The organism is Micromonospora sp. CNZ309 (assembly GCF_002846525.1).
The window spans coordinates 5,510,852-5,739,271 of the sequence record NZ_PJNG01000001.1 but is presented as its reverse complement, the minus strand read 5'-3'; the positions used below and the strand labels follow the sequence as shown (position 1 = coordinate 5,739,271).

The window sequence follows — 228,420 nt, the reverse complement described above, 5'->3', positions numbered from 1 at the left end:
GCGCCCGCCTGTTGCAGGGCGGCGAAGTTGACGACGAGTACACCGTGGTCCATCGGATGTCTCCTCCCCCGAGACCGGGTCAGAGCGGCAGCTGGATGCCGCCGCGGTTGGTGGTGGACACGCGGCTGGCGGCCTCGGCGTCCGAGACGTCGTAGTGCTGGCCGGCCGTGCGGATGGCGCCGGCGGTCTCGCGCAGCGCCCGTTGCAGCGCCGCCTGGTCCTGTGCCCACTGCTGCTTGACCTGCTCGAACGAGCGCCCGCCAGCACCGCGCCAGGCCTGCTGCAACACCTCCAACTCGGCCATCAGGCTGCTCAGCATGGACTGCAGGGACTGGTCGACCTGCTCGAACTTCGCGGCGGTCTGCTGCATCACCGCTGCTTCCGCCTGGGTCTGGGACACCTGGGACGTCACCTCGTCTCGTGGGTCGTGGCTGGCCGCCGGCGCGCCCGCCCATTGGGCCGCCGCTCGCGCCGCCCGGGCGTCGAGCGCGGCGGGCGCGGGGTCAGCAAACTCGTCGCTGACGGTAGCGGTCCGGTCGCGGTTCTGCTACCCCGTGGGCCTCCCCTGTGGACGACCGCGGCCCCCATCCCGTCGGGCGCTCCGCTTACGATGGGCGGCGTCGATGTCGCGGCGAGTGACCGGTCGAGGAGGCGCGGTGACGGTGACGACCGGCGCGGGCCCGCACCGGCCGGCCCCGGGCCCCGGTCCCGGGCCGGCCGCCCCGGCCCTCGTGCCGGCAGCGCCCGGCCCGGCTGGACCGCCCGGCCCGGCTGGACCGCCGCCCGGCCCGGGCGGCGCGGTGGCGGGCGCCCCGACCTCCCGCATCGCCCCGCCGGCAGCGTGGATCCCGGCCGGCCGTCGCGGTGGGGCAGGTGTCCGGGCCGGTCAGGTCGTCGCCACGCAGGTGGCGGTGGCCGCCGTGGTGGCGGCCACCGGTCGCGGGGTGCTGGCGACGATGGCCGCCGTGGGGGTGGCCGCGCTGCTGCTGCCGGTGGCGTGGGTGCGGCTGCGGGGGCGGTGGCTCTTCGAGTGGCTGACAACCGGGCTCGGCTACGCCACGCGTCGACGCGCCCTGCCGCCGGCCGCCGGCCCGACAGCCCTGCTGGACCTGGTCGACCCGGGTGCGGTCGTCCGCCCCGCCGAGCTGGCCGGCGCGCCGGCCGCCGTGTTGGACGACGCCGCCGGCATGCTGGCCGTGCTGGAGGTCGGCGACCCGGCCGACCTGCTCGGCGACGCTCCCCGCGCGCTGCCCGTCCCGGCGTCGCTGCTGCCGGCCGCCGCGTCGGACGGTCCCCCGGTCCGGCTCCAGCTCCTGCTGACGGGCTCGCCGGCGCCGACGGTCGGCGCGGGTGGTGGCGCGGTCGCCACCTCGTACCGGCAGCTCACCGACGGGCGGCTCGCGGGCCGGGAGCGGGCCGTGCTCGCCGTACGGGTGCTGCGCGCCGAGGGCTGGACGGCGGAGGAGCTGCGGCGGGCGCTCTCCGGGACGGTCCGCCGGATCGTCCGCCGGATCGGGCCCGTCACCGCCCGCCCGTTGGGCGAGCAGGCCATGCTGCGGGTGCTGGCGGAGCTGGCCCACCACGACGACCACCCCGCGCAGGAGTCCTGGCAGGCGGTCCGGGCCGGCGACCTGCTCCAGACCACGTTCCGGCTGCGCCGCTGGCCCGACGCGCGTGGCGACGCCGGCCGGCGGCTGGTGTCCCGGATGCTCGCGCTGCCCGCGACGGCGACCACCGTCTCGCTCGGCGTGGGGCCGTGGGCCGGCGCCGGCCCCACGTCGGCACCGACCGAGCTGGCCGTACGACTGGCCGCCGCCACCCCGGCGGAGCTCTCGATCGCGGCGCAGGCGCTGCGCCGGCTGGTGGCCGAGGTGGGCGGCGAGGTGCACCGGCTCGACGGCGCGCAGCTCGACGGGCTGGCCGGCACGCTGCCGCTCGCGGCGGCGGGCGCGGCGGGTCCGGATCCGGCGCCCGACGGCCTGGAGCTGACCCTCGGCGAGGCGGGGCTGATGGTCGGCACCAACCGGCACGGCGGCGCGGTGACCGTCCGGCTGTTCCGGCCGGAGAGCACCCGGGTGATGCTGGTCGGCGGGGTGCGCGCGGCGCAGCTGGTGGCGGTGCGGGCCATGGCGCTCGGCGCCCGGGTGGTGGTGCAGACCGCCCGCCCGCGCTGGTGGGAGCCGTTCGTCCGGGGCGTCGGCACCCCCGGCACGATGATCCCGGTGGTGCCGCCCGGCCGTCCGGTGGGCGAGCCGGGTTCGCCGCTGCGTCCGCTGCTGGTGGTGGTCGACGCCGGTGCCACGCCCGCCGGGACGGAGTCGGGTTCGGCGTGGCGGACGACGTTGCTCGTACGCGACGAGCTGACCCCCGCCGACGCCGACGCGCTGGGCCGGGCCGACCTGGCCCTGCTGCAACCGCTCGACGCGGCCGAGGCCGCCGTGGCGGGCGGCGCGCTGGGGCTCGGCGCGTCGGCGGAGTGGCTGACCCGGATCCGGGACGACATGGTGGCGGTGGTCAACCGGCGGGCGTTGCGCTGGGCGCTGCTCTCCCCCACCCCGATCGAGTCGCAGCTGATCGGCCGCCCCTCCCGTCGCTGAGCGGCGATCTCGCGGCTTCCGCACGTTGTCCGTCCGTGGCACGATCCCGGCCATGGGTTTCCTCAAAGGTCTGCTGATCCGGCTGGGCAGCACGGCGCTGGCCTTCTGGCTGGCAACACTGCTCATCCCGGGCATCACGCTGGATTCGGCGTCCGCCAGCGAAACGGTCGTCACGCTGGTCCTCGTCGCGGTGATCTTCGGCGTGGTCAACGCGGTGCTCCAGCCGATCATCAAGACGGTCGGCTGCGGCTTCTACCTGCTGACCCTCGGGCTGATCGCGCTGGTGGTCAACGGGCTGTTGTTCCTGCTCACGAGCTGGATCGCCGACCAGGCCGGGCTGCCCTTCCACGTCGACGGCTTCTGGCCGGAGGCGGTGCTCGGCGCGCTGTTCGTCGGCATCGTGACCTGGATCCTCGGCGCCGTCCTCGACCGGGACTGACCGGCCCGGACGACGACCCGCAGGGCCGGGCCGGACGGGCCACGCGGCCAGACCGGGCTGTCCGGGCCCGGACGCGCAGCGCGCCGGCCGGAGGGCGGATCTGGCCGCTGCTACGAACGGATGGCCGGGCCAGGGGCATTCTGCTGCCCACCGGGTCGCTGCCCCCGTCCGCCGGCCGGGCAAGCGACGCACTGCGGACGACGCTCGCTCTCGCACCTCCGCCTCCGCCATCGAATGCTGGCGGAGGCGGAGGCGGAGGCGGAGGCGAGAAGCGGGCTACGCCTTGGCGCTGGCCTTCTTGGCGGTGGCGGACTGGCCGGCCGCCTGGGTGAACACGGGAAGGTAGCCGTTTGCCTGCCCGGTCGCCATGGGGTGGTACGAGTTCGACAGGTTCAGGAAGTCCACGGAGTGGATCCACTTGTTGCCGCTGCAGATCTGGTGTCCCACGAAGATGCTGCGCACGTCGGCGAAGACGAACCCGGCGCGGTCCGCGGCGGCGGCGATCAGGCTGTCGGCCAGGTTGATGCCCTCGTTGACCTTCGCGCGGGCCGCCTCGCCGATCCCGATGCAGACCGTGCCGAGCTGATAGAAGACCGGGTAACTGAGCACCACGACCTTCGCGTTCGGGGCCTTGCTGCGGATCGCGGCGTAGGCGCGGTCGAGCAGGCCGGGGAGGTTCGCCCGGGCCTGCACCTGGGCCGCGTCCACCGCGGCGATGCAGGCGCTCGATCCCTGGAGGGCGCAGATGCTCATGATGCTGCCGAACCCTGCGTCGTTGCCCCCGATGGTGATGCTGACCAGGGTGGTCTGCGCGCTGAGCGCGGCGACCTGTGAGTTGATCACGTCGGTCGTCTTCGCGCCCCCGCAGGCCACCGACTTGTAGGTGGCCGGCGCGTTGGCCGCGGCCCAGAGGGCGGAGAACGCCTTGGTGCTGCGTTTGCAGCTGCCACTCTCCGCTGTGTAGCTACCGGCACCGACACCCGAGGCGTACGAGTCGCCGAGTGCCACGTAGTGATGACCGGCCGCCTGCGCCGGGTTGGCCAGCCCGAGTACGGCGAGCGTCGCGGAGAGCACACCTGCGAGCAGGGTCAGCATCCGGGTTCTGGTCATACACCCTCCATCGCTACTGCTACATGATGATTGATCTCAATACGTTGATGCATGAGGTTACCTGCCGACCGACCCTTTTCATCGAAGTTCTTCTAAATTTCTGTGCATGCGTCGAGCCGGGCGGCCCGAGGCCGCCGGTGATGCCGGGTCTGCCAGGGTCTACGCCCTCGCGGCCGCGTCCACTGCCGGATGGCGCGCGGCCACCCGGTCCCACGGCGGACCCGACACACCGCCTAGCATCGCGGCATGTTCGCCCTGACCCGCGCCGACGGCTACCTGCTCAGCACCGATCCGGACCGGATCGACCTGAGCCTCGTGCACCACTGGCTCTCCACGGACGCGTACTGGGCGATCGGGCGGGACCGGGAGACGGTGGCCCGGGCGTTCGCCGGGTCGGTGCCGTTCGGCGTCTACCGTCCCGGTGACGGCCGGCAGGTCGCGGTCGCCCGCGTGGTCACCGACGGGGCCACCTTCGGCTGGCTCTGCGACGTCTACGTCGATCCCGCCGAGCGCGGCCGGGGGCTGGGCACGTGGCTGGCCGGTGCGGTCCGCGACCACCTCGCCGCCCTGGGCGTACGCCGGATCCTGCTGGCCACCGCCGACGCCCACGCGGTGTACGCGAAGGTCGGGTTCACCCCGATGACGGATCCGCACCGCTGGATGCAGCTCGACCAGCGGGAGCAGCCCGTGAGCCGGGTCACCGGCAAGGATCCGGACGGCCGTTCGCCCCTTACGGTGGACGCGTGACGCCACTCCGCCTCGGCTACCTCTACGGCTTCGTCGCGTACCTGATCTGGGGGTTCTTCCCGCTCTACCTGCGGCTGATGCGCCCGGCCGGGTCGATCGAGATCCTGGCCCACCGCATCGTCTGGTCGGTGGCGTTCGTCGCCCTCCTGCTGGGTGCGCTGCGCAACGTCGGCTTCCTGCGGGCGCTGCTGCGCCGGCCCCGGGCGCTGGCCGGCATCGGCGTCGCCGCCACGCTGATCGCGGTGAACTGGGGCACCTACATCTACGGCGTGACCTCCGACCGGGTCGTGGAGACCGCCCTCGGCTACTTCATCAACCCGCTGGTGGTGGTGCTGCTGGGCGTCACCGTGCTGCGCGAGCGGCTGCGCCCCACGCAGTGGGTCGCCCTCGGCATCAGCGGCCTGGCCGTGGCCGTACTGACCGTCGACTACGGCCGGCTGCCCTACCTGGCGCTGGTCCTGGCGTTCAGCTTCGCCGGGTACGGCCTGGCCAAGAAGCAGCTCGGGCTGCCGGCCGCGGAGGGGCTCTTCGTCGAGTCGGCGGTGCTGGCGCTGCCCGCGCTGGCGTACCTGGGGTGGCTCACCGCCACCGGCGACGGCACCTTCGGGCAGGTGTCGGTCGGGCACACCCTGCTGCTGGTGTCGGCCGGGGCGGCGACCGCGATCCCGCTGCTGCTCTTCGCCGGGGCGGCGAACCGGCTCCCGCTCACCGGCCTCGGCATGATCCAGTACCTCGCCCCGATCCTCCAGCTCGGTTGCGGGGTGCTGATCTTCCACGAGCCGATGCCGCCGGCCCGCCTCGCCGGCTTCGCCCTGGTCTGGGCCGCGCTCATCGTCTTCACCGTCGACGCCGTGCGCCACTCCCGCCGCACCCGCGCCGCCGCCCTCGCCGCCCGCCGGGCCGGGGCCGTCGCCGCGACCCGCTGACCGACGCGCGGCGCGGTCAGCGGACGTCGTAGGCGAGGACGGGGGTGCCGTCGGCGCGCAGCAGTTCCAGCCGGACCAGCTCCGCGTCGGTGAACCGGGTGGCGCCGGTGATCCGCAGGTCGTCACCGGGGGCGGCGAGCCAGGACCCGATCTGCTCCGTCGCGCCGCCCGGGCCGTGCGCCACCAGCCGGAAGGCGTACGCCTTGGCGTAGCCGGCCTTCGCGTCGTACCCGCAGCGCATCCGCACCTCCGTGCCCCACTCGGTGCCGTTGAGGGCGATCTCGGCGTGCACCGGCACCGTGCCGGCGACCGGCTGCATGGCGACCATCCGCACCTCGACCGGGGTCGGGGCGGTTGCCTCCCGGGGCAGCAGGACGGCGGTGCCGACGCCGACGAGCAGGGCCGCCACGGCCGCCGCGAGCGTGGTGAGGGCGTACCGGCGGCGGGTGGCCGAGCGGTCGCGGCGGCGGCGCTCCCGCGCGGCGGCGAGCAGTTCGGGCACCCGAGGGTTCTCCGGCGGCGGCAGGAACTGTTCCAGGCCGGCCGGGTCGAGGCGGCCGAGCAGGCCGGGCAGGACGGCGATCTCGGCGACCGCCTGACGGCAGGCGGCGCAGCCGGCGAGGTGCCGCTCGTAGGCCACCCGTTCGGCGGGAGCCAGCGCACCCAGCACGTACGCGCCGTCGTCGTGCGCGAACTCGCACCGGGTCATTCCGTCACCCCCATCTCGGCCAGGACCAACCGTAGTGAGCGCAGGGCGTAGTGGGTCCGGGACTTGACCGTGCCGGCCGGTACGCCCAGCCGGGACGCCGCCTCCGCCACCGACCGCCCCTGGTAGAAGCACTCGACCAGCACCTCCCGGTGGGTGGGGCTGAGCCGGTTCAGCGCCTCGGCGACGGTCCACGCCTCCACCGCGCGTTCCGCCTCGTCCACGGCCTGGACGGGCTCGGGCAGCTCGTCGGTGAAGACCTCGCCGACCCGGGCGGAGCGGCGCCGCCAGGCGTCGATGGCCAGGTTGCGGGCGGTGGTGAAGAGCCAGGACCGGACCGAGCCGCGCGTCGGGTCGAGCGCCTCCGGGTGCCGCCAGGCCCGCAGCAGCGTCTCCTGCACCAGGTCCTCGGCCCGTTGGCGGTCGCCGTTGACCAGCCGCAGGGCGTGCGCGTACAGCGCCTCCGCGTGCTCGTCGTGCAGCACGCGGAGCAGTTGGGCGTCGTCGTCGCTGATGGCGGTCTCCTCGCTGTCGGCGCGAGTCCGGCGGTGGCGTTCGCCCGGGAATACGTGCCGCCGCCCCGATCGGTTCAGCCGCAGGTCACCGTGGGATTCCCGGCCGAGGTGTTCACGCCCGGTTCACGCCGCCGCCGACGGTCGCTCACCGCGCCCTCCTAGCGTCCGGCGGGTACGCACGCCAGCGGCTGGTCCGGCGTGCACCGACCCCCATCAGGAGGCTCCTTCCATGAGCGACCGTCCCCGGCTGCTCCCGTTGCTGGGCGCCACCCGCCACGGCAGCCGCGACGCCATGACCTGTCTCTACCGGTGCGGCAACGCGTGCGACCACCCGGTGCCCAACACCTCCGACAACGCGTACTTCGGGGACGTGGTGAACGCGGAGGTCTCCCGGCGCGGCCTGGTCCGGGGCGGCGCGGTCGGCGCGCTGGTCCTCGGCTTCGGCGGCGCGGTGGCCGGTGCCGCCCCCGCCGCTGCCGCCCCCGCCGCCCCCGTGGTCCCCGAGGCGGCCGGCTTCGCCCGCCCGGCCGGCGGCGTCGGCAACGGCGCGCTGACCTTCAAGCCGGTCCCGCCGAACACCCTGGACAGTCTCGTCGTGCCCAACGGGTACGACCACGCGGTCGTCATGCGCTGGGGTGACCCGGTCGTGCCGGGCGCCCCCGAGTTCGACCTGCACGCCCAGACCGCCGCCGCCCAGGCCCGGCAGTTCGGCTACAACAACGACTTCGTCGGGGTGCTGCCGCTGGACGGGCGCCGGCGCGCGCTGCTCGTGGTCAACCACGAGTACACCAACGAGGACCTGATGTTCCCCGGCTTCACGGGCCAGGACGCGCTGAGCGTCGAGCAGCTCCGGATCGCCATGGCCGCGCACGGCATGTCCGTGGTGGAGCTGGAGCGGGTCGACGGCACCGGGCAGTGGCGGCCGGTCACCAAGGGCCGGCGGCCGTACAACCGGCGGGTCACGGCGCTGGCCACGAAGTTCGAGCTGACCGGGCCGGCCGCCGGTTCGGCGCACCTGCGGACGGCCGCAGACCCGAAGGGCCGTACGGTCGTCGGCACGCTGAACAACTGCGCCGGCGGGGTGACCCCGTGGGGCACCGTGCTCTCCGGCGAGGAGAACTTCAACCAGTACTTCGTGGGCGGCGACGCGGTGGCCGAGGAGGTGAAGCCGAAGCTGGCCCGGTACGGCATCACCACCACCACCCGTTACCCGGGCGGCAGCCGCAAGTGGGAGCGCGCCGACGAGCGGTTCGACCTGGCGAAGCACCCGAACGAGGCCAACCGGCACGGCTGGATCGTGGAGATCGACCCGTACGACCCGGAGAGCCGCCCGCGCAAGCACACCGCGCTGGGCCGGTTCAAGCACGAGGGCGCGAACGTCATCGTGGCGAGGAGCGGGCACGTGGTCGCCTACATGGGCGACGACGAGCGCTTCGACTACCTGTACAAGTTCGTCTCCGACAAGAAGTTCATGAAGGGCAACTCCTGGGTCGCCCGCCGGCACAACCTGACCCTGCTGGAGTCGGGCACCCTCTACGTCGCCAAGCTCGACGGGACCAGCGCCGGCGAGATCGACGGCTCCGGCCGGCTCCCCTCCGACGGCGCGTTCGACGGCCGGGGCCGGTGGATCAGGCTGGTCAGCGGCAACCGCTCGTACGTCGACGGGATGACGGCCGCCGACGTGCTCACCTTCACCCGGCTGGCCGGCGACAAGGTCGGGGCGACCAAGATGGACCGCCCGGAGGACGTCGAGCCCAGTCTGCTCACCGGCAAGGTGTACGTGGCGCTGACCAACAACACCGACCGGGGCAGGGCCGGCAAGCCGGCCGCCGACGAGGCCAACCCGCGCAACCTCAACAAGCACGGCCAGGTGCTGGAGCTGGTCGAGGACCGGGGCGACAACGCGGGCGAGACCTTCGCCTGGTCGCTGCCCATCGTCGCCGGCGACCCGGCGGACCCGTCGACCTTCTTCGCCGGGTACGACAAGACGAAGGTCTCCCCGATCTCCTGCCCGGACAACGTGGCGTTCGACGCCACCGGGAACCTCTGGATCTCGACGGACGGCAACGCGCTGGGCAGCAACGACGGCCTCTTCGCCACGGCCGTCGAGGGGCCGGAACGGGGTCACCTGAAGCAGTTCCTCACCGTGCCGGTGGGCGCGGAGGCGTGCGGCCCGTTCATCACCGGGGACAACCGCTCGGTCTTCGTGGCGGTGCAGCACCCGGGCGAGCTGAGCGGGGCGTCGGTCGAGAACCCGGCCTCGAACTGGCCGGACGGCGACTTCGCCAAGCCGGGCGTGGTGGTGGCCTGGCGCCTGGACGGCGGCCCGATCGGCAGCTGACCCCTCCTCGGGCGGCCCGGCGCCGGACCGCCACCGGGGCCCTCTCCCAGCCGGGGAGAGGGCCCCCGGCCGTTGCGGCCCGACGCGACCGGCACGGGGGGCGGCAGCGGGACACGGAAGCGTGCCCGGGGCGGCCGGAGCAGCCCGCCCGGCCGGCGGGCTCAGCTGTCGGCGACCAGGTTGTCGGCGATCGTCCGGGCGGCGGTGAGCAGCTTCGCCCGCACGACTCGGGCGGAGGTCATCATCTCGCCGGCCGGCAGCGCGCAGGCCAGCACCACCCGGCGTTCCATGTCCTTGTCGGGGCTGACCAGCACCGCCGCGCAGGCCACGCCCTGCCGGAACTGCCCCAGCTCCAGCTGCATGCCCCGCCGGTCCCCGGCGGCCAGGTCGACCTCGAACGCCTCGGCGGTCGTCAGGGTCGCGGAGGTGAACGGACGCATGCCGTAGTCGCGCAGGTAACGGAAGCGTTGCTCGGCGGTCAGGGTGGCGAGCAGGGCCTTGCCAAGGGCGGTCGCGTGCGCGCCCTCGTCGAAGCCGGGCACCAGCTCCTCCAGGTACGGCGAGCGCGGGCCCTCGGCCACGGCCGTGACCGCCACCTGGCCGCCGACGAAGCGGCCGAGGTAGTGGCTGTAGCCGGTGTCCACGGCGGCCCGGCGCAGGCTCTCCCCGACCGACGGCGGCCCCCGGAACGCCGTCACCAGCTCGCGGTAGCGGTCGGCCACCTCCAGACCCACGATGTACGTGCCGTCCTCGCGCCGGATCACGTAGCCCTCGTAGGCGAGGGTGCGGACCAGGTGATAGGTGGTCGCCACGGTCAGCTCGCAGCGCCGGGCGATCTGCTTGACGGTGAGCCCCTTCGGGGCGCGACCGACCGATTCGAGCACTCGTAGCGCGCGGGACACGCTCCGGATGAGGTCCGAAGGTTCCGCCAAGGGGTCGCGCACAACCACCTCCGCCGCCGGGGACTTACACCATATGAAAAACAGGCGCGGTGCGAAATGCCTGTTCGGGTGGAGGATGCCAGATCGTCGTGAACGGCGCGTGCCCCGACAGGCACGTTCGGTGACGTAATCGCTGCTCGCGTAGGTTTGCCGGACCATGACCGACACCGCGTTGCAGCCACCCCCGGGCCTCGCGCCGCCCCGGCCCGCCCGGGCCGTGACCGGGGCCGTGGCCGTCACCATCGCCTGCGTCCTGCCGGTCTTCCTGCTCGGCGGCCTCGCCGTGCAGATGGGCGAGGACCTCGGATTCTCCCCGGCCGGCCTGGGCCTGGCCGTGTCGGTCTACTTCGGCGTCGGCGCGCTGGCCTCCGTGCCCTCCGGCGTCCTCGCCGAGCGGTACGGGCCGACCGTGGTGGCCCGTGCCGGCATCCTGCTCTCCGCCGCCTGCCTGCTGGCCGTGGCGGGGTTGGCCCGCTCGTACGCCGTCCTGCTCGGGCTGCTCGCGCTCGCCGGCACCGCCAACGCCCTCGGCCAGCTCGCCAGCAACGCCACCCTCGCCCGGCACGTGCCACCCTGCCGGCAGGGCCTGTCGTTCGGGGTGAAGCAGGCCGCCATCCCCGTCGCCACCCTGCTGGCCGGGGCGGCGGTGCCGACCGTGGCGCTGACGGCCGGCTGGCGCTGGGCGTTCGTGGCGGCCGCCGGCGCGGCCCTGGCCGCGCTGCCGACCGTACCCGCGCGGGAGCCCCGCCCGGCGCGGACGGCCGCCCCCGCCCGCGCCGGGCGCGCCACCGCGGCCCTGGTGGTCGTGGGGGCCGCCGGGACCTTCGCCGCCGCCGCCGCGAACGCGCTCGGCACCTTCGTCGTCGACTCCGCCGCCGGCCGGGGGCTGTCCCCCGGGCTGGCCGGGCTGACCCTCACCCTGGGCAGCGCGGTCTGCGTCGGGGCCCGGGTCACCGTCGGCTGGCTCGCGGACCGCCGCGCCACCGGGCACGTCGCCCTCATCGCCGGCATGCTCGTGGTCGGCGCGGCCGGGCTGGGCCTGCTGGCCGTGGCCGGGCCCGTGCCGCTGGTGGCCGGCGTGCTGCTCGGCTTCGGCCTGGGCTGGGCGTGGCCGGGCCTGATGACCTTCGCGGTGGTCCGGCTGCACCCGCGGGCCCCGGCCGCCGCCACCTCGGTCACCCAGACCGGGGTGTACGCGGGCGGCTGCCTCGGCCCGCTCGGCCTGGGTGCCGTGGCCGCCCACGCCGGCTACCCGACGATGTGGCTCGTGGCCGCCGCCTCGATGCTGCTGGCCGCCGCCCTGATGCTCACCGGCAGCCGGATGCTCGCCCGTCGCTAGCGGCCGGGTCGGGCCGAACCGCCCACCACATGCTCGCCCGCCGTCAGCCGGCGGCGCGAGCCGAACTGCACCCCACCACGCGCGGCTGGACCCCGGTCTGCCCGCTCGACCGGCGCGTCAGCTGGTGCGGTCGGCGATGTAGTCGCAGAGCGATTCGAGGGCGCGGCGGGCCGGGCCCTGCGGGAGCGGCGAGAGCTGCTCCCGGGCCTCCTCGGCGTAGCTGCGGACCGTCTCCCGGGCCCGCTTCAGCGCCGGGCTCTCACGCAGCAGGCCGAGCGCCTCGGCGTGCAGGGCGTCGTCGGTCAGCGGGCCCGTCGCCAGGATCTCCCGCAGCCGCACGGACGCGGCGTCGGCGTCGTCCGAGGCGAGCGCGTAGAGCACCGGCAGGGTCGGCACGCCCTCGCGCAGGTCGGTGCCGGGCGTCTTGCCCGACTCCACCGACTCCGAGGCGATGTCGAGCAGGTCGTCGGAGAGCTGGAAGGCCACGCCGATCGTCTCGCCGTAGCCGGCCAGCGCCTCGGTGTGCTCGGGGGCGGCACCGCCGAACATGCCGCCGAAGCGGGCCGAGGTGGCGATCAGCGAGCCGGTCTTGCCGGCGATCACGTCGAGGTAGTGGGCCACCGGGTCGTCGCCGGGGCGGGGGCCGACGGTCTCGGCGATCTGGCCGTGCACCAGGCGGGCGAAGGTGCGCGCCTGGAGGCGTACGGCCTCGATGCCCAGGTCGGCGGCGATGTCGGCGGCGCGGGCGAAGAGGTAGTCGCCGACGAGGATGGCGACCGAGTTGGTCCACCGGGAGTTGGCGCTCGGCGCCCCCCGGCGCACGTCGGCCTCGTCCATCACGTCGTCGTGGTAGAGCGTCGCCAGGTGGGTGAGCTCCATCACCACGGCGGCCGGCACGACCTGCGCGTTGGTCGGGTCGCCGAACTGCGCGCCCAGCGCGACCAGCAGCGGCCGGAACCGCTTGCCGCCGGCCTCCACGAGGTGCCGGGCGGCCTCCGTCACGAACGGGTCGGCGCTGGCCACGCTCGCGCGCAGCTCCGTCTCGACGCCCTCCAGCAGGCCCAGCACGGACGCCTCGACGCGGGGGTCGGCGAGATAGAGGCCGAGCGCGCCGAACTGACTCGTGCTCACCCGGGTCCGACGGCCGCCGGACCCGGGGGCACCTGAACGTTCGCCAGCCGGATTCACCACGCCATCAACCATGCCACACCCCTCCGACCTGCCCGGGACGGGGGATACGGCGCGGGGGCCGGCACGCCGTGGCGTACCGGCCCCCGCGGGCGTCAGCGTCGGTCATCTGACAAATTCGGCGGCGCCGCTGGCCAGATCGAGCAGCGGCGCGGGCGCCACACCGAGCACCAGCGTGGCGAGCACGCCGATCATCAGCGCGGCCGAGGTCAGCCCGCCGGGCACGGCGACGGTCGGCGTCGACTCGCCGGGCTCGGAGAGCCACATCATCACCACGACCCGCAGGTACGGGAACGCCAGCACCATGCTGGTCAGCACGCCGGCGATCACCAGCCACGCCTGCCCGCCGTCGAGCGCCGGGCCGAAGACCGCGAACTTGCTCGTGAAGCCGCTGGTCAGCGGGATGCCGGCGAAGGCCAGCAGGATGAAGGTGAAGATGCCGGCGTAGAACGGCGAGCGCCGGCCCAGCCCGGCCCAGCGGGACAGGTGGGTGGCCTCCCCGTCGGCGTCGCGCACCAGGGTCACCACGGCGAACGCGGCGAGCACCGAGAAGCCGTACGCCACCAGGTAGAACATCGTCCCGGAGATGCCGTCGGCCCCCGGCGCCAGCACGCCGACCAGCAGGTAGCCGGCGTTGGCGATCGAGGAGTACGCCAGCAGCCGCTTGATGTCGGTCTGGGTGACCGCCAGCACCGCGCCGACCAGCATGGTCAGCACCGCCACCGCGCCGAGGACCGGGGTGAAGTCCCACCGGGCGCCGTCGAAGGCGACGTGGAACACCCGCAGCAGGGCGCCGAACGCGGCGACCTTGGTGCAGGCGGCCATGAGGCCGGTGACCGGGGTCGGCGCGCCCTGGTAGACGTCCGGCGTCCAGACGTGGAAGGGGGCGGCGGCGGCCTTGAAGAGCAGGCCGATGGCGAGCAGCGCCATGCCGGCGAAGAGCAGCACCGGGCTGGCCGGCGAGTCCGTGACGGCGGCGTCGATGGTGGCGAAGTCGACACCCGCCTGCCGGCCCGGGGTGCCCGCCGTGAAGCCGTAGATCAGGGCCACGCCGAACAGGAAGAAGGCCGAGGCGTACGCGCCGAGCATGAAGTACTTCAGCGCGGCCTCCTGGCTCAGCAGCCGCCGGCGGCGGGCCAGGGCGCAGAGCAGGTACAGCGGCAGCGAGAAGACCTCGAGCGCGATGAACATGGTCAGCAGGTCGTTCGCCGCCACGAAGATCAGCATGCCGCCGATCGCGAACGTGGTCAGCGGGTAGACCTCGGTGAGGCCGTTCTTGCCCTCGGCCTGCCGCCGGTCGTCGGCCGACTCGGCGGTGACCGCGGCCTGGGCGACGAACGCCCCGCCCCGCTCCACCGAGCGCTCGCCGATGAGCAGCAGCGCCATCGCGGCGAGGACCAGGATCGCGCCCTGGAGGAAGAGCGTCGGCCCGTCCACGGCGATCGCCCCGCCGATGGTGATCTTCCGCTCGTCGGCCGCGAGCACCACCATAGTCAGCGCGGCGAGCACCGCCAGCAGGGCCAGCGTCAGCTGGACCACGTGCCGGAGCCGGCGGGGCACGAACGCCTCGACCAGCACGCCCAGCAGCGCGGCGCCCAGCATGATCAGGGTCGGAGCGAGCGCCGCGTAGTCGATCGACGGCAGTTTCAGCTCAGTCACTGCGCAAACCTTTCGTTCGCGACTGCGGGGCTCGCAAGCTCACTCCTCGCGCTCACTTTGCCGCCTCCTGGACGGTGCCGCCCGAGGTCGGGGCGGGGTCGGTCCGGCCGACGTCCTGCATGGTCGCCTGCACGGCCGGGTTGATCACGTCGGTGACCGGCTTCGGGTAGAAGCCGAGCAGCACGATCAGCGCGATCAGCGGGGCGACCACGACCTTCTCGCGAAGGTTCAGGTCGCGCTTCATGCCGTCGATCTGGGTCAGCGCCGGGTTGAGCGTGCCCTGGGTGGTGCGCTGCACCATCCACAGCACGTACGCGGCGGCCAGGATGATGCCGAGCGTCGCGATCACCGCGACCGGCTTGTTCACCGTGAACGTGCCGATCAGCACCAGGAACTCGGAGACGAACGGCGCGGTGCCGGGCAGCGCGAGCGACGCCAGGCCGGCGAAGAAGAGCACCCCGGCCAGGAGCGGCACCAGCTTGCCGGCGCCGCCGAAGTCACTGATCAGCGCCGAGCCCCGCCGGGCGATGAGCATGCCCACCACCAGGAAGAGCAGGCCCGTGGCCAGGCCGTGGTTGACCATGTAGAGCACCGCGCCGGTGCCGGCCTGGGTGGTGAAGGCGAAGATGCCGACCCCGATGAAGCCGAAGTGCGCGATCGAGGTGTACGACACCAGCCGCTTGAGGTCGTTCTGGCCGACCGCCAGCAGCGCGGCGTAGATGATGCCGATCACGCCCAGCGCCAGCGCCCACGGGGCGAACCACTTGGCCGCGTCCGGGAACAGCGGCAGGCAGTAGCGCAGGATGCCGAACGTGCCGACCTTGTCGAGCACGCCGACGAGCAGCGCCGCCGCCCCCGCCGGGGCCGCGCCACCGGCGTCCGGCAGCCAGGTGTGGAACGGGAAGAACGGCGCCTTGATCGCGAAGGCGAGGAAGAAGCCGAGGAACAGCCAGCGCTCCGTGCCGGTGGAGATGTCCACCTGGGACAGCGCCTGCCAGTCGAAGGTCTTCCCGCCGACGACCCAGAGGCCGATCACCGCGGCGAGCATGAACAGGCCGCCGACCAGCGAGTAGAGGAAGAACTTCACCGCCGCGTACTGCCGCTGGTGACCGCCGTAGCTGCCGATCAGGAAGTACATCGGCACCAGCATGACCTCGAAGAACACGTAGAACAGGAAGACGTCGGCGGCGGCGAAGACGCCGATCATCGTGCACTCGAGGACGAGCAGCAGGGCGAAGTAGACCGGCACCGACCGCTTGGACGACTCGGCGTCGTGCCACGACGCCAGGATCACCAGCGGTACGAGCACCGCGATCAGCATCAGCATCACCAGCGCGATGCCGTCGGCGGCGAAGGTGAAGTTGACGCCCCAGTTCGGGATCCACGCGTAGGACTCGCGGAACTGGAAGCGGTCACCGCCGACCTTGAAGGTCACCCACATGACCACCGACAGCGCCAGCACCAGCAGCGACCAGCCGAGCGCCACCTGCTTGGCCAGCTCCGGCCGGCTGCGCGGCAGGAAGGCCACCACCAGGGCGCCGACCAGCGGTGCCACGGTGAGCACCGAGAGGAACGGGAAGTCGGACATTATGCGGCCTTACCTCCGTCGTCACTGCGCGGTCCGCCGGTGACGGCCGCCTGGAAGTGGTCGATCACGTCAGCCACCCCGCCTCGACGGCCAGGAACGCCGCCAGGACCAGCAGCGCGCCGGTCAGGATCGAGGTGGCGTACGACCGGACGAAGCCCGTCTGGAGCCGCCGGAGCCGGCCCGAGCCACCCCCGATGCCCGCCGCCAGACCGTTGACCAGCCCGTCGACGCCCCGGTTGTCCAGGAAGACCAGCGCCCGGGTGAGGAAGATGCCCGGCTTCTCGAAGACCGCCTCGTTGAACGCGTCGGTGTAGAGGTTCTTCCGCGCGGCGGTGACCAGCACGCCGGCCGGCTGCGGCGCGGTGGCCGTGCCGTTGCGGAAGAGGAACCAGGCCAGACCCGCGCCGAGGATGGTGATCAGGATCGACAGGATCGTGATCACCGTGTGGGAGAGGACGCCGTGCGCCTCGCCGCCGGGCACCTCCCCGAGCACGGGCGTCAACCAGGAGGCGACTCCGTCGTTCCAGGCCATCAGTCCACCGGCCACCACAGACCCGATCGCCAGGAGGATGAGCGGGATCGTCATCAGCTTCGGCGACTCGTGCGGGTGCTGGATGTCCTCCGTCCAGCGCTTCGGCCCGTGGAAGGTGAGCACGAAGAGCCGGGTCATGTAGAAGGCGGTCAGTCCGGCACCAAGCAGCGCCGCGCCGCCGAAGAGCCAGGCAGTCCAGCCCTCCCGCTCGAAGGCGCTCGCGATGATCGGCTCCTTCGAGAAGTAGCCGGAGAGCGGCGGGATGCCGATGATCGCCAGCCAGCCGGCCGCGAAGGTCAGCCAGGTGATCTTCATGTGCTTCGAGAGGCCGCCGAACCGGCGGATGTCGACCTGGTCCTTCATGCCGTGCATGACCGAGCCGGCGCCGAGGAACATGTTGGCCTTGAAGAAGCCGTGCGCCAGCAGGTGGATGATGGCCAGCGCGTAGGCGCCTCCACCCAGGCCGACGCCGAGGAACATGTAGCCGATCTGGCTCACCGTCGACCAGGCCAGCACCCGCTTGATGTCGTCCTTGGCCGCGCCGATGACGCAGCCGATCAGCAGCGTCAGCGCGCCGACGCTCACCACGACGAGCTGGAGGGTGGAGTTGGCCGAGAAGATCGGGTTCGACCGGGCGATCAGGTACACGCCGGCGGTGACCATGGTGGCGGCGTGGATGAGCGCCGACACCGGGGTCGGGCCCTCCATCGCGTCCGGCAGCCACGCCTGGAGCGGGAACTGGCCGGACTTGCCGGTCGCGCCGAGCAGCAGCAGCAGGCCGAGCACCAGCACCGTGGTCGCGGTCAGCGAGCCGACCCCGTTGAAGACCTCGTCGTACTGGGTGGTGCCGAGGGTGGCGAACATGATGAAGATGCCGATCGCCAGGCCGGCGTCGCCGACCCGGTTCATCAGGAACGCCTTCTTGCCGGCGGTGGCGGCGCTGGGCCGCTCGTACCAGAAGGAGATCAGCAGGTACGACGCCAGACCGACGCCCTCCCAGCCGAAGTAGAGCATCACGTAGTTGTTGCCGAGCACCAGCAGCAGCATGGCGGCGACGAACAGGTTGAAGTAGGCGAAGAAGCGCCTACGCCCCGCGTCGTGCGACATGTACTCGACCGCGTAGAGGTGGATCAGGAAGCCCACCCCGGTGATCAGCAGCACGAAGACGGCGGCCAGCGGGTCGAAGAGCAGACCGAAGTCCACCCGCAGGTCGCCGACCGTGATGAAGTCCCACAGGCTCAGCTCGACCGACTTGTTCTCCAGCCCACGGAGCTGGAGGAAGTAGGTCAGGCCCAGCACGAACGCGGCGCCGATGGCGGCCACCCCGAGCCAGTGCCCCCAGCGGTCCGCCCGGCGGCCGAGCAGCAGCAGGACCACCGCGCTGACCAGCGGGATCGCCACCAGCAGCCAGACGCTGCCCAGCAGCCCGTCCGCCGTCGCGTAGGCGACGGTGCCCGCCGGCTCAGCCGGGGCGTTCGTCAGAATCGTTCCCACCGCAGGACCCCTCAGTACTTCAGCAGGTTGGCGTCGTCGACGCTCGCGGAGCGCCGGGTCCGGAAGATCGCCATGATGATCGCGAGCCCGACCACGACCTCGGCCGCCGCCACCACCATCACGAAGAACGCCATGATCTGTCCGTTGAGGTCACCGTTGATCCGGCTGAAGGTGACCAGGGTCAGGTTGGCCGCGTTGAGCATCAGCTCGACGCACATGAACAGCACGATCGCGTTGCGCCGGATGAGCACGCCGACCGCGCCGATGGTGAACAGCACCGCGGCCAGCACCAGGTAGTAGTCGGGGGTCACTTGTCCGTCCCCTTCAGGGTGGTCTCCTGGGCGGTCAGCTCGCGCACCGGCAGGATGTCCGGGGTGCTCCGATCGGTCAGCCGGCCGTCCGGCAGGCGGGCCGGGGTGGCCACGGAGGAGGAGGTCGCGTAGACACCCGGGCCGGGCTTCGGGCCCGGGTAGTTGCCCGGGGCGAAGCGCGCCCGCATCGTCTTCGGCTGGTCCAGCTTGTCTTCCTTGCGCCGCTCGATGTGAGCCAGCACCATCGCGCCGACCGCGGCCGTGATGAGCAGCGCCGAGGTCAGCTCGAAGGCGAAGACGTACTTGGTGAAGAGCAGCCGGGCGATGCCCTGCACGTTGCCCTCGGCGTTGGCCTGCTCCAGGCCCACCGCCGTGGTCCCCTCCAGCGCGCGCCACAGCCCGCCGCCGGCCAGGCCGGCGAAGCCGAGCCCGAGCACCACCGCCGCCACCCGCTGGCCCCGCAGCGTCTCGATCAACGAGTCCGAGGCGTCGCGGCCGACCAGCATCAGCACGAAGAGGAACAGCATCATGATGGCGCCGGTGTAGACGATGATCTGCACCATGCCGATGAACGGCCCGGCCTGGAGCACGTAGAACACGCCCAGGCAGAGCATCGTCAGCACCAGCCACAGGGCCGAGTGCACCGCGTTTCGCGCCGCGACCATGCCGATCGCGCCGATCAGCGCCAGCGGGGCCAGGATCCAGAAGGTCACCTGCTCCCCACCGGAGACCCCGCCCGCCGCGGCGAGCACCGTCTGCGTGGTCATGCTCCGTCTCCCTTGGCCGCCGCCGCCCGCTGGGCGTGCTGCTCGGCGCCGGGGAAGGTCACCCCGGGGTGTTCCTCCACCTGGTACCGGCCCGGGTTGTTGGCCGAGTGCTCCGCCCCGGCCGAGGTGCCCGGGTTGGTCAGCGCGCCGACGTAGTAGTCCTTCTCGCTGTCGCCCAGCCGCATCGGGTGCGGCGGCTGCTCCATGCCCGGCAGCAGCGGCGCGAGCAGCTGCTCCTTCGTGAAGATCAGATCCTGCCGGTTGTCCCGGGCCAGCTCGTACTCGTTGCTCATGGTGAGCGAACGGGTCGGGCAGGCCTCGATGCAGAGCCCGCAGAAGATGCAGCGGGCGTAGTTGATCTGGTAGATGCTGGCGTACCGCTCACCCGGCGAGAAGCGCTGCTCGTCGGTGTTGTCGCCGCCCTCGACGTAGATCGCGTCGGCCGGGCAGGCCCAGGCGCACAGCTCGCAGCCGATGCACTTCTCCAGCCCGTCCGGGTGCCGGTTGAGGATGTGCCGCCCGTGGTAGCGCGGCGCCGACACCGGCGGCTTGAACGGGTAGTCGGTGGTGATGACCTTCTTGAACATGTGCGAGAAGGTGACACCGAAGCCCTTGAACGTTCCGGTGATCGCGCCCACGTCACACCTCCCTGGAGTCCGGGCCGGCGGCGATGTTGGCCGGTTCCCGCTCGGCGACCACGCGCCTCGTGCGCGGGCTCGGTGGTACCTGCAGGTCCATCGGGGGCAGCGGGAAGCTGCCGTGCGGCCGGTCGTTGACCTGCTCCTGGACCGTCGGCTTCGGCTGCGGCTTGCGGCTCGGCCAGAGCAGCGTGGCGAGCAGCAGGATGCCGGCGGGGATGCCGACGGCGATCAGCTTGCCGCGCGAGTCCCAGTCCTCTATCGAGCGCAGGCCGGCCAGGACCATGATCCAGACCAGGTTGATCGGGAGCAGGACCTTCCAGCCGAAGCGCATGAACTGGTCGTAGCGCAGCCGGGGCAGGGTGCCCCGCAGCCAGACGAAGACGAACACCAGCATGACGACCTTGCCGAAGAACCACAGCATCGGCCACCAGCCGGAGTTGGCCCCCGCCCAGAAGGCGGTGATCGGCCACGGCGCGTGCCAGCCGCCGAGGAAGAGCGTCACGGTGAACGCGGACATCGTCACCATCGCGACGTACTCGCTGAGCATGAAGAGGGCGAACTTCAGCGAGCTGTACTCCGTCTGGAAGCCCGCCACCAGCTCCGACTCCGCCTCGGGCAGGTCGAACGGCGCCCGGTTCGTCTCACCGACGATGGCGATGAAGAACATGATGAAGCTGGGGAGCAGCAGGATCGCGTACCAGCCGGGTGCCGGAAGCTCGAAGCCCCCGATGTTCAGCCGGGTGCCGTCGCCCTGGGCGGCGACGATCCCGCTGGTCGACATGGTGCCGGCGGTCATGAAGACCGCGACGACGCTCAGGCCCATCGTGACCTCGTACGAGACCAACTGGGCGGCGGAGCGCAGGCCACCAAGCAGCGGGTACGTCGAGCCGCTGGCCCAGCCGCCGAGCACGATGCCGTACACGGCCAGCGAGGAGAAGGCCAGCACCACCAGCACCGCCACCGACACGTCGGTGACCTGCAACGGCGTCCGGTGCCCGAAGATGCTGACCATCGGCCCGAACGGGATCACGGACAGCGCGGTGACCGCGCAGACCACCGAGATCACCGGGGCGAAGAAGTAGACGACCTTGTCGGCGGTCCTCGGGAGGATGTCCTCCTTGAAGGCCAGCTTCAGGCCGTCGGCGAGGGTCTGCAGCAGGCCGAACGGGCCGGCCTGGTTGGGGCCGGGCCGCACCGCCATGCGGCCCACGACCCGGCGCTCGAACCAGACGCCGAGCAGCGTGGCCAGCACGGCGACGACGAACGCGAAGACGATCTTGCCGAGAACCAGCCACCAGGGGTCCCGGCCGAAGTCGGCCAGCGTCGGATCCTGGGCCAGGTAGACCGCGTTCACTGCTGTACACCCCCTGCGTTGAGGAGCGGGCCCGGACGGTCCGCCGCGTCGGCGGCGACCGCGGCGGCGGAGATCCGCACGAGCGCTCCGGACGTCGCGCCGAGGCTGCGTCGCACGGTCGAGCCGGGCGAGTTGGTCGGCAGCCAGACGACGCCGTCCGGCATCTCGGTGATCGCCGCCGGCAGGGTCAGCGCCCCGCGGTCGGTGCCCACCGTCACCGGGTCGCCGTCGGCGACGCCGAGCGCCTCCGCGGTGCCCTTGCCCAGCCGGACCACGGGCGGGCGGGCGGTACCGGCGAGGTACTCGTCGCCGTCGGTCAGGCTGCCCAGGTCGATCAACTGGTGCCAGGTGGCGAGCACCGCCTCACCGGCCCCCGGCTCCCGCACCGTGGCCGGCTCCACCGACGGGGCGGCGGGGCGGTCCGTACGGGTGCGGGGCAGCGCGCCCAACTCGCGGCGGACGCTGAGCACGTCGCCGGTGCCGAGCTGCACGTCGAGCTGCGCGGCGAGCGCGTCCAGCACGCGGCCGTCGGTCATCGCGGCGGTGTGCAGCACCGCCTCGAAGGTGCGCAGCCGGCCCTCCCAGTCCAGGAAGCTGCCGGCCTTCTCGGCCACCGGCGCCACGGGGAGGACGACGTCGGCCCGGCGGGCCACCGCGCTCATCCGCAGCTCCAGGCTCACCAGGAACGGCACCTCGTCCAGGGCCTTCTCGGCCAGCCGCGGGTCGGCCAGGTCGGCCGGGTCGACCCCGGCCACCACCAGTGCGCCAAGCTGACCGCCGACGGCGGCGGCGAGGATGCCGTCGGTGTCGCGGCCGGCCTGGCTCGGGATCACCCCGGCGGGGATGTCCCACGCCTCGCCCAGCTCGGCCCGCGCGGCCGGCTCGTTGACCAGGCGGCCACCGGGCAGCAGGTTGGGCAGGCAGCCCGCGTCGACCGCGCCGCGGTCACCCGCCCGCCGCGGCACCCAGGCCAGCTTCGCACCGGTACGCCGGGCCACGTCGGCCGCCGCGGAGAGGCCGCCCGGCACGCTGGCCAGCCGCTCCCCGACGATCAGGATCGCGCCCTCGGCGCCGAGCGCCTCGGCGACGGTGGCGTGCTCGGCGAGCACGGTCGCCTCCTCGCCCGGCACCACCCGGGCCAGCTTGGCGCCGAGCTTCTCCAGGCCGCGGGTGGCGAACGGCGCGATCGCGTAGACCGTCAGCTTCTTCTTCAGGTACGCCTTGCGCAGCCGCAGGAAGAGGATCGGGCACTCCTCCTCCGGCTCCAGCCCGACCAGCACCACCGCCGGCGCCTTCTCGACGTCGGCGTACGTGACGTCGGTGACCCCGGCGACCGAACTGGCCAGGAAGTCCGTCTCCTCGCGGGAGACCGGCCGGGCCCGGAAGTCGATGTCGTTGGTGTTCAGCGCGACCCGGGCGAACTTCGCGTACGCGTAGGCGTCCTCGACGGTCAGCCGGCCGCCGGTGAGCACCGCCGTGCCGCGCCCACCTTCGCGCGCGGCGCGCAGGCCCTCGGCGGCGACGGTCAGCGCCTCGCTCCACGCCGCCTCACGCAGCTCACCGGTCTGCGGGTCGCGGACCAGCGGGGTGGTGAGCCGGTCGAAGGCGCGGGCGTACTGGAAGCCCCACCGCCCCTTGTCGCAGTTCCACTCCTCGTTCACCGCCGGGTCGTCGCCGGCCAGCCGGCGCAGCACCTTGCCCCGCCGCCAGTCGGTGCGCTGGGCGCACCCGGCCGAGCAGTGCTCGCAGACGCTGGGGGTGGAGACCAGGTCGAACGGGCGGGCCCGGAACCGGTACTGGGTGCCGGTCAGCGCGCCGACCGGGCAGATCTGCACCGTGTTGCCGGAGAAGTACGAGTTGAACGGCACGTCGCCGGAGTCGGCCTCGTCGGCGCCGGGGCAGCCCACGTCCACGCCGTAGTCCTCGTCCCGGTAGATGTTGATCTCCTCGGCGGACGACCGGCCCATCAGGTCGATGAACTTGTCGCCGGCGATCTCCTCGGAGAACCGGGTGCAGCGCTGGCAGAGCACGCAGCGCTCGCGGTCGAGCAGCACCTGCGTGCTGATCGGCAGCGGCTTCGGGTACTCCCGCTTGTGCTCGTGGAACCGCGAGTCGGCGCGCCCGGTGGACATCGCCTGGTTCTGCAGCGGGCACTCGCCGCCCTTGTCGCACATCGGGCAGTCGAGCGGGTGGTTGAGCAGCAGCAGCTCCATGACCCCCTCCTGCGCCTTCTTGGCGACCGGGGAGGTGAGCTGGGTACGCACCACCATGCCGTCGGCGACGGTCTGGGTGCAGGAGGCGACGGGCTTGCGCTGCCCCTCCACCTCGACCAGGCACTGCCGGCACGCGCCGGCCGGGGCCAGCAGCGGGTGGTCGCAGAACCGGGGGATCTCGGTGCCCAACTGCTCGGCGACCCGGATCAGCAGCGCCCCCTTGGGGGCGGTGACCTCGACGCCGTCGATGGTGAGCGTGACGGTCTCGGTCTGCTTCGCTACGTCGGTCACAGTGCTTGCCTTTCGCTCGCGACTGCGGGGCTCGCTCCGCTCACTCCTCGCGCTCGCATCAGTGCGCTCCCACTAGCTGCTTGTCCGACAGCTTCGGCGCGGTACGTCCCTCGATGTAGTCGAGGTAGTCCTGCTTGAAGTACTTCAGCGACGAGGTCACCGAGCTGGTGGCGCCGTCACCGAGGCCGCAGAACGAACGGCCGAGGATGTTGTCGCAGGTGTCCAGCAAAGTGTCCAGGTCCTCGTGGGTGCCCTGACCGGCGAGGATCCGCCGGTAGACCCGGACCATCCAGTAGTTGCCCTCGCGGCACGGGGTGCACTTGCCGCACGACTCGTGGTGGTAGAACTCCAGCCACCGGTAGGTCGCGTAGACCGGGCAGTCCTGGTCGGAGAAGATCTGGGTGGCCGTGGTGCCGAGGATCGAGCCGGCCGCCGCCACCCCCTCGAAGTCGAGCGGCACGTCCAGGTGCTCGGCGGTGAGCAGCGGCGTCGACGAGCCGCCCGGCGTCCAGAACCTCAGGTTGTGGCCGGGCCGCATGCCGCCGGCCAGCTCGATCAGTTCCCGCAGAGTGACGCCCATGCCGCACTCGTACTGGCCGGGGTTGGCGATCCGGCCGGAGAGCGAGTAGATCATCGGGCCGGACGACTTCTCCGTGCCCATCGTCTTCCACCAGTCGGCGCCGCCCAGCACGATGTAGGGCACGCTGGCGATGGTGCCGACGTTGTTGACCACCGTCGGGCTCGCGTACAGGCCGTGGGTGGCCGGGAACGGCGGGCGCAGCCGGGGCTGGCCCCGGAAGCCCTCCAGCGAGTCCAGCAGCGCGGTCTCCTCGCCGCAGATGTACGCCCCGGCGCCCGAATGCACCACCAGCTCCAGGTCGTAGCCGGAGCCGAGGATGTTGCGGCCGAGGTAGCCCTTGGCGGTCGCCTCCCGCACGGCGTTGCGCAGCCGGCGCGCGGCGTGCACCGCCTCGCCCCGGATGTAGATGTAGGCGCGGTTGGCCCGGATCGCGTACGACGCGATGATCACGCCCTCGACGAGGGCGTGCGGGTCGTGCGTCATCAGCGGGAGGTCCTTGCAGGTGCCCGGCTCCCCCTCGTCGGCGTTGACCACGAGGTAGTGCGGCTTGCCGTCGCCCTGCGGGATGAACCCCCACTTCAGACCGGTCGGGAAGCCGGCGCCGCCGCGACCGCGCAGGCCGGAGTCCTTGATCAGCTGGATCAGGTCGTCCGGGTGCGCCTTGAGCGCCTTGCGCAGCGCCGCGTAGCCGTCGAGCTTCTCGTAGGTGCCGATGCGCCAGGCGTCCGGCGACAGCCAGCGCTTGGTGAGTACCGGCGTCAGCTTGGCCAGGGTCTCCGGCCGGGGAGTGGTCACTTCTGGACCCCCGTCTCGCTCGCGACGGCGGAGCCCGCGCCACCGGCGCTCGTCCCCGCCTCGGCTTCCTTGAGGTTGCGCTCCTGCGCCCCGGCCTCGTCGCCGGCGGGCTTGCCGTCGCCGGCCGGCGCGTTGGCCGCCGCGCCGGCGGCCTCCGCCTCCCGCGCGTCGCGGGGAGCCGGCGGGGCGCCGTCCACCGGGACCTTGGTGCCCGGGGCGTCCGGCACGGCGGTCGCCGCGTCGGGCTGCCGGGTCTCGGCCGTACGCACCTCGGGCGACTTGGCGTCCGGCGCCTTCACGTCGCGGGTGGTGCTGCCGGCCGCCTGCGCCGGGGTCGCCGGCTCGCCGGCGCCCGCGTTGCCGGTCGCACCCAGGACGGTCTTGGCCGGCTCAGGGGCCGGCTTCGCGGCCTCGCTGCGGGCCTTCGCCTCGGCGGCGGCCTTGTCGGCCTCGGCCTTGCTGCGGATCGGGGTGTTCGGGTCGAAGCCCGGCACCGAGATGCCGTGCTCCTGCGCCAGCCGCAGCCCCCGCAGGGTGGGCTCGCCCGGCCCGCCGTCGGCGACCGCGCCCTCCCGCTCGTCGGCGAAGCCGGCGAGCTGCACCGCCATCTCCTTGAGGGTGCAGAGCCGGGCGCCCCGCGTCGGCATCGGCCGGCCGCCGGCGCGCAGCTCGTCGACGACGCCGCGCGCGGACTGCGGGTCGACCCCGTCGAAGAAGTCGTAGTTGACGGTCATCACGGGCCCGTAGTCGCACGCCGCCAGGCACTCGGCGTGCTCCAGGGTGATCTTCCCGTCGGCGGTCGTCTCGTCGTGCCCCACGCCGAGGTGCTCGGCGAGGGTGTCGTAGACCTCCTGGCCGCCGAGGACGTTGCACATGGTGTTGGTGCAGACGCTCACCAGGTAGTCGCCGGTCGGCCGGCGCTTGTACATGGTGTAGAAGGTCGCGACCGCCCCGACCTGGGCCTTGTTGAGGCCCAGCACCTCGGCGCAGAACGCCACGCCGGCCGGGGAGACGTAGCCCTCCTCGGCCTGCACCAGGTGCAGCAGCGGCAGCAGCGCCGAGCGGGACCGGTCGGCCGGGTAGCGGGCGATGATCTCCCGTGCCCGCTCGCGGGTCTCGTCAGTGAAAACACTCATCGGTCACAACCACCCATCACGGGGTCCAGCGAGGCGCCGCCGGCGATCACGTCGGCGATCAGGCCGCCCTCGGCCATCGCCGGGAGGGCCTGGAGGTTGACGAAGCTCGGCTCCCGGTAGTGCACCCGGTACGGCCGGGTGCCACCGTCGGAGACGGCGTGCACGCCCAGCTCGCCACGGGGCGCCTCGATGCCGACGTAGACCTGCCCCGGCGGCACCCGGAAGCCCTCGGTCACGAGCTTGAAGTGGTGGATCAGCGACTCCATCGACTGACCCATGATCTTCGCGACGTGCTCCAGCGAGTTGCCCATGCCGTCGACGCCGATGGCGAGCTGCGCCGGCCAGGCGATCTTCTTGTCGGCCACCATCACCGGGCCCGGCCGGAGCCGGTCCAACGCCTGCTCGACGAGCTTGAGCGACTCCCGGATCTCGGCGAGCCGGACCAGGTAGCGGCCCCACACGTCGCCGTCGGTGTGCGTCGGCACGTCGAACTCGTACGTCTCGTAGCCGCAGTACGGCATGGTCTTGCGCAGGTCCCAGGCGAGGCCGGCGGAGCGCAGCACCGGGCCGGTCACGCCCAGCGCGAGGCAGCCCGTCACGTCGAGCACCGCGACGTTCTGCGTCCGCTCGAGCCAGATGGGCTGCCCGGAGAGGAGGTTCTCGTACTCCTTGAGCCGCTTCGGCATCAGCTTCAGGAACTCACGGATCTTGACGATCGCCTCGTCCGGCACGTCCTGCGCCACGCCGCCCGGCCGGACGTACGCGTGGTTCATCCGCAGGCCGGTGATGATCTCGAAGATCTCCAGCACGTACTCCCGCTCGCGGAAGCCGTAGAGCATCATGTTGATCGCGCCCAGCTCCATGGCCGTGGTAGCCACCCAGACCAGGTGCGAGGAGATCCGGTTCAGCTCCATCATGAGGACCCGGATGGTGTTCGCCCGCTCGGTGATCTGCTCGGAGATCCCGAGCAGCTTCTCCACCGCGAGCGCGTACCCGGTCTCGTTGAAGATCGGGGCGAGGTAGTCCATCCGGGTCACGAAGGTGCTGCCCTGGACCCAGTTGCGGTATTCGAGGTTCTTCTCGATGCCGGTGTGCAGGTAGCCGACGACCGAGCGGGCCTCGCGGACCGTCTCCCCCTCCAGCTCCAGGACCAGCCGGAGCACGCCGTGCGTCGACGGGTGCTGCGGACCCATGTTGACGACGATGCGCTCGTCGTTGATCGGGTCGGTGCCCGAGACGACGCTGTCCCAGTCGCCACCGGTGACGGTGAAGACCTTGCCCTCGGTGGTGTCGCGCTCGCTGGCGTAGTTCGACGTGGTCACTGGTAGGACCTCCTCCGGTCCGGCGGCGGGATCTCAGCGCCCTTGTACTCGACGGGCACGCCGCCGAGGGGGTAGTCCTTGCGCTGCGGGTGCCCCTCCCAGTCGTCCGGCATGAGGATCCGGGTCAGGTTGGGGTGACCGTCGAAGACGATGCCGAACATGTCGTACGCCTCGCGCTCCTGCCAGTCCGCCGTCGGGTAGACCGACGTGACGCTCGGCAGGTGCGGGTCCTCGACGGAGACCGCGGCCTCCAGCCGCACCGTGCGGCGGTAGGTCATCGAGGTGAGCTGGTAGACGACGTGCAGGCGGCGGGCGTCGGCGCCGAGGTAGTCGACCCCGGAGACCGAGGAGCAGAGCTCGAAGCGGAGCGCCATGTCGTCGCGCATCACCTGGCAGACCTCGGCGATCCGCTCGGGGCGGATGTGCAACGTCAGCTCGCCCCGGTCGACCACGACCTTCTCGAGGGCGTCGGCGAAGTCCGGGTACGCCTCCTCCAGCGCGTCGCGGACCTCGTCGAAGTAGCCCCCGTACGGCCGGGGGGCGTCCTCGATGGTGCGGCGCTGGCGGACGAGGCCGCCGAAGCCGGACACGTCGCCGGAGCCCTGGTTGCCGAACATGCCCCGGCCGGCCGGGCTGGCCGGGGGGTACTCGGCGGGCGCCGTGCTGCTGGCGCCGGCCGGCGTGACCGGCACCGGTACGCCGCCGTCGTCTTTCCTGTCCTGAGGCGCGGTCACTTCTGGACACCCCCGTGCTGCAGGTGGTTCTGGGCCTTCATCCAGTTCTCGATCCGCAGCTGCTCCTCGCGGCCCTCACGGACCGCCTTGGTCCACTCGGCCCGCCGGGCCTTGTCGCTGCGGTACGACGACGGCATCGAGCCGTAGGGGACGACCGGGACGTCGCCGCGGGCCTGGCGTGCCTCGAGCATCTTGCGGCCGTTCGGGCCGAGCGGCTCGTGCCCGATCTTCTCGCGCAGCTTGAGGACCGCGTCGATGAGCATCTCGGGCCGGGGCGGGCAGCCGGGCAGGTACATGTCGACCGGGACGATGTGGTCGACGCCCTGCACGATGGCGTAGTTGTTGAACATGCCGCCGCTGCTGGCGCAGACGCCCATCGAGATGACCCAGCGGGGCTCCGCCATCTGGTCGTAGATCTGGCGCAGCACCGGGGCCATCTTCTGGCTGACCCGGCCGGCCACGATCATCAGGTCGGCCTGCCGGGGCGAGGCCCGGAAGACCTCCATGCCCCAGCGGCCCATGTCGTAGTGCGGGCCACCCGCGGCCATCATCTCGATCGCGCAGCAGGCCAGGCCGAAGGTCGCACCCCAGACCGACGTCTTGCGCGACCAGTTGACCAGCTTCTCCACCGAGGTGAGCAGGACACCGGCGGGGAGCTTCTCCTCGATACCCATCTGAGGTTCCTCCCTCAGTCCCAGTCCAGGCCGCCGCGCCGCCAGACGTAGGCGTATGCGACGAAGACCGCGACGATGAACAGGACCATCTCCACGAAGCCGAAGATCGGCAGGGCGTCGAAGGAGACCGCCCAGGGGTAGAGGAAGATGATCTCGATGTCGAAGACGATGAAGAGCATCGCCGTCAGGTAGAACTTGATCGGGAACCGGCCGCCGCCGACCGGCTGCGGGCTGGGCTCGATGCCGCACTCGTACGCCTCGAGCTTGGCCTTGTTGTAGCGCCGGGGACCGGCGAAGCGGGCAGCGGCCACGGAGAACAGCGCGAAGCCCGTGGCGAGGGCGAACAGCCCGATGATCGGTGCGTAAGGCGAGAGCGACATCGTTTTCTCCTGCTCGTCCTTCCCTGCCCCTGGTCCTTGTCAAAAATCACACTATTCACGTCCCTCGCGACGGTTGTCGGCGGGGGTCGATCTCCCATGTCCGCGCCCGCGCCCGTCGCCGACCGTGGACGGGGCCGTCACACGCGTCTGCCTTCGTTCGCGACCGTGGGGGCTCGCACGATCACTGAGCGCTACACGGCCGGCGCCACTCTCGTCATCGTGTTGATGACGCGGTCCATGGCGTCCCCGTCCCGGGGGTCGGTCAGGTTGGCCAGCAGCTTCAGCACGAAGCGCATCAGCATCGGGTGGGGCATGCCGTGCTTCGTGGCCATCCGCATGATCTCGGGACGACCGATGAGCTTCACGAAGATGCCGCCGAGCCGGTAGTAGCCGCCGAAGCGGGCCTTCAGCTCCGTCGAGTACGCCGCCAGGGCCCGTTCCCGGTCCGCGCCGGCAGGGCGCGCGAGCGCCTGCACGGCGATCTCCGCGGCCAGCTCGCCGGACTCCATCGCGTACGCGATGCCCTCGCCGTTGAAGGGGTTGACCATGCCGCCGGAGTCGCCGACCAGCATCACGCCCCGGGTGTAGTGCGGCACCCGGTTGAAGCCCATGGGGAGGGCGGCGCCGAGGATCGGGCCCTCCGCGTTCGCCTCGTCGGTCATGCCCCAGTCGGCCGGCGTGTTGGCCAGCCAGTCGGTGAGCAGCCGACGGTAGTTGGTCTTGCCGAACGCGGACGACGAGTTGAGCACGCCGAGGCCGACGTTGACCCGGCCGTCGCCCAGCCCGAAGATCCAGCCGTAGCCGGGCAGCAGGTTGTCGCCGCTGTCCTTGCTGCGCAGCTCCAGCCAGGACTCCAGGTAGTTGTCGTCGTGCTTGGCCGGCGAGCGGTAGTAGCGCCGGACGGCGACGCCGATCGGCCGGTCCTCGCGCTTGGCCAGCCCGAGGGCGAGCGGGAAGCGGCCGGAGACGCCGTCGGCGGCGACGACCAGCGGCGCGTGGAAGGTGGCGGGCTCCTTGCCGGGGCCGACCTCCGCCTCCACGCCGGTCACCCGGCCGTCGGGGCCCAGCACCGGGCCGGTGACGTTCACGCCGGTACGCAGCTCCGTGCCGGCCTCGACGGCACGCCGGGCGAGCAGGTCGTCGAAGTCGAGCCGGGTGCGCACCAGGCCGTAGTTGGGGAAGCTCGCCAGGTCGGGCCAGTCCAGCTCCAGCCGGACGCCGCCGCCGATCACCCGCAGTCCGCGGTTGTGCAGCCAGCCCGCCTCGGGCGAGGTGTCCACGCCCATCCGGATGAGCTGCCGCACCGCGCGCGGGGTCAGCCCGTCGCCGCAGACCTTCTCCCGGGGGAACTCGGTCTTCTCCAGCAGCAGCACCCGCACGCCGTGCCGAGCCAGGTGGTATGCGGTAGCCGACCCACCGGGACCGGCGCCCACGACGATCACGTCGGCGTCATGTTCCACCGCGGCCATCCCGCGCCTCCTCCCGCATGCTCGTGAAATGCTTCACAAGCCAGACGGAGGGAGTCTATGACCGACGTCATGACCACGCCGGATCAGGGGTACCTAACTTGCCCGGGACACGTCCGCCGAGGTCGGGGCAGGGGTGCCGGGCGGGGGCGTCAGCGCCGGGCGGCGGTCGCCGGGTCCAGGCCGGCGTCGTGCCGGATCGTCTCCGGCAGGTGCTCGCGCAGCGCGCCGCCCGCCGCGCGGTCCAGGGCCGCCAGCACCTCGACCACCACCTGACGGACGTCGGCGGGATCCGCGCCGGCCAGCTCCTTGAGCTGGGCGATGAGTTCGGCCGCGTCGTCGTCGGTGGCCTCCGCGCCGACCGCCTGGTGTCGTCCCGTCATGGGGGCGAGCTTACGGAACAAAGTGGAGCAAAAAGGGATACTTGCGGAAATTCGGTCGGATCTACCTATTCGCGGACCGCGCGGTGCAGCGCCGCGATCCCGCCGGTCAGGTTGCGCCAGGCCACCCTGCCCCAACCCGCCGCGCCGATCCGCGCGGCCAGGGCCGGCTGGTCGGGCCACGCCCGGATCGACTCGGCCAGGTAGACGTACGCGTCGGGGTTGCTGGAGACGGCACGCGCCACGCTCGGCAGCGAACGCATCAGGTACGACAGGTAGACGGTGCGGAACGCCGGGTTCACCGGGGTGCTGAACTCGCACACCACCAGCCGGCCGCCCGGCCTGGTGACCCGGGCCAACTCCCGCAGGGCGGCGTCGGTGTCGTTCACGTTGCGCAGCGCGAACGAGATGGTCACCGCGTCGAAGCTGGCGTCGGCGAAGGGCAGCTTCAACGCGTCCCCGGCCAGCAGCGGCACCCGGGGGCGGGTGCGCTTGCCGACGCGCAGCATGCCCAGGGACAGGTCGGCGCCCACCGCGTACGCGCCCGACTGGGCCAGCTCCTCGGTGGAGACACCGGTGCCGGCGCCCACGTCGAGCACGCGCTCACCCGGCCGCAGGTCGAGCGCGGCGCGGGTTGCCCGCCGCCAGAACCGGTCCTGCCCGAAGGAGAGGACGGTGTTGGTCAGGTCGTAGCGAGCCGCCACGCCGTCGAACATCGCGGCGACCTCGTGCGGCTGCTTGTCCAGGCTGGCGCGCTGGCCCTGCGGGGTACGGCTCACCCCTCCACTCTGCCAGTCCGGCCCGCGCGGGCGGCCGGTGGGTCGGCCGCACCCACCACCCGGACACGCCACGGGGGCGGGGTGGTCGCCCACCCCGCCCCCGTGTCGCCGTACGTCAGTCGGTCGACTTCTCGTCGCCGGGCGCCACCAGGACGACCCTGCGCCGCCGGGAGAGCAGCAGCAGCGCGCCGCCGGCCAGCAGCACGGCCGCGCCGATGCCGCCGATCAGCCCCGCCTGCACGCCGGTCACCGGCAGTCCGCCGTCGCCACCGCCACCGCCACCGTTGCCGGGGGTGGTGGTCGGGCCCGCCGTGGGTACGCCGGTCGGGGTGGCCGTGGGCGCCACCGTCGGGGTCGGCGTCGGGGTCGGGCTCGGCTGCGCGGACAGGTCGACGAAGGCCTCGAAGATCGTGTGGTTGTCGCCCATGTCGATCTCGGAGAAGGCCTTGCGCTGCGCCTGGTCGGCCGCCCGCGGCTCCTGCTCCGGCTCGCCCTCGGCGGCGTCCAGCCCGTACGCGAAGAGGTCGCCCTCGCGCAGCACCGGCTCGGTCACGTCGTCGCCCACCTTCACCGTCACGTCGGCGGTGTAGTACTGCCCCCGGCGGACGACCGCGCCGGCGTCCTCGCAGAACGCCTGCTCCCTGCCGAGGAACACCTGCTGGACGCAGCCCGGCGGCACCGTCACGAAGCTCACACCGGACGGGAGGGTGATGCCGTAGAAGACGCCGGTGGCGGGCCGGCTGCCGTCGTTGTAGACCGCCCAGTCCAACGGCACGGTCTCGCCCCGGCGCACCGGCCTGAGGTCCGGCTCGTCGGCCACCGCGCCGTTGACCACGACGCCCGCCTGGACGTCCTGCACCCAGGCGGTGAGGTCGTAGCCGGGCTTCGTCACGGTGACCGGCACGACGACCTTGTCGCGGACCTTGCCCCCGGGCGTCGCGGTGACGACGTGGACGACCAGCTTGCCGCCGTCGCCCCGGCCGCCCTTGCTGAACAGCGGAACGCCGAAGTCCTTGCTGGTGCCGGCGGGCAGGTCGCCGAGGGAGCACTGGTAGAGGTGGCTCTCGATGGCGCGGCAACCCTCGGGCACCAGGAAGCCGACGCGCTTGTCCTTGAGCTGCTGGGTGTTCACGCGGTACGAGACGTCCTCCGCCGTGGCCGTGCCGGCGTTGGTGACGGTGAACTTGAACGGCTTGCTCCGGGCCGCGTCGACACCCTTCGCGAGCTGGGTGCTGATCGGGATCACGGCCAGGTCCGGCCCGTCGGCGGCCTGGGCGGGAACGGCGACGGCGGTCAGGCCGCCCGCCGCGAGAAGTGCCACGGCACCGGCGCGGGCCAGGGCCGAGCGATGGAACAGGGTCATCGGTCCCCCGGGGGGTTAGGGAAGAAACGGATGGTTGCGGAACCCGGGCGGACGCTATCGGAGGTCGATGCGGCGCGCCAGCAGGGAGAACGTGTTTCGTCCGTCCGGCCGATCCGGACGGACGGCCCGACGCACAGTGGGGGCGGGATGGTCACCCATCCCGCCCCCGCTGCCGTGCGTTATGTGAACGACCCTCGCGGGTCGATGGAGGACGACCGTCAGGCCGTCGGCTTCTCGTCGCCCGGGGTCACCAGGACGACCCGGCGCCGCCGCGCCACCATGAACATGGCCGCGCCCGCGACCAGCACCGCGCCGCCGATGCCGCCGATGAGCGTGGTCTGCGCGCCGGTGACCGGCAGGCCGCCGTCGTCGTCACCGCCGCCGCCCGCGCCACCCTTGGCCGCGACGATCACGGCGTAGCCGTCGGAGTTGTCGGTGGCGTCCACGTCGGAGGCCTGCAGGCCGGTGACGTTCTCCGGCAGGGTGACCGCGGCCGCCCGCGCCCGGGTGGGCTCGGAGCCGACCGGCTCGACGCTGACCAGACCGCCCTTGAGGGCGCCCGGCTTCACGTCCGCCGCCACGTCGAACAGGTGGTAGAACCCGTAGGCCGAGTAGAGCTTGTCCTCGGCGTTGGTGTCCTCGTCCTGCGGGATCAGCCCGAAGTTGGCGTAGGTGCAGGTGAAGGTGGACTTGTCGGCCGAGTACTCGCAGCCGGGCTCCACCTCCGTCGGGGTGACGCCCTTGGGCAGCTTGACACTGATCTTGAGACCGGCAGCGGCCTTGTCACCCTGGTTCGTGATGAAGTAGGTCAGCGCAGAACGGCCGCCCGCGTGCAGGTCGCCGGAGTAGACCGGGTTCCCGTCGACGATCTTCACGCCCTGCTTGACGTCCTCGGCGACGACCGAGAGGTCCGGCCCGCTGGCGTCCGAGAAGTCCAGCGTGGCGGTCTTGGAGTTGTTCGCCGCGTTGGTGTCGTCCTTCGAGACGAGCTTGAAGGAGAGGGGCGCCTGGTAGGTGCCGGTGCCCTCGAACTTGAACAGGACGACCGGCAGGTCCGTGGTCTCACCCGGGCCCGGCAGGCCCTTCTCCGTCGCGTAGCAGATGAACGCGGTCGGCTTCTCCCCGGCGAGTTCCACGTCGCAGCCGTCCTCGACGGCCGGCACGGCGGCGACCTTGTCGAAGTCGACCTTGGACACGTCCACCCGCACGGCCAGCTCGCTCGGGGTGTTCTTGCCGGTGTTGGTCACCTTGGCGTAGGCGAACTTGCCCTGCGCGTTGGCGGCGACCCGCGTGCCGGCCACCTCGATCGCGAGGTCCGTCTCCGTGCCCGAGGCCTGGGCCGGGCTACCGAGAGCGGTCAAGGCGCCGGAGGCGAGCAGCGCGCCGGCGCCGATACGCGCCAGCGAACGGTTACGGAAGATCATGGAAAGGGTCCCCCCGTTGGGGTGAAGGAAAGGTACGGCCGGGGACGTTAGCGGTAAGCGATCACGCTCGCCACCCCAAGGTCGGGCGCGTTGAACAGCCGGGCTAAGAATCACTTAAGGAATGCCCGGATTCATATGTCTTGCTGCCCAGGCCACCTCGCGGCCGACTCCGAACGGCAACCCAATCGAGATCAACGGCTCACGGGGATTCACCCGATCGGCCAGCCGGCGAGGCCGCCGACGATCACTCTCCGTACGGCCGCGCTCCACGCAGGGCCCGCGCACGACGGCACCCCACCGCCGGGGACGACGGTGGGGTGCCGGGGTCGTGCGGGTGAACGCGTCAGCGGGCGTCGACCAGCGGCAGGGACTTCCCGGCACCGCCGCCCGGCATGGCGATCGAGGAGAAGTGCGAGACCACCCGCTCGTCGGTCGGGTCGTCGGCCGGGGTGTGGTGCACGGCCAGCCGGTTGTAGAGGGTGTCGCGCTGGGCGGGGATCCGGTCCGCCGAGCGGATCATGCCGATCAGCTCGTGCAGGTTGGAGCGGTGCCGCGCGCCGGCGGAGGAGATCACGTTCTCCTCCAGCATGATCGAGCCGAGGTCGTCCACGCCCATGTGCAGGGCGAGCTGCCCGACGTCCTTGCCGGTGGTCAACCAGGACGCCTGCAGGTGCGGCACCGTCTCGAAGAAGAGCCGGGCCACCGCGACCAGCCGCAGGTACTCCAGCGTGGTCGCCTGCGTGCGGCCCTTGAGGTGGTTGTTCTCCGGCTGGTACGTCCACGGGATGAACGCCCGGAAGCCCTTCGTGCGGTCCTGCACGTCGCGGATCATCCGCAGGTGCTCGATCCGCTCGGCGGCGGTCTCGCCGGTGCCCATCATCATGGTCGCGGTCGACTCGACGCCCTGCCGGTGCGCCAGCTCCATGACCTCCAGCCAGCGCTCGCCCGACTCCTTCAGCGGCGCGATGGCCTTGCGCGGGCGGGCGGGCAGCATCTCGGCGCCGGCGCCGGCGATCGAGTCCAGCCCGGCCGCCTTGATCCGGGCGATGGCCTCGTCGAGGCTGACACCGGAGACCTTGGCCATGTGCAGGATCTCGCTGGGGCCGATCGAGTGGATGGCGAGCTGCGGGTAGGCCTTCTTGACCGAGGAGAACAGCTCCTCGTAGTACTCCACGCCGTAGTCCGGGTGGTGCCCGCCCTGGAGCATGACCTGGGTGGCGCCCAGCTCGACCGCCTCGCCGCAGCGGCGCAGGATCTCCTCGGTCGGGTGGGTCCAGCCCTCCCGGTGCTTCGGGGCCCGGTAGAACGCGCAGAACTTGCACGCCGTCACGCAGACGTTGGTGTAGTTGATGTTGCGGTCGATCAGGTACGTGACGACGTTGTCCGGGTAGCGGCGTCGGCGCACCGCGTCGGCGGCCTCGCCCAGGGCGTGCAACGGCGCCTCGGTGTAGAGCAGCAAGGCCTCCTCGGGCGTGATCCGCCCGCCGTCCGCGCCACGCTGCAGGATGTCGTCGATCTCCCGGCTCACACTCACCCCCCGAGCCTACGTCGCTCCGCCCCGGGGCCGCCCCGCCGGACTCCTGTCGGCCACGCCACAGGCTCCGCCGGGGCGGCGGCCCGAGGGACTTACCCTCGCCGCATCGATCAACTAGCATCGATGGATGATCTTTCCCGCGCCTTCGCCCGCACCTCCACCCCTACGTCGCCGGGCGCTGCTCGGCCTCGTACCGCTCGGGGCCGCCGCTCTCGCCGTCGCCACGGCGGGCCGACCGGCACGCGCGGCCACCACGGCCCGGGCGCCGGAGTGCCTCGCCGACCTGACGGCGGCCTGATGGCGACCATCCCCTGGCTCGCCGACGTGCTCCGCGCCGCCGGCGTCACCGTGGTGGAGCACGGCAACTGGCTCGGCCGGGTCTCCGGCAGCTCGTTCGCCCCCATCGGCGTGCTCTGGCACCACACGGCGGCCACCTCCAGCGCCGGCAACCCGCACCCCGCGCTGAACATCTGCATCAACGGCCGCTCCGACCTGCCCGGACCGCTCTGCCAGGCCCTCGTCGACTACCACGGCGTCTTCCACGTCATCTCCGGCGGGCGGGCCAACCACGCCGGCGTGAGTCGCGGCAGCGGCCCCATCCCGGCCGGCGACGGCAACACGCTGATGGTCGGCTGGGAGATCGACTACAACGGCGTCAACCAGGCCATGACCGGCGCCCAGTACAGCGCCTCGGTGCTCGCCACCGCCGCCGTGCTGCGCCGGCTCGGCCGCGACGCCAGCCACGCCCGGGGGCACCGGGAGACCAGCACCAGCGGCAAGATCGACCCGTCGTTCATCGACCTGGACTCGATGCGTGCCGACGTGGCCCGCCAGCTCGCCGGCAACCCACCCCTCGACCTCACGGAGAACGACATGAAGCTCATCCAGTCACCCGGCCGCGGCATCGCCCTCGTCGGCCCCGGCTACTTCCGCCAGCTCCGCAACGACGAGGAGGTGCACGCCGCCGTCGCACTGGCCGGCAACCCGCTGGTCGGCAACGACCGCCAGTTCGACCTGTGGCGCAGCATCGCCTACGACGGCCAGGTCAAGGCCCCGAGCTGACCCCACGCAAGGGGGTCGGCGGGTGCGACGCGGTGCCTGCGCCGCCCCGCCGACCCGGCTGCGCCCGCCGAGCGGCGGACGGACCGGTCAGGCGTCGTAGTCCACCGTGAGCCGGTCGGTCGTCGGGCTGGACTGGCAGGTGAGCACGTAGCCCGCGGCCACCTCGTCCGGCTCCAGCGCGTAGTTGCGGGCCATCGTCACCGCGCCGTCGACCACCTTGGCCTTGCAGGTCGAGCAGACCCCGCCCTTGCAGGCGTAGGGCAGCTCGCCGCGCACCTTCAGCGCCGCGTCCAGCACCCGCTCGTCGCGCCGCATCGTGAAGCGCGACGACCGGCCGTCCAGCAGGATGGTCACCTCGGCGCCACCCCCCGGCTCGTCGGCCGGGCGTCGCGGCGGGGCCGGGGCCTCGGCGACGTGGAACAGCTCCGTGTGCACCGCCGACTCCGCCACGCCGCGCGCGGCGAGCACCTCCCGGGCCTCCACCACCATGTCGTACGGGCCGCAGAGGAACCACTCGTCGACGGCGTCGCCGGGCACGACGGTGTCCAGCAACCGGCCCAGCCGGTCGGCGTCGATCCGGCCGGAGAGCAGCGGCGACTCGCCCTGTTCCCGGGAGAGCACGTGCACCAGGTGCAGCCGGGTCGGCCACCGGTCCTTCAGGTCGGCCAACTCCTCGGCGAACATCACCGTGTTCGCCGTGCGGTTGCCGTACACCAGGGTGAAAGTGCTGGCCGGCTCGACGGCGAGCGCCGTCGCGACCAGCGCGAGCACGGGGGTGATGCCCGAGCCCGCGACCACCGCGCCGTAGTGGCGGGCCCGCTCCGGCGCGAAGGCCGTGGTGAAGTGCCCGAGCGGCGGGAGCACCTCGACCGTGTCGCCGCCGCGCAGCGCGCCGCAGGCGTACGCGGAGAAGGCCCCACCCGGGATCTCCCGCACGCCGATCCGCAGCCGGCCGTGCCGGGCCAGGTCGTCGGGCGTGGAGCAGATGGAGTACGACCGCCGCACGTCCTCGCCGGCGTCCGTGCTGCGCCGCACGGTGAGGTGCTGGCCGGCGGAGAACGCGAACGTCTCGCGCAGCTCCTCCGGCACGGCGAAGGTGACCGCCACGGCGTCGTCGGTGAGCCGGTCGACGGCGGCGACGGACAGCGGGTGGAAGACCGGCCGGCGACGGACCGGGCGGGTGATCGTGACAGTCACAGCGCCTTCAGGTGGTCGAAGGGTTCACGGCAGGAACGGCAGCGCCAGAGCGCCTTGCACGCGGTCGAGCCGAAGCGGCTGACCTGCTCGGTCTCGGGCGAACCGCAGCGCGGGCAGCGGACGGCGAGGGTCAGCGGGACCACGTTGTCGGCGCGCGCGGGCGCCGGTGGTGCGATGCCGGCGGCGGCGAGCTTGGCCCGCCCGGCGTCGGAGATCCAGTCGGTGCTCCACGCCGGGCTGTAGACCGTCCGCACGTCGGCGTCGGGGCGGCCGACGGCGGCCAGCGCCCGCCGGATGTCGGCGCGGATCACGTCCATCGCCGGGCAGCCGGTGTAGGTGGGGGTGATGGTCACGACCACCCGGCCCGACGCCGGGTCCTCGTCGACCGCCCGCAGGATGCCGAGGTCGTCGATGGTGACGACCCGGATCTCCGGATCCACCACCGCCGCCACGGCCTCCCTGGGATCTGTCACCGGTAGCCCCTCACCAGCGGGCCCCGGGGTGGGCGCGGTGCAGCACCTGCATCTCCGCGAGCAGGTATGACAGGTGCTCGGTGTGCACGCCGTCCCGCCCGCCGGCCGGCGCCCAGCCGGACTCCGGCCGGGTCAGCGTGGCCTCGTCGAGCACGACCGCGACCCGGGCGTCGAAGTCGGCCCGCAGGGTGGCCGGGTCGACCGGCGCAGCCGGGTCGGAGGCGAACAGCTCGTGGACGTACGGCCAGACCTGGTCGACCGCCGCCTGCATGCGCCGGTGCGACTCCTCGGTGCCGTCACCGAGCCGCCGTACCCACGTCGACGCGTGGTCGAGGTGGTAGGCCGACTCCTTGCGGGCCTTGGCCCCGATCGCGGCCAGCCGCTCGTCGGCGCACCCGGCCAGCGCGGTGTAGAGGGGGAGCTGGTAGGCCGCGAGGAAGAGCAGCTTCGCCATGGTGACCGCGAAGTCGCCGTTGGGCAGCTCCACCAGCAGGCAGTTGCGGAACTCGCGGTCGTCGCGGAGGAACGCCAGCGCGTCCTCGTCCCGGCCGGCGCCCTCCACCTCGCCCGCGTACGACAGCAGGAGCCGGGCCGCGCCGAGCTGGTCGAGGGCGATGTTGGCCAGCGCGATGTCCTCCTCCATCTCCGGCGCGCGGGTGGTCCACTCGGCCAGCCGCTGCGCCGCGACGAGCGCGTCGTCGCCGAGCGCGAGGGCGAAGTCGAAGGGGCCGTTCACAGGTGGGCCACCCCGTCCGGCACGTCGTAGAAGGTGGGATGCCGGTAGACCTTGTCGGCCGCCGGGTCGAAGAAGGCGTCCTTCTCGTCGGGGCTGGACGCGGTGATCGCGCCCGCCGGCACCACCCAGATGGAGACGCCCTCCTGGCGGCGGGTGTAGAGGTCCCGCGCGTTGCGCAGGGCCAGCTCGGCGTCGGGGGCGTGCAGGCTGCCGACGTGGGTGTGCGACAACCCGCGCCGCGCCCGCACGAAGACCTCCCACAGGGGCGAAGGGGCGCTCACGCCGCGCTGCTCCGTCCGCTCGCTACGCTCGCTCACGCCGCTACCTTCTCCTTCTGCTCCACCCGCTTGGCGGCGTACGCCGCGGCGGCCTCCCGCACCCACGCGCCGTCGTCGTGGGCGCGGCGCCGGTGCTCCATCCGCTCCCGGTTGCACGGGCCGTTGCCCTTGATCACCCGCATCAGCTCGTCGTAGTCGGGCTGGGTGAAGTCGTACGACTGCCGGGACTCGTTCCAGCGCAGGTCGGGATCCGGGATCGTCAGGCCGAGGATCTCCGCCTGCTGCACGCACATGTCCACGAAGCGCTGGCGCAGCTCGTCGTTGGAGAAGCGCTTGATCTTCCAGGCCATGGACTGCGCCGAGTGGGTGGAGTCGGTGTCCGGCGGGCCGAACATCGCCAGCGACGGGTACCACCAGCGGTCGAGGGCGTCCTGCGCCATCGCCTTCTGCTCGGGCGTGCCGTGCGCGAGGGTGTGCAGGATCTCGTAGCCCTGCCGCTGGTGGAACGACTCCTCCTTGCAGACCCGGATCATCGCCCGCGCGTACGGCCCGTAGGAGCAGCGGCAGAGCGGGACCTGGTTGACGATGGCGGCGCCGTCCACCAGCCAGCCGATCGCGCCCACGTCGGCCCAGGTCAGCGTGGGGTAGTTGAAGATCGAGCTGTACTTCTGCCGGCCGTTGAGCAGCAGCTCGACCAGCTCGTCCCGGCTGATCCCGAGGGTCTCGGCGGCGGCGTAGAGGTAGAGGCCGTGCCCGGCCTCGTCCTGGACCTTGGCCAGCAGGATCGCCTTGCGCTTGAGCGAGGGGGCGCGGCTGATCCAGTTGCCCTCCGGCTGCATGCCGATGATCTCGGAGTGCGCGTGCTGCGCGATCTGCCGGATCAGCGTCTTGCGGTACGCCTCGGGCATCCAGTCGCGCGGCTCGATCTTCTGGTCGGCGTCGATGACCTCGGCGAAGTACGCCTCGAGGTCCTCGTCCGGGCCGGGGGCGCCGCCCCGGCGGCCACGTGCGGCGGCCTCCCGCAGGGCCGCCTCCGCTGCCTCGACCTCGCCGAGCAGGCCGCCGCCGGGTGCGCCCTCGGCGGAGAAGTCGTTGCCATACATGGGGTCAAGTGTTACAGCTCGCCTCTCGGGACACCAGAGGGTGTAACAGGTTTCCGGAGACACTTTCGGCACGACCCGACGACGCCCGGTAGCCGGTCAAACTATGACTTGAGTCACTTTGGAAAGGTGAATCCTCCCAACAGCCACATAGCGGCTCGATATCCCGCCTACTTGGCAAGTTGCCAGGTGTCAGGTTCTGGCGCCGCGCCGATCCGCACGTAGACTTCCCCCGTCACACCGATCGGCTGCCGACGATCGCCCGAGAAACACGGAGGGCGCATCCCCCGCCTCGGCGAGCCGCCGATCCGTCCGACAACCAGCCGGTCCCCCCGGCCCTGACATCTGGAGCTCATCCACTCATGCGATCCCGCGTGACCCTGGTGCTCGCCGTCGTGGCGGTCCTCCTCGGTGGTGGCCTGCTCGTCCCGGCCGCGTACGCCCGACTCGCCGGCGACGACGCCGCGAGCGGCGGAAGCGGTGGCGGAAGCGTCGCGGCGCCCGCGCCGGTCCCGCCCGCGCCGCCGACCCTGGCCGCCGGCCCGGTGGCGGTGGACTTCAAGGGCGAGTTCTTCTCGTGGGCCCTGATGGACCGGGAGACCGGCGAGATCTCCGGGTCGAAGAACCTGGCCTCGACCAGCTCCACCGAGTCGATGATCAAGGCATGGATCGTCGCGGACTATCTGCGCCAACTCGGCGACAAAGAACCTTCGGCGGCGTTGAAGCGGCAGGCCAGCCTCGCCATCCGGGACAGCAACGACGACGCTGCGAACGCCGTCTACTACGCCGCGGGCGGGTCCTACCGGAAGTCGCCGGACGGCCAACCGAATCCGGTGATCAAGCGGGCGATCAGCATCTGCGGCCTGACCGACACCAAGCGCGGCAACGTGGCAGGGTACGAGGGCTACTGGAGCTTCACCAGAATGTCCCCCCAGGACGCTGTCCGGCTCGGCGACTGCATCGCCGACGGCAAGGCCGCAGGACCGAAATGGACCAGTTGGGTGCTGGACGAGATGTCCAAGGTGCGCGGCAGCGTGAAGAGCCAGAGCGCCAAGTCCGGCGGCGGCAAGTGGGGCATCATCGACGGCCTGCCCGCCGAGATCAAGGCCCAGGGCCCGGTGAGTATCAAGAACGGCTGGACGCCCCTCAACTACGACGGCAACTGGCATGTCAGCTGCCTCGCGGTGACCGACAGGTGGAGCCTCGCGGTGATGCTCCGCTACCCGCAGAAGAGCGGCCTCAACTACGGCGCGCAGGTCTGCGCCTCGGTCGCCAGCCAGCTCGTGACCCCGCAGCCGGGCGCCGCCCTCAAGGTGCCGCAGCCCGTCGGGAAGCTCTGATGGCGCGGCAGCGTCGGGCCTCCGGGTCGGCCGACGCCTCCCCCGGCAAGCTGATCGTCGTCGCGGTGGTCCTCATCGGCCTGGTGCTCGTCTCGCTCCGGTTGTTGCCGGGCTCGCCGTTCGAGTCCACCGCCGCCGCGAAGTGGGGCACCCCCGCCGGCTCCGCCGAGCGCGCCACGACGGCTCCCAGCGACCGCAGCTCGCGGCCGTCACCGACGCCGAGCCCCGCCCCGGAACCGCTGCCGTTCGAGGCGAAGGACCTCGACCTGGACATCGAGGGCTGGTACTCCTGGAGCGTCCTCGACCGCCGCAGCGGCGAGATCATCGGCTCGGACAACATGGACGAGACCAGCACCACCGCGTCGCTGATCAAGGCCTGGATCGTCGCCGACTACCTGCGCCGCGCCGACGACGCCGGCCAGACCCCGAGCGCCGCCAAGCTCGCCGACGCCACGAAGATCATCCGGGACAGCGACAACACCCGGGCCGAGCAGTTCTACAACACGGTCGGCCGGTCCGCCTCGATCAAGCGGCTGATCTCCCTGTGCGAGCTGACCGACAGCAAGGTCGCCGCCGACGGCGGCTGGAGCCGTACCGCCCTCTCCCCCCGGGACACCGCCCGGATGGGCGCCTGCATCGCCGACGGCCGCGCCGCCGGGCCGAAGTGGACCAAGTGGCTGATCGGCGAGATGCGACTCGTCCGGGGCAGCGGTGACTTCGGCATCCGCAAGGCGTTCCCGGCCGCGGAGCGCAAGACCATCGCCATCAAGAACGGCTGGATCGACCGTACGCGCGAGCAGGAGATGCACATCAACTGCCTCGCCATCGGCGACACCTGGGCGATGGGCGTGATGGTCCGCTACCCGATCGGCAAGGGCTACGAGTACGGCATGAAGAACTGCCAGAAGATCACCGAAGCCCTCCTGCGCCCCACCACCTAGACCCGGCCCCCGTCGGTCCGGTCGAAGGGCTCAGCCCATGAAGAAGGCGGGACCGGCGGCGGGCAGGGGCGGGGCAGCGCCGACGGCGGCGGCGCGGCGGGCGAACTCGCGCAGGCCGGCCACCTGGCGCTCCCCGAGGGAGAAGTCCAGCGCCCGGAAGTACGTCGCCAGCGTCGCCGCGTCGAAGGGCTCCCAGCGGGCGGCCGCCTCGGCCACCTGGTCCAGCTCCGCCAGGCAGAGGTCCCGGGAGCGCAGGAACGCCTCGTGCACCTCCTTGACGAGGCCGGGGTGGGCGGCGGCGAAGTCGCGGCGTACGGCCCAGACGGCGAAGACCATCGGCAGGCCCGTCCACTCCCGCCACGCCTGCCCGAGGTCGGTGACCTCCAGCCCGCGCTTCGGCGCCTCGTAGAGGGCGCGCAACGCCACGTCGCCGATCAGCACCCCGGCGTCGGCCTCCAGCAGCATCTGCGTCAGGTCGGGCGGGCAGCGGAAGTACTCGGGGTTGACCCCGTACCGCTCGCCGAGCAGCAGCTGGGCCAGCAGCACGCCGGTACGCGAGGTCGAGCCCAGCGCCACCTTGCCGTGGCCGAGCTCGGCCAGCGGGCGGGTGGAGACGATGTTGACGGACAGCACCGGGCCGTCGCTGCCGACCGCCAGGTCGGGCAGGAGCAGCAGCTCGTCGGCGTGGCGCAGGTACTCCACGTGGGAGATCGGGCCGATGTCCAGGTCGCCGGCGACCAGCGCGGCGCTGAGCCGGTCCGGCGAGTCCTTGTGCAGGTCGACGTCGATCAGCGCGCCGGAGCGCATCAGCCCCCAGTAGATCGGCAGGCAGTTCAGGAACTGGATGTGTCCGACCCGGGGGCGTGCGACGTGCTCAGCCATGCCCCGACCGTATCCCCGCCGCCGATCGAGGGCTCAGCGGGCGGGGGTGGGAGTGGCCAAACCCGCATCCGCCGCTCCGCACGACGGCGCGCCTCGCGACGTCGACTCGCCCGTCGGCCCACCGACTCGCCGGTAACGGGGAGCCGACCTGTCAGTCGCGCCACCCTGCGTGTTCGCTGTGCGTACCGCACGAGCTGCTGCTAGCCTGGGCGTCGCAGGATGCCCTCCGAGGCTCCCGCGCCCGCCTTGAGGCCCGCTCACGCGGGCCTCTCGTGCATCCGGGTCAGGACTGCGTGGCCATCGGATCCCAGCACCAGGAGTGGTAGCAGCGGGGCGCGACCAGCCCCCACAACTGCTCGTTCACGGCCGCCGCCCGCGCATCGGTACCGGGTAGGTCGAGCCGCTGGAACAGGAACGTCACCAGGTCCACAGCCTGTACCAACCTGCTGGCGTGCGACGGGGCGAAGTGCAGGGTGTCGACGATCTTGGTGAGCTTCCGTGACCTGTACCCACCGGTGCCCGACACTCGGTACCGGCTCAGGTCTGCCCGGTGAGTGGCCTGGTCGTGCACCTCGTCCGCGATGACCAGCGCGTACTCGCCCCGGGAGGCCGCGTACCCGTCGACCCGCTCGAGCACGTGCGACAGCACAACCTCGTGCGCGGGCCGAGCGGAGTCGGCGTACCGCTTTGCCAGTTGGGCACGCCTCACCCCGCGCAGGATGATCGCCACATCGTGGGCGCCGACAGCCGCCATCGCTGCCCGGTAGACCGCGATCCGCGCTCGGGGCGGGATGCCCTTCCACCCCCTGCGACCGTGGAAGATGTCGTAGCCGTGCAATTCGGCGTCGACCGGCAGGCCGTAGGACTTCGCCGCGCCGGTCACGACCTGGTCGAGGGCCTCGCTCAGCGGCATCGCGGTCGCGTCGGGCACCAGCAGCGCACCGATCCAGTAGGTGCGGGCGGTGAACGACTCGTCCACGTAGGTGAGCAGCACCGGGTGAGAATACGACGGGAAGTTACGTTAAGTGAGCATCGAATCAGCCAACCGTGTTGTCGGCGTGTCGCCGACTGGCCTCGGAGACTACGGGCGGGTCGGGAGGCCCGGTGAGACCGCCGCTCCCTGTCGCACTGCCTGGCCGGCTGGCTCACCGGGGGCGCCGGCCGCCCGGACCCGTCGGACGGTCCGGGCGACGGCCGGCACGAACGCCACCACGACCAGCAGGCCGACCGCGCCGGCCGCCGCGATCAGGGGTCGCGGCGACAGCAACGCCAGCAGGGCGCCCCCGATCAGGTAGCCCCCCATCGAGCCGCCCTGCACGGCCGCGCCGTAGAGGGCGTACGCCCGGCCGCGTGACGCCTCCGGCACCCGCCGGGCGGTGAGCAGGTTGGCGAAGACGTTCTCCCCGCCGTTCGCCGCGCCCGCGACCAGCCAGAGCGGGACCAGCAGCGCGGCCGTGGGCACGGCGGCGGCGACCAGCACCATGAGGCAGATGCCGCCGAGCGTCGCCAGCACCCCGTACACCAGGGCGCCGTCGTCGGTGAGCCGGTGGGCCAGCCGGGCGCAGAGCCAGCTGCCGGGCAGCATCCCCGCCATCCAGGCGGCACCGACCAGCCCGTACACCGTGGGCGAGCCGTCGAGGGTCTCGCGGATGAAGAAGACCTCGACCACGTTGATGCCGCCGACGGCGGTGATGACGGCGGCCGTGCTGACGACGACGGCCAGCAGCAGCGGGTCGCCGCGCAGCCGCCACGCCGGGGCCCGTTCCGTCCCGGACGCGGGTGCGGCCGTGGCCGGCCGGCCGCCCCTGCGGGTCCGCAGCAGCAGGCCCGCGGCCACCAGGGCGAGGTAGCTCCCGGCGTCGATGAGCAGGGGTACGCGCGCGCCGAACTGCCCGACCAGCAGCCCGGCGAGGACGGGGCCGCCGAGCGCGCCCAGACTGCTGGCCGTCTGGCTGATCGCGCTCGCCCGGGGCAGGTCGGCGGGGCGCACCATCGCCGGCAGCAGCGCCGCCAGGCAGGGGTGGGTCACGGCCAGCCCGCAGGCGAGCAGCGCGACGAGCCCGATGATCAGGGCCGGGTGGGTGGCGAAGGCGAGCAGCGCGCAGACGGCGGCCTGCCCCAGGCCGGCGGTGACCAGCAGCTTCCGGCTGTCCACCCGGTCGACGAGGCGCCCGGTGAGCGGGGCGAGCACCACCAGCGGCAGGGTGGCCGCCAACAGCAGTCCGGACACGGCGATGCCGCTGGCGCCGGCGGACTGGAGGGCGAGCGCCAGGGCGGTGGCGGCGAGGAAGTCACCGCACATCGAGGTGCCGCGCGCGGTGGCGGCGAGCCAGACGTCCGACCAGCGCGACCCGTCAGTTGTGAAGGACATACTTCGAAAATAATCCTTCACAACGATCGAAGCAACCCCCTACGCCAGCGGCACCGCCCGGTACTGCACCGCCACCGTGCGCGCCCCGGCAGGCGGATCCGCCTGCCGGTTCCGCTGCCGGTACGGCTCGAACAACGCGCTGACCGCCTCGTTCAGCCCGGCCAGCTCGTCGGCGGTGAGCAGCAGCAGCGTGTCGCTGAACAGCGCGACGTCGTACCACTCGGCGGGCTCGTCGCCGGCGCGGCGCAGCCAGTCCCGGGTCCGCTCCATGTCCCGGGCCGCGTGCGCCTCCACCAGCGCCTGCTCGGCCGCGCGCGCCTCCGGGCCGGCGGACTGTCCCGCGTCGACCATCAGGGTCCGGCCGACCGTGCGCCACAGCCGCTCGCGCGCGTCCCCCCGGCTCGGCGCCTGCTCCACCAGGCCCGACTTGGCCAGCGCCCGGAGGTGGTAGCTGGTCGCGCTCGGCGACAGCCCGGCCACCTCCGCACACTCGGTGGCGGTCGCGCCGCCCTCCACCACGCCCAGGTGTTCCATGATCGCGATTCGGGCCGGATGGGCCAGCGCCCGCATCACCTGCGGGTCGCTGATCGTGATCCGACGCTGTTCGGGACGCGCCTCCGTCATGTGTCCATGATTCCTGGTCGCCCGCCCGCCGTGGGTCGCCGGTCGACCGGCACCGAGGTCCAGCGGCGGGCGAACGCGGCGTGGGTCCCACCGGGGCGGCCCGGCGGCGCCACGGTCGAAATCCGGTGGAGCGGCACGCGCCCGACGCGTAGGCTGTCAGGTCGCTTGACGGCCAGGGTGAGGTGACCACCGCATCGGACGTCCCGCGCCGGAGGCCGGCCATCCGCCCGCCGGACACGCGAGCGATCGGCAGATGACCCGATGGGATCCACCGTGACCGCACTCGACCTCGACCTCGATGCCGACCTCGCCGCCGAGCGCCAGCACCTCGCCACCTCCCGGGCGGCCCTGGCCCAGATGCGGCAACGCGCCGAGGCCCTCTTCTCCACCGGGGACCAGGTCGCCGGCGACGCGTACGCGGCCGAGACGCTCGGGCGCACCCTGGCCCGCCGGGTCGCCGAACTCGCCGACGACCCCGGCACGCCGCTCTTCTTCGGACGCCTCGACTTCGGCCCGGCGACCGGCGCCCCGCCCGCCGACGACCGGCCCGGGGACCCCGGCGACGGCACCGACGGGTGGCACGCGGACCACGCCGGGCGGCGCTACCACGTCGGCCGGCGGCACGTCACCGACGACCGGGGCGAGCCGCTGGTGCTGGACTGGCGGGCCCCGGTCTCCCGGTCGTTCTACCGGGCGAGCGCGCGCGACCCGCAGGGCGTGGCGGTGCGGCGCCGCTTCGGCTTCAGCAACGGGGCGCTGACCAGCTTCGAGGACGAGCGCCTCGACCGGGGCGAGGAACTGGGCACGACCAGCCGGATCCTGACCGCCGAGATCGAACGGCCGCGCGTCGGGCCGATGCGCGACATCGTGGCCACCATCCAGCCGGAGCAGGACGAACTGGTCCGGGCCGACCTCGCCGACTCCATCTGCGTGCAGGGCGCCCCGGGCACCGGCAAGACGGCCGTCGGCCTGCACCGGGCCGCGTACCTGCTCTATCTGCACCGGGAACGGCTACGCCGCTCCGGCGTGCTGATCGTGGGGCCGAACCGCACCTTCCTGTCGTACATCGCGGCCGTGCTGCCGGCGCTCGGGGAGGTGGAGGTCGAACAGGCCACGGTGGAGGACCTGGTCGCCCGGGTGCCGGTACGGGCCGTCGAGGACCCGGCGGTGGCAACGGTCAAGCACGACGCCCGGATGGCCGAGGTGCTGCGCCGGGCGGTCGACGCGCACATCGGCGAGCCGACCGAGCCGATCATGGTGTCGGACGGCTCGTTCCGCTGGCGCATCGGGCTGGACCCGCTGCACCGGGTCGTCGAGGAGACCCGCCGGGAGCGGCTGCCGTACGCCACGGGCCGCGAGCGCGTCCGGGCGCGGGTGGTGGCGCTGCTGCAACGGCAGGCCGAGGCGCGGCGCGCCGAGTCACCGAGCGACGCCTGGCTGCGCCGGATGGGCAAGGCCACCCCGGTCACCGCCTTCCTCGACGCGGTCTGGCCGGCGCTCACCCCGGAGGGGCTGGTGCACGCCCTGCTCACCGACCCGCAGCGGCTCGCCGCCGCGGCGGACGGGCTGCTCAGCGCCGAGGAGCAGGCGCGACTGCGCGGGCCCGCCGCCCCGGCCGACCCGACGGCGGCGGGCGCCACGGAACCGGCGCGCGCGTCGGCGCGACGCCCCGCCCCGGCCGGCACGAAGCTCGGACGTACGCCGAAGGCCACGAAGTGGACGGCGGCCGACGCCGTGCTGATCGACGAGGCGGCCGGGCTCATCGAGCGGCCGGGCGGCTTCGGGCACGTCGTCGTCGACGAGGCGCAGGACCTCTCCCCGATGCAGTGCCGGGTGATCGCCCGGCGCAGCGAGCACGGGTCGATCACCCTCCTCGGCGACCTGGCCCAGGGCACCGCCCCGTGGGCCGCCGCCGACTGGCGGGAGTCCCTGCGCCACCTCGGCAAGCCGGACGCCGTCGTGGTGCCGCTGACGGTCGGCTTCCGGGTGCCCGCCGCCGTCGTCGCGTTCGCCAACCGGCTGCTGCCGGCGCTCGCCGTCGACGTGCCCCCGGCCGAGTCGCTGCGCCGCGACGGCGCGCTCGACGTGCGTACCGTCGGCGACCTGGCCGCCGCGACGGTGGCCGAGGTGCGCGCCGCGCTGGCGTTCGACGGCTCGGTGGCGGTGATCGCCGCCGACGACGCCGTCGGCGACCTGCGGACGGCGCTGGACGCCGCCGGCGTCGACACCGCGACCGTCGACGAGCCGGCCGCCGCGGCGCGCGTCACGGTGGTGCCCGCGACCCTGGTCAAGGGCCTGGAGTACGACCACGTCATCGTCGTCGAGCCGGCGGCGATCGTGGCCGCCGAGCCGCGCGGCCTGCACCGGCTCTACGTGGTGCTCACCCGGGCGGTGTCCCGACTCGCCGTGCTGCACGCCCGCCCGCTGCCCGCCCCGCTCGGCTGACCGGCCACTTGCGCAGGGAAGGTAGACAGGTGTCCGTGACAGCCTCGACGAGTCTCCCGTGATCCTCGCCCGCGCCGAGGCGGTCAGCCGCCGCTACGGCGACGTGCTCGCCCTCGACCGGGTCGACCTGGAGGTCTCCGCCGGCGAGCTGGTCGGCCTGCTCGGCCCGAACGGGGCCGGCAAGAGCACCCTGCTGAACCTGCTCGTCGGGCTGCGCCGGCCCACCGCCGGCCGGGTCGAGCTGTTCGGCGGCGACCCGCGCGACCCGGCGAGCCGGCGGCGGATCGGGGTCACCCCGCAGGAGACGGGCCTGCCCGGCACGCTGCGGGTCGGCGAGGTCGTGGACTTCGTCGCCGCCCACCACCCCGACCCGGTCCCCCGGGGCGAGCTGCTCGACCGCTTCGGCCTCGGCGAACTGGCCCGGCGGCAGACCGGCGGCCTCTCCGGCGGGCAGCGCCGCCGGCTCGCGGTGGCGCTCGCCTTCGTCGGCCGGCCCCGGCTGGTGCTGCTCGACGAGCCGACCACCGGGCTGGACGTCGCGGCGCGGCACACCCTGTGGGAGGCGATCCGGGCGTTCCACGACGACGGCGGCACCGTGCTGCTGAGCAGCCACTACCTGGAGGAGGTCGAGGCGCTGGCCCGGCGGGTGGTGGTCATCGGGCACGGCCGGGTGCTGGCCGACGACACGGTCGACGCGATCCGGGGGATCGTCGGCGTACGCCGGGTCAGCCTGGTCGCCGACGAGCTGCCCGCGCTGCCCGGCGTGATCCGCACCGAGCGGGTCGACGGGCGCATCCACCTGCTCACCACCGACGCCGACGAGCTGGTGCGGGCCCTGGTCACCGCCGGGGTCGCGTTCGCCGACCTGGAGGTACGCCCCACCTCGCTGGAGGAGGCGTTCCTCGCCATCACCGCCGCACCGGGCCCGGAAGCCGACCGTCCGACGACCGCCGTGGCCGGCTCGCCGGCCACCGCCTGAGGGGACGGATCTCCATGCGCCTCGCCCTGGTCCACGCCCGCTACCAGCTCCTGGAGACGGTCCGCATCCCGATCGCCGTCTTCGGCAGCGCCTTCTTCCCCGCCGTCGCGATGCTCTTCTTCGTGGTGCCGTTCGCCGGGAAGGACCCGGTCGCCGCCACGTACGCGACCGCCGCCATGGTCACCTTCTCGGTGATGAGCGCGAACGTCTTCCAGTACGGGGTCGGGGTGGCCGAGGACCGCGACCAGCCCTGGAACCCGTACACCCGCACCCTGCCGGCGGGCCCCGCGCCGCGCTTCGCCGGGCGGGTGCTGGCCGGGCTGGCGCTCACCTACCTCTCCCTGGTCCCGGTGGTGGTGATCGGGGCCACGCTCACCGAGGCGCGGATCAGCGCGCCCGCGTTCCTGCTGGCCCTGGCGACCGTCACGGTGATCTCGGTGCCGTTCACGCTGCTGGGGCTCGCCATCGGCTACTCGATGCCGAGCAAGGCGGCGATCGTGGTGGCGCAGGTCGTCTTCTTCCCCCTCGCCTTCGGGGGTGGCCTGCTCTCCGCCCCGGACCAGGCGCCCGGGTTCGTCGAGGCCGTCGCGCCGTTCCTGCCGACCCGGGGGGCGGTGGAGCTGATGTGGGCGGCGGTCGGCGACTACCCGGTCGACCCGCTGTCGATGGTCATGCTCGGGGTCTGGGTGGTGCTGCTGGCGGTGCTGGCCGGGTGGGCGTACCAGCGCGACGAGGGTCGACGGTTCAGCTGACGATTCGTCCGATCCGCCTCGTGACGCGGCGGGTCGGTGCCACGATTCCGGCAGGGGCGTGCCGGCGTGGCCGTCCCCCGCCGAGAGGGGTCGTCGTGAGCACCGTCCCGCCGGGCACACCCTGCTGGGCCGACCTCGCCACCCCCGGTCTCGCCGAGGCGCGCCGGTTCTATCCCGAACTGTTCGGCTGGACCGGCCGGATCGACCCGGAGCCCGAGGCCGGCGGCTACACCGTCTTCCTGCTCGACGGGCGGGCCGTGGCGGGCGCGGGTCCACCGGCCGTCCCCGACCAGGTGCCGATCTGGTCCACCTACCTGGCGACCGACGACGCGGACCTGGTCGCCGGCCGGGTCGAGCGGGCCGGCGGGCAGGTCGTGGTGCCCCCGTTCGAGGTCTTCGACCAGGGCCGGATGGCGGTCTTCGCCGACCCGGCCGGGGCGGCGTTCAGCGTCTGGCAGCCGATGTCGATGCCCGGCGCCGAGGTCTTCGACGTCCCGGGGGCGCTCACCTGGACCGAGCTGGTCACCCCCGATCCGGAGGGCGCGAAGGTCTTCTACGAGCTGGTCTTCGGCTGGCACCCGGACGACCAGCGGGCGGGCCCGGTCACGTACACCGGCTGGCGGCTCGGCACCCGGATCGTGGCCGGCATGGTGCCGCCGCTCGGCGACGGGTTCCCGGCGGACACGCCCGCGTACTGGTCGGTGTACTTCGCCGTGGCCGACGCCGACGCGGCCGCCGCCCGCGCCGCCGAACTCGGCGGCACGATCCTGGTCCCGCCGCAGACGGCCCCGGCGGGCCGCTTCGCCGCCCTGCGCGACCCCCACGGCGCCCTCTTCAACGTCCTCACCCGCCCCTGACCTGCCGCCTCGCGCGGGGCGTCACGGTCAGCGACGGGGGCGGATCGGGACCACCAGGGGGCCGTGGTCGCCGTCGACGACGCGGACGGTGGCGCGGTACCAGGTGGCGAGGAGCTGCTCGGTGAGCACCTCGCGGGGCGTGCCGGCCGCCACCACCCGGCCCTCGGCCAGCAGCACCATGCGGTCGGCGTACTCGCCGGCGATGGAGAGGTCGTGCATGGTGGCGAGCACCGTCAGGCCGTGCTCGCGGCGCAGCCGGTCGACCAGCTCCAGCACCTCCTGCTGGTGGCCGATGTCCAGCGCGCTGATCGGCTCGTCCAGCAGCAGCAGGGTCGCGCCCTGGGCCAGCGCGCGGGCCAGGAAGACCCGCTGCCGCTCGCCGCCGGAGAGGGTGGCCAGCTCCCGGTCGTGGAACCCGGCCAGGTCCAGCCCGTCGAGCACCTCGTGGGCGGCGGCCAGGTCGGCGGTGGACTCCCGGCCCAGCGGCGCGATGTAGGGCGTGCGGCCCAGCAGCACGTAGTCGAACACCGACATGCCGGCCGGCACCACCGGGGACTGGGCCACCGTGGCGACCACCCGGGCACGGTCGCGGCGGCGCAGCGCCTCGCTGGGCGTACCGAAGAGGGAGACGGCGCCCGGCGCGGGCAGCAGGCCGCCGACGGCGCGCAGCAGGGTCGACTTCCCGGCGCCGTTCGGGCCGATCACGGTCACCCACCCGCCGGCGGCGACGGTCAGGTCGACGCCGGCCAGGATGGGCGTGCCGTCCAGGCGTACGTGCAGGTCGCGCACCTCGACGGCGGGCACGGCGGCCACGTCGGGGGCCCGCACGGCCCCACCGTCCACCGGCCGCGCGGCCGGCACGCGCCGCGCGCTCACCCGAGCACCCGGCGGGAGGTACGCAGGACCAGGACGAAGAACGGGCCGCCGAGCAGCGCGGTGACCACGCCGATTGGGATCTCCGACGGGGCGGCGGCGGTACGGGCCACCACGTCGGTCAGGGCCAGGAAGGCACCGCCGAAGAGCAGCGACAGCGGCAGGATCACCCGGTAGCTCGACCCGGCGAGCAGCCGGACGGTGTGCGGCACGATGATCCCGACGAAGCCGATGAGGCCGGACGCGGAGACGGCGGCGGCGGTGCCGAGCGAGGCGGCGGCGATGAGCAGGTAGCGGGACCGCTGCGGGTGCAGCCCGAGGCTCGCGGCCTCGTCGTCGCCGACGGAGAGCACGTCGAGCTCCCGCCGGTGCAGCAGCACCACCAGTGCGGTGAGCAGGAAGTACGGCAGCACCAGCCGCACGTCGTGCCAGCCGGCGGTGGCGAGCCGCCCGAGCAGCCAGGAGTAGACCTGCTGGATGCTGTCGGAGTTGCGTTGCAGCAGGTAGGTCTGCCCGGCCGAGAGGAACGCGGAGACGGCCACCCCGGCCAGGATCAGCGTGGCGGTGGAGCGCCCGCGCCCGCCGGAGGCGCCCAGCAGGTAGGTCATCGCCACGGCGCCGATCGAGCCGACGAACGCGGCCAGCGGGATGGTGAGCGGCAGCCCGGTCAGCGCGCCGGCCGTCCCGGCGCCGAGAGTGATCACCGCGGTGACGGCGAGCCCGGCCCCGGCCGCCACCCCGAGCAGGTACGGGTCGGCCAGCGGGTTGCGGAACACCCCCTGGTAGCAGCCGCCGGCCAGGGCCAGCAGCCCGCCGACCAGCAGCCCGAGCACCACCCGGGGCAGCCGCAGCTCGGTGACGATGGCGATCTCGCGCTCGTTCAGCCCGCTGTCGAGGCGTACGCCGGGGATGAGGTTGAGCAGCTCGGCCGCGACGCTGCCCGGCGGCAGGCTGACCGGGCCGAGGGACACCCCGGCGACCAGCGCGACCAGCACCGCGGCGACGCCGACGAGGAGCCAGCGGGGCCGCAGCCCGGCGGGCCGGGACGCGGGGAGCGTCCCGGCCGGCCGGGCGGGCGGTGCCTGCACGAGCGGGCGGCTCATGGACGGGTGCGGGTCACGCGGGGACCTTGGCGGTGGCGTCGACGATCACGCGGAGCAGGTCCACCACGCGGGGCCCCCAGCGGGAGGCGACGTCGTCGTCGAGGGCGACGACCTGGTTGTTCTTGACGGCGGTGACGCCGGCCCAGCCGCCGCGCGCCTTGACCGTCTCGGCGCTCTGCTGGCAGCACTTGGTGTCGGCGAGGAAGACGAAGTCCGGGTCGGCCTTGACGATGACCTCCTGGGAGAGCTGCGGGTAGCCGCCCTGCTTGCCGTCGGGGTCGGACGCGTCGGCGATGTTCTCCAGGCCCACCATCGTGTAGAGCGAGCCGATGAAGGTCTTGCTGGTGGCCGTGTAGAGCTCCGGGCCCAGCTCGTGGAAGTAGGTCAGCTTCTCGGCGCGCTTCGGCAGGTCGGCGACGAGCTTGGCGATGTCGTCCTTCATCCGCTTGGTCACGTCGGCGGCCTCGTCTGCGTGACCGGTGAGGGTGCCGAGGTCGGTGATCTGACGGTAGGTGTCCTCCAGCGTGGTCGCCGCCGGGTTCAGCAGGACGGGGATCTTCAGCGCGGTGAGCTGCTCGACGATCTTGTTGGTGTCGTTGGCGAGCACCACCAGGTCGGGGCTCTTGCCGGCGATCGCCTCGGCGTTGGGCTGGTAGCCCGAGAGGTCGCTCTTCGGCGCGTCGGCCGGGAAGTTCGACTGGTCGTCGACGGCGGTGACCTGCTTGCCGGCGCCGATGGCGAAGAGCATCTCGGTGGCCGTCGGGGAGAGCGAGACGATCTTCTCGGGCCGCTTCTCCAGGGTCACCGAACCGACGGTGGCCGGGAAGGCGGCGCCGGCCGAGCTGGCGCCGGCGGCGGGGGTGTCGTCGGAGTTCTTCTCGGCGCAGGCGCCGAGGGCGAGCGCGGCCACCGCGAGGGTCGCGGCGAAGATCCGGGGGGTACGTCTGAGCACGGGTCCTCCTGTCGGTCGAGGAGCGTGGTGCTTCGCCGACAGGGAGCGGTGGCGCCCGTCCGCGAGGCGCCCTTCCTCGAGAGCGCGTGTCGCGACCACGGACGCAGGCGACCTGGCTCGTCCCCGCCGCGGCCCGGCGTTCGGCCGAGGGTGGCGGGACATCACAGTTGCGGGACAGCGCCGGTTTCGCACCGGCTTCGCTGCGCGTGGTCGGTAGAACGGTAGCGCACGCCCCGGACGTGCCTCGTCGATCCAGGGCGCATCGGCGCTCGTTGATCATCAACGGCGGCGATATGCCCTGGATCGACGTCTGGTGGCCGGTGGTGGGGCCCCGCCGGGGGCGGAGCGGGGCCCCACCGGGTCAGGAACTGGTGATGGTGACGTTGTCCACAGCCGCCTCGACCAGGCTCGCGCCCGAGGCGTCCGCCGCCTCGACGAGGATCCGCACCGACTGCCCGGCGTACGGGGTGAGGTTGGCGTTGGACACCGCCCAGGCGCCGTTGCGGTTGGTGGCCGCCCCGGACTGGGTGAACAGGGTCGTGGTGCCTCCGTTGTGCACCACGCTGACCCGCAGGTAGTCGGCCGACGAGGAGTTCGAGCCGTGGGCCAGGTACCAGGCGAGGGAGAGGGTCAGCGTGCCGCTCGACGGCAGCGTCACCGCCGGCGACCGGGCGCTGGTCACGCCGCCGTCGATGTCGTAGTCACCGGCTCCCGTGCCGGCCAGCCGGCCGGTGACGAGGTCGTTGGCGCCGCCGTACGGGGTGAGCTGCTTGGCCCCGCTGGAGCTGGTCGCCTGGGCGGCGCCCCGCTCCCACGCCCCGGTGGTCGCGGTGTCGGTGCCGTTCGGGTTGATCGTCCAGCCGGTGGCCGTCTCGAAGGTGTCCGACCAGACCGTGGTGCCGCCGCCACCGCCGCAGTACTGCGCCTCCTTGCCGATGGCCCGGTACGGGCAGTCGGCGTACTCGCTGAGCAGCAGGACCGCCTCCCGGTTGCGCGACGTCTGGGTGGGGATCACCTCGTCGGGCGGGTAGAAGCCGCCGCCGCCGGCCGAACCGGGGTACATCTCGAAGGTGTACGCCCAGATGCCGTGCTGGCCCCACATCCAGTCGATGCTGTCCCCGTCGGTGATGTAGAGGTCGCTGGACTGCTGCGGGGTGTAGCCGTTGGTGTTCGCCATCTGCTGGCCCAGGGTGGCGAAGGTGTTGTACTGGTCCGCCGTCATCCCCGGCGCGGTGTTGTTGTACGTGTAGCCGAACGGCCAGAGCACCAGCTCCGAGTACGTGTGGAAGTCGATGTTGGCCTTGATCTGCTGGGTGCCGCCGACGACCCGGCTGTTGACGAAGTTGCGCAGCGCCGCGGTCTCCGGCGCGGAGAACGCCGACGGGCCCCGGTAGGTGTCCGACGAGGTCGAGCCGGACGAGCCGCCGCAGCAGCCCCACTGGTAGGACCAGTTGCGGTTCAGGTCGGTGCCGACGTACGACGAGCCGCTGTTGGGCTGCCGGTTCTTGCGCCAGGAGCGGTACGAGCCGGTGGCGATGTCGTACTCGCTGCCGTCCGGGTTGACCGTGGGCACGATCCAGATCTCCCGGGTGTTCACGATGTTGGTGACCCGGGAGTCGCTGCCGTAGCTGTCGGTGAAGAGGTTGAGCAGGTAGATCGCCATCTCGACGGTCAGGTGCTCGCGGGCGTGCTGCTGCGAGTTGAACAGGATCTCCGGCTCGTTCTCGTCGGTGCCGACGTTGTCGGAGATCTTCACCGCCATCAGGTCCCGGCCCTCGTACGAGGAGCCGATGCTGATCTTCCGGGCGATCGACGGGTGGTCGGCGACCACCTTGTTCACCACCGCGGTCAGTTCGGCGTAGTCGTGGTAGTTGGAGTCGGCGGGCGGGAAGGCGGCCGCGCCGACGTCCCCGTCGGCGTGGTCGTGCCCGTCGGCCGACGGGGCGGCGACCGCCTCCAGCCGGAAGCCGAGCCGGGTGATCGCCGCCGCCTCGGCCGGGGTGGCCGAGACGTTCAGCACGCCGTGCTCGACGAAGTCGATGGCGGCGCCGGTGCCGGCGACGGCGGTGCGGTCGTCGACGGTACGCGGGCCGAGCACCCGGTAGGACGTCGTCGCGGAGTCGGCCCGGTCGGGGGCCGGCCGGGCGGTGGCCGGCGCGGCGGCGACCGTGAGCAGGCCGAATCCGGCTGCTACGGCCACCGCCAGGCGACGGCGGAGGGCGGTGTTGCGGAAGGCCATGGACAACCTCCTCGGGGGGCGGGAGAAGATCCCGCTCGGTGGAGGACACTCCACCACCGCCCGCATGGTCATATCAACATTCATCGCTGCCTTGTTCCATGTCATCCTGATCGTCACATCGGCAAGGATTTTCCAACTGTCGACCTCTGGCGAAAGTTCCCTCCGAGCGGGACACTGACCCGCAACGATCCGTCCGTCCCTGCGGAGGACCCATGGCCAGAACACGCCTGCGCACGGCCGCCCTCGCGGCCGCCACCGCGCTCACCCTTCTCGGCACCGCGGCACCCGCCGTCGCCGCCGCACCCGTCGCAGCCCCGTCGACCAGTCGACCGGTGGTCCACGACGAGCAGATCACCTTCCAGGACTGGTCGCGCTACCCCGACTGGCGTCGCGGCAGCCACGCCGGCACCCGGGCCGTCCCGGGCCTCCGGCCCGGCGTGACGCTGGCCCGACCGCTCGGCACCACCGACTACACCGACCCGCACACCGGCGTGACCAGGAGCTGGGAGTACGGGACCTGGACCTCCCCGGTCACCCAGATCGGGTTCGACGCCACCGAACTGATCGCCTCGTGGAACGCGCAGACCCCGGCCGGCACCTGGATCCAGGTCGAGATGCAGGGCACGTACAACACCGGCGTGCAGACCAAGTGGTACGTCATGGGGCGGTGGGCCTCCGGCGACGCCGACATCAAGCGGACCAGCGTCAACCGGCAGGGCGACCCCTGGTCGACCATCTGGACCGACACCTTCAGCATCGACGACGCCTCGGTCGGCGTGCTGCTGCGGGCGTACCAGCTGCGGCTGACCCTCTACAAGGCCCCCGGCCAGCGCGCCGCGCCGGTCGTGCACACCGTCGGCGCGATGAGCTCCAACGTGCCCGACCGGTTCACCGTCGAGCCGAGCGCCGGCGGCATCGCCTGGGGCAAGGAACTCGCCGTGCCCCGCTACTCGCAGAACATCCACACCGGCCACTACCCCGAGTACGACGGCGGCGGCCAGGCCTGGTGCTCCCCCACCTCCACCACCATGGTGATCGAGTACTGGGGCCGCAAGGCGTCCGAGGAGGACACCTCCTGGGTCGACCCGACCTACCCGGACCCGACGGTCAACCACGCCGCCCGGATGGTCTACGACTACCAGTACGACGGCGCCGGCAACTGGCCCTTCAACACCGCGTACGCGGCCAGCTTCCCGGGCCTGGAGGCCCGGGTCACCCGGCTGCACTCCCTGGACGAGGTGGAGCGCTTCATCGCCGCAGGGATCCCGGTCGTGACCAGCCAGTCCTTCCTCGCCAGCGAGTTGGACGGGGCGGGCTACGGCACCTCGGGCCACCTGTTCGTGGTCGTCGGCTTCACCGCCGACGGCGACGTGATCGTCAACGACCCGGCCTCGTCGAGCAACGAGGCGGTGCGCAACGTCTACAAGCGTGAGCAGTTCGAGCAGATCTGGCTGCGTACCAAGCGGACCAACGCCAGCGGCGGCGTCTCCGGCGGCTCCGGCGGCGTCGTCTACCTGATCAAGCCGACCCTGAAGCCGTGGCCGAAGGTCGCCGGCTCCACCAACTGGTGACCTGACACCGACCCGATCGAGGGGTCCGCGTCGCCCGGCTCAGCCCGGCGACCGGGCCCCTCCTTCATGAGGTGCTCGCCGACTGTCTACGGGCCGGCCGGCCTGCGACGTTAATAGGGCGTGACGTTCGAGGAGTACGCGTTCGCCCGCACTTCGGCGCTGGTGCGGCTCGCCCGGCTGCTGACCGGCGACGAGCATCGGGCCGAGGACCTGGTTCAGGACGTCCTCGCCAGGGCGTACGCCCGCTGGGCGCGCATCTCCCGGACGGATCGACCCGATGCGTACGTCCGTCGGATGCTCGTCAACGCCCACCACTCGTGGTGGCGCCGGCGCAGCAGCCAGGAGATCTCCGTCGCCGATGTGCACGATCGGCCGGGCGCAACGGACGAGGCCGCCGGTGTCGCCGAACGTGATGCGCTGTGGCGGCTCGTCTGTGGCCTGCCGACGCGGCAACGCACCGTCATCGTCCTGCGCTACTACGAGGATCTCGACGACGCGTCGATCGCCGAGATCATGGACTGTTCGCCCGGCACCGTTCGTACCCACGCGATGCGGGCCCTGGCGGCCCTCCGCAAGCGGCAGGAAGCATCCGTCTCCGCCCGGACAGGAGGAGAGTTCTGATGTCCAGCGACCTCGATCAGCAGCTCGCCACGACGCTCAAGCACCACGCGGGCGGCGACGTCGACCCCACGCCGATCGTGGCGCACGCCCGGCGGCGCGGCCACCACCTCCGGCTGCGCCGCCGCTGGTTGACCACCGGGGGGACGGCAGCGGCGTGCGTCGTCCTGGCCGCGGCGGTCATGGTGCTGCCGTCCGGTAGGGCACCCGATGGCGTGGCCGTGCCGGCCATGGCACTCCTGCTGCCGGACGCACCGGGCCAGCCTGGCGCCATCGCACGGCCCGAGGTCGTGGGGACAGATCCCGGCGTGGTGCACTTCACGACCGACAGCCTGGTCAGCGAGGCCTCGTCCGCGACCTGGAGCGCCGGGCGCGGGGTCGAGAGCGTCGAGTTCCAGGGCCCGACCGGGCAGGCCCGGTTCGCGTTGGCGCGCAGTGCCGCGACGCTGGACGGGCTACAGCAGACGATATCGTCGGCGGGGCGACCGCAGCCGCCGGCCGATGTGCGGGTCGGTGGCCGCCCGGGGGTCGCGTGGTTCGATCCGTCCGGCGACACGAAACTGTGGTTCGTCCGTTGGGAACCCGTCGATGGGCTCTGGGCTCAGCTCGACATATACGCGACCGACCGTGACGCGGCGACGGACGCGGCGGGTCGCGTCCGGTTCGACGGCGCCCACCGCTGCGTGGTGCCATTCCGCCTGCGGTCGCTGCCGCCAGGTGGGCGGATGCTCGGCTGCTCGGTCACGCTTCTCCGGTCGGAGGACGGCTCCTCCACCGAGGCTTCGCTGGTGGTAGGTGACGATGCCGGTCGCTGGCTGACGGTTCGGGCGCAACCCGTGCCGGGGCGCGGCCCGTTGGCCGCCGACCTCGTCGCAGGGCCCTACCGGGCACGCCGGCAGGGCAGCGACGTGCTGGAGATGTACGTCAAGCCATTCATGGTCGAGGCGTTCCTCAAGGGTCGGGGGAACGGCTACACCGAGTCGGAGGGCCTGACGGTTCTGAGCGGGTACCAGCCCGCCCGCGACCTCGACCGCCCCGACACCTGGTGAGGGTCCGTCGAAGCGGCCGTGACGCACCCGCCGACGTCGGCGCCGGACCTCGACGGCCGGCGACCCGAGTACCCTCGGCCTCGATACCACACAGGTATTTTTATGCCGCGTAGGTATCAGCGTCACGGCGGCACCAGGCCCACGCGCGCCTTGCGCGTCTCCCGTCGGCCAGCAGGCCGCCCGGACCGCGCTCAGCCCCTGGCCGGGGGCGTCTCCCCGTCCTGGTCCTCGCCGGCGAGGGCGGAGCGGAGGCGCTCCTTCTCGGCGCGGCGCCGCTCGGCGGCGGTGGCCATTTCCTCGGCCATCTCGTCCCGCCAGCCCTTGAGCAGGAAGAACGACAGCGCAGCCGAGAAGGCCAGCGCCACCATCAGCTTGATGAAGATGTTCATCTCGACCAGCCAGAGGGCCGCCAGCACGGCGACGAACAGCCCGATCCGGCCCAGCGTGTACTTGACCGCCGCGCTCACGTTCCGCACTCCGTTCTCCGCCGCCGGGACCTCCGGCGGCAGGTTCAGCCCGTCCGGCGGGCCAGCCAGTGGACGCCATGGAACCAGACCACCGCGTACCCGATGGTGAAGGTCGCCGCCCCCAGCCCGCCGGAGAGCAGCGGCGGGAGCCCGGCGGCGAGGCCGGCCACCACGAGCCCTGCGACCACCCCGACCGCGGCGGCCGCCAGTGCCGCCACCACCCGGGCCGCGCCGAACTCCCAGGCGCGGAAGTCGTCCCAGAACAGCCAGGCCGGCAGGATGATCGCCAGCCAGCCGTTGGCGCCGCCGAAGTCGCCGGCGCCGATCAGCTCGAACGCCCAGTCGAACAACACCACCGCCAGCACGCCGATGACGAGGCCGGCCAGGCTCACCCCGAGCAGGTCGCCCAGGGTGAGGATGCGCCCCTCGGCGTCCCGCCGGGGGAACCCGCTCCGCTGCTCGGTCATGGCCTCAGAGGGTACGTGCCGGCTCAGGCCCAGACCTGCTGCGGCTCGGCGCGGCGCTCGGCCAGGGACGGGGCGGCGTCGTACTCGCGGACCACCTCGTAGCGGGTGTTCCGCTCGACGGGGCGGAAGCCGGCGTCCCAGATCAGGTGCAGCAGGTCGTCCCGGTGCATCGTGTTCGGGGTGCCGTACGAGTCGGCGTCGTGAGTGATCTTGTATTCCACGACCGAGCCGTCCAGGTCGTCGACGCCGAAGTTGAGCGAGAGCTGGGCGACAGACAGCCCGTGCATGACCCAGAAGCACTTCACGTGCGGGACGTTGTCGAAGAGCAGCCGGGAGACCGCGAAGGTCTTCAGCGACTCGGCCGGGGAGGCCATCGTCGTACGGGCCTGGATCCGGTTACGGATCTTGCCGTCCGCCGAGTCGACGAAGTCGTGCTGGTAGCGCAGCGGGATGAAGACCATGAAGCCGCCGGTCTCGTCCTGGAGCTCACGCAGCCGCAGCACGTGGTCGACGCGGTGCCGGGGCTCCTCGATGTGGCCGTAGAGCATGGTCGACGGGGTCTTCATCCCCTTGGTGTGGGCCAGCCGGTGGATGCGCGACCAGTCCTCCCAGTGGCAGGCGTGGTCGACGATGTGCTGGCGGACCTCCCAGTCGAAGATCTCCGCGCCGCCGCCGGTCAGCGACTCCAGGCCGGCGTCCATCAGCTCGTCGAGGATCTCGTCGGCGCCCAGGCCGCTGATCTTCTCGAACCACTGCACCTCGGTCGCGGTGAACGCCTTGAGCTTGACGTTCGGCAGCGCCGCCTTCAGCTCGCGCAGCACCTTCGGGTAGTAGCGCCAGGGCAGGGTCGGGTGCAGGCCGTTGACGATGTGCAGCTCGGTGAGCTGCTCGTCCTCCATCTCCTTGGCCTTGCGGACCGCCTCGTCGATGCGCATCGTGTAGGCGTCCTTCTCGCCCGGCTTGCGCTGGAACGAGCAGTACGCGCACGAGGCGGAGCAGACGTTGGTCAGGTTGAGGTGCCGGTTGACGTTGAACATCACCCGGTCGCCGTTGAGCTCGGTGCGCCGGTGGTGCGCCAGCCGGCCCAGCCACGCGAGGTCGTCGCTGTCGTAGAGGGCGATCCCGTCCTCGCGGGTCAGCCGCTCGCCGGCGTACACCTTCGCTTCGAGCTCACGCTTGAGTCCGGCGTCCATCGAAAGCCACGTCCCTTCCACCTGCGGTAGGAATCGAGCGTACGTCGGCCCGCCGACGCCGCCGCAGCACGGTCGGCCCCCGTGCGCCCGCTCACCGAACTCTCAGGCTCCTGTTACCCGCCAACGCATCGACATCGCTGCGTGCGTGCGGTAAGACAGGGTGGGACGTTCGCCACACGCTGGTAGCGTCCCCACGGCCGCGCCCACCCGGCGCGGCGAGTCACGCCGGACGGGGAGCGGAATGGTCGACAGTAGGCGCGGGCGACGGCAGCGACGACGGAGCCCGGTGATCTCGCCGGTGCTGCGCCCGGCGCTCTGGTCCGCACTGCTCGGCGCCGTCGCCGCCACCGTCCTGGCCAACCCGGTCATGGCCGACCCGGCGCTGCCCACCAGCGTCCCCGACACCGGGTCCCGCCCCTCCTACTCGGGGCCGCTCCAGCTCCCCGGCGGCGCGCCGGTCCCCGGCCTGCCCGGCACGGTCCCGGGTCTCCCCGGCGGGCCCGGCACTGTCCCCGGCGTGCCCGCCGGCAGCCTCGGCACCGGTCCGCTTGCCGCCCAGATCTACGCCGCCGAGGCCCAGGTCGGGCAGCTCCGTGACCAACTGCTCTCGCTGCGGCAGAAGCGCACCGAGGCCGAGGGGCAGCGTGCCACCGCCGAGCGCAACCTCGCCCAGGCCCGGGACGCGGTGGCCCGGGCGCAGGAGAGCGCCGACGCCGCCGCCGCGGGCGCCTTCAAGGCCGCCGCCGCCCTCCCGCCCGGCGAGTTCGCCAACGACCTGCACGAGCTGAGCCGGCTTTCCCGGATCATCCGGGGCGAGAAGGCCGAGGGCGGCACCACCGCCGCCGAGGGCGAGGTGTCCCGGGCCCGCGTCGGCGAGCAGGCCGCCAGCCAGGCGATGGTCTCGGCCGAGTCCCGCCTCGCGGGCGCCCAGACGGAGTACGCCGCCGGCGAGAAGGCCCTGCGCGAGGCAGAGAAGAAGCTGGAGAAGCTGAAGCGGGACAACGCCGCTCAGCTCATCCAGATCGAGCGCCAGCAGGAGGCCGCCGAGCAGCGCCTCGGCGCCGGCTACCTCGGGAACGAGACCGCCAACGGCCTGGCCGCCCACCCGACGGCCCTCAAGGCACTGGCGTACGCGAGGGCGCAGCTCGGCGACCCCTACCTGTGGGCCGCCGAGGGGCCGGACCGCTTCGACTGCTCCGGCCTCATCTACGCCGCCTACCGGTCGGCGGGCTACTACGGGCTGCCCCGGGTCTCCCGCGACCAGTACTACGCCACCCGTACCCGCACCGTGTCCCGCACCGCGCTGCTCCCCGGCGACCTGCTCTTCTTCGCCTCCGGCACGAGCTGGACGACGATCCACCACATGGGCATGTACGTCGGCGGCGGCAAGATGATCCACGCGCCGACCACCGGCGACGTGGTCAAGATCTCCACCGTGCGCTGGTCCCGGCTCTACGCCGCCACCCGCGTCATCGGGGCGGTGCCCGCGCCGGCCAGCACCCCCTCGCCCACGCCGACGCCGAGCAAGCCGCCCGCGACGAAGCCGCCGGCCAGCCCGAAGCCGCCGCCTGCCAGCCCGAAGCCGACCACCAGCCCGAAGCCCACCCCGTCGTCGCCGAGCCCGTCAACCTCGCCGTCGCCGACGCCCACGCCGCCTGGGTCCCCCACGCCCACGCCCACGCCTACGCCCAGCACCTCGCCGTCGGAGTCGACCTCGCCGTCGGCGTCGGCGAGCGCCTCGGAGGCCTCTTCGCCGAGCGCCTCGACCGGTAGTGTGGCGCCGACCACGGCGCAGAGCAGTTCCGCTCCGTCGAGCAGCACCCCGGCCAGCGCCTCGGCGAGCGCCGGTAGCTGACCAGGGCCCTCGGCGGGCCGTCCGACCGGGCCGGCCAGCCGCCCACCGGGGGCGGGCCGACACGGCCCCGCAACGCGCTCCGGCTGTGCCGCCGGGCCGGAATGTGGCACGGTGACAGTCAGGCACGCCCGGTCCGACGTAGCGGATCCGGGCGCGAGCGTGCGCGGAGGGCGAGCATGGCCGAGCAAGAGGTTCCGGCGGAGCCGGTCGACCACGGATCCGCGCCCGACCGGAGCCGTGCCGGGGCACCGCATCCCCTGACGCCCGTCGGCGCCCCGTCGGCGCCCCCGCCCGGGGGCACAGCCACGGCGGCGGCCGGCTCCGCGGGGCCGTCCGGGTCGTCGTCCGAGCCGCCCGCCGACGACGTACGCCGACAGCCCGCCGCACCGGCCCGGGGCCGGGTGTCGGTGACCTCCGCCGCCGTGCCCGCCGAGGGCGACGCGGCGCCGTCGACCGGCCCCAGCGCCGGCACCACCTACCGGGCCGGCGGAACGGCCACCCCCGCCCCCGCGGTCCCCGGGCAGCGGGGCACGGCGGGGGCGCGGGCCAGCGCCGCCGTACCCGGAATGAGGCGGATCTCGGCCGACGAGGCCGGGGCGATCCGCTCCCGGACGGGCGAGGCCCGGATCTACCGGGCGGCGCCGGTCAACCCGGAACCCCCGGAGCCCGCCCAGCCGCCGGAGCCGGCTCAGCCGCCGACCCCACCGGTCCCGGAGCCCGAGCCGGCGCCCGCCCCCACGCCGCCGGTGCCGGGCCCGAACCCGCCGTCGCCGGCCCCGCCGGTCCCGACCCCCACGCCCCCGGTCCCCGGGCCCTACCCGCCCGGCCCGGGGCCCCGGCCCCCGGCGCCGGTACCGCCCGTGCCGGGTCCGCCCGTGCCGCCACCCGGACCACCGGTGCCCGCCCCGCCGCCCCCGCCCGGCCCGATGCCGGCGCCACCGTTCCCGCCGCCGCCCCTCACGGCCACGCCCGGCGCCGGACCGGCGCCCTTCGCGGGCGCCCCGCCGTCCGCCGCGCCCCCGGCGTCCGCGCCGCCGTTCTCCGCGCCTCCGGTGAGCGGGCCGCCGGCAGCCGCTCCGCGACCGGTCGCGGCCTCGTTCTCCGCGCCGCCTGCGTCCGCCCCGCCGTTCGCCGCGCCGCCGTTCTCCGCGCCCCCGGCGAGCGCCCCGCCGTTCGCCGCGCCACCGTTCTCCGCGCCCCCGGCGAGCGCCCCGCCGTTCGCCGCGCCGTCGTTCTCCGGGTCGGCGTCCGCGCCGCCGGTCGTGCCCGCGCCCGCGCTGCCGGCCTGGCCGCCGCCCACCAGCCCCGGCGACCGCCGGCCCGGTGGTGCGGAGCCCGCCGCCGCGCCCCGGGAGGCCCGCAAGCTGGCCGGCCGCGCCGGCGACGGCTCGGCCACGCGCGCCGGGCGGGCCGAGGGCACCGCGGCGGGCCGCTACGACGGCGGGCCCGACCTGGGCACGCTCTACGGTGCCGGCACCGAGGGCCCGGGCTTCAGCACGGTCTCGTTGCCGAGCAACCCGGTGGAGAACTCCGGCTCGTTGACCGGGCACATCCTGGCCCAGGGCTGGACGGAGACCCCCACCGAGGAGCGCTCCAGCACGACCAAGGTGGTGGTCGTACTGGCCGCCTCGCTGGGCCTGCTGGTGGCGATCAGCGTGCTCGTCGTACTGCTCGCCAACGACACGGTGGGCGGGCTGGTGGGCGGCGTCCTGAGCAAGTGAGCCGCGTACGACGTCGATGGTGAGCCCGCCCACTACCCGTCCGAGGTCGGGTGGCGGGTTCGTCCTGTCGCCGTACACTGGTGAGGATCACTGACCCGGCGCGTCCCACGCGCCCATGGGCGATCTTGCGGGCGATTCGGCGGCGTTCAGCTGCGGCAGGCCATCGCGAAGATGCGCCCCGCTCGAAAGGTATTTCTTGACGACCTTTGCTGAACCCAGCACGTTCACGCCCGCCCTCGACACCGCCGACGCGCAGACCGCCGTCGAGCGGGACGGCACCGGCCAGGACCCGGCCGCCGCGGTGACGCCCGAGGCCACCGACTTCGCCGCGTTGGGGCTGCCCCAGCCGCTGGTCCACGCGCTCGCCCGACAGGGCATCACCACCCCGTTCGAGATCCAGCGCGCCACCATGCCCGACGCGCTCGCCGGCCGGGACGTCCTCGGCCGGGGCCAGACCGGCTCCGGCAAGACCCTGGCCTTCGGCCTGCCCCTGCTGGCCCTGGTGGCAGACCGCAACCGGGCCCGGCCGCTGCGCCCCCGGGCCCTGGTCCTGGTGCCGACCCGGGAACTCGCGATGCAGGTCAACGACGCGCTGATGCCGCTCGGCAAGGCCGTCGGCGTCTTCCTGAAGACCGCCGTCGGCGGCGTGCCGTACGACCGGCAGGTCGACGCCCTGCGGCGCGGTGTGGAGATCATCGTGGCCACCCCGGGCCGGCTGGGCGACCTGATCGCCCGGGGCGTCTGCCACCTGGACGACGTCGAGGTCACCGTCCTCGACGAAGCCGACCAGATGGCAGACATGGGCTTCCTGCCCGAGGTCACCGAGTTGCTCGCGAAGACGCCGGCCGGCACCCAGCGGCTGCTCTTCTCGGCCACCCTCGACGGCGACGTCGACGCGCTGGTCAAGCGCTTCATGACCGACCCGGTGACGCACTCCACCGCGCCGTCCACCGCCTCGGTGTCCACCATGGACCACCACATGCTGCTGATCCCGCCGCACGACAAGTTCCCGGTCGCGGCGTCCATCGCGGCCCGGGACGGGCGGACGATGGTCTTCGCCCGCACCCAGCTCGGCGTCGACCGGCTGGTCGAGCAGTTGGCCGCCGTCGGCGTACGGGCAGGCGGGCTGCACGGCGGCAAGACCCAGCGGATGCGTACCCGCACGCTGGCCGAGTTCCGTGAGGGCCGGATGAACGTCCTGGTCGCCACGGACGTGGCGGCCCGGGGCATCCACGTCGACGGTGTCTCGCTGGTGCTGCACGTCGACCCGCCGAAGGACCCGAAGGACTACCTGCACCGTGCGGGTCGTACCGCCCGGGCCGGCGAGTCGGGCGCGGTGGCCACGCTGGTGCTGCCGAAGCAGCGGCGGACCACCCTCGCCATGTTGGAGAAGGCCGGCGTGGCGCCGGCCGAGACCCGGGTGCGCGTCGGCGACCCGGCGCTCGCCGAGCTGACCGGCGCCCGCGAGCCGAGCGGCGTCCCGGTGCGCGTCGAGGTCGACGAGCCGCGCCGGCACGGCGACCGGCCGGGCGGCCCGCGCCGCTACGGCGACCGGCCCCAGGGTGAGCGGCGCTACGGCGACCGGCCCCAGGGCGAACGCCGCTACGGCGACCGGCCCACCGCCGGTCGTGGCTACGGCGAGCGGGGCTTCGCGGACCGTGGCGAGCGGCGCTTCGGTGACCGGGACGGGCGCGACGGCGGCCGTGGCTACGGCGACCGGCCGACCGAGGGCCGCAGCTACGGCGACCGGCCCCAGGGCGAACGCCGCTACGGCGACCGCCCCACCGACAGCCGCAGCTACGGCGACCGGCCCCAGGGCGAACGCCGCTACGGCGACCGCCCCACCGACAGCCGCAGCTACGGCGACCGGCCCCAGGGCGAACGCCGCTACGGCGACCGCCCCACCGACAGCCGCAGCTACGGCGACCGGCCCCAGGGCGAACGCCGCTACGGCGACCGCCCCACCGAGGGTCGCGGCTACGGCGACCGGGGCGGCTTCCGGCCCGAGGGCCGGGGGCGTGACGAGCGGCCACGTGACGATCGGCGGGGCTTCGGCGGGCGTCCGCCGGCGCGTACGCACTGACTTCCAGCGTCAACGGCGAACGCCGCCTCGGGGCCCCGGCTCCGGGGCGGCGTTTCCGCATCCGCTGCCGGTGTCGGCCGGGTCGCGTAACGTCCGGCTCATGCCGACCATGCCGAAGTCGCTCTTCTGGGCCCGGACGGACACCGCCGGCGCGGAGCACGCATTGTTCGACGACGGGCGTGGGCTGACCGCGCGGGGCACCCTGACCGCCGTCGACCCGATCCCCTACACCTGTCGCTACCAGCTCGCCACCGACCCGCAGTGGGCCAGCGCCCGGGTGGAGGTCGAGGCGGAGGGCACCGGATGGCTGCGGAGCGTACGCCTGGAACGGGTGGGCGACGGGTGGCGGGTGACCACGGCCGAGCAGGGTGACCTGGACGCGGCGCTGCGGGCGGGCGGCCACCCGCCGGTCGGGCTGCCCGGCAGCGACGACCCCGGCCGGCTGGCCGGGGCGGTGGACGTCGACCTCGGCGGGGCGGCGCTGTTCAACACGCTGCCGGTGCACCGGCTCGGGCTGACCCGTGCCGCGGCCGACGTTCCGCACCGCATCGACGTCGCCTGGGTGCTGGTGCCGAGCCTGCTGGTCGTGCCCGCCGAGCAGGTCTACACGCCGCTCGGCCCGGGCCGGGTGCGCTTCACCAGCGACTCCTTCACCGCCGACATCGACCTGGACGGCGACGGCTACGTGGTGCGCTACCCCGGGCTGGCCGAGCGCGTCGACCCGCGCTGACCGGGCAGTTTGGCGCCGGCCCGGCGGCTCAGGCCGGCGGGCGGCTCAGGCCGGCCAGGCGCCGGTGGTGAGGAAGCGTTCGACCGTCGCGAGGTGCGGGGTCGGGTCGAGCCCCTGGGCGGCCAACCAGTCGTCGGAGTAGTAGGTGTCGGCGTAGCGGTCGCCGGCGTCGCAGATCAGGGTGACCACCGAGCCGGTGCGTCCGGCGGCGAGCATCTCCGCGATCAGCCCGAAGGCGCCCCACAGGTTCGTGCCCGTCGAGCCGCCCACCCGGCGACCGAGCACGGCCGAGCCGGCGCGCATGGCGGCCAGCGAGGCGGCGTCGGGCACCTGGACCATCCGGTCCACCACCGACGGCACGAACGACGCCTCGACGGTCGGTCGGCCGATCCCCTCGATGCGGGAGCCCCGCCCGGTGCGCACCGACCAGTCGGCGGCCTGCCAGGCGGGATAGAACGCGGAGTTCTCCGGGTCGACCACGCACAGCTTGGTGGGCAGCCGCTGGTAGCGGGCGTACCGGCCGATGGTGGCGCTCGTGCCGCCGGTGCCGGCGCCCACCACGACCCACGCCGGCACCGGGTGCCGTTCCAGGGCGAGCTGCGCGTAGATCGACTCGGCGATGTTGTTGTTGCCCCGCCAGTCGGTGGCCCGCTCGGCGTAGGTGAACTGGTCCATGAAGTGCCCGGCGGAGTCCTCCGCCAGCCAGCGGGCCTCCACGACCACCTTGGCCGGGTCGTCGACGAGGTGGCAGCGACCGCCCTGGAACTCGATCTGGGTGATCTTCTCGGGCGAGGTGGAGGCGGGCATCACCGCGATGAACGGCAGCCCGAGCATCCGCGCGAAGTATGCCTCGGAGACCGCCGTCGAGCCGGAGGACGCCTCCACGATCGTGGTCTCCGGACCGATCCAGCCGTTGCACAGCCCGTAGAGGAAGAGCGAGCGGGCCAGGCGGTGCTTCAGCGAGCCGGTCGGGTGCACCGACTCGTCCTTGAGGTAGAGGTCGATCCCCCACGACCGGGGCAGCGGGAACGGCAGCAGGTGGGTGTCGGCGGAGCGGTTGGCGTCCGCCTCGACGGCGGCGATCGCCTCGGTCACCCAGCGCCGGCTGGCCTCGTCGCACCGGTCGAGATGAGTCACGCTCGAAACCTAGCAAGCCGTTCAGTCCCCGGAGGCCCCCACCCGACGGCGCTGGCGACGCTGGCCGGCCCGGCCGGCCGCGAGGATCAGCGGGGCGAGCCGCACGGCGGCGCCGGGCAGCGCGTCGAGGAGCCGGACCTGCGCGCCGCGCCAGCGGGGGACGCTGACGACCGGGCGTGGCCGTCGGGCCAGCCGCGCGGCCCGCCGGGCCACCCGCTCGGGGGTCAGCAGCGTCCCGGTGAAGGAGGCCGCGGCGCCCGGGTCGTCGAGCCGGTCGTGCAGCATCGGCGTCCAGATCCCGTCCGGGCACAGGCACGACACGTGTACGCCCCGGTGCCCCGCCAGCCGCAGGTCGGCGAGGGTGCCGATGGAGAAGGCGATCAGCGCGTGCTTGCTGGCCGCGTAGACGGTCTCGCCGGGCGCGGCCACCAGGCCGGCCAGCGACACGACGTTGACCACGTGCCCGTGCCCCTGGGCCCGCATGACGGCCAGCGCGGCGAGGGTGCCGTTCATCGCGCCGAGGGCGTTGACCTCGACCACCCGGCGGCGGGTCGCCGCGTCGTGCTCCCACGAGGGGCCGGTGACGAGGATCCCGGCGTTGTTCACCCAGAGGCCGAGCCCGCCCCGGCCGGCCGCCTCGGCGGCGACGGCGGCGCAGGCGTCGGAGTCGCGTACGTCCAGCGGGCGGGACCAGCCGCCCAGCGGCGCGGCGGCCCGGGCCACCGCCTCGCCGTCGTGGTCGGTGAGGAGCACCGGCCAGCCGTCGGCGTGCAGCGCCGCGGCGATGGCGCGGCCCAGGCCGCCGGCCGCACCGGTGACCACCGCCGTTCCGGGGGCTGGCTTCGTCATCGGCGCACGCTATCGCCGCCCGGCGACCGCGCGCCAGAGCCGGCCGGACGCGGCTGTCCGGCGGCCGAGGGCCGAAGGTGGCGGGCCGCGGCTGCCGGGGCGGTCGGGGGCCGGAGGGCGACGGGTCAGGCGGCGGGCGGCACCGGGGCCTGCGGGCGGTTCTCCCACTTGGTGGAGAGGGCGATGCCGGTCCGGGTGGAGGCGACGCCCGGGGTCCGGTTCAGCCGCACGATGAGCCGTTCCAGCTCGGCGATGGTGCCCACCCGGGCCTTGAGCATGAACGACTCGACGCCGGCCATGAAGTAGCAGGATTCGATCTCGGGCATCTGCCGGAACGCCTCCAGCACGTCGTCGGTGTCGCCGCCGGAGTCCTCGACGATCCCGATGAGCGCGGTGACGGCGAAGCCGATCGCCTCGGGGTCCACCTCCGCCCGGTAGGCCCGGATCACGCCGCTGGACTCCAGCTTGCCGACCCGCTCGTGCACGGCGGGCGCGGAGAGGCCGACCTGCCGGGCCAGCTCGGCGTAGGACAGGCGGGCGTTGCCGCGTAGCAGCTCCACGAGGCTCAGGTCGATGGCGTCCACGGACTGTGACCCTAGCGGTCCGGGCGTAACGTCGGGCATCCGGCGCGCGTTGGACATGACAGGGTGTAGTCGCTCGCAAACTCGCAGTCAAGGGAGCCGTACGCAGGTAATATTTCCTAACTTCCCACTCAGTGCGTTTTTCGCGTTTGGCGGACAGGCCAGGTCGCTGGTGCTGTAATTGCCATACGTCCCTCATGACGGCTCTGGGCTCGCACCGGCCGGGGGCAGTGTGTTCAGCCGGGGGCTTCGTCGACGCGAGGAGGGGGCTGTGGACACTGGAGATCGCCTGCTGACACCGGGTGAAGTTGCCGCGCTGTTTCGGGTTGACCCGAAGACTGTGACGCGCTGGGCGGCGGCGGGCCGGATAGGCAGCATCCGGACTCCAGGCGGGCATCGCCGGTTTCGGGAATCCGAGGTGCGGGCCCTGCTTGAGGGGGAGGGCATGTTGGACGAGGCGGAAGACGTCGGCAAGCCGCGTAACGCGGGGCCGGCCGCCTCGACCGGGCCGGGCCCGGCCAACGCCGGCATGTACTGAATGGTGCGGATCATCGCGCGGACCGGACGCAGGCTCCGGTCCGCGTCCCGGTGAGCCGGGCCCGGGTCACTCCCGCGCCGCGCCGAGCTCACCCGACCAACGACGGAACAGCGTGTGCGGTACGCCGAGGGCGTCCAGCACCTTGCCGGCCACGAAGTCGACGAGCTGCGGCGCTGAGGCCGACGCCCCGGCCCCGTAGAAGCCGGGACTGGCCGGCAGCACCACCGCCCCGGCGTCGTGCAGCGCGATCAGATGCTCCAGGTGGCTGCGGGTAACCGGCGTCTCCCGGGGCACCACCACCACCGGCCGGCGCTCCTTGAGGTTGACCTCGGCGGCCCGCTGCAACAGGTCCTTGGAGAGCCCGATCGCGATGCCGGCGCAGGCCGCCGTGCTCGCCGGGACCACCGCCATCCCGCGTACGCGGTAGGAGCCGCTGCTCGGGCCGGCCGCCAGGTCACCGGCGGGCCAGTGCCGCACGTCGGTTCCCGTCAGGTCGCGGCCCAGCCAGGCGGCGAGGTCCTCGGCCCAGTGCCCGTCCCGGAACGGGCGGCCGGTCTCGTCGAGGACGGTCAGCCGGGCGGCCCGGGAGACGATCAGGTCCACCGGCTCGCCCGCGTCGAGCAGCGCCCGCACGACGGCCGCCGCGTACGGCGTGCCGGACGCCCCGGAGACTCCGACCACCCATGGTTCACGCATGCCTCCAGCCTGCCTGGTCGCCTCCTTCCGACGCCGGGCACCCCGCCCGCTGCGCCCGTGATGTCCCCCTCGGGTGTCGGTTGTCCTACGTCGGGCGCGATGTCGGGCCGGGAACGCGCCCATCCCAGTGGCCTGACATGCTGCCGGTGGCAATTCGCACGCGAAGCGGATCGCACCCGGGAGGAATCGGTGATGACCGGCGAGGTCCTCTGGTCGCTGCGGTCCGAGTGCCCGATCCCGCCCCGGCTCTCGCCGTACGCCGACCGCGTGCAGGAGTGGCTGGTCGACGACCTGCTGCCGGGTCTCGGCCTGGCCGCCGACGACGCGGCCCCGGGGCGGCTGGCGCGCGCCGGCGTCGCCCGGTACGCCGGCCGGCTCTACCCCCGGGCCGCCGAGGCCGACCTGCGGGCGTTGACTGCCCTGTTCACCTGGTTCTTCCTGGTCGACGACGCGTGCGACGGGCCGGGCCGGCTCGGCACCGACCGGATCCGGGCGCTGCGCGACGGGGCGCTGACCCTGCTGCACGCCGGTCCCCGGCTCCGGCACGCCGGCCTGACCGGGCCGCTGCGGCGGCTGCTGGTGCACGGGTGGCGGGAGCCGCGCCGGCGGATGCCGGCCCGCTGGCGGCTGCGCTTCGCCGACGCCGTCGCCGACCACCTCGACGGCACATGGCGGGAGGCGGCGAACAAGGCGGCCGGCCGCCGCCCCGGCGTCGCCGAGTACGTGGCGCTGCGGCGCGCCACCTCCGCCGCGTACGTGTCGTACCCGCTGGTGGAGTTCGTCACCGGGCGCCCGCTGCCCGACGCGGTCCACCACCATCCGCTGCTGCGCGAGATCGCCGACACCGGCAACGACCTGCTCTCCTGGTACAACGACCTCGCCTCGCTGGAGCGCGACGAGGCCACCTCGGGCGGGCACAACCTGGTCCTCGCGACGGCGGCCGAGCAGCGGGTGCCGGTGGCGGCCGCCGTGGGGCTGACGGCCGAGCGCTGGCGGGCGTCGATGGGGCGGTTCGTCGAGTTGCGTGCGGCGGTGCCGTCGTTCGGCCCGGGGCTGGACCGGGCGGTGGCCGACCATCTCGACGGGGTGGCGAACGCCGTACGGGCCACCGTCGACTGGACCCTGGAGAGCGCCCGCTACCCCGGCGCCCGCGCCGAGCCCGTCGCCCTCCGCTGAGCTGCCGGGCCTCGCCGTCGCTGGCGGGGGCGGCCGGCCGGATCGGGCGAGGAGCCAGGGCCGGCGTCGGCGACGGGCCCAGGGTCAGGCGCGCAGGCCCAGGCGGATCACCAGGTCGAGCAGCGCGAGGACGAACAGGGCGATGCCGACGAACCCGTTGGCGGTGAAGAAGGCCCGGTTGACCTTGCTCAGGTCGGTCGGGCTGACCACCAGGTGCTGGTAGCCGAAGGCGAGCGCCGTCAGCCCCAGCCCGATCCACCAGAGCCAGCCGAAGCCGATCAGCGCCCCGAACCAGATGAACAGCGCGAACGTCACCACGTGCGCCACGGTGGAGGCGCGCAGCGCGAACCGCAGCCCGTAGCGGGCCGGCACGCTGTGCACGCCGATCTGCCGGTCGACCTCGGCGTCCTGGCAGGCGTAGATCAGGTCGAACCCGCCGATCCACAGGCCGACGGCCACGCCGAGCAGCCACGCGGGCCAGGAGCCGTCGAGGGTGCCGGTGACGCCCAGCCAGGCGCCGACGGGCCCGACGGCCTGGGCGATCGCCAGGATGGCGTGCGGCCAGTTGGTGAACCGCTTGCCGTACGGGTAGACGACCAGCGGCACCACGGCGAGCGGCGCGAGCACCAGGCAGAGCGGGTTGAGCAGGGCGGCGGCGGCGAGGAAGACCGCGAGCGCGACCGCGGCGCCGGTCCAGGCCGTCCGTACGCTCACCGCCCCGGTGACCAGCTCCCGGGCGGCCGTACGCGGGTTCCGCGCGTCGATCCGGCGGTCCAGGATCCGGTTGGCGGCCATCGCGAACGTCCGCGCGCCGACCATCGCCACGGTGATCAGCAGCAGGTCCAGCCACCGGACCCGCCCCCCGTGCACCTGCATGGCGGTGAGCGCCGACAGGTACGCGAACGGCAGCGCGAACACGGAGTGCTCGATCGCCACCAGCTTGAGGAAGGACTTGACCCGGCCCGGCCGCTGCGCCGGTTCGACGGCGGTGGCCATCAGATGCCGTACTCCTTCCAGCGCTTGTCGACCAGGGAGACGACCTCGGGGGCCATCCGCATCTCCTCCGGCCAGCCCCGCGTGTAGCCCTCCTCGGGCAGCTTGCGGGTCGCGTCGACGCCCGCCTTGCCGCCCCAGAACTGCTGGTAGGACGCGTGGTCGAGGTGGTCCACCGGGCCCTCGGTGAGCAGCAGGTCCCGGGCGTAGTCGACGTTGCCGAAGGCGCGGAAGGCGACCTCGTTGTAGTCGTGCACGTCGCAGTCCTCGTCGACGATCACGATCAGCTTGGTCAGCGACATCATGTGCGCGCCCCAGATCGCGTTCATGACCTTCTGGGCGTGCTTCGGGTAGCGCTTGCGGATCGACACGATCGCGCAGTTGTGAAAGACCCCGGCGGCGGGCAGGTCGTAGTCGACGATGTCCGGGATCAGGAAGCGCAGCAGCGGCGCGAAGATCCGCTCGGTGGCCTTGCCGAGGCCGTGGTCCTCCTGGGGCGGCTGCGACGTGACGATCGTGTGGTAGACCGGGTCGCGCTGCATGGTCATGCACTCGACGTGCATGACGGGGAAGGGCTCCACCGGCGTGTAGAAGCCGGTGTGGTCGCCGAACGGGCCCTCCGGGAGCCGCTCGCCCGGCTCGATGTAGCCCTCCAGGACGATCTGCGCGTGCGCCGGGACCTGCAACGGGACGGTCAGGCAGTCCACCATCTCGACCCGCTCACCACGCAGGTAGCCGGCGAACAGGTACTCGTCGATGTCGGCGGGCAGCGGCGCGCTGGCCGAGTAGGCGACCGCCGGGTCAGCGCCGATGGCGATCGCCACCGGCAGCCGCTGCCCGAGCCGTTCGGCGACCGCGTGGTGCGCCGTGGAGTTCTTGTGGATCTGCCAGTGCATGCCGATGCTGTTCTGCGAGTGCTGCTGCAACCGGTAGAGCCCCAGGTTGCGTTTGCCGGTCTCGGGGTGCTTCGTGTGCGTCAGCCCGAAGTTGTGGAAGATCCCGCCGTCACCCGGCCAGACCTGGAGCCCGGGCAGCCGGTTCAGGTCGACGTCGTCGCCCCGGTAGACCACCTGCTGGCAGGGCGCGGTCCTGACCTTCTTCGGCGGCATCGAGGTGAGCTGCCTGACCTTGCCGAGGCCGTCCATCATCCCCGAGAGGCCGACCGGCAGCTCCGGCTTGAGCATGTGGCCGATCCGCTCGCCGATCTCGTCCAGCGACTCGACGCCGAGCGCCATCGCCATCCGCTTCTCGGTGCCGAAGAGGTTGACCGCCACCGGCATCTCGCCGCGCGTCGGCCGCTCGAAGAGCAGCGCCGGGCCGCCCGCGCGGACCGTCCGGGTGACGATCTCGCTGATCTCCAGGGTGGGATCGACGGGGGCGCTCACCCGCCGCAGCTCGCCCGCGTGCTCCAGCGCCGCGAGGAAGTCCTTGAGATCGGTGTACGGGAAGCCACGTGCCGCCATGTCTGCCAGTCTCCCGCACCGACCTCGGCGGCGGCCACGCCGGGTGGTGTGACACCCGCGATCACACGGCAGGCTCCCAGGCGTACGCGGCCAGGGGCGCGTCGAGCGGGGCGCCGGTGAGCCGGTTGGCGAAGGTCGAGATGGTGTACGTGCCGACGCCGAGCACCACGTCCAGCGCGTGCCGGGGCTGGTAGCCGGCCGCCAGGAAGGCGGTGGTGCCGTCCTCGGGCACCGCGCCCCGGTGGTCGAGCACGGCGAGGGTGAAGCGCCGCAGCGCCTCCAGCCGGTCGTCGGGCAGGGGCGTGCCGGCGCGCAGCGCGCCGATCAGCTCGGGTGTGGCGCCGTGCCGGGTGAGGGCGGCGGTGTGCATGGCGACGCAGAGGTGGCACTCGTTGCGGGTGGCGACCGTCAGGACGACGACCTCCCGCTCGACGGGGTCGAGGGCACACTTCTCGAAGATGCCGTTGACGGTGAGGAACCCGTCGAGCAGTTCCGGGGAGCCGGCCATCAGGCCGACGGCGGCGGGCAGGTGCCCGAGCCTGCGGCGTACGCCCTCAATGGTCGGCCGGGCGGCGGCGGGGGCGGTCTCGACGGTGTGCGCGGTGAACGGGGGCACGGGAACCTGCTCTCGGGAGGTCGGGGACGGTCGGCGTCGCGCCGCGCGTGACGTAGGATCGTCAACATGGTTGTCGAAATAGTAAACGTGGTTGTCGAACATGGCAACGGCTGAACCCGACCGGCCCGGCTTCCTGCTGCCCCTGCTGCTGCTGGCCGGCTTCCGTACGCTCATCGACGACCTGCACGCGGAGCTGGCCCGGCAGGGGCACCCGGAGCTGCGGCCGCTGCACGGCTTCGTCCTCCAGGCCGTCGGCGGCGACGGCACCACCGCCACCGGGCTGGGCCAGCGACTCGGCGTCTCCAAGCAGGCGGCCGGCAAGACGGTGGACCGGCTGGTCGCCCTCGGCTACCTGGAGCGCGCCGACGACCCGCGCGACGCCCGCCGCAAGCTGGTCCGGGCGACCCCGCACGGCCTGGACGGCCTGCGCCGCTCGGCGGCCGTCTTCGACCAGCTCCGGCAGCGGTGGGCGGCGACCCTCGGCCCCGACCGGGTCGCCGCCCTGGAGGACGACCTGCGCGCGGTCACCCCGGCCAACCTCTTCCGCCTCGACGTGCCCGGCTGGTTCGGTGGTTGACCACCGTCCCTGGCGTTCGCGGCCGAGGTGCGGTTCCCCTGTGGGACCCGCCCGGAGCCGGGGGCGGGCGAAGCGCGACCACTACGCCGACCGGCACGACCCGGGCCCGCCCGTGGCTGACCTCGAAGCCGGGGCCAGCGACATCGACCCGGTGCACGCGGCCGAGATCGCCGGGCGGCAGTTGGACGACGCGGCCTGACCGCCCCGCCGCGCCTTCCCGGCCTCGAGCCTGAGACGTGTCGCAAGCGGTTGGGTCCGCGTCGAGCGGATGAGCCACCACCGCCGGAACAACGATGCCTCTCAGGCATATAAATGCCTGTGTGGTATCGGGACGCACCGACCACCCGTCGAGCGTCGAGGTCCGGCGCAGCCGCTTCGCGCCCAGGGCGGGCGACGAGCAGTTCGCGCGCCCGCTGCCGTCGATCAGGTGGGGCCGGCCCAGCAGACGGCCCCACCTGATCCGCTGGCGAGCAGCGTCCCCGAGCGGGCGGGTCGGCTCAGTCCAGGCCGCCGTACGAGTGCAGGCCCTCGAAGAAGATGTTGACGCCGAAGAGGTTCATCAGCATGGTGAGGAAGCCGACGATGGCGAGCCAGGTCGCCACGTTCCGCTTCATACTCGGGGTGGCCCGGGCGTGCAGGTAGCCGGCGTAGATCACCCAGGAGATGAACGACCAGGTCTCCTTCGGGTCCCAGCCCCACGGCCGACCCCACGCCGCCTCGGCCCAGATCGCCCCGGCGATCACCGCGAAGGTGAAGACCGGGAACGCGAAGGCGTGCAGCACGAACGTCAGCCGCTCCAGCGCGGCCGCCGCCGGCAGCCGCTTCGCCAGGGTGTACGGGAAGCTGCGCCGACCCTGCTCGTAGCCGGAGCGCATCAGGAACGCCACCGCCGGCACCGCGCCCAGCAGGAAGATGCCGGAGGCGAAGACGATCGTCGAGACGTGGATGACGAACCAGTACGAGTTGAGCGCCGGCACCAGCGGCACGATCGGGGTGTAGAGCACCAGTTCGGCGGTCGCCACCAGCAGCACCATCACCAGCGACATGAAGAGCCCGAGGCGGCGCAGCTGCGGCCGCTTCCAGAGCACCACCAGCCAGGCGGCGACCCCGATCCAGGTGCCCGTGAGCACGAACTCGTACATGTTGCCCCAGGGCATCCGGTCGGCGGCGAGACCGCGCGTGACCAGCGCCCCGAGGTGCAGCAACGCCCCGAGCGCGGTGGCCGCGACGGCGACCAGGCCGCCCAGCCGGGCGCGTCGGGCCGTAAGCTCGGCCGCCGCCGCGCCGGGGTCGACGGGCGCGTCGGGGGTGCTGCCCCCGGCCGCGCCGACGCCGGCGCCGACCAGCTCGCGGGCGGGCGCCGCGGCGACCCGGGTGCGGGAGTTGCCCAACGCGTACTCGACGGCGTGACTGATCATCGCGACCAGGTACGCCAGGATCGCGAACGACACCAGCTGGTCGGAGAGTGCGGACATCACTCGGCTCCTTCTCGCGCTCCGGCCCGGTCGCCGCCGTCGCGGTCGACGCTGGCCCCGTCGTCCGGCCGCCCGTCGCCGCCGATCGCGGCCACGAGCTGCGCGAACTCGTCGGCGAACCCAGGATGGTCGGTGCGAGGCAGGCCACCGGCCTCGACCAAACTACTACCGCTCGTCGGAGATCCACTCGTCGGGTCGGTGGTGCCGGCCGGCAGCACCCGGAAGAAGACCCGGCGGCGCCGCCCGAACAGCGAGCCCATCAGCCCGATCAGCAGCACGCCGGAGCTGACCAGCAGCGGCGTCGAGCCGGGGTCGTACCGGACCGACAGGGTGATGTACGGCACGGTGCCCAGGAACTCGACCGTGGTGTCGTCGTCCAGCTTCCAGGTCTCGCCCTTGCGGAGCAGCTTCGTGCCGACCTCCTTGACCTTGCCGGCGCGCACCTGCCGCTGGTCCAGCTCGTAGACCGAGCCGGGGATGCCGGCGTCCATGCCCAGGTTGCCCCGGTAGGCGACGAGGTTCAGCGCGGGATTGCGCTCGGTCGGGTACTCGGAGCGGGCGAACGGCGCGACGGCCGGCGCCGTCGGCAGGTAGAGACCGGAGAAGGCCATCTGGAGGTCCGGGTCGCGGGTGCCCGTGGCCGGGTCGACGTTGATGTCCGGGAACGCCGCCAGCCCCTCGCTGGTCAGGCCGACGTCGCCGGTGGTCAGGAACGGGAAGTTGCTGGTCTGACTCTTGCCGAACCGGTCGGTGTAGCGGATCACCGGGGCGTAGCCGTGACCGAGCAGGTATACGTTCGCGCCGTCGAGGCGCAGCGGGGAGTTGACCGAGAAGTTGGCCTGCCGCCGCTCGCCGTCGGCCTCGTCCACCGTCACCTTGGCGTCGAAGAACTCCGGCTGGCCGGACTCCAGGAACCGGGCCTCGAAGTCGTCGAGCCGGATGCAGAAGCCCGGCAGGTCGGCGCTGCTGACGCGCGGGCCGAGTTTGCTCTCGGCGTACTGCTGGCGGGTGTTGCAGAACGCGTTGTCCTCGCCGGCCACCAGCAGCTTGTTGCCGCTCCAGCCGTACCAGGAGCCGAGCGCGACGCCGACCAGCACGACCACCATCGAGCTGTGGAAGAGCAGGTTGCCGGTCTCCTTCAGGTAGCCCTTCTCGGCGGAGACCTCGTCGCCGCGCACCACCACCCGCCAGCGCCGCCGGCGCAGCGCTTCCGCGATCGCCGTCGCGCCGCCCTCGGGCGCGGCCAGCACTGCGTGCTGGGGCAGCCGGTCCAACCGCCTCGGCGCCGCCGGCGGCTTCGACCGCAGCGCCCGCACGTGGTCCCGCAGCCGGGGCGTGATGCAGCCGATCAGCGAGGTGAAGAGCAGCAGGTAGATCGCGGAGAACCAGACCGAGCCGAACGCCTCGAAGGCGCCGATCCGGTCCAGCACCGGGGCCAGGTCGGGGTGCGCGGTGAAGTAGTCCCGCACGTCCTCCGGGTTGACCCCGCGCTGCGGCAGCACCGAGCCGGGGATGGCGGCCACCGCGAGCAGGAAGAGCAGCACCAGGGCCGTACGCATGCTGGTGAGCTGCCGCCACGAGTTGCGCAGCAGGGCCAGCAGGCGGTTGGGCCGGCGCCGGGGGGCCTCGGCCGGCGGTGCCGGCCGGTCGTCGACGGCGGTCATCAGATGCTCACCTCGCCCACCCCGACGGTGGTCTGCAACCAGATCACGAAGTTCGTCCAGCCGCCGGTGACCAGCGCGAGGCCGATCAGGATCAGCAGCGCGCCGCCCACCCGGGTGACCCACCGGCTGTTGCGCCGGACGGCGCGGAACACCCCGAGCAGGCGCTCGAAGCCCAGCCCGAAGACGACGAACGGTATCCCCAGCCCGAGGCAGTACGCCACGGCGAGCACCACGGCCCGGTCGGTCTGCCCGCCGACGGCGGCCATGCCGATCACCGCGCCGAGCGTCGGGCCCACGCAGGGCACCCAGCTGAGCGCGAAGACCGCGCCGAAGACCGGCGCGCCCAGCAGCCCGGCGGCGGGCAGCCGCTGGAACCGGAACTCCCGCTGCAACCCGGGAACCAGCCCCACGTAGCTCAGCCCGAGCACGACGATCAGCGCGCCGACGACGATCTCCAGCGTGCGCTCGTACTCGAAGAAGACCCGGCCGACGCCGGCGAAGAGGATCGCGGTGGCGGTGAAGACGGCGGTGAAGCCGGCGATGAACAGCAGCGTGCCGGCCAGCACCCGGCCCTTGACCGCGGCCTTCGGCGCCTCGGTGCGCTCCCGCACCGCCACCCCGCCGCCGCTGCCGGCAACGGGCGTGGCCCCGACCCGGGGGCGGCGGGTCTCCAGGTCCGCCCCGGCGAGGCCGGTGACGTACGACAGGTAGCCCGGCACCAGCGGGAGCACGCACGGGGAGAGGAAGCTGACGAGCCCGGCGAGCGCCGCCGCGCCGATGGCGAGCAGCAGCGGCCCCGACTGGGCGAGCTCGGAGAACGTCTCGCCCATCAGCGGGAACCGTTGGGGGCCGGCTTCTCGGCCGCGATCCGCTCGACGATGGGCTGGAGGCCCTCCTGCTTCACCGCCGCCCGGATCACCACGGCGATGCGGCCGTCGCGGTCCAGCACGACGGTGGCCGGGATGGTGTTCGGCGGGATGTCCAGGGCGAGCGCCAGCCGGCTCGGCGGGTCGAAGAGGCTCGGATAGGTGACCTTGAAGCTCTCCTCGAAGGCGAGCGCCTTGTCCCGCTGGTCCTGGATGTTGATGCCCAGGAACGTCACCCCGGAGCCCTTGGTGGCCTGGTAGGTGTTCTCCAGGTCGTCGGCCTCGGCCCGGCACGGCGCGCACCACGAACCCCAGAAGTTGACCACCACGACCTGGCCCCGGTCCCTCGCCACGTCGTGGCTGCCGCCGGTGAGCAGCTCACCGGCGAGCTTCGGCGCGGCCGAACGCTGGTCGGGGGCGCACTCGATGATGCCGCCGGAGTTGTCGCAGGCCTCCTCCCCGTCGCGCGACGAGCAGCCGGCCAGCGCCACCGTCGCGACGGCGGCGAGCAGACCCGCGGTCCACTTCCGGGCGTTCATCAGGCCCCCTTGGCCGTCCTGGCTGTCGGCGACATCGCGATCAGGTGGGCGGCCGGCTCGGAGTAGCCGATGCCGACGACCTTGGCGCCGTCGAAGTGGAAGGAGGTGAGGCTCGCCAGCCCGCACTGACGCTTGCGCGGGTCGTGCCAGAGCCGCTTGCGCTCCACGTACCGGCGCAGCGTCCAGATCGGCAGCTGGTGGGAGACCAGCACGGCCTCGCGCCCCTCGGCCGCCACCCGGGCGGCCTGGAGGGCGCCGAACATCCGCTCCGCGATGGCTCGGTAGGCCTCGCCCCAGGACGGGGTGACCGGGTCCCGCAGCACCCACCAGTTGCGCGGGTCGCGGAACGAGCCGTCGCCCGGGGAGACCTTCTTGCCCTCGAACCAGTTGGCGCTCTCGATGAGCCGCTCGTCCACGCCGACCGGCAGCCCGAACTGCGCGGCGATCGGCTCGGCCGTCTGCTGGGCGCGTTCCAGCGGGCTGGCCACCACGTGCACGACCTCCCGCTCGGCCAGCCCCTGCGCGGCGGCCTTGGCCATCTGCACCCCCAGCTCGGAGAGCCGGAAGCCCGGCAGCCGGCCGTAGAGGATGCCGTCCGGGTTGTGCACCTCGCCGTGCCGCAGCACGTGGACCACCGTCTTGCTCACCGTACGCTACCCCCCGTGACCCGCCGCTGCCGCAGCGTTGGCCGCCACCGGCAGGGCGGCGGCGATCTGCTCCAGAGCGGCGTCGTCCAGCGCCGCAGACACGAACCACGCCTCGAACGCGCTCGGCGGCAGGTAGACGCCGCCGGCGAGCATCGCGTGGAAGAACGCCTTGAACGCCGGCACCTGCTGGGTGCGGGCGCTGTCGTAGTCGACCACGTCGGCGTCGGTGAAGAAGATCGAGAACATGTTTCCCGCGTACGACAGCCGGTGCGGGACCCCGGCGGCGGCCAGCGCGTCGGCGGCGAGCCGGCCCACGACGGCGGCCGCGTCGTCCAGCTTGCGGTAGAGCGCGTCGTCGGCGAGCCGCAGCGTGGCCAGGCCGGCGGCGCAGGCCAGCGGGTTACCGGAGAGGGTGCCGGCCTGGTAGACCGGGCCGGCGGGGGCCAGTCGCTCCATGATCTCCGCGCGCCCGCCGAACGCCGCGGCCGGCAGCCCACCACCCATGACCTTGCCGTACGTCCACAGGTCGGCGTCGGAGGGGTCGAGGCCGTGCCAGCCGGCGCGGGAGACCCGGAACCCGGTCATCACCTCGTCGACGATGAGCAGCGCGCCGTGCGCGTGCGCGATCCGGGCGAGCTGGGAGTTGAAGCCGTCGCGCGGGGCCACCACGCCCATGTTGCCGGCGGCGGCCTCGGTGATGATCGCGGCGATGTGCTGGCCCTCGGCGGCGAACGCCTGCTCGACGGCGGCCACGTCGTTGTACGGCAGCACGATCGTGTCGCCCGCCGCCGCGCCGGTCACGCCCGGCGAGTCGGGCAGGCCGAGGGTGGCCACCCCCGAGCCGGCGGCGGCCAGCAGGCCGTCGGAGTGCCCGTGGTAGCAGCCGGAGAACTTGACGATCCGTGGGCGGCCGGTGAACCCACGCGCCAGCCGGATCGCCGACATGGTGGCCTCGGTGCCGGAGTTGACCAGCCGGACCTGCTCGACCGGGGTCCGGTCGACGATCTCGGCGGCCAGCTCGACCTCGCCCGGCGTGGGGGTGCCGAAGCTCGTGCCCCGGGTCGCGGCCGACCTGATCGCGTCCACGACCTCCGGGTGGGCGTGGCCGAGGATCAGCGGGCCCCAGGAGGAGACCAGGTCGACGTAGCGCCGGTCGTCGGCGTCGTAGAGCCAGGGCCCCTCCCCCCGGACCATGAAGCGCGGCGTGCCGCCGACGGCGCGGAACGCGCGCACGGGGGAGTTCACCCCGCCGGGCACGATGGCCTTGGCGCGGTCGAACAGGGCCTCGGAGGCCGGCGCGTCGGCCGGGTAGCGGCCAGATGCGGCGGGAAACATATCGGTCACGATGCCGCCATTGTGTCAGCGTCGGACGGCGAATCGGCAGGCACCCCGCACCGGGGTTACCAGGCTCACCCGGACCGGCCTCCCACACTCCCCCGGCGGATGCCCGGGACGCCTCCGCCCCGCCCTGCCTGGGAGCGGATCCGCCCGCGCCCCGCCGGGACGACTCCGCTCCGCGCCCGGGGAGGGATGGTCGTCGCCCAGCACCGTCGGGTGGGTGTGGTCGGCGTCCTGGTGTGGGGGTGTTTACGCTGGCGGGAGCGGTGTCGCGACACTTGGCTGGCTCGGTCGCCACCGCTCGACAGGCCGGGCCACTCGGATCGCGCTAGGCTGACCCGGTGGATCGTGCCGAACTGTCCATCACGCTACACCGGACGGGTGACGAAGCCGTGCTTCGCCTGACCGGTGAGATCGACATGCTCACGGCCGCCCAGCTGTCGACCGTCGTCAACGAGGTGCTCGCCGAGCCGCCCCCGCGGATCGTCCTCGACCTCGGCGGGGTCACCTTCTGCGACTCGCAGGGTCTCGGCACCCTCGTCGTGCTGAGCCGCAAGGCCAGTCACGCCCAGAGCCTGCTGATCCTGACCAACGTGGGCGACTTCCTGCTCCGCGTCCTGGACATCACGGGCCTGCGCAGTGCCCTGATGATCCGCAACGACCAGACCACCGGCTGACCCGCCCCGCCCACCGGGCTGACCTCCCGCCCGTTCCCGGCCCCTACGCGCACCGCGCACCGGTCGCACGCTCCGCGCAGGCGGCGAGACCTTGGTGGGAAAGGGCCCCTCCGGGGCCGTCAGCCACCAAGGTCTCGCACGCTCGTGGGCCGGTCAGGGGGTGTTGCCCCAGCGGGCCTCTTCGAGGAGCTGCACCGCGCGGTCGCGGGCGTCCGCCTCGTCCAGGCGCAGCATCGTGGTGGCCTCGTCGACCGCGTCCGTCAGCACCCGCAACTGCGCGTCGCGCTCCCGCACCAGGTCGGACTGGGCCGCGAGCTGCCGGGTCTTCACCCACAGCTCGACGAACACCGACACCTTGGCGCGCAGCACCCACGGGTCGAACGGCTTGGTCAGGTAGTCGACCGCGCCGACCGCGTAACCGCGTAGCGCCAGCTGGGCGTCCCGGTCGGCGGCGGTGAGGAAGATGATAGGCACGTGCCGCGTACGCTCGCGCCGCTTGATGTGGCTGGCCGTCTCGAAGCCGTCCATGTCCGGCATCTGGGCGTCCAGCAGGATCACCGCGAAGTCGTCGACCAGCAGCTGCTTCAGGGCCGCCTCGCCGCTCTCGACGGCGACGGACTGCACCGGCAGGCCCTGGAGAATCGCCTCCAGTGCCATCAGGTTCTCCCGGCGGTCGTCCACCAGCAGCGCCTTTGCCATCTGGGTCACGAACTCTCCTCGGTTCGGCTGCCGCTGATCCAGGACGACATGAGTTCGATCAACTCGTCCAGGTCGACGGGCTTGGTGATGTAGTCACTTCCTCCGGCCGCCAGCGCCGACTCGCGGTCGCCGGGCATGGCCTTGGCGGTCAGGAAGACGATCGGCAGGTCGGCGAACCGGTGGTTGCGCCTGATCTGTCGGGTCGTCTCGTACCCGTCCTGATCGGGCATCATCGCATCCATCAGGACGATGTCCACCTCCGGATGCTCGGCCAGCAGGCGGACGCCGTCCGCCCCGTTGTCCGAGTACAACACGGTGAGGCCGTGCAGCTCCAACGCGCTGGTCAGCGCGAAGACGTTCCGGACGTCGTCGTCGACGATCAGCACGGTGGCGCCCTCCAGCCGCCGGGTGGCCGGCGTGGAGGCCGGCTCGGGCAGCTCCGGCGGCGGCATGAGCAGGGACGACGGCAGCCCGGCCCGCGCCGGTGACGGCGGCAGCGGCGCCACCACCGCGTCCGGGGCGAGCACGTCCGGCACGAAGAGGGTGAACGTCGAGCCCTGGCCGGGCGCCGACGCCACCACGATGCTGCCGCCCAGCAGCCGGGCCAGGTCCCGGCTGATCGACAGCCCCAGCCCCGTACCGCCGTAGCGGCGGCTGGTGGTGCCGTCGGCCTGCTGGAACGCCTCGAAGATCAGCGACAGCTTGTCGTCGGAGATGCCGATGCCGGTGTCGACCACCGTGAACGCGATGACCTGCCGCGCGTTGGTCAGGGCCGGTACGTCGAAGACCGCGCTGTCGGGCGCCGGCGCGATCCGCAGCGTCACCGCCCCGTTGTCGGTGAACTTGACCGCGTTGGAGAGCAGGTTGCGCAGGATCTGCTGGAGCCGCTGGGCGTCGGTGACCAGCGCCTCCGGCAGGTCCTTGCTGATCCGTACCTGGAAGTCGAGGCCCTTCTCCTCCGCCTGCGGCGCGAACGCCTGCTCCACGTAGCCACGGATCTCGTCGAACCGGACGGCGGTGGGCTCGACGTCCATCCGTCCCGCCTCGATCTTGGACAGGTCCAGGATGTCGTCGATCAGCGACAGCAGGTCGGAGCCGGCGCCGTGGATCGTCCGGGCGAACTCGATCTGCTTCGGCGTCAGGTTCTGCTCCGAGTTCTCGGCCAGCAGCCGGGCGAGCAGCAGCAGCGAGTTCAACGGCGTACGCAGCTCGTGGCTCATGTTGGCCAGGAACTCCGACTTGTACGCCGACGCCCTCGTGAGCTGCTGGGCCTTCTCCTCCAGGCCGAGCCGGGCCAGCTCGATCTCCCGGTTCTTCGTCTCGATGTTGCCCTTCTGCTCCGAGAGCAGCTGCGCCTTGTCCTCCAGCTCGGCGTTGGTGCGCTGGAGTTCGGCCGACTGCTCCTGCAACTCGTGGGCGAGCCGCTGCGACTGCGCGAGCAGTTCCTCCGTACGCCGGTTGGCCTGGATGGTGTTGACGGCGATGCCGGTGGTGAGCACGAGCCGCTCCAGGAACGACAGGTGCAGCTCGGAGAAGGCCGCGACGCTGGCGAACTCGATGACGCCGAGCAGTTCGCCCTCGAAGAGCACGGGCAGTACGACCAGGTCGGCCGGTGGGGTCTCGGCCAGCCCGGAGCGGAGCATCAGCTTGCCGTCCGGCGCCCCGCCCATCCGGATCGTGCGCCGGGACAGGGCGGCCTGGCCGACCAGACCCTCGCCGGGGCCGAACGTGACCTCGTGCCCCCGGGCGACGTAGCCGTAGGAGGCGGTCAGCCGCAGCCGCATCACGCCCTCGGAGTTGTCCGCCAGGAAGAACGCGCCGAGCTGCGCGTCGACCAGCGGGGTCACCTCCATCATGATCATGCGGCAGACCTCGCCGAGGTCGCGCTGCCCCTGGAGCAGGCCGCCGATCCGGGCCAGGTTCGAGTCGAGCCAGCCCTGCTCGGCGTTCTTCTTGGTCGTCTCCCGGAGGGTGACGATCATCTGGTTGATGTTGTCCTTCAGCTCGGCGACCTCGCCCTGCGCCTTGACCGCGATGCGCTGGGTCAGGTCGCCCCGGGTCACCGAGGTGGAGACCTGGGCGATGGCGCGCAGCTGGGTGGTGAGGGTCGAGGCGAGCTGGTTGACGTTCTCGGTGAGGTCGCGCCACGTGCCCGAGACGCCCTTGACCTGGGCTTGGCCGCCGAGCTTGCCCTCACTGCCCACCTCGCGGGCCACCCGGGTCACCTCGTCGGCGAACGACGACAGCTGGTCCACCATCGTGTTGACCGTCGACTTCAGCTCCAGGATCTCGCCCTGGGCGTCGACGGTGATCTTCTGCGACAGGTCGCCCTTCGCCACGGCCGTGGTGACCGAGGCGATGTTGCGCACCTGCGACGTCAGGTTCGACGCCATCGAGTTCACGTTGTCCGTCAGGTCCCGCCACGTACCGGAGACGCCCTTCACCTGGGCCTGACCGCCCAGCTTGCCCTCCGTACCCACCTCGCGGGCCACCCGCGTCACCTCGTCGGCGAACGACGACAGCTGGTCCACCATCGTGTTCACCGTCGACTTCAGCTCCAGGATCTCGCCCCGGGCGTCCACGGTGATCTTCTGCGACAGGTCGCCCTTCGCCACGGCGGTCGAGACCTGGGCGATGTTGCGCACCTGGGCGGTCAGGTTCGACGCCATCGAGTTCACGTTGTCGGTCAGGTCCCGCCAGGTGCCGGCGACGCCGCGCACCTGGGCCTGACCGCCCAGCTTGCCCTCCGTACCCACCTCGCGGGCCACCCGCGTCACCTCGTCGGCGAACGACGACAGCTGGTCCACCATCGTGTTCACCGTCGACTTCAGCTCCAGGATCTCGCCCCGGGCGTCCACGGTGATCTTCTGCGACAGGTCGCCCTTCGCCACCGCCGTGGTGACCGAGGCGATGTTGCGCACCTGCGACGTCAGGTTCGACGCCATCGAGTTCACGTTGTCCGTCAGGTCCCGCCACGTACCGGAGACGCCCTTGACCTGGGCCTGACCGCCGAGCTTGCCCTCCGTACCCACCTCGCGCGCGACGCGCGTCACCTCGTCGGCGAACGACGACAGCTGGTCCACCATCGTGTTGACGGTGTTCTTCAGCTCCAGGATCTCGCCCTGGGCGTCGACCGTGATCTTCTGGGAGAGGTCGCCCTTCGCCACGGCCGTGGAGACCTGGGAGATGTTGCGGACCTGGCTGGTCAGGTTGCCGGCGAGCTGGTTGACGTTCTCGGTGAGGTCGCGCCAGGTGCCGGAGACGCCGCGTACCTGGGCCTGGCCGCCGAGCTTGCCCTCGATGCCCACCTCGCGCGCGACGCGCGTCACCTCGTCGGCGAACGACGACAGCTGGTCCACCATCGTGTTGACGGTGTCCTTCAGCTCCAGGATCTCGCCCTGCGCCGCCACGGTGATCTTCTGCGACAGGTCGCCCCGGGCCACCGCCGTGGAGACCTGGGCGATGTTGCGCACCTGGGCGGTCAGGTTCGACGCCATCGAGTTGACGCTGTCGGTCAGGTCCTTCCAGGTGCCGGCCACGTTCGGCACCTCGGCCTGGCCGCCGAGCTTGCCCTCGGTGCCCACCTCGCGGGCCACCCGGGTCACCTGCTCGGCGAAGAGCCGCAGGGTGTCGGTGAGGTAGTTCATCGTGTCGGCCAGCTCGGCGACCTCGCCGCGCGCGCTGACCGTGATCTTCTGGGACAGGTCGCCCTTGGCCACCGCCGTCGCCACCTGGGAGATCGACCGCACCTGGCCGGTCAGGTTCGACGCCATGGTGTTCACCGAGTCGGTGAGGTCCTTCCAGGTGCCGGCGACGCCGCGTACGTCGGCCTGGCCGCCGAGCTTGCCCTCGGTGCCCACCTCCCGCGCGACCCGGGTGACCTCGTTCGAGAAGGACGAGAGCTGGTCGACCATCGTGTTGACCGTGCGGCCGATCCGCAGGTACTCACCGCGCAGCGGCCGGCCGTCGATCTCCAGGGCCATGTGCTGGGAGAGGTCACCGTCGGCCACCGCGACGATGACCCGGGCGATCTCGGTGGTCGGCCGGCCCAGGTCGTCGATGAGCGAGTTGACCGCCCGCTGCCCCTCCGCCCAGGAGCCGTCCAGGCCCTCGTCGTCCAGGCGCTCGGTGAGCCGGCCGTCCCGGCCGACGATCCGGCTGATCCGCCGCAGGTCGAGGTACTGCCGCTCCTGGAGCGACACGACCTCGTTGAAGGCGTCCGCGACCTCGCCGGCCCGGCCCGCCCGGCGGGGCAGCCGGACCTTCAGGTCGCCCCGACCGACCCGCCGCAGCGCCTCGGTCAGCTCGCCGAGGAGCGCCTCGTGGTCGGGCGCGGACGGGTCCACGGTCGCCGACTGTTTCGTGGTCATCATTCCTCGCTCAGCTCGGGGCCACCGGCTCCTGCCGACGCCGGCCATCCCCTCATTGTGCCCGCGACCTCCCCCACACCAAGCCCACGCGCCCACCCACCCCGCCCCGACCCCCGCCGAACCCACCGCCCCCGCCCCACCCCGGGCGGTTGACCATGCAGTTGTGGCGCCCCGCAAAACGGGCTAATCACCAGGAGACGTCCGCCACAACCGCATGATCGACGGGGTGGGAGGTGGGGAGTGGCTTGGCAGTCATGCGGGTGGCGGTGGAGGATACGGGGATGTCGGCGGAGACGGGGCCCGCGGCGACCGGGGGCCGAGACGAGCACGTCCGGCGCGTCAGGCTCCCCGCAGACCGGCGTACGCCCGCCGCCGCACGGGCCCTCGTGCGGTCCGTCCTCACCGAGGCACACCTGGACGGGTTGGCCAACGAGGCCATGCTGCTCACCACCGAACTCTCCACCAACGCCGTGGAGCACGCCCGCACCGAGCTGGACATCGAGGTGGTCGCCGACCAGGTCGGGATCACCGTCACCGTGTCCGACTTCGCCGCCGGCCCCGTGGAGGAGCTGATCGTCGGCGTCCGCAACGACGCCACCGACATCGACGAGGTCTCCGAACGCGGTCGGGGGCTGCTGCTCGTCGACCACTTCGCCAGCCGCTGGGGCACCACCTACCTGCCCACGGGCAAGGGGGTCTGGTTCCGGCTGGACCTGCCCGACCCCGCCGGGCACGACCGGGTGGCGGGCAGGCCCGCCGCGGCGACCGCCGGGGGCGGCACGCCGACGGCCCCCGACAGCTCCGCGCCGAGCGCCGGGGCCATGAGCGAACTGATGCAGACCACCCCCGACCCGTACGCCGAGGATCCGTTGCCCGACTTCGCGACCAGCCTGCTCACCCGGGTGGCGGAGATGGTCGGCGCGGCGGGCGGGGTGGTACGGCTGGACCGGGGCGACGGGCAGGGCACCCAGGCGCTGGCCCGGTACGGCCGCCAGCCCCGGCCCGGCAACGAGCTGCTCCGGGTGCCGCTGGCCGTGCACCGGCCGTACGCCGGCGAACTGGAGCTGGACGCGGCCCCGTCGGCGTACGCGCGGCCGCTCGCCGTGCTGATGGCCGAGCGGCTCTCGCTGCACCTGGAGAACGACCGGCTGCGCCGGGCGGACGTCCGCCGGCAGGCCTGGCTGACCTTCCTCGCCGAGGCCAGCGAGCTGCTCGCGCAGTCGCTCGACGTCGAGTTGACCATGGCGCTCGTCCCGCAGCTCGTGGTGCCCCGGCTCGGGCAGTGGTGCGCGGTGCACACGACCGACGAGTGGGGTCGGCTGCGCCTCGCGGCGGCCAGCCACGCCGACGAGTCGGTGCTGCCCCAGCTGCACCAGGTGCTCGAGGAGACCGGGCCCGACTCGGTCCAGGCCCGGCTGCGCGAGGCGTCGCGCAACGGCACCCAGATGCCGCTCGGCGCGCCGATGGAGGGCTTCGCCGTCCCGCTGATCGCCCGTGGCCAGCGGCTGGGCACGCTGGCCGTCGGCCGGCACCAGCGGCACCGGCACGACCCGGACGAGGTCGCCGTGCTGGAGGACGTCGCCCGACGGTCGGCGCTGGCGATCGAGAACGCCCGCATCCACGCGGAGCGTCGGCGCGTCGCGCACACCCTCCAGCAGTCGCTGCTGCCGCCGGTGCTGCCCGTGGTCGAGGGCATCGGCTTCGCCGCCGAGTACGTCCCGACCGGCGGCGACGTCGACGTCGGCGGCGACTTCTACGACGTGGTGCCCCTGCCGGACGGCCGCTGGCTGGTGGTGATCGGCGACGTCTCGGGCAAGGGCGTGCAGGCGGCGACGGTCACCGGCCTGGTCCGCGACGTCATCCGGGTGCTGGTGGGCGACGGCAAGCCGCTGCCGGAGGCGCTGGCCCGGGTCAACGAGACGCTGTTCGAGCGGGGCGGCGGGCGCTACTGCACGTTGGCCCTGGCGGCGGTCGGCCCCGGCGACGGCAACCAACTCGACGTCTCCCTGCATCTCGCCGGCCACGACCGGCCCGTGCTGCTGCCCGCCCGGGGCGGGGCGCGTTTCGTCGGCACCGGCGGCACCGCCCTCGGCCTGCTCGACTCGATCGCCTCCCCGACGGCGGTGGTGCCGCTCGATCCGGGCGACGCGCTGGTCTTCTACACCGACGGGGTCACCGAGCGGCGGCGCGGCCGGGAGCTGTTCGGCACCGACCGGCTGCGCGACGCCGCCGCCCCGCTGGCCGGCTACTCGGCAGACGTGATCGCGGCCCGGCTCCGCTCCACGGCGATCGGCTTCTCGACCGAGGCGCCGCGCGACGACATCGCCATCCTGGTGCTGCGCAACGACGCCAGCTGACAGCGGTGACCGGGCTGGTGCCCGGGCCGTCGCCCCTCCGGAGTGGACGTCACGGCCGGCTGACGTCCCTTCCTCACACCGCTGTGATGGTGGGCCCGGAATACGGCCTGTCTGATGAACCGTGACTGGCGGCGCCGGACCTCGACGGCCGGCCGTGTAACCCTCGCCGCCTCGATACCACACAGGTATTTTTATGCCTCGTAGGTATCAGCGTTTCGGCGGCAGTGGTTCGTCAGCTCCACGCACCTTCCACGCCGGACGGACACACCCCGGCCAGAGCGGAGCGCCGCCGGGCCGCTGCTGGCGGTCTACTCGGTGGCGCTGCTGGCCACCAACCGGCTGCGGATGTCCCGCCGCACCTGGCGGGTGCTGCTCGCCCTGACCGTGGGCGCGGTGCTGGTGGCGGCGCTCCGCTTCGCGCCGACCGGGATGGACATGCACCGCTGGTGGCTGGACTGAGTCGCACGCGGTCTCCGGTCGACCCGTTCCCCTCCTCCCGCCCCGACACGCCGGCGAGCTGCCCGAACGGTCAGAGGCCGCCGGGGAGGCGGCCCGGGGCGAGGCGGTGGTGGGGGTCGAGGTGCGCCTTGGCCGCGCGCAGCCGGGCCAGCCCGGCCAGCTCGCCCCACAGGTCGACGGCCCGCCGGACGGCCGGCGGCGCGGAGACCACCACGCACCGGCCCTGCCGGGCGAGGAGCACGCCGCGGACGGCGGCCAGGATCGACGCCACCCGGTCGGGCGACATGGCGCCGGGCAGGGCCGCGTGCACCACGCCGAGGCCGGCGGAGCCGCGCACCGGGACGGGCCCGCCGGCGGCGTCGCGCAGCGCGTAGACGGCAGCGTGCAGGTCGGCGATGGGCACCTCGATCCGCAGCGCCGTGTCGCCCGGGCCGAACGGGTAGCGCCGCCACCAGTCGGGTGCGGCGTGGCTCGCGGCCGAACCCGGGCCGAGGAGCGCGACGAGCCGGTCCGCGCGCTCGGCCACGTCGGCCGGACCGCCCTCCAGCAGCACCACCAGCCGCCCGGCACCGCCCGGGCCGCCGCGGACGCGCCCCGCCATGGACGGGTGCGCGGCCATCGCGGCGGCCCGGGTGCCCTGGCGCGGCCGGGGTCCCGCGCCGGCCGGCAGGTCGAGCTCGACCGCCGCCGGGTCGAGGCGCGCGGCGAGCACGGTGCGGATCAGGTCGTGCACCTCCAGCGGGGTCCAGACGGGTCGGCTGACCCAGATCCGGCCGGCCGGGACGGCCTGCACCCGCAGGGTCGCGGAGACCAGCACGCCGAGCGCTCCCTGCGAGCCGCAGAGCAGGCGGGTCAGCTCCAGGCCGGCGGCGCCACCCCCGGCATCGACCAGCTCGCCGTCGGCGTCGAGGTAGCGCACCCCGACGAGCTGGTCGCAGGGGCTGCCGTGGCGGTGCCGCAGCGGCCCCGCCTCGCCGGCGGCGAGCACGCCGCCGAGGGTGGCGCCGGGTGAGGGGGCGTCGAGCGCCAGGCGCTGCCCGGTGCGCTCCAGCGTGGCCTGCACCGCGCGCAGCGGGGTGCCCGCCCCGACCTGCGCGGTGGGCGAGCCGGCCGGCTCGTGGCCGATCCCGGCGAGCCGGCCGGTGTCGAGCATGATGTCGACCCGGTCGGGGGCGGCGCCCCAGTCGATCTTCGTGCCGGCCCCGCGCGGCACCACCGTCAGGTCGTGCCGGGCGGCGAGCCGCAGCACCTCGGCCGCGGCGTGCGCCCCACCCGGGACGGCGACCCAGCGGGCCGGGCGGCCGGCCACCTCGTCGGCGGGGCCGGCGAAGCGGGCGAACGGCGGGCCGCAGATCTCGGTCAACCGCCGGGTGATGTCGAGGGCTCCGGGCCGGTCGGTGGAACTCGCTGCAGCCGCCATGCCGGCCATCGTACACATGTTCGAAAGCCGTGGCGGCGGGTCGTCGACGAGGCCGCGCGGCGGGCGGCGCGCGGCCGGTAACGTGACGCCGTGACCACCGAGACCCCCGTGCCCACGGCGAAGCGGGTGCCCAGCGAGCGCACCCACCACGGCGACACCGTCGTCGACGAGTACGCCTGGCTCACCGCCAAGGACGACCCGGAGACGATCGCCCACCTCACGGCCGAGAACGCGTACACCGAGGCCCGGACGGCGCATCTCGAAGGGTTGCGCGCCGAGCTGTTCGAGGAGATCCGCCGACGCACCCAGGAGACCGACCTGTCGGTGCCCGGCCGCAAGGGCGGCTACTGGTACTACACCCGCACGGTCGAGGGCCAGCAGTACGGCGTGCAGTGCCGCCGGGCGGTCCGCGACGGCGAGACCGAGCCGCCCGTCAGTGTGGACGGCGCCCCGCTCGACGGCGAGGAGGTGCTGCTCGACGGCAACGTGCTCGCCGAGGGGCACGACTTCTTCTCGCTCGGCGCGTTCGACGTCAGCCCGGACGGGCGGTGGCTGGCATACTCCACCGACTTCTCCGGCGACGAGCGGTTCACGCTGCGGGTCAAGGACCTCGCCACCGGCGAGCTGCTGCCCGACGAGGTGCCCGACACGTTCTACGGCACCGCCTGGTCCGCCGACGCCTCCGTGCTGTTCTACGTGACGGTGGACGAGACGTGGCGCCCCAACCGGGTCTGGCGGCACACCCTCGGCACGGCGTCCACCGAGGACGTGGTGGTCTACCAGGAGGACGACGAGCGGTTCTGGGTCGGCGTGGAGCTGACCCGCTCCGAGCGGTTCGTCCTCATCGACGTGCACAGCAAGATCACCAGCGAGGTGCTGGTGATCCCGGCCGGCAACCCGACCGGCGCGCCGGCGTCCGTGGCGCCGCGGCGGCAGGGCGTGGAATACACCGTCGAGCACCACGGGCACCGCTTCCTGATCCTGCACAACGACGGCGCCGAGGACTTCGCGCTGGCCTGGACCTCGGCGGACGCGCCCGGCGACTGGGTGCCGCTGATCGAGCACTCGCCCGGCACCCGGCTGGAGGCGGTCGACGCCTTCGCCGACCACCTGGTCGTCTCGCTGCGCACCAACGGGCTGACCGGGCTGCGGGTGCTGCCCGTCGGCGGCGGCGACGCGTACGACATCGACTTCCCGGAGCCGCTCTACAGCGTCGGCCTGCACGACAACCCGGAGTACCGCACCGGGCAGATCCGGCTCCGCTACGCCTCGCTGGTCACCCCCGACTCGGTCTACGACTACGACCTGGTCACCCGGCAGATGGTGCTGCGCCGGCAGAAGCCGGTGAAGCCCGGGCCGGACGGGCGGGCGTACGAACCGGCCGACTACGAGCAGCACCGCGACTGGGCGCTCGCCGACGACGGGACCCGGGTGCCGATCTCGCTGGTCTGCCGGGCCGGCACCCCGAAGGACGGCTCCGCCCCCTGCGTCATCTACGGCTACGGCTCGTACGAGGCGAGCATGGACCCGTGGTTCTCCATCGCCCGGCTCTCCCTGCTGGACCGGGGCGTCATCTTCGCCGTCGCGCACATCCGGGGCGGCGGCGAGCTGGGCCGCAGCTGGTACGACCAGGGCAAGCTGCTGGCCAAGAAGAACACCTTCACCGACTTCGTCGCCTGCGCCCGGCACCTGGTCAAGGCGGGCTGGACGGCGAGCGACCGGCTCGTCGCCCGGGGCGCCTCTGCCGGCGGGCTGCTGATGGGGGCGGTCGCCAACATCGCCCCCGACGCGTTCGCCGGGATCGTCGCGCAGGTGCCCTTCGTGGACGCGCTCACCTCGATCCTCGACCCGTCGCTGCCGCTGACCGTCACCGAGTGGGAGGAGTGGGGCAACCCGCTGGCCGACCCGGAGGTCTACGCGTACATGAAGTCCTACACGCCGTACGAGAACGTGCGGGCGGTGGACTACCCGGCGATCCTCGCGGTGACCAGCCTCAACGACACCCGCGTGCTCTACCACGAGCCGGCGAAGTGGATCGCCCGGCTGCGGGCGGTCGCGCCGCAGGGCGACTACCTGCTCAAGACCGAGATGGGCGCCGGCCACGGCGGTCCCAGCGGCCGATACGACTCCTGGCGCGAGGAGGCATTCGTCAACGCCTGGATCCTCGACCGCCTCGGCCGCGCCTGAGCAGGGTCGGGCGGGGCCCCTCCTCTCGCCGGGAGGGGCCCCGCCGACGCTCTCAGCCGAGGACGCCGGCCAGCACCGCCGGGTCGACGTTGCCGCCGGTCACCACGGCGACCGTACGACCGGGCGGCAGCTCGGCGGCGCGGAACAGCCGGGCGGCCACCGCCACGGCGCCGCTCGGCTCCACCACCAGGCGGGCGTCGCGCACCAGCCGGCCCATCGCTGCCCGGATCTCCTCCTCGGTCACCGTGACGATGCGGTCCAGCCGGGCCCGCAGGTGGGCGAGGGTCAGCTCGGACGGCGGCAGGCGCAGCCCGTCGGCCATCGTCCGGTAGGTGCGCTCCTCGCCCCAGACCACCACCGAGCCGGCCGCCAGCGAGTCCCGCGCGTCGGCGGCGAGTTCCGGCTCGACGCCGACCACCGTCACCGCCGGGCGCAGGGCGGTGACCGCGGTCGCGACGCCGGAGGAGAGCCCGCCGCCACCCACGGGCACCAGCACCACGTCGACGTCGGGCAGGTCCTCGACGATCTCCAGCCCGACCGTGCCCTGCCCGGCCACGATCCGCCGGTCGTCGAAGGGCGGCACCAGCACCGCACCCGTCGTCGCGGCGATCCGCTCCGCCTCCGGGCCGCGTCGCGGGGGCGGCACCAGCAGCACCTCGACGCCCAGCGCGCGGATCCGGTCGACCTTGGCCGCCGGGGCGCCCTCGGGCACCACGATCCGGCACGGCACACCGGCCGCGCGGGCCGCGTACGCCAGCGCCAGGCCGTGGTTTCCCGACGAGTGGGTGACCACGCCGCGCGCCCGCTCCTCGGGCGTCAGCCGGGCCACCGCGTGGGTGGCGCCGCGCAGCTTGAACGACCCCACCGGTTGCAGGCTCTCCGGCTTGAGCCACAGCTCCGCGTCCCATGCGGTGCGCAGCAACGGGGTACGCAGCACGGTGCCCGCGATGTCGGCGGCGGCGTTGCGGACGTCGGTGATCGAGACCAGCTCCATCGCCCCATCCTGCCCGACACGCGGGCGCACCACGGTCCTACATCGGTTCGACCGGGACGGCGACCGGCTGCTCCGTCCGCCCCGACGTGTAGTCCATCTCGACCGGGTCGCCCTCCCACGGGACGACGAACGTCCCGGTGGTGTTGCCGTCGACGTTGTACGGCCGGTTCGGGTGCCGCGCGCTGCGCAGCCACTTCCTGGACAGTGTGTGCAGCCACCTGCGTTGGCGCTCCCAGACGACGAGGTGCCCGGCGCCGTTCACCCGGTACATCAGTTTGCGCCGGCCCTGGATGGACCGGTAGAGCTCCGGGACCGAGAAGTTGAGTGGCGTGTAGTTGGCCGTCATGTCCTTCTCCCCGTACACGATGAGCACCGGCACCTCCTCGCCGAGGTTGGTGCGGTCGGCGGTCACCCGCTCCCGGTTCCAGCCCCACCAGTATCCGTTGCGGAACCGCGAGACACCGGGCCCCCAGGTGCGACCCAGCTGGTCGTTGTCCAGGAATGCCTCCCACACCACGTCGACGATGTCGTGCGCGTCGTCGCGCTGGCCCGGGTAGCAGGGTTCCGCGTTGACCTCGCTGTCCCACGACTTCTTGAAACCGGCCCTGTGCAGGATGTGCATCGGGAACCCGTACACCGAGCAGGGGGTGCTGACCGGCAGCGGCGTCGGCGGCGTGGACGGGCCCTCCACCGCGAAGATCGGTGCGAGCAGCAGGAGGCTGGCCACCTTGGCGGGGTCGACCGTCATGGCGTACGGACCCACGGCGTAGGCGCCCGCCGAGTAGCCGATCAGATCGATCTTGGCTGGCATGCCCGGCTGGCCCAGGATCCAGTTCACGACGGTGCCGAGTTCCGCCCAGTCGCTCGCCGAGTTGGTGAGCTGCTTCGGATACCTGGCCGCGCACGGCTCCCGGGGCAGCAGGATGTGCTGCTGAAGCGGATTGATGTTGCACGGGTCGTTCATCTGCACCGGGCGGGTCGACCTCCCCATCCCCTGCAGGTCCATGACGAAGACGTCGAACCCGTCCTCAGCCAACTCCCTCGCCCAGCTGTACCTGCCCTCTCCCGCGTCGTACCGCAGGTCGAACGAGACGAGCCCCGGGCTGCTGCGGCCGTGCACCATGAGCACCGGTTGGTGGGGACGGCCCGGCGGGAGGTCGGGTTTGAACCAGCGGACGAACAACTCGACCGTCGCGCCGTTGTTCGCATCGAGGTTCGACCTGTGGTTGACCACGAGGTCCTGGCTGGTGAAGTGCATCAGGCGTGCTCCGATACATCGACCCGGGCTGGCATGCTCACGTCCCGGTGACGCCAGGATCGCCCAGTCGCCGCGCGGCACGGAGGCCGACCGAGGCGTGTTCACCCGTCCGGGCGCCGGCGCCCGGTGGCCCGCCCGGCGGTGCCTAGACTGCCGGAGTGACCGGGGCCGGGGTGGACGACGACGAGGCGGCCGAGGACGTGCCGGCGCCGGGATGGCGGACGGCGGCGCGCGACCGTCGGGTCTGGGCGATCCTCGCGGTGGTCGCGTTCCTGCTGGTGTGCTGCTGTTCCACCGTCGCCGGGACGCTGCTCGCGCTCTCGGCCGGCCTGTTCACCGCCGGTTGACCGCGCCCGGCGTCAGAAGGGCGCCCGTCCCTGCGTCCCGACCAGTGCGGCCGCCTCGCCGGTACGTACCATCCGCTGCCAGCGCAGCCGGTTGCCGACCAGCGCGGTGACCACCGACTGCACCACCACCAGGTACATCACCTGCCGGTAGATCAACTGCTGGAACGGCAGGCTCCACAGCGGACCGAAGCGTTCCCGGTCCAGTCGCAGCGCGTACGCGGCGGTGAGCGCCTGGAGCAGCAGCAGCCCCGCCCAGGCCAGCACCAGTGTCGACCAGGGCAGGAACAGCAGGCCGTAGACGGCGTAGACGTCCACCGCCGGGGCGGCCAACGGCAGCACGATCTGGAACACCGTCAGGTACGGCAGGCCGCGCCGGCCGAGCCTGCCGCCGGCGCCCCGCTCGCGCAGCGCGTGCCGGTGCTTCCACATCGCCTGCATCGTGCCGTAGCACCAGCGGTAGCGCTGCCTCCAGAGCTGCCGCAGCGACGAGGGCGCCTCGGTCCAGGCGATGGCGGCCTCCTCGTAGACCACCCGCCAGCCGGCCCGCAGCACCTTCATGGTCAGGTCGGTGTCCTCCGCCAGCGTGTCCGAGGGCACCCCGCCGACGGCGAACAGCACCTCGCGGCGGAACGCGCCGATCGCGCCGGGGATCGTCGGCATGCACTCCAGCACGTCGTACATCCGGCGGTCGAGGTTGAAGCCGATCACGTACTCCAGGTGCTGCCAGCGGCCGAGCAGCCGGCGCCGGTTGGCGACCTTGGTGTTGCCGGAGATGGCCCCCACCGTGGGGTCGGCGAAGCCCTGCACCAGCCGGTGCACGGTGTCCGGCTGGAAGACGGTGTCGCCGTCGACCAGCACCAGCAGGTCGGCGCGGGCGGCCCGGATGCCGGTGTTCAGCGCCGCCGGCTTGCCCGCGTTGGCCTGCCGGACGACCCGCACCCCGCGCAGCCGGAGCCGCTCGACGATCCCGGCGGTGTCGTCGTCGGACCCGTCGTCCACGACGATCACCTCCAGCGCGGGATAGTCGCTGGCCACCAGCGACCGGACGGTCGCGGCGATGTTCGCGGCCTCGTTGTAGGCCGGCACGATCACCGACACCGGGGCGGTGACCGTCGGCGGCACCCGCCTCGGTCGGCGGACCCGCCGCACGTGCACCTGGGCGCAGACCACCTGCACGACCAGCCGGGCCACGCCCAGCACCAGCGCTACCCCGAGCAGCAGGTCCATCGCCCCGGCCAGCCAGCCGGCGCCGGTCTGGGTCCACCGCAGGGCGTGGCCGCTCAGCCGGCTGCCCCCGCCCGCCGGCACCATGGAGGCCGGCGCGTCGATCCCCTCGGAGACGGTGGTGAACCGGTAGCCCTGCCGGGTCAGCCCGGGCAGCAGCCGGTCGAGGGCGGCCACCGTCTGGGCCCGGTCGCCGCCGCCGTCGTGCATCAGCACCACCGCGCCGCGCCCCCGCTCCGGGGTGGCGGCCTCGACGATGGCGGGCACGCCCGGCCGCTGCCAGTCCTTGGTGTCCCTGTCGGCGAGCACGGCGACGTGCCCGGTGCCGGCGGCGGCGCTCAGCGCGGCGTACTCGGGACCGGTCAGCGCCGACGGCTGGGACGAGAACGGCGGCCGGAGCAGGGTGACCTCGCGGCCGACCGCCCCGGCGACCGCCTTGCGGGTCAGGGAGAGCTCCAGGTCGCGCCGCCAGTCCGGGGCGGAGCCGAGGTCGGCGTGGGTGAAGCTGTGCGAGCCGATCTCGTGCCCCTCGGCGAGGATCCGGCGGACCAGCTCCGGATGCTCGTTGACCCGGGCGCCGACCACGAAGAAGGTGGCACGCGCGCCGTGCCGGCGCAGCGCGTCGAGGACCTGCGGCGTCCACCGCGGGTCCGGCCCGTCGTCGAAGGTCAGCGCGACCGTACGGTCGGGCATGGCCCGGCTGACCGGCCGGCCCTGGTCGAGCCGCAGCACCGGCCCGCCGGTGACGACCTCCTTCGGCACCGCCGGCCCGGCGGACGTGTCCGCCCGTGCCCCGCCGGAGCCGCCGGCGAGCCCGGTGACCAGACCGTCGACGGTGAGCGCCGCCAGCAGCAGCGCCAGCCCGAGCAGGAGCAGGACCCAGTGTGCCCGCGGGTCCCGGCGGGCGATGTGCCGCCCCACCGCTACCTCGGCTTGCCCGGGGACCGGCTGGGCTTCGCGGTGCGCCGTTCGTCGCCCCGGCCCGGCTCGTCGGACCGGCTCGGCCGGACGGCGGGAACGCCGGTGGCCGGGGCGGTGCCGTCGCCGGCCGTGGGGGTGGGAACCGGGACCGATGTGCTGGTCACGGGCGACGGACGGGGGCGGGCCGGCGGCGCGCCGCCCAGCTCGCCGCGGCCGTCCGCCTCGGCTTCGCGCGGTGCCGCCGGGCGGGTGTCCGACCAGCCGGGCAGCGACACCGACGAGTCCATGAAGAGGCCGGCGGCGATCAGGCCGAGGCTCGTGAGCAGGCCCAGACCCATCGCGGTGCCGGCGATCACCGTGAGCCGGCGCCGCCGTCCGGTCCGGTCGACGAACACCGGCGGCGCTCCGCCCGGCTGGTTGCGCATCCACTGACTCCCGCTGCCGCACACACCGGGGGCCGTCCGGCCCCCGCCGGGCCCGTCGGCCGGGCCTCCGAGCAGACAGCGTCCGGGTCGCCGCCGGCGTTACAGCTCAGGTCGTCCGCAGCTCCTCCACCGCCGTGCTCGCGCGCAGGAACAGCAGGCCCACCCCGACCGTCACCAGCACCGCCGCCAAGGCGCCGGCGCCGAGCATCGCGAGCTGCCCCAGGGGTACGTCGGGCGGCACGGTCACCTCCGAGGTCTCCACGACCCTGGTGTAGCGCGACCGGGTGGCGGGGTCGGCGCAGAGCTGAGCGGTGGCGACGCAGACCTCGTCGTAGTCGATGCTGCGCGGCGTGCGGAACAGCCCCCGGGCCAGCAGCAGGCCCACGGCCAGGGCGACGGCCACCGCCGGCACGGCGGGGGCCAGCGACTGCCAGGCGATGGACCGGCCGAGCGTCGGCCGGGGCACCCCGGTCGCCACCAGGGCCGCGTACGCGCGCCGCCGGGCGGTGATCCCCTCCACCACCGCGACGACCAGTCCACCGGCGGCGACCAGCATGGCCACCGCCACCGCCAGGTCCACCAGGTCCATGGTCCGCAGGTAGAAGTCGCCGCCGGCCAGCCCGGCCCCGGTCCGCCGGCTGAGCTCGCCCGCCGCCACGAAGTACTCCCGCAGCCCGGCCGCGCCCGCGCCGAGCAGCACCGCCGCCAGCAGTGCGGCGAAGGTGCGGCTGCCCGCCCACGGGTCGACCATCAGCCGGCGGGCGGCCAGCAGCGCGGCCGGCCCCCGGGCGTGGCGGTGCAGCAGCCGCCCGGCGGTCCAGGAGATCCATCCGGTGCCGACGACCACCCCGAGCATCGCGGCCAGCCCGCCGCAGACCAGCAGCGCCGGCACCAGCCACGATGGCGCGTCGGTGTCGCGGCGGTCGTAGAAGCGGGTGACCGGTTCGACGGCGACGAAGGCGGCCAGCCCGGCACCGATGAGGACGCCCGCCCATGGGCGGGGCCCGCGTTCCCTGCGGTGCGTACGCAGCACGCCGAACGGGGTCGTGTTCACCCGGCGCAGCATCAGCGCGGTGGCCAGTGCCGCGACCACCGGCAGCCCCGCCAGCACCGCCACCAGCACGCCCGGGGTGGGCAGCACGTCGGTGGGGAGCGCGAGCCGGCCCTGGGCGTCGGGCCGGTCCCACAGCTCCCGGCCGGCGAAGTGGACCGAGGCGCCGGCCAGCGTGCCGAGCAGGCTCGCCAGGCCCGTCTCCAGCACGGCGATCCAGGTCACCTGGCCCGGGGTGGCGCCCGCCAGCCGGAACGCGGCCAGCCGGCGGTCCCGCGCCGGGGCACCGAGCCGGGCGCACTGCCCGGCCAGCGCCAACACGGGAATCATCAGCAGGAGCAGGGCGAAGGCGGTGCCGCCGCGCAGCCCCGGCTCGACGAGCAGGGGATTCGAGTAGTGCTGCGACCAGCGGTTGGCGTTGCCGTCCGTGGCGGGCGGGGTGGGGATCGCCAGCACGGTGAGCGCGGCCAGGGCGGCGAGCGCGGCCAGGGCGGCGCTGATCGCGGTGAGGACCACCCGGACGGTGTCGGTGCGGGTGCCGGCCAGGGCGAGGCGGGCCAGGGTGGCCGGCCTCACCGGCGTACGTCCGGCAGCGGGGTGTCGAGGCCGAGCCCGTCGTGGTCGACCATGCCGTCGCGGAGGCTGAGCTCGCGGTCGGCGTACGCGGCGATCCGCGGCTCGTGGGTGACCAGGACGACGGTGGTCTTCTGCTCGCGGGCGAGCCGGACCAGTTGGGTGAGCACCTGCTCGCCGGCGAGTGTGTCCAGCGCGCCGGTCGGCTCGTCGGCGAAGAGCACCCGGGGCTCGGTGACCAGGGCCCGCGCCATGGCGCAGCGCTGCTGCTGCCCGCCGGACATCTCGCCCGGCCGGACGTCGGCCAGCTCCGCCACGCCGAGCCGGTCCATCCAGGACAGGGCGGCCGTCCGCGCCTCCCGCCGTCGGGTGCCGGCGAGGAGCAGTGGGAGGGCGACGTTCTCGGCGGCGGTCAACTCGGCGACGAGCTGGCCGAACTGGAGGAGCACCCCGAACTCGGTGCGCCGCAGCCGGGACCGTGCCGCCTCGGACCAGGTGTCGATCCGGTGTCCGTTCCAGCTCACCTCGCCGGCGTCGGGCCGCAGGATGCCGGCGAGGCAGTGCAGCAGGGTGGACTTGCCGCAGCCACTCGGGCCGGTGACGGCGACGATCTCGCCCTCGGCGACGTCGAGGGCGACGCCGCGCAGCGCGGGTGTCGGTCCGTAGGACCTGACCACGCCGCGAGCCTGAAGTTGCGTCACGAGTGCACCTCCCGGTGCCAGTCGGCGACGCGGTCCAGGGTGGTCCGCAGCCACCGCAGGTCGGCGTCGAGATGGGCGATGGCGAAGTCGGCAGCGACGATGTCGTCGAGGCTGGCCGAGGGCGCCGTCTTCACCGCGGTCAGCTCCCGCAGTCGTTCGGTGTGGGCCTGCCGCTGGGCGACGAGGTAGGCGCGGGCCCGGTCCGCGTCGTCCACCAGCAGCGCCACGACCACCTTGGCGAAGAGGGTGCTGGCGACGTACGGCATCGGCGGCTCGACCTCGGCGAGCCACCGCTCCAGCGCGGCCCGGCCGTCGGCGGTCAGCGAGTACGCGGTGCGGTCGGGACCGCCCTCGCGTTCCTGCCCGGCGGGTGCCACCAGGCCGTCCCGCTGCAACCGGCCGAGGGTCGAGTAGACCTGCCCGAAGGCCAGCGGCCGGGCGCGGGGCAGGCGTTCGTCGTGGGACCGCTTCAGCTCGTAGCCGTGCCGGTGGCCGGCGGCCAGCAGCCCGAGCAGTACGTGCGGAGTGGACACCGCGCCACTATTCACCGGGTGAATAGTGGCTGTCAAGGAGGCCCGCGCGGCGGGGTGCCGCGCGGGCCTGTGGCTGAGGTGGGCCCGGTCGGTTCAGGCGAGCGCCGACCAGCCCGGGTCCCGGCCCGTCAGGGCGAGCAGGCGGTCGATCTCCGGGGCGTCCGACGACGACATGCCCACCGGCGCCGCGAAGACACCCTGCTCCCGGGCCGCCGGCCCCATCTGCTCGCACAGGGCGTACAGCGGGGGTAGCACCTCGGGCGCGGGGCGGTACGGCTGCCCGGTGGCGACGGCCAGGTCCCAGGCGTGCACGGTCAGGTCCAGCAGCACCATGGTGCCGACAGTCTCCTGCGGCAGCCCCATGCTGGGCGAGACGCCGTCCAGCACGGCCGGGTCCGACCACGCCTCGACCAGTTTCGCGGTCTCCGCCTCGAACCGGTCCCGCCAGCCCTCGGCCAGGTGGTCGGGCTTCGCCACCCACTCCGGCTGCCGCCGGTGCGCGAGGGCCTGGAAGTTGACCACCACGTCGTGGAGGTGGTTGAGCAGGTCGCGCACCGTGTAGTCGCTGCACGGGGTGGGCAGGTCCAGTTGGTCGTCCGAGATGCCCCGGACCACCGCGACGGCACGGGGGGCCGTGGCTGCGAGCAGATCACCAGTCTTCGTGGCCATGGGCTCAGGGTACGAGGATGCTCTCGGCGTCGCCGCCCCCGCGAGGCCGACCGGACGCCGGCTCAGTTGCGGCGCAGGGCGACCACGGCGACGTCGTCGTGGATCTCCGGCGGAGCCAGCTCGACCAGGAGCCGCTCGCAGAACCGGTCCAGGTCGTCGTCGACCCTGCTGGCGGAAGCGGCAAGGGCGGCCAGCCCGTCGTCGATCGTGGCGTCGCGGCGTTCGATCAGGCCGTCGGTGTAGAACACGAGCGTCGCCCCGGCCGGCAGCACGAACTCCAGGTCGGGCGGCCGGGGCGCGCGGACCCCGAGCAGCGGCGCCGAGTGCTGTACGAACTCGACCTTGCCGTCGAGGCTGAGCAGCGGCGGCAGGTGACCGGCGCTGGCCAGCCGGATCCGGCCGCTGGGCGGGTGCAGCAGCAGTACGCAGATCGTGGCCAGCTCGTTCGGCAGCAGGGTGCGCATCAGCTCGTTGACCCGCTCCAGGATCTCGCCCGGCTGGTGCCCCTCCACCGCGTACGCCCGCACCGCGTGCCGCAGCTCGGCCATCACGGTCGCGGCGTGCAGCGAGTGGCCGGCCACGTCGCCGATCGCCAGGAGCAGGTGGCCGTCGAGCATCACCAGTTCGTAGAAGTCGCCGCCCACCTCGGTCTGCGCGCTCGCCGGCTCGTAGCGCACGGCCAGGTCGAGCCCGCTGACCTGCGGTATCCGGCGCGGCAGCAGACTGCGCTGGAGGGTCACCGCGATGCGGTGCTCCTCGTCGAAGGAGCGCTGCGCCTCCACCGCCGCCGCCACCGCCTGGGCGAGCTGCCGGAGTACGGGGGTGCGGGCGGTCTGCGTGGCGGTGGGCACGACGACGTAGAGCGGCGCCCGGTCCTCGCGCAGCCGGGCGGCGGCCACCGTGACCGTGTCGCCTGCCGGCCACTCGATGAGTCCCCAGGCGGCCGGATCGTCCACCCGGACCGTCGTCCCGGTCGGCACCCCGGTGTCGTCGACGATCCACCCGACGATCGTGGCCGTGCCGTCGGCGCCGTCCGCGATCCCGGCGATACAGTCGCCGTCGAACGTCTCGGCGACCACGGCGGCCGGGCTCCTGAAGATCTGCGCGGCGCCGGCCGCCGCCGCCTCCAGCAGCCTCGCGAAGTTCGGGGCGGAGTGCACCGCCATGGTCGTGTCGGCCAGCCCGAGCAGCCGCTCGGCGAGCAGTTCCGCGTGCTGCCGGGCCCGGTAGTAGCGCAGCACCGCGTGGGAGGTGGCGACCAGCTCCTCCGGCTCGATCGGCTCCGCCAGGTACGCGTCCGCGCCCCGGGTCAGCCCCTGCGCCCGGTCCGCCACGTCCACCGCGTGCGCGGACACGTGGATCACCGGCATCGCCGGGTGCGCCGCCTTGATCCGTTCGCAGACCTCGAAGCCGTTCAGGTCGGGCAGCCGCACGTCGAGCACCACGAGATCGATCGGGTCCACCCCGACCCGGGCCAGCGCCTCGCCGCCGCTCTCCGCCTCCAGCACCGCGAAGCCCGCCCGGGAGAGCCAGCTCACCAGGAGATAACGCTTGGTGGGGCTGTCGTCGACCACCAGGACCGTCGCCGGACCGCCCTCCACGTCACGCTCCGCCCACAGGAAGGGTGACGGTGAACGTGCTGCCCCGGCCCGGCTCGCTGGACACCACCAGGCTGCCGCCGAGCAGGGTCACCAGCCGCCGCGCGTACGGCAGGCCGAGGCCGGTGCCGCCGACCCGGGTGGCGCCGGGCACCTGGTAGAACTCCTCGAAGATCCGCTCGTGCAGCTCCGGGGGGATGCCCGCGCCGGTGTCGGAGACGGCCAGCGACCACTGGTCGTCCCGCCGCTCCGCCCGCAGCCGGACCTCCCCGCGCTCGGTGAACTTGAGCCCGTTGTGCAGCAGGTTGCGCAGGACCTGGGCGAGCAGCACCTCGTCGGTGCGCAGCGTCGACGGCACGGGCGGCTCCTCCACCACCAGCTCGACGTCGGGCCGGGTGGCGAGGGCGCGCAGGGTGCCGCGCAACTGGCCGAAGGCCGGCCGCAGGTCGACCTCGCTCCAGTCGGGCTCGATCCGGCCCGACTCGGCCTTGGCCAGGTCGAGCAGCTCGTTGACCAGCGTGAGGAGGTCGCCCGCCGACGAACGGATCAGCCCGACCTGGCGGGCCTGCTCGGCGGTGAGCGGGTCGGAGGCGGAGTCGCCCAGCAGCCGGCCCAGCCCCATGATCGCGGTGACCGGGGCCCGCAGCTCGTGGCTGACGTTCGCCAGGAACCGGCTCTTCGACTCGCTCGCCGCGCGCAGCTGGGCCGACTTCTCGTCCAGCTCGGCGTAGAGGGCGACCACGCCCCGGTTGGTCTCCTCCAGTTCCTCGGTGAGCTGGTTGTAGAGCGCCATCACGCCCCGGTTGGTCTCGGCCAGTTCCTCGTTCAGGACGGCCAGCTCGTCGCGCTGGCTGCGTACCTCGTCGAGGGCCGCGATCAGTTGCGCGTTCTGGGCGGCCAACTCGTCCAGGGCGCTGCCCGGCGCGTTCCGGTCGAGCTCGGCGCGCAGCTCGGCGAGACGCTCGGGGGTCAGCACCTCTGCGGTGACCGGGACACGTCGGGACATCCTCACGACCGTATCCCCCTCCCGTGGCACCACGCTCAACTTGTCCACCAACCGCGCCACCGCGCCGGACCGCGGCTCGTACCGCCCGCCGGGCAGCGGACGCACCGGGAGGAGGTCCACCCGCAGGTGCCGCCTGCCGTCGGCGGGGTCGTCGACGAGGACGAACGCCACCTCCGCTCCGCCGGCCGAGTGCAGCAGGTCGCGGGCCACCTCGCTGAGCGCCGTGGCGATGCGTACCTGGTCCTGGTGTTCCAGCCCCACCGCGGCGGCGACCTCGCGGCCCCGCTGCCGAACGACGAAGATGTCGTGTTCGACCCGCAGCGCCATCGTCAGCAGGGGCGCCCGGGCGGGCCCGGTCACGACCATCCCCGCGCGACCAGGACGCAGGCGTCGTCGCGACGCGTGCCGGCGTCCCGCAGCAGCGTCGCGGCCACCACCAGGGGAGACCGGTCGACGAGACCGGGATAGTCGGCGAGCTGCCAGCGGTCGACCACCCCGTCACTGTGCATGACCAGCAGGGCGTCGGCCTCGAAGGGGTAGTCGTACTGCCGGATCGGGGGGCGCTGGTGCCCGGCGATGCCGGGCAGCGAGACCAGGCCCCGCCGCTTGCCGTCGGCGCCGATCACGGCGGCGGAGATGTTGCCCAGCCCCGAGTAGCGCAGCACGCCGGCCGACGGATCCGGCTCGGCCACCGCGAGCGCCGCGCCCCGGGTGTGCGACATCGAGCGGTGCAGGTGCGCGACGACCGCCGCCGGCGCCCCCGCCGGCGCCTTGCGGAACGCGTCGAGCGCGGCGTCGGTGGCGGCGGAGGCGAGCGGTCCGTGCCCCAGGCCGTCGCTGACCAGCACCTGACGCCGGCCCTCGACGACCCGCCACGCGTACCCGTCGCCGCTTACCGACTCGCCGGCCAGCGGCCGGCTGAGCGCGCCGACCCAGGGCCGCTCGTGCCCGCCGTCGCGGTTCGGCCAGACCTGGACGGCGAGGACGGTGCCACGCTCCGGCCGGGAGTAGCCGTCGAACCAGGTGGCCTGCCGGACGATCGCGCCGAGGCCGATGCCGAGCGTCCCGGCGGTGGAGTGCCCGTCCTGGGAGGAGGCGGTGAGGTCGGCCATCCCCGGCCCGGTGTCGAGGGCGATCAGCTCCACGCCGGCCTCCGCGTCGCGCCGCACCGGCCGCAGCAGCAGGACACCGTCGTCGGCGTGCTTGACCAGGTTGCTGGTCAGCTCGGCGGCGACGATGGCCAGGTCGGCGGTGCGGGCGGCGCTGAGGTCGAGCTGGGCACCGAGCCGTTCGGCGGCCCGGCGCACCGCGCTGGCCGCGCTGCCGCTCTCGACCCGGAACCAGACTCCGCGGTCGGAGACCACGTCGTCGTTCATCGGGACCATTTGGTGACCGTGATCCGGGTTCCCTCGCCAGCGGCGGTCTGGATGTCGAACTCGTCGACGAGGCGACGTGCGCCGCTGAGCCCGAGGCCGAGCCCACCGCCGGTGGTGTAGCCGTCGGTCAGTGCCAGGTCGAGGTCGGCGATGCCCGGGCCGGAGTCGGCGAAGACGATCCGCACGCCCCGTCGCCGGCCGTTGTCGACCGTGGCCACCTCGACCGTGCCGCCGCCGCCGTACACCAGGGTGTTGCGGGCCAGCTCGCTCGCCGCCGTGACGACCTTGGTCTGGTCGACCAGCGAGAGCTTGACGGCAACCGACACCGTACGCACCAGCTGTCGGACGCGTACCACGTCCTCGTCGCTGCGGATCGCCTGCGCCTGCGGCTGGCCCAGGTCGACTCCGGCGGTCATGACAACGCCGTCGTCTCGGCGTCCGGTTCGTCGTCGAACGCGAGCTCGTGCTCGTCGGCGTGGGCCGCCGCGATCAACTCCATGCCCCGCTCGACGTTGAGCGCCGTCCGGATGCCGTTGAGCGACAGGCCCAGCTCGACCAGGGTGATGGCGACGGCGGGACGCATCCCGACCACGACCGTCTCCGCGTCGAGCACCTTGGAGATCGAGGCGATGGTCGACAGCATCCGCCCGACGAAGGAGTCGACGATGTCCAGGGCGGTGATGTCGATGATCACGCCGTGGCAGCCGGTGGCGACGATCCGCTCCGCGAGGTCCTCCTGGAGCTGGACCGCCGTCTGGTCGGACATGTCGACCTGGATGGAGACCAGGAGGATGTCGCCGATCTTGAGGATCGGCACCCGTTCCATCAGGCCTCCCGGCGCTGGCGGCGGCCGGTCTCGACGCCGGTGAGCCGGAGCACGTGCCGCAACGCGTCGGCGAGGCTGGCCTTGGTGGCGATGTCGCCGAACTCGATGCCCAGCGCCACGATGGTCTGCGCGATCTGCGGCCGGATGCCGGAGATGATGCAGTCGGCGCCCATCAGCCGGGCGGCCACCACGGTCTTGAGGATGTGCTGGGCGACCTGGGTGTCCACCGCCGGTACGCCGGTGATGTCGATGATCGCGTAGGGCGAGCCGGTGTCGACCAGGGTCTGGAGCAGCCGCTCCATCACCACCTGGGCCCGGGCCGAGTCGAGGGTGCCGACCAGCGGCACAGCGACCACGCCCTCCCAGAGCTTCACCACCGGGGTGGACAGCTCCAGCAACTGCTCCGCCTGGTCGGCGATGAGGCTCTCACGGGTGCGCACGAAGCTCTCGAAGGTGAACAGGCCCATCTGGTCGATCAGCCCGGAGAAGGCGACGTAGTCGCGCAGCCTCTCGGCGCCGCCCTCGGCCTCCAGCAGCTCCAGCAGCACCTCCTTCAGCGAGAACACGCTGATCGCGGTCTCGGAGGCGGAGAAGCCCTGCCGGGCGCGCCCCCGGGACAGCTCGGAGAGCACGGCGCGCAGCTCCGTGGCCTGCTCTGAGTCAAGGTCGACGGCGCCCTGCTCACTCGCAGTGATCATGCTAGAGTGCAGCTCCTGCACCTGCCGGCGCAGCTCGCCCTGGCTGAGCCGCCCGCGCAGGGACGCGGCGACGATCTCCGTCCAGCGCTGCGTGACCCGCTCGGCGTGACCGGTCAGCAGACCGGCCAGCCGGTTGCCTTCCTCCGTGCTCAACGCCATGGTGAACCCCCTTCGACCTCGACGGCGGACTCTATCACCGGAGGCAGGAGCGCTAGTTGCCGCAGGGCAAACGAATGAGCACGGCCACCGGATACCGCCTCCCGTTCTGCGTACCACCCCGATCGTGGGATACCGTTTCCCCGATAACAGGAGGTCTGGCGAATGTCCTTGACGGTGCACACGGAACAGCGCGGCGACGTGGTCGTCGTCTCGGTCGCGGGCGAGCTGGACATGGCGACCGCACCGCAGTTGCAGGACCAGATCACCGACCTGCTCGACAAGGGTCGCAGCCGGCTCGTCTTCGACCTGGCGAACGTCTCGTTCTGCGACTCCACGGGGCTGTCGGTGTTCGTCCGGGCCAAGAACAGCTGCGACGAGGCCGGCGGCGTGGTACGGCTGGCCGCCCCGCAGCGGGGCGTGCTGCGCATCCTCGAGGTGAGCGGCCTCGTCGAGGTGCTGCACACCTACCCCACCGTCGAGCAGGCCGTGGCCGGCGACCCCACGCCCGCCAGCTCCTGACGGTTCCCCCTCACGTCTCGTCCTCGATGTGTCGGGGACGGGCGATCACCATGCCCGCGCCGGTCTGCACGGCGAGTGCCACCAGCAGGAACCCGATCGGGACGGTCCACCCGCCGGTGGTCCCGTAGAGGATGCCCACGAGCAGCGGCCCCAGGGCGGCGATGAGGTAGCCGACGCTCTGGCTGAACGCGGAGAGCGCCACCGTCCCCTCGGCGGTGCGCGCGCGCAGCCCGATGGTGGCCAGGATCATCGGGAAGGCGCTCTGCCCGATCGCGAGCAGCACCACCCAGAGCAGCGCACCGTCGTGCGGCGCGACGGCCATCCCGACGTAGGCCAGGGCCATCGCGGCGGAGAGCGTCAGCACCAGCGGGTGCAGGGTGCGCAGCCGCCCGGCCAGGGTGGGCATCAGCAGCGCGATCGGCACACCCAGGGCGGTCACGCCGGCGAGCAGCAGGCCCGCGTCCTGCGGGCGGTAGCCGGCGTCGCGGAAGAGCTGGGCCAGCCAGCCCATGATCGCGTAGGCGCCGAGCGACTGCGTCCCGAAGTAGACCGCCATCGCCCAGCCGAGCCGGGTCCGCCCCGGCCGGATCCGCCCGGGGCGGGGCGCCGCCGCCGTCGGGGTCGCCGCCCGTCGGGCCGCGCGCGCCCGCAGCGCCAGGGGCACCCACGGGAGTACGGCCACCAGGGCCAGCCCGGCCCAGACGGCGAGCCCGGCCCGCCAGGTGCCGAAGAGGTGCGCCACGGGCACCGCCGCTGCGGCTGCCACCGTCGCGCCCACCGTCAGCGTCATCGAGTACGCCCCGGTGACCAGCCCGATGCGGTGCGGGAAGTACTGCTTGACCAGGAGCGGGAGCAGGACGTTCGCCACCGCGATCCCGGCCAGCGCGAGGGCGCTGCCGGCGATGAAGACCAGCGCGGAGTCCGTGCCGACCCGGACGAGCTGCCCGGCGGCGAGGATCAGCATCGCCACCACCAGGACCCGGGCCGGGGAATGCCGGCGGACCAGCCGGGGCGTGAGCGACCCGAAGACGGCGAAGGCGACCGCGGGCAGGGTGGTCACGACCCCGGCCAGCGCCCCGGAGAGGGCCAGGCCGTCGCGTACCTCGTCGAGCAGGGCGCCGAGGCTGGTGATGGCGGCCCGCAGGTTGAGCGCCACGAGCAGCATGCCGACGAGCACGAGCAGCCCACCGGCGACCGGCCCGGCCGGCGCGGGGGTGGCGCCGACAGTGCCGGCGGCAGGAGCCGTCGCATCCGCCGGCGCGGGCGCGTCGTCCGGTCCGGCGATCGTCTCCCGCGCGGAACGCGGCGAGGTTCCGGCGTCGACGGCGGCGGTGGTTGGCGGGGTCATGCGTCCGAACCTACAATCATGGGATGAATTCCTGGCGGGTGTTGTAACCAGTGCCACCGTCGGTTGATTCCGCCGCCGCGCCGCCCCGGGGGCACCGGGTGCGGCAGACCATCGCGCAGCTCAGGGAGCGGATCCTCGGCGGCGAGTGGCCGCTGGGCGGGCGGATCCCCACCGAGCCGCAACTCGTCGCGGCGCTCGGCGTGGGGCGCAACACGGTCCGCGAGGCGGTGCGGGCGCTGGTGCACGCCGGGGTGCTGGAGTGCCGGCAGGGCTCCGGGACGTACGTGGTGTCGACCGACGAGCTGGCCCCGGTGGTGGCCCGCCGGCTCACCGCCGACCGGATGGCCGAGGTGGTCGAGGTGCGCCGCGCCTTCGAGGTGGAGGCCGCCCGGCTCGCCGCGCTGAGGCGTACGGCCGAGGACCTGGCGGCCCTGGACGGCGCGCTCGCCGCCCGCGAGGTGGCCTGGCGCGAAGGCCGGTTCGACGAGTTCGTGGCGGCCGACGCGGCGCTGCACACCGCCGTGGTCGCGGCGGCGCACAACGGCATGCTCGCCGAGCTGTACGCCTCGGTCGGCACCGCGCTGCACAGCACGATCGCCCAGTCGATGGGCGGCGCGCTGGAGCCGGAGCGCTACGCCGACCACTCCCGGCTGGTCGAGGCGATCCGGGCCGGCGACCCGGATCGGGCGGCGATCGAGGCCGGCGCTTTTCTGGAGCCCACGCCCGGGGCATAGGTTGTGCCGGACGGAAGACCGGACACCTCGGGAGTACGGATGCTCAAGGGCTTCAAAGAGTTCATCATGCGCGGGAACGTCGTCGACCTGGCGGTCGGTGTCGTCATCGGCGCCGCGTTCACGGGCGTGGTCACCCAGCTCACCAAGTCGTTCCTGGAACCGCTGATCCGGGTCTTCGTGCTGCTCATCACCGGCAGCGACAAGGGCCTGGCCGGCACCGCGCCGACGTTCCGTGGCATCGCCTTCGACTGGATCGCGTTCGTCAACGCGCTGATCACGTTCCTGCTCACCGCGGCGGCGCTGTACTTCCTCGTGGTGTTCCCGATGAACAAGCTGGCCGAGCGGCGCAAGCGGGGCGAGGAGCCGCCGCCGAAGGCCCCGAGCGAGGAGGTCAGGCTGCTCACCGAGATCCGCGACGCCCTGGTCGCCGCTGGGCACACCACCCCCGGGCAGCAGCGCGGCGCGCTCGACGACGTGCTCGGCCGCCGGGAGGAACCGCCCACCCCGCGCTGAACCCGGCGCACGCACATCGGCCCCTGCGGGAATCCCGCAGGGGCCGCACATTTTCGTACGTCTGTTCGATAGAGTCCCGCCATGGAGCAGCGGAAGCACTGGTGGAACGGGAAATGGGGCCGGCTGGCCCGGCGCGACGTCTTCCTCCGGGTGGACGGCGACCGGTGGCACGTCGAGCAGCGCGCCGGCGGCTCCGAGGGCGTCTCCCGCTTCTACGAGCACGGCACCGCCGACGAGGCCGAGGAGACGGTCCGGGCGTTGCTCCAGGGCACCGACACCTGGCGCGAACTCTCCCCCCGCCCCCCAACCGCCTGGTCCCCGGAGTGAGAAGGACGAGGGTTTAGCCGGAGCAGAGGCCGGGAACCGCCGCAGGATGGAGCAGCAGGACACCGAGCGGCAGGCGACAGTTTCCCGGGTCACCACGGGCATGCGGGTGATCGACGTCGACGGCACCGCGTTCGGCACCGTCGACCTCGTCCAGCGGGGCGACCCGAACGCGGTGACCGTGCAGGCCCCCACCGCCGACCCGGGCAGCAGCCTGGACGAACTGATCGAGTCGACGGCCGTCGAGGAGCCGGACGTACCGGCCGACCTGGCGGCCCGGCTGCTGCACAGCGGCTACCTGAAGGTCTCCACCGACCTGGTCCGCACCGGCGCGGTCTACGTGCTCGCCGAGCAGATCGCCGCCGTCAGCGACGACCAGGTACGCCTCGACGTCCCGGCCCGAGACCTGCCGCCCGAGGAGTAGCGACGCCCCGCCGCCGGCGGCTGGCCGCCCGGCAGGGAGTGACGAGGTCCCGCCGGGTCGTTGACGGCGGCCACCGATGGCAGCACGTTCTCCGACGGCCCGGTGGCGCTGGGGTCACCGGCGCCGATCTGGCACCCCGCCGAACTTCGCTCTGACGCAACCCGACGGTCGCCCGGACCCGTCGAGCCTGCGGAGGAGGGAGCCCCGATGGCGGATGCCGACCGTGAGTTCGTGGAGTACGTCTCCGCGCGACTGCCGAGACTGCACCGGACCGCGTTCCTGATGTGCGGCGACGCCCACCTGGCCGACGACGTGGTGCAGCAGACGATCACGGCGCTGTACGTGAACTGGCGCCGGGTCAGCCGGGCCGACAACGTCGACGCGTACGTGCACCGGATGCTGGTCCACAAGCTCGTCGACGAGAAACGGTTGAGCTGGGCGAAGGTCCGGCTGCTGGGGTGGATGCCGGAGCCGGAGCGCCGGCCGGTCACGCCGCACGACGACCTGGCCGAGCGGGACAGCCTGCTCGCCGCGCTCGCCCGCCTTCCTCGCGGCCAGCGCACCGTGCTGGTCCTGCGGTTCCTGTGTGACCTGTCGCTGGCCGACACGGCCGCCGCGATGGGCTGCTCCGAAGGCAACGTGAAATCGCAGACGGCGCGGGCGCTGGCGGCGGTCCGCCAAGTGCTCGACGTCGCCGAGTTGGCCGGGAGGAATTCGAGATGACCGCGTTGGACGACCAGCGGATGGCCGCACTGCTGCAGGCCGCGCCGGTTCCCGAGCCGCGGGTCGACGTGGGCCGCGCGGTCCGGGACGGCCGACGACGACGCCAGCGCCGCCGCGTCGGCGGGATCGCCGCGGTGACGGTGCTGGCCGGGCTCGGCGTCGTGGGCGCCGTTCATCCCGGCGGGGCCGCCAGCCGGCCGGCTCCGGCCACGCCGGCCCTCGCGGCCTCACCGGCCGGGACCGCGCCGGCCGCCCCGGTCACCTGCGAGGCGTCGTGGTTGCCGCAGCCGATCGATGGTCCGGTCGCGGTGGCCAACGGCGTCGACCCCACCGGGCGGTACGTCGTCGGCGAGATCGGCACCGGGCAGGAGGACGGGCGGGTCGTGCTGTGGACCGACGGCCGGGCAGCCGTCCTGCCATCCGGTGCACGGCACGCGGCCGCGGTCAACGCTGGCGGCGTCGTGGTCGGCACCAACGGCGACGGCACCGGGTGGGTCCACCGGGACGGGAAGCTGCGCTTCCTGGCCACCCCACCCGGCTACCACGCGGTCCTCGTACACGCGGTCAACGGCCGGGGCGACATCGCCGGCACCGCCAGGGGAGCCGGCGACTCGCACCACGCCGTGCTGTGGTCGGCGGACCGCCCGCAGGAGTACCGGCTGGTCGGCCGGTCCGGATCCGCGGCGACCGGGATCACCGAGGACGGCACGGTCGTCGGCGTGATGGGCCAACTGCCCTACCGGTGGACGCCGCAGGGCGTCGGGGCGGCGCTGGCGGTGCCCGACGGCTACCCGCGTGCCTCGGTCGACTCGGCGCACGGCGAATGGGCGATCGGCACGGTTCCCGGCGCCCGGCAGGGCGGTGCCGTGCAGATGCTGCCGGTACGTTGGAATCTCACGACGGGGGCGGTGAGCCTGCTGCCGTTCCCGGGGGCGACCGGGATCGCCGGCAACGGCGACCTGCTGGTCGACGGCAGTGAGCCGCTGGTCGTCGCCCCGGACGGCACGTCCCGCCGGTTGCCGGGCCGGCCCGATGTCCGGGCGACCGAGGCGGGCACGTACTCGGCCAACGGGATCAGTGACGACGGTCTGACCGTGGTCGGTGCCGTCTACGAGAACCAGGTGCACCGGCCGCTGGTGTGGCACTGCCGTCGGTGAAGCTCGCGTGCCGGTCCGTACCGCTGACCCCGGGCACCCGGACGGGTCGCTCCGCCAGTCCGGCCGCACCCGGCCCGGGCCCGCCCGCAGCCAGCACACCCGGCCCGCCCACATCCAGCCCAGCCGGCCCGCCCGCAGCCAGCCCAGCCGGCTCGGGTGCGGGCGCCGGCTCCGGCGCGGTCGGCACGCCGGAGCGGTGGCGGAAGAGCAGGAGCATCACCCCGCCCGCGACCAGGCCCCAGAACGCGCCGCCCACGCCGAGCAGGGCCACCCCGGAGGCGGTCACCACGAAGGTGACCACCGCGGCCTCGCGGGCCGCCGGCTCCGCCAGCGCCGAGGTGAGCGCGGTGGCCAACGCGCCGAGCAGCGCCAGCCCGGCGACCGCCTCGATCAGCACCGGCGGGGCGAGCGCCACCAGCGCGGTGGCCGCCCCGGCGCCCAGCCCCAGCAGGGCCAGCCCGATCCCGGCGGTGACCGAGGCGATCCAGCGACGGTCGGGGTCCGGGTGGGCGTCCGGGCCGGCGGCCAGGGCGGCGGTGATCGCGGCGAGGTTGACCGCGTGCCCACCGGCGGGCGCCGCGACCACGGTGGTCAGCCCCGTGGCGCGCAGCGCGGCGCCGAAGGGTGGGCGGTAGCCGTAGCCGACCAGCACCGCCATCCCCGGTACGTTCTGCGCGGCCATGGTGACCAGGAAGAGCGGCAACGCGAGGCCGACCATCGCGGAGACGTTCCAGGTCGGGGCGGTCAGCTCGACCACGGGCAGCAGCCGGGCGCCACCGAGCCCGGAGACCGGGGTGGTCAGCGCGATCGCCGCCACCGCGACGACCAGCGCGCCGGGCACCGCCCAGCGGCGGGCGAACCGGTGCAGCAGCAGCCAGGCCAGCACCACGGGGACGGCCAGCCGGGGCACCTCGACCAGCGCGCGGACGGGGGCGGTGCACAGCGGCAGCAGGACCCCGGCGAGCATCGCGCCGGCGATCGGCCGGGGGATCGCCGCGACGGCCCGCCCGAGCGCGGGGAACAGCCCGGCGGCCACGATCAGCGCGCCCGAGACGAGGAACGCCCCGACGGCGACGGGCCACCCGCCGGGCATCGCACCGGTGGCGACCAGCAGCGCCGCGCCCGGGGTGGACCAGGCCACGCTCATCGGGATCCGGTGCCGCAGGCCCAGCCACACGGCGGAGAGCCCGGAGGCCACGCACACCGCCAGCAGCCCGGAGGCGGCCTGCGCGTCCGAGGCGCCGACGGCCCGCAGGCCGGCCAGCACCACCGTGAACGAGCTGGCGAACCCGACCAGCGCGGTCACCACGCCCGCCAGCACCGGTTGCGACCGTCCCGCCATCCCACTCCCCCGACCGTTCCGTTTACGGAACAAGAACCTGTAGCACCATAGCGGGGTGCCGCAGACGTCACCAGTCCACCGATCGGCCCCCGATCCGGGCGCCGAGGCCGTCGGTCGCCGGGTACGCGCCCTGCGCGAGGAGCGCGGGATGTCGCTGTCCGCCCTCGCCCGGCTCGCCGGGGTGGGCAAGGCGACCCTCTCCGGCCTGGAGAACGGCACCCGCAACCCGACCCTGGAGACGCTCTACGCGATCACCGCGCAGCTCGGCGTACCGCTGACGGCCGTGCTCTCCGGCCCGGCGGCCGGGCCGGTCGTACGCGGCGCCGCGGTCAGCGCCATCCTGCTGGAGGTCTTCGAGGACGCCGACGCCACCTACGAGCTGTACCGGATGCTGGTCTCGCCCGGCCCCGAGCAGCTCTCCCCCGCACACCAGCGGGGCGTCACCGAGCACGTCACCGTCTTCTCGGGCGTGCTGCGCGCCGGCCCCGTCGACGCGCCGCTGACCGCCGCCGCCGGCGGGCACCTGCGCTGGACCTCGGACGTGCCGCACGTGTACGCGGCCGTAGGCGACGAGGAGGTCGCCGCCAGCCTCCTGCTCCGCTACCCCCGCCCCTGAGCACCCGTCGGCGACGCGGGCCGCGCCGGCCCGAGCGGGCGTCGGCTCAGCCGTCGACCGGTGCCGGCACCGGCAGCCGCCGCTGCACGGCCCAGATCGCCGCCTCGGTACGCGACGCGGACCCGGTCTTGCGCAGCAGGTTCGACACGTGCACGGTGACGGTCCGCACCGAGATGCCGAGGGCGCGCGCCACCTGCTTGTTGGACATCCCGGCGACCAGGCAGCCCAGCACCTCGATCTCCCGCCCGGTCAGCTCGGCGTCGACCGGGTCGGCGGGCCGCTGCGGCACCACCCTCGGCGCTCGCGGGGCGGCCGGCGGCCGGAGCAGGGCCCCGGGTCCCCGGCCGGCGTGGGCGGCGAGCAGCTCGGTGAGCGCGTACGGGTTGCCGCCGGTGCGCTGCCAGACGGCGCGCACCAGCCGGCCGGACGGGCGCGGGTCCGCGTACACCTGGGCCAGCACCTCGGCGACCTCGGCCGGCAGCAGCGGTCCGAGGTGTTGGCGGACGGCGCCCCGGACGCCGCAGAGCCGGGCCAGGGCGCGGACCGCGAGGTCCGGCGCGACGGCGTCCTCGGCGGGCCGGCTCGCCACCACCAGCAGCGCTGGCAGCTCGGCGGCGGTCGCCAGCTCGCCCACGAGGTTAAGGCTGGCCGGGTCGAGGGCGTGCAGGTCCTCCACCACCAGTACGGCGGGGCCGGCGCCGACGAGCAGTCGGACGACCCGCACCGCGAGCCGGAGCAGGGTGCCCGGCGCGTAGCGCTCGCGCGGCGCGGTGGGCTGCTGGGCGAGCCAGGCCAGCGCGTCGGGCGGCAGGTCGAGCCGACTCGTGTCGCGGCCCGTGAGGACGGCGGCCAGCCAGTCGTACGGCGCGGGGCTGTGCACGCGGGCGGCACCGGAGAGCACCACCGCCGGTCGGGGCGCGAACGCGTCCAGGGCGGCCGCGACCAGCAGGGACTTGCCCACCCCGGCCTCGCCGGTGATCACCGCGACGGCCGGCGTGGGGCGCCGGGAATCGACCACGGTGGACCACGCCCGGTCGAGCTCGGCCAGCTCACCGGCGCGCCCGACCATGGACACCGGCATCATTCCCCAACCCTACGCAGTAGTGCGTAGAGACGGCGGCAGGGTGTTCTTGGCAAGCTTGACCCCATGACGCTGATCCTCCGCTCGGCCATCCTCAACGACATCGGCCTGGTCCGCACCAACAACGAGGACTCGGCCCTCGCCGGCGACCGCCTCGTCGCGGTCGCGGACGGCATGGGTGGCCTGCCCGCGGGCGAGGTGGCGAGCGAGATCGTCATCCGCATCCTGGACGAGCTGAGCCCGCCCACCACCCCCGACGAGGCGGCCGGAGCCCTGCGGGCCGTGGTGAGCACCGCGAACCGGCGCATCCACGCCGCCATCACGGTCGACCCGGCGCGCGACGGCATGGGTACGACGCTGACCGCCGCCCTGCTCGCCGGGGACGCGCTGGTGCTGGCCCAGGTGGGCGACTCCCGCTGCTACCTGCTGCGCGACGGGGAGCTGACCCAGCTCACCCGGGACGACACCTTCGTCCAGGCGCTGGTCGACCAGGGGGCGCTCTCGCCCGAGCAGGCGCGGCACCACCCGCAGCGGTCCCTGGTGACCCGGGCGGTGCAGGGCTCGGACACGCCCCCGGCGATCGGGGTGCTCACGGTGGTGGCCGGCGACCGGCTGCTGCTGTGCAGCGACGGGCTCTCCGACTACGTCGAGGACGGCACGATCGCCGCCGCGCTGAGCACGTACGGCGACCGGCACCAGTGCGGCGAGCAGCTCGTCAAGCTCGCCCACCAGGCCGGCGCGCCGGACAACGTGACCGTCGTGGTCTCGGACGTCGTGGCCGTCTGAGCGCTCCCGGCTCCCGTCGCGGTCGGCCGCCGGCAGCTAGGTAGTTGTGCCAGCTAGGTAGTGCCGCTATGTTCCTCGGGTGGATTCCGACCGGCGCGGGCAGTGGCTGCGCGGGGTGCTCGACCTCTGCGTCCTGGCCCTGCTGCGCGAGGGCGAGTCCTACGGCTACCAGCTCGCCCAGGCGCTGGAGGCCGCCGGCATCGGGCCGATCCAGGGCGGCACGCTCTATCCGGTGCTGCTGCGCCTGCAACGCACCGGCCTCGTCACCGCCGACTGGCGGGAGGGCGCGTCCGGTCCGGCCCGCAAGTACTACCGGCTCACCGACAGCGGGCGGGCGACCCTGCGCCAGGGCGGCAGTGCCTGGCTCGCGTTCGTCGCCCCGGTGACCGGCCTCGTCACGAAGGGGGTCGACGGATGAACGCCGACGGGTGGCTGCGGGCGTTCGCGGCCGAGTTGGACCGGCGCCGGGTCCGGGCGGACGCCGCCCGGCACGTGGTCGCCGAGGCCGCCGCGCACCTGCGCGACGGCGGGGGCGACCCGTGGGCCGTCTTCGGCCGGCCGCAGGACTACGCCGCCGCGATCGTCGAGACCATCGGCACCTCGCCCGCCGCGCGCCCCGGACCGGTCCGGCTGCACGCGCGGGGCATCACCAAGCGGTACGGGCGACGCACCATCCTGCGCGACGCGTCCCTGACCGTCCGGGCCGGTCAGATCGCCGCCGTGATCGGGGCGAACGGCTGCGGCAAGAGCACCTTCCTGCGCGTCTGCGCCGGGCTGGTCTCCCCCGACGCCGGGGACGTGACCGTCTCCGGCCGGGTCGGCTACTGCCCCCAGCAGGGCGGCACCGCCGACTTCCTGCTGCCCGACGAGCACTTCGTGCTGATCGGCGCCGGCCGGGGCGTGGCCCGGGGACCGGCCCGCCGCGCCGGTCGGGCGGCGGCCCGCCACCTCGGCTGGGAGGCCGACGGCGACGTCCTCGCCCGCAACCTCTCCGGCGGCACCCGGCAGAAGCTGAACCTGACCATGTCCACCCTCAGCGAGCCGGACGTGCTGCTGCTCGACGAGCCCTACCAGGGCTTCGACCAGGGCACGTACGTCAACTTCTGGGACCAGCTCGCCCGGCTGCGCGACGAGGGACGGGCGATCGTCGTGGTGACCCACCTGCTCAACCAACTCGACCGGGTCGACCTGGTGCTCGACCTGACCCCGGCCACCCAGGGAGGGCGTGCGTGAACCGCCTCGTCACCGTCGCCGAGATGACCCTGCGGGAGCTGCTGCGCCGTCGGGGCGTGCTCCTGCTGCTGCTGTTGATGCCGCTGGCGTTCTGGCTGATCCGGCGGGACTCGCACGTCGGGCAGTCCGTACGCTCGCTGCTGCTCGGCATCAGCTGGGCCGTCAGCACCGCCGCCCTCTTCGCCACCGGCGCGGCCCGCGAGCTGGAGCCCCGGCTGCGGCTGGCCGGCTACCGCCCGCACGACCTCTACCTCGGCCGGATGCTCGGCCTGTGGGCGACCGGGCTCATCCTGTCCGTGCCGTTCTTCGTGCTCACCGTGGTCGACGCGCCCGAGCTGCGGCACGGCGGGGTGGCGGTGGCGATGCTCTGCTGCGTGGGCGTGGCCGCGCCGTTCGGGATGCTGATCGGCGCACTGCTCCCCCGCGAGCTGGAGGGGACGCTGCTGCTGCTCACCGTGGTGGCGGTGCAGATGCTGATCGACCCGGCCGGCACCGGCGCGAAGCTGACCCCGTTCTGGTCCAGCCGGGAGATCGCCACCTGGGCCGTGGACCACACCGACTCCGGCTACCTGACGCGGGGGTCGCTGCACGGGCTGGCCGTCACCGCGTTGCTGATCGGCACCGTGGCGGCCGTGTCCAGCGTCCGGCTGCGCCGCCGCCGGCACCTTCGACACCTGCCGATCGGCTGACCGTCCGCCCGGTGCGGTCACCGGCGATTGCGGTTGCGGCGACCGCCGGGCCGGGATGGGATGGGCGGATGACCGTCCGCCGGGTGAACGCCGAAGAAAGACTGTCCACCAGCTTCGCGCTCGGCGCGTACGCCTTCGAGGCGTCGCCGCGCAGCGCGGCGCGGGCGGAGGAGTTCCGCGGCTACCTGCCCTACAACGAGGGCAACCGGACGCTGGTCGTCGAGGAGGGCGGCGTCACGCTGGCCGCCGCCTCGGCGATCCCGATGCGGCAGAACGTACGCGGCGAGGTGCTGCCGATGGCCGGCGTCGCCGGGGTCGCCACCCATCCGCTGGCCCGCCGGCGCGGGCACGTACGCACCCTGCTGCACCGCCTCCTCGACGAGATGCGCGACGAGGGGCACCAGCTCAGCGCGCTCTACCCGTTCCGGCCGTCGTTCTACGCCCGGTTCGGCTACGTGGGGCTGCCGAAGCCGCGTACGGTCACGTTCTCGCCGGCCGACCTGGGCGAACTGCTCGGTGCCGACCTGCCCGGCGAGGTCGGCTGGCAGCGCATCGGCGAGGGCTACCAGGACTGGCGCCGGTTCACCGAGCGGTGCCTGAACGAGCGGCACGGCTTCGCGATCTTCCCCAGCTACCGGGACGTGGGGTTGCGCGACCGCGACGAGCACTGGCTGTTGACGGCCCGCACGGGCGGCACGGTCACCGGTGCCGTGATCTACCGCATCGACGACCACGGCGGCACGCTCGCCGCCGGTGACCTGCTCGCCGCCGACCCGGTCTCCCGGGCGCTGCTGTTGCAGTTCTTCGGCCGGCACGTCGACCAGGTGGAGCGGGTCACGGTGCAGGTGCCCGTCGACGAGGCGCCGGAGCTGTGGCTTACCGACCTGGCGGTGCACGTCGAGGCGCAGGTGGCCCGGCCGGGTTCCTCCGCGCCGATGGCCCGGCTGCTGTCGGTCGACGCGCTGGCCGGGCTGCCCGTCGGCCCGGGCCGGGTGCGGGTGGAGCTGACCGGCGACCGGTGGCTGGCCGGGTCGTACCTGCTGGACGGCACCACCGGCACGCTGGAGCTGGTGACCGGCGCCGCCGCCACGGCCGGCTCGCCGCCGACCAGCACGCTGACCGCCGCCGGCATCTCCGCCCTGGCGTACGGGGTGCTGGACCCGGTCGAGGTGGGTCTGCGCGGGCTGGGCGACGTGTCGCCGGAGGCGGCCGCCGAGCTGCGCCGCCTCTTCCCCCGCCAGCACCCGTACGTCTTCGCCGACTTCTGACCCGCTCCCCCACAGGTCAGTAGGGGTTGCCGTGGCCGGCGGGGCGACCCCGCAGCAGGGCGGTGGGGCGGCCCGGGAGGTCGCCGGCCGCCGACATCGGCGGGCCTGCGGCGTGCGCGCCGTCGGCCATGCCGGCGAAGAGTTCCTTCAGCGCGCTGAGCGCGTCGTGGCGCGGGTACCAGCCCAGCTCCGTCTCGGCGCGCTCGCTCGACATCAGCGGCACGTGCAGCGCCAGCTCCACCCAGCCGGCGTCGATCGGTTGCAGCCGCGCCCGCCAGGTCAGCGCGGCGGCGGCGCGCAGCACCGGGGCGGCGACGGGCACCGTCCAGCCGTGGAAGTGCCGGGCCACCAGCTCCGGGGTCAGCACCGGGTCCGCGGCGACGTTGAACGCGCCGCGCGCGTCACCCAGGACCGCCCGGGCGTACGCGTCGGCGACGTCGTCGGTGTGCACCGCCTGCATCCGCAGCCGCCGGTTCGTCGGCACCAGCGGGATCCGGCCGAAGCGCAGCAGCCGGACGGGCGCGAACGGGCCGAGGAAGTAGCGGGTGATCTCGGTGGCCGCCGCCCGCTGGAAGTTCAGGCCGGGCCGCAGCCGCACCACCCGCAGCTCCGGGTGCTCCCGCTCCGCCCGGTCGAGCAGCGCCTCCACCTCGGCCTTGTCCCGGCTGTACGACGAGCCGGGCACCCCGGTCGCCGGCCAGCGCTCGGAGACCGGGTGGTCCTTCGGGCCGGACGCGTAGACGCCGACGGACGACGCGTACACCAGAGCCGGTACGCCGGCACGGACGACGGCGTCGATCACGGCCGCGCTGCCGCCCACGTTGGTGCGGTGCAGTACGCGCTGGTCATGGCTGGGCTGGATCTGCCAGGCCAGGTGCACCACCGCGTCGGCCCCGGCGAAGACCTCGGCGAGCTGGTCGGCGGCGCCGGGCAGGCCGACGTCGCAGGAGTGCCACTCCACCTGGTCGTACGGCTCCCCGCACTCCGGCCTGGGCAGCCGGCGGGCCACCCCGGCGAGATCCACTCCGCGTTCCCGCCGCAGCCGGCGCAACAGGGCGGTGCCCGCGTTGCCGGTCGCCCCCACCACCACGATCCGCATGCCCGCCCCGTACCCGGTCAGCCCCGGCTCAATCGCCGATCACGGCCGCCGTCGGGAGCAGGGTGAGCGGCGCGCCCGGCGCGGCGTAGCTCAGCCCCGTCCGGTCAGCAGGGCGGCGACCAGGCAGGCGAACGCGGCCACCGAGGAGATCGTGCGGACGAGGTTCCCGCGCACCCAGGCCGCCTCGAACCAGGCCCGCACCTCGCCCAGGTCGGCGATCCGGTCCACCGGGCCGGCGGCCTCCAGCCGGTCGTTGAGCGGCACGTTGAGGCGGATGGTGACGCCGAAGGTGACCAGATAGCAGGCCAGCGCGGCGACGGTCCAGAGCAGGACCGGCCCGCCACGGGTGAAATGCGTGGCGACGGCTGCGGCGAGCAACGGCAGCGCGCCGAGGAAAGCGCTCAGGAACCAGCCGTTGAGAATCCTCCGGTTGATCGACTGCATGGTGCCGACCAGCGTCCGGTCGTCGGTGGCGGCCAGCCCCGGCATGACCGCGCAGGTGAACGCGAAGAACAGCCCCGCCACCAGCCCGGTGGTCAGTGTCGCCCCGGCCAGGGCTGCGATGCGGATCGTCTCGGTCATCGGTGGTCCTCCCCCGTCGTCGTCCCACCAGTCAACCGGACGCTGTCCTCCCGCCCGTGGCCGAGCCGCTCAACCGCTGCCGGTGCCCCGGGCCTGCCTCATCCCGTACGCCCGGAGACGCCCGCCCACGACGGGCGGGCGTCTCCGGCGGCGGTTGCCCGCGCTCGGCCGGCCCTCACCCGACGGCACCCGTGTCACGTCGGCCGTGGGTCTCCAGCCGCGAACTGATCGTCGTGAAACCCCCGCCGTCCCGGGCGGCGGCGGCGATGGCCGTGAGCACCTCCAGGACGTGGAGCCCCCGGGTCGCCGAGGCCAGCGCGGGCCGCCCCGCCAGGATGGCCCTGGCCATCTCGACCAGGCCCATCCCCATGAATCCGTCGGAGTCGCGTGGGCCGGGGAGCACTTCGACGAAGTCGGTGCTGCCCGCTGCCCTGAGCAGCACGGGGCCGCCCCACGAGTTGGCCTGCGCCGCGACGATCGTGCCCTCGGTGCCGTGGATCTCCAGGTGTGGCGTACGCGTCGCCACGACGTCGAAGCTGGTCACCAGCATGCCCATGGCTCCGCTGGCGAACTCCAGGACGCTGTTGACGTGGGTGGGTGTCCGCACGCCGAAGGTCGACCCCGCGCGGGGCCCGGCCAACACGACCCGCTCGGTACGCGCGGCCGCGCCCAGCGCCCCCACCCGGACGATGGAACCCATGAGTTCGGTCAGCACCGTGAGGTAGTACGGACCGATGTCGAACAGGGGTCCGGCGCCCTCCTGGTAGAGGAACTCCGGCTCGGGGTGGAACCGTTCCGGCCCGGCGTTCATCATGGCGGCGTTCACCGAGGTCGGGGTGCCGACCGCGCCGTCGGCGAGCAGCGCGGCGCAGGTCTGCGCCCCGACTCCCAGGAAGGTGTCCGGCGCGGTGCCGACCTGCAACGACCGTGCCCGGGCGGCCTCGACGATGCGGTAACCGTCGGCCATGGTGGTCGCCAGGGGCTTCTCCGTGTAGACGTGCTTGCCGTGCTCCAGGGCCCGCAGGGTCACCTCGGCGTGCGCCCTGGGTGGGGTCAGGTTGAGGACCAGGTCGATCTCCGGATGGGCCAACAGGTCGGCTACCGGGTGCACCTCCGGCACCGCGTGGGCAACGCCGAGCGCCCGCGCGCGCGCCGGGTCGGCGTCGGCGCAGGCGACGACGGTGACCGCCGGTTCCCCGGCGACGTTGGCCAGGTAGCGGGAACTGACGTTCCCGCACCCCACGACCCCCACCCGCACCGACGCTCCGCTACCGACCATGTCACGAGAGCCTGATCTCGTGGCCGGCCCGCGCCGACTCGTAGATCCCGTCGAGCATGCGCATGATCTCCGTGCCGTGGGAGACGGGGGCCACCTGCTCGGCCTCGCCCAGGCACAGCGAGACGAAGTGCGCGATCTCGTTGGCGAACCCCTCGGCGAAGTCGAAGCTGAGGTGGTCGATCTGGGGTCCCACGTTGAGGACGGTGTCGTGCATCTCGGTGGCGATCCGCAGCTGGGGTTCGAGTTCCGCGCCCCCGCGCTCGCCGAACACCGCCACTTCGAGGCGGTCCTCGAGGGCGTGCAGGGAGTAGCTGGTCTCCAGCGTCAGGGACGCCCCGTTGTCGAACCGGATGAGGGCGACGGCGAAGTCCTCGACGTCGCTCTGCGTCGGGTCGTAGTCCGCGACCTTGTACCGCGACAGCGACGTGACGTTCGCCCGGTTGCCCAGCCGGGCGTGGGTGACGGCGCTGACCGTGACGGCCTTCGGGGTGCCCATGAAGTACCAGCAGAGGTCCAGCACGTGCACGCCGATGTCGATGAGCGGTCCCCCGCCGGAGCGCTTGTGGTCCGCGAACCAGCCACCGGGGTTGCCGAGCCGTCGGATGTTCGTCGCGCGGGCGTGGTAGACGTCGCCCAGCAGCCCGCTGTCGACGAACGACTTGAGGACCTTGGCGTTCGCGCCGAAGCGCCGGACGAAGCCGATCTCCAGGTGCCTGCCGCTGCGCTCGACGGCCTCGACGAGCGCCTCGGCCTCGCCGGCCGTACGGCTCAACGGCTTCTCCACCAGCACGTGCTTGCCGGCGTCGAGCGCCGCCGTGGCGATCTCCGCGTGGCTGTCGTTCCACGTGCAGATGCTCACCGCGTCGATCTCGGGGTCGGCGAGCAGGCTGTCGAGCGTCGGGTGCACGCGGGTCACGCCGAAGGTCTCGGCCTTCTGGGCGCTCCGCTCGTGGTTGACGTCGAACACCCCGACGAGGTGGACGTCCGGGTTGGCGGCGTACGCGCCCAGGTGCATCTCCGCGATGCTCCCGACGCCGATCACGCCCACGCCGAGCCGGCTCACTTCGCCGCCTCCGCCTCGGCGAAGAGCCGCTTCGCGTTGGCCAGACCGATCGGGTTGGCCGACAGGCACTCCTCGATGCCCTCGAACTCGATGGACACGAAGCCGTCGTAGCCGGCGTCGACGATGCCCCGCACGATCCTGCGCATGTCGAGGTCGCCGTAGCCGACGATGGAGCCGAGCAGGTAGGTGCCGCCCGGGGTGTGGTGCCAGCCGTCGCCGGGGTACTGCGAACGGACGTAGAAGTCCTTCAGGTGCACGATGCTGGCGTACGGGGCGTTCTCGGCGACCGACACCACCGGGTTGTCGTCGACCGACATGAAGTTGCCGACGTCGAGGGTCGTCTTGAAGTTCGGCTCGTCGACGAGGTGGATGAGCCGGCGTACGCGCTCACCGCCGTTCATCAGCAGCCCGTGGTTCTCCACGCTGGTGGTGATGCCGTACGGGGCGGCGTACCGCGCGATCTCCTTGCACGCCTCCACCATGCGGGGCAGCAGCGCCTCGAACTCGGCGACGTCCTTCGCCCGGTGGGCCCACCTGGCGACGTCGTGGCGGAAGAGCTTGATGTCCAGGGCGGCGGCCACCTCGATGTGCCGCTTGACCCGCGCCATGTTCTTCTCCGCGTCCGCGCCGAGGAGGTCGGCCGGGACGACGAGGTTGGACAGGGTGACGCCCTGGTCGGCCGCGCGGGTCTTGATCTCCTGGACGAACCCGGGGTCCTGGTCGAGGGTGGAGGTGTCGTTGGAGATCTCCGGGGAGAGCGACACCGTCGCGATCTCCATGTGGGTGGCGTCGCTGGCGCCGATCCAGTCGATGACCTCGAGGAGGCTCATCCGGCCGGTGCGCAGGTGCTGGTAGAAGGAGTAGGAGCTGAAGCCGAACTGCACGGGTACTTCCTTCGGTCGGGGTTGGCGGGGTCAGGAGGAGAGCGCGGCGTACTGGCGGCGTCGTTCCGCCTGGCGTGCCGGGTCAGGGATGGGCGACGCCATGAGCAGCCGGTTCGTGTACGCATGGCGTGGTCGTGACGTGACGGTGTCACCGTCACCGGTCTCCACGATGCGGCCCTTGAGCATGACCGCGACCCGGTGGCAGATGTAGCGCACCACCGACAGGTCGTGGGAGATGAAGAGGTACGCGACGCCGGTCTGCTCCTGGATGTCGATGAGCAGGTCGAGGATGCGTGCCTGGGTGGAGAGGTCGAGGGCACTCACCGGTTCGTCGCAGACGATGAGTCGGGGCTTCAGCGCGAGGGCGCGGGCGATGGCGATGCGCTGCCGTTGCCCGCCGGAGAACTCGCGCGGGTACCGTCGCCCGGCGTCGGCTTCCAGGCCGATCTGGCCCAGCAGCTGACCGATCCGCGCGGAGGCTTCGGCCCCGGGCACCCCCTGCGCCCGGAGCGGCTCGGCGAGGATGCTCTCCACGGACATCGCCGGGTTGAGCGACGAGTACGGATCCTGGAAGACGACCTGGATGTCCCGGCTCAGGGCCCGGCGGGCGCGCCGGTTCGCGTGGGTGATGTCGGCGCCGTCGAACGTGACCGTGCCGGCGCTGATCGGGGCGAGCCCCAGGAGCGCCCGGCCCAGGGTCGTCTTTCCCGAGCCGGACTCGCCGACCAGGCCGACCGTCTCGCCCGCCCGGATCTGCATCGAGACGTCGTGCAGCGCGTGGTAGGACGGACTGCGCCACCGGGACCCGCGATAGACGACGTTGACGTCGTGGACGTCGAGCAGTGGGGCATCGGAATCGTCGCGGGTGCTCACGACTGCGCCTCCTGAAGGTCGTCGCGCGACCGCCGGGGAGGGGCGTCCTCCAGGGTCGCGTCCAAGAGCATGCGGGTGTACTCGTGCTGCGGGTTGGCGAAGAGTTCGGCGACCGGTTGCTGCTCGACGACGAGGCCGTCCCGCATCACCGCGACCCGGTCGCAGATGTCGGCGACGACGCCCAGGTTGTGGGTGACCAGGATGAGGCCCATGTTGCGCTCCCGTTGCAGGTCACGGAGGAGTTCGAGGACCTCCGCCTGGACCGTGACGTCGAGGGCGGTGGTCGGCTCGTCCGCGATGAGCAGCTCGGGATCGCAGGAGACGGCGCCCGCGATGAGCACCCGCTGTGCCATTCCTCCGCTGAGCTGGTGGGGGTAGGCGGCGAGCGTGCGGGCGGGGTCGGGAATGCCGACGCGTTCGAGCAGGTGCAGGGCCCGCTCGGTCGCGGCCTTCCTGGACAGGTCGAGCTTGCGCCGCATCGGCTTCGTCAGCTGGGCACCGATGGTGAACGACGGGTCCAGGTTGGACATCGGCTCCTGCGGCACGTAGGCCATCTTCGGCCCGCGCAGCTTCTGCAACTCGCCCTCGCGCAGCCCGATCAGGGACCGCCCGTCGAGGGAGAGGTGCCGGGCGGACACGGAGGCATCGGGTGGCAGGAGTCCGAGGATCGCGAAGGACGTCTGGGACTTCCCGGAGCCGGACTCCCCGACCAGGCCGAGCACCTCTCCTCGCGCGACGTGCAGCGACACGCCCCGCACCACGTCCCTGGTGGCGCCGTCCTCGGCCACGTACCGCACCGACAGGTCCTCGACGCGGAGCAGGGTGTCCGCGGGGAGGGCGGTAGCGGGCGTACGGTCGGCTTCGCCCTGGGTGACCGTCGTGTCGTCCCGGCGGGCGGACGGCGCCGCCCGCTTGGCCTTGGGTCTGCGACTGACCCCCAGCGAATCCGCCAGGGCCGTGCCGAAGAGCACGAGTGCCATGACCGTGAGGCCGATGGCGACGCCGGGTGCGATGACCAGCTCGGGCGCGCGTTGGAAGTTCTGGAAGGCGTTGCTGAGTTCGCCGCCCCAACTGGGGCGCTGCGGGTCGCCGAAGCCGAGGAACTCCAGGCCGGACTGGACGATGATCGCCATGCCGAAGATGAACGAGGACCGTACGAGGACCGGCCCCAGCACCACGGAGAGCACGTGGCGGAAGATGATGCGCAGGTCGGACAGCCCCGCGACGCGGGCGGCGTCGAGGTAGAGCTCCTCGCGCACCGCGATCACGGCGCTCCGGGTCAGCCGGAAGATGTCCGGCGACGCCAGCACGCCGAGGGTGATCATCGTCGGGGCGAGGCCGCTGCCGAGGGAGGCGATGACCACGATGATGATGAGGATCTCCGGCAGCGACATCAGCATGTTGAAGATCCAGCTCGACACCCCGTCGAACCGCTTCGCGTGGTAGCCGGCGAGCAGACCTGCGGGAATGCCGCACAGGAGAGCGACGGCGACCATGATCGCGCCCGCCTGGAGGCTCACCCGGCCGCCCCACAGGAGGCGGCTGAGGATGTCCCGCCCGTTTCCGTCCGTGCCGAGCGGGTGGTCGCCGCTCGGCGGTCGGAGCGCCTCCGAGAGCACGACCAGGTTCGGGTCCTGCGGGGCGAGCAGCGGCGCGAGGATGCTCGCCGCGACGATGGCCAGCAGGACACCGCCCGCCACCACGCCTATGGGGTTACGCAGGAAGGAGCGGAATCTCCTGGCTGTCAGGCCCGCACGGGCCGTCACGTCGGCGCTCATGCGTTCCGTACCTTCGGGTTCAGTGCGGCGTAGAGGATGTCGACCGCGAGATTGACGAGTACGACGACGAGCACGGTGAAGAGCAGGACGCCCATGATCACGGGGATGTCACTGTTGCCCGAGGCGTTGATGGCGACGGCGCCGATGCCCTGGAGGCCGAACACCCGCTCGATGATGGCGGCGCCGCTCATCGCCGCGATGAACTGCAGGGAGAGCATCGTCAGCGCCGGCGGAGCCGCGTTGCGCAGGACGTGGGTGAGCAGGATGTCGCGCTGCGAGAGACCCCGGCTGCGCAGCGTACGGACGTAGTCCTGGCCGTTGACGGTGATCACGGAGTTCCGCAGCTGCTGGGCGATGGCGGCGATCGAACCGATCGACAGCGCGACGATCGGCAGGGTGATGGACCAGAGCCACCCGCCGGGTGAGTCGCCCAGGTGAACGTAGCCAGTGGCGGGGAACCAGCCCAGTTGCACGGCGAAGACCAGGGCCAGGATGATCGCGACCCAGAAGTTCGGAAGGCTGAAGCCGAGCACCATGAACACCTGGAGTACGCGGTCGAACGTGCCGGGTCGGGTCGCCGCGAGCAGCCCGAGCACGACTCCGAGGACCGCGGCCACCAGGACGGCACCCAACGCGAGGGAGACGGTGACCGGCAGCCGCGTCACGATGAGTTCGCTCACCTCGGCGTTCTGCGCGGACGAAACCCCCAGGTCACCGCGTACGACCCCGCTCAGCCAGCTCAGGTACTGCTCGACGAGCGGCCGGTCGAGGCCGAGTTGCTCCCGCTTGACCGCGACCTGTTCCTCGGTGGCGTAGAGGCCGAGCGCGCCCCGGGCCGGATCGGAGCCGGTGAGCATGAGGAAGAAGAACATCCCCGTCACGACCGAGAACGCCAGCAGCAGGCCCGTGGCCAACCGCCGACCGATGAAGCCCAGCATGCCTGCTACCTCCTAGATGAGCTGTAGTGATCCACCGGATGGGCCGGCCCGTCGTCCGACCCATCCGGGGTTGATCGGCGGTTACTTCGCCGGGGCGAAGAAGCGGAGGCTCGGCATGAGCTGCGCCTGCTGCATGGTCACGTCGATGTCCGACTTGAACAGGTAGACGTTCTCCTGCGTGACGATCGGCGCGAACCAGGCCTGCTCGACGAGGTGGGTGTTCAGCTCCTTGTAGAGGGCGGCCTGCTTGTCACCCTGCGCGGCCGGGATCTCCTTGAGCAGCCGGGTGACGGTCTCGTCGGTGTACTTGAAGTTGTTCCACAGCGACGTCGGGGTGAGCTTGTTCAGCACGTCCGTCCACGCCGGGATGTTCGTCGAGAACGAGAGCATGAACGCCGGCTGGCCCTTCAGGGTCTCCAGGCCACCGTTGGCGAAGCCGTTGACCGGCACCTGCTCGACCGTGATGCCCACGTCGCCCAGGTACTGGGTGACGATCGGCACCAGCGGGGACATGAAGCCCTCACTGTACGAAATCTTGATCTTGAAGCCGCTGCCGTAGCCCGCCGCGGCCAGCAACTCGCGCGCCTTCGCCGGGTCGTACGGGTAGCGCGCGTTCAGCTCCGGCACCCACGCCTCGCTGGCCGGGTTGAAGGTCTGCGTGGAGACCTGGCCGAAGCCGCCGTAGTGGGTGTCGAGGATGGCCTTGCGGTCGAGCGCGTGGTTGATCGCCTGCCGCACCCGCACGTCGCCGAGTGCCGCCGACGCCTTGCCGGCGCGGTCCTGGAGGATGATGCCCTGCCACTCGCCGGGCACCGTCTTGACGGTGAGCCCGTCGGTCTTGGCCTTCGGCACCATGTCGGGGGTGCCGTACATGAACTGGATCTGGCCGGTGGCGAGCGCGTTGTACCGGGCGGTGAACTCCTCGTACGGGCGGATCACGACGCTCTCGAAGGGGAACGCCTCGCGGTTCCAGTAGCCGTCGCGCGCCTTGAACGTGTACTTGACGCCCTTCTCGGAGGCGCCCGCGTCGTACGTGTAGGGCCCGGAGCCCACGGGGTTCGAGGCGATGGTGCCCGCGCTGAGCGCCGTGGGGCTCACCATGTACCCCGTGTACGTCGCCAGGGCGGCCAGCAGGCCGGGGCTGGGCTCGCTGAGGTGCAGGCGCGCCGTGGCCTTGTCCACGACCTCGACGCGCTCGATCGCCCGGGCCCCCTCGGAGGCGCTGCCCGCCCCCTTCTTGCGCGCCTCGATGTTGACCTTCACCGCGTCGGCGTCGAAGGCGGCGCCGTCACTGAAGGTGACGCCGTCGCGCAGCTTCAGGGTGAGCTCGGTGAGGTCGGCGTTGTACTCGTACGAGGTGGCCAGGTTGCCCTCGATCTTCGACTCGGGCGTCTTGCGGAGCAGCGGGTCGTAGACGGCCTCCGCGTAGTGGATGACCGCGCCTTCCTTCATCTCGGCGGGGTCCCAGGTCAGCAGGTCGCCGTTGTTGCCCAGGACGAGCTGGGACGAGCCTGCCTCATTCGCCTGCCCGCCACCGCTACAACCGGCGAGGGCGAGAGCGACTACGGCAAACGCTGCCGTCAGCGTGCGTGTCAGTTGCACCGTGTTCCCTTCTATTGCTGCAAAGCCAGCGCCGGTCGGCGTCGCTATGAGTGACGGGGATCGGATCAGCGATCAGGCGATCCCGAGTTGTTGGCTCATGACCATGGCGGTCGCGCCGCGCAGGACGATGTCGTCGCCGAGCTCCGAGAGCCGCAGGACGATGTCGCCGTGGACCTCTGTCAGGGCGCGCTGCCGGATGGTTTCCATCGCCGCGGCGGCCAGCGGTCCTTCCAGCACCCGGTGCGGCCCGCTGAGGACGATTTCCGAGACGTTGATGGCGGCCACGATCGGGGCCAGCACGGAGCCGAGGGCTTCGCCCGCGGCGGCGAGGACCCGGGTGTGCTCCGCGTCGGTACGGGCTTTCGAGAGGTCTTCCTGGATGCGCCGGGTCGACAACCAGGTCTCGAGGCAGCCGAACTTTCCACAGACACAGGCCCGCTCGCTGCCGGTGTCCACGACCACGTGGCCGATCTCGCCGGCCGCGAACCTGCTGCCCAGGACGGGCGTCCCGCCGAGCAGCAGACCCGCCCCCACGCCGACACCGACCCGCACGAGGAGGGTGTCCGCCGCGCTCTCGCCGTAACTGCGCTCGGCGAGCGCGGTGGCGTTGGCGTCGTTCGACACCACCACGGGGCAGGCGAAGTGCCCGGTCAGCACCGAGCGGAGGTCGAGGTCCTTCCACCCCAGATTGGGTGCGCTGAGGACGACGCCCCCGAGGTCCACGATGCCCGGGGTGCCGATGCCGATGCCGAGCAGCGGCGCCGTCACCTGCTCGCGCAACGCCCCGACGAGACCGACGACCTTCGCCAACGCATCGGCGCCGGTGCTGCCCTCGATCTCGACCTGCTGACGAGCCACCACCGATCCGCCGAGGTCGAACACGGCCCCCCGGTAGAGCGTCGAGTGGCTCAGGTCCACGGCGACCGCCTGGTAGGCGTGCTCGTTGAACTTCAGCATCATGGCCGGCTTCCCGGGCCGCGTCCCCGCCCGCGTACCCACCTCGACCACGAGGTCGTCCGCGAGGAGGTCGCTCACGACGTCCGAGACCGAGACCCTCGTCAGCCCGGTGCGCCGCGCCAGATCCGCCCGGCTGTGCGGCCCCTCCCGGTAGAGCATCCGCAGCAGCAACTCGCGGTTGTGCACGCGGGCCTGCTCCGGGAGCACCTTCTCGCCGGAGCGGACCCGGGCCGGAACCCGGTCTCGCCGCACGGTCCCCACCGCGCGGCCCTGCGGCTCCGGCGGCGTGGTCCCCGTCTCATCAATGCACGTCACACGGTTAGTACAGGCGGCTAACAAACTGCGGACAAGAACGCGGCTCGCGTTGTTCCCAAGTTGTTACATTCCCATGGCCCGGTTTTTGCGGCAGCTTCGACCAGCCAACACCCCTGGTAGAGCCGCTGGCAACGGCGCTGGGCGAGCCCAGCAGCGCGCCGTAGAGCCGGCACGACGACGAGGAGGGACACCACGGGCGTCGACTCTCCGATAGGGTCCGACCGGAGGATCGCCAGCCTTCTTCGGCATCGATCGCCGGACCATGTCCGGCCCCGGCCTGCCAAGATCCAAAGGCCCTCAGGGGCCGCGGCCGGGAGGGCAGTTGACCTTCCGGCACCGTCCGCGCCGCCTGGCCCGATTCTTCCCGTACGCCCGGAAGCGCCGCCCTGGACGGCGGCGAGGGCCGCTCCTCCCCTGAGCTGCCGGTTCCTCCTACGGCACGAAAGCCGAGAGTCGCAACCGGCCGCCTTCCGGTAACCTGAGCGCGCGGGCCGCTAGCTCAATGGCAGAGCTGTGGACTTTTAATCCATAGGTTCAGGGTTCGAGTCCCTGGCGGCCCACCACAAACCGCCCCTGAGCTGCGAGAACGCCGAACGAAGATCATCGGGCACAACCAGGGCACAACTCAACTCCGATCTTGGTCCGCGCGAGGTTCCCGCCGGGTGCTGTCTGCGTCCCGCAGGAGGCCACCGACCAGGCCGCGCGGCCGGTCCTCCTTCGGCATCCAGTGAACGTAGGTCTCCAACGTGATCCGCAGGTTGGCATGCGGCAGCGCCTTCTGTACCTCCTGAGGCTCCACGCCGTTGCTCATCAGCGTCGTGACAGGCCGAAGTAAAGGCTCACCGACGATTTCGGGGTGCCCTCATCGAGTAACCGGCCAAGCCAGGTCAGCACGTTAGTCAGGTTGATCGAACGACTGGCCTTCTCACCGAAGACGGGCAGGACGTGCTTTCGCAGGTTCTGCGGAATACGCCGACGCGTTTCCATGGCCCAGCCGGACTCACGTGACCCCCTCCATCGCTGCGCGTATTCAGCGAAGGTGAGCCGATCCGTCGCACGCGTAGCCCTTACTTCCGCCGCAACACCCGAGCGGCATTCGAGGTCGAAGGCTTCTACGTCGGTCTTGCGCTCGAACAGCTTCTCTCGGGACTCACCAGCGGCCAGATTGAGGCACTTGGAGCTATTGCGGACGGCACCGAAGCGAACTGGACCATAGTCGAGCTACACGCCCGGCCGGCCGTACTCGCAAAGCGCATCCAGTCGCGGGGCACCGGGGACGAAGACCGTCGCTTCGCGGCTGTCGAGCAGACACTTCGCCCCCCGGTAGCAGACTTGCGAATCGACACCGAGGCTTTATCAGTCGGAGAAGCGGCTATTGCCGTCAAACGATTGGTCATTCGCTCATAACGCAACGCCCGCCACGCGTCAGCATGACTACTCTACTGGCAGTCGCCTACCACCTCCGGAAATTGCAGACGTCCGAAATTGCCGCCTGCATGAGTTCCCAAGCTCGCCTGGGATTAACATATCCACTAGCTGCGCCCGTGTAGCGACTCGTGTCACGAATCAGAAGCACGGCGCCCACCCACCCTACAAGAATCGAGACTATGGCTACAGGAAGGATCGTGAAAATGATTGGGACGACAATTTCTTTGGCATTCGTAAAGCGCCCCAATAGCATCAAAACAAGCATGATAGGCATACTCGTGAGGCCGATCCGAAGCCCGAGGGTGGCCGCGCGCCACCGCCCACTCTGCCGGATCTCCATAATCTCACCTCTAATGCGGACGGACACAAGGGAGTCGGGGCAATCCAGAGACTTCCCGGCACATCGGCCTTGGTATTGCAGTTCACGTACCTTACGGTGAAGCGTTGCCGAGTCCCACCTGATGCTTGACGCTTTCGTCCCAGGGCATGCTTTACGGGTGGCCTTGACCGTCGGAAGCGATCGGAAGCAGCCTGGCCGCTACGTCCTCGTAGTCGCCAAACCCACTGGTGGTCTGCAACACGCCGAGAGTCCGGTAATAAGCGCACAGCGGCTCGACCTGATCCTGGTAGTCCTCCTGATAGAACGAGTACATCCGCAGCAACTCCTGGCGTCGCTCGGCTTGCTGAGGGTCCAGCTCTATCTGGCGTTCCACCCGGCGACGGACCGTGAGGTCGAGCTCGTCCTTGGTCAAGACGAGCCCGATCACCGTGTCAGGCCCATAGCCGCTCTGCGCTAACAACTCCGCCTGACCGATCCTACGCGGGTAGTTGCACAGCAGCCAGCCGCTATCCACGACGGCTAGAGCGTCAGCGATGGCCTTCGTGATCAGCTCATCCGGGACAAGGTGCCCGCCATGCATATAGCAGTTCATCTGTTCGCCTAGCGGCGTCCGCAGTTGCACGTGCTCACGGCAGACATTGCCCGGGCTGATGACCTGGAGGCCGGTCGCTTCTGCCAGAACCGCCGCAGCGGAGGACAGGTCCACTAGGGGCCCGGCGATGAGGGCAACGTTCGGCATGCGTCCTCCCATGTGCGAGTGGCCAGCGAAGGGCAAAGCTAGTACTCCAGCCGGGGATTGTGATCACGGCTCGGTGAGGTCTTGTCGGGTGTAGTGGCTGGTCATGGCTTGGGCTTGGTGGCGTCGTCGGCGGATGGACCAGAGCAGTGGGTCCGCTCGGCGGCGGGTGGGTTCGATGATCAGGACGTGGAACAGGTGGCGTAGTTCGTTGACGGTCAGTCGGATCAGCCCGGCCGGTTGATGGTGGTGGTTGGCGGTCGCGGCGGCGAGGAATGCGTGGGCGAGGATCACCAGGGTGGTCCAGCGGTGCCATGACGTCCAGCGGCGGTGTTGGTGCTGGTCGAGGCCGAGTCCGGTCTTCGCGGCCTGGAACGATTCTTCGATTTTCCAGCGGCGGCCGGCGACCGTGACCAGGCGGTGGAGTGGGACGGGTTGCGGTGACCAGCAGCGGTAGAAGGCCAGTTCACCGGTGCGGCGGTTGCGGCGGGTCAGGAGCCAGTGGTGTCCGCCGTGTGCGTCGGTGGCGTGCGGTAGGGCGGTGTAGGACCAGTCGTACCAGCGGTGGCCTTTCGCGCCTCGGCCGGCGGAGATGCGCTGCCAGGCGGTGGTGGGAAGACCGGTGGCCAGGGCGTCGACGCGGTGGACGCCGAGGCTGGTGGTGACCTGGTGGGAGCGGGCCACGGCCAGGACGTAGCCCAGGCGCAGCTGACGTAGCCGGGCGGCCAGGCGTGGATCGTTGCCGTAGGCCTCGTCGCCGGCCACCCACCCGCACGGCAGCCCGGCGGTGACCGCGGTGGTGATCATCCGGGACGCCAGCTGCGGTTTCGTGGCGAACCGCACCTGCTCGGGGACACCGGCCCGTGTCCGGCGTTCGGGGTCGTCGCACCAGGATTTCGGCAGGTAGAGGGCCGCGTCGAGCATCGCGTGAGCGGTGTCGGTGGCGTAGACGAGGTGCACGGCGAGCTGGCAGTTCTCGATCTTCCCGGCCGTGCCTGAGTACTGCCGCTGGACACCGACGGTGTGCCGGCCCTTCTTCAGGTCCCCCGTCTCGTCGATGACCAGCACCGCCTCGGTATCACCGAGGTGCTGGGCGACGAACTCGCGGACATCGACACGAACGGCGGCGTCGTCCCAGCGCACCCGGGTCAACAGGTCCTGCATCCCGTCCGGGCCGCTGTCACCGGCGTGCTCGGCGATCGTCCAGCAGTTCTTCGACGGTAACGGCGCCAGCAGGCCCCGGACGAAGTCACGCACCCGACGGCGAGGCTCGGGCCTGCGGAAACGTCCCCCGACCGTCAGCATCAGGCCGTCGAACAACACCCGCCACCGCTGAGCGTCTACCCTGTATCCCGCAGCCACCGCCGCGTCATGGTCAGTCCACACAACCGCCCATGATCGACGGTGGCTGCACCCGTTCACACACCACACCAAGCCCCAGCTCAGCCAAGGTCAACATCCCCGGCTGGAGTACTAGCAGAATGCGTAATGCATCAGGTGGGACGCAGGTGTAAAGCATAGCCGGGACACGACACTTACGGTGAAGCGTATGCCGGGCTCCACTTGATGCGTTACGGATCGCTGTCACTTGATCCGTGACACGTCCGGCTAGACGATCTTGGTTGTTCTTCGACCAGGCCAGAGTCCCTCGTCTACTGGAATCCGTGGGGCCGGACGAGCACGGACCGAACGGTCTGGGGCGTCGCCGGGAGGTATTGCCTGACGAGCGATACCTGTGAGGCATTCTTATGACTGACAGGTATCACCCATCTCGGACGCGGCGACGCGAGGTGGCCACCCAGGATGCTGCGGGATGGCCACGTCAGGGTGGCGTGCGGCGGCCGTCAGGCCGATTATCTGGGGGTCAGCCTTGACGCCAGCGGGGCATGCCTCTGGCCGCTGGCCCAAGCCGTGCGGCTACACGGCTATCGGTTGGGAGAGGCGCAGGACGGAGAGAAACCAGAATGTCCCCGGCAAAGATCCGCAAGGGATGGCTGATTGCTGCCATCCCGATCGCCCTGTATTTGACGGCTCTTTTCGTCCCCTTCATTGCGCCCTTTGCGCGATATCCGATCTATTTCTTGAAATGCGGCGGACGCCCTGTAGTGGCGACGGAATTTGCAGCGGCTTACACGTACCGTGCACCTGGCAGCGACGACTATGGCGTGGACTTTCTGGTGACAGACTTCTTCTGCACGGAGGCCGAGGCCCGGTCTGCAGGATTCAGTCGGAGCGATCTGCCAGCCCGGTGACTACCGCCGTGCCCGTGCTGGATGCTGGAGGCCAAGGCGTCGGAAGGCCGCCGAGGACTGCTGCGGACCGAGTTATGAGCGCTCCCGGCGATCTGCGCAGCCCGAGGCATCAGCGTTCAGGTCGGTGATTGCGCTGGGTCGTTGCGCCCGACCGCCGAGGAACACCGTTGCACAGCCTGCGGGCCGGCCGGTTAGGCTGCTGCCATGAGCAGCTCGCCCGCGTACCCGATGACGTCCCCCGACGTCCAGGTCGGCGCGCTGCGACGCCGGCGGTCCCGCGACCGCCTGCGCTGAGTCTTCTTCTCCTGCGACCGGCGGATCGAGCCGCCGGTCATCGTCGGTCGTCCTCGGTCCGCCCGCATCCCCATCCGGTGATCCGCGCGGCGGATCCGAGCGAGATCGGCGTACCCCATGGACCTTGAGAAACTGCTGGCCGACCGGCTGGCGCCGGCGTTCGCGACGGTGGCCGGCGGGCCGGTGGATCCGGTCGTGCGGCGCTCCCAGCGCGCGGACTTCCAGTCCGACGCGGCGCTGGCGCTGGCCCGGCGGCTCGGCCGGCCGCCGCGCGCGATCGCCGCCCAGGTGCTGGACCTCGCGGAGCTGGCCGATCTGTGCGGCGCGGCGGAGGTCTCCGGGCCGGGCTTCCTCAACCTGACCGTCGCCGACGAAGCCCTCGCCGGGCTGGTCTCCGCGCTGGCCACCGACCCGCGGCTCGGGGTGCCGCTGGTCACCGAGCCGGAGACGGTGGTGGTCGACTACTCGGCGCCGAACGTGGCGAAGGAGATGCACGTCGGGCACCTGCGGTCGACGGTGATCGGCGACGCGGCGGCCCGGCTGCTGGAGTGGCTGGGGCACCGGGTGCTGCGGGCCAACCACCTGGGTGACTGGGGCACGCCGTTCGGCATGCTGATCGAGCACCTGGTCGACCTGGGCGGGGCCGGGGCGGCGCGCGAGCTGTCCATGGGTGACCTGGACTCGTTCTACAAGGCGGCCCGGGTCGCGTTCGACGCGGATGAGGCGTTCCGTGAGCGGTCCCGGCGGCGGGTGGTGGCCCTGCAGAGCGGCGATCCGGCGACGCTGCGGCTGTGGCGGTTGCTGGTGGAGCAGTCCGAACGGTACTTCATGACCGTCTACGACCTGCTCGACGTGACCCTCACCGAGCGGGACTTCCACGGTGAGAGCAGCTACAACGACCTGCTCGGACCAGTGGCCGAGGAGCTGGACCGCCTAGGGCTGCTGCGGGAGAGCGAGGGGGCGGCCTGCGTGTTTCCGCCCGGCCCGGTGGGCCGGGACGGCGAGCCGCTGCCGCTGATCGTCCGCAAGTCCGACGGCGGGTACGGCTATCCGGCAACCGACCTGGCGGCGATGCGGCACCGCACCGGCACGCTGGCCGCGACCCGCTTGCTCTACGTGGTCGGCCTGCCGCAGCGGCGGCACTTCGAGATGGTGTACGCCGCCGCCGCGCAGGCCGGCTGGCTGGCCCCGCCGGCCCGGGCCGAGCACGTCGGGTTCGGCTCGATCCTCGGATCGGACGGGCGGATGCTGCGCAGCAGGGCCGGCGGCTCGGTGAAGCTGGTCGGGCTGCTGGAGGAGGCGATCGTCCGGGCTACGGCGCTGGCCCGGGAGCGGAACCCGGACCTGGGCGAGGCGGAGGCGGCCGACGTGGGCCGGGCGGTCGGCATCGGCGCGATCAAGTACGCCGACCTGTCCAGCGACCGGCACAAGGACTACGTGCTCGACTGGGAGCGGATGCTGTCGCTGGACGGCAACACCGCGCCCTATCTCCAGTACGCGTACTCGCGGATCCGGTCGATCTTCCGGCGGGCCGGGGTGGCGGCCCGGCGGGAGGCGGCGATCTCGCTTGCCGATCCGGCCGAACGGGCGCTCGCCTTCGAGCTGGTCGGCTTCGGGACGGTGGTCGGCGAGGTGGCGGACAGCCTGGAGTTCCACCACCTGACCGGCTACCTGTACCGGTTGGCTGTCGCGTTCAACGCGTTCTACGAGCGCTGCCCGGTGCTGCGCGCGGACGAGCCGGTCCGGGAGAGCCGGCTGGCGCTCTGCGACCTCACCGCCCGGTTGCTCCAGCAGGGGCTGTACCTGCTCGGCATCAGGACTCCCGAGCGCATGTGATCGGGAATGGGGTGCGGTAAGGCACGATAGGCAGGTGGACGGCAGCAACCCTCGGCGGATCGTCCTGGTGGACGACCTGCGTTCCTTCGTCGATGACCGGCGTGCCGAGGTGGCGCGCAGCAGCGCCGCCGGAGTCGTACTCCTCGAACGCCATCGCGAGGAGCGGCTGGACGAGCTGTGGCTCGATCACGATCTCGGTGAGACCGACACGATCTGGCCGGTGGTGGAGGTGCTGGAGCGGGCAGCCTTCGAGGGACGTCCCTTCGACATCGGCGTCGTCCATGTCCACTCGGCCAACCCGGCAGGTGCGGGCAAGATCGCCCAGGCCCTGCAACGGTGGGGATACCGCGTCCGGATCGCCTCCGGGTCCACAACAGTCGGCTACCTGACCAGGTAACCGGAGTCTCGGTGCGGCCAACACGATGAGATCAGGCGTTCGGTGGGTACCTTCGCCAGGCGGAGCCGGCAAGATCAGGAATCGGACCAGAGCACCCGATAACCCGGAGGCGTCATCGTGACCCCAGACGAGGCTGAGCAGCAGGCGAGAATCAGATTCCTCCTCGCCGGTACGGCGTTCTTTCGCGCCGGGCAGGTGGCTGCGTGGGTTGGGGTGGCCTACGCCCTCGTAGCGTTGGTTCAGCGGGTCAGCGGCTGACAGCCCGGACACCTCGACGGCGCGGACGACCGTGCCGCGCGGTGGTTCCACGATCACGAGTCTTCCGTCCGGAGCAGCGCCGCAGTTCTGGTGAACCTGCGGGCAAGGTGTGCGAAGGCCTCGGTCAGTTCGGCGGGGCCGACGACTTCGATGTCGGCGTCGTACCGGGCGATGGTGGCCGCGAGGCTGGGCCAGCACACCGTTCCTCGACGCGCTACCGGCCGGTCCGGACACGCCGGCCGGTGAGCGGGGGGTGGCCCTGTCCGGCGGTCAACGGGCCCGGGTCGCCGTCGCCCGGGCCCTGATCACCGGCGCACGGGTGCTCGTCCTCGACGAGGCCGCCGCCAACCTGGACGCCGCGACCGAGGCGGACCTGGCCGCCGCCCTGGAGTCCACCGGAGACGACCGGGCCACCCTGGTGATCGCCCACCGCCTCGCCACCATCATGCGCGCCGACCGGGTCATCGTCCTCGACGGCGGGCGGATCGTCGCCGACGACGCCCCTGAGCAGCTTCGCAGCCGGGGAGCACTCGCCGCTGCGGTCCGGGGCGGGGGAGGCTGATCCGCGTAGCGCCGACGGTGCCAGTCAGCGGGTCTTCTTCGCCGCCCGCTTGCGGGGTGGCGTCAGCAGGTCCGCGATCGCGGCGATCGCGGACGGCACCAGGCGGTAGTACGCCCAGACGCCACGCTTCTCACGCTCGAGCAGACCGGCCTCGGTGAGGATCCGAAGGTGGTGACTCACGGTGGGCTGGGAGAGACCGAGCGGCGCGGTGAGGTCGGTCACGGACGCTTCGCCCTCCGGCGACGACTGGATCAGGCTGAGCAGCCGCAGCCGGGCCGGGTCGGCGAACGCCTTCAGCACTCCCGCGAGCCGCTCGGCATCGGCACGCTTGATCGGCTCGCCGGCAAGGGGCGACATGGCAGGCGTCGTAGTCTTCGCAGTTCCCACGTCTTGCATCGTTGCAGCAACACCACCCATAGGCCGGTCAAACGAGGGCTGGATCACGACAAGTTCCCCGGGAGGCGCACAACGAGGGTCGCGGCGCGGCGGCTCGTCCGGGTGCAGCAGGTACGGCCAGCCGGGGAGCGCTTGACGGTGTCGTCAGCAGCAGGTCATCAGGTACGACTGGAGCTCGGCCAGCGCCGCGACCGCGCCGTCGCGGTCGGCCCGGTAGTACACGGTCTTGCCTTCGCGGCGCGAGGTGACCACGCGCCCCCGGCGCAGCAGGGTCAACTGCTGCGACGCCGTGGCCTGACTGATGCCCGCAAGCTCGGCCACCTCCCCGACCGACAACTCGGCGCCCCGCGCGAACAGCATCATGATCCGCTGTCGCGTCGGGCTACCCAGAGCCTTCAGGAACTCCTGGGTGTCCGAACCCAACCCGGTCGGCCCGGCGCCTCGCGCCTCGGCTGCGGGTGTCGAGTGGTCCATGGCTCCACCCTCCCGCACCATCATCATATTGTCATTCAACGAAAAGACAATATGATGTCGGGATGAGCACCCCCTCGGAACCTGTGATCATCGTGGGCGGCGGCCAGTCCGGCCTCGCCGCCGCCCGTACCGCCCTGGCCGCCCGCCTGCGCCCGGTCGTGCTCGAAGCGGGGGAGGAGCCGGTCGGCTCGTGGCCGGACTACTACGACAGCCTCACCCTGTTCTCCCCGGCGCGCTACAGCGCACTGCCCGGCAGGGCGTTCGACGAGGGGGATCCGGACCGCTACCCGACGCGCGGCGAGGTCGTCTCCTACCTGCGCCGCTACGCCCGCGACCTCGATGCCGACATCCGTACCGGCGTCGGCGTCACCGCCGTGCGGCGACGCCCGGGCGGCGGCTACCTGGTGCGCACGCGCGCTGGTGACGAGATCGCGGCGGCGGGCGTGGTCGCCGCCAGCGGTTCCTTCGGCAACCCCTACCTGCCGGAGCTGCCCGGCCGCGTCGGCTACACCGGCGAGGTGCGGCACGTCGCGCACTACCGGCGGCCCGAGCCGTATGCCGGCAAGCGGGTCGTCGTGGTCGGCGCCGGCAACTCCGCCGTCCAGGTCGCCCACGAACTGGCACCGCTCGCGAGGGTCACGCTGGCGACCCGGGCGCCGGTCCGGTTCGCGCCCCAGCGCATCCGCGGCCGGGACCTGCATCACTGGCTCCACGTCACGGGGGCGGACCGCCTTCCGCGCCCGGCGCTCACCCGCCTGGTCCGTCATGCCACCGTGCTCGACACCGGCGCCTACCGCGACGCCATCGCCTCCGGCCTACTCCCCCGGCGGGACATGTTCACCGCCTTCACCCCCGACGGCGTCCGCTGGCCCGACGGCGCAACCGAGCCGGTCGACGCGGTCATCTTCGCGACCGGCTACCGCCCGGACCTCGGCTATCTCGCCACGCTTGGAGCCCTGGCGCCCGACGGCACGCCCCGGCAGGTCAGCGGGGTCTCCACCACCCATCCCGGGCTGGTCTACCTGGGGTTGGAGTTTCAACGGTCGTTCTCGTCGAACACCCTGCGCGGCGTCGGTCGCGACGCCGCGTACGTCGTCGCCGCCATGGCCGAGGGCCTGCGCGGCGCGGGGCGCAGGCCGTGGCTCAGGCGTCGGCGGCCGGTTCGACGGTGAGCAGTGCGGCGAGTTGGCGCAGGATGGCGGGCCGGGCCCGGTAGTACACCCAGGTGCCCCGCCGCTCGGCATCGACAAGGCCCGCCTCGCGCAGCGTCCTGAGGTGATGCGAGATGGTCGGCCCGGTCAGGTCGAACGCGGGCGTCAGGTCACAGACACAGGCCTCCCCGCCCTCGGCCGAAGCGATCATCGACATCAACTGCAGTCGCACCGGGTCACCGAGCGCCTTGAACGCCGGCGCGAGGACGGCGGCAGTCCCGGCCGGCACCCGGCGCTGCACCAGCGGTGGGCAGCACGGCGTGTCCGCGGTGAGGTCGATGACGGGAAGCGACGCCGTCTGCTTTGACATTCCTCTAGGTTGACAGACGTCTAATCAGCGTGCAACTCTCTGCTTCGACAAACGTCGAGACAGGCGCCACGGAAGGGGATCCTCATGCTCGGCACGGCTCGGCGGTCGGCGGGAGTGCGGCTCTGCGACCCCTGCGCCGGCCGCCTCCGCACCCGCTACACTTCATCGTCTATCGGCGATAGACGATGAAGGAGGCGGATGGGTGTGGACGAGCTGCTCGAACGGGCGACCGCACAGCGATACGCGTCGTGGTTCCGGGCCCTCGCGGACCCGACCAGGGTGCAGATCGTCGAGTACCTCGCCCGCCACGCCAGGCCGATGAGCGTGGGAGAGATCGTCGCCGCCGTCGGCCTGGCCCAGTCCACCGTCTCCCAGCACCTGAAGATCCTCACCGAGGTGCGGTTCGTCCTCGTCGACCCGGTCGGCACGGCCCGGCACTACCGCATCAACGACGCCTGCGTCGGCTGCTTCCCCTCCGCCGCCGACGTCGTCATGGGCCGACCCGCTCCTCACCCGAACGGAGCCTGCTGATGACCGACATCACCGTCCGTCCCATGGCGGCCGGCGACGCCGAGCGGGTCCTCACCATCTATCAGGCGGGCCTCGACGACGGACAGGCCAGCTTCGAGACCGACGCACCCACCTGGGCGACGTTCGACGCCGCGAAGCTGCCCGCGCACCGCTTCGTGGCCGTCGACGGCGACGACCTCCTCGGCTGGATCGCCGTCTCGCCCACCTCGACGCGCGCCGTCTACGCCGGCGTGGTGGAGCACTCCGTGTACGTCGACCCCGCCGCCCAGGGCCGAGGCGCCGGGCGGCTGCTCCTCGATGCGGTGATCGCCTCCACCGAAGCCGCCGGCATCTGGACCATCCAGTCCGGCGTCTTCCCCGAGAACGCCGCCAGCCTCGCCCTGCACCGGCGGGCCGGCTTCCGGATCGTCGGCACCCGCGAACGCGTCGGGCGCCACCATGGCCGATGGCGCGACGTCGTCCTGCTCGAACGACGCAGCCCCGCCATCACCTGATCAGCCCCAGCCCGGGCAGAACGCCCGCCCGCCTCACTGATTCGACAGTCTTCAATACAGAGGAGTTGCCTGATGAGCACGCTGACCGAACTGCCCGTCGTGGTGATCGGCGCCGGCCCGGTCGGTCTGGCCGCCGCCGCGCACCTGCACGAACGCGGCATCGCCTTCACCGTCCTCGAAGCCGGCGACACCCCGGGCGCGGCGGTGCGACAGTGGGGGCACGTGCGGGTGTTCTCCCCATGGCGGTACGACATCGACCCGGCCGCCCGCCGGCTCCTCGACGACGCGGGCTGGGTCGCCCCCGACATCGAGGCCCTGCCCACCGGCGCCGAACTCGTCACCGCCTACCTCCAGCCCCTCGCGGAGCTGCCGGCTCTCAAGCCGCACCTGCGCTACGGCACCCGCGTCGAGGCGATCAGCCGACTGGGCCTGGACCGGCTGCGCACCGCCGGCCGCGACACCACCCCGTTCCTCGTCCGCCTCGCCGGCGGCGAGGAGATCCTGGCCCGGGCGGTCGTCGACGCCTCCGGCACCTGGGGCACCCCGAACGTCCTCGGTGCCTCCGGTCTGCCCGCCCACGGCGAACGCGACGCGGCCAGGTACCTGGAGCACGCGCTGCCGGACGTCCTCGGCGCCGACCGGGACCGGTTCGCGGGCCGGCACACCCTCGTCGTCGGCGCCGGTCACTCCGCCTCGAACACCCTGCTGTCCCTCGCCGAGCTGGCCGCCGAACAGCCGGGCACCGAGGTGACCTGGGCGATCCGGTCCTCCTCGCCGGCGCGCACCTACGGCGGCGGGGACGCAGATGCCCTACCGGCGCGCGGCGCGCTCGGCTCGCGGCTGCGCACGCACGTCGACGCCGGCCGCATCCGGCTGCTCACCGGCTTCTCCGTGCACGCCCTCACCCCGGCCGACGACCGCGTCACCGTGCTCGTCCGGCACGCCGACGGCAGCGAGAAACCGGTCACCGTGGACCGCATCGTCGCGGCCACCGGCTTCCGCCCCGACCACTCCATCGCCGCCGAACTGCGGCTCGACCTCGACCCGGTCATGGGCGCCACCCGCGCCCTCGCCCCGCTGATCGACCCGAACGAGCACTCCTGCGGCACCGTCCCCCCGCACGGCGTGGACGAACTGTCCCACCCCGAGCCCGGCTACTACGCCGTCGGCATGAAGAGCTACGGCCGGGCCCCCACCTTCCTCATGGCCACCGGCTACGAGCAGGTCCGCTCCGTCGTCGCCGCCCTCGCCGGTGACTGGCGGGCAGCCCGCGACGTCCAGCTCGACCTGCCCGAGACCGGCGTGTGCAACAGCAACCCCGACGACTCGGCGACCAGCGACAGCTGCTGTGGGCCAGCCCCGGACGCCGAGCCGGCGGGACGGGGGCTGGCCACCGGCGTCTCCGGTGGGCTACTGGCTGCACCGTTGCAACTGGTCACCCTCGGCACCGCACCCGCTGGCGGTCAGGCTGGCGGCTGCTGCGGCAGTTGATGCCCACCACCACGACGGTGCCCGCCGGCCGCACGGTCGGCGGGCACCACGCCCACGGCTGGCGGATCGTCGCCGCCCTCGCCGTCACCTCGACCGTCGGCTACGGCGTCCTCTACTACGCCTACGCGGTCCTGCTGGCCCCGATGGCCGCGACCCTCGGCGTCTCCACCACCGCCGTCACCGGCGCGCTCACCGCCTCCGTCCTCGCCGGCGCCCTCACGGCCATCCCCGTCGGCCGGTGGCTCGACCACCACGGCGGACGCGGGCTCATGACCGCTGGCTCGCTCGCCGCGACCGCCCTGCTCGTGGCCTGGTCGCAGGTCCACACCATCAGCCAGCTCTACGCCGTCATGACCGGCATCGGGATCACGAGCGCGATGGTCCTCTACGAACCCGCCTTCGCCGTCATCGTCTCCTGGTTCACCCCCGACCGACGCACCACGGCGCTGCTGGCGGTCACGGTCGTGGCCGGGTTCGCCAGCACCATCTTCATGCCCCTGACCGGCCTGCTCGAGGCACATCTCGGCTGGCGCGACACGCTGCTCGTCCTCGCCGCCATCCACGGCCTGCTCACCGTGCCCCTGCACGCGTTCACCGTCCGCCGCGCGCCGACAGCGGCGACGGCACCGGCCAGCACCACGCGGACCGGGCACGCCCAGCGGCGCGCGGTCGTCACCGCCGCGATGCGCGACGCCCGGTTCTGGATGCTCGCCGGCAGCCTCGTCGCCCACGGCGCCGCCACCAGCACCATGACCGTGCACCTCATCGGCTACCTCGTCAGCCGTGGGCACCCCACCACCTTCGCCGCCACCGCCGTCGGCCTACTCGGCGTCCTGTCCGTCACCGGCAGGCTCGTCCTCACCGCCGCCCGCCGACACCTGCGGGTCACCACCATCGTCGCCGCCGTCTTCGCCATCCAGGCCGCCGCCGTCCTCGCGATGCCCCTGCTCGCCGACACCCGCACCGGCGCCATCGCGACCGTCGTCGGCTTCGGACTCGGCTTCGGCATCACCAGCCTCGCCACTCCCGCCCTGCTCGCCGACCGGTACGGCACCACCGCCTACGCCACCATCGCCGGGCGACTCGCCGCCCCCGTCACCATCGCCAAGGCCGCCGCACCCCTCGCCGCGGCCACCCTCCTGCACAGCGCGGCGGGGTACGTGCCGCTACTCACCGCCATCGCCGGATGCTGCGCCATCGCCGCCATCGGCATGCTCGCCCGCGCCGCCACCACACCGCCCGCCCCGGCCGGCTGAGACGGAAACCGCACGACACCCGCGCGCCACCTGCCAGCCCGAGCCCCAGCCGCGTTCCCGCCGCCGGCCGCCTCGCCCGGGCACGGCCGTGGACGGGTCAGCGACGCGCCGGGACGGCGGCGGATGTGTCCGTTCGGGTGAGCCGCCGTCGTGGTGCGCGCAGATCGGAACCGCGTCGGGCAACTCAGAAGGTGCGCACCTTTGTCCGAGCGGTGAGGATCAAGGTCCTGGGATCGGGGGGAGTCGCGACCGACCGCGTCCCGGGTGGCGACGACCGGCAGCATGCCGGGGATCCGCCGTCAGGACGTGCGGGTCGTAGTCCTCGCGAGGCCATGACACGACCGGGTATCCGGGGTGTCATGGTCGGCGCCACCGCGACGTGCCCGCCGGCGAAGTCCGATCCACGGGACTCACCACCCGGGGTTCGGGCCGTCGACGCCCAGCCCATCCGCTCCGCCCGAGGTCGTCCAGCCCGTTCGACCGTCACTGACATGACACAGTTGAGGAGGACAGCTCGCCCGTGAAGGGAATCGTCCTGGCCGGAGGATCCGGTACGCGGCTCTATCCGTTGACCATTCCGGTGTCCAAGCAACTGCTGCCCATCAGCGACAAGCCGATGATCTACTATCCGCTCTCGGTCCTCATGCTCGCCGGCATCAGGGAGATCCTGATCATCGGCAAGGCCGCCGACCTGCCGCAGTTCCGGACCCTGCTCGGGGACGGCTCCCACCTCGGCCTGGACCTCACCTACGTCGCGCAGCCGGAGCCGCGCGGGATCGCCGAGGCGTTCCTGCTCGGCGCCAACCACATCGGCGACGACCAGTGCGCCCTGGTCCTGGGCGACAACATCTTCCACGGCACCGCCTTCTCGAAGCTGCTCCGCGACGAGGTCCGGGACCTGCGGGGTTGCACGCTCTTCGGCTACTCCGTCAGGGACCCGGAACGCCACGGCGTGGGCGTGACCGACGAGCACGGCAGGCTGGTCGACATCGAGGAGAAGCCGTCCCGGCCACACTCCAACCGCGCGATCACCGGCCTGTACCTCTACGACAACGACGTGGTCGACATCGCCAAGAACCTGCGCCCGTCGGCCCGGGGGGAACTGGAGATCACCGACGTCAACCGGGCGTACGTCGCGGCGGGCCGGGCCAAGCTCATCGACCTCGGCCGCGGCTTCGCCTGGCTGGACGCCGGGACGCCGGAGGCGATGCTCCAGGCCAGCCAGTACGTGCGGACGCTGGAGGAGCGGCAGGGCGTACGCATCGCCTGCATCGAGGAGACGGCGCTGCGGATGGGCTACATCGACGCGCAGACGTGCTACCGACTGGGCACGGGAATGTCCGGCTCGAACTACGGTCGGTACGTGATGGACATCGCCGAGGAGTTCGGGGCGTTGGTGTGACCAGGATGCTCGTCACCGGCGGAGCCGGTTTCATCGGTACGAACTTCGTGCGCCACACCCTGGCGCACCACCCGGGCTACCGCATCCGGGTGCTCGACAAGCTGACCTACGCCGGCCACCGGTCCGTCGCCGAGGACGTGGAGTTCGTGCACGGCGACGTCTGCGACGCGGAGCTGGTCGAGCGGCTGGTGGCCGACAGCGACATCGTGGTCCACTTCGCGGCCGAGTCGCACGTCGACAACTCGCTGCGGGACGCCGACGCGTTCGTGCACAGCAACATCGTCGGGACGTACGCGCTGCTCCAGGCGGTGCGCCGGCACGACGTACGGCTGCACCACATCTCCACCGACGAGGTCTTCGGCGACCTGCCGCTGGAGGGCTCGGAGCTGTTCCACGAGGGGACGCCCTACAACCCGTCGAGCCCGTACGCGGCCACCAAGGCGGCCTCGGACATGCTGGTCCGGGCGTGGGTGCGTTCGTACGGGGTGGCCGCGACGTTGTCGAACTGCGCCAACAACTACGGCCCGTACCAGCACGTGGAGAAGTTCATCCCCCGGCAGGTCACCAACATCATCGAGGGCCGGCGGCCCCGGTTGTACGGCCAGGGGTTCAACGTCCGCGAGTGGACGCACGTCGACGACCACAACCGGGCCCTGCACCTGATCCTGGAGCGGGGCCGGATCGGCGAGACGTACCTGATCGGCTCGGGCGACACCCGCACCAACCGGGAGGTCGTCGAGCTGGTGAACCAGCTCATGGGGAGGGATCCGGGCGACTTCGAGCACGTCCGGGACCGGGCCGGGCACGACCTGCGCTACGCCAACGACAGCACGAAGCTGCGCAGCGAGCTCGGGTGGTCCCCGGAGTACGCGGACTTCCGGGCCGGCCTGGCGGCGACCATCGACTGGTACCGGTCGAACCGGGACTGGTGGCAGGAGGACAAGATCTCCACCGAGGCGGGTTACGCACTCGTGGATCAGTAGAACCGCACCACCGACCTGGCGGGCGCCGATTCCCGTGGCGCTCTTCCGCTCCGACCACCCCCCGGCGGACGCGTGAGGGCTACGGGCACACATCGGCGCCCGCCTCTTGTCGCCAACGCGACACAATTCAGTCGCCGCCGGTTCTCCGGATCGGGGTGCCGACCGCCGCCCGTCCGGAAGACGGTCCGCGCCCTTCCCGGCGCGCCGGCGCATCCCCCTTTCGCCACGCGCAGCGAAGGGCCGTAACAACAATTACAGGGCCCCGGGAATAGCCCGCCCTCCGTTCGGCCCGGAGCCGCGCGCTCCGCCCTTCGCGCCCGTTATCGGCCCCCACCTCGGGCGATCCGACGTTCCCCGCGCCGCGCGTCGCTCCCCGCCGGTCCCCCGCCAGGACGCCCCGACGCACGTGATACAAAGACAATCTCCGATGTCAGGGCACCTTTGGCGACGCCCGGCCTCCTCGCCCTGGGCGCGCGCAGAGCGGACCAACCGCACCAAGGGTGCAATTAACTCATAATCTACAGTTCTGCCATAGGCAGGCTATGACCCAAATGCCGTAAAGCCTCATTTAGCACCACCAGGCGGGCGGTAATCGCACGGAAATAGTCCGCCTGAGTCTGATATGCGGACCAGTCATTCGACTACTTTCCGCAACGTTGACCGCCACTTTCCGTTGACATAGCATCGAGTTGGCCCATTGAGGCGCGGACATTTGTTTTCGCAACTCGGCAATTGGCAACCAGTCACCCGACCGCACTCGCGCATGGCGAGGCGGGCCTTTCATGACCAAAATCCAAATCATTACCAACGACAGGGTCTCTCGCAACGGTAGCGTCAGGGACCTGTTCGCCGACATTTCCTCTCGTTGGGGGCATGATGGAAGATCACGTCAGAACAGCGATCCAGCGCGTCATCGAGAAAATGCACAACGATGTGGGTGAGCAGTTCACCGTGGACGAAATGGCACGCACGGCCGGGTTCAGCAAGTTCCATTTCTGCCGGGTCTTCCACCGGATGACCGGGGTCTCCCCCGGGCGCTTCCTCTCCGCGCTGCGCCTGCAACGGACGAAGTACCTGCTCGTCTCCACCTCGTTGAGCGTCACCGAGATCAGTCACCTGGTCGGCTACACCAGCGTCGGCACGTTCAGCACCCGCTTCAGCAGCAGCGTCGGCACCTCACCCACCAACTACCGCCGGCTCGGCGGGGTGCTGCCCCGACCCCGTACCGACCAGTGCACGCCCCCGCCCGCCGGCACGGGCCCGGCGCTCCGCGGCGAGGTGCGCACGCCACCGGGCACCAGGCCGCACTGGATCTTCCTGGGGCTCTTCCCGAGCCGGATCCAACAGGGCGAGCCGGTGCGCTCGGTCTTCCTGCCGGGTCCGGGGCCGTTCGTCCTCGACCAGGTGCCGGCCGGCGAGTGGTACCTGATGGCGCACGCGGTCGACCCGGGCGCCGGCACGCCCCCGGCCGCGGACGCGCCCCGCGACCTGCTCGTCGGCGCCCACGGGCCGGTCGTGGTCCAACGCGGCGCCCCGCCCCGGCCCGTGGACCTCGTCCTCCGGCCGAGGGAGGCCTTCGACCCGCCGGTGGTGCACGCCGTCGCCGACGCTCCCCCGGGCGAGGGGCTGCTCGACGCCCGGGCCGGCGGGCCGACCGTCGAGCCGTACGGCCCGGTGGGCGACCACGCCCGGTGCGAGGGCGCCGGACGCTCGCTGGTGGTCTCCGCGCGGCCGCGTCGCTTGACCGACGGCGTACGGCCCAGCCGGCCCACCCCGACCCGGGCCCCCGGACCGTCCCGGCCGGGACGGAACACCCGGCCGTACCTTCCGTGGCCACCGCCGCGACCCGACGGGCCGACGCAGCAGTCCACCGACGAGGTGGACGGCGGCGACCGCGGCAAACAGTGAGGCTCACGGCCCGGCCGAGGTCCCGTCGGCCGGGCCGTGCCACCCCTACGTGTCGACCCGGTCGGCCTTGACCGGGGCCGCGGCGACCCGCTCCCGGGCAGGTGCCGCAGGCGTACGCGCCGACGGGGCCGGCATGTCCCGCGACAGCCGCAGCACCCGGGCGAGCAGCCGGAGTCGCCACAGCTCCCGGGGGCGGTCGATCAGGCCGGCGAACCGCATGTACGCCCGGGTGACTTCCGGATCCTTCGTGCTGGCGTACTGCACCCGGCGCAGGTAGGCGTTGTAGATCCGGGTACGCAGGGGACGGGGCGCCACCACCCCCGGGAAGTCCAGGTCGCCCCGCGTCGAGATCTGCCAGGGGTCGATCATGAGTCGGGCCACGTCCCGCAGGAAGGGGCGCGGGTCGGCGGCGACGTCGCGGGCCAGGTGCCGCCGCAGGGCGGTGATCTGCATCGCCGCCGCCGTCATCCCCTGCCCGTAGACCGGGTTGAAGCTGCACACCGCGTCACCGAGTACGACCAGGCCGGCGGGGAACCGGGACAGCCGCTCGTAGTGCCGCCAGACGCTGGCGGGGAACGTGAACGACATCGGGGCGCTGGTCGGCTCGGCGTGCTCGACCGCCTGGTAGATGTCGGGCACCGGCAGCGACCGGACGTACTCCTGGTAGCCGTCCGGATCGGTCGGCGGGTGGTCGCCGAGGATCCCGGTCAGTGACAGCCGGACGTCCCCGGTGGCGGTCTGGCCGAAGAAGGCGCCCCGGGGGTGGGCCGGCGAGGCCACCGGGTTGATCGCCATCGGGCCGTCGAACGTCCCGGGCGCCCGACGGTAGGTGCGGGTGGTGTAGGCCAGGCCGATCGTCATCCGTTCCTCGGCCGGGCGCTCGTACCCCAGCTCGGCCAGCCACACCGGCAGGCGCGAACCCCGGCCGGTGGCGTCCACCACCAGGTCGGCCCCGACCTCGAACGCCTGCTTGCCCTCCCCCCGCTCCATGAGCCGTACGCCGGTGACCCGGCCCCGGTCGGGCGAGGAGAGCAGCCCGAGCAGTTCCGTGGACTGCCGGTAGGTGACGTTCGGCAGCTCCGCCACCCGCGTACGCAGGTAGTTCTCCAGGACCGGTCGGTTGCCGGCGATCGACAGCAGGCCGGTCTCCGTGCGGTACATCGGCCGGCCGTCGAAGTACCACCGCATCAGACCGAAGTCGCGCACCGGCAGGCCGAGTTCCCGCGCGTCCTCCAGCAGGTTCGGAAACAGCTCCGCGAGAATGCCGTACCCCCGGGCGTGCAGGCCGTGCGCGTGCACGGCGTGCGAGGCACCGCGCCGTGGGCCGACCGCGCCGAGCACCTCGTCCCGGTCCACCACCACGACCTCGCGGTACCACTCGGACAGCACGCGGGCGGCCAGGGTGCCCGCGATGCTCCCGCCGGCCACCACCGCCCGCTCGCCGATCAGCCGGGGGGCCGGTGCCGCCGGCGACCGTCCCCGGATCGCGGCCAGCAGCCGACCGACCAGCCCGCCGTCCCGGCCGCCCGTGCCTGCTCCAACTTGGTCGCCCATCGCTCCGATGCCTCCTGTGGGGTCGCCCGGGTCGCGAGGGTGGACGTGATCGCGTCCACCGTCGCGGCGCCGAGCCGCAGCAGGGCCGCCGAAGCGCCCGTGCGCACCGCCCGTGTCGTGAGGCTCGGCCGTGTGCTGCTCATGCAACCACCGGGCGTCCGGCCGGATCTTCCTCCAACGTGCGCGATCCCGGCCGCCCGCGCGACCGGCGCGCTCCAGCGCATTCTCGAAGGTGAATCCGGTGTCGGCCTCGGATCATCGTCATACCGGCGGTCGCAGTCACCGCCCCCGCCGTCCGGTGGGCTGCGAGATGAGGACGGACAGATGCCCCAGTTGACTCACAACGAGGACGGCTCCACCACTCTGAGCGTCAACTCCAAGGAGTTGAAGGCCCTGCGGGACCTCGTCATCGACCGCGTACCGGAGCTGAAGCGGGTGCGGGAGATCGCCGACAACCCGGACGTCCGGACGACCCTCCGGTTCGTGAAGTCCGTCATCAGCTGACCGCACGACACGACGTGCGGTCGGTCGCCTGTGCGCCTCGCCCGCCCAACTGGAAGGACGATGACGTGAGCGTCATGACGAGGGACGTACGCCGCAGCGGGGGTGCGGGCACCGGCGGCGACCGGTCGCCGGCGATCTTCGGCATCCGGGGCCTGGCCGCGCTGGCCCTGCTGACCGTCCACGTGGCCATGTTCTCGGGGCTGCTGGGCACCAAGGCGTTCGGTACGCCACGCCCGCCGAGCAACTGGCTGGGCGCGTTCTTCGTCAGCGGGCTGCCCTCGTTCATCGGGGTGTTCTTCGTCCTGCCCGCGCTGTTCCTGTACCTGCCCCTGGCCAAGGCGATCATCGCCGGCACCGAGCGTCCCCCGCAGGGCCGCAACGTCGTACGCCGGCTGATGCGGCTGCTGCCCGCCTACTACGCCATGTACCTGGTGGTGCTGGTCCTGCTGAACCGGAACGCGGTCGACGGCCTCTGGGACGTCCTGCGACCGATCCTGCTGCTCCAGATCTACTCGCCCACCCCGTTCGCGCCGAACTTCATCAACGGGATGGAGGTCAGCTGGACCGTGCCCAGCATGGTCCAGTGGTACCTGGCGCTGCCGCTGATCGCCGCGGCCACCCACCGGTTCGCGCGCCGGGGCGCCACGCCGGTGAGCCGGGCCCGGCGGCTGCTGCTGCCCGTGCCGGTGCTCATCGGCGTCGGGGTCGGCTGGCTGTTCCTGGTCAAGGGCAACGGCTGGGACAACCGGATGGTGTTCTGGTGGCCGCAGGGCTTCGCGCCCACCATCGGCATCGGCATCGCGCTGGCCGTCCTGCTGGCGTTGTCCAAGGTGTCGCCCGCCGACACCCCCCGGCTGCTCCGCGCGGCGGCGGCCCGGCCCCACCTGTTCTGGTTCGGCGCGCTGCTGGTCTACCTGGTCAACTGCGCCCGCCCGTTCAGCGTGATCGGCATGGACGCGATCTACTCGACCAGCGGCCTGTTCATGACGTACGTGATGGTCGCGCTCTTCGGGCTGCTGGCATCGCTGCCGCTGATCTCGCCGGGCGCGGCGCCCTACCGGCCGGTCCACGCGGTGCTGACCGCCCGGCCGATCGTCCACCTCGGCCGGGTCTCCTACGGCGTGTACCTGTGGCACTTCGCCGTGATGCACTTCTACCTGCAACCCGGCAACATCCTGTCCGGCGAGGTGCGCCCCATCCGGGAGCTGTACGGTCAGGCCGGGTTCTGGGAACTGGAACTGGTCACCCTCGGCGGCGCGGTGCTCCTCGCCTCGCTCAGCTACTACCTGCTCGAACAGCCGCTGGCCGCGCGGGTCGACCGGTTCCTGGGGCGGGGGACGGCACGCCCGCGCGCGCTGCCCCGGGCCCCGCTGGTCGCGACGCCCGCCGCCGTGGTGCTCAGCGGGGACGAGGCCGCCACGACCGTGGCCACGGTGGTGGCCGACCGGGACGCGATCCAGGCCAACCTCGTCGATCTCGAGCGCGGCTTCGAGCGGCAGCCGCTCGTCGGGACGGAGCTGACCGGTGGGAGCCGGCAGAGCAGGGACCGGGCGCGGGCCGATCTGGCCCGGCTGTGGGAGATCTTCAACGCCTACTCGACGGTCGTCGACGAGGTGGCCCGCCCGCTGGCCGCCGACCGTGGGCCGACCGCCGCCGACCTGGACCGGATCAGCGCGCTGCTGAGTCAGGCGTCGATCCTGGTCGAGGGCCCGCCGCCGCCGCTGGCCCAGCGTCACATCACCGAGGACGGTCGGGTCCGGTTGACGGTCGCGGCGGCGGTCGAGCAGATGAACGAGCTGTTCCACCGCACCGCCGTGCTGGTCGCCGCGGCCCAGGCGGTCCGGACGACCGTCGTGCCCCGGCTGGAGCAGCTCGACGCCGACCTGGTCCCGGCGGGGCGTCTCGTCGCGGACCACGGCGACGAGTCGCTCGCCGCCGCCCTCGCCGGGGTGCGGGACGACCTCCGGCGGCTGCACGACACGTTCCGCACCGACCCGCTGGCCCGCTGGCAGGACGGCGAGGTCACCACCGCCGACCTCGACGAGCTGCGGGACCGGATCGCGGCGGTGGTGGACCGCGCCCGCGCGCGGACCCCCGAGGCGCAGGACGCCTCCAGCTGACCGTCAGCCGACCGGCTGGCCGTCCCCGACCCGGACAGGAGACCCCATGACCGTAGCCGTGCACCGTAGCGGCGTGACCACCTTTCGCGGCCGACCCATCACCCTGCTCGGCCCGGAACTGCACGTCGGCGACACCGCACCGGACTTCACCGTGCTCGCCAACGACTTCACCCCGGTCACCCTCGCCTCGTCGGCCGGGACGACGCGGATCTTCTCGGTGGTGCCGTCACTCGACACCGACGTGTGCGACCAGCAGACCCGCCGGTTCAACAAGGAGGCCGCCCGGCTGGACGGGGTCACCGTACTGACCGTCTCGGCGGATCTGCCCTTCGCGCAGAAGCGCTGGTGCGGCGCCGCCGGCCTCAGCGGCGTCGAGACGCTCTCCGACCACCGTGACCTCTCCTTCGGCACGGCCTACGGGGTGGCGGTGGCCGAACTCCGGCTGCTCGCCCGCGCCGTCTTCGTGGTCGATGCCGCGGACCGGCTGGCGTACGTCGAGTACGTGCCGGAGATCGGCCAGCATCCCCGCTACGACGACGCCCTCGCGGCGGCGGCGCGGGCCGGCGGCTGACCCGACCCGTCGTCCACCGCGTCGTCGGCGACAGCCCGTACGACACGAGGTGCCCTCCGATTCGGTGACCGGATCCACGTCCGGCCCACCGGGATCGGGGGGCACCGTCCGTGTGTGCGGCGAATCGTCGACGGGTCGGCCCGCCCGTACCCGATAATCCTGGGCAAGCGGACCGGCCCGGCGGGGACGCCGGGGCGCAGGTGGTCCTCCGCACCCCCGGCCTGGCTGGCCCCGACGATCTCCGGCCGGATGTCGTGACCGGCAGCTCGGCTTCGACATCATCGGGGGACGTCGCACAGCGGTTACCCCCCAGCGGTCCAGGGCAAGAGGAGACGACATGACAACGCCACGGGCGACGTCCCAGCGGGTAGCCGCGGCTGAGGAGCGGTTCATCCCGGCCAACGACGTCGAGCTCTGCGTCGAGACCTTCGGCGACCCGGGCGCGTCGCCGGTCCTGCTGATCAGCGGTACGGCGTGCTCGATGGACTGGTGGGAGGACGACCTCTGCCGGCGACTGGCGGCCGGCGACCGGTTCGTGATCCGCTACGACCACCGGGACACCGGCCGGTCCACCGGCTTTCCGTCGGGCGAACCGCCGTACCGGTTCGACGATCTCGTCACGGACGCGGCGGTGCTGCTCGAGCAGCTCGGGGTGGGCCCGGCGCACGTCTGCGGCGTCTCCATGGGCGGCGCCGTCGCACAGCGTCTCGCCATCGAGCACCCCCACCTGGTGTCCTCGCTGACCCTGCTCTCCACCAGTCCGGCGCTCCGGGTCAACAAGCGTCCCCACCCCGACCTGCCGCCGATCTCGCCGGCGCTGCTCGCCAGCTTCGCCGAGGAGCGGCCGACACCCGACTGGACCGACCGCGCGGCCGTGATCGACCACGTCGTCGCCGGTCAGCGCCCGCTGGCCGGGGCGCTCGCCATCGAGGAGAAGCGGCTGCGCCGCATCGCCGGGCGGATGTTCGACCGCAGTGGCGACATCGCCGCCAGCCTCGCCAACCACTGGATGATCGACGGCGGGTCGGACTACCGCTCCTCGCTGTCCCGGATCGCCGTGCCCGCCCTGGTGATCCACGGCACCGAGGATCCGCTGTTCCCGTTCGGGCACGGCGAGGCCCTGGCCGACGAGATCCCCGACGCCCGGTTGCTGCCGCTGGCCGGGGTCGGGCACCAGATGCCCCCGGCGGCCACCTGGGAGACGGTGGTGCCCGCCATCCTGGCGCACACCGCGGGCTGATCGGCCCCGGCACTTCCGTACTCGTGGATGTCCGACCGCCGGAGGTACCACCCCGGCGGGGCCGGACCGGGAACCTCTGCCACCCGTTGGGACAGTCCCTTCAGGACGGACGTACCCACGTGGGATTTCTACCGGCCAGGTTTCCACCGTTGAGCAATCGCGCGTAAGACAGCACGCCCCCGTTCTGGGAGAGTCGACACGGCTTCGCGGCGGTGATCCACCGCAGACCCGAGGCCGACCGACCTGGGAGCGTGACGCCATCACCGACGCCCGACCCGACGCGCGGAGCACCTACCTCCCTGACCCGCAGGGCCGCGCCGTCGGGGTGACGGCGCGGACGCCGTCGGTCCCGCCCCGTCCCGGAACGTACATGTAGAGGCTCGGTGGTGGCCGTGCTCCGTCTCGTCGCCCTGCGTCTCGCGTGGGCCCTGCCGATGTTGTTCGTCGTCTCCTTCTTCTGCTTCCTGCTGGTGTCGCTCGTGCCCGGCGACCCGGCCCGCTCGGTGCTCGGCCCGCTCGCCCCGCAGCAGCAGGTCGACGCGCTGCACCAGCAGATGGGGCTCGACCGGCCGCTGCTGCACCAGTACGTGAGCTGGTTGGGCCGGTCCGTCCAGGGCGACCTCGGCGTCTCCGTGATCACCGGGGCCGAGGTGGGGCCCATGCTCAACGCGCGGCTGGCGCCGACGCTCTCCCTGATCGTCCTCGCCACCCTCACCGCCATGCTGCTGGGCGTGGGCCTCGGCGTGTTCAGCGGGGTCCACGGCGGCCCGCTCGGCCGGATGGTCGACGTGCTCTCCGTGGTCGGCCTCGCGGTACCGGGGTTCTGGCTGGCCCTGATGCTGGTCTCCTGGTTCGCCGTCCGGTGGCCGCTCTTCCCGGTGACCGGGTACGTCCCGCTCACCCAGTCCCCGGGCGACTGGCTGGGGTCCCTGGTGCTGCCGGTGGCGGCCACCTCGCTGGCCGCCGTCACGGCGGTGGCCAAACAGACCCGCGACTCCATGCTGGACACCCTCGACCGCGACTTCGTCCGGGTCATGCAGGCCAACGGGTTGTCCCGCCGGTCGATCGTCTACCGGCACGCCCTGCGGACCGCCGCGGTGCCGGTGGTGTCCCTGCTCGGGGTCATCTCCGCCAGCCTGCTCGGCACGACCGTGCTGATCGAGAACATCTTCGGCCTGCCCGGGCTGGGCTCTGGCGCCGCCCTGGCCGCCGCCCAGCACGACATCCCCGTGTTGCAGGGCGCGGTGGTCTACTTCACCCTCATCGTGATCGTCATCGGTCTGCTGGTGGACCTCTGCCAGGCCTGGCTCGACCCCCGGGTGCGGCACCGGTGAGCGGGCCGGAGAGCTTCGCGCTGCGGCTGCTGCGCCGGCCGCTGGCCGTGGCCGCCCTGCTCTGGCTGGTCGTCGTGGCGGTGTGCGCCCTCTTCCCCGACCTGGTCACCGACCGGGACCCGCTGGAACAGGACCTGATCGCCGCGTTGCAGGGGCCCTCGGCGGAGCACCCCCTCGGCACCGACCGCCTCGGTCAGGACCTGCTCAGCCGCCTCGTGCACGGGGCCGGGACGACGCTGTGGGGCGTCCTCGTCGCGGTGCTGACCAGCACGGTGCTCGGTGTGCTGCTGGGTCTGCCCGCCGGCTACCTGGGCGGGATGGTCGACGCGGCGATCCTGCGGGTCTCCGACCTGCTCTTCGCCGTCCCCGCGATCATCATCCTGCTGGTGGTGGTGGCGGTGTTCCCGGAGAACGTCACCATCGCGATGGTCACCTTCGGTGTGCTGCTGGCCGCCGGCCTGATCCGGGTGGTACGCACGGCGACCCGGTCCACCCGGGAGGAGCTGTTCATCGCGGCGGCCCGGGTCTCCGGGCTGTCCTCCGGGCAGATCCTGCGCCGGCACGTGCTCCCCCGGCTGCGTGGCCTCGTCATCGTCCAGGCCTCCCTGATCGCGGCGGTCTCCCTGGTCATCCAGGCGGGGCTGGCCTTCCTGGGCTTCGGGCCGCAGCCGCCGCAGCCGAGTTGGGGCGGCATGGTCGACGAGGCGCGCGACGTGATCGTGCAGCACCCCTGGGCCCTGGTCCCGCCCGGTCTCGCCGTCGCCATCACCGTCCTGGCCTTCACCCTGCTCGGTGACGCCGTACGGGACACCGCCACACAGTCCTGGTCCTCGTCGAAGCTGGTCCGGTCCACGCCGCGGCGTGGATCGGACCCGGCGCCGAACGGGGCGGCCACCCTGGTGCCCGAGGGCGTCCTGCTGTCGGTCCAGCACCTGTCGGTGGAGATCCCGGTGCGCTCCGGACCGTCCGGCGCGCCCGCGGCACCGGTCGTCGGCGACGTGTCGTTCGACGTCGCCGACGGCGAGATCGTCGGCCTGGTCGGCGAGTCCGGCTGCGGCAAGACGGTGACCGCGCTCAGCATCCTCGGCCTGGTGCCCGGCGGTGGGCGGGTCACCGGCGGCGCCTTCCTGTTCTCGGACCACGACCTGGCGCGGGCCTCGGAGAGCGAGTGGCGGCAGGTGCGCGGACGCGGGATCGGGTACGTCGCGCAGGACTCCATGGTCAGCCTGGACCCGGCCGTCCGGGCCGGTGCGCAACTCGCCGAGGCGGTCCGGCGGCACACCGGGGTCCGCCGGGCGGAGGCCGCCGACCGCGTCCTGGAACTGCTACGCGACGTGGGGGTGCCCGACCCCGCCCGGGTCGCCCGGCTCTATCCGCACCAGTTGTCCGGCGGACTCGCGCAACGGGTGGCCATCGCCTTCGCGCTGGCCGGCTCCCCGAGGCTGCTGATCGCCGACGAGCCGACGACGGCGTTGGACGTCACGGTCCAGGCGGAGATCCTGGCCCTGCTGCGCAGGCTGAGCCGGGAGCGCCGGATGGCCGTGCTACTGGTCACGCACGACCTGGGGGTGGTGGCCGAACTGTGCGACCGGGCGGTGGTCATGTACGCCGGGCAGGTGGTCGAGGTGTGCCCGGTGTCGCGGATGTTCAGCCGCCCGCACCACCCGTACACGATGGGTCTGCTGGCCGCGGATCCGCACCGGGCCGCACCCGACGGGCGCCTGCCGACCATCGCGGGAACGGTGCCGGCGCCGTCCGACTGGCCGACCGGATGCCGGTTCGCCGACCGGTGCCGCCTCGTGGAGGAGCGGTGCCGCCGCGAGCCGGTCGGACTGAGCAGACCCGAACCGGGACACGTCGCGCGCTGTCTGCGTGCCGACGACGATCTCCAGCGAGAGGTTGCAGTGTGACGCGACACCCTCTGCTCGACGTCCGGGACCTGACCGTGGAGTACGGCCGGGGAAGGACCGCCTTCCGCGCGGTCGACGGGGTGAGCCTCTCCGTCGCGGAGGGCGAGACCGTCGGCCTGGTCGGCGAGTCCGGCTCCGGCAAGTCGACCATCGGTCGGGCCGTCGTGGGGCTGTCCGCCGCCACCGCCGGCTCCGTCACCTTCGACGGCGAGGACATCACCCGGGCCACCCGCCGACGGCGGCGGCAGCTCAGCGCGGCGTTGCAGATGATGTTCCAGGACCCGTACAGCTCGCTGAACCCGGCCCGGACGGTGGGCGACAGCCTGGTCGAGCCGCTCCTGGCCCGGCGCGACGTGGAGCCGCGCCGACGCCGGGAACTGATCGAGGCCGCGCTGCGCCGGGTGGGCCTGCCGGCCGACACGGCCCAGCGCTACCCCGCGCACTTCTCCGGCGGGCAGCGGCAGCGCATCGTGCTGGCCCGGGCGCTGGTCGGTACGCCCCGGCTGGTGATCTGCGACGAGCCGGTCAGCGCCCTGGACGTGTCGGTGCAGGCACAGGTCATCAACCTCCTCGCCGACCTCCAGGCCGAACTCGGGCTGAGCTACCTGTTCATCGCGCACGACCTGGCCGTGGTCCGCCACCTGTCGCACCGCGTCGTGGTGCTCTACCGGGGCCAGGTGATGGAGTCGGGCCCCGCCGAGACCGTCTACTCCCGACCCGCGCACCCGTACACCCGGGCCCTGATCGCGGCGGCGCCCGTGCCCGACCCGGCACGGGCGCGGACGGGAGCCGACTCGCCCGTCCTGCCGGACCGGCCCGCCGAGCGGTCGGCACCGGCCGGCGGGTCGGGTTGCCGGTTCGCGACGCGCTGCCCGTACGTCGTCGACGAGTGCACCCGCCGGCGACCTCCGCTCACCCAGGCCTGGAGTGGTTCCCAGGTCGCCTGCCTGCGGCAACGGGAGATCGCGGACCTCGCCCGGCCCAAGGTCGCATCCATGGCCCACTGACCACCACTCGCCGAACCCCCTCCGACACCGGCAGTACGCCGGGAAAGGACGACCATGTCTCGTCATGTCCTACGAGCGGGCACGCGCCGGGTACGTCTCCTGGCCGCCGCCTCGCTCCTGGCCGCCGCGGCGCTGACCGGATGCTCCGGCGCCGCCACCGACGGCGCGTCGAACGCCGACGCCCAGACGCTGACCCTGGCGATCTCGGCGCCACCCAACCTGGACCCGTACAAGGCCAACATCGACCTCAACAACATCCCGACCGTCGCGTTGGCCTACGCGCCCCTGATCCGGATGAACGCCGACCGCACCTTCACCGGTGAGCTCGCCGAGTCGTTCGGGTACGTCGACCAGCAGAACAAGACCTTCCAGATGAAGCTCCGCCCCGGGCTGACCTTCGCCGACGGCACGCCGTTGGACGCCAAGGCGGTGGTGGCCTCCCTGGAGTACATGCGCAAGGTCAGCCCGAAGGCGAAGACCTGGGCGGGCACGATCACCAGCATCACCGCCCCGGACGCCAGCACCGTGGTGGTGACCAACAAGGCGCCCAACCCCTCCATGCGCCAGATCTTCAGCCAGGCGGTGCTGTCCGGCTCGATCATCTCGCCGGCCGGGCTGGCCGATCCCGACCAGCTGGCCCAGCGGACCTTCGGCGCCGGCCCGTACGTGCTCGACGCGGCCGAGACCGTGCCGAACGACCACTACACGTACGTGGCGAACCCCCGCTACTGGAACAAGGCGGACCAACACTGGAAGAAGGTGGTGGTGCGGATCATCCCCGACTCGAACTCCACCGTGCAGGCGATCCAGTCGGGTCAGGTGGACTACGCCGCGCTGAACGCCGACGCCGGCCCGGCGGTCAAGGCCGCCGGTCTGCGGCACGTGACCGCCAGCGTCGCCCTCGTCGGTGTGGTCCTCGCCGACCGCAACGGCACCGTGGCGCCGGCGCTGAAGGACGTCCGCGTCCGCCAGGCGCTCAACCACGCCATCGACCGGGCCACCATCACCAAGACCATCTTCGGTGACTTCGCGCACCCGACCAGCCAGACTGCGGCACCCGGCTTCGACGGCTACCAGCCGGCGCTGGACGACCGCTACCCGTACGACCCGGCGAAGGCGAAGCAGTTGCTGACCGAGGCCGGCTACCCGAACGGGTTCACGCTGAAGGTCGAGGCGCACACCCCCGGCATCGGCGTGGTCACCCAGGCGGTGATCGGGCAGTGGAAGAAGATCGGCGTGAACGTGGAGCTGACCACGGACACCCAGGTGCAGCAGTGGCTGGAGAACGTGCTGTCGCGCAAGTTCCCGGTGGTCGGCTTCGGCTACGGCAACCTGCCCACCTACCTGTCGTCGCTGGACTTCATGCGTCCGGTGCCCAACCCGTTCAACCCGTTCGCGACCGCCGACGCCGAGCTGGCCCGGCTGCTCGACCAGGCCATCGCCGAGCCCGACCAGGGGAAGCAGTCCGCGCTGTTCAAGCAGGCGGTCGCCCGGACGACCGAGCTGGCCTGGTTCGCTCCGGTGGTGCGGATGGACGGGATCGGTGTGATGGGTCCGCGTACGGCCGGGGTGCAGACCACCGCGGACAACGGTCTGCCGAGCGTGGTGACGCTCCGGCCGGCCTCCTGAGCCGCTGACGAGCGGATGTGCGACATCTCTGCCAGATAGGGCAATCGGGGAGATGTCGCGCATCCGCTCCTCTGTCACGATCAAGCCGCAACATCAGCAGCCGGTAGGGACCGCCGCCGGGCGGACGGCACCGGCCCACCTTCCTCGACCGTGGAGCTCAGATGCGCGTGCTGTTCACCACCGCACCGATGCACGGTCACCTCTTCCCGCTCGTGCCGTTGGCCTGGGCCTGCCGGGCGGCGGGGCACGAGGTGCTGGTCGCCACCACGGAGCACTTCGTACCGAGCGTCGTGCAGGCCGGCCTGCCGGCGGCGCCCGTCGGGCCGGGAATGGCGCTGAGCGAGTTGGCCGCCCCGGCCGCGGCACACGGCATCGACAACGCCCCGTACGCCCACGGCGAGGTGTTCGGGGCGATGGCGTCGCGGAACCTGGCCGACACCCGCGCCCTGGTCGCGTCCTGGCGCCCCGACCTGGTGGTCAACGAACGCTCCGAACTCGCCGGTCCGGTCGCCGCAGCCGCAGCCGGCACACCCCACGCCGAGCTCCGGTGGGGGGTGGCGGAGCTGACGGAGTACCGGGCGGCGGGCGAGGACGTCCTCCGCCACCAACTGCGGGCACTCGGCCTGCCCGGGCTCCCGACACCCGGGCTGAGGCTAAGCCCGTGGCCGCCGAGCCTCCGGTTGCCGCACGCCCGCGCCGACCTCAGTATCCGGCACGTGCCCTACAACGGGGCCGCCGTGGTGCCGGCCTGGGCGTCCGCGCCCGGCACCCGGCCACGGATCTGCCTCACCCTCGGGACGGTGCTCCCACAGCTCTCGGCCGACGGCACGGCCGGGTTCCTGCGCCGGCTGGTGGACAGCCTGGGCGGGCTCGGCTGTGAGCTGGTGATCGCGGTCGACGACGCGGTGGCCGAGGAGTTGGGCACGCTGCCGGAGGCGGTGCTGCACGCCGGGCGGGTGCCGCTGGCCGAGGTGCTGCCGGGCTGCCAGCTCCTGATCCACCACGGCGGCCAGGGGTCGGCGCTGACCGGCCTGGCCGCCGGGTGCCCACAGGTCGCCCTGCCCCGGTTCGACGACGCGCTCGAGAACGCCCAGGCGGTGGTCGACGCCGGGGTCGGCCTGTCGCTGCGGCTGGAGCAGGCCAGCCCGGAGGGGGTGACGGAGCAAGCCGGGCGCGTCCTCGCGGACCCCCGGTTCCGCGCGGCCGCCGAGACGGTGGCCCGGGAGATCGCCGCTCAGCCGACCCCCACCGAGGTCGTCGGCGTACTCGAACGGCTGGTTGCGGGCGGAGCCGGACCCGGGCGGTCGGCCGAACCGGCCGTCGGCACCGCCACCTTCACCGGACGCCGCTGAGGCCGGTCACGCCACCGGGCCCGGCCGGCCGACGGCGGGTCCGTGAACGTCGGCGCGGGCGCTGCCGTTCCCCACCACCTCCGGCCCCAGCGCCGGCCCGAGAACCACCGCGTCCGTCGCACCGTTTTGTCGTGACCAGGAGAGGAAACACACCATGAGCGACCGCAAGGCCCTGCTGCTGGACGAGGTACGCAAGTACCACCAGGACGTGCAACCCGACCGGGCGTTCGAGCCGGGCGTCACCGAGATCTGGCCCTCCGGCGCCATGCTCGACGCCGACGACCGGGTGGCTTTGGTCGAGGCGGCGCTGGACATGCGCATCGCGGCCGGAAGCTACGCCCGTACGTTCGAGTCACGGTTCGCCCGCAAGCTGGGCCGGCGCAAGGCGCACCTGGTCAACTCCGGCTCGTCCGCCAACCTGCTCGCGGTCACCGCGCTGACCTCCGAGGTGCTCGGGGAGCGGCGGCTGCGTCCCGGCGACGAGGTGATCACCGTGGCCGCCGGCTTCCCGACCACCGTCAACCCGATCATCCAGAACGGCCTCCTACCGGTCTTCGTGGACGTCGAGCTGGGCACGTACAACACCACGGCGGAACGGGTGGCCGCCGCGATCGGGCCGAAGACCCGGGCGATCGTCCTGGCGCACACGCTGGGCAACCCGTACGAGGCGACCGAGATCGCCGAGCTGGCCCGGGAACACGGCCTGTTCTTCGTCGAGGACAACTGCGACGCGGTGGGCTCCACCTACGACGGCCGGCTCACCGGCACCTTCGGTGACCTCACCACGGTCAGCTTCTACCCCGCGCACCACCTGACGATGGGCGAGGGCGGGTGCGTCCTGACGTCGAACCTGGCGCTCGCCCGGGTCGTGGAGTCGCTGCGCGACTGGGGCCGGGACTGCTGGTGCGCGCCCGGGGACTCGAACACCTGCCTGAAGCGCTTCAAGCACCAGCTCGGCAAGCTGCCGGCCGGGTACGACCACAAGTACATCTACTCGCACGTCGGCTACAACCTGAAGGCCACCGACCTTCAGGCCGCGCTCGGCCTCACCCAGTTGGCGAAGCTGGACGAATTCACCGCGCTGCGGCGCCGCAACTGGCGTCGGCTGCGGGAGCAGTTGGACGGCGTACCGCACCTGCTGCTGCCGGAGGCCACGCCGCGCAGCGAGCCGAGCTGGTTCGGCTTCGTGATCACGGTGGCCCCGGACGCGCCCTTCACCCGCTCGCAACTGGTGGCCTTCCTCGAGGATCGCAAGATCGGCACGCGTCAGTTGTTCGCCGGTAATCTGACCCGGCAACCGGGATATCTGAATCAGCCGTACCGGGTGGTGGGTGACCTGACCAACAGCGACATCATCACCGAGCAGACCCTCTGGGTAGGCGTCTATCCGGCGTTGACCGAAGAGATGGTCGACTACGTCGCAGCCACGGTCACCGAATTCGCCACCGGTCGCGCATGACGTCCACGCCGGGCTGGTGTCGAGGCGTTCCCGTCGGTTTCGGCACAGTGGTGGGATAATGGGCGAGACCCATGGAGGTACCGTGAAGTATCTACTCCTGATCACCCATAATCAGCAGACACGGAACGCCTGGCAGAACATGTCCGAGGCCGAGCGCGAGTTGGGCCTCAAGGCTCATGCCGCCCTGGGCGACGAGCTGGCCCGGGCCGGCGAGCTGATCGTGTCGGAGGCGCTGGCCGACCAGAGCCACGGCAAGCGGGTCCTCGTGAAGAACGGCAGAGTGACCACCACCGACGGCCCATTTCCCGAGGTCAAGGAGTACCTCGCCGGGTTCTATCTGATCGAGTGCGACGGCATCGACAGCGCCGTCGCGCACGCCGCCCGGATTCCGGAGGCCGCCTTCGGCCAGGTCGAGGTACGCCCGGTGCTCGGCGCCGGGGCCACGGGACGGTGAGCACCGCCACGGATGTCGAGGACCTGCTGCGCGAACACGCGCCACAGGTCCTCTCCGCGCTCGTCCGCCGTCACGGTGGCTTCGACACCTGCGAGGACGCCGTGCAGGAGGCGCTGCTGGCGGCGGCGGTGCAGTGGCCGGCGGACGGTGTGCCGGCCAACCCCATCGGTTGGCTGACCACCGTCGCCTCCCGCCGCTGGACCGAGCTCTGGCGCAGCGACGCGGCCCGGCGGCGCCGCGAGCGGACCGCCGCCGCGCTGGCGTCCCCGGGTGCCGGCCCGGTTCCCGAGGCCGACGACACGCTCGCCCTGCTGATGCTGTGCTGCCATCCGTCGCTCACCCGGGTCTCGCAGGTGGCCCTCACCCTGCGGGCCGTGGGTGGGCTGAGCACCGCCGAGATCGCCCGGGCGTTCCTGGTGCCCGAGTCCACCGTCGCCCAGCGGATCAGCCGCGCCAAGCAGCGGATCCGGGCCAGCGGGGCCGAGTTCCGGATGCCCTCGCCGGCGGAGCGTCCCAAGCGGGTGGCTGCGGTGATGGAGGTGCTCTACCTCATCTTCAACGAGGGCTACACCGCCTCCTCCGGGACCGCCCTCAACCGGACGGAACTCACCGCCGAGGCCATCCGCCTGACCCGGCAGCTGCACGCCCGGCTTCCCGACGACGGCGAGGTGGCGGGGCTGCTGGCGCTGATGCTGCTCACCGACGCCCGCCGGCCGGCGCGCACCGGCCCGGACGGCGCTCTGGTCCCGCTCGCCGAGCAGGACCGCTCGCTGTGGGACAGCCGGGCCATCGCCGAGGGGATCGCCCTGATCACGAGGACGCTGGCCACCGCACCGGTCGGTCCGTACCAGATCCAGGCCGCCATCGCCGCCGTGCACGACGAGGCACCCCGGGCCGGGGACACCGACTGGCGGCAGATCCTCGGCCTGTACGACCTGTGGCAGCGCATCGCGCCCGGTCCGATGGTCGCCCTCAACCGGATCGTCGCCGTCGCCATGGTGGAGGGCCCGCACGCCGCGCTGCGTCAGCTCACGGCGGCGGAGGCGGACCCGGCCCTGGCCGGCCACCACCGGGTGCACGCGGTCCGCGCCCACCTGCTCGACCTCACCGGTGATCGGCAGGCCGCCCGCACCCACTACGAGCTGGCCGCCCGGGAGACCCTCAGCCTGCCCGAGCAGCGCTACCTCTACTCGCGGGCCCGGAACGCGACCAGCGGCTGACCCCCGCCCGCAGTCACCCGCCCGGTCGGCCCGACCGCGTCCCCGCCGCCGGATCGCGGATGTCAACTCCGCAATTGCGGAGATGTCCGCGCCCCCTCGGTCAGTCCAGGATGGACGCGGCAGGTCGGTGTCGTATGCGACCGGGGCGCCGCCGCCCCGGCGCCGAAGAGCCGGGTCTGCTCGTTGACGACATCCGACGACGGGGGCGTGCTCTCGACTGGAGCCTATTCTCGGCAACGGGCGGAATCCGGCTTCGGCAATAAGCCGGGCCGCTATTCGACGCGTCTTCATTCGGCGGGCGGAGGGCATTTCCCGGCTCGTTCCGCAGCGCTGTCCCTGGCCTGCGCCCAGCTGTTATCCGGATGGCGTCGGTAATCGTCCTGACGGTCGGAAGACACTCAACGGTATCGAGGATTATCTTCCCGGACGCGACCGCGTAATCTCCCCCGCAGCATTCAGCTAGCGTCGGCCGCCCCGCTACTCACGGCCGCACGCGGCACCGACCGGACTGCCCTGTCGGGACCGATCGGCAACCGGTACGACGTCACGTAAACGGAGGCCGTCCCGGCAAGATTGGATAGTGGAGAGCAGAACATGGCCATCCCCACAGCAAATGTCCCCAGCACCGCCACCGGCGGCGCCGAACGGCTCCACGCGCTCGACGCGGTACGGGCGGGAGCTCTACTGCTCGGAGTCGTCCTCCACGCGACACTCTCCTTTCTCGAACCGCGGACCTGGGTGGTGGGCGACGTGTCCACCAGCCCGGCCATGAACGGCGTCTATTTCGTGGTGCACGTCTTCCGGATGACGCTGTTCTTCCTGATCGCCGGCTTCTTCGCGCGAATGTTGCTGCACCGCCGGGGCGCCGGCGGCTTCATCCGCAACCGGGCGGTACGGATCCTCGTGCCCTTCGTCGTCTTCTGGCCGCTGATGATGGTCTCGACCGTCGTGGTGATCATCTGGGCCGCCAACCAGGCCGGCGAGGAGGTGCCGGGTCCCACGCCCATGACCCCGAGCACCTTCCCGTTGACCCACCTGTGGTTCCTCTACTGGCTGCTCATGCTCTACGTGGCGGCGCTTGTCGTGCGCGGGATCGTGGTGTCGCTGGACAAGGCCGGCAACCTGCGCTCGCGGGTCGTCGACCCGGTGATCCGGACCATCGTGAAGAACGACCTGACCCCGGTGGTGATCGGGGCGCCGCTCCTCGTGGCGTTCCTGCTCAAGGACGACTGGGAGATCTGGTACGGCGTTCCGCCGGCGGAGAACGGCGTCGTCCCGAACCCGGTGGCGGTGGTCGCCTACGGCACGGCCTTCGGCTTCGGCTGGCTGCTGCACCGGCAGATCGACCTGCTCCGCTTCTGGGAGCGGCGCGGGCTGCGCAACCTCGCGGTCGCCGTGGTGCTCACGGGCGTCGCGCTCGCGATGGCCGGCACCATCCCGCCCGACGGGGCCGAGCCGATGGGGACCAAGAAGATCGTCTACGCGGTCGTCTACGTGCTCGCGATCTGGACCTGGACGATGGCGCTGATGGGGCTGGCGATGCGGTACCTGTCCAAGCCCAACCCGGCCATCCGTTACGTCTCGGACGCCTCGTACTGGATCTACATCATCCACCTGCCGGTGGTCATGGCGGCGCAGACGGCCGTCGCCCAGGTGGGCCTGCCGTGGTTCGTCAAGTATCCGCTGATCCTGCTGGTCACCTACCCGCTGACCCTGGTCAGCTACCGCTACCTGGTGCGCTACACCTTCATCGGGCGCCTGCTCAACGGGCGTCGGCGCAAGGGTGCGGCGGCTGAGAAGGCGCCGGAGACGACGCCACCGGTGGCCGCCCACTGAGCCGGCACCCACCGAGCGAAATGCCCCGCCGCGTTCGCGGCGGGGCATTTCGCGTCGCGGGCCGGGCGGCCCCGGCCGGCGGGCCGGACGCGGCGCCGGGAGATCCGGAGGCCGCGACCGGTGGACCCGGAAGCCGCGGTGCTCAGTGACTCGGCGTCGGGTCGCTGGCGACCTGCTCGGGTTCGCTCTTCCGGGGAGCCCCGGTCAGCTCCGGAGACACGGTGATCCGCTCCAGGGCCAGGAGGACGACCACGGCGCAGACCAGGAGCACACCGGCGGCGATCCGCAGCGACAGGGCGTAGCCCTCGGTGGCGGCCACCGCGGGCGCCGCGCCCTCGCCCAACTGGCTGTTGCCGAACCGCAGGGCCAGCGCGACCAGGACCGAGAGGCCCAGGGCCCCACCCACCTGCTGCATGACGTTCTGCATCGCCGACGCCAGGCCCGTGTCCTGGGTGGTGACCTTCCACAGGGCGGTGTTGGCGGTGCCGGGCATGGCCAGTCCGAAGAAGAGGCCCAGCACGATCATGCCCGGCATGATGCTGGCGGTGTAGGTCGCGTCGACATCGATCATGCTGGTGTAGATGAGGCCGGCCGAGGCGCCGACGAGACCGATGATGATCACCGGCTTCACGCCGAGCTTCGGGATCATTCCGGTGGACAGGCCGACGCCGAAGGCGATGCCGAGGCCGACCGGGATGAAGGACAGCCCGCCCTTGAGCGGCGAGTAGCCGAGCACCTGCTGCTCGAAGAGGGTCACCAGGAAGGTGAACCCGAAGAACGCGCAGGACAGGGCGAGACCGACCAGGTAACCCACGGCGCGGGTGCGGTTGGCGAAGAACCGCAGCGGGATCAGCGGCGCCGAGGCGCGCGCCTCGATCAGCACCATGAGCCCGAGCAGCGCGACACCACCGAGCAGCGGCACGAGCACCTGCCAGGCGCCCCACGACCGCTCGGCGGCCTGCAGCAGGCCGTAGACGATGGCCACCAGACCACCGGTCGCGGTCAGCATGCCGGTGAAGTCCAGCCGCTGGCCGCGACGCTCCATCCTGGTCTCCGAGACCAGCCGGGGCACCATGATCAGCGCGAAGATGGTGACCGGCACGTTGATGTAGAAGATCCAGCGCCAGCTCGTGTCGTTGGCGATGAGGCCACCGACCACCGGCCCCAGGGTCCCGGCGATGCCCGACAGACCACCCCAGATGCCGACCGCCTTGACCCGGTCGGCCGGCTCGGAGAAGAGCAGGAAGACCATGCCCAGCGCGGCGGGGGCCGCGATCGCCTCACCGACGCCCTGGAGGAAGCGGCTGAAGATCAGCATCTCGGAGTTCAACGCGGCGCCGGACGTGACCGAGGCGACGGCGAAGATCACCACACCGGTCATGAAGATGCGCCGACGGCCGAACAGGTCGGCCAGTCGGCCGCCGAAGAGCAGCAGACCACCGGCCATGAGCACGTAGCCGTTGACGACCCAGGCCAGGCCGGCCCGCGACATCCCGAGATCGTCCTGGATCCGGGGCAGAGCCACGTTCACCACGGTCATGTCGATCACGAACATGAACTGGACGAACCCGAGCAGTGCGAGCGCGCGCCACCGGCGCGGATCCGTGCCCTCCCCGGGCGCACTCGGCGCGTCGTCCCGGCGCGGTGTTGTACCGGTGCTCATGTAGACCTCCCTCGACGTCGGCGCACTTTCAAGTGCATCCGTCTGCATGTCGAAGCTGCGGGATCGGTTTCGACATGGGGGTGGAAGGTCCGTCCAGCCCCACGGGAGGCAAGCAATGAAGTACATGATCCTGATCAACCACAACAAGCAGACCCGGGACGCCTGGCAGAACATGTCCGAGGCCGAGCAGGCGGTGGGCATGAAGGCGCACATGTCCCTGGTCGGGGACCTCTCCGAGTCGGGCGAGCTGATCGTGTCCGACGCGCTGGCCGACCAGAGCCAGGCCAAGCGGGTCCTGGTCAAGGACGGTCAGGTGAGCACCACCGACGGCCCCTTCCCCGAGGTCAAGGAGTACGTCGCCGGCTTCTACCTGATCGAGTGCGACAGCCTCGAGAAGGCCGTCGAGCACGCCGCCCGGATCCCGGAGGCCAACTTCGGCATGGTCGAGGTGCGCCCGGTCCTCAGCGCCGGCGGCCCGGACATGTGACGTCCGTCCGCACCGCAGGGGCCCGCGGCACCACGTGCCGCGGGCCCCTGTCCGTCCGCGGCGGCCACCCCGGGCGTACGGCGCGTCGGGCGGAGCAGCCGCACGGACGGGGTGGACACGACGGGGCCGTGGTGACGACTCTGTGCAGCCGTCACCACGGCCCCGCTGCGGGTGTACCGAGCCGGTCGGCACGCGGGCACCGACCGGCGACGGATCAGCTCTTGACCGGGCTGCTCTGGTGCGACACCAGCCTCACCTGGCCGTCCGGCTGCCGGACGATCACCCAGGTGGCCCTGATGAGGTTCTCCGACGCGATGTCCGTCTCCCCCGCCATGATGATGCCGCCCTCGGTGACGACCATGGCGACGTCCTCGGAGAGGAACCTGACCTCGATGGGCCAGCCCTTCACCCGCGCGCCCTTGAGGCCGCCCGCGAAGCCCTGGGCCATGTACTCCCGGATCTCCTCACGGCTGACCAGCTGGTTGTCCTGCATCAGCAGGCTGCCGTTGTCGGTGAACACCTCGGCGAACGCGTCCGCGTCGTTCGCCGCCCAGGCCGCCTGGACGCGCATGCACGCCGTCAGCGCCGCCTTCTCGTCCGGGGCGGTGAACTGACCGTAGTACGAGGTGTCCTCCTGGACACCGGCCTTGGCGAGCAGCGTCGAGGCGTCGCCCCACCGTGCCTTCGTAATCATGGACCCTCTCTCCTGTCGTGACTGTCCCGGTGGTGACGGCGGTCGATGCCACCATCGAAAGATCCGTTCCGGAAATGACCCGGTGCGGTCCGCGTACCGGTCAGCCCGTCACCGGGCTGCTCTGGTACGAGACGAGCCGCCAGTCGCCGTTCTGCTTGACGGCAACCCACATGATGCGGATCCGGTCCGCGTCGCCGAGCGATTCCTGACCGTCCGGAATGATGCCGCCGTCGGTGATGGCGATGGCGACGGAATCGGTCAGCATCCGGATCTCCCGGACGTCGGTGACCATCCTCGACCCCTTGAGTCCGCCGGCGAATGCCTCCGCCATGTACGAGTGGATCTCCTCGCGGTTCATCAACTGCCGGTCGCCGGCGAGGAAACTGCCGTTCTCGACGAACATGTCGGCCAGCGCCCCGGAGTCGTTGGCCGCCCAGGCGGCGCGGAACCTCAGCGGCGCGGTGAGGACGGCGCCCTCCTCACCGTTGGAGTAGTCCCCGTACAGGGTCGCCCACTCCTTGGCCCCGGCCACGAGCGCTGCGGCGTCGTTGCTCATCCTGCTCTCCTTCTCGTCGGATCGGTCACCAGCGCAGGGTGGCACCATCACCGCGCGGGCTGTTCTGGTAGCCGGCGAGCTGCCACTGACCGTCCTTCTTCACCGTGACCCAGGTGGACCGCACGGCCAACTCGGGCGCGATCTCGGCCTGCCCGGCCGGGAGGATCCCGCCGTGGGTACGGATGAGGGCCACGTCGTCGGAGACGATGCGCAGGTCGACGGGGTTGCCGGTCACCCCGGTGCCCTTGAACGGGCCGGCGTACGCGGCGGCCATGAACGAGCGGATCTCGTCCCGGCCCTTCTTGTAGACGTCACCGGGAAGGATGAGGATCCCGTCCTCGGTGAAGACGTCCGCCACGCCGTCGGCGTCGTTGTGGGACCACGCCCCCACCAGGCGCAGCGGCACGCTGAGGACCTCCTTCTCCAGATCGCTGGTGAAGGGCCCGTAATAGGCGTCGAGGGAATTCTTCTGAGCAGTGGTCGTGGACATTTCGGTGGCCCCTTCTCCTATAACGAGATGCGAGACCGGACAGCGCCGGTCGGCCGACGTGATCCGTTTCTCCACCACCATCCTCACGGCTGTGGTGGGAACGGACACCTTTCTGCGTGCGAACCGTATGGCGGGGAGGGAGGAACCATTGTTCGGCCAATGCCGACGCGCACGGCAGCCATTGAGCCGACCGGCCGCAGCGACGGCTCCGGCACCGGTCCCCCCGGCGTCGTGCCGGCCCGCGGCGTACGCGAAGGTCTCCGGTGGAGGGTCGCGTTCGACCCTCCACCGGAGACCTCGCTACCTGTCGGACTCCGGCGCGCGGAGCTCGTCAGGTCGGTGCGGGCCCGGCACGGACCCCGACGGGGGCCCTAGGCCGGGGCTCCGGCCGCACCCGCCGGGACGGGCTCGGCGTCGGCGGCCGGCCGGAGCGCGTCGATGATGTGCTCGGCGAGCGCGGTGATGGTCGGCTTGTTCCACAGGATGTTCGGCGGCAGGTCCAGCCCGTAGCGGCGCTGGAGCCGCACCCGCAGCGCGACCGTCATCACCGAGTCCACCCCCAGTTCGACCAGCGGGCGCCGCAGTTCGAGGTCGGCGGGGGCCAGGTTGAGTTCGGCGGCGGCCTGCTCGCGTACGTCCGCCGTCACCTGCGCCCGCAACTCCTCCTCCGGCAGGCTCCAGTCGACGACCGGTCCCTGCGCCTCGACGTCGCCGGTCTCCGACCTGGTCGCGGTCAGCTCCCGCAGCATCGGCATCCGGGGCGCGTTGGGCGGCGTCGGCAGCACCCGCAGGATCGCCTGGTACGGGGTGTCGAACCGGTCCGCGAACGCCCAGGCCCGGAACGCCTCGGTCACCGAGACCGCGTCGAGGCCCCGCGAGTTGGCCTCCATCATCGTGGTGGAGATGGACTGGGACATCCCCACCCCGCGCCACGACGTCCAGCCGAGACTGGTCGTCTCGTGGTGCCCGCTGGCGTGCCGGTGGGCGGCCAGCGCGTCGAGGAACGAGTTCGCCGCCGCGTAGGTCGTCTGGCCGGTCAGCCGGGTGAACTGCCCGCAGGAGGAGAACATCACGAAGAAGTCCAGCGCCCCCGGGGGGAAGAGCCGGTGCAGCACCATCGCACCGTGCACCTTGGGGCCGAGCACGTCCCGGAGCCCCTCCCGGTCGACCTTGTCGACCATGGCGTCGCGCACCACACCCGCGGCGTGCACGATGCCCCGGACCGGCGGCATCCCGTGCGAGGCGGGGTCGAGGGCCGCCGCGACCTCGTCGGCGTCGGTGATGTCCAGCGCCAGGGCGCGGACGGTGACGCCGAGCGCCTCGAGTTCCAGCACGCCCTCGATCTGCCGGCGGGTCTGGTTGTTCTGCTCCCGGCCCCACTCCGCGCGCGGCGGCAGACCCCGCCGGCCGGCCAGCAGGATCCGGCGGGCGCCCCGGTCGGCCAGCCAGCGGGCGACCATCAGGCCGAGCACACCGAGGCCACCGGTGATCAGGTACGTGTCGGTCGGCCGGCACTGGAGGGCCGCCCCGTCCGAGGGCCGCTCGATCTGACTCAGCCGGGCCACCGACACCCCGTCCGTTCGGACCGAGATGACGTCCTCGCTCCCGCTGAGCTGCCGGAGGACCAGCATGATCTTCGCGGCGGTGTCGCCGTCGACGGCGTCGACGTCCAGGACCCCGCCCCACATGTCCGGCTGCTCACCCGCGATGATGCGGGCGATCCCCCACATCGGGCCGTGTGCCAGCGCGCTCTCCGCGGCGGCGTCCCGGACCCCCTGGGTGACGGGCCACAGCCTGGGCAGCGGAGCACTCGGGTCCCCGCTGGCCGCCTTCGCCTCGATCAGGGCCTGCGCGGAGCGGATCAGTGTCCAGCCGCAGCGCTCGGCCGCCTCCTCGGGTGCCTCGTCGGGCTGGCCCGCCGCCGGCACCACCAGCACCGCGTCCAGCTCGGAGACGGGCAGGAAGGCGAGGTCGTCCGGCGTGGCGACCTGGCGGGTGTCCAGCCCCGCGCCGATCAGGCGCGCGGCCAGCCCGTCGGCACCGGCGCCGGTGCCGACCACGGCCAGCCGGGTCAGCTCCTGCGCGATGCTGTCGTCGGTCAGCTCCATCGGGCGCCATACCATCTCGTGCACCAGCTCCCGGGGCGCCGCGACCGAGCTGTCCTCGTCCGAGATCGCCGAGAAGCGCAGCCCGCGTACCTGGCAGACGATCCGGCCGGTCTCGTCGGCGACGGACACGTCCACGGTGTCCTCCGGCGAGCGGGGCGACCGCACCGAGTGCACGGTGATCTTCGCCGGCGGGTCCCCCCGGAAGACGACCGAATCGATGTGCGAGGACATCCACTGGTGCCGGGCGTACTCGGGGGTCACCAGCACGGCGCTGATGGTCAGCGCGCCGTCGATCACGTGCGCCCAGCTGGTGGCCCGCTCCGCCGGCGGCGGCACGATGGTGATCTCCGCCAGCTGCTCGGTGCCGTTACGGCGCAGCTCGTGCACGTCCCAAGGGAAGGCGTACCCGCCGACGCCCATCCGCCGGAACATGTCGTCGACCCGCTGCCACGACCACTCCTCCGGGCAGCGGGCCTTGACCGCGCCGCCGTCCACCCGTCCCTCGACCAGGTCCGTGCTCCAGTCGATGGTCGCGGTGGAGTGGGTGATCCACTCGTACTCCTCGTCCTCGCTCGCGCTGTCGCCCTGACCCGCGATCCGGGTCGCCAGCCGGGCGGTGTTCTCCGACAGGACGATCTGGACGATCCGCGGCGGCGCCACCGCCAGCGGCGTACGCAGCACGATGTCGGCCAGGCCCGGCAGGCGGCCGTCCTGCTCCGCCGCCAGGGCGAAGCTGTTGATGATGACGGCGGCCGGGGTGATCTCGACGTCCACCACCTCGTGGTCCAACGGGTACGGCCGGCTGTCCATGTCGAGGTGGGTCTGCCACACCTGGCGCGGCGGCGCCCCGCTGACCGTCATCCGACCACCGAGCAGGCTGTGCTTGTCCGGGTCGTGGCCGCCCCCCGGGCCGGCGTCGGCGTGCGCCTCCGGGAAGATCCAGTAGGGCCGGTGCTGCCAGGCCATCGCAGGCAGGTCGACCAGCTCACCGGCCGGGTGCTCCCGTGACCAGTCGATCGCCGCCCCGTGGCAGTGCAGCTCGGCGAGGCTGCTCAGCAGCGTCTCGGTCTCGTTCGTCTCCCGGCGCAGGGAGCGGATGACGGTGGCCTCCTCCACCCCGGCCCGCTCCAGGCTCTCCCGGATCGAGTGGGTCACCACCGGGTGCGACGAGATCTCCAGGAAGAGCCGGTGGCCGTCGGCGAGCGCGGCCTCCACCGCCTCGGCGAACCGCACCGGCTGGCGGAGGTTGGCCGCCCAGTAGTCGCTGTCCCGCGCGGCGGTCGACCGCGGGTCCGTCATGGCGGTGCTGTAGAGATCGACCCGGGCGGGCCGGGCAGTCAGTTCGCGGGCGGCGTCGGCGACCTCCGCCACGATCGCGTCGACGTGCGGGCTGTGGAAGGCGATGTCGGTGTCGACCCGCCAGACCCCCAGGCCCTCGCCGCGCCACTCCTCGGTCAGCCGCTCGACGACCTCCCGGTCACCGGAGACGACGGTCGACTCGGGGCTGGCGGAGATGGCGGCGACGACGTCCGTACGCCCGCCGAGGCGCGACTGCACGTCGGCGAAGGAGAGGCCGACGAGCGCCATGCCGCCCTGTCCCTGGAGCCGCCGCAGGGCCATGGCCCGCCGGCAGGCGAACCGTGCGGCCTCGATCATGTCCAGGCTGCCGGCCGCGACGGCGGCCGCGATCTCGCCCACCGAATGGCCGATGACCGCACCGGGGGTGACCCCGTGCCGCCGCCACACCTCGGCGAGACCCACCTGCGTGGCGAAGGTGAGCGCCTGCACCTCGTAGCTGCTCCACGGGCCTCCCGACGTGAGGGCCTCCCGGGGGGTCCAGCCGATCTCGTCCCGGAACACGTCGGCCAGGGCGTCGATGGTCTCGGCGAACACCGGCTCGTCGCGCAGCAACTGCTGGCCCATGCCGGGCCACTGCGACCCGTGCCCGGAGAAGACCCAGACCACGGGGGACGACTCGCCGGCGGCGACGCGTGCCGTGACCACGCCGGGCGAGCACTGCCCGTCGGCCAACGCGCGGAGCCGTTCGGCCAGTTCCCGGGTGGAGCCGGCGACCACGGCGGCGCGCTGCGCCAGGTGCGAGCGACGCTGGGAGAGGGTGTGCCCGACCGAGGCCAGCGCGACCGTCGGGTTGGCCTCCAGCCAGTCGGCCGTCCGGGCGGCCATCCCGGCGAGCCCGGCCTCCGACATCGCGGACACCGGGAACACCGTCAGCCCGCGCTGGCGGCCGGCCCCCTCGGACGCGTCCGTCGGCTCGGCGGTGACCGCCGGCGCCTCCTCGACGATGATGTGGGAGATCGAACCACCGACGCCGTAGCTGGAGACCCCCGCCCGGCGCGGTTCACCGCCGGTGGGCCAGGGCTTCGGCGCGCCGACCAGGCGCAGCCCGGAGCCGACCCAGTCGAAGTCCGGGTTCGGCTCCCGGTGCAGGCTCGGCGGGATCTCCTCGTGCCGCAGCGCCAGCACCGTCTTGATCACCCCGGCGATCCCGGAGCCGGCCTCCACGTGGCCGATGTTCGGCTTCACCGAACCGATCAGGCACGGGTCGTCGGCCGGCCGGTCGGCGCCGAAGACGGCGGCGAGGGCCTGTGCCTCCTCCCGGTCGCCGACCGGCGTGCCGGTGCCGTGCGCCTCGACGTAGTCGACCGTCTCCGGCGCGATGCCGGCCCGCGCGTAGGTCCGCCGCAGCATGTGCTCCTGGGCGGTACCGTTCGGGGCCATCATGCCGTCGGAGCGGCCGTCCTGGAAGACGCCGCTGCCACGGATGACGGCCAGCACCCGGTCGCCGTCGCTCAGGGCGTCCACCAGGCGCTTCAGCACCACCACGCCGGCGCCCTCGCCGCGGCCGTAGCCGTCGGCATCCTTGTCGAAGGCCTTGCTCCGCCCGTCCGGCGCCGTCGCGCCGGCCGCGTCGAGCGCGACGAACAGCGCCGGGGTGGCCATGATGTTGATGCCGCCGACGATCGCCACCGGCGACTCGCCCTCGCGCAGGCTCTGGCAGGCCATGTGCAGGGCGGTCAGCGAACCGGCGCAGGCGGTGTCGACGGCCAGGCTCGGCCCGCGCAGGTCGAGGAAGTACGAGACCCGGTTCGCGATGCCGTAGTAGGTGGTGCCGTTGACCGCGTACGCCCCGGTGCGCGGAATGTCCTCCAACAGGCGCCGGCCGTAGTCGTTCGAGTTCGCGGCGACGAAGACCCCGGCGTCGCTCCCGCGCAGCGACATCGGCGGGATGCCGGCGTCCGCGAGCGCCTCCCAGGCCAGCTCCAACACGATGCGCTGCTGCGGATCGAGGAAGTCCGCCTCGCGGGGAGAGATTCCGAAGAAGTCGGCGTCGAAACCCTCGATGTCCTTCAGGAACGAGCCCAGGCGGGTCGTCCGGCGCATGATCGCCGTCGCCTGCGGGCTGGTTGAGGCGTACGGCTCCCAGCGCTTGTCCGGCATCTCGCTAACGGCGCTGTGGCCGCCGGCCAGAAACTCCCAGAACTTCTCCGGGGAGTCAAGGTCGGGGGCGAATCGACAACTCATGCCGACGATGGCCACCGCGTCAGAAATCTTCCGATCCTGGCTCACGTCCAGGCTCCTCTCCCAGTCACCCACCGGATCCGCTTGCAGGATCGAATCCATTGATTACCACCGTTCGAAATTGTCATCGGTTCCGCCGCTGTCAGAGCCACGGAAAGCGTCGGTGCGGTGGCCGCCGGCCGGTGGGCGGTGCCACCGGGCCCGGTGGCACCGCCCACGCTCGCACCGGCCGCGAGCTGGTCACGGTCGAAGCAGATTCCCCCAGCCCACGGATCGCATCGACAGGAGCGGACACCGACATTGACTGCGACACATCATGTGTGCGGGCGGATCGGCCCAGCATCTTCCTGTGTGCGATGTGCCCGGCGGCCCACTTCGACGTGGGAATGCGCACCACCACCGCCCGACCGAACGGGAGCCCGCGCCCCCATTCGATTCATGTCGGAGATTGCGGTCACCGGCCCGAGCATTTCAGGAGAAGGCTCCGGGTGCGTCGGTCCGTACCGTTTCCTCACGGAGATCGGCGCATTCGGCGCGTCGACCGGCACGCACCCCCGCCGACCGCGCGGATCCCTCACGCCGCAGGAGGACGAGATGTCTACGCACCCGATCCGGCCGACCCGCGCGGACGTCGTCCCCTGGCCGGAGGGCGTGGCGGCCCGCTACGTCGCGGACGGCTTCTGGTCGGGCCGCCCGCTGGGTGCCCACCTCTACGCCGCCGCGGACGTCGACCCCGGGGCGGTCTGCCTGGTCGACGGCGCGACGCGGCTGACCTTCGGGGAGCTGACGGCACGGGCGGACGGGGCCGCGACCCGGCTGCGCGCCCTCGGCATCGGCGCCGACGACCGGATCATCGTGCAGCTGCCGAACTGCTGGGAGTTCGTGGTCCTGATGGTGGCCTGCTTCCGGCTCGGCGCCCTTCCGGTGATGGCCCTGCCGGCGCACCGCCGGCGGGAGCTCACCGCCATGGCCGAGCTCACCGGGGCCCGGGCGATCGTGGTGGCGGACGAGGTCAAGGGCTTCGACCACCAGGAGTTGGCGCACGAGGTGGCCGCCGGGTCGGACACCCTGCGGCACGTCCTGGTGAGCGGCACCCACCTGCGTTCCGACAGCGTCGACCTGGCCTGGTTGTGCCGGCCCGCCGACGACGTGGCGGGAGCGCGCCGGGAGCTCGACGGCATCGCCCCGGACGGCACGGCGGTCGCGCTGTTCCTGCTCTCGGGCGGCACCACGGGGATTCCCAAGCTCATCGCCCGGACCCACAACGACTACGCGTACATGGCGGGTCGGGCCGCCGAGATCTGCGGTCTGGACCGGAGCACGGTGTGCCTCGCCGTCCTGCCGCTCGCTCACGGCTACCCGATGGCGGGGCCGGGCGTCCTCGGCACGCTCCTCGCGGGAGGCCGGGTCGTCATCCTCCCCTCCCCGGCGCCGAAGCGGGCCTTCGAGGCGATCGAGCAGGAGCGGGTGACGTTCACCTCGCTGGTGCCGGCGGCCGTGCAGCGGTGGTTGGAGTACCGGGAGGAGGACGTCAGCCACGACCTCGGATCGCTGCGGCTGCTACAGGCCGCCGGGTCCCGGCTCGCGGACAGCGTCGCCGTCCGGATCACGCCGACCCTCGGCTGCCGCCTGCAACAGGTGTACGGCATGGCCGAGGGGCTGCTCTGCATGACCCGCCCGGACGACCCGCCGGAGGTCATCTGGCACACCCAGGGCCGGCCGATCTGCCCCGCCGACGAACTCGTGCTGGTGGACGAGGACGGCGCCCCGGTGCCGGCGGGCGAGCCGGGGGTGCTGCTGACCCGGGGCCCGTACACGCCTCGCGGCTACTACCGCACGCCGGAGCTGACTGCCCTGGCGTACAGCCCCGACGGCTGGTACCGCACGGGCGACATCGTCCGCCTGCGTCCGGACGGCAACCTGGTCGTCGAGGGCCGGGACAAGGACCTCATCAACCGTGGTGGCGAGAAGATCTCCGCCGAGGAGGTGGAGGACTTCGCGTACCAGCTCGACGGCGTACGGCTGGCCGCGGCGGTGGCCATGCCCGACGCCGAGCTGGGTGAGCGGGTCTGCCTGTACGTCGCGCCGCAGCCGGGCCGGCAGGTGTCGCTCGGGGACGTGCGTGCCCTGATGGAGCGCGCCGGGGTCGCCCACTTCAAGCTTCCGGAGCGGTTGGAGGTCGTCGACGAGCTGCCGGTGACCCCCGTCGGGAAGATCAACAAGAAGGCGCTCCGGGCGGACATCGCCCGGCGGCTCGCCACCGGCTGAGCCGGGCGTCCCGGCTGTCCCCGTCCGGCTGTCAACTCCTGGAGTGCGATTCGACCGATCACCTACTGTAGTCGTCCAACTTCCGCAGGTAAGAGGGCCGAAGCCGCTCCGAGAAAGGCATTCGAGGAGATGTGCGCTCGGCGGTTGACCGAGATCATGGGACGGCGCGACGTCGCCGACCGGGCGGCGATCCCGCCGGCCGGGTGCCGCCCCCTCGCGTCGGTGCCACGCACCCGAGGCCACGCCTGTCGACGGTTGGACACCATAGTCAAGGAGACCGGATGAAGGTCCTGTTCGTACCGCACGCCAACAGGGCACACCTGCACATCATGGCGCCGTTGGCCTGGGCGCTACGGACAGCCGGGCACGAGGTCCGCATCGCGAGCCAACCCGAGATCGCCGACGCCATCATGGCCGCCGGCTTCGTTCCGACCGAGGTCGGCCAGGTCCGTACGGCGATGCCCGACTTCTATCCGGGGCGGCGGGCCGACGAGGCCCAGCCCATCGTGATGGCCCCCGGCGAGCGTCAGGAGATGCCGCTCCAGCAGGACCTGAGCCGCGACGGCGCGCTGGAGAAGCTGTCCCGGGCGTCGTGGGGGTTCGCGCTCTTCTCCACCGAGGCGATGATCGCCGACCTGGTCGACCTGATCCGGGCCTGGCAGCCGGACCTGGTGCTCTGGGACTCGATGGTCTACGCGGCGCCCGTCGCCGCGAAGGTGTGCGGGGTCGCCCAGGCCCGGATCATGATGGGCCCCGACGCGATCACGCAGCTCCGGCAGGCCGCCCGCGACGAGGGCGACCCGCTGCGCGACTGGCTGGCGCCCGTGCTGGAGGGGTACGGCTCGCGCTTCGACGAGGACGTCGCGGTCGGTCAGTGGAGCATCGACCCGATGCCGCCCTGGCAGTGGCGGCCGGAGGGGCCACACTTCGTGCCGATCCGGCCCATCCCCTTCAACCCACCCGCCCGGATCCCCGACTGGTTGCGCCAGCCGCAGGAGCGGGCCCGCGTCTGCCTCACCCTCGGCGAGTCGCACCGCAACGGCCGTGGGACCGAGGCGCCCACCTCCGACCTGCTGGACGCCGTCAGCGGCATCGACGCCGAGGTGATCGCCACGTTCAACGCGAAGCAGCTCGCCACCGTGGACCGGCTCCCCAGCAACGTGCGGGTGGTCGACTTCGTCCCGCTGAGCGTGCTGCTGCCCACCTGCTCGGCGGTGGTGCACCACGGCGGCGCGGGCACCTTCTCCACCGCGCTCGACTGCGCCGTGCCACAGCTGATCATTCCCGGCACCCACTGGGGTTTCCAGTGGTGGGGTCCGGTCGCCCACGCCAACGGGCTGCAACAGCAGGGCGCGGGCCGCTTCGTGGCCGACGCGGACCACCTCACCAAGGAGGCCCTCGCCGAGGACCTGGCCCTGGTCCTGAAGGACCCGTCGTTCCGGGAGAACTCGGAGCGGCTGCGCAGGGAGATCACCGGCGTACCGACGCCGAACGACATCATTCCCGTCCTGGAGAAGCTGACCAGGGAGTACGGGGCCGGCCCGACGACCAGTTGAGGTGAGTGTTGTGACGGAACAACTGCGGATCCCGACGACAGTGGGCACCTTCGACGCGCTCGCCGCCGGGCCCGGGGACGGGCGTCCGGTGCTGCTGCTGCACGGGTTTCCGCAGGGCGCCCGGGAGTGGGACCACCAGCTCGCCGCCCTGGCCGACGCCGGTCACCGCGCCGTCGCCCCGGACCAGCGCGGCTACTCGCCCGGGGTGCGGCCGGACGAGAGCGACGACTACCGGATGGACGAACTCGTCGCCGACGTGCTGCGGATCGCCGACGGCCTCGGCTGGGCGCGGTTCGACCTCGTCGGGCACGACTGGGGAGCCGCGGTGGCCTGGGCGCTGGCCGACCGGCACCCGGACCGGCTGCGGACGCTGACAGCGGTGTCCGTCCCGCATCCCCGCCCGTTCGGCGACGCGCTGCGCGACGACGAGGATCAGCAGCGCCGCTCGGCGTACCTGGCGATGTTCCGTCAACCCGGTCAGGGCGAGCAGATGCTGCTCGCGAACGACGCCGCCGGCGTCCGTCAGATGCTGGCGCGGGCGGTGCCGGCCGAGAAGCTGGAGGAGTACGTGGCGCGGATCGCCGCGCCCGGGGCGGCGACGGCGATGCTCAACTGGTACCGGGCGACCCGTCCCGAGGAGGTCGAGGCCGGCGCCGTCACCGTGCCCACGCTGTACGTGTGGAGCACCGCCGACGTCGGCGTGGGTCCGGCGGCGGCGAAGGGCACGGGCGACTGGGTGTCGGCTCCCTACCGGTTCGAGACGTTCGAGGGCGTGTCGCACTGGATCCCGGAGGAGGCCCCGGAGCGCCTGTCCACCGTCCTGCTCGAGCACCTGGCCACGCACCCGGGCTAGCCCGTACGACCGGTCGGCGGCGGGGTGTCTCGTCCTCCGCCGCCGACCGGCGTGCCGGTCACACCCCACCGACAGCCACCGCCCGGCGAGCGGCCCCCGGCCCTCGCCGTTCCGCGTTGAACCACGGCCACAGAAAGAGACGATCATGACCATCGACACATCGGGCGCCGGGGCCACGGCGTCCACCGTCGACGCGCCTGACTTCCCGATGACCCGCACCTGCCCGTTCGATCCGCCCGAGGAGTACGTGGAGCTCCGCGCCAAGGAGCCGGTCAGCCTCGTCCGGGTGCCGGACGGCCAGCTCGCCTGGCTGATCACCCGGTACGCCGACGTCCGGCGGCTGCTGGTCGACCCGCGGATCAGCTCGAACCGTCATCACCCGAACATGCCGCTGACCGAGTCGGTGACCCCGCAGACCCGGCGCAACATCGCCGCCGTCGGGCGCTCGCTGATCGGGCTCGACCAGCCGGAGCACGGGCCGCAGCGGCGGATGCTGATCCGGGAGTTCACCCTCCGCCGGGCGCAGGAGATGCGGCCGCACATCCAGCACACCGTGGACCGGTGCGTCGACGAGATGCTCGCCGGGCCGAAGCCGGCGGACATCGTGACGGCGCTGTCGCTGCCCGTGCCGTCCACCGCCATCTGCACGCTGCTCGGCATGCCGTACGCCGACCGGGAACTGATCGAGCGCAGCGCCAACGCGCAACTGCGCCGCAACGTCTCCGCCCAGGAGCGCCAGGACACCAGCAGCGAACTGCGTGACTACGTCAACCGGCTGGTCAGCGCGAAGGAGGCCGAGCCCACCGACGACCTGCTCGGCCGCCTGGTCCTGCAGAACCGCGAGACGCCGCTGTTCGACCACGACATGCTGGTCGGCCTGGCCATGCTGCTGCTGGTCGCCGGCTTCGAGACCACCGCCAGCATGATCTCCCTCGGGGTGGCCGGCCTGCTGGCGAACCCCGACCAGCTCGCCGAGGTCACCGCCGACCCGTCGGCGATGGGGCTGGCGGTGGAGGAACTGCTGCGGTACTTCAGCGTCGTCGACGCCCTCCCCCGGGTGGCCACCGCCGACATCGAGGTCGGCGGGGTGACCATCGCCGCCGGGGAGGGGCTGCTGCTGTCGTTCGCCTCGGCGAACTGGGACGAGACGACCTTCCCCGACCCCGGCATGCTCGACGTCCGCCGGGGCGCCCGCAACCACATGGCCTTCGGGTACGGCATCCACCAGTGCATCGGCCAGAACCTGGCCCGGGCCGAACTGGAGATCGTGTTCCGGACGCTCTTCACCCGCATCCCCGGGCTACGGCTGGCCGTCGACGTGGACGAACTGCCGTTCAAGAGGGACTCCAACATCTACGGCGTCGACCGGGTGCCGGTGACGTGGTGACCGGGAGGCAGCAGGAGATGCGGCTCGTCGTGGACCGTGAACTGTGTGTCGGGGCCGGGCAGTGCGCCCTGTCGACCCCGGAACTCTTCGACCAGGGCGACGACGGGCGGGTCGTGCTCCGGCGGACGCTGCCCGAAGGCGAACTGGCGGCGAAGTCCCGCACCGCCGTGGACCTGTGCCCGTCCGGGGCACTGACCCTGACCGACGACTAGCGCCTCCACAGGCTGAACGAGGGTGTGATGACAGGCTTCGAGGGAAGAGTCGCCGTGGTCAGCGGTGCCGGCCGGGGCATCGGGCAGGCGATCTGCCGGGCCCTGGCCCGGAGGGGCGCGGACGTGGTCGCCGTCGACATCGCCGACCCGGTCGAGACCGTCGGCATGGTCGAGGCCGAGGGCCGCAAGGCCGTCGGCCTCATCGGCGACGTGTCGGACCCCGACGACGTACGCCGGATCGGCCAGCAGGTCACCGAGCGGATGGGCCGGTGCGACATCCTGGTCAACAACGCCGGCATCTATCCGGCGAAGAACGTCTTCAAGCTGGACTACGACGCCTGGCGTCGGGTGATGGCGGTCAACCTCGACTCGCAGTTCCTGATGACCAAGGCCGTCCTGGACCACATGTGCGAGGCCCGGTGGGGCCGGATCATCAACATCACCTCGAACTCGATCGGGCTCGCCCTGCCGGGCTTCACCCACTACATCGCCAGCAAGATGGGGTCCATCGGCTTCACCCGGGCGCTGGCCAGCGACGTCGCCTCGTTCGGCATCACCGTCAACGCGGTCGGTCCCACCCTGTCCCGGACGCCGGGCCTGGCGGAGAGCGTCATCGGCGACGGCGCCCTCCAGCACGTCAGCGGGCTCCAGGCGATCAAGCGTCCTGGCGAGGCCGAGGACGTCGTGGGCACCGTGCTCTTCCTGGCCGGCGACGACTCCGCGTTCGTCACCGGCCAGACGATCATGGCCGACGGCGGACTGGTACGTCTCTGACCGTGCGGCGGTGCCGGCCCGCAGCGACGGGCCGGCACCGACCGCCGGGAGACCCGACGGCACCCGTGGAGGCGCAACGGTCGCCGAAGGTCCCCGAAGGGTCACCATGGGTGGTGGATGATGTCCGTCGGACATGGAGAGACAGCGTTGAGGAGCCACTGTGACTCTGACGAACAGGCCCACGGAGGCCCCCGGTCGGCTGCGGTTGGGAAGCGAGCTGGACGTCAACCGCCTGGGGTTCGGGGTCATGCAGCTCCCCGGGCCGGGCTGCTGGGGACCGCCGAGGGACCGACCCGCCGCGCTGGCGGTGCTGCGCCGCGCCGTCGAACTGGGCGTCGACTACATCGACACCAGCGACTTCTACGGGCCGCACGTCGCCAACGAGCTGATCCGAGAGGCGCTGCACCCGTACCGGGACGACCTGGTGATCGGCACCAAGGTCGGTGTCGTCCGGGACGGCCGGGGCGACTGGCGGCCGGCCGGTTCGCCCGACCAGCTCCGTACGCAGATCGAGCAGAACCTCGCCCGACTGGGCAAGGACCGGCTGGAACTGGTCTACCTGCGGGTGGGTGGTGACGGGCTCCTCCCGGCCGGCCGGGACGCCTTCGACGAGTCCGTCGCCGCCCTGGTCGAGCTGCACGAACAGGGGGTGATCGGCGCCCTCGGGCTCAGCGGGGTCACCACCGGGCAACTTCGCCAGGCGCTGGCCACGACCCCGGTGGTGGCCGTGCAGAACCGGTTCAACCTGCTCGACCGGGGCAGCGCGGACGTGCTGCGGCTGTGCGAGGAGAACGGCGTCGCCTTCGTGCCGTACTTCCCGCTCGCGGCGGGCACGCTCGGCCCCGGCGGGCGCGGCCTGCCCTTCGGCCCGACCCTCGACCGGGCCCGGGCCAAGGTCCTGGACCGGATCGCCGACGCGCACGAGGCGACCCGGGCCCAGGTCTCGATCGCCTGGTTGTTGGCCCATTCGCCGACGATCCTGGTGATTCCCGGTACCAGTTCGGTGGCTCATCTCGAGGAGAACCTGGCCGCGGGTGGGCTGCGCCTGTCCGAGGCGGAGGTGGCCGCCCTCGACGCGCTGGCCTGAGCGGTTCCGACGGCCGGGGCCCATGGCCCCGGCCGTCGGTGGTGCCGCGCCGTCAGGGCGTGTAGGGCGTGTCCGTGTGGCTGACCTCGACGAGCCGGCTGCCGCTGAGCTGGTAGACGGCCGTACGCCTGACGGCGACCTCCGCCGCGGACGCGTCCTCGGGGCGGGTCAGGTAGACCACCGTCGCCCGCCGGGAGCTGATCGAGACGGACTCGACGGGCGTCCGGTCGCCGATGTCGACCATCGTGACGTAGACGGGCCGACCGTCGATGTTGCCGTACATGACGATCTGCCAGAACTTGCCGGTCCCGCCCCCGTCCATCAGCACCGGGACCAGCGCGTCGGCCGCCTCGTCGCCGGTCAGGTCGCCGATGGCACAGGGCTGTTGCATGTGGACGACGGTGCCGTCCTCGCCGGACCACATGCCGTCGACCAGCGGGATCGGTTCGGCGTAGCCGTTGTACCGCTCGCTCCCGTTGCCCAGCGCGGCGGTCTTGAGCTGCTCGCAGGTGAGGGCCCGCAGCGTGGCGGGCGCTCCGGATGTGTCCGGTACGGCCGACGGCGCCGGGTCCGCGGTCTCGTCGTCCGCCACGCCGGTGCTGACCGTCGGTTGTCCGGAGGCCACCGGCTCCGGGTCGTCCGTCGGTGCGGTGATGGTGACGCAACCGCTCAGCGCCACCACCAGGGCGAGAGCCGCGACGGGCAGCAGGGTCCTACGCATTGATCTTCCCTCTCCTTCAGGTCGCCCGGAGCGTAGTGCGCCCCCGCCACAAGGCTCCTATGTGGAGCGCGGGTGACGGGGACGGCGGGGCACGCCCGGGAACGGACCGGAGCGGGGAGAGCGGCCGGCTCGCGGGAGCCGGCCCAGGCCGGACGGTGTCCGCTCAGGTAGGCGGGCCGCCGTGCTGGTGCAGCCGGTCGCGCAGCGTGTCGGCGAAGCCCTCGGCCATGGCGAGCTGGTCGCGTAGCGCGCCGACCCGCGCGGTGGCGGCGGCGTGGAACATGCCGAGCCGGTCGAGCAGCGCCGCCCGGTCGGCGCCCTCGGCGGTGTCGAGGGCGTCGAGGACGGCGAGCAGGTCGCGCATCTCGTCGAGGCTGAAGCCGAGCGGCTTCATCCGCTTGACCACGGCGAGCCGGTCGAGGTCGGGTGCGGTGTAGAGGCGGAACCCGCCGTCGCTGCGGGCCGACGGGACGATCAGGCCGACGTCCTCGTAGTGGCGGATGGTGCGGATGCTCAGCCCGACCCGCTCGGCGGCCTCACCGATCTGCATCAGCCGCCCTTCGGCCGCACCGCCGACGGGCTCCGCAGCCGGGACGGGGACGGGGCCCGCAGCCGGGACGGGGACCGGCTGCGGGCCGGCCGTACGGTTGCCGGGGGCCATCAGTGGCCGACGCCGAGCCGGCCGGCGAGGGTGCCGTGGATGTCGGCGCTGGGACGGTTCAGCTCGACGATCTCCACGGTCTTGCCGCGGGCGGCGTACTTGGTGGTGACGGCGTCGAGCGCGGCGACGGAGGAGGCGTCCCAGACGTGGGCGTGCGTCATGTCGATGACCACGCTGTCGGGGTCGTTGGCGTAGTCGAACTGGCCGACCAGGTCGTTGCTGGAGGCGAAGAACAGCTCGCCGTGCACCGAGTAGATCCGGGTCGTCCCGTCGGGGTCGAGGACGCTGGTCACCTCCACCAGGTGGGCGACCCGGCGGGCGAAGACGACCATCGCGGTGAGCACGCCGACGACGACGCCGACGGCGAGGTTGTGGGTGGCCAGGGTGGTGACGACGGTCGTCACCATGACGATCGTCTCGCCGTACGGCATCCTCCGCAGCGTGGCCGGGGCGACCGAGTGCCAGTCGAACGTCGACACCGCGACGATGACCATCACGGCGACCAGGGCGGCCATCGGGATCACCGCCACCACGTCGCCGAGCGCGACCACCAGGATCAGCAGGAAGACGCCGGCCAGGAAGGTCGACAGCCGCGTACGGGCGCCGGACGCCTTCACGTTGATCATCGTCTGGCCGATCATCGCGCAGCCGCCCATGCCACCGAAGAACCCGGTGACGATGTTCGCCACGCCCTGTCCCCACGACTCCCGGGTCTTGCTGGACGGGGTGTCGGTGATGTCGTCGACCAGCTTCGCGGTCATCAGCGACTCCATGAGCCCGACCAGCGCGATCCCCAGGGCGTACGGGGCGATCAGGGTCAGGGTGTCCATGGTCCAGGGGATCTGTGGCAGGCCGAGCGTGGGCAGGCTGTCCGGCAGCGCCCCCTCGTCGCCCACGGTCGGCACCGCCGCGTGGGTGGCGACCGTGACCACGGTCAGCACCACGATGGCGACCAGCGGCGCCGGGACGGCCCGGGTGAGCCGGGGCAGCCCCACCATGATCGCCAGTGCGACCGCCACGAGCGGGTACACCAGCCACGGCACTCCGAGCAGGTGCGGCACCTGGGCGATGAAGATCAGGATGGCCAGGGCGTTGACGAAGCCGACCATCACACTGCGCGGGATGAACCGCATCAGCTTCGCCACCCCGAGCACGGCCAGCAGGATCTGGATCGCGCCGCCGAGGATCACCGCGGCGATCAGGTGGTCGAGGCCGTGCTCCTTGGCGAGGGGCGCCACGACCAGGGCGATGGCGCCGGTGGCGGCGGAGATCATCGCCGGCCGACCGCCGCAGATCGCGATGGTCACGGCCATCGTGAACGAGGCGAACAGGCCCACCCGGGGGTCGACCCCGGCCAGGATCGAGAAGGAGATCGCCTCCGGGATCAACGCCAGGGCGACGACCAGGCCGGCGAGGACCTCGGTGCGGAACACCTTCGGGGACAGCCAGGCCGGGCGGGGCAGGCGCGGGCGGGAGGCCAGGGACAGCACGGAGGACATACAGCCATTTCCACTCGGGGAAGCGCGTCAACGGGCGCGCGGACGGGTCGCGCGCTCGGCGCCAACGGACCATACTCTTCCGTTGCGGTAGAGTTCCCGCCCGCGTGACCACCGTCACGACCGACGCGGGTACGACCCGACCGCACCCATGGCGGGTTGGTGCGCGACCCGGCCGACCACTCGATGCCGCCCGCCCGTCACGTGGGCCCGGCGCCCGGGGCCGGCACCGCCTTCTCGGCGGCGCGGCTCACCTCTTCCCAGGCCGCCCAGGTCTCCATGCGTCGCTTCGAGATGTCGAAGGCGACGTCGTAGACCATGCTGCCCAGCAGCAGCCGCAGCGGCGGGTCCTCGCTGGCGACGAGCTTCATCATGGCCTCGGCGGCCAACCGGGGCTCGCTGTCGACCGACCCGTCCGCCCACTGCCTGGCCAACTCCTCGCGCAGCGGGTCGTACGCGGGGTTCGGGGCGGCCGCCGTGCTGCGGGCGTAGAGGTCCGTCCAGTAGCCGCCCGGCTGGACGATGGTGACCTTGACGCCGAAGCGGGCGGCCTCGGCGGCCAGCGCCTCGCTCATGCCCTCCAGCGCGAACTTGCTCGCGCTGTAGAGCCCGGTGCTGGGGAATCCGCCGAGCGCACCGATGCTGCTGATCTGCACGACGTGCCCGCCGCCCTGGGCGCGCAGGTGCGGCAGGACGGCCTGGCTGACCCAGAGCGCGCCGAAGAAGTTGAGGTCCAGTTGGGCGCGGGCCTCGGCCTCGGTGAACTCCTCCACCATGCCCATGAAGAGCGCCCCGGCGTTGTTCACGACGACGTCGAGGCGGCCGAAGTGCCGTACCGCCCGGTCGACGACGTCGACGACGGCCGCGCGGTCGGTGACGTCGAGGCGCGCCGCCAGCAGGCGGTCGGGGTGCCGGGCGGCGAGGTCGTCCAGCGGCGAGACGTCCCGGGCCACGCCGACGACCCGGTCCCCGGCGGCGAGCGCGGCCTCGGTGAAGGCGCGACCGAGGCCGCGGCTGGCTCCGGTGATGAACCAGACCCGTGGTACGGCAGTGACTGAGGCTTCCAAGGTGCTCTCCCTCGTTCGCGAGACGGACCGTCTCGTCTTGTTTGCTGGAGTGACCATACCCGAACTCGGCCCCCTGTCAAGACGGACCGTCTCGTCTCATCCTCTTGCTAGATTGGGCCCGTGCCCACGCCGAAGGTCGCCCCCGACTCCAGCCGACGCAGCGAGACCGCCCGCCGCGCCATCCTCGCCGCCGCCTTCGACCTCGTCGGCGAAGTGGGCTACGCGAAGCTGAGCATCGAGGGCATCGCCGCCGCCGCCGGCGTCGGCAAGCAGACGATCTACCGGTGGTGGCCGTCGAAGGGCGCGCTGCTCTTCGACGCCTTCCTCGCGCTCACGACCGACGGCGGCCAGGGCGGCGCCCTACCGGACACCGGCGACCTGGCGGCCGACCTGAAGCTGGTCCTGCGGGCCACCGTCGACGAGCTGCACGACCCGCGCTACGACCTGCCCATGCGCGCCCTGCACACCGAGATCGTCCACGACCCGGCGCTGGCCGCCGACTACGCGACGCGGCTGGACGGGCCCATGCGGGAGCTGAAGAAGGAGCGCCTGCGCGCCGCCCGACGCGCGGGCCAGCTCGCCGAGGACGTCGACCTCGACGTGGCCGTCGACCTGATCTTCGGTCCGCTCCTCAACCGGTGGCTCCAGCGCACCGGCCCGCTGACGCACGCGTACGCCGACCAGGTGGTGGACACGGCGCTGCGCGGCCTGCGGCCCCGCGAGGCGTAGACCCGGGCCGGTCCCGCGTCGCCGGACGGACACAACACCGGGCCCCCGGTCGTCGTTGATCCGGTCGTACGCGCCCCGCCCGCCACGACGGTGCGGGCACCGACCGTGGAGGAGGCACGCCGATGACCAGTCAGCGCGAAACCGTGGAGGTCGACCCGGTCCTGTTCCGCGCCGTCTACGACTCGCCCGCCTCGCTGCCCGGCCGGCACCGGTGGACGACCCCGGAGTCGGACGTACGGCGGATCGAGAAGCTGCTCGGCATGCCGCTGCGCAGCATCGGCGCCCCGCTCTGGGTCAGCGGCGACGAGCCGGACTGCCCGAAGTGTGGCCGCCGGGTGAACTGGTACGACATCGTCTCCTCGGCCCTCTCCGGCGTGCACGACCGGATGATGATCGCGACGGTCATCCTCGGCGACCGCCGGTACGTCAACACGGAGGTGCCGGACGCGATCGCCGGGGTGCGCTGCACCGACTGCCGCACCGCGATCGAGGGTTTGCGCAGCTTCAAGTGCCACAACTGGGCGTACGCCTTCGAGGCGCTGGAGACCGTCCGGCAGCGGATGTCCGGCGCGTCAGTCGTCGGCCGTCAGCCCGTGGGCGAACCGCAGCCCGGGGCGCCCGTCGAGTGACACCTCGCCGACCGGCGTGAAGCCGGTACGCCGGAGCACCGCCAGCGAACCGGCGTTGTCCAGCGTGGTCTCGGCGGTCAGCCGGCGCAGCCCGTACGCCTGGCGGGCCAGTGCCACGACGCGGCGCACGCCGTCGGTCGCCACCCCGCGCCCGGCGGCCCGCTCGGCCACCCGGTAGCCCAGATCGGCCCCGCCGTCGGCGACGTCGACCAGGTTGAACCGGCCCAGCACCGACCCGTCCTGCCCGACCAGGACGTGGAAGTGGCAGCCGCCGGTCTCCTGCTCGGCGAGCAGCCCCGCGTGCCGCGCGGCGAAGTCGGCGAAGTACGCGTCGCCCCGGTCCGGCACCGACCGCGCGAACCACTGCCGGTTCTCGCGCTCGAAGCGCAGCAGCGCGGCGGCGTGGTGGGCGGCGAGCCGCTGGAGATCCGACACCGCGCCACCCTACCCAGGCGCGCCGTACCGCCTCAGCGGTCGCCGGCGGAGCGGCGGGCGGGTCGGCGGCCGGGCGGGGAGGGCGGCTCCGGCCCCGGGTCGGGCACCTCGGGCATCGGCCGGGCCACCGGCCCGGCGCCGGTCACCCGCAGCGGCTCGCCGTGGTGCCACACCTCGACGCCGGTCTCCGGGTCGACGTCCGGCAGCTCGTAGCGGGCCTCGCCGGAGGTCAGGGTGACCCGCAGCCGGTGGCCGTGCCAGCGCAGGCTGAAGGCCAGCCGGTCGATCGCCGCCGGCAGCCGGGGGTCGAAGGAGAGCACCCCCCGGTCGTCGCGCATCCCGCCGAAGCCCTGCACGAGGGCCAGCCACGCCCCGGCCAGCGACGCCAGGTGCAGCCCGTCGCCGGTCTTGTCGCCCAGGTCCGCCAGGTCCTGGAGCACCGACTCGGCGAACAGGTCGTACGCCAGGTCGAGGTGCCCGACCTCGGCGGCGAGCACGGCCTGCGGGGAGGCCGACAGCGACGAGTCCCGCACGGTCCGCGCCTCGTAGTAGGCGAAGTTGCGGGCCTTCTCGTCGGCCGTGAACTCCCCCGGGCAGCGCTGCATGGCGAGCACCAGGTCGGCCTGCTTGACCACCTGCTTGCGGTACAGCTCCAGGTAGGGAAAGTGCAGCAGCAGTGGGTAGTCGTCGTCGGAGGTGTCGGCGAAGTCCCACTCCGGCTGCTCGGTGAAGCCGGCGGACTGCTGGTGCACCCCGCGCTTGCGGTCGTACGGGATGAACACCGCGTCGGCCGCCGCGCGCCAGCCCGACACCTCGGCCGCCTCGACCCCGAGCCGGGCCGCCGCCTCGGGGTGCCGCTCGGCGGCGTCGGCGGCGCCGCGCAGGTTGCGCCGGGCCATCAGGTTGGTGAAGAGGTTGTCGTCGACCAGGGCGCTGTACTCGTCGGGGCCGGTCACGCCGTGCAGGTGGAAGGTGCCCGTGTCGGACCAGTGGCCGAAGCCGTGCCAGAGGCGGGCCGTCTCGACCAGCAGTTCCAGCCCGGCCCCGGCGAGGAACTCCTGATCGTCGGTGGCGGCGACGTAGCGCAGCACCGCGTCGGCGACGTCGGCGTTGAGGTGCAGCCCGGCCGTGCCGGCCGGCCAGTAGCCGGAGCACTCCCGCCCACCGAGGGTGCGCCACGGGAAGCTCGCCCCGGTCAGCCGTAGCTCCGCCGCGCGCTCGCGGGCCTCCGGCAGGTGGGCGTGCCGCCAGCGCAGCGCCGAGCGGGCCAGCGGCGGGTCGAGGTAGGTCAGCACGGGCAGCACGTAGCCCTCGGTGTCCCAGAGCACGTGCCCGTCGTAGCCGTTGCCGGTCAGGCCCTTGGCGGGGATGGTCCGGTCGCCATCCGCCCGGCCCGCCTGGAGCAGGTGGAACACCGAGAACCGGATGGCCTGCTGGAGTTCGTCGTCGCCGTCGAGCTGCACGTCGGCGGTCTGCCAGGCCACGTCCAGCGCCGCGCGCTGGCCGGCCAGCAGCGCGTCGAAGCCCTCCGCGCGGGCCGCGTCCGCCTCCGCCACGACCTGGCGGGCCAGCTCCGTCGGGGGCACGGCGTCCACCGGGGTGCACTCGTACGCGGCGAACTTGGTCAGTTGCAGCCGCTCCCCGGCGCGCAGCGTCCCGGCCAGCGTGAGGCGCAGCCGGTCGGGGGTGCAGTCGACGCCGGGGGCGAAGCCGTCCGGGGCGTGTACGTCGTGCGCGACGGCTACGGCGACCCGCTGCTCACTGTGCCCGGTGCGGTGGACGAGGACGCCGTCGTGCCCGTCGGAGTGCCGGTACTCGGCGGTCAGCGGGTCGGTGATCACCGAGGCGGCGCGGGGGTCGTCGGAGCGCTCCGGCACCCGCTCGTTGGCGAGCAGGTCGGCGCAGACCCGCACCTCGACCGCCTCGTCCAGCGGCTCGACGGACCACCGGACGGCGGCCACCGGACGCCGGGCCAGGGAGACGAGCCGGACGCTGCGCACGCGTACGCCGTGCCCGGCCGGTGAGATCCACTCGGTGTGCCGTTCGACCACGCCGGCCCGCAGGTCGAGCACCCGCTCGTGGGTGCGCAGGGTGCCGGTGCGCACGTCCAGCGGCTCGCCGCCTACCCAGAGCCGGATGAGGGCCGCGTTCGGCGCGCTGATCACCGTGTCGCTGAACCGGGGGAAGGCGTAGCCGTCCTCGGGGTAGTCGAGTTCGCGCCGCTCGTGGAAGCCGTTGAGGTAGGTGCCGGGCATCCCGTAGGGCCTGCCCTCGTCGAGGGTGCCGCGCCAGCCGACCCAGCCGTTACCCAACGCGAAGATCGACTCGGTCTCGGCGAGGCGGTCCATGTCCGCCTCCGTACGCCGGATCCGCCAGGCCTCGTCGTCCCCCGTGCCCTGCCCGGTCGGCGGCCGATCGGCGATGGGGGTGTCGTGCACTGCGCCTCCAGGGAGTCCGACGTACCGGGGCCAATCGAAGCAGACCGGGCTGAGAGGTCGCTGAGACGAAGGTCGGGGTCGCCACCCGACCAATGCACACTGCGCCCGACTTCCAGATGTTCCATGGTTGTCTGCGAGGTAAACGAGGTATGAACGATGCGTGAGGTGAATCATGATTGATGCCGACCCGCCGGATGTTCCGGAGATCAGTGTCGAGTGGTACCAGGACATCGTCGACTTCGCCGCCGACACCCCGCAACCGGTGCAGTGGTTCGCCGAGCACTTCACCGAGGGCGCGATCCTGCTGCTCGGCGCGCTGTGGCTGATCGCCGCCGTGTCCCGGCTCGGCGGCGGCCCACGCGACCGGGCGTACGCCCTGGTGTCGCCCGCGCCGGTGGTGCTCGCGTACGGGTGCAGCGAGCTGTTGAAGACGGTGGTCGACCAGGAACGCCCCTGCCGGGCGCTCGCCACCGAACTCGCCATCATCGCCGGCGAGTGCCCGCCGACGGGCGACTGGTCGTTCCCCAGCAACCACTCCACCATCGCGGGCGGACTCGCGGTGGCGACGCTGCTGCTGTCCCGCCGCGTCGGGTTGGTGGCGCTGCCGCTGGCGGCGCTGGCCGCGTTCTCCCGCACCTTCGTCGGCGTGCACTACCCGCACGACGTGCTCGCCGGGGTCCTGCTCGGCACCCTGTTCGCCGTGCTGCTCACGCCGCTGTTCGCGCGTCCCGCCGCCGGGCTGCTGCACCGCCGCGCCCGCCAGGCGGAGCGTCCCGTCCGCGACCCGGCCACCCCGACGTCCCGCCGCTGACAGCTCGCGGGGACGGGGCCCGCCCGCACGGAAGGGCCTACGCGGACGGCAGGAAAGCGCGGGCGGCCTGCGCCCGCAGGATCAGAGCAGGAAGAGGGCGGCGAGGGCGCCGAGGACGAGGAACGGGCCGAAGGGGAGGTCGCTGCGCCAGCCGACGCGGCGGGTGGCCAGCAGCGCGACGCCGACCGCCCCGGCGAGCAGCAGGGCGCACACCAGCCCGGCCACCGGCACGGCCCAGCCGTACCAGCCCAGCAGCGCGCCGACGCCGAGCGCCAACTTGGCGTCGCCGAGGCCGAACCCGCGCCGGCCGAGCAGCAGCGTGGTGGAGGCGAAGAAGAGCGCCAGCGCGACGCCGGCCGCGGTGGCGCGCAGCCAGGGCCCCGGGCCGGCCCCCGCGACGGCGGCCAGCCCCAGCAGCAGCCAGGTCCCGCCCGCGGCGGGCCAGGTGAGCCGGTCCGGCAGCCGGTGCACGGCCGCGTCGACGAGGACCAACGGGATCGCCCAGGCCAGCCACCAGGCCGTGGCCGCCAGCACCGGCGCGGGTGGCCCGAGCAGCACCAGCGCCCCGACGGCCGCCACGACGGCGAACTCCACCATGCCGGGCGGCGGGCCGACGCGCGCCCCGCACCGCCCGCACCGGGCCGTCGGGCCGAGCGCCGGCCAGGGCCGGGCCAGCCCGATCGGGGCGCCGCACCCGTCGCACCCGGTCCGGACCGCCACCCCCGGCGGTACGGCGTGCCGGATCGCGGCGAGCCGGAGCGCCGGGGCGAGCGCGAGCGCGGCCAGCAGCGGCGTCCCGCGCGCGGCGAGCTTCGGCGCGGTCGGCCCCGCGACCGTCGGTGGCCCGGTCAGCGCCACGAGCGCCCCCCGACCGCCGCGTCGGACACGAACACGATGGGTAGCGACCGTGACGTCGGGGAGTGTTGGCCGAAGCGACCCGCACCCCTCCCGCGCGTCGCGCCGAGCCGCGCGCGGAAATGACGCACCGACCCGCGCGGGAATCCCATGTGAACGGAATATCGACGCCATTCGCCGGGGGACGGATCGGACCAGCCGCCACGTCCGGGACAACCGCCCGCCGTCACGATGTCGCACCGCCCGCAGCGCGCGGTTTCCGCGCCGTCGCCCCGCCGACCCCCGCCGCACCGCCCGCCCCTACCAGCCGCGACCACCCGCCGTCACCACCCGTCATCACTCACAGTGTTCGATTGAATTGCCTCTGTTGCATCGGCGGACGTCAGCCTATGCTCGCCCCTTGGGTGTGGTGCAACCCACATCGAGACGACGAGGCGAAGCGGGACATCGCATTCACATAGATCCACAAGGGTAAATGCAGCGGCGCTTTCCGACAGGTCCGGACGACCTCATCCGGGCGCGCCGCGGCATGCCCGGAGGTCGGCACGCCGGCCCCGGGTCCCCACCGAGGAGGCACGACGTGCGCGGACGGCGGTTCGGCCGATGGGCAGCCTGCCTGCTCGCCATCGCGGCGCTCGGCGCGGCCCCGGCCTGCGGCGTCGAGCCCGGACCGGCCCCGGGCGCGGCGACCGCCGGGGACGCGCCCGCCCCCACCCGCCCGGCCGCCGACGAACAGGCGGCGAGGAGGGCGGCGCTGGAGGCGTACGCCGGATATCTCGCCGCCTCGCGCGCGGCGAGCGGACGCGGCGATCCCCACCATCCGGAGCTGTCCCGGTTCCTCGCCGACCCGCTGCTGACCCGGGTCCGGCTGACCATCCGCGAGGCGAAGGAGCACGGCGCGATGCGTACCGGCACGTTGGTGTCCGACCCCACCGTGACCTCGGTGAGCCTGGATTCGAGCCCGCCCACCGTGGAGATCCAGGACTGCCTGGACGCCACCGGCTACCGGCTGGTCTACGCCAGGGACAAGCGGGTCGTGCCCGGCACCGGCGGGACGCGGCACCTGGCCACCGCCACCGCCACCCGCTTCCCGGACGGGCGCTGGCTGATCAACGCCGGCGTCTCCCACGAGGACCTGCCGTGCTGACGCGGGCGGGACGGATCCGCACCGCCGGGGACGGCCATCGGACGGAGCCCGGCGATCCGACGCACGGCCGGGGCGGGGCGGCCCGCCGGTCGCTCGCGGGCGCCGGCCTGGCCCTGCTGCTGGCGCTCGGGGCGGCCGTGCCCGCGATCGCCGCCGGACGCGCGGACCCCGGCGCGGAGTGTCCGCCGGGGCAGAGCGACTGCAGCGTCTGGGACGACGACCCCGGCACCCCCGGCGACCCCGGTGGCGGGGGCGACGGCGGGGGCGGCGACCCGGGTGGCGGGGGCGGGGGCGGCAAGTGCCAGTGGAACGGCCGCACCGTCAAGTGCTACGACGACGTGCTCGGCTGGTTCAACAACGGCGACGGCTGCTACTACAAGCTCGCCGAGCCGCAGCCCGAGGCGCCCGAGGGCCAACAGTGGTACACGCGCACCTGCAACGGCGGCGACCTCGGCACCCAGACCAACGTCCTGCGGGACACCCCGCCGCCCGGCTTCGGCGCACCGCCCGACCCCGAGGAACTCGCCCGCCGGGCGCTGGCGAAGATCACCATCGCGGCGCCCCGGATCGCGGTCGCACCCCGCCGCAGCAACGGTCCCGGCCTGGTCGGACTGCCGGTCTGGATGTGGGGCGGGAACGACGAGCGGAAGTACTTCGGTCCGGTCCAGCGGGCGTCGGAGACCGACCGGGGCCTGACCGTACGGATCACGGCGACGTTCGACCGGATCGTCTGGGACATGGGCGACGGCCGGAAGGTCACCTGCCGGGGCGCCGGCACCCCGTACCGGGCCGACGGCCCGCTCGCCGGCCGCCGGTCCCCCGACTGCGGTTACCACAGTGGCTACCCGAAGGCCGGCGACTACCGGGTACGCGCCACGACGTACTGGACGGTGACCTGGGAGGGCGGCGGCCAGAGCGGGGTCATCCCGGTCAACCGGACGACGGGCACGGTGCCGGTCCGGATCAACGAACTACAGGTGGTGACTCAATGAGTGTGGCGACCCGCAACGGAACGGGACCGGTGGACGCTCCGGTCGCCCCGCCCAGGGTGGTCCGGCAGCGCCGGATGCGGCCCGGGCTGCTCGGCCTGGCCGTGCTGCTGATCGCCCTCGGCGGCCTCGGGGCGGCGTTCGCGGTCACCTCGGTACGCGCCACCGGCAGCTACCTGGCGGTGGCCCGGCCGGTCGAGGTCGGCCGGCAGGTCAGCGCCGACGACCTGGTCCCGGTGCAGGTGGCCGGCGGTCAGGGGCTGTCCCCGGTGCCCGTCGGCCGGCTCGACGAGGTGGTCGGCAAGCGGGCCGCCGTGTCGCTGACCCCCGGCACGCTGCTGACCATGGCCCAGCTCACCGACGCCCCGCTGCTCGGGCCCGGTCAGCAGCAGCTCGCGCTGGGGCTGGGCCCCGCCGAGGTGCCCGCCCGCAGGCTCCACCCGGGCGACAAGGTCCTGCTCGTGAGCACGCCGGACGGCAACGACGACCGCCCGGCCGGCGCCGCCACCCGGTTCGAGGCGACGGTCATCGACGCCGTCACATCCGACCGGGACGACGAGGTGGTGGTCTACCTGGCGCTCGCCGTCCGGGACGTGCCGGCCGTCGTCGCGTTGTCCAGCCAGGAGCGCATCGCCCTCGTACTGACCGAGGCGGCCTGAGGATGGCGATCATCGCGCTGGTGTCGGCGAAGGGCTCGCCGGGCGTCACCACCACCGCCCTGGCCTGCGCCCTGAGCTGGCACCGGCGGCTGGTGCTGGCCGAGTGCGACCCGGCCGGCGGCTCGATCCTCGCCGGCTACCTGGGTGGCGCGCTCGACGGTCCCCGGGGCATCGGCGAACTGGCGGTCGGGGAGCTGCGCGACGGCAACCTGGAGTCGGCGTTCTGGTCGCAGCTGGTCGACCTGGACGCGCCGAAGCGGGAGCGGCTGCTGCTGCCCGGCGTCGTCGATCCCGCCCAGGCCGGCAGCGTCATCCCGCTCTGGCAGCGGTTCGCCGACTTCTTCGGCGCCCTGGAGGGCGGCGACCCGCCGTACGACGTGGTGGTGGACTGCGGGCGGCTGCACGTCGTCGGTCCGCCGTGGCCCATCCTGCGCGCCGCCTCGGTGGTGCTGCTGGTCAGCGGCGCCCGGCTCCCCGACCTCTCCGGCACCCGGGCGATGGTCAGGACGATCGAGCGGGACTTCGCCGAGCACCGGGTGCCGTCGGGCACCCTGCGCCTGCTGCTGGTCGGTGACGGCCACGGCAGCGGGGAGGTCAGCAAGGCCCTGCGGCTGCCGGTCATCGCCCGGTTGCCGCACGACCCGCGTACGGCCGGGGTGCTCAGCCTCGGCGGCACGGTGCGGGCCGGGCGGCCCCTGATGCGCGCGGCCGGGGCCCTGGAGGTGCCGGTCGGGGCGCTGCTGGAACGCCGGCGCGCCCGACTGGCCTGGCCCGTGTCGCAGGGGGTACCGGATGCGGTTTGAACCGGTCTCCGGCGACCCGCGCCGACAGCCGCCCGGCGCCACCTCGACCGCCCCGCCGCTGGCCCCGCCCAACGGGCGCCACCATCCCGTGCCGCTTCCGGTGCCGGTCACCGCGCCGCAGCCGGAGCAGCCCCCGCCCCGCGCTCGGGTCGACTTCCAGGTGGTCCGCGAGCTGCGCCGGGAACTCAGCGAACGGCTCGCCCTGTGGCAGCGCGGGCGGGAGTTCACCGTCGACGAGGAGGACACCGAGCGCGCCCGGCTCGCGGTGGCGGTGGTGGCCGAGTACGCCGACGCGGTACGCCGGGCCGGCACCCCGATGGCGGCCGGCGAGGAGCGGATCCTGCTCGACCAGGTGACCGCCGAGCTGGCCGGGCTCGGCCGCCTCCAGACGCTGCTCGTCGACGACACCATCGAGGAGGTGCACATCCTCGGCTGCGACCAGGTGCGCGTCACCCGGCACGGCGGCGGGGTCGACTGGGTGGAGCCGATCGCCGACAGCGACGACGAGCTGGTGGAGATCCTCCAGGCGGCGGCCCGCCGGGCCGGGGCCACCGAGCGTTCGCTGTCGACCTCCAAGCCCACCCTCGACCTGCAACTGCCCGACGGCAGCCGGCTCGCCGCGGTGTTCCTGGTCAGCCACCGCCCGTACGCGGTGATCCGCAAGCACAACACCCTCGACGTGAGCCTCGACGACCTCGCCGGTGGCCGGGGCGACCTGGACGAGATGGTCGACCCGCTGGTGCGCGACTTCCTCCGCGCGTCCATGCGCGCCGGGCTGAACATCATGGTGGCGGGCCTCGCGGGCGCCGGGAAGACGACCGTGATCCGGGCGCTGATGGACGAGATCCCGGCCGACGAGCCGTACGTGCTGCTGGAGGAGAGCCGCGAGCTGCTGCCGGCCCGCCGCCGGCTCAAGCACCGGGCCGTGATGAGCTTCGAGGCCCGGGAGGGGCACGGCGAGCGCGGGGCGGACGGCCGCCCGGCCGGCGAGGTGAGCATCGCCGACCTGATCCCGGTCTCCCTGCGGATGGGCGTGCTGCGGATCATCGTCGGCGAGGTCCGGTCCCGGGAGATCGTCCCGATGCTCCAGGCCATGACGACCAGCCGCGGCTCGATGTGCACCATCCACGCCCGTACGCCCGCCGGGGTCAGCGAGCGGATCATCGAGCTGGCGCTCGCACACGGCCGGGAGATGACCGTCGACCAGGCCCGCCGGATGGCCGGCAACGCGCTCGACCTGATCGTCTACGTCACCGTCGAGGACGAGACCGCGATCGGCGGACGCAAGCACCGTTTCGTCTCGCACGTCGAGGAGGTCATCGGCGTCGGCGACGGCAACCGGATCACCACCACCCAGGTGTTCGGGCCCGGGCCGGACGGTCGGGCCGTACCCCGGCACCTGCCCGAGCGGATCCGCGCCCAGCTCCTGCGCGTCGGCTACGACGCCCGGCTGCTCAGCCGCTGGATCGAGGCCGGCACGGGCGCGTGGCGGCGGCCCCGGCACACCCGCCTCGGACGGCGGTGACGTCGGTGCTGGACAACGTCGAACTCGTCGCGGTCGCCTCCGGGGCCGCCTGCGTGGCGGGGCTGCTGCTGGCGGTCGTCGCGCTGGTCGGCACCCGCCGGCCCCCCGGCGGCGGACCCGGCGCCGGCCGGGGCCCGGGCCGGCTGTGGACGGGCCCGAGCGCCAACCCGCGCGAACAGCGGGCCCACCAGGCGCTGCTGGTCGGTGCCCTCGTCGCGGGCGCGCTGGCCTTCCTGGTCACCGGCCTGCCGGTGGTCGGCCTGCTGGTCGCGGTGGCCGTCCCGGGCACCCCGTGGCTGTTCTCCGTCGGCAAGGCCGAGCAGCGGGCCATCGCCCGCATCGAGGCGGTCGGCGAGTGGACCCGCCGGCTCAAGGACGTCTCCGCCACGGGCCAGGGGCTCCAGCAGACCATCATCGGCACGGTCACCACCGCCCCGGAGGAGATCCAGGAGGAGGTACGGCTGCTCGCCGCCCGTCTCCAGGCCGGCTGGCTGGCCCGTTCCGCGCTGCTCGCCTTCGCCGACGACATCGGCGACCCCGTCTGCGACCAGGTGGTGGCGGCGCTGATCCTGCACGTGACCGACCGGGGCGAACGCCTCGGCGACGTGCTCGGCTCGATCGCGCACGCGGCGGCGGCCGAGGTCGCCACCCGCCGCGAGATCGAGGCGAAGCGCACCCAGCCCCGCTTCGCGGTCCGCTTCCTCACCGGGATGACCCTGGCCACCGTCGCGTACGGGCTGCTCAACACCGAGTACATCAGCCCGTACGGCACACCCTTCGGGCAGCTCGTGATGGCGGCGCTCGGCGCGGCCTTCGTGGGCCTGCTGGCCTGGGTGCGGTCGATGAGCCAGCCGCGCCGGCCGGCACGCTTCCTGCCGGCCCCGGACCCGGAGGAGGTGCTCGCGTGATCGGTTCCGTGGTCCTCAACTGGCAGCTCGCCGTCGCCGTCTGCGGCGGGGCGGCGGTCGGGCTGGGCGCCTTCCTGGTGGTCCGCGAGCTGGTGCCGGCCACCCCCGCGCTCGGGCCCGCGCTGCGCCGGCTGCACCAACCGGCCGGCGTCGGGCAGCTCACCGCGCCCGCCGACCGGCGGTTGGAGTGGCTCACCGGGCTGTCCCGCTGGCTGCGGCCACCGCACCGACAGCTCGCCCTGATCGACCGGACGCCCGAGCAGTACGCCCTGTCGATGCTGCTCTCCGCGCTGATCGGGCTCGCCGCGCCGACGCTGCTCGGCGTCACCCTGTTCACCGTCGGCGTCCGGCTGCCGGTGGTCGTACCCGTGCTCGGCAGCCTCGGGTTGGCACTGCTCTGCGCCCTCGTCGCGCACCGGTCGGTGCTGGACCGGGCGGACAAGGCGCGCGACGAGTTCCGCCAGGCGGTCTGCACCTACCTCGACCTCGTCGCCCTGCAACTCTCCGCCGCGCACGGACCGGTGCAGTCGCTGGAACGGGCGGCGGCGGTCTGCGACGGCTGGGTCTTCGACCGCATCTCCGAGGCCCTGCGGATCGCGCAGATGCAGATGCACTCGCCGTGGGACGAACTGCGCGACCTCGCCGAGCGCATCGGCATCCCGGAACTGGGCGACGTCGGGGCGATCATGCGCGCCTCGGGCAGCGAGGGCGCGCAGGTGCACGAGACCCTGCGCAGCCGCGCCGACTCGCTGCGCGACCAGATCCGCACCGACAACCTGGCCCGGGCCGAGGGGGTGACCAGCCGGCTCGACATCCCCGGGGCGTTGCTCGTCTTCGTCCTGCTCGGTTTCGCCGTCTATCCGTTCATCGCCCGCCTGTGATCCGACCCGAGAGAAGGAGCACGTCATGTCCGTCATCACCCGCCTGCACGTCGCGCTGACGACACGCCTGGCCGAGCTGCGTGAGGACGGCGAGCGGGGCGACAGCCCCGTACCGACCGCAGTGATCATCTTCGGTCTGGTCGCCGTCGCGATGGCGGTCACCGCCGCCGCCCTCGGTGCCGCCAACGACTGGATGGACAACATTCCCAAGCACCAGGACCCGAAGTAACGCCGGGCCGTGCGCCGAGCGGACTGCACCCCGGTACGCCGGGCGGCCACCGCCGCCCGGCGTACCGCCCTGGCCACCCTCCGGGGGCTCGGCGCGGGCGCCGTCCGGCGGCTCGGTGCCGGCGGGGCCGACCGGGGGGCCAACCCCGTCGAGTTGGCGGTGGCGATGCCGGCGATCCTGCTGCTGCTCTTCGCCTCGATCCAGACCGCGGCCTGGTTCGTCGCCCGCTCCACGGCGCTCAACGCCGCGCAGAGCGCGGTCAACGCGCAGCGGCTGCACCAGGCCCCGGCGGGGGCCGGCGAGGCGCGGGCCGTCCGGTTCCTGAAAGCCTCGGGCGGCTGGCTGGTCGGCTGGAAGGATCCCGCACCGAGCTGCGAGACCACCGCGACCGAGGTGACCTGCACGGTGCGCGGGCGGTCCCTGTCGGTCGTACCCGGGGTCACCTTCCCGGTGCACGAGACCGCGCACGGGACCGTGGAACGGTGGACCGTACCGTGAGCCGTACCGCCGAGCGGGGCTCGGTCTCGATCGAGGTGGCGGTGCTCGCCCCGGCGTTCATCGCGCTGATCGTGCTGGCCGGCGTCGCCGGGCGTACCGCCGTGGCGGCCGAGGCGATCGACGCCGCCGCCCACGACGCCGCCCGCGCCGCCTCGATCTCCCGCGACGCCCGCACCGCCCGCGCCGAGGCCCGGGACGCGGCCCGCCGGCAGCTCGACTGGCGCGGCCTGGACTGCGCCGGCACTCCCGAGGTGACGTTCAGCGGCGCGGTACGCGGCGCCCCCACCAGCTTCGACGCGGCGTTCCGCAGCCCGGCCGGGCAGGACGCCTCGGTCACGGTCCGCATCGCGTGCACGGTCTCCTACGGGGACCTGCGCCTGTCCGTCCTGCCGGGGATGCCCGCGAGCAAGCGCGTGTCGGCGAGTTTCACGTCGCCGCTGGACCGCTACCGGAGCCGGGGATGACCGTCGTCGCCGGCCGGCACGACCAGGGTCGGGTGAGCGTCTTCCTCGCCGTGGCCATGGTCGGCGTGCTCTCCGTCATCGGGCTGGCCTTCGACGGCGCTGGCCAGCTGCGTACGTTGCAGCGGGCCGACAACCTCGCGGCCGAGGCCGCCCGCGCCGGCGGCCAGGCCATCGACCGGGCCACCGCCATCGAGGGCGGGCCGACCCGGATCAACCGTCCCCAGGCCCGCCGGGCCGTCGCCGACTACCTGGCCGCCGCCGGCGCCGCCGGCCACGCCGTCAGCTTCCCGGTCGTCGACGGGGAGACCCGGGTCCGGGTACGCGTCACCGTCACGCACCGCCGAGCCATGCTCGGCCTGTTCGGCTTCGACGAGACCGTCACCGTCTCCGGCGAGGCGACCGCGCGGCCGCTCACCGGGGCACCGTAGGAAGGGAAGGCAGCCATGGCCGCATCGGGGCGTTCCGCCGTACGGCGGACCGGACGCATCCTGACCGGGTTCGGCGCGCTCGTCGTGCTCTGCGCGGTGCTGGTCGGCGCGCCGGTGGCGCTGCTCGCCCTCGCCGGCAACCCGCTGCCCGACCATCTGCCCACCCTCGCCGAGGTCGGCTCGACGCTGACCAGCCGCGACGACGGGCGGCTCTTCCTGCGGGCGCTGGCGCTGGCCGGCTGGTTCGGCTGGGCCACGTTCGCCTTCTCCGTGCTGGTCGAGCTCGGTGCGCAGGCACTGCGCCGACCCGCGCCCCGGCTGCCCGGGATGAGCCGCCAGCAGCGGGCCGCCGCCGCGCTGGTCGGTTCGGTCGCGCTGATCCTCGCGGCCAGCCCGGCGGCGAGCGCCGCGACGGCGATGACCGGCCCGTACGCCCTGCCGGCGGCGGTGCCGGCAACGGTCGCCTCGTCCGCCCCGGCCACCTCCGACGACGCTCAGGCGGTCTACCGGGTGGCCCGGGGCGACCACCTGGGCGCCGTCGCCCGGCGTTACCTGGACGGGTTCGCCGACTACCGGGAGCTGGCCGAGCTGAACCGGCTCGGCGACCCCGACCGGATCCACCCGGGTCAGCTGCTGAAGCTCCCCGGGGACGCCGAGGACCGGGGTGCCCGCCGGCACGCCACCGGCCGCCTAGTCGCCCGCCCGGCCCCACCCGAGCCCGCTCGCCCGGCGCCCCCTCGCCCGGCCCCTGGGCAGGCCGCCCCGGAGCGGGCGACGCCGCCTCCGCCGGCAGCCGAGGCCCCCGTGCCGCCTCCGGCGGGAACGAACGCCGGCGAGGCCCCCACCGTGACGGTGGGAGCCGCCCGGGCCGGCGAGCCCGATCGGGTGAACCGGCCTCTCGCGGTCTCCGCCGTCCTGGCGGTGGCGAGCATCGTCGGCGCGCAGATCGGCGCGGTCCTGGGCCTACGTCGCCGCCCGGGTCACGTACCGGCCGGCGCCGGCCGGGCCACGACCGCCGCCCGCCAGGCCGCCACCGCTCGCCGGGGCACCACCACGGCCCGGCGCGGCGCGGGTCAACGGGGTGCCGGCACCACCGCGTACGGCAGCGCGATCACGCCCGCCTCCGGTACGGCCACCGGCGCCGACGCCTACGACGACCTGACCGCGGGCACCCGCCACGGCCCCGCCCAGCCCGTCGCCAACCCGCCGGCCGGCGGGCCGACCGGCCGGGCCCACCCGGGCTCGGCCCGCGACACCTCGATCGGCCGTCACCGCCGCCCGTGACCCGCCCCTGACCACCGCCCCGGGCGAGCGAACCGGCCTCTCCACGTCGCCGCCCGCCAGGTGCTCCGGCCGCTGCGGGCCGGGCCGGTAGATGTCGATCAAGAGGTTCGGTCACCCCGGGAGCTCGAACCCGACCCGAACCTCTTGATCGACCCCGGGAGGCCGGGAGGCCGGGAGGCGCCGGTGGCCGGGGCCGGTCAGGGGAGGCGCGTCTCCAGGACGCCGTCGACGATGCGGGTCGGCAGGACCTGCTGGTCGTTGCCGGACGGGCCGTGCACCACCTCGCCGCCGTTGAGGCGGAACGCGCTGCCGTGCCACGGGCAGACCACGCACGCGTGACCGTCGATCTCCTGCACCTCGCCCTCGCCCAGCGGACCGCTCTGGTGCGGGCAGCGCTCCAGCATGACGGTCACCTCGTCGCCGTGCCGGTAGAGGATCACCGAGACGTCGTCGACCTCCCGCGTGATCAGTTGGCGCTGCGGCAGGGCGGCCATGTCGGCGAGGGAGTGCCACCCGTCGCTCATCCGGTGCAGCTCGGAGATGCTCTGGTTGACCTGGGCGCCCTGCTTGTACGCGAGGTGCCCCCCGATGTACGCGCCCATGCTGGCCGCGCCGAGGCCGAGGAAGCCGAGCGTACGGCCGAGGTTGTGTCGGCCGGTCATCCGGGCGGCCACCGAGCCGGCGTAGAAGGCCAGGCCGACGCTGTTGGACGCGGCGTGCACCAGGCCGACGCGGCGCTGGTCGCGGGCCAGTGCCGCCCAGTCGTTGAGGCCGGCGACGGCGGCCGGGAGGGCGCTGACGGTGCCCACCGCGCACAGCGTGGTGGCGGCCCGGCGCTGCCCCGGCATGAGGTCCAGCACCGCCGTGCTGATCCACGCGCCGACCGGCACCTGCACCATCGCCGGGTGCAGCGGATGGCCCAGCCACACGCCGTGCAGCAGGTCGCGGACCCGCTGCGGTCGGAGGGTGGCCTGGACGGCGCGCTGCAACCGGTCGCCGACCCGGTCCAGACCGGATGCCTGCTCGATCTTCGTCAGGAGTGCTCGCACCTGTACCGACTTCCCGGCAGGAGCCGCCGCAAACCGGTCGGCGGTGACGGATCCGCAGCGGTACGTGAGGAGCGCCCCGCCGGCCCGTAACGGGACGCCCTCACCGAGGTCAAAGTGGGCAGGCAGGTCAGGGTGCCGTCGGGGCCGCCCAGCGGTCGTGGTGGATCGCGTCGGCCAGCGGGCGCTTCTGCCGCCAGCCGTGCCGGGCGAGGTCGGGTACCGCCTCGAAGTGGGTGACCGGCCCGAGGCAGAGCCACGCCACCGGCCGGATTCCGTCGGGGATGCCGAGCAGCTCGGCGAGCCAGGGCTCCCGGTAGAACGACACCCAGCCCACCCCGAGCTCCTCAGCGGTCGCGGCGAGCCAGAGGTTCTGGATGGCCAGGCAGGTCGAGTAGAGCCCGGTGTCGGCGATGGCGTGCCGGCCGAGCACGGCGGGGCCGCCCCGGGCCTGGTCGTGGGTGACCACCACGGACAGCGTCGACTCCAGGACACCATCGATCTTGATGCGGGCGAACCGTTCGGCCGCCTCCCCGTCGAGCGTCGCGGCGAAGGCGTCCCGCTCGGTGTGCACGTGCTCGTGGAACCGGCGGCGCAGCCCCGGGTCGCGCACCACCACGAAGTCCCAGGGCTGCGAGTAGCCGACGCTCGGCGCGGCGTGCGCCGCCGACAGCACCCGGTGCAGCGTCTCCTCGGGCACCGGCGCCCCGGTGAACTGGGCGCGTACGTCCCGGCGGCGGTGGATGACGTCGTACAGATCCAAGGCAGGCTCCCGCTGCGCTCGGCCCACGCCACGCCGGACGCGGGCACCGGACGCGAGGCCGGTCTTCGGACTCCCGGATCGACGCCTGGCCGTCCGCCTTCCCGGCCCGGGCGGGCCAGTGGCTGCGCGTACGCGTGGACGGTGGCTCCCCGGTCACCGCGGCGGGCCCGTGCCGGATTCGCACCGGCTTCCCGATTCTCCCCGCTCGCGCGGGGCACCTCACATGATCGTGCCGTCGGCGATGCTAGCGCCGCCCGGCCCGCCCCGTTCCGGCGGGCGGCGCTAGCGCACCCGCAGCAGTGGAAATCCGCTCGCGGGTCGCACGCTCCGGTACCACTGTGGTCCGGGTGTACGCACTCTCCTCCCGACCGCTGCCGGCCGGCCGACCGGCGACCCGACTGACGCTCGCGCTGGGGCAGCCCCGAGCCGTGCCGCCGCCGCTGCTGATGCTGCTCGGCATGCTCTCCACCCAGGTCGGCGCGGCCGTCGCGAAGCAACTCTTCGGCAGCACCAGCGCCAGCGGCACCACCACGCTGCGGCTCGGCTTCGCCGCGCTCATCCTGCTGGTCCTGGCCCGGCCGGGGCTGCGCCTGGGCTGGCGTACCGCCGGTCTGGTCGCGGCGTTCGGGCTGGCCCTGGCGGTGATGAACCTCGCCTTCTACGCGGCCCTGGACCGGGTGCCGCTGGGCGTCGCGGTCACCATCGGCTTCGCCGGACCGCTGCTGGTGTCGCTGGCCGCCAGCCGCCGGCTCGCCGACGTGGCGTGGGCGGCGCTGGCCGGCGGCGGGGTGCTGCTGATCAGCGGGCTCGGCGGGACGGGGGTGGACCGGCTGGGGCTGCTGTGCTGCGTGGCCGTCGCGGTGGGTTGGGCCGGCTACGTACTGCTCGGCAAGGCGGTCAGCGCCCGGGTGCCGGGCAGCCGGGGCCTCGCGCTGGGGATGGCCGTCGCCGCGCTGGCCGTGCTGCCGTTCGGGGTCGCCGGCAGCGGCACGGCCCTGCTCGACCCGTGGACCCTCGCGCTGGGCGCGGCGGTGGCGCTGCTGTCGTCGGTGCTGCCGTACTCGGCGGAGATGGCGGCGCTGCGCCGGATGCCGGCCCGCGTCTTCGCGATCCTGCTCAGCCTGGAGCCGGCGATCGGCGCGCTGGTCGGGCTGGTGCTGCTGGGCGAGCTGCTGGCCTGGCCGCAGGCCGCCGGGGTGGCGTGCGTGGTCGGCGCCGCGCTGGGCGCCACCCTGGTCCGCCCGGCCCGGCCCGCCGCCCCGCGCTGACGCCCCTGGCGCCGCCGGCACCGCCGGGGGCATGCTGTCGGAATGGGCGTACGCGTCGAACGCGCCGCGGCGGTGACCACGGTGATCCTGGACCGCCCGGCGGCCCGCAACGCGGTCGACGGGCCGACGGCCCGGGCGCTGGCCGACGCGTTCCGCGCCTTCGAGGCCGACCCCGACGCCTCCGTGGCCGTGCTCTGGGGGGCCGGCGGCACGTTCTGCGCGGGGGCCGACCTGAAGGCCATCGGCACGCCGAGCGGCAACCGGGTCGAGGCGCAGGGGGACGGCCCGATGGGCCCGACCCGGATGACGCTCGGCAAGCCGGTGATCGCCGCGATCTCCGGGCACGCGGTGGCCGGCGGGTTGGAACTGGCGCTCTGGTGCGACCTGCGGGTCGCCGAGGCCGACGCGGTGCTCGGGGTGTTCTGCCGCCGCTGGGGGGTGCCGCTGATCGACGGAGGCACGGTCCGGCTGCCCCGGCTGATCGGCGAGAGCCGGGCGATGGACCTGATCCTCACCGGCCGGCCCGTGCCGGCCGAGGAGGCGTACGCCATGGGGCTGGTGAACCGGCTGGTCGCGCCGGGTGAGTCCCGGGCGGCGGCCGAGCGGCTGGCCGCCGAGATCGCCCGGCACCCGCAGACCTGCCTGCGCAACGACCGGGCGGCGCTGCTCGCCGGTGCCGGCCTGCCGGAAGCGGCGGCGCTGGAGGTGGAGTTGGCGTACGGGATGGAGTCGCTGGCCGTCGACGCGGCGGCCGGTGCGGCCCGGTTCGCCGCCGGCGCCGGCCGCCACGGCGCCCCGGCCCACTGACCGGGCGGAGGCCGGCGGGCGCCCTCAGGACATGTCGCGCAGCGCGTCCTCGATCGCCCGGTGAAAGGTCGGGTACGCGTAGATCATCTGCCGGAGCCGGGCGAGCGGCACGGCCGCGTGCACCGCCACCACCAGCGCGGAGAGCACCTCGCCGCCGGCCGGCCCCACCGAGGTCGCGCCGACCAGCACGCCCTCGTCGGCGTCCGCCACCAGCTTGACGAAGCCCTCGTTGCCGGCCTTGTGGATCCAGCCCCGGGCCGACGACGGCAACCGGGCGAGGCCGACCTGCACGTTGACGCCCCGCTCCCGGGCCTGCTGCTCGGTGAGGCCGACCGCGCCGACCTCGGGGTCGGTGAACGTCACCCGGGGCAGCGCCCGGTAGTCGGCGCGCGGCAGAACACGAGCGGAACCGCCCGCCCCGCTACCCGCCGCGCCACCCGTCGCGCTCGCGGTGCCGCTGGGATCGGCCCCGGCGTCGGCGCGCCGGGCGTGGTCGAGCACGTCGGCGACGACGATCCCGGCCTGGTACATCGCGACGTGCGTGAACGCCCCCTCGCCGGTGACGTCGCCGACCGCCCAGATCCCCTCGGTCACGTGCAGCCGGTCGTCCACGGCCAGGTAGCGCCGGCCGGCGTCCACCCCGACGGTGTCCAGGCCCAGCTCGTCCAGGTGCGCCCGGCGGCCGGTCACCACCAGCAGCCGATCGGCGGTGAACTCCGCCCCGCCCGCCCCGCGCAGGGTGAAGGCGCGCCCGTCGTGGCTGACCCGCTCCGCCCGTACCCCGGTGTGGATCTCCACCCCGTCGGCGCGCAGCGCGGCGGCGGCCACCTCGGACGCCTCCGGCTCCTCGACGGCGAGCACCCGGTCCAGGGCCTCGACCACGGTGACCCGTACGCCGAACCGGGCGAAGACCTGCGCCAGCTCCAGCCCGATCGCGCCGCCGCCCAGCACCAGCAGCGACTCCGGCAGCTCCTCGACCTCGATCGCCTGCCGGTTGGTCCAGTACGGCGTGTCCGCCAGGCCGTCGACCGGCGGCACGGACGGCCTGGTGCCGGTGCCGAGCACGATCCCGTGCCGGGCCTGGAAGACCCGCTCGCCCACGCGCACCCGGCCGGGCCCGTCGAGTCGGGCGGTGCCCCGGACGAACCGCCCGCCCTTGCCGGTGAACCGCTGCACCGCCACGGTGTCGTCCCAGGTGTCGGTGGCCTCCTCGCGGATCCGCCTCGCCACCGGTGCCCAGTCGGGCCGCACCTCGGCGGAGCCCGCGAGCCCGTCGACGCGGCGGGCCTCGGCGATCGCGTTGGCCGCGCGGATCATCATCTTGCTCGGCACGCACCCCCAGTAGGGGCACTCCCCGCCGACCAGGTCGCGCTCGACGCCGACGACGCTCAGCCTCGCCTCGGCGAGCCGCCCGGCCACCTCCTCGCCGCCGACCCCGAGCCCGACCACGACCACGTCCACCAGTTCCGGATCAGCCATCCCGCCAGCATCGCGCACCGCCCGGCGGCCGGCCAGCCGGCCGCGCCGGCCGCCACCGACGAACCGGGGTGGCCGGTCAGCGGCAGGCAACGGTCAGGAGGTGGACGCGGTCAGCGGGCCGGGCGCCAGGGCGGGTCCGGGGATCACCACGGGGGTGCCGGCGGGGGTGATCAGGGCGCGGGCGGCCACCGCCATCCGGCGGCGCTGCGGCACCAGCGCCCGGTCGGCGAAGACGTCGTAGTCCCGCGCGGCCACCTCGTCGAGGATCCCGCCGTACAGCGCGTAGGCGGTGCGCATGCAGGCCTGCGAGGCGGGCGCCAGCAGGGTGATCCCGGGGGCCGCCGCGGTGTAGTGCGCCTGGGCGCGGCTCACCTCGTACGCGATCAGCTCCCGGACGCGCGGCGTGGCCCGGCCCCGGGCACGCGCCTCGACCAACTCCTCGCGGGTGACGCCGAACTGGGCCATGTCGTCGTCGGGCAGGTAGGTGCGCCCCCGGTCGAGGTCCTCGGCCACGTCCCGGATGAAGTTGGTGAGCTGGAAGGCGAAGCCGAGCTGGCGGGCCGGCTCCCGGGCCGCCGCCGGGTCCGAGCTGCCCAGGATCGGCAGCATCATGGTGCCGATCACCGCCGCCGAGCCCTCCATGTAGTCGAGCAGGTGCCCGTAGGTGCGGTACGAGGTGACCGTCAGGTCCATCGCCATGCTCTTGAGGAACGACGCGAAGTCGTCCCGGTCGAGGTCGAGGACGGCGATCGTGTGCAGCACCGCCGGGAGCAGGGGGTCGTCCACCGGTTCGCCGTGCAGCCCGGCGACGAAGCGGCCGGCCCAGTCGTCGAGTCGCGCGGCGCGCTCGGCGGGGGGCAGCTCCTCGGTGCGGTCGACGATCTCGTCCGCGTAGCGCGTGAATCCGTACAGGGCGTGGACATGCCGCCGTTTCCAAGCGGGTAGGAGCCGGGTGGCGAGATAGTAGGTGCGGCCGTGCCGTTTGTGCAGCTCACGGCAGCGGCCATAGGCCGCAGCGAGATCGGTTTCCACCGGCCCTCCTCAATTTCGACGCACAAATCGACGCAACTCGTAAGCCTAGGGTACGCTCGGCCGCATGGCCAACGACGCAGTTGCGGGTAATTCGCTCCGCGTGGCCCCCGCCGGCCCGGCCGACGGGGACGATCCGGTGCGCGCGGTCCTTGCCGCGTACACGAAGGACCTGGTCACGGCGGTGGAGGACACCCTCGCCGCCTTCCTGGCCGCGGAGGTCGACGCGCTGGGCGAGATCGACGCGGCGATGGGCGGATTCGCCGCGACGGCGCGCGACTGCGTGCTGGCCGGTGGCAAGCGCGTCCGCCCCACGTTCGCCTACTGGGGGTGGCGCGGCGTGCCCGGCGGCACCGGCCCGCTGCCGCCGGTGCTCCCCGCCTTCGCCGCCCTGGAGCTGCTGCACACCTTCGCCCTCGTGCAGGACGACGTGATGGACGCCTCCGCGACGCGCCGGGGCCAGCCGAGCGTGCACGAGGCGCTCGCCGCCCGGCACACCGCGTCCGGCCATCGGGGCGACCCGCGTCGGTTCGGTGAGTCGGTCGCGGTGCTGATCGGCGACCTCTGCATGGTCTGGGCCGACCGGCTCCTCGCGCACGCGGCCCTGCCGCCGGCCCGCCTGCTCGACGTCCGGCGCTGCTACGACCAGATGCGCGTGGAGACGATCGCCGGGCAGTACCTCGACGTGCTCGGCGAGAGCGACGCGGCGAACTGGTCGGTCGACCGGGCGCTGCGGGTGGCCCGCTACAAGACCGCCAGCTACACGGTGCAGCGCCCGCTGCTCTTCGGCGCCCGCCTGGCCGGCGTCGGGGACGACGCCCCGCTGACCGCCGCGTACACCCGCTACGGGCTCGCCGTCGGGGAGGCGTTCCAGCTCTGCGACGACCTCCTCGGCGTCTACGGCGACCCGGCCACCACCGGCAAGCCGGCCGGCGACGACCTGCGCACCGGCAAGCCGACCGTGCTGCTCATGCTGGCCCGGCAGCTCGCCACGCCGACCCAGCGGCACCTGCTGGACGGCCTCGGCGCCGGTGTGGGGGACGCGGAGGTCGCCCGCCTCGCCGAGGTGGTCGCCGACACCGGGGCCGTCGACCGGGTCGAACGCATGATCTCCGAACGCGTCGCCGAGGCGCTGACCGCGCTCGGCACCGCGTCGATCGACGAGACCGCGCGCACCGCGCTGACCGGTCTCGCCACCGCCGCCACCAACCGGCGGGCATGATGGTCAACTTCGCACAAGGAGGTGGTCGCGTGCGCACCGTTGACGGGCGTACGGACCGGGTGGTCGTCGTCGGCGCCGGGCTGGGCGGGCTCGCCTGCGCGCTGCACCTGGCGGGCAGCGGTCGGCAGGTGACCGTGCTGGAGCGCGAGCCGGTGCCGGGCGGCCGGGCCGGCCGGCTCAGCGTGGACGGCTATGAGTTCGACACCGGGCCCACCGTGCTCACCATGCCCGACCTGATCGCCGAGGCGCTCGGCGCGGTCGGCGAGGAGCTGGACGACTGGCTGGACCTCACCCCGCTCGACCCGGCCTACCGGGCGTACTACCCGGACGGGTCGACGCTGGACGTCATCACCGACACCACGCGGATGGCCGCCGAGATCGCCCGGGTGTGCGGCCCACGCGAGGCGGACGGCTACCTGCGCTTCGTCGACTACGCGCGCAGGCTCTGGCAGTGGGAACGCGCCGACTTCATCGAGCGCAACCTCGACGCCCCCACCGACCTGCTCACCGGCAACCTGGTCAAGCTGCTGGCCGGCGGCGCCTTCCGCCGGCTCCAGACGAAGATCAACCAGTTCTTCCGCGACCCGCGCACCCAGCGGATCTTCTCCTTCCAGGCCATGTACGCCGGCCTCGCCCCGCACGACGCGCTGGCCATCTACGCGGTCATCGCCTACCTCGACTCGGTCGCCGGGGTCTACTTCCCGCGCGGCGGCATCCACGCCGTCTCGCGCGGCATGGCCGGCGCCGCCGAGAAGCACGGCGTCGAGATCCGCTACGACACCACGGTGACCAGGGTGGAGACCGCCCACGGCCGGGCCACCGGGGTGGTGACCGCCGACGGTGAGCTGATCCCGGCCGACGTGGTCGTGCTCAACCCCGACCTGCCGGTCGCCTACCGCGACCTGCTGCCGCCGAGCCGCCCGCGCAAGCTCACCTACTCCCCCTCCTGCGTGGTCCTGCACGTCGGGTCGACACAGGCATATGGGAAGATCGCCCACCACAACATCCACTTCGGACGGTCGTGGAAGGGCACCTTCGATGAGGTCATCAGGCGGGGCCAGCTGATGAGCGACCCGTCCCTGCTGGTCACCAACCCGAGCCGGACCGACCCGTCGGTGGCCCCGGCCGGGCGGCACACCTACTACGTGCTCGCCCCGGTGCCCAACCTCGACCGGGCGCCGTTCGACTGGCGGGGCGACTTCACCGAGCGCTACGCCGATCAGCTCGTCGGCACCCTGGAGGAGCGCGGCTACCTCGGCTTCGGCGCCGGCGTCGAGGTGCTGCGGGCCGTGACCCCGGCCGAGTGGGCCGAGCAGGGCATGGCCGCCGGCACCCCGTTCGCCGCCGCGCACAGCCTCTTCCAGACCGGCCCGTTCCGCCCGTCGAACCTGCACCGCACGCTGTCGAACGTCGTCTTCGTCGGCTCGGGCACCCAGCCCGGCGTCGGCGTGCCCATGGTGCTCATCTCCGGCAAGCTCGCCGCCGGCCGCATCACCGGGGATGCCTGATGGCCCACCCCCTCGGACCAGGGAGACACCTGCCGTGACCAGCCGCGAGACGCACCTCGTCGAGCTCGTGGACGACGCCGGACTGGCACGGGGCGAGACCACCGTGTCGGCCGCCCACCAGCCCCCGGGCCAGCTCCACCGCGCCTTCTCGGTGCTGCTCGTCGACCCCGGGGGCCGGGTGCTGCTGCAACGCCGGGCAGCGGTCAAGACCCGCTTCCCGCTGCGCTGGGCCAACGCGTGCTGCGGCCACCCGGCACCCGGCGAGTCCCTGGTCGAGGCCGCCAACCGCCGGCTGCGCGAGGAGCTCGGCGCCGACCCGGTCGAGCTGACCGAGGTCGGGGTGTACATCTACTACGCCGAGGACCCGGCCACCGGTCGGGTCGAGTTCGAGTACGACCACGTCCTGCGGGGCGAGTTCCGGCCGGGCAGCCCACTGCTGCCGGATCCCGACGAGGTGGCCGAGCTGCGCTGGGCCGACCCCGCCGCCCTGACGGCCGACCTCGACGCCGACCCCCGCGCGTACGCGCCGTGGCTGGGCGGGGTGGTGAACCGGCTGCTGCACCCGTCGGGGCCGGCCGTCGGCCCGCCGGGCCAGCCCGGCACCCCGGCGAACGACGCGTCGGAGCGGTCGGGTGGCCGATGAGGCGCTGAGCGCGGGAGCCGTCGCCCGACGGCTGGGCGTGGCCGTGACCACCCTGCGCACCTGGCACCAGCGCTACGGCCTCGGGCCCAGCGAGCACGTACCCGGGCACCACCGGCGCTACACGCCGGCCGACCTCGCGCGCCTGGAGATCATGCGGCGGCTCACCGCCCAGGGGGTCACCCCGGCGGAGGCGGCCCGCTGGGCCCGCCGGGCGCCGGACGCGGTGCCCGGCGACGCGGCCGTACCCCCACGGGTGCGCGCCGTCGCCGGCCGCGACGGCGGCGGTTCGACGATCCCGGTCGGCCGGGCCGGACCGGCGGCCCGGGGGCTGGCGCGCGCCGCCATGCGGCTGGACCCGGTGGCGATCGGAGAGACGATCGCCCGGGCCCTGGAGGCGAACGGTGTGATCGCCACGTGGGAAGGTCTGCTGCGTCCCGTGCTCTTCGGCATCGGCGAGCGGCACGCCGCCACCGGCGGCCTCATCGAGGTCGAGCACCTGATGTCGCGCTCCGTCTCGGAGGCGTTCGCGGTGGTCGCCCGGGCCGCCGCGCCCGCCGGGCCGGCGCGCATCGTGCTCTCCTGCGCCGACGAGGAGCAGCACACCCTGCCGTTGGAGGCGCTCGCCGCCGCGCTCGCCGAGGCCGGGGTCGGCTACCGGATGCTCGGCGCCCGGATGCCGCTGCCCGCGCTGCTCGAGGCCGTCAACCGCACCGGGCCGGCCGCCGTGGTGATCTGGTCGCACACCCGGGCCACCGCCGATCCCGCCCAGCTCAACGCCCTCCTCGCCGCGCCCCGCCGGCCGCTGCTGGTGCTCGCCGCCGGGCCGGGTTGGCTGGCGGACTCGCTGCCCGCCGGGGTGGTCCGGCCGGTCGACCTCACCGAGGCGGTCTCGCTGGCGCTCGCCCTGCGCGACTCGCTGGACCAGGCCTCGGCGGACTGACCGGGGATCCCGGGGCGGGACGCCGTCCACTAGCGTCGGGAGGTCCGCCGACCCCGACCCCCTCCGGGAGCGAACGATGCGCCCACGCGCCGTGCTGGCCGCCGGCCTGGCACTGGTCCTCCTCCTCGGCGGCTGCGGCGACGGCACCACGAGCGGCCGGCGGGCCACCGGTCCCGCACCCGTCGCCTCCGCCCCGCTGCCGGCCGAGCCCGCGCCGTCGGCCGGCCCGCGACCCAGCCGCCCCACCCCGCCCCGGCGCCTGGTCCGCCCGCTGCCGACCAAGCTGCCGGCGGGGCTGCGACGCACCACCGGCGTACGGGCGGTGGCGTTGACCTTCGACGACGGGCCGGACCCGACCTGGACGCCGAAGGTCCTCGACCGCCTCCGGGCGGCCCGGGTCACCGCCACCTTCTGCGTGGTGGGCAAGCAGGCCCGGCGCCATCCCGACCTGGTCCGGCGGATCGTGCGGGAGGGCCACCAGCTCTGCAACCACAGCTGGAACCACGATCTGGATCTCGCCCGACGGCCGGCCGCCGAGATCCGACGGGACCTCCTGCGCACCAACGCGGCCATCCGGGCGGCGGTGCCGGGCGCCAAGGTGCCGTTCTACCGGCAGCCGGGCGGCCGGTGGACGGCCGAGGTGGTGACGGTCGCCAAGCAGCTCGGCATGCGGTCGCTGCACTGGCACGTCGACCCGCAGGACTGGGGCAAGCCGACCGCCGCGACGATCGCCAAGCGGGTACGCGCCGCGGCCCGCCCCGGCTCGATCGTGCTGCTGCACGACGGAGGCGGCGATCGGGCGGCCACGCTGGCCGCCAGTCCACGCCTGATCGCCGACCTGAAGCGCCGCTACGGCGTCGCCCGGCTCCGCTAGGGCCCTCTGACCTGCTGTTTTGCGGGGCGTTGTGGCTAGGGCCATACCGGTTTGGTCGACGGACCGATCATCACGTAAGCTATCCAAGCCTCCGGCGGGGCCGGATGGGAGCAAGTCCGCTTGAAGTTGCGAGTGTGCAATGATGGCGGGGCCGCCCTCATCGTCTAGCGGCCCAGGACGCCGCCCTTTCAAGGCGGTAGCACGGGTTCGAATCCCGTTGGGGGCACGGTCCGGCTTCGGCCGGAGGCAACAAAGCTAGGTCCTGTGGAGCAGTTGGAGTGCTCGCCGCCCTGTCAAGGCGGAGGTCGCGGGTTCAAGTCCCGTCAGGACCGCCAGCGGAGAACGCCGCGCCCTGCGCGGCTTTCTGCGTATCGGGGCATGTGACCCTCCCGGTGGAGAACCCGCCGTGCGGGTAGCATGAACCGAGCAACACGGCCAGGTAGCTCAGTTGGTACGAGCGTCCGACTGAAAATCGGAAGGTCGGCGGTTCGACCCCGCCCCTGGCCACATAGCCTTTCGCCGGGCTACTGAAGCGCCGACCAGCGGAAACGCCGGTCGGCGCTTCTGCGTACGGGTTGCTGCCGTGGGCCGCCACCGGGTAGCGACCTCGCCCGCCGCCGCGGTGCCCGCGTTTCCGCCCGCCGGACGCTTCAGTCGTGCTCGGGGATGCCGCGCACCCGGTGCGAGGCCGCATGCATGACCTCGGTGACCAGTCGACGCACGTGACCGCCTCTGCCGCTGTAGAGCGCCCGCCGGCCGTCGCGCCGCATCGTGACCAGTCCCGCCAGGCGTAGCTTGCCCAGGTGCTGCGACACCGCCGGCCGCGCCACTCCCAGCGCCGCCACCAAGGCCGTGACGTCGTACTCCCCGTGGACGAGCAGCCACATCAACCGCAGTCGGGTGCCGTCCGCGAGCATCCGCACCATCTCGGTAGCTGCCTCGACGTGGCTGTCGACAGGGAGGCGTTGTTGCAGGTCGTTGGCACCTGCATCATTGTCGCGTGCGTACATGAGCACATATTATCGCCGTCGTCGGGGATACCGGTCCGCTGTGCCGTCAGGGACGTTGGGAGACGCGGTGGAAGACCACGAGCACGACCACGACCACGACCACCCGCACGATCGCGGTCATCACCAACGGGGCCGGCTCGCCGCCCGCTGGCATCGGCTGACCCACGCGGTCGTGCCGCACTCGCACGACTCCCGCGCGAAGGTCGACCCCGCGCTGGAGTCCTCCCGGGAGGGCCTACGCGCCCTGTGGATCTCACTCGTCGGCCTCGGGGCCACCGCCGTCGCCCAGGCCGTCATCGTCGCGCTGTCCGGCTCGGTCGCCCTGCTCGGCGACACCCTGCACAACGTCGCCGACGCCCTCACCGCCGTACCGCTGGCCATCGCCTTCCTGCTCGGCCGGCGGGCCGCCACCCGCGCCTACACCTACGGCTACGGCCGCGCCGAGGACATCGCCGGCATCATCATCGTCGCGGTCATCGCCGCGTCCGCCGTCGCCGCCGCCTGGACCGCTGTCGCCCGGCTGCTGCACCCGGCCGAGGTGACCCACCTGCCCTGGGTGGCCACGGCCGGCCTCGTCGGCTTCGTCGGCAACGAGCTGGTCGCCCGCTACCGCATCCGCGTCGGCCGCCGCATCGGCTCCGCCGCCCTGGTCGCCGACGGCCTGCACGCCCGCACCGACGGCTACACCTCCCTCGCCGTGCTCCTCGCCGCCGGCGGGGCCGCCCTCGGCTGGCGCTGGGCCGACCCGGCCGTCGGCCTGGTCATCGCCGTCGCCATCACCCTCGTCCTCAAGGACGCCGCCCGCGAGGTCTACCGACGGCTCATGGACGCCGTCGACCCCGCCATCGTCGACCGGGCCGAAGCCACGCTCCGCGCCGTCGACGGCGTCCGCGACGTCACCACGGTCCGGCTCCGCTGGATCGGTCACCGCCTCCACGCCGAAGCCGAACTCGTGGTGGACGCCCACCTCAGCCTCATCGCCGCGCACGGGATCGCCGCCGACGCCGAACACCAGCTCACCCACGCCGTGCCCCGGCTGACCAGCGCCACCGTCCACACCGACCCCGACTGCCATCCCGGCGCCCACCATCACGCCGACCTGTCGCACGAACGCCGGCAGACGGTCTGAACGGCCCCGGACACCGCGCGCCGTGCCCGGGGGTGCCCGCGTCCCACGGGCCGCCGCCGCGTGCTCAGCCGACGGCAGCCCCGAACCACCTCGGCAGCTGACCGACCAGCCCCGCCTGGTCGTCGCCGACCCAGGCCACGTGGCCGTCCGGCCGCAGCAGCACGGCGGGCACGTCCAGTTCGTCGCTGCCGTCGACGACGTGGTCGACCCGGTCGTCCCACCCGGCGACCGAGAGCCGACCGGTCTTGTCGAGGAGCAGCCCCCGGCCGGCGTGCAGCAGCTCGTAGAGGCGTCCCCGCTTCAGGCCCACGTCGCGCAGCCGCCTGCCGAGCAGTTCGTGGCCCTCGCCGAGGTCGTAGCGGACCCCGATCGCGGTGATCTTCTCGATCAGGTGCCGGTTCACGTCCTGGAAGTCCATCAGCTCCGACAACAGTCGACGCACCGCCTGCGGGCCCGGCTCGGTCGACAGCAGGTGCATCTGCGCCAGGGTGTTGTCCAGCACGTCGGCGGCCACCGGGCGACGTTCGGCCTGGTAGCTGTCCAGCAGCCCCGCCGGGGCCCAGCCGTCGATCTCGGCGGCCAGCTTCCAACCGAGATTGAACGCGTCCTGGATGCCGAGGTTGAGCCCCTGCCCGCCCGTCGGCGGGTGGACGTGCGCCGCGTCGCCGGCCAGGAGCACCCGACCGATCCGGTAACGCTCCGCCAGCCGGGTGGCGTCGCCGAAACGGGAGAGCCAGCGCGGGGAGTGCACGCCGAAGTCGGTGCCGGCAGTCACCCGTAGCTGCTGCCGGAACTCCTCGATGGTCGGCGGGACGGCGCGGTCCTCGGCCACCCCCGCAGCGGGCACGACGACCCGGTAGCACCCGTCCCCGAGGGGCGCGGCGCCGAACCTCAGCTGGGTCCTGCGGACCTCCGCGACGACGGCGGCAACCGTGGCCGGGTCCTCGGCCACCTCCATCTCGCCCAGCAGCGTCTCGACCCGGGTCGGCTCACCGGGGAAGCCGACGCCGAGCAGCTTGCGCACGGTGCTGCGGCCGCCGTCGCAACCGACCAGGTAGCGCGAGCGCAACCGGGTGCCGTCGGCCAGCTCGGCGTTCACCCCCTCGTCGTCCTGGCTCAGCCCGACCAGCTCGCAGCCGCGCCGCAACTCGGCGCCGAGTTCGGTGGCGCGCTCGGCCAGCAGGCGGTCGGTGGTGGTCTGCGGAATCCCGAGGACGTACGGATGGGCGGTGTCCAGCCGGTCCGGCGCCGGCTTGGGGATGCCGGCGAAGAAGCCGCCGAGCGGATGCTGCCCGCCGAGCGCATGGAAGCGCTCCAGCAGGCCCCGCTGGTCCAGCACCTCGATGCTGCGCGCGTGCAGGCCGAGCGCGCGGACGAACCTGGTCGGTTCCCGCTCTTTCTCCAGCACGAGCACGCGTACGCCGTGCAGCCGCAACTCGCTGGCCAGCATCAAGCCGGTCGGCCCGCCGCCGACCACGATCACGTCGATCATGGTGCCCCTCAATCACGAGATGGGAACTGGGCCAGCCGCCGCGCTGCGTAGCCGCGCCGGTCTCCCCGCAGCCGCGCCGCGGGTCCCGTCGGCGTCCGACGTCCCGCCCCGGCCCGTACGCCGACAACGGCACGCACCGCACAAAGCTCTGATTTCCGCAGGTACTGGCCTCGGCCGACAATTCTGGGGCACCACCCGGGTCTTGCGGCAAGCCCCCCCGTGCGATATAGGTTGAAGATGGCGGGGAACGAGATCCCGCACCCTCCTGGCCCTTCCCGCAGTCGGTTCGCTCGCTTCGGCTGTCGGACGTGCGCGATACCGTCCCGCCATGGCGACCAGGATCAGTCTGACCCTCGACTGCGGCGACGCGAAGCTCCTCGGCGAGTTCTGGAAGACGGCACTGGGCTACGTCGACGAGCCGCCGCCCGCCCCCTTCCGCACCCGCGAGGAGTGGCACGCGAGTTTCGACCTGCCGGAGGACGACCCGGTGGACGACGCGGCGTGGCTCTGCGACCCCGAGGGTGTCGGCCCCGCGCTCTCCATCCTCAGGGTCCCCGAGCCCAAGACGGCGAAGAACCGGTTGCACATCGACGTCCGGGTGCCGGGCCACGGCACCCCCGAGGAGCGGTGGGCGCGGATCAGCGCGGAGGCCGAGCGGCTGGTCCGGGCGGGCGGGACCGTCCTGGAGGAGGTCACCGGGCGCCACGTCGTCATGGCCGACCCGGAGGGCAACGAATTCTGCGTCGCCGCCGCCTCGGCGTGACGGCGCTCCCCGTCCGCCCGTGCCGGCCGACGCCGACGGACGGATCCGGGACAGCGGTGGACGGCCCGGCCGTGCCACGCTGACCCCGACCCGCCCTGGCGAACGGTGTGGGGCGGGCCGGCACGACGGGGCAAGAGAGCTGGCCGAACGCTCGACCGCGCGGTCGACCGCACCTCGGGTGGTCAACCCGGGGCGGCTCGCGGTGGGGCAGATGGTCGTGGTCGGCACGACGGCCGCCCTGTTCCTGCGCGACACCACCAACGCTGCGAGCCATCGACTGATCGCCCTGGCGGGGGCCGAGCAACCAGCCCGGCGCGGGAGAGGAATTCGGTTGCGGCGGGGGCCGCGCTGCGATTGCGTACGACCATGCTGACCGACGGCGTCGACTCGTACTTCGTCTGCGGCACCCCGCGCACCGGCAGCTCGCTCCTGCTCGGGTTGCTGGAGTCCACCGGCGTCGCCGGTCGCCCCCAGGCATACTTCCGCTCCCCCGACGAGCCGCTGTGGGCCGACCGGTGGCGACTCCCCCGCACGGCCGACGGCGGCTTCGATCACGCGGACTTCGTACGCGCCGCGCTCGCCGCCGGCCGCACCGACAACGGCGTGTTCGGCGCGAAGCTCATGTGGGGAACGCTGGAGGAACTGCTCGCCAGGCTCGCGGCGAGCCATCCCGACCTCGCCGGCGACGACGTCGCGTTGCTGGGCAGGGCGTTCGGCCGTACCGGTTTCGTCTTCCTGCGACGCGACGACGTGCTGGCGCAGGCGGTGTCGCGACTGCGCGCGGAGCAGACCGGCGAGTGGTTCCTCGGGGGCAGTGGGGAGATCAGCGGCGACGCCGGCACCGGGCGGGCGCCCCGCTTCGACGCGGACGGCATCCGCCACTACCTCGACGAGATCGGCGAGCACAACGCGGCCTGGGAGCGGTGGTTCGCCTCGCGGGGGATCCGACCGCACGTGGTGCGCTACGAGGAACTGGCCGAGGACATGGCCGCCACCACCCGCCGCATCCTCGACTTCCTGGGGCTCGACGTGCCCGAGGACGCCTTCGGCGTGGTTCCCCGGCACCGACGCCAGGCCGACGAACTCAACCGGCAGTGGATCGAGCGATACCGGGCAGAGGTGGCCGGCCGCTGACCGTCGGGCCGCCGAGCCCGGCCCGGGTGGGCCTGCGGGTGGGCCTACCCCGGCGCGGGTGGGCACGCCCGGCGCTCACACCCCGCCGGCCGTCTGGGCCGCCCGTCAGCGCCGCTGCTGGCGGTGCTGGGCCACCCCGTCCTGGATCGCCTCCCAGACGCTCCGACCGGCCTGCCGGAGCGTCTCCCCCGCCTGCTCGGCGAGCTGCGCCGCGCTCTGCGCACCGCCCGAGGTTCCGGGGCGTCGACCGGAGCCGCCGTCGGACGGACCCTCCGACGACTCGGCCCGTCCGGCCTCCTGCCCACCGCCGGATCCGCGCTCGCCGCCGGCCGTTGCGGCCGTACCGCCGCCGGGACCGCCGACCCGCTCACCGCCCGGTCGCCGCGCGCTCTGTTCCTCGCGCCCCGGCCGCTGCCCGCCGCGCTCCTCGCCGCCCGCCTCCGACGTGCCGCGCTCCTCGCCGCCCGGTTGCTGCCCGCCCGGCCCGGAGGCAGCCGGCTGCCTTCCGTGCTCGCCGCCCGCTTGCTGCCCGCCGCGCTCAGGGGCGCCCTGGGCGTGTTCCTTCTCCCCGGCCCCGGCCCCGGTCGGCTGACGGGCCGCCTCGCGCGCCGCCTGCTCGCGTGCGCGCTGCGCCTGCCCCTGCTCGCCCCCGCCCCCGGACCCGCTGGCGAGGCCACCACCCCGAGGAGCCTGCCCGGCTCCGGGAACCCCGCCCGGTCCGCCTTCGCGGGCCCCGCCCGGTCCGCCCTGCGCAACCCCGCCCGGCCCGGGACCGCCCGGCCCAGGACCCTGTCCCGCCCCGCCCTGCCCGGGGCCGCCCGGCTCACGCAGGGACCGGTCGGCGACCGCACCTATGGCGCCGACCTGCTGCCCGAGGTCGTCGGTCGCGCCGCCGGCCCGCTCCAACGGGGGCTGCGCCGCCGGGCCGGTGGGCTGCTCCACGGGGCCGACGGCCCGCTCGCCCAGGTTGGCGATCCGCTGCGTCGCCCGGTTGACGTCGTCCAGCGAGGCCGTCGCCGTACGCGACAGCGCCTCGATGATCTGGGGGTTGCGGTCGATCGTGGTCAGCGCCCGGTCGAGGATCTCCACCAGTTTCTCCAGCCGCACCTTCAGCAGCGCCTCGGCGTGCACCCCGGTGATGTCCAGCTCGACGCCCTTGAGGTGCACCCGGACCCCGGCGTCGAGCTGGAGGAGATTGGCCAGCCGGGTTCGCAGGGAGACGTCGGCGTCCAGCTCGTCCACCGCGAGCCGCACCGAGTCGACCGACACCTCGGGTATGTCCAGCAGGACGTCCGGCTCGGTGTCCCCGCCCCGGCGGGCCGGCTCCATCCCCCTGTCGCGGCGGGGCGGCCCGGCCTCCCCGTCGCCCCGGTTCGATCGACCGCCGAGCTGGTCCGGATCCCGCTGCTGCGCGTTCTCGCTCATGCTCCCCGCTCCGCATCCTCCGGCCTGGCCGGCCGGGACCGTTCGGCGCGGGTACCCGCTATCCGGCCGAACATCCCGCCGGACGAGCGCGCGAGCGGCCACACGGGCCGGGACGAGATCGCCGTCGGGCCCCGGCCGGAAAGGCCCGGAGCGGGCGGTCGCGAAGCTGCGCACCCGGGCATCAGCCGGTATGGTCCGGGCCTATGGGACAGGAGATGGCTGACCCGGTCGGCATCCGGCAGGAGTCCGAACGGTTCGCGCTGCGCAGCGACCTCCTGGTCCCCGCTCCCGCCCAGCGGGCGTTCGAGGTGTTCACCGGCGGCCTGGCGCAGTGGTGGGTGGTGGAATACACCTGGTCGGGGCCGGAGCAGCTCGCCGACCTGGGCATGGAGCCGCGCGCCGGCGGCATGCTCTACGAGATCGGCCCGTACGGCTTCCGCTGCGACTGGGGCCGGGTGCTGACCTGGGATCCGCCCGAACGGCTCGTCTTCACCTGGCAGATCGGGGCGGACCGGGCACCGGTGCCGGATCCCGCCAAGGCGAGCGAGGTGGAGGTGCTCTTCCACCCGGAGGGGCCGGAGCGGACCCGGGTGCAGGTCGAGCACCGGCACTTCGACCGGCACGGCGAGGCGGCGGAGGGCTACCGGCAGGCCCTTACCGCCGGCTGGCACGAGCTGCTCACCCGCTACGCCGCCCGGGTGGCCGACCGCACCGCCGACTGACCGGCCTCCGAGCCGCACCGCCCGTCGCCGGTCACCGTCTGCTCCGGTGCG

At 73.0% G+C, this 228,420-nt stretch carries 213 protein-coding genes, 4 tRNA genes, 1 pseudogene and 2 riboswitches (1 of these 220 running past the window's edge); of the genes and pseudogenes, 106 read left to right on the top strand and 112 right to left on the bottom strand.

Features of this window, described 5'->3' with window-relative positions; all coding sequences use genetic code 11:
• Nucleotides 1-53 carry the 5' portion of a WXG100 family type VII secretion target gene (locus CLT72_RS24530; RefSeq protein WP_089002411.1) on the bottom strand. The gene continues 241 nt to the left of window position 1, outside the view, so only the first 53 of its 294 coding nucleotides appear in the window; the start codon lies at nt 51-53; its stop codon lies off the left edge, out of view.
• 26 nt (nt 54-79) lie between these two features.
• Entirely contained in the window at nt 80-400 is a 321-nt protein-coding gene (locus CLT72_RS24525; RefSeq protein WP_089003743.1) for a WXG100 family type VII secretion target, read from the bottom strand.
• Nucleotides 401-656: 256 nt separating this feature from the next.
• Between CLT72_RS24525 and eccE the strand changes: the two genes are divergently transcribed.
• Both eccE and CLT72_RS24515 read left to right on the top strand, forming a co-directional pair.
• Complete coding sequence (gene eccE, locus CLT72_RS24520) at nt 657-2,597, top strand: type VII secretion protein EccE (RefSeq protein ID WP_486484317.1); 1,941 nt, start codon at nt 657-659, stop codon at nt 2,595-2,597.
• A 52-nt stretch (nt 2,598-2,649) separates the two neighbouring features.
• Nucleotides 2,650-3,036 (top strand): phage holin family protein, encoded by a 387-nt coding sequence (locus tag CLT72_RS24515; RefSeq protein WP_089002413.1) that lies wholly within the window; start codon nt 2,650-2,652, stop codon nt 3,034-3,036.
• Nucleotides 3,037-3,312: 276 nt separating this feature from the next.
• Here the strand turns inward: CLT72_RS24515 and CLT72_RS24510 are convergent, their stop codons facing one another.
• Nucleotides 3,313-4,146 carry an SGNH/GDSL hydrolase family protein gene (locus tag CLT72_RS24510; RefSeq protein ID WP_101413779.1) on the bottom strand — a complete coding sequence of 278 codons (834 nt, stop codon included), beginning with the start codon at nt 4,144-4,146 and terminating at the stop codon, nt 3,313-3,315.
• Nucleotides 4,147-4,392: 246 nt separating this feature from the next.
• Here CLT72_RS24510 and CLT72_RS24505 point away from each other — a divergent pair, with 246 nt between their 5' ends.
• Together CLT72_RS24505 and rarD are read left to right on the top strand one after the other, a co-directional pair.
• Entirely contained in the window at nt 4,393-4,893 is a 501-nt protein-coding gene (locus CLT72_RS24505) for a GNAT family N-acetyltransferase (RefSeq protein ID WP_101413778.1), read from the top strand.
• Nucleotides 4,890-5,819 (top strand): EamA family transporter RarD, encoded by a 930-nt coding sequence (gene rarD / locus CLT72_RS24500; RefSeq protein ID WP_101413777.1) that lies wholly within the window; start codon nt 4,890-4,892, stop codon nt 5,817-5,819. Before CLT72_RS24505 ends, rarD begins: the two co-directional genes overlap by 4 nt.
• 16 nt (nt 5,820-5,835) lie before the next feature.
• Here the strand turns inward: rarD and CLT72_RS24495 are convergent, their stop codons facing one another.
• Nucleotides 5,836-6,528 (bottom strand): anti-sigma factor family protein, encoded by a 693-nt coding sequence (locus tag CLT72_RS24495; protein WP_089002416.1) that lies wholly within the window; start codon nt 6,526-6,528, stop codon nt 5,836-5,838.
• Complete coding sequence (locus CLT72_RS24490; RefSeq protein ID WP_358167661.1) at nt 6,525-7,019, bottom strand: sigma-70 family RNA polymerase sigma factor; 495 nt, start codon at nt 7,017-7,019, stop codon at nt 6,525-6,527. Before CLT72_RS24490 ends, CLT72_RS24495 begins: the two co-directional genes overlap by 4 nt.
• A gap of 250 nt (nt 7,020-7,269) precedes the next feature.
• On the opposite strand from CLT72_RS24490, the gene CLT72_RS24485 reads away from it, so the two are divergent.
• Complete coding sequence (locus CLT72_RS24485; RefSeq protein WP_101413775.1) at nt 7,270-9,381, top strand: PhoX family protein; 2,112 nt, start codon at nt 7,270-7,272, stop codon at nt 9,379-9,381.
• 161 nt (nt 9,382-9,542) lie between these two features.
• Here the strand turns inward: CLT72_RS24485 and CLT72_RS24480 are convergent, their stop codons facing one another.
• Nucleotides 9,543-10,325 carry an IclR family transcriptional regulator gene (locus tag CLT72_RS24480; RefSeq protein WP_101413774.1) on the bottom strand — a complete coding sequence of 261 codons (783 nt, stop codon included), beginning with the start codon at nt 10,323-10,325 and terminating at the stop codon, nt 9,543-9,545.
• Between the two features lie 154 nt (nt 10,326-10,479).
• Between CLT72_RS24480 and CLT72_RS24475 the strand changes: the two genes are divergently transcribed.
• Nucleotides 10,480-11,661: an MFS transporter gene (locus CLT72_RS24475; RefSeq protein ID WP_101413773.1), complete on the top strand. Its 1,182-nt coding sequence runs from the start codon at nt 10,480-10,482 to the stop codon at nt 11,659-11,661.
• 117 nt (nt 11,662-11,778) lie between these two features.
• Here the strand turns inward: CLT72_RS24475 and CLT72_RS24470 are convergent, their stop codons facing one another.
• From CLT72_RS24470 to mqnC, 21 genes are all read right to left on the bottom strand, one after another.
• Nucleotides 11,779-12,864, bottom strand: a complete 1,086-nt coding sequence (locus tag CLT72_RS24470) for a polyprenyl synthetase family protein (RefSeq protein ID WP_089002421.1) — start codon at nt 12,862-12,864, stop codon at nt 11,779-11,781.
• Between the two features lie 90 nt (nt 12,865-12,954).
• On the bottom strand, nt 12,955-14,508 hold the full coding sequence (nuoN, locus tag CLT72_RS24465; protein ID WP_101413772.1) for an NADH-quinone oxidoreductase subunit NuoN: 1,554 nt from the start codon (nt 14,506-14,508) through the stop codon (nt 12,955-12,957).
• A gap of 52 nt (nt 14,509-14,560) precedes the next feature.
• Nucleotides 14,561-16,096 (bottom strand): NADH-quinone oxidoreductase subunit M, encoded by a 1,536-nt coding sequence (locus CLT72_RS24460; protein ID WP_089002423.1) that lies wholly within the window; start codon nt 16,094-16,096, stop codon nt 14,561-14,563.
• Between the two features lie 64 nt (nt 16,097-16,160).
• On the bottom strand, nt 16,161-18,122 hold the full coding sequence (gene nuoL / locus CLT72_RS24455; RefSeq protein ID WP_101413771.1) for an NADH-quinone oxidoreductase subunit L: 1,962 nt from the start codon (nt 18,120-18,122) through the stop codon (nt 16,161-16,163).
• Nucleotides 18,123-18,133: 11 nt separating this feature from the next.
• Nucleotides 18,134-18,433 carry an NADH-quinone oxidoreductase subunit NuoK gene (gene nuoK / locus CLT72_RS24450; protein ID WP_089002424.1) on the bottom strand — a complete coding sequence of 100 codons (300 nt, stop codon included), beginning with the start codon at nt 18,431-18,433 and terminating at the stop codon, nt 18,134-18,136.
• Nucleotides 18,430-19,200: an NADH-quinone oxidoreductase subunit J gene (locus CLT72_RS24445; protein ID WP_101413770.1), complete on the bottom strand. Its 771-nt coding sequence runs from the start codon at nt 19,198-19,200 to the stop codon at nt 18,430-18,432. The genes nuoK and CLT72_RS24445 overlap by 4 nt, the downstream gene beginning before the upstream one ends.
• The gene (nuoI, locus tag CLT72_RS24440) at nt 19,197-19,838 is read right to left on the bottom strand and encodes an NADH-quinone oxidoreductase subunit NuoI (RefSeq protein WP_089002426.1); all 642 of its coding nucleotides are present in this window, start codon (nt 19,836-19,838) and stop codon (nt 19,197-19,199) included. Before nuoI ends, CLT72_RS24445 begins: the two co-directional genes overlap by 4 nt.
• Before the next feature lies 1 nt (nt 19,839).
• The gene (gene nuoH / locus CLT72_RS24435; RefSeq protein ID WP_089002427.1) at nt 19,840-21,195 is read right to left on the bottom strand and encodes an NADH-quinone oxidoreductase subunit NuoH; all 1,356 of its coding nucleotides are present in this window, start codon (nt 21,193-21,195) and stop codon (nt 19,840-19,842) included.
• Nucleotides 21,192-23,699: an NADH-quinone oxidoreductase subunit G gene (locus CLT72_RS24430; protein ID WP_101413769.1), complete on the bottom strand. Its 2,508-nt coding sequence runs from the start codon at nt 23,697-23,699 to the stop codon at nt 21,192-21,194. Before CLT72_RS24430 ends, nuoH begins: the two co-directional genes overlap by 4 nt.
• Before the next feature lie 58 nt (nt 23,700-23,757).
• The gene (gene nuoF, locus CLT72_RS24425) at nt 23,758-25,074 is read right to left on the bottom strand and encodes an NADH-quinone oxidoreductase subunit NuoF (protein ID WP_101413768.1); all 1,317 of its coding nucleotides are present in this window, start codon (nt 25,072-25,074) and stop codon (nt 23,758-23,760) included.
• On the bottom strand, nt 25,071-26,210 hold the full coding sequence (gene nuoE, locus CLT72_RS24420) for an NADH-quinone oxidoreductase subunit NuoE (RefSeq protein ID WP_101413767.1): 1,140 nt from the start codon (nt 26,208-26,210) through the stop codon (nt 25,071-25,073). The genes nuoF and nuoE overlap by 4 nt, the downstream gene beginning before the upstream one ends.
• Nucleotides 26,207-27,532, bottom strand: a complete 1,326-nt coding sequence (locus CLT72_RS24415) for an NADH-quinone oxidoreductase subunit D (RefSeq protein WP_101413766.1) — start codon at nt 27,530-27,532, stop codon at nt 26,207-26,209. The genes nuoE and CLT72_RS24415 overlap by 4 nt, the downstream gene beginning before the upstream one ends.
• Complete coding sequence (locus CLT72_RS24410; RefSeq protein WP_101413765.1) at nt 27,529-28,266, bottom strand: NADH-quinone oxidoreductase subunit C; 738 nt, start codon at nt 28,264-28,266, stop codon at nt 27,529-27,531. Before CLT72_RS24410 ends, CLT72_RS24415 begins: the two co-directional genes overlap by 4 nt.
• A complete protein-coding gene (locus tag CLT72_RS24405; RefSeq protein ID WP_089002433.1) occupies nt 28,263-28,940 on the bottom strand; it encodes a NuoB/complex I 20 kDa subunit family protein in 678 nt (225 codons plus the stop codon). The genes CLT72_RS24410 and CLT72_RS24405 overlap by 4 nt, the downstream gene beginning before the upstream one ends.
• Nucleotides 28,941-28,954: 14 nt before the next feature.
• Entirely contained in the window at nt 28,955-29,320 is a 366-nt protein-coding gene (locus CLT72_RS24400) for an NADH-quinone oxidoreductase subunit A (RefSeq protein ID WP_089002434.1), read from the bottom strand.
• Between the two features lie 191 nt (nt 29,321-29,511).
• Entirely contained in the window at nt 29,512-30,789 is a 1,278-nt protein-coding gene (locus CLT72_RS24395; protein ID WP_101413764.1) for a geranylgeranyl reductase family protein, read from the bottom strand.
• A gap of 149 nt (nt 30,790-30,938) precedes the next feature.
• The gene (locus CLT72_RS24390; RefSeq protein WP_101415363.1) at nt 30,939-31,169 is read right to left on the bottom strand and encodes a hypothetical protein; all 231 of its coding nucleotides are present in this window, start codon (nt 31,167-31,169) and stop codon (nt 30,939-30,941) included.
• Between the two features lie 65 nt (nt 31,170-31,234).
• On the bottom strand, nt 31,235-31,945 hold the full coding sequence (locus CLT72_RS24385) for a demethylmenaquinone methyltransferase (protein WP_101413763.1): 711 nt from the start codon (nt 31,943-31,945) through the stop codon (nt 31,235-31,237).
• A gap of 115 nt (nt 31,946-32,060) precedes the next feature.
• Nucleotides 32,061-33,308, bottom strand: coding sequence for a cell wall anchor protein (locus CLT72_RS24380; RefSeq protein WP_101413762.1), 1,248 nt, complete (start codon nt 33,306-33,308; stop codon nt 32,061-32,063).
• Between the two features lie 218 nt (nt 33,309-33,526).
• A complete protein-coding gene (locus tag CLT72_RS24375; RefSeq protein ID WP_101413761.1) occupies nt 33,527-34,732 on the bottom strand; it encodes an LPXTG cell wall anchor domain-containing protein in 1,206 nt (401 codons plus the stop codon).
• A 343-nt stretch (nt 34,733-35,075) separates the two neighbouring features.
• Entirely contained in the window at nt 35,076-36,266 is a 1,191-nt protein-coding gene (mqnC, locus tag CLT72_RS24370) for a cyclic dehypoxanthinyl futalosine synthase (protein WP_101413760.1), read from the bottom strand.
• A 127-nt stretch (nt 36,267-36,393) separates the two neighbouring features.
• Here mqnC and CLT72_RS32400 point away from each other — a divergent pair, with 127 nt between their 5' ends.
• Nucleotides 36,394-36,564 carry a hypothetical protein gene (locus CLT72_RS32400; protein WP_199184635.1) on the top strand — a complete coding sequence of 57 codons (171 nt, stop codon included), beginning with the start codon at nt 36,394-36,396 and terminating at the stop codon, nt 36,562-36,564.
• Complete coding sequence (locus CLT72_RS24365; protein WP_350820968.1) at nt 36,564-37,328, top strand: peptidoglycan recognition protein family protein; 765 nt, start codon at nt 36,564-36,566, stop codon at nt 37,326-37,328. Before CLT72_RS32400 ends, CLT72_RS24365 begins: the two co-directional genes overlap by 1 nt.
• 87 nt (nt 37,329-37,415) lie before the next feature.
• Here the strand turns inward: CLT72_RS24365 and paaE are convergent, their stop codons facing one another.
• From paaE to paaA, 5 genes are read right to left on the bottom strand one after another with little or no spacing between them, the layout of a single operon-like run.
• Entirely contained in the window at nt 37,416-38,525 is a 1,110-nt protein-coding gene (gene paaE / locus CLT72_RS24360) for a 1,2-phenylacetyl-CoA epoxidase subunit PaaE (RefSeq protein WP_101413759.1), read from the bottom strand.
• The gene (paaD, locus tag CLT72_RS24355; RefSeq protein ID WP_101413758.1) at nt 38,522-38,998 is read right to left on the bottom strand and encodes a 1,2-phenylacetyl-CoA epoxidase subunit PaaD; all 477 of its coding nucleotides are present in this window, start codon (nt 38,996-38,998) and stop codon (nt 38,522-38,524) included. The genes paaE and paaD overlap by 4 nt, the downstream gene beginning before the upstream one ends.
• Nucleotides 38,999-39,008: 10 nt before the next feature.
• Nucleotides 39,009-39,734 (bottom strand): 1,2-phenylacetyl-CoA epoxidase subunit PaaC, encoded by a 726-nt coding sequence (gene paaC, locus CLT72_RS24350; protein ID WP_101413757.1) that lies wholly within the window; start codon nt 39,732-39,734, stop codon nt 39,009-39,011.
• The gene (gene paaB / locus CLT72_RS24345; protein WP_101413756.1) at nt 39,731-40,051 is read right to left on the bottom strand and encodes a 1,2-phenylacetyl-CoA epoxidase subunit PaaB; all 321 of its coding nucleotides are present in this window, start codon (nt 40,049-40,051) and stop codon (nt 39,731-39,733) included. The genes paaC and paaB overlap by 4 nt, the downstream gene beginning before the upstream one ends.
• Nucleotides 40,048-41,115: a 1,2-phenylacetyl-CoA epoxidase subunit PaaA gene (gene paaA / locus CLT72_RS24340; protein ID WP_101413755.1), complete on the bottom strand. Its 1,068-nt coding sequence runs from the start codon at nt 41,113-41,115 to the stop codon at nt 40,048-40,050. The genes paaB and paaA overlap by 4 nt, the downstream gene beginning before the upstream one ends.
• A gap of 359 nt (nt 41,116-41,474) precedes the next feature.
• Here paaA and CLT72_RS24335 point away from each other — a divergent pair, with 359 nt between their 5' ends.
• Both CLT72_RS24335 and CLT72_RS24330 read left to right on the top strand, forming a co-directional pair.
• Entirely contained in the window at nt 41,475-42,452 is a 978-nt protein-coding gene (locus CLT72_RS24335) for a hypothetical protein (protein ID WP_101413754.1), read from the top strand.
• Nucleotides 42,452-43,393: a serine hydrolase gene (locus CLT72_RS24330; protein WP_101413753.1), complete on the top strand. Its 942-nt coding sequence runs from the start codon at nt 42,452-42,454 to the stop codon at nt 43,391-43,393. The genes CLT72_RS24335 and CLT72_RS24330 overlap by 1 nt, the downstream gene beginning before the upstream one ends.
• A gap of 30 nt (nt 43,394-43,423) precedes the next feature.
• Here CLT72_RS24330 and CLT72_RS24325 read toward each other — a convergent pair whose 3' ends face one another.
• From CLT72_RS24325 to CLT72_RS24310, 4 genes are all read right to left on the bottom strand, one after another.
• Nucleotides 43,424-44,275, bottom strand: coding sequence for a menaquinone biosynthetic enzyme MqnA/MqnD family protein (locus CLT72_RS24325; RefSeq protein ID WP_101413752.1), 852 nt, complete (start codon nt 44,273-44,275; stop codon nt 43,424-43,426).
• Between the two features lie 283 nt (nt 44,276-44,558).
• Nucleotides 44,559-45,269 carry a DUF3800 domain-containing protein gene (locus CLT72_RS24320; RefSeq protein ID WP_101413751.1) on the bottom strand — a complete coding sequence of 237 codons (711 nt, stop codon included), beginning with the start codon at nt 45,267-45,269 and terminating at the stop codon, nt 44,559-44,561.
• Between the two features lie 87 nt (nt 45,270-45,356).
• Nucleotides 45,357-46,646 carry an MFS transporter gene (locus CLT72_RS24315; RefSeq protein WP_101413750.1) on the bottom strand — a complete coding sequence of 430 codons (1,290 nt, stop codon included), beginning with the start codon at nt 46,644-46,646 and terminating at the stop codon, nt 45,357-45,359.
• A 39-nt stretch (nt 46,647-46,685) separates the two neighbouring features.
• A complete protein-coding gene (locus tag CLT72_RS24310) occupies nt 46,686-47,270 on the bottom strand; it encodes a helix-turn-helix domain-containing protein (protein WP_101413749.1) in 585 nt (194 codons plus the stop codon).
• Nucleotides 47,271-47,531: 261 nt separating this feature from the next.
• On the opposite strand from CLT72_RS24310, the gene CLT72_RS24305 reads away from it, so the two are divergent.
• The 4 genes from CLT72_RS24305 to CLT72_RS24290 all read left to right on the top strand — a co-directional run bounded on the left by CLT72_RS24305 (nt 47,532) and on the right by CLT72_RS24290 (nt 52,303).
• The gene (locus CLT72_RS24305; RefSeq protein WP_101413748.1) at nt 47,532-49,715 is read left to right on the top strand and encodes a HelD family protein; all 2,184 of its coding nucleotides are present in this window, start codon (nt 47,532-47,534) and stop codon (nt 49,713-49,715) included.
• Between the two features lie 58 nt (nt 49,716-49,773).
• A complete protein-coding gene (locus CLT72_RS24300) occupies nt 49,774-50,694 on the top strand; it encodes an ABC transporter ATP-binding protein (RefSeq protein WP_101413747.1) in 921 nt (306 codons plus the stop codon).
• A 14-nt stretch (nt 50,695-50,708) separates the two neighbouring features.
• Nucleotides 50,709-51,446 carry an ABC transporter permease gene (locus CLT72_RS24295; RefSeq protein WP_101413746.1) on the top strand — a complete coding sequence of 246 codons (738 nt, stop codon included), beginning with the start codon at nt 50,709-50,711 and terminating at the stop codon, nt 51,444-51,446.
• A 95-nt stretch (nt 51,447-51,541) separates the two neighbouring features.
• On the top strand, nt 51,542-52,303 hold the full coding sequence (locus tag CLT72_RS24290) for a VOC family protein (protein ID WP_101413745.1): 762 nt from the start codon (nt 51,542-51,544) through the stop codon (nt 52,301-52,303).
• A 27-nt stretch (nt 52,304-52,330) separates the two neighbouring features.
• On the opposite strand, the gene CLT72_RS24285 is transcribed toward CLT72_RS24290, so the two are convergent.
• From CLT72_RS24285 to CLT72_RS24270, 4 genes are all read right to left on the bottom strand, one after another.
• Nucleotides 52,331-53,116: an ABC transporter ATP-binding protein gene (locus CLT72_RS24285; RefSeq protein ID WP_101415362.1), complete on the bottom strand. Its 786-nt coding sequence runs from the start codon at nt 53,114-53,116 to the stop codon at nt 52,331-52,333.
• 59 nt (nt 53,117-53,175) lie between these two features.
• Nucleotides 53,176-54,279, bottom strand: a complete 1,104-nt coding sequence (locus CLT72_RS24280; RefSeq protein WP_101413744.1) for a FecCD family ABC transporter permease — start codon at nt 54,277-54,279, stop codon at nt 53,176-53,178.
• Between the two features lie 13 nt (nt 54,280-54,292).
• Nucleotides 54,293-55,231 (bottom strand): ABC transporter substrate-binding protein, encoded by a 939-nt coding sequence (locus tag CLT72_RS24275; RefSeq protein WP_101413743.1) that lies wholly within the window; start codon nt 55,229-55,231, stop codon nt 54,293-54,295.
• Nucleotides 55,232-55,342: 111 nt separating this feature from the next.
• Nucleotides 55,343-55,427, bottom strand: a riboswitch (cobalamin riboswitch).
• A gap of 165 nt (nt 55,428-55,592) precedes the next feature.
• Nucleotides 55,593-57,470 carry a M14 family metallopeptidase gene (locus CLT72_RS24270; protein ID WP_101413742.1) on the bottom strand — a complete coding sequence of 626 codons (1,878 nt, stop codon included), beginning with the start codon at nt 57,468-57,470 and terminating at the stop codon, nt 55,593-55,595.
• Between the two features lie 212 nt (nt 57,471-57,682).
• Here CLT72_RS24270 and CLT72_RS24265 point away from each other — a divergent pair, with 212 nt between their 5' ends.
• From CLT72_RS24265 to CLT72_RS24255, 3 genes are all read left to right on the top strand, one after another.
• Nucleotides 57,683-59,041, top strand: coding sequence for a C39 family peptidase (locus CLT72_RS24265; RefSeq protein ID WP_101413741.1), 1,359 nt, complete (start codon nt 57,683-57,685; stop codon nt 59,039-59,041).
• 120 nt (nt 59,042-59,161) lie between these two features.
• Nucleotides 59,162-59,662 carry a SigE family RNA polymerase sigma factor gene (locus CLT72_RS24260; protein WP_101413740.1) on the top strand — a complete coding sequence of 167 codons (501 nt, stop codon included), beginning with the start codon at nt 59,162-59,164 and terminating at the stop codon, nt 59,660-59,662.
• Complete coding sequence (locus tag CLT72_RS24255; RefSeq protein WP_101413739.1) at nt 59,662-60,708, top strand: hypothetical protein; 1,047 nt, start codon at nt 59,662-59,664, stop codon at nt 60,706-60,708. The genes CLT72_RS24260 and CLT72_RS24255 overlap by 1 nt, the downstream gene beginning before the upstream one ends.
• Before the next feature lie 191 nt (nt 60,709-60,899).
• Here the strand turns inward: CLT72_RS24255 and CLT72_RS24250 are convergent, their stop codons facing one another.
• From CLT72_RS24250 to mqnE, 3 genes are read right to left on the bottom strand one after another with little or no spacing between them, the layout of a single operon-like run.
• On the bottom strand, nt 60,900-61,175 hold the full coding sequence (locus CLT72_RS24250; protein ID WP_101415361.1) for a DUF4229 domain-containing protein: 276 nt from the start codon (nt 61,173-61,175) through the stop codon (nt 60,900-60,902).
• 44 nt (nt 61,176-61,219) lie between these two features.
• Nucleotides 61,220-61,642: a hypothetical protein gene (locus CLT72_RS24245; protein WP_101413738.1), complete on the bottom strand. Its 423-nt coding sequence runs from the start codon at nt 61,640-61,642 to the stop codon at nt 61,220-61,222.
• Between the two features lie 23 nt (nt 61,643-61,665).
• A complete protein-coding gene (gene mqnE, locus CLT72_RS24240; protein WP_101413737.1) occupies nt 61,666-62,835 on the bottom strand; it encodes an aminofutalosine synthase MqnE in 1,170 nt (389 codons plus the stop codon).
• A 241-nt stretch (nt 62,836-63,076) separates the two neighbouring features.
• On the opposite strand from mqnE, the gene CLT72_RS24235 reads away from it, so the two are divergent.
• The 4 genes from CLT72_RS24235 (at nt 63,077) to CLT72_RS24220 (ending at nt 69,224) form a co-directional block, all read left to right on the top strand.
• Nucleotides 63,077-64,690, top strand: coding sequence for a C40 family peptidase (locus tag CLT72_RS24235; protein ID WP_101413736.1), 1,614 nt, complete (start codon nt 63,077-63,079; stop codon nt 64,688-64,690).
• A 176-nt stretch (nt 64,691-64,866) separates the two neighbouring features.
• Nucleotides 64,867-66,411: a hypothetical protein gene (locus CLT72_RS33025; RefSeq protein ID WP_486484316.1), complete on the top strand. Its 1,545-nt coding sequence runs from the start codon at nt 64,867-64,869 to the stop codon at nt 66,409-66,411.
• 196 nt (nt 66,412-66,607) lie between these two features.
• A complete protein-coding gene (locus CLT72_RS24225; RefSeq protein ID WP_101413735.1) occupies nt 66,608-68,494 on the top strand; it encodes a DEAD/DEAH box helicase in 1,887 nt (628 codons plus the stop codon).
• A gap of 109 nt (nt 68,495-68,603) precedes the next feature.
• On the top strand, nt 68,604-69,224 hold the full coding sequence (locus CLT72_RS24220; protein WP_101415359.1) for a putative glycolipid-binding domain-containing protein: 621 nt from the start codon (nt 68,604-68,606) through the stop codon (nt 69,222-69,224).
• A gap of 45 nt (nt 69,225-69,269) precedes the next feature.
• Here CLT72_RS24220 and cds1 read toward each other — a convergent pair whose 3' ends face one another.
• From cds1 to CLT72_RS24205, 3 genes are all read right to left on the bottom strand, one after another.
• Entirely contained in the window at nt 69,270-70,361 is a 1,092-nt protein-coding gene (cds1, locus tag CLT72_RS24215; protein ID WP_101413734.1) for an L-cysteine desulfhydrase Cds1, read from the bottom strand.
• A gap of 21 nt (nt 70,362-70,382) precedes the next feature.
• Nucleotides 70,383-71,210: an SDR family NAD(P)-dependent oxidoreductase gene (locus CLT72_RS24210; protein ID WP_101413733.1), complete on the bottom strand. Its 828-nt coding sequence runs from the start codon at nt 71,208-71,210 to the stop codon at nt 70,383-70,385.
• 125 nt (nt 71,211-71,335) lie between these two features.
• Entirely contained in the window at nt 71,336-71,794 is a 459-nt protein-coding gene (locus CLT72_RS24205; protein WP_101413732.1) for an Lrp/AsnC family transcriptional regulator, read from the bottom strand.
• Nucleotides 71,795-72,062: 268 nt separating this feature from the next.
• Here CLT72_RS24205 and CLT72_RS24200 point away from each other — a divergent pair, with 268 nt between their 5' ends.
• The gene (locus CLT72_RS24200; RefSeq protein ID WP_089002465.1) at nt 72,063-72,329 is read left to right on the top strand and encodes a BldC family transcriptional regulator; all 267 of its coding nucleotides are present in this window, start codon (nt 72,063-72,065) and stop codon (nt 72,327-72,329) included.
• Between the two features lie 66 nt (nt 72,330-72,395).
• Here CLT72_RS24200 and CLT72_RS24195 read toward each other — a convergent pair whose 3' ends face one another.
• The gene (locus CLT72_RS24195; protein ID WP_101413731.1) at nt 72,396-73,025 is read right to left on the bottom strand and encodes a UbiX family flavin prenyltransferase; all 630 of its coding nucleotides are present in this window, start codon (nt 73,023-73,025) and stop codon (nt 72,396-72,398) included.
• 192 nt (nt 73,026-73,217) lie between these two features.
• Here CLT72_RS24195 and CLT72_RS24190 point away from each other — a divergent pair, with 192 nt between their 5' ends.
• Nucleotides 73,218-74,201, top strand: a complete 984-nt coding sequence (locus CLT72_RS24190; protein ID WP_101413730.1) for a terpene synthase family protein — start codon at nt 73,218-73,220, stop codon at nt 74,199-74,201.
• Nucleotides 74,202-74,285: 84 nt separating this feature from the next.
• Here the strand turns inward: CLT72_RS24190 and mqnP are convergent, their stop codons facing one another.
• The 3 genes from mqnP to CLT72_RS24175 all read right to left on the bottom strand — a co-directional run bounded on the left by mqnP (nt 74,286) and on the right by CLT72_RS24175 (nt 77,273).
• Nucleotides 74,286-75,197 (bottom strand): menaquinone biosynthesis prenyltransferase MqnP, encoded by a 912-nt coding sequence (gene mqnP / locus CLT72_RS24185; protein WP_101413729.1) that lies wholly within the window; start codon nt 75,195-75,197, stop codon nt 74,286-74,288.
• A complete protein-coding gene (locus CLT72_RS24180; protein WP_101413728.1) occupies nt 75,197-76,657 on the bottom strand; it encodes a menaquinone biosynthesis decarboxylase in 1,461 nt (486 codons plus the stop codon). Before CLT72_RS24180 ends, mqnP begins: the two co-directional genes overlap by 1 nt.
• A gap of 61 nt (nt 76,658-76,718) precedes the next feature.
• Complete coding sequence (locus CLT72_RS24175; RefSeq protein WP_101413727.1) at nt 76,719-77,273, bottom strand: carboxymuconolactone decarboxylase family protein; 555 nt, start codon at nt 77,271-77,273, stop codon at nt 76,719-76,721.
• A gap of 100 nt (nt 77,274-77,373) precedes the next feature.
• On the opposite strand from CLT72_RS24175, the gene CLT72_RS24170 reads away from it, so the two are divergent.
• Nucleotides 77,374-77,850 carry a MarR family winged helix-turn-helix transcriptional regulator gene (locus tag CLT72_RS24170; RefSeq protein WP_101413726.1) on the top strand — a complete coding sequence of 159 codons (477 nt, stop codon included), beginning with the start codon at nt 77,374-77,376 and terminating at the stop codon, nt 77,848-77,850.
• Between the two features lie 40 nt (nt 77,851-77,890).
• The gene (locus CLT72_RS32030; RefSeq protein ID WP_158242069.1) at nt 77,891-78,049 is read left to right on the top strand and encodes a hypothetical protein; all 159 of its coding nucleotides are present in this window, start codon (nt 77,891-77,893) and stop codon (nt 78,047-78,049) included.
• A 298-nt stretch (nt 78,050-78,347) separates the two neighbouring features.
• Here CLT72_RS32030 and ccsB read toward each other — a convergent pair whose 3' ends face one another.
• The 6 genes from ccsB to hemL are packed head-to-tail and all read right to left on the bottom strand — an operon-like array spanning nt 78,348 to nt 84,385.
• Entirely contained in the window at nt 78,348-79,325 is a 978-nt protein-coding gene (ccsB, locus tag CLT72_RS24165) for a c-type cytochrome biogenesis protein CcsB (RefSeq protein ID WP_101413725.1), read from the bottom strand.
• Nucleotides 79,325-80,989 (bottom strand): cytochrome c biogenesis protein ResB, encoded by a 1,665-nt coding sequence (gene resB, locus CLT72_RS24160; protein ID WP_101413724.1) that lies wholly within the window; start codon nt 80,987-80,989, stop codon nt 79,325-79,327. Before resB ends, ccsB begins: the two co-directional genes overlap by 1 nt.
• Complete coding sequence (locus CLT72_RS24155; protein WP_101413723.1) at nt 80,989-81,819, bottom strand: cytochrome c biogenesis CcdA family protein; 831 nt, start codon at nt 81,817-81,819, stop codon at nt 80,989-80,991. Before CLT72_RS24155 ends, resB begins: the two co-directional genes overlap by 1 nt.
• Nucleotides 81,819-82,394 (bottom strand): TlpA family protein disulfide reductase, encoded by a 576-nt coding sequence (locus tag CLT72_RS24150; RefSeq protein ID WP_101413722.1) that lies wholly within the window; start codon nt 82,392-82,394, stop codon nt 81,819-81,821. The genes CLT72_RS24155 and CLT72_RS24150 overlap by 1 nt, the downstream gene beginning before the upstream one ends.
• The gene (locus CLT72_RS24145; protein WP_089002476.1) at nt 82,394-83,041 is read right to left on the bottom strand and encodes a histidine phosphatase family protein; all 648 of its coding nucleotides are present in this window, start codon (nt 83,039-83,041) and stop codon (nt 82,394-82,396) included. The genes CLT72_RS24150 and CLT72_RS24145 overlap by 1 nt, the downstream gene beginning before the upstream one ends.
• 6 nt (nt 83,042-83,047) lie before the next feature.
• Nucleotides 83,048-84,385 (bottom strand): glutamate-1-semialdehyde 2,1-aminomutase, encoded by a 1,338-nt coding sequence (gene hemL, locus CLT72_RS24140; RefSeq protein WP_101413721.1) that lies wholly within the window; start codon nt 84,383-84,385, stop codon nt 83,048-83,050.
• 335 nt (nt 84,386-84,720) lie between these two features.
• Here hemL and CLT72_RS24135 point away from each other — a divergent pair, with 335 nt between their 5' ends.
• A complete protein-coding gene (locus CLT72_RS24135) occupies nt 84,721-85,056 on the top strand; it encodes an STAS domain-containing protein (RefSeq protein WP_101413720.1) in 336 nt (111 codons plus the stop codon).
• Between the two features lie 153 nt (nt 85,057-85,209).
• Here CLT72_RS24135 and CLT72_RS24130 read toward each other — a convergent pair whose 3' ends face one another.
• Together CLT72_RS24130 and CLT72_RS24125 are read right to left on the bottom strand one after the other, a co-directional pair.
• A complete protein-coding gene (locus CLT72_RS24130) occupies nt 85,210-85,764 on the bottom strand; it encodes a response regulator (protein ID WP_089002479.1) in 555 nt (184 codons plus the stop codon).
• Nucleotides 85,761-90,128 (bottom strand): HAMP domain-containing protein, encoded by a 4,368-nt coding sequence (locus tag CLT72_RS24125; RefSeq protein ID WP_101413719.1) that lies wholly within the window; start codon nt 90,126-90,128, stop codon nt 85,761-85,763. Before CLT72_RS24125 ends, CLT72_RS24130 begins: the two co-directional genes overlap by 4 nt.
• 278 nt (nt 90,129-90,406) lie before the next feature.
• Between CLT72_RS24125 and CLT72_RS24120 the strand changes: the two genes are divergently transcribed.
• Together CLT72_RS24120 and CLT72_RS32025 are read left to right on the top strand one after the other, a co-directional pair.
• Nucleotides 90,407-92,482: a SpoIIE family protein phosphatase gene (locus CLT72_RS24120; protein WP_101413718.1), complete on the top strand. Its 2,076-nt coding sequence runs from the start codon at nt 90,407-90,409 to the stop codon at nt 92,480-92,482.
• A gap of 315 nt (nt 92,483-92,797) precedes the next feature.
• Nucleotides 92,798-92,941 (top strand): hypothetical protein, encoded by a 144-nt coding sequence (locus CLT72_RS32025; RefSeq protein ID WP_158242068.1) that lies wholly within the window; start codon nt 92,798-92,800, stop codon nt 92,939-92,941.
• 70 nt (nt 92,942-93,011) lie between these two features.
• Here CLT72_RS32025 and CLT72_RS24115 read toward each other — a convergent pair whose 3' ends face one another.
• Entirely contained in the window at nt 93,012-94,361 is a 1,350-nt protein-coding gene (locus tag CLT72_RS24115) for an FAD-binding oxidoreductase (RefSeq protein WP_101415358.1), read from the bottom strand.
• A 90-nt stretch (nt 94,362-94,451) separates the two neighbouring features.
• Between CLT72_RS24115 and CLT72_RS24110 the strand changes: the two genes are divergently transcribed.
• Nucleotides 94,452-96,548, top strand: a complete 2,097-nt coding sequence (locus tag CLT72_RS24110) for a S9 family peptidase (RefSeq protein WP_101413717.1) — start codon at nt 94,452-94,454, stop codon at nt 96,546-96,548.
• A 52-nt stretch (nt 96,549-96,600) separates the two neighbouring features.
• Here CLT72_RS24110 and CLT72_RS24105 read toward each other — a convergent pair whose 3' ends face one another.
• A complete protein-coding gene (locus CLT72_RS24105; protein WP_101413716.1) occupies nt 96,601-97,542 on the bottom strand; it encodes a threonine ammonia-lyase in 942 nt (313 codons plus the stop codon).
• Nucleotides 97,543-97,579: 37 nt separating this feature from the next.
• Nucleotides 97,580-98,800 carry an alpha/beta hydrolase gene (locus CLT72_RS24100; RefSeq protein WP_101413715.1) on the bottom strand — a complete coding sequence of 407 codons (1,221 nt, stop codon included), beginning with the start codon at nt 98,798-98,800 and terminating at the stop codon, nt 97,580-97,582.
• 158 nt (nt 98,801-98,958) lie between these two features.
• On the opposite strand from CLT72_RS24100, the gene CLT72_RS24095 reads away from it, so the two are divergent.
• A complete protein-coding gene (locus CLT72_RS24095; protein ID WP_101413714.1) occupies nt 98,959-99,147 on the top strand; it encodes a hypothetical protein in 189 nt (62 codons plus the stop codon).
• A gap of 12 nt (nt 99,148-99,159) precedes the next feature.
• Here CLT72_RS24095 and CLT72_RS24090 read toward each other — a convergent pair whose 3' ends face one another.
• From CLT72_RS24090 to CLT72_RS24035, 12 genes are all read right to left on the bottom strand, one after another.
• Nucleotides 99,160-101,292: a bifunctional polysaccharide deacetylase/glycosyltransferase family 2 protein gene (locus CLT72_RS24090; RefSeq protein ID WP_101413713.1), complete on the bottom strand. Its 2,133-nt coding sequence runs from the start codon at nt 101,290-101,292 to the stop codon at nt 99,160-99,162.
• Nucleotides 101,293-101,294: 2 nt separating this feature from the next.
• Entirely contained in the window at nt 101,295-101,717 is a 423-nt protein-coding gene (locus CLT72_RS24085) for a hypothetical protein (RefSeq protein ID WP_101413712.1), read from the bottom strand.
• Nucleotides 101,718-101,823: 106 nt separating this feature from the next.
• On the bottom strand, nt 101,824-103,344 hold the full coding sequence (locus CLT72_RS24080; RefSeq protein ID WP_101413711.1) for an FtsX-like permease family protein: 1,521 nt from the start codon (nt 103,342-103,344) through the stop codon (nt 101,824-101,826).
• Nucleotides 103,341-104,042: an ABC transporter ATP-binding protein gene (locus CLT72_RS24075; protein WP_101413710.1), complete on the bottom strand. Its 702-nt coding sequence runs from the start codon at nt 104,040-104,042 to the stop codon at nt 103,341-103,343. The genes CLT72_RS24080 and CLT72_RS24075 overlap by 4 nt, the downstream gene beginning before the upstream one ends.
• Nucleotides 104,039-104,575 carry a PadR family transcriptional regulator gene (locus CLT72_RS24070; RefSeq protein WP_101413709.1) on the bottom strand — a complete coding sequence of 179 codons (537 nt, stop codon included), beginning with the start codon at nt 104,573-104,575 and terminating at the stop codon, nt 104,039-104,041. Before CLT72_RS24070 ends, CLT72_RS24075 begins: the two co-directional genes overlap by 4 nt.
• A gap of 93 nt (nt 104,576-104,668) precedes the next feature.
• Nucleotides 104,669-105,244, bottom strand: a complete 576-nt coding sequence (locus tag CLT72_RS24065; RefSeq protein ID WP_101413708.1) for a TIGR03086 family metal-binding protein — start codon at nt 105,242-105,244, stop codon at nt 104,669-104,671.
• Nucleotides 105,245-105,306: 62 nt separating this feature from the next.
• Nucleotides 105,307-106,845 (bottom strand): SpoIIE family protein phosphatase, encoded by a 1,539-nt coding sequence (locus CLT72_RS24060; protein ID WP_101413707.1) that lies wholly within the window; start codon nt 106,843-106,845, stop codon nt 105,307-105,309.
• Between the two features lies 1 nt (nt 106,846).
• Nucleotides 106,847-108,214: an ATP-binding protein gene (locus CLT72_RS24055; RefSeq protein ID WP_101413706.1), complete on the bottom strand. Its 1,368-nt coding sequence runs from the start codon at nt 108,212-108,214 to the stop codon at nt 106,847-106,849.
• The gene (locus tag CLT72_RS24050) at nt 108,205-109,233 is read right to left on the bottom strand and encodes a SpoIIE family protein phosphatase (RefSeq protein WP_350820986.1); all 1,029 of its coding nucleotides are present in this window, start codon (nt 109,231-109,233) and stop codon (nt 108,205-108,207) included. The genes CLT72_RS24055 and CLT72_RS24050 overlap by 10 nt, the downstream gene beginning before the upstream one ends.
• Nucleotides 109,221-109,640 (bottom strand): ATP-binding protein, encoded by a 420-nt coding sequence (locus CLT72_RS24045; protein WP_101413705.1) that lies wholly within the window; start codon nt 109,638-109,640, stop codon nt 109,221-109,223. Before CLT72_RS24045 ends, CLT72_RS24050 begins: the two co-directional genes overlap by 13 nt.
• On the bottom strand, nt 109,637-110,050 hold the full coding sequence (locus CLT72_RS24040; protein WP_101413704.1) for an STAS domain-containing protein: 414 nt from the start codon (nt 110,048-110,050) through the stop codon (nt 109,637-109,639). The genes CLT72_RS24045 and CLT72_RS24040 overlap by 4 nt, the downstream gene beginning before the upstream one ends.
• Nucleotides 110,050-110,907 carry an STAS domain-containing protein gene (locus tag CLT72_RS24035; protein WP_101413703.1) on the bottom strand — a complete coding sequence of 286 codons (858 nt, stop codon included), beginning with the start codon at nt 110,905-110,907 and terminating at the stop codon, nt 110,050-110,052. Before CLT72_RS24035 ends, CLT72_RS24040 begins: the two co-directional genes overlap by 1 nt.
• Nucleotides 110,908-111,069: 162 nt before the next feature.
• Between CLT72_RS24035 and CLT72_RS24030 the strand changes: the two genes are divergently transcribed.
• Entirely contained in the window at nt 111,070-111,426 is a 357-nt protein-coding gene (locus CLT72_RS24030; RefSeq protein WP_088976933.1) for an STAS domain-containing protein, read from the top strand.
• A 10-nt stretch (nt 111,427-111,436) separates the two neighbouring features.
• Here the strand turns inward: CLT72_RS24030 and CLT72_RS24025 are convergent, their stop codons facing one another.
• Nucleotides 111,437-112,774, bottom strand: coding sequence for an MFS transporter (locus CLT72_RS24025; protein ID WP_101413702.1), 1,338 nt, complete (start codon nt 112,772-112,774; stop codon nt 111,437-111,439).
• Between the two features lie 50 nt (nt 112,775-112,824).
• On the opposite strand from CLT72_RS24025, the gene CLT72_RS24020 reads away from it, so the two are divergent.
• From CLT72_RS24020 to CLT72_RS23995, 6 genes are all read left to right on the top strand, one after another.
• On the top strand, nt 112,825-113,508 hold the full coding sequence (locus CLT72_RS24020) for a FadR/GntR family transcriptional regulator (RefSeq protein ID WP_101413701.1): 684 nt from the start codon (nt 112,825-112,827) through the stop codon (nt 113,506-113,508).
• Between the two features lie 39 nt (nt 113,509-113,547).
• On the top strand, nt 113,548-114,021 hold the full coding sequence (gene mscL / locus CLT72_RS24015) for a large conductance mechanosensitive channel protein MscL (protein WP_101413700.1): 474 nt from the start codon (nt 113,548-113,550) through the stop codon (nt 114,019-114,021).
• An 81-nt stretch (nt 114,022-114,102) separates the two neighbouring features.
• Complete coding sequence (locus CLT72_RS24010) at nt 114,103-114,348, top strand: hypothetical protein (protein ID WP_101413699.1); 246 nt, start codon at nt 114,103-114,105, stop codon at nt 114,346-114,348.
• Between the two features lie 46 nt (nt 114,349-114,394).
• The gene (locus tag CLT72_RS24005; RefSeq protein ID WP_101413698.1) at nt 114,395-114,769 is read left to right on the top strand and encodes a hypothetical protein; all 375 of its coding nucleotides are present in this window, start codon (nt 114,395-114,397) and stop codon (nt 114,767-114,769) included.
• A gap of 207 nt (nt 114,770-114,976) precedes the next feature.
• The gene (locus tag CLT72_RS24000) at nt 114,977-115,492 is read left to right on the top strand and encodes a SigE family RNA polymerase sigma factor (RefSeq protein WP_101413697.1); all 516 of its coding nucleotides are present in this window, start codon (nt 114,977-114,979) and stop codon (nt 115,490-115,492) included.
• Nucleotides 115,489-116,649: a hypothetical protein gene (locus tag CLT72_RS23995; RefSeq protein ID WP_101413696.1), complete on the top strand. Its 1,161-nt coding sequence runs from the start codon at nt 115,489-115,491 to the stop codon at nt 116,647-116,649. Before CLT72_RS24000 ends, CLT72_RS23995 begins: the two co-directional genes overlap by 4 nt.
• Here CLT72_RS23995 and CLT72_RS23990 read toward each other — a convergent pair.
• Nucleotides 116,567-117,991 (bottom strand): benzoate/H(+) symporter BenE family transporter, encoded by a 1,425-nt coding sequence (locus tag CLT72_RS23990; protein ID WP_350820988.1) that lies wholly within the window; start codon nt 117,989-117,991, stop codon nt 116,567-116,569. The two genes, CLT72_RS23995 and CLT72_RS23990, sit on opposite strands and share 83 nt — an antisense overlap.
• 148 nt (nt 117,992-118,139) lie before the next feature.
• Between CLT72_RS23990 and CLT72_RS23985 the strand changes: the two genes are divergently transcribed.
• Nucleotides 118,140-118,607, top strand: coding sequence for a helix-turn-helix domain-containing protein (locus tag CLT72_RS23985; protein WP_250101857.1), 468 nt, complete (start codon nt 118,140-118,142; stop codon nt 118,605-118,607).
• A gap of 46 nt (nt 118,608-118,653) precedes the next feature.
• Here the strand turns inward: CLT72_RS23985 and CLT72_RS23980 are convergent, their stop codons facing one another.
• Entirely contained in the window at nt 118,654-119,691 is a 1,038-nt protein-coding gene (locus CLT72_RS23980; protein WP_101413694.1) for a helix-turn-helix transcriptional regulator, read from the bottom strand.
• Between the two features lie 63 nt (nt 119,692-119,754).
• Here CLT72_RS23980 and CLT72_RS23975 point away from each other — a divergent pair, with 63 nt between their 5' ends.
• The 5 genes from CLT72_RS23975 (at nt 119,755) to CLT72_RS23955 (ending at nt 123,664) form a co-directional block, all read left to right on the top strand.
• A complete protein-coding gene (locus CLT72_RS23975) occupies nt 119,755-120,474 on the top strand; it encodes a PP2C family protein-serine/threonine phosphatase (RefSeq protein WP_089002502.1) in 720 nt (239 codons plus the stop codon).
• 79 nt (nt 120,475-120,553) lie between these two features.
• The gene (locus CLT72_RS23970; RefSeq protein ID WP_101413693.1) at nt 120,554-120,892 is read left to right on the top strand and encodes a PadR family transcriptional regulator; all 339 of its coding nucleotides are present in this window, start codon (nt 120,554-120,556) and stop codon (nt 120,890-120,892) included.
• Nucleotides 120,889-121,707 carry an ATP-binding cassette domain-containing protein gene (locus tag CLT72_RS23965; RefSeq protein WP_101413692.1) on the top strand — a complete coding sequence of 273 codons (819 nt, stop codon included), beginning with the start codon at nt 120,889-120,891 and terminating at the stop codon, nt 121,705-121,707. The genes CLT72_RS23970 and CLT72_RS23965 overlap by 4 nt, the downstream gene beginning before the upstream one ends.
• Entirely contained in the window at nt 121,704-122,396 is a 693-nt protein-coding gene (locus tag CLT72_RS23960) for a hypothetical protein (RefSeq protein ID WP_101413691.1), read from the top strand. Before CLT72_RS23965 ends, CLT72_RS23960 begins: the two co-directional genes overlap by 4 nt.
• A gap of 68 nt (nt 122,397-122,464) precedes the next feature.
• Nucleotides 122,465-123,664 (top strand): GNAT family N-acetyltransferase, encoded by a 1,200-nt coding sequence (locus tag CLT72_RS23955; protein WP_101413690.1) that lies wholly within the window; start codon nt 122,465-122,467, stop codon nt 123,662-123,664.
• Nucleotides 123,665-123,680: 16 nt separating this feature from the next.
• Here the strand turns inward: CLT72_RS23955 and CLT72_RS23950 are convergent, their stop codons facing one another.
• The 10 genes from CLT72_RS23950 to CLT72_RS23905 all read right to left on the bottom strand — a co-directional run bounded on the left by CLT72_RS23950 (nt 123,681) and on the right by CLT72_RS23905 (nt 134,971).
• Nucleotides 123,681-124,763 (bottom strand): NAD-dependent epimerase/dehydratase family protein, encoded by a 1,083-nt coding sequence (locus CLT72_RS23950; protein ID WP_101413689.1) that lies wholly within the window; start codon nt 124,761-124,763, stop codon nt 123,681-123,683.
• Nucleotides 124,764-124,853: 90 nt separating this feature from the next.
• The gene (locus CLT72_RS23945) at nt 124,854-125,345 is read right to left on the bottom strand and encodes an anthrone oxygenase family protein (protein WP_101413688.1); all 492 of its coding nucleotides are present in this window, start codon (nt 125,343-125,345) and stop codon (nt 124,854-124,856) included.
• A gap of 175 nt (nt 125,346-125,520) precedes the next feature.
• Nucleotides 125,521-126,624: a Gfo/Idh/MocA family protein gene (locus CLT72_RS23940; RefSeq protein WP_101413687.1), complete on the bottom strand. Its 1,104-nt coding sequence runs from the start codon at nt 126,622-126,624 to the stop codon at nt 125,521-125,523.
• A gap of 1 nt (nt 126,625) precedes the next feature.
• Nucleotides 126,626-127,687 carry a Gfo/Idh/MocA family protein gene (locus CLT72_RS23935; RefSeq protein WP_101413686.1) on the bottom strand — a complete coding sequence of 354 codons (1,062 nt, stop codon included), beginning with the start codon at nt 127,685-127,687 and terminating at the stop codon, nt 126,626-126,628.
• Complete coding sequence (locus tag CLT72_RS23930; protein ID WP_101413685.1) at nt 127,684-128,571, bottom strand: sugar phosphate isomerase/epimerase family protein; 888 nt, start codon at nt 128,569-128,571, stop codon at nt 127,684-127,686. Before CLT72_RS23930 ends, CLT72_RS23935 begins: the two co-directional genes overlap by 4 nt.
• A 30-nt stretch (nt 128,572-128,601) precedes the next feature.
• The gene (locus tag CLT72_RS23925) at nt 128,602-129,444 is read right to left on the bottom strand and encodes an ATP-binding cassette domain-containing protein (protein ID WP_250101854.1); all 843 of its coding nucleotides are present in this window, start codon (nt 129,442-129,444) and stop codon (nt 128,602-128,604) included.
• Nucleotides 129,441-131,222 carry a dipeptide/oligopeptide/nickel ABC transporter permease/ATP-binding protein gene (locus tag CLT72_RS23920; protein WP_101413684.1) on the bottom strand — a complete coding sequence of 594 codons (1,782 nt, stop codon included), beginning with the start codon at nt 131,220-131,222 and terminating at the stop codon, nt 129,441-129,443. The genes CLT72_RS23925 and CLT72_RS23920 overlap by 4 nt, the downstream gene beginning before the upstream one ends.
• Nucleotides 131,219-132,160 (bottom strand): ABC transporter permease, encoded by a 942-nt coding sequence (locus CLT72_RS23915; RefSeq protein ID WP_101413683.1) that lies wholly within the window; start codon nt 132,158-132,160, stop codon nt 131,219-131,221. Before CLT72_RS23915 ends, CLT72_RS23920 begins: the two co-directional genes overlap by 4 nt.
• An 81-nt stretch (nt 132,161-132,241) precedes the next feature.
• Nucleotides 132,242-133,762 carry an ABC transporter substrate-binding protein gene (locus CLT72_RS23910; RefSeq protein WP_144082317.1) on the bottom strand — a complete coding sequence of 507 codons (1,521 nt, stop codon included), beginning with the start codon at nt 133,760-133,762 and terminating at the stop codon, nt 132,242-132,244.
• A gap of 72 nt (nt 133,763-133,834) precedes the next feature.
• The gene (locus CLT72_RS23905) at nt 133,835-134,971 is read right to left on the bottom strand and encodes an ROK family protein (protein ID WP_199184634.1); all 1,137 of its coding nucleotides are present in this window, start codon (nt 134,969-134,971) and stop codon (nt 133,835-133,837) included.
• Between the two features lie 551 nt (nt 134,972-135,522).
• Here CLT72_RS23905 and CLT72_RS23900 point away from each other — a divergent pair.
• Nucleotides 135,523-135,597, top strand: a tRNA-Lys gene (locus CLT72_RS23900).
• 247 nt (nt 135,598-135,844) lie between these two features.
• Here the strand turns inward: CLT72_RS23900 and CLT72_RS33020 are convergent.
• The 3 genes from CLT72_RS33020 to CLT72_RS23885 form a co-directional block, all read right to left on the bottom strand.
• Nucleotides 135,845-136,021, bottom strand: a complete 177-nt coding sequence (locus CLT72_RS33020) for a hypothetical protein (RefSeq protein ID WP_486484315.1) — start codon at nt 136,019-136,021, stop codon at nt 135,845-135,847.
• Nucleotides 136,022-136,953: 932 nt separating this feature from the next.
• Nucleotides 136,954-137,541 (bottom strand): nucleoside monophosphate kinase, encoded by a 588-nt coding sequence (locus CLT72_RS23890; RefSeq protein WP_158242067.1) that lies wholly within the window; start codon nt 137,539-137,541, stop codon nt 136,954-136,956.
• Between the two features lie 63 nt (nt 137,542-137,604).
• Complete coding sequence (locus CLT72_RS23885) at nt 137,605-138,843, bottom strand: IS701 family transposase (protein ID WP_199184735.1); 1,239 nt, start codon at nt 138,841-138,843, stop codon at nt 137,605-137,607.
• 659 nt (nt 138,844-139,502) lie between these two features.
• Here CLT72_RS23885 and CLT72_RS31655 point away from each other — a divergent pair.
• The 4 genes from CLT72_RS31655 to CLT72_RS23860 all read left to right on the top strand — a co-directional run bounded on the left by CLT72_RS31655 (nt 139,503) and on the right by CLT72_RS23860 (nt 143,137).
• Nucleotides 139,503-139,790, top strand: coding sequence for a hypothetical protein (locus CLT72_RS31655; protein ID WP_144082316.1), 288 nt, complete (start codon nt 139,503-139,505; stop codon nt 139,788-139,790).
• A gap of 411 nt (nt 139,791-140,201) precedes the next feature.
• The gene (gene argS, locus CLT72_RS23875; protein ID WP_101413678.1) at nt 140,202-141,920 is read left to right on the top strand and encodes an arginine--tRNA ligase; all 1,719 of its coding nucleotides are present in this window, start codon (nt 140,202-140,204) and stop codon (nt 141,918-141,920) included.
• A gap of 34 nt (nt 141,921-141,954) precedes the next feature.
• A complete protein-coding gene (locus tag CLT72_RS23870) occupies nt 141,955-142,317 on the top strand; it encodes a cyclic-phosphate processing receiver domain-containing protein (protein ID WP_199184633.1) in 363 nt (120 codons plus the stop codon).
• A 511-nt stretch (nt 142,318-142,828) separates the two neighbouring features.
• On the top strand, nt 142,829-143,137 hold the full coding sequence (locus tag CLT72_RS23860; RefSeq protein WP_199184632.1) for an ATP-binding cassette domain-containing protein: 309 nt from the start codon (nt 142,829-142,831) through the stop codon (nt 143,135-143,137).
• A gap of 24 nt (nt 143,138-143,161) precedes the next feature.
• Here CLT72_RS23860 and CLT72_RS23855 read toward each other — a convergent pair whose 3' ends face one another.
• Nucleotides 143,162-143,533: an ArsR/SmtB family transcription factor gene (locus CLT72_RS23855; RefSeq protein ID WP_101413676.1), complete on the bottom strand. Its 372-nt coding sequence runs from the start codon at nt 143,531-143,533 to the stop codon at nt 143,162-143,164.
• Between the two features lie 144 nt (nt 143,534-143,677).
• The gene (locus tag CLT72_RS23850) at nt 143,678-144,007 is read right to left on the bottom strand and encodes an ArsR/SmtB family transcription factor (protein WP_101415353.1); all 330 of its coding nucleotides are present in this window, start codon (nt 144,005-144,007) and stop codon (nt 143,678-143,680) included.
• Nucleotides 144,008-144,069: 62 nt separating this feature from the next.
• On the opposite strand from CLT72_RS23850, the gene CLT72_RS23845 reads away from it, so the two are divergent.
• Complete coding sequence (locus tag CLT72_RS23845) at nt 144,070-145,179, top strand: flavin-containing monooxygenase (protein ID WP_101413675.1); 1,110 nt, start codon at nt 144,070-144,072, stop codon at nt 145,177-145,179.
• Here CLT72_RS23845 and CLT72_RS23840 read toward each other — a convergent pair.
• Nucleotides 145,151-145,528, bottom strand: coding sequence for a metalloregulator ArsR/SmtB family transcription factor (locus CLT72_RS23840; RefSeq protein WP_101413674.1), 378 nt, complete (start codon nt 145,526-145,528; stop codon nt 145,151-145,153). The genes CLT72_RS23845 and CLT72_RS23840 overlap by 29 nt on opposite strands.
• A gap of 198 nt (nt 145,529-145,726) precedes the next feature.
• Here CLT72_RS23840 and CLT72_RS23835 point away from each other — a divergent pair, with 198 nt between their 5' ends.
• The 7 genes from CLT72_RS23835 (at nt 145,727) to CLT72_RS23805 (ending at nt 153,593) form a co-directional block, all read left to right on the top strand.
• Nucleotides 145,727-146,059, top strand: coding sequence for an ArsR/SmtB family transcription factor (locus CLT72_RS23835; RefSeq protein WP_101413673.1), 333 nt, complete (start codon nt 145,727-145,729; stop codon nt 146,057-146,059).
• Nucleotides 146,059-146,553, top strand: coding sequence for a GNAT family N-acetyltransferase (locus CLT72_RS23830; protein WP_101413672.1), 495 nt, complete (start codon nt 146,059-146,061; stop codon nt 146,551-146,553). Before CLT72_RS23835 ends, CLT72_RS23830 begins: the two co-directional genes overlap by 1 nt.
• Before the next feature lie 72 nt (nt 146,554-146,625).
• Nucleotides 146,626-148,044 carry an FAD-dependent oxidoreductase gene (locus CLT72_RS23825; protein WP_101413671.1) on the top strand — a complete coding sequence of 473 codons (1,419 nt, stop codon included), beginning with the start codon at nt 146,626-146,628 and terminating at the stop codon, nt 148,042-148,044.
• Nucleotides 148,044-149,300, top strand: coding sequence for an MFS transporter (locus CLT72_RS23820; protein WP_101413670.1), 1,257 nt, complete (start codon nt 148,044-148,046; stop codon nt 149,298-149,300). The genes CLT72_RS23825 and CLT72_RS23820 overlap by 1 nt, the downstream gene beginning before the upstream one ends.
• Before the next feature lie 520 nt (nt 149,301-149,820).
• Nucleotides 149,821-150,702, top strand: coding sequence for a glucose-1-phosphate thymidylyltransferase RfbA (gene rfbA, locus CLT72_RS23815; protein WP_101413669.1), 882 nt, complete (start codon nt 149,821-149,823; stop codon nt 150,700-150,702).
• 5 nt (nt 150,703-150,707) lie between these two features.
• Nucleotides 150,708-151,685, top strand: a complete 978-nt coding sequence (rfbB, locus tag CLT72_RS23810; RefSeq protein ID WP_101415352.1) for a dTDP-glucose 4,6-dehydratase — start codon at nt 150,708-150,710, stop codon at nt 151,683-151,685.
• 873 nt (nt 151,686-152,558) lie between these two features.
• Nucleotides 152,559-153,593 (top strand): helix-turn-helix domain-containing protein, encoded by a 1,035-nt coding sequence (locus CLT72_RS23805; protein WP_486484314.1) that lies wholly within the window; start codon nt 152,559-152,561, stop codon nt 153,591-153,593.
• A gap of 45 nt (nt 153,594-153,638) precedes the next feature.
• Here the strand turns inward: CLT72_RS23805 and CLT72_RS23800 are convergent, their stop codons facing one another.
• Nucleotides 153,639-155,147, bottom strand: a complete 1,509-nt coding sequence (locus CLT72_RS23800; RefSeq protein ID WP_158242066.1) for an FAD-dependent monooxygenase — start codon at nt 155,145-155,147, stop codon at nt 153,639-153,641.
• 324 nt (nt 155,148-155,471) lie between these two features.
• Between CLT72_RS23800 and CLT72_RS23795 the strand changes: the two genes are divergently transcribed.
• From CLT72_RS23795 to CLT72_RS23735, 13 genes are all read left to right on the top strand, one after another.
• Entirely contained in the window at nt 155,472-155,651 is a 180-nt protein-coding gene (locus tag CLT72_RS23795) for a hypothetical protein (RefSeq protein WP_101413668.1), read from the top strand.
• Nucleotides 155,652-155,725: 74 nt separating this feature from the next.
• Nucleotides 155,726-157,771 (top strand): acyltransferase family protein, encoded by a 2,046-nt coding sequence (locus CLT72_RS23790; RefSeq protein ID WP_358167671.1) that lies wholly within the window; start codon nt 155,726-155,728, stop codon nt 157,769-157,771.
• Between the two features lie 73 nt (nt 157,772-157,844).
• The gene (tpx, locus tag CLT72_RS23785; RefSeq protein WP_250101833.1) at nt 157,845-158,342 is read left to right on the top strand and encodes a thiol peroxidase; all 498 of its coding nucleotides are present in this window, start codon (nt 157,845-157,847) and stop codon (nt 158,340-158,342) included.
• 337 nt (nt 158,343-158,679) lie between these two features.
• Nucleotides 158,680-159,582 (top strand): alpha/beta fold hydrolase, encoded by a 903-nt coding sequence (locus CLT72_RS23780; RefSeq protein WP_101413665.1) that lies wholly within the window; start codon nt 158,680-158,682, stop codon nt 159,580-159,582.
• A 386-nt stretch (nt 159,583-159,968) separates the two neighbouring features.
• Nucleotides 159,969-160,916 carry an ABC transporter permease gene (locus CLT72_RS23775; RefSeq protein WP_199184631.1) on the top strand — a complete coding sequence of 316 codons (948 nt, stop codon included), beginning with the start codon at nt 159,969-159,971 and terminating at the stop codon, nt 160,914-160,916.
• The gene (locus CLT72_RS23770) at nt 160,913-162,826 is read left to right on the top strand and encodes a dipeptide/oligopeptide/nickel ABC transporter permease/ATP-binding protein (RefSeq protein ID WP_199184630.1); all 1,914 of its coding nucleotides are present in this window, start codon (nt 160,913-160,915) and stop codon (nt 162,824-162,826) included. The genes CLT72_RS23775 and CLT72_RS23770 overlap by 4 nt, the downstream gene beginning before the upstream one ends.
• Nucleotides 162,823-163,833, top strand: coding sequence for an ABC transporter ATP-binding protein (locus tag CLT72_RS23765; RefSeq protein WP_199184827.1), 1,011 nt, complete (start codon nt 162,823-162,825; stop codon nt 163,831-163,833). The genes CLT72_RS23770 and CLT72_RS23765 overlap by 4 nt, the downstream gene beginning before the upstream one ends.
• Before the next feature lie 54 nt (nt 163,834-163,887).
• On the top strand, nt 163,888-165,462 hold the full coding sequence (locus CLT72_RS23760) for an ABC transporter substrate-binding protein (protein WP_101413663.1): 1,575 nt from the start codon (nt 163,888-163,890) through the stop codon (nt 165,460-165,462).
• A 161-nt stretch (nt 165,463-165,623) separates the two neighbouring features.
• Entirely contained in the window at nt 165,624-166,814 is a 1,191-nt protein-coding gene (locus CLT72_RS23755) for a nucleotide disphospho-sugar-binding domain-containing protein (RefSeq protein WP_101413662.1), read from the top strand.
• 154 nt (nt 166,815-166,968) lie between these two features.
• A complete protein-coding gene (gene rfbH / locus CLT72_RS23750) occupies nt 166,969-168,273 on the top strand; it encodes a lipopolysaccharide biosynthesis protein RfbH (protein ID WP_101413661.1) in 1,305 nt (434 codons plus the stop codon).
• Between the two features lie 82 nt (nt 168,274-168,355).
• Entirely contained in the window at nt 168,356-168,727 is a 372-nt protein-coding gene (locus CLT72_RS23745; RefSeq protein WP_101413660.1) for a YciI family protein, read from the top strand.
• Nucleotides 168,724-169,947 (top strand): RNA polymerase sigma factor, encoded by a 1,224-nt coding sequence (locus CLT72_RS23740; RefSeq protein ID WP_101413659.1) that lies wholly within the window; start codon nt 168,724-168,726, stop codon nt 169,945-169,947. The genes CLT72_RS23745 and CLT72_RS23740 overlap by 4 nt, the downstream gene beginning before the upstream one ends.
• Nucleotides 169,948-170,541: 594 nt before the next feature.
• Nucleotides 170,542-171,783: an acyltransferase family protein gene (locus tag CLT72_RS23735; protein WP_101413658.1), complete on the top strand. Its 1,242-nt coding sequence runs from the start codon at nt 170,542-170,544 to the stop codon at nt 171,781-171,783.
• A gap of 142 nt (nt 171,784-171,925) precedes the next feature.
• Here CLT72_RS23735 and CLT72_RS23730 read toward each other — a convergent pair whose 3' ends face one another.
• Nucleotides 171,926-173,446 carry a DHA2 family efflux MFS transporter permease subunit gene (locus CLT72_RS23730; protein WP_158242065.1) on the bottom strand — a complete coding sequence of 507 codons (1,521 nt, stop codon included), beginning with the start codon at nt 173,444-173,446 and terminating at the stop codon, nt 171,926-171,928.
• A gap of 115 nt (nt 173,447-173,561) precedes the next feature.
• On the opposite strand from CLT72_RS23730, the gene CLT72_RS23725 reads away from it, so the two are divergent.
• Complete coding sequence (locus CLT72_RS23725) at nt 173,562-173,933, top strand: YciI family protein (protein WP_089003762.1); 372 nt, start codon at nt 173,562-173,564, stop codon at nt 173,931-173,933.
• 214 nt (nt 173,934-174,147) lie between these two features.
• Here CLT72_RS23725 and CLT72_RS23720 read toward each other — a convergent pair whose 3' ends face one another.
• The 4 genes from CLT72_RS23720 to CLT72_RS23705 all read right to left on the bottom strand — a co-directional run bounded on the left by CLT72_RS23720 (nt 174,148) and on the right by CLT72_RS23705 (nt 181,369).
• A complete protein-coding gene (locus CLT72_RS23720) occupies nt 174,148-174,627 on the bottom strand; it encodes an SgcJ/EcaC family oxidoreductase (protein ID WP_101413656.1) in 480 nt (159 codons plus the stop codon).
• Between the two features lie 100 nt (nt 174,628-174,727).
• On the bottom strand, nt 174,728-175,183 hold the full coding sequence (locus tag CLT72_RS23715; RefSeq protein WP_101413655.1) for an SgcJ/EcaC family oxidoreductase: 456 nt from the start codon (nt 175,181-175,183) through the stop codon (nt 174,728-174,730).
• A 25-nt stretch (nt 175,184-175,208) separates the two neighbouring features.
• Nucleotides 175,209-175,673, bottom strand: coding sequence for an SgcJ/EcaC family oxidoreductase (locus CLT72_RS23710; RefSeq protein ID WP_101413654.1), 465 nt, complete (start codon nt 175,671-175,673; stop codon nt 175,209-175,211).
• 371 nt (nt 175,674-176,044) lie between these two features.
• On the bottom strand, nt 176,045-181,369 hold the full coding sequence (locus CLT72_RS23705; protein WP_250101825.1) for a type I polyketide synthase: 5,325 nt from the start codon (nt 181,367-181,369) through the stop codon (nt 176,045-176,047).
• 546 nt (nt 181,370-181,915) lie between these two features.
• Here CLT72_RS23705 and CLT72_RS23700 point away from each other — a divergent pair.
• The 7 genes from CLT72_RS23700 to CLT72_RS23670 all read left to right on the top strand — a co-directional run bounded on the left by CLT72_RS23700 (nt 181,916) and on the right by CLT72_RS23670 (nt 189,458).
• A complete protein-coding gene (locus CLT72_RS23700) occupies nt 181,916-183,589 on the top strand; it encodes a (2,3-dihydroxybenzoyl)adenylate synthase (RefSeq protein WP_101413652.1) in 1,674 nt (557 codons plus the stop codon).
• A gap of 281 nt (nt 183,590-183,870) precedes the next feature.
• The gene (locus CLT72_RS23695) at nt 183,871-185,145 is read left to right on the top strand and encodes a nucleotide disphospho-sugar-binding domain-containing protein (protein WP_101413651.1); all 1,275 of its coding nucleotides are present in this window, start codon (nt 183,871-183,873) and stop codon (nt 185,143-185,145) included.
• 22 nt (nt 185,146-185,167) lie between these two features.
• Entirely contained in the window at nt 185,168-185,998 is an 831-nt protein-coding gene (locus CLT72_RS23690) for an alpha/beta fold hydrolase (protein ID WP_199184794.1), read from the top strand.
• Nucleotides 185,999-186,143: 145 nt separating this feature from the next.
• Nucleotides 186,144-187,385 carry a cytochrome P450 gene (locus CLT72_RS23685; protein ID WP_101413649.1) on the top strand — a complete coding sequence of 414 codons (1,242 nt, stop codon included), beginning with the start codon at nt 186,144-186,146 and terminating at the stop codon, nt 187,383-187,385.
• A gap of 17 nt (nt 187,386-187,402) precedes the next feature.
• Nucleotides 187,403-187,597, top strand: coding sequence for a ferredoxin (locus tag CLT72_RS23680; protein ID WP_089003763.1), 195 nt, complete (start codon nt 187,403-187,405; stop codon nt 187,595-187,597).
• Between the two features lie 27 nt (nt 187,598-187,624).
• On the top strand, nt 187,625-188,371 hold the full coding sequence (locus CLT72_RS23675) for an SDR family NAD(P)-dependent oxidoreductase (protein ID WP_101413648.1): 747 nt from the start codon (nt 187,625-187,627) through the stop codon (nt 188,369-188,371).
• 160 nt (nt 188,372-188,531) lie between these two features.
• The gene (locus CLT72_RS23670; protein ID WP_199184629.1) at nt 188,532-189,458 is read left to right on the top strand and encodes an oxidoreductase; all 927 of its coding nucleotides are present in this window, start codon (nt 188,532-188,534) and stop codon (nt 189,456-189,458) included.
• 52 nt (nt 189,459-189,510) lie between these two features.
• On the opposite strand, the gene CLT72_RS23665 is transcribed toward CLT72_RS23670, so the two are convergent.
• The 4 genes from CLT72_RS23665 to CLT72_RS23650 all read right to left on the bottom strand — a co-directional run bounded on the left by CLT72_RS23665 (nt 189,511) and on the right by CLT72_RS23650 (nt 193,403).
• A complete protein-coding gene (locus CLT72_RS23665; RefSeq protein ID WP_101413647.1) occupies nt 189,511-190,179 on the bottom strand; it encodes a hypothetical protein in 669 nt (222 codons plus the stop codon).
• Between the two features lie 163 nt (nt 190,180-190,342).
• Nucleotides 190,343-190,840 carry a MerR family transcriptional regulator gene (locus CLT72_RS23660; RefSeq protein WP_101413646.1) on the bottom strand — a complete coding sequence of 166 codons (498 nt, stop codon included), beginning with the start codon at nt 190,838-190,840 and terminating at the stop codon, nt 190,343-190,345.
• Complete coding sequence (locus CLT72_RS23655) at nt 190,840-192,339, bottom strand: SulP family inorganic anion transporter (RefSeq protein WP_101413645.1); 1,500 nt, start codon at nt 192,337-192,339, stop codon at nt 190,840-190,842. The genes CLT72_RS23660 and CLT72_RS23655 overlap by 1 nt, the downstream gene beginning before the upstream one ends.
• 197 nt (nt 192,340-192,536) lie before the next feature.
• A complete protein-coding gene (locus tag CLT72_RS23650; protein ID WP_250102234.1) occupies nt 192,537-193,403 on the bottom strand; it encodes an SDR family oxidoreductase in 867 nt (288 codons plus the stop codon).
• A gap of 120 nt (nt 193,404-193,523) precedes the next feature.
• On the opposite strand from CLT72_RS23650, the gene CLT72_RS23645 reads away from it, so the two are divergent.
• Together CLT72_RS23645 and CLT72_RS23640 are read left to right on the top strand one after the other, a co-directional pair.
• Nucleotides 193,524-194,132 carry a TetR/AcrR family transcriptional regulator gene (locus CLT72_RS23645; RefSeq protein WP_101413643.1) on the top strand — a complete coding sequence of 203 codons (609 nt, stop codon included), beginning with the start codon at nt 193,524-193,526 and terminating at the stop codon, nt 194,130-194,132.
• 122 nt (nt 194,133-194,254) lie between these two features.
• Nucleotides 194,255-194,761 (top strand): hypothetical protein, encoded by a 507-nt coding sequence (locus CLT72_RS23640; RefSeq protein ID WP_101413642.1) that lies wholly within the window; start codon nt 194,255-194,257, stop codon nt 194,759-194,761.
• Here CLT72_RS23640 and CLT72_RS23635 read toward each other — a convergent pair.
• Nucleotides 194,705-195,196, bottom strand: coding sequence for a GNAT family N-acetyltransferase (locus CLT72_RS23635; protein ID WP_101413641.1), 492 nt, complete (start codon nt 195,194-195,196; stop codon nt 194,705-194,707). The two genes, CLT72_RS23640 and CLT72_RS23635, sit on opposite strands and share 57 nt — an antisense overlap.
• A gap of 32 nt (nt 195,197-195,228) precedes the next feature.
• On the bottom strand, nt 195,229-197,544 hold the full coding sequence (locus tag CLT72_RS23630; RefSeq protein ID WP_101415347.1) for a glycoside hydrolase family 65 protein: 2,316 nt from the start codon (nt 197,542-197,544) through the stop codon (nt 195,229-195,231).
• A 262-nt stretch (nt 197,545-197,806) separates the two neighbouring features.
• On the opposite strand from CLT72_RS23630, the gene CLT72_RS23625 reads away from it, so the two are divergent.
• Entirely contained in the window at nt 197,807-198,445 is a 639-nt protein-coding gene (locus tag CLT72_RS23625) for a phosphatase PAP2 family protein (protein ID WP_101413640.1), read from the top strand.
• 81 nt (nt 198,446-198,526) lie between these two features.
• Here the strand turns inward: CLT72_RS23625 and CLT72_RS23620 are convergent, their stop codons facing one another.
• Nucleotides 198,527-199,234, bottom strand: a complete 708-nt coding sequence (locus tag CLT72_RS23620; protein WP_350821036.1) for a prepilin peptidase — start codon at nt 199,232-199,234, stop codon at nt 198,527-198,529.
• A 646-nt stretch (nt 199,235-199,880) separates the two neighbouring features.
• Between CLT72_RS23620 and CLT72_RS23615 the strand changes: the two genes are divergently transcribed.
• The 12 genes and pseudogenes from CLT72_RS23615 to CLT72_RS23560 form a co-directional block, all read left to right on the top strand.
• On the top strand, nt 199,881-200,447 hold the full coding sequence (locus CLT72_RS23615) for a hypothetical protein (RefSeq protein WP_101413638.1): 567 nt from the start codon (nt 199,881-199,883) through the stop codon (nt 200,445-200,447).
• Between the two features lie 14 nt (nt 200,448-200,461).
• On the top strand, nt 200,462-201,439 hold the full coding sequence (locus tag CLT72_RS23610; protein ID WP_434089773.1) for a hypothetical protein: 978 nt from the start codon (nt 200,462-200,464) through the stop codon (nt 201,437-201,439).
• Nucleotides 201,436-202,095, top strand: coding sequence for an SAF domain-containing protein (locus CLT72_RS23605; protein ID WP_101413637.1), 660 nt, complete (start codon nt 201,436-201,438; stop codon nt 202,093-202,095). The genes CLT72_RS23610 and CLT72_RS23605 overlap by 4 nt, the downstream gene beginning before the upstream one ends.
• A 2-nt stretch (nt 202,096-202,097) precedes the next feature.
• Complete coding sequence (locus CLT72_RS23600; protein ID WP_101413636.1) at nt 202,098-202,898, top strand: CpaE/TadZ family protein; 801 nt, start codon at nt 202,098-202,100, stop codon at nt 202,896-202,898.
• Entirely contained in the window at nt 202,888-204,423 is a 1,536-nt protein-coding gene (locus CLT72_RS23595) for a TadA family conjugal transfer-associated ATPase (RefSeq protein ID WP_101413635.1), read from the top strand. The genes CLT72_RS23600 and CLT72_RS23595 overlap by 11 nt, the downstream gene beginning before the upstream one ends.
• Entirely contained in the window at nt 204,384-205,331 is a 948-nt protein-coding gene (locus tag CLT72_RS23590) for a type II secretion system F family protein (RefSeq protein WP_374208876.1), read from the top strand. The genes CLT72_RS23595 and CLT72_RS23590 overlap by 40 nt, the downstream gene beginning before the upstream one ends.
• 8 nt (nt 205,332-205,339) lie before the next feature.
• Nucleotides 205,340-206,212, top strand: coding sequence for a type II secretion system F family protein (locus CLT72_RS23585; protein WP_101415344.1), 873 nt, complete (start codon nt 205,340-205,342; stop codon nt 206,210-206,212).
• Nucleotides 206,213-206,237: 25 nt separating this feature from the next.
• Nucleotides 206,238-206,441, top strand: coding sequence for a hypothetical protein (locus CLT72_RS23580; RefSeq protein WP_101413634.1), 204 nt, complete (start codon nt 206,238-206,240; stop codon nt 206,439-206,441).
• A gap of 69 nt (nt 206,442-206,510) precedes the next feature.
• A complete protein-coding gene (locus CLT72_RS23575; RefSeq protein ID WP_250102239.1) occupies nt 206,511-206,939 on the top strand; it encodes a TadE/TadG family type IV pilus assembly protein in 429 nt (142 codons plus the stop codon).
• A complete protein-coding gene (locus CLT72_RS23570; RefSeq protein ID WP_250102225.1) occupies nt 206,924-207,403 on the top strand; it encodes a TadE/TadG family type IV pilus assembly protein in 480 nt (159 codons plus the stop codon). The genes CLT72_RS23575 and CLT72_RS23570 overlap by 16 nt, the downstream gene beginning before the upstream one ends.
• Nucleotides 207,400-207,831, top strand: coding sequence for a pilus assembly protein TadG-related protein (locus tag CLT72_RS23565; RefSeq protein ID WP_101413632.1), 432 nt, complete (start codon nt 207,400-207,402; stop codon nt 207,829-207,831). The genes CLT72_RS23570 and CLT72_RS23565 overlap by 4 nt, the downstream gene beginning before the upstream one ends.
• A gap of 15 nt (nt 207,832-207,846) precedes the next feature.
• A pseudogene (locus CLT72_RS23560) lies at nt 207,847-208,851 on the top strand (LysM peptidoglycan-binding domain-containing protein); the annotation flags it as partial.
• Nucleotides 208,852-209,312: 461 nt separating this feature from the next.
• Here CLT72_RS23560 and CLT72_RS23555 read toward each other — a convergent pair.
• Entirely contained in the window at nt 209,313-210,164 is an 852-nt protein-coding gene (locus tag CLT72_RS23555) for a Rieske (2Fe-2S) protein (protein WP_089002593.1), read from the bottom strand.
• Nucleotides 210,165-210,291: 127 nt separating this feature from the next.
• Complete coding sequence (bluB, locus tag CLT72_RS23550; protein WP_101413630.1) at nt 210,292-210,924, bottom strand: 5,6-dimethylbenzimidazole synthase; 633 nt, start codon at nt 210,922-210,924, stop codon at nt 210,292-210,294.
• Between the two features lie 50 nt (nt 210,925-210,974).
• A riboswitch (cobalamin riboswitch) is annotated at nt 210,975-211,149 on the bottom strand.
• Nucleotides 211,150-211,271: 122 nt separating this feature from the next.
• On the opposite strand from bluB, the gene CLT72_RS23545 reads away from it, so the two are divergent.
• Both CLT72_RS23545 and CLT72_RS23540 read left to right on the top strand, forming a co-directional pair.
• The gene (locus tag CLT72_RS23545) at nt 211,272-212,192 is read left to right on the top strand and encodes an EamA family transporter (protein ID WP_199184628.1); all 921 of its coding nucleotides are present in this window, start codon (nt 211,272-211,274) and stop codon (nt 212,190-212,192) included.
• Between the two features lie 42 nt (nt 212,193-212,234).
• Nucleotides 212,235-212,999, top strand: coding sequence for a crotonase/enoyl-CoA hydratase family protein (locus tag CLT72_RS23540; RefSeq protein WP_101413629.1), 765 nt, complete (start codon nt 212,235-212,237; stop codon nt 212,997-212,999).
• 24 nt (nt 213,000-213,023) lie between these two features.
• On the opposite strand, the gene CLT72_RS23535 is transcribed toward CLT72_RS23540, so the two are convergent.
• Both CLT72_RS23535 and CLT72_RS23530 read right to left on the bottom strand, forming a co-directional pair.
• Complete coding sequence (locus CLT72_RS23535) at nt 213,024-214,478, bottom strand: dihydrolipoyl dehydrogenase family protein (RefSeq protein ID WP_101413628.1); 1,455 nt, start codon at nt 214,476-214,478, stop codon at nt 213,024-213,026.
• 93 nt (nt 214,479-214,571) lie between these two features.
• On the bottom strand, nt 214,572-215,510 hold the full coding sequence (locus CLT72_RS23530; RefSeq protein ID WP_101413627.1) for a phytoene/squalene synthase family protein: 939 nt from the start codon (nt 215,508-215,510) through the stop codon (nt 214,572-214,574).
• Nucleotides 215,511-215,574: 64 nt separating this feature from the next.
• Here CLT72_RS23530 and CLT72_RS23525 point away from each other — a divergent pair, with 64 nt between their 5' ends.
• The 8 genes from CLT72_RS23525 to CLT72_RS23490 all read left to right on the top strand — a co-directional run bounded on the left by CLT72_RS23525 (nt 215,575) and on the right by CLT72_RS23490 (nt 221,201).
• Entirely contained in the window at nt 215,575-216,729 is a 1,155-nt protein-coding gene (locus CLT72_RS23525) for a polyprenyl synthetase family protein (RefSeq protein ID WP_101413626.1), read from the top strand.
• Nucleotides 216,729-218,237: a phytoene desaturase family protein gene (gene crtI, locus CLT72_RS23520; RefSeq protein WP_101415341.1), complete on the top strand. Its 1,509-nt coding sequence runs from the start codon at nt 216,729-216,731 to the stop codon at nt 218,235-218,237. The genes CLT72_RS23525 and crtI overlap by 1 nt, the downstream gene beginning before the upstream one ends.
• A gap of 34 nt (nt 218,238-218,271) precedes the next feature.
• Nucleotides 218,272-218,880: an isopentenyl-diphosphate Delta-isomerase gene (idi, locus tag CLT72_RS23515; RefSeq protein ID WP_101413625.1), complete on the top strand. Its 609-nt coding sequence runs from the start codon at nt 218,272-218,274 to the stop codon at nt 218,878-218,880.
• Nucleotides 218,870-219,820, top strand: a complete 951-nt coding sequence (locus CLT72_RS23510) for a MerR family transcriptional regulator (RefSeq protein ID WP_101413624.1) — start codon at nt 218,870-218,872, stop codon at nt 219,818-219,820. The genes idi and CLT72_RS23510 overlap by 11 nt, the downstream gene beginning before the upstream one ends.
• A gap of 76 nt (nt 219,821-219,896) precedes the next feature.
• Nucleotides 219,897-220,694 carry a polysaccharide deacetylase family protein gene (locus CLT72_RS23505; RefSeq protein WP_101413623.1) on the top strand — a complete coding sequence of 266 codons (798 nt, stop codon included), beginning with the start codon at nt 219,897-219,899 and terminating at the stop codon, nt 220,692-220,694.
• Nucleotides 220,695-220,847: 153 nt separating this feature from the next.
• Nucleotides 220,848-220,920: transfer RNA gene (locus CLT72_RS23500), tRNA-Glu, on the top strand.
• A 32-nt stretch (nt 220,921-220,952) separates the two neighbouring features.
• Nucleotides 220,953-221,029: transfer RNA gene (locus tag CLT72_RS23495), tRNA-Asp, on the top strand.
• A gap of 98 nt (nt 221,030-221,127) precedes the next feature.
• A tRNA-Phe gene (locus CLT72_RS23490) sits at nt 221,128-221,201 on the top strand.
• A 143-nt stretch (nt 221,202-221,344) separates the two neighbouring features.
• Here the strand turns inward: CLT72_RS23490 and CLT72_RS23485 are convergent.
• Nucleotides 221,345-221,704, bottom strand: coding sequence for an ArsR/SmtB family transcription factor (locus tag CLT72_RS23485; RefSeq protein WP_101415340.1), 360 nt, complete (start codon nt 221,702-221,704; stop codon nt 221,345-221,347).
• A gap of 67 nt (nt 221,705-221,771) precedes the next feature.
• Here CLT72_RS23485 and CLT72_RS23480 point away from each other — a divergent pair, with 67 nt between their 5' ends.
• Complete coding sequence (locus CLT72_RS23480; RefSeq protein ID WP_350821022.1) at nt 221,772-222,833, top strand: cation diffusion facilitator family transporter; 1,062 nt, start codon at nt 221,772-221,774, stop codon at nt 222,831-222,833.
• 64 nt (nt 222,834-222,897) lie between these two features.
• On the opposite strand, the gene rox is transcribed toward CLT72_RS23480, so the two are convergent.
• Nucleotides 222,898-224,325, bottom strand: a complete 1,428-nt coding sequence (rox, locus tag CLT72_RS23475) for a rifampin monooxygenase (protein ID WP_101413621.1) — start codon at nt 224,323-224,325, stop codon at nt 222,898-222,900.
• 328 nt (nt 224,326-224,653) lie between these two features.
• On the opposite strand from rox, the gene CLT72_RS23470 reads away from it, so the two are divergent.
• Together CLT72_RS23470 and CLT72_RS23465 are read left to right on the top strand one after the other, a co-directional pair.
• Entirely contained in the window at nt 224,654-225,088 is a 435-nt protein-coding gene (locus CLT72_RS23470) for a VOC family protein (RefSeq protein WP_101413620.1), read from the top strand.
• A gap of 366 nt (nt 225,089-225,454) precedes the next feature.
• Nucleotides 225,455-226,222, top strand: a complete 768-nt coding sequence (locus tag CLT72_RS23465; RefSeq protein WP_101413619.1) for a Stf0 family sulfotransferase — start codon at nt 225,455-225,457, stop codon at nt 226,220-226,222.
• A gap of 105 nt (nt 226,223-226,327) precedes the next feature.
• Here CLT72_RS23465 and CLT72_RS33015 read toward each other — a convergent pair whose 3' ends face one another.
• A complete protein-coding gene (locus tag CLT72_RS33015; protein ID WP_250102216.1) occupies nt 226,328-227,647 on the bottom strand; it encodes a hypothetical protein in 1,320 nt (439 codons plus the stop codon).
• Nucleotides 227,648-227,850: 203 nt separating this feature from the next.
• On the opposite strand from CLT72_RS33015, the gene CLT72_RS23455 reads away from it, so the two are divergent.
• On the top strand, nt 227,851-228,369 hold the full coding sequence (locus tag CLT72_RS23455) for an SRPBCC family protein (RefSeq protein WP_101413618.1): 519 nt from the start codon (nt 227,851-227,853) through the stop codon (nt 228,367-228,369).
• The last annotated feature ends 51 nt before the right edge of the window (nt 228,370-228,420 follow it).

Coding starts and splice junctions, on each gene's coding strand:
- CLT72_RS24515 (WP_089002413.1), top strand. CDS start 2,650: ATGGGTTTCCTCAAAGGTCTGCTGATCCGGCTGGGCAGCACGGCGCTG.
- CLT72_RS24510 (WP_101413779.1), bottom strand. CDS start 4,146: ATGACCAGAACCCGGATGCTGACCCTGCTCGCAGGTGTGCTCTCCGCG.
- CLT72_RS24505 (WP_101413778.1), top strand. CDS start 4,393: ATGTTCGCCCTGACCCGCGCCGACGGCTACCTGCTCAGCACCGATCCG.
- CLT72_RS24495 (WP_089002416.1), bottom strand. CDS start 6,528: ATGACCCGGTGCGAGTTCGCGCACGACGACGGCGCGTACGTGCTGGGT.
- CLT72_RS24485 (WP_101413775.1), top strand. CDS start 7,270: ATGAGCGACCGTCCCCGGCTGCTCCCGTTGCTGGGCGCCACCCGCCAC.
- CLT72_RS24475 (WP_101413773.1), top strand. CDS start 10,480: ATGACCGACACCGCGTTGCAGCCACCCCCGGGCCTCGCGCCGCCCCGG.
- CLT72_RS24470 (WP_089002421.1), bottom strand. CDS start 12,864: ATGGTTGATGGCGTGGTGAATCCGGCTGGCGAACGTTCAGGTGCCCCC.
- CLT72_RS24460 (WP_089002423.1), bottom strand. CDS start 16,096: ATGTCCGACTTCCCGTTCCTCTCGGTGCTCACCGTGGCACCGCTGGTC.
- CLT72_RS24445 (WP_101413770.1), bottom strand. CDS start 19,200: ATGACCACGCAGACGGTGCTCGCCGCGGCGGGCGGGGTCTCCGGTGGG.
- nuoE (WP_101413767.1), bottom strand. CDS start 26,210: ATGAGTGTTTTCACTGACGAGACCCGCGAGCGGGCACGGGAGATCATC.
- CLT72_RS24405 (WP_089002433.1), bottom strand. CDS start 28,940: ATGGGTATCGAGGAGAAGCTCCCCGCCGGTGTCCTGCTCACCTCGGTG.
- CLT72_RS24400 (WP_089002434.1), bottom strand. CDS start 29,320: ATGTCGCTCTCGCCTTACGCACCGATCATCGGGCTGTTCGCCCTCGCC.
- CLT72_RS24395 (WP_101413764.1), bottom strand. CDS start 30,789: ATGGCCGCGGTGGAACATGACGCCGACGTGATCGTCGTGGGCGCCGGT.
- CLT72_RS24390 (WP_101415363.1), bottom strand. CDS start 31,169: ATGACGGGACGACACCAGGCGGTCGGCGCGGAGGCCACCGACGACGAC.
- CLT72_RS24380 (WP_101413762.1), bottom strand. CDS start 33,308: ATGACCCTGTTCCATCGCTCGGCCCTGGCCCGCGCCGGTGCCGTGGCA.
- CLT72_RS24375 (WP_101413761.1), bottom strand. CDS start 34,732: ATGATCTTCCGTAACCGTTCGCTGGCGCGTATCGGCGCCGGCGCGCTG.
- CLT72_RS32400 (WP_199184635.1), top strand. CDS start 36,394: ATGATCTTTCCCGCGCCTTCGCCCGCACCTCCACCCCTACGTCGCCGG.
- CLT72_RS24365 (WP_350820968.1), top strand. CDS start 36,564: ATGGCGACCATCCCCTGGCTCGCCGACGTGCTCCGCGCCGCCGGCGTC.
- paaA (WP_101413755.1), bottom strand. CDS start 41,115: ATGTATGGCAACGACTTCTCCGCCGAGGGCGCACCCGGCGGCGGCCTG.
- CLT72_RS24335 (WP_101413754.1), top strand. CDS start 41,475: ATGCGATCCCGCGTGACCCTGGTGCTCGCCGTCGTGGCGGTCCTCCTC.
- CLT72_RS24330 (WP_101413753.1), top strand. CDS start 42,452: ATGGCGCGGCAGCGTCGGGCCTCCGGGTCGGCCGACGCCTCCCCCGGC.
- CLT72_RS24325 (WP_101413752.1), bottom strand. CDS start 44,275: ATGGCTGAGCACGTCGCACGCCCCCGGGTCGGACACATCCAGTTCCTG.
- CLT72_RS24315 (WP_101413750.1), bottom strand. CDS start 46,646: ATGTCCTTCACAACTGACGGGTCGCGCTGGTCGGACGTCTGGCTCGCC.
- CLT72_RS24310 (WP_101413749.1), bottom strand. CDS start 47,270: ATGACGGAGGCGCGTCCCGAACAGCGTCGGATCACGATCAGCGACCCG.
- CLT72_RS24305 (WP_101413748.1), top strand. CDS start 47,532: ATGGGATCCACCGTGACCGCACTCGACCTCGACCTCGATGCCGACCTC.
- CLT72_RS24295 (WP_101413746.1), top strand. CDS start 50,709: ATGCGCCTCGCCCTGGTCCACGCCCGCTACCAGCTCCTGGAGACGGTC.
- CLT72_RS24280 (WP_101413744.1), bottom strand. CDS start 54,279: ATGAGCCGCCCGCTCGTGCAGGCACCGCCCGCCCGGCCGGCCGGGACG.
- CLT72_RS24270 (WP_101413742.1), bottom strand. CDS start 57,470: ATGGCCTTCCGCAACACCGCCCTCCGCCGTCGCCTGGCGGTGGCCGTA.
- CLT72_RS24265 (WP_101413741.1), top strand. CDS start 57,683: ATGGCCAGAACACGCCTGCGCACGGCCGCCCTCGCGGCCGCCACCGCG.
- CLT72_RS24255 (WP_101413739.1), top strand. CDS start 59,662: ATGTCCAGCGACCTCGATCAGCAGCTCGCCACGACGCTCAAGCACCAC.
- CLT72_RS24245 (WP_101413738.1), bottom strand. CDS start 61,642: ATGACCGAGCAGCGGAGCGGGTTCCCCCGGCGGGACGCCGAGGGGCGC.
- mqnE (WP_101413737.1), bottom strand. CDS start 62,835: ATGGACGCCGGACTCAAGCGTGAGCTCGAAGCGAAGGTGTACGCCGGC.
- CLT72_RS24235 (WP_101413736.1), top strand. CDS start 63,077: ATGGTCGACAGTAGGCGCGGGCGACGGCAGCGACGACGGAGCCCGGTG.
- CLT72_RS33025 (WP_486484316.1), top strand. CDS start 64,867: ATGGCCGAGCAAGAGGTTCCGGCGGAGCCGGTCGACCACGGATCCGCG.
- CLT72_RS24220 (WP_101415359.1), top strand. CDS start 68,604: ATGCCGAAGTCGCTCTTCTGGGCCCGGACGGACACCGCCGGCGCGGAG.
- CLT72_RS24210 (WP_101413733.1), bottom strand. CDS start 71,210: ATGACGAAGCCAGCCCCCGGAACGGCGGTGGTCACCGGTGCGGCCGGC.
- CLT72_RS24195 (WP_101413731.1), bottom strand. CDS start 73,025: ATGCGTGAACCATGGGTGGTCGGAGTCTCCGGGGCGTCCGGCACGCCG.
- CLT72_RS24190 (WP_101413730.1), top strand. CDS start 73,218: ATGACCGGCGAGGTCCTCTGGTCGCTGCGGTCCGAGTGCCCGATCCCG.
- mqnP (WP_101413729.1), bottom strand. CDS start 75,197: ATGGCCACCGCCGTCGAACCGGCGCAGCGGCCGGGCCGGGTCAAGTCC.
- CLT72_RS24180 (WP_101413728.1), bottom strand. CDS start 76,657: ATGGCGGCACGTGGCTTCCCGTACACCGATCTCAAGGACTTCCTCGCG.
- CLT72_RS24170 (WP_101413726.1), top strand. CDS start 77,374: ATGGCAACGGCTGAACCCGACCGGCCCGGCTTCCTGCTGCCCCTGCTG.
- ccsB (WP_101413725.1), bottom strand. CDS start 79,325: ATGTCCGCACTCTCCGACCAGCTGGTGTCGTTCGCGATCCTGGCGTAC.
- resB (WP_101413724.1), bottom strand. CDS start 80,989: ATGACCGCCGTCGACGACCGGCCGGCACCGCCGGCCGAGGCCCCCCGG.
- CLT72_RS24155 (WP_101413723.1), bottom strand. CDS start 81,819: ATGGGCGAGACGTTCTCCGAGCTCGCCCAGTCGGGGCCGCTGCTGCTC.
- CLT72_RS24150 (WP_101413722.1), bottom strand. CDS start 82,394: ATGAACGCCCGGAAGTGGACCGCGGGTCTGCTCGCCGCCGTCGCGACG.
- CLT72_RS24125 (WP_101413719.1), bottom strand. CDS start 90,128: ATGATGACCACGAAACAGTCGGCGACCGTGGACCCGTCCGCGCCCGAC.
- CLT72_RS24120 (WP_101413718.1), top strand. CDS start 90,407: ATGTCGGCGGAGACGGGGCCCGCGGCGACCGGGGGCCGAGACGAGCAC.
- CLT72_RS24115 (WP_101415358.1), bottom strand. CDS start 94,361: ATGGCGGCTGCAGCGAGTTCCACCGACCGGCCCGGAGCCCTCGACATC.
- CLT72_RS24105 (WP_101413716.1), bottom strand. CDS start 97,542: ATGGAGCTGGTCTCGATCACCGACGTCCGCAACGCCGCCGCCGACATC.
- CLT72_RS24100 (WP_101413715.1), bottom strand. CDS start 98,800: ATGCACTTCACCAGCCAGGACCTCGTGGTCAACCACAGGTCGAACCTC.
- CLT72_RS24085 (WP_101413712.1), bottom strand. CDS start 101,717: ATGCGCAACCAGCCGGGCGGAGCGCCGCCGGTGTTCGTCGACCGGACC.
- CLT72_RS24065 (WP_101413708.1), bottom strand. CDS start 105,244: ATGGCCACGAAGACTGGTGATCTGCTCGCAGCCACGGCCCCCCGTGCC.
- CLT72_RS24055 (WP_101413706.1), bottom strand. CDS start 108,214: ATGGTCGTGACCGGGCCCGCCCGGGCGCCCCTGCTGACGATGGCGCTG.
- CLT72_RS24050 (WP_350820986.1), bottom strand. CDS start 109,233: ATGGTCCCGATGAACGACGACGTGGTCTCCGACCGCGGAGTCTGGTTC.
- CLT72_RS24045 (WP_101413705.1), bottom strand. CDS start 109,640: ATGACCGCCGGAGTCGACCTGGGCCAGCCGCAGGCGCAGGCGATCCGC.
- CLT72_RS24040 (WP_101413704.1), bottom strand. CDS start 110,050: ATGGAACGGGTGCCGATCCTCAAGATCGGCGACATCCTCCTGGTCTCC.
- CLT72_RS24035 (WP_101413703.1), bottom strand. CDS start 110,907: ATGGCGTTGAGCACGGAGGAAGGCAACCGGCTGGCCGGTCTGCTGACC.
- CLT72_RS24030 (WP_088976933.1), top strand. CDS start 111,070: ATGTCCTTGACGGTGCACACGGAACAGCGCGGCGACGTGGTCGTCGTC.
- CLT72_RS24025 (WP_101413702.1), bottom strand. CDS start 112,774: ATGACCCCGCCAACCACCGCCGCCGTCGACGCCGGAACCTCGCCGCGT.
- mscL (WP_101413700.1), top strand. CDS start 113,548: ATGCTCAAGGGCTTCAAAGAGTTCATCATGCGCGGGAACGTCGTCGAC.
- CLT72_RS24010 (WP_101413699.1), top strand. CDS start 114,103: ATGGAGCAGCGGAAGCACTGGTGGAACGGGAAATGGGGCCGGCTGGCC.
- CLT72_RS24005 (WP_101413698.1), top strand. CDS start 114,395: ATGGAGCAGCAGGACACCGAGCGGCAGGCGACAGTTTCCCGGGTCACC.
- CLT72_RS24000 (WP_101413697.1), top strand. CDS start 114,977: ATGGCGGATGCCGACCGTGAGTTCGTGGAGTACGTCTCCGCGCGACTG.
- CLT72_RS23995 (WP_101413696.1), top strand. CDS start 115,489: ATGACCGCGTTGGACGACCAGCGGATGGCCGCACTGCTGCAGGCCGCG.
- CLT72_RS23990 (WP_350820988.1), bottom strand. CDS start 117,991: ATGGCGGGACGGTCGCAACCGGTGCTGGCGGGCGTGGTGACCGCGCTG.
- CLT72_RS23985 (WP_250101857.1), top strand. CDS start 118,140: ATGTCGCTGTCCGCCCTCGCCCGGCTCGCCGGGGTGGGCAAGGCGACC.
- CLT72_RS23980 (WP_101413694.1), bottom strand. CDS start 119,691: ATGATGCCGGTGTCCATGGTCGGGCGCGCCGGTGAGCTGGCCGAGCTC.
- CLT72_RS23975 (WP_089002502.1), top strand. CDS start 119,755: ATGACGCTGATCCTCCGCTCGGCCATCCTCAACGACATCGGCCTGGTC.
- CLT72_RS23965 (WP_101413692.1), top strand. CDS start 120,889: ATGAACGCCGACGGGTGGCTGCGGGCGTTCGCGGCCGAGTTGGACCGG.
- CLT72_RS23955 (WP_101413690.1), top strand. CDS start 122,465: ATGACCGTCCGCCGGGTGAACGCCGAAGAAAGACTGTCCACCAGCTTC.
- CLT72_RS23950 (WP_101413689.1), bottom strand. CDS start 124,763: ATGCGGATCGTGGTGGTGGGGGCGACCGGCAACGCGGGCACCGCCCTG.
- CLT72_RS23945 (WP_101413688.1), bottom strand. CDS start 125,345: ATGACCGAGACGATCCGCATCGCAGCCCTGGCCGGGGCGACACTGACC.
- CLT72_RS23940 (WP_101413687.1), bottom strand. CDS start 126,624: ATGGTCGGTAGCGGAGCGTCGGTGCGGGTGGGGGTCGTGGGGTGCGGG.
- CLT72_RS23920 (WP_101413684.1), bottom strand. CDS start 131,222: ATGAGCGCCGACGTGACGGCCCGTGCGGGCCTGACAGCCAGGAGATTC.
- CLT72_RS23915 (WP_101413683.1), bottom strand. CDS start 132,160: ATGCTGGGCTTCATCGGTCGGCGGTTGGCCACGGGCCTGCTGCTGGCG.
- CLT72_RS33020 (WP_486484315.1), bottom strand. CDS start 136,021: ATGGAAACGCGTCGGCGTATTCCGCAGAACCTGCGAAAGCACGTCCTG.
- CLT72_RS23890 (WP_158242067.1), bottom strand. CDS start 137,541: ATGCCGAACGTTGCCCTCATCGCCGGGCCCCTAGTGGACCTGTCCTCC.
- CLT72_RS23885 (WP_199184735.1), bottom strand. CDS start 138,843: ATGCTGACGGTCGGGGGACGTTTCCGCAGGCCCGAGCCTCGCCGTCGG.
- CLT72_RS31655 (WP_144082316.1), top strand. CDS start 139,503: ATGTCCCCGGCAAAGATCCGCAAGGGATGGCTGATTGCTGCCATCCCG.
- argS (WP_101413678.1), top strand. CDS start 140,202: ATGGACCTTGAGAAACTGCTGGCCGACCGGCTGGCGCCGGCGTTCGCG.
- CLT72_RS23855 (WP_101413676.1), bottom strand. CDS start 143,533: ATGCAAGACGTGGGAACTGCGAAGACTACGACGCCTGCCATGTCGCCC.
- CLT72_RS23850 (WP_101415353.1), bottom strand. CDS start 144,007: ATGGACCACTCGACACCCGCAGCCGAGGCGCGAGGCGCCGGGCCGACC.
- CLT72_RS23845 (WP_101413675.1), top strand. CDS start 144,070: ATGAGCACCCCCTCGGAACCTGTGATCATCGTGGGCGGCGGCCAGTCC.
- CLT72_RS23840 (WP_101413674.1), bottom strand. CDS start 145,528: ATGTCAAAGCAGACGGCGTCGCTTCCCGTCATCGACCTCACCGCGGAC.
- CLT72_RS23835 (WP_101413673.1), top strand. CDS start 145,727: ATGGGTGTGGACGAGCTGCTCGAACGGGCGACCGCACAGCGATACGCG.
- CLT72_RS23830 (WP_101413672.1), top strand. CDS start 146,059: ATGACCGACATCACCGTCCGTCCCATGGCGGCCGGCGACGCCGAGCGG.
- CLT72_RS23825 (WP_101413671.1), top strand. CDS start 146,626: ATGAGCACGCTGACCGAACTGCCCGTCGTGGTGATCGGCGCCGGCCCG.
- CLT72_RS23820 (WP_101413670.1), top strand. CDS start 148,044: ATGCCCACCACCACGACGGTGCCCGCCGGCCGCACGGTCGGCGGGCAC.
- rfbB (WP_101415352.1), top strand. CDS start 150,708: ATGCTCGTCACCGGCGGAGCCGGTTTCATCGGTACGAACTTCGTGCGC.
- CLT72_RS23805 (WP_486484314.1), top strand. CDS start 152,559: ATGATGGAAGATCACGTCAGAACAGCGATCCAGCGCGTCATCGAGAAA.
- CLT72_RS23800 (WP_158242066.1), bottom strand. CDS start 155,147: ATGGGCGACCAAGTTGGAGCAGGCACGGGCGGCCGGGACGGCGGGCTG.
- CLT72_RS23795 (WP_101413668.1), top strand. CDS start 155,472: ATGCCCCAGTTGACTCACAACGAGGACGGCTCCACCACTCTGAGCGTC.
- CLT72_RS23790 (WP_358167671.1), top strand. CDS start 155,726: ATGACGAGGGACGTACGCCGCAGCGGGGGTGCGGGCACCGGCGGCGAC.
- CLT72_RS23780 (WP_101413665.1), top strand. CDS start 158,680: ATGACAACGCCACGGGCGACGTCCCAGCGGGTAGCCGCGGCTGAGGAG.
- CLT72_RS23760 (WP_101413663.1), top strand. CDS start 163,888: ATGTCTCGTCATGTCCTACGAGCGGGCACGCGCCGGGTACGTCTCCTG.
- CLT72_RS23755 (WP_101413662.1), top strand. CDS start 165,624: ATGCGCGTGCTGTTCACCACCGCACCGATGCACGGTCACCTCTTCCCG.
- rfbH (WP_101413661.1), top strand. CDS start 166,969: ATGAGCGACCGCAAGGCCCTGCTGCTGGACGAGGTACGCAAGTACCAC.
- CLT72_RS23735 (WP_101413658.1), top strand. CDS start 170,542: ATGGCCATCCCCACAGCAAATGTCCCCAGCACCGCCACCGGCGGCGCC.
- CLT72_RS23730 (WP_158242065.1), bottom strand. CDS start 173,446: ATGAGCACCGGTACAACACCGCGCCGGGACGACGCGCCGAGTGCGCCC.
- CLT72_RS23725 (WP_089003762.1), top strand. CDS start 173,562: ATGAAGTACATGATCCTGATCAACCACAACAAGCAGACCCGGGACGCC.
- CLT72_RS23720 (WP_101413656.1), bottom strand. CDS start 174,627: ATGATTACGAAGGCACGGTGGGGCGACGCCTCGACGCTGCTCGCCAAG.
- CLT72_RS23715 (WP_101413655.1), bottom strand. CDS start 175,183: ATGAGCAACGACGCCGCAGCGCTCGTGGCCGGGGCCAAGGAGTGGGCG.
- CLT72_RS23710 (WP_101413654.1), bottom strand. CDS start 175,673: ATGTCCACGACCACTGCTCAGAAGAATTCCCTCGACGCCTATTACGGG.
- CLT72_RS23700 (WP_101413652.1), top strand. CDS start 181,916: ATGTCTACGCACCCGATCCGGCCGACCCGCGCGGACGTCGTCCCCTGG.
- CLT72_RS23695 (WP_101413651.1), top strand. CDS start 183,871: ATGAAGGTCCTGTTCGTACCGCACGCCAACAGGGCACACCTGCACATC.
- CLT72_RS23685 (WP_101413649.1), top strand. CDS start 186,144: ATGACCATCGACACATCGGGCGCCGGGGCCACGGCGTCCACCGTCGAC.
- CLT72_RS23680 (WP_089003763.1), top strand. CDS start 187,403: ATGCGGCTCGTCGTGGACCGTGAACTGTGTGTCGGGGCCGGGCAGTGC.
- CLT72_RS23675 (WP_101413648.1), top strand. CDS start 187,625: ATGACAGGCTTCGAGGGAAGAGTCGCCGTGGTCAGCGGTGCCGGCCGG.
- CLT72_RS23665 (WP_101413647.1), bottom strand. CDS start 190,179: ATGCGTAGGACCCTGCTGCCCGTCGCGGCTCTCGCCCTGGTGGTGGCG.
- CLT72_RS23660 (WP_101413646.1), bottom strand. CDS start 190,840: ATGGCCCCCGGCAACCGTACGGCCGGCCCGCAGCCGGTCCCCGTCCCG.
- CLT72_RS23655 (WP_101413645.1), bottom strand. CDS start 192,339: ATGTCCTCCGTGCTGTCCCTGGCCTCCCGCCCGCGCCTGCCCCGCCCG.
- CLT72_RS23640 (WP_101413642.1), top strand. CDS start 194,255: ATGACCAGTCAGCGCGAAACCGTGGAGGTCGACCCGGTCCTGTTCCGC.
- CLT72_RS23630 (WP_101415347.1), bottom strand. CDS start 197,544: ATGGACCGCCTCGCCGAGACCGAGTCGATCTTCGCGTTGGGTAACGGC.
- CLT72_RS23625 (WP_101413640.1), top strand. CDS start 197,807: ATGATTGATGCCGACCCGCCGGATGTTCCGGAGATCAGTGTCGAGTGG.
- CLT72_RS23605 (WP_101413637.1), top strand. CDS start 201,436: ATGAGTGTGGCGACCCGCAACGGAACGGGACCGGTGGACGCTCCGGTC.
- CLT72_RS23600 (WP_101413636.1), top strand. CDS start 202,098: ATGGCGATCATCGCGCTGGTGTCGGCGAAGGGCTCGCCGGGCGTCACC.
- CLT72_RS23595 (WP_101413635.1), top strand. CDS start 202,888: ATGCGGTTTGAACCGGTCTCCGGCGACCCGCGCCGACAGCCGCCCGGC.
- CLT72_RS23580 (WP_101413634.1), top strand. CDS start 206,238: ATGTCCGTCATCACCCGCCTGCACGTCGCGCTGACGACACGCCTGGCC.
- CLT72_RS23565 (WP_101413632.1), top strand. CDS start 207,400: ATGACCGTCGTCGCCGGCCGGCACGACCAGGGTCGGGTGAGCGTCTTC.
- CLT72_RS23540 (WP_101413629.1), top strand. CDS start 212,235: ATGGGCGTACGCGTCGAACGCGCCGCGGCGGTGACCACGGTGATCCTG.
- CLT72_RS23535 (WP_101413628.1), bottom strand. CDS start 214,478: ATGGCTGATCCGGAACTGGTGGACGTGGTCGTGGTCGGGCTCGGGGTC.
- CLT72_RS23525 (WP_101413626.1), top strand. CDS start 215,575: ATGGCCAACGACGCAGTTGCGGGTAATTCGCTCCGCGTGGCCCCCGCC.
- crtI (WP_101415341.1), top strand. CDS start 216,729: ATGGTCAACTTCGCACAAGGAGGTGGTCGCGTGCGCACCGTTGACGGG.
- CLT72_RS23505 (WP_101413623.1), top strand. CDS start 219,897: ATGCGCCCACGCGCCGTGCTGGCCGCCGGCCTGGCACTGGTCCTCCTC.
- CLT72_RS23485 (WP_101415340.1), bottom strand. CDS start 221,704: ATGTACGCACGCGACAATGATGCAGGTGCCAACGACCTGCAACAACGC.
- rox (WP_101413621.1), bottom strand. CDS start 224,325: ATGATCGACGTGATCGTGGTCGGCGGCGGGCCGACCGGCTTGATGCTG.
- CLT72_RS23470 (WP_101413620.1), top strand. CDS start 224,654: ATGGCGACCAGGATCAGTCTGACCCTCGACTGCGGCGACGCGAAGCTC.
- CLT72_RS23465 (WP_101413619.1), top strand. CDS start 225,455: ATGCTGACCGACGGCGTCGACTCGTACTTCGTCTGCGGCACCCCGCGC.
- CLT72_RS33015 (WP_250102216.1), bottom strand. CDS start 227,647: ATGAGCGAGAACGCGCAGCAGCGGGATCCGGACCAGCTCGGCGGTCGA.
- CLT72_RS23455 (WP_101413618.1), top strand. CDS start 227,851: ATGGGACAGGAGATGGCTGACCCGGTCGGCATCCGGCAGGAGTCCGAA.